This window comes from Winogradskyella jejuensis (genome assembly GCF_900129745.1).
GTDB lineage: Bacteria > Bacteroidota > Bacteroidia > Flavobacteriales > Flavobacteriaceae > Winogradskyella > Winogradskyella jejuensis.
Genome location: NZ_FQWS01000001.1, coordinates 980,417 through 1,211,102 on the forward strand (window position 1 = coordinate 980,417; position 230,686 = coordinate 1,211,102).

The 230,686-nt window shown below is 34.8% G+C and carries 220 protein-coding genes and 3 tRNA genes (1 of these 223 only partly in view); 75 read left to right on the top strand and 148 right to left on the bottom strand.

What is annotated here, in order from left to right; all coding sequences use genetic code 11:
• Positions 1–37: 37 nt before the first annotated feature.
• The 7 genes from BUB95_RS04560 to BUB95_RS04590 are packed head-to-tail and all read left to right on the top strand — an operon-like array spanning position 38 to position 6,870.
• Positions 38–1,156 (top strand): CNNM domain-containing protein, encoded by a 1,119-nt coding sequence (locus tag BUB95_RS04560; protein WP_073083653.1) that lies wholly within the window; start codon positions 38–40, stop codon positions 1,154–1,156.
• Positions 1,156–1,629 carry a methylated-DNA--[protein]-cysteine S-methyltransferase gene (locus tag BUB95_RS04565; protein ID WP_073083656.1) on the top strand — a complete coding sequence of 158 codons (474 nt, stop codon included), beginning with the start codon at positions 1,156–1,158 and terminating at the stop codon, positions 1,627–1,629. The genes BUB95_RS04560 and BUB95_RS04565 overlap by 1 nt, the downstream gene beginning before the upstream one ends.
• Positions 1,630–1,663: 34 nt before the next feature.
• A complete protein-coding gene (locus BUB95_RS04570) occupies positions 1,664–2,821 on the top strand; it encodes a serine hydrolase domain-containing protein (protein ID WP_073083658.1) in 1,158 nt (385 codons plus the stop codon).
• Positions 2,821–3,357, top strand: a complete 537-nt coding sequence (locus BUB95_RS04575) for a hypothetical protein (RefSeq protein ID WP_073083660.1) — start codon at positions 2,821–2,823, stop codon at positions 3,355–3,357. Before BUB95_RS04570 ends, BUB95_RS04575 begins: the two co-directional genes overlap by 1 nt.
• A gap of 9 nt (positions 3,358–3,366) precedes the next feature.
• Entirely contained in the window at positions 3,367–5,787 is a 2,421-nt protein-coding gene (locus tag BUB95_RS04580; RefSeq protein WP_073083663.1) for a penicillin acylase family protein, read from the top strand.
• 1 nt (position 5,788) lies between these two features.
• The gene (locus BUB95_RS04585; RefSeq protein WP_073083666.1) at positions 5,789–6,145 is read left to right on the top strand and encodes a hypothetical protein; all 357 of its coding nucleotides are present in this window, start codon (positions 5,789–5,791) and stop codon (positions 6,143–6,145) included.
• 11 nt (positions 6,146–6,156) lie between these two features.
• Positions 6,157–6,870, top strand: coding sequence for a 3'-5' exonuclease (locus BUB95_RS04590; RefSeq protein WP_073083668.1), 714 nt, complete (start codon positions 6,157–6,159; stop codon positions 6,868–6,870).
• Between the two features lie 74 nt (positions 6,871–6,944).
• On the opposite strand, the gene BUB95_RS04595 is transcribed toward BUB95_RS04590, so the two are convergent.
• Positions 6,945–11,339, bottom strand: a complete 4,395-nt coding sequence (locus BUB95_RS04595; protein ID WP_073083670.1) for a reprolysin-like metallopeptidase — start codon at positions 11,337–11,339, stop codon at positions 6,945–6,947.
• A 211-nt stretch (positions 11,340–11,550) separates the two neighbouring features.
• Entirely contained in the window at positions 11,551–17,454 is a 5,904-nt protein-coding gene (locus BUB95_RS04600; protein ID WP_073083672.1) for an immunoglobulin-like domain-containing protein, read from the bottom strand.
• A 254-nt stretch (positions 17,455–17,708) separates the two neighbouring features.
• On the opposite strand from BUB95_RS04600, the gene BUB95_RS04605 reads away from it, so the two are divergent.
• A complete protein-coding gene (locus tag BUB95_RS04605; RefSeq protein WP_073083675.1) occupies positions 17,709–19,400 on the top strand; it encodes an ABC transporter ATP-binding protein in 1,692 nt (563 codons plus the stop codon).
• 343 nt (positions 19,401–19,743) lie between these two features.
• On the opposite strand, the gene BUB95_RS04610 is transcribed toward BUB95_RS04605, so the two are convergent.
• From BUB95_RS04610 to trhO, 6 genes are all read right to left on the bottom strand, one after another.
• Positions 19,744–20,397, bottom strand: coding sequence for a CoA transferase subunit B (locus tag BUB95_RS04610; protein ID WP_073083677.1), 654 nt, complete (start codon positions 20,395–20,397; stop codon positions 19,744–19,746).
• A 2-nt stretch (positions 20,398–20,399) separates the two neighbouring features.
• On the bottom strand, positions 20,400–21,101 hold the full coding sequence (locus BUB95_RS04615; RefSeq protein WP_073083679.1) for a CoA transferase subunit A: 702 nt from the start codon (positions 21,099–21,101) through the stop codon (positions 20,400–20,402).
• Between the two features lie 90 nt (positions 21,102–21,191).
• Positions 21,192–23,540, bottom strand: coding sequence for a penicillin-binding protein 1A (locus BUB95_RS04620; RefSeq protein WP_073083682.1), 2,349 nt, complete (start codon positions 23,538–23,540; stop codon positions 21,192–21,194).
• A gap of 2 nt (positions 23,541–23,542) precedes the next feature.
• On the bottom strand, positions 23,543–24,040 hold the full coding sequence (locus tag BUB95_RS04625) for a gliding motility lipoprotein GldH (protein WP_073083684.1): 498 nt from the start codon (positions 24,038–24,040) through the stop codon (positions 23,543–23,545).
• Positions 24,024–25,211 (bottom strand): PSP1 domain-containing protein, encoded by a 1,188-nt coding sequence (locus tag BUB95_RS04630; RefSeq protein WP_073083687.1) that lies wholly within the window; start codon positions 25,209–25,211, stop codon positions 24,024–24,026. Before BUB95_RS04630 ends, BUB95_RS04625 begins: the two co-directional genes overlap by 17 nt.
• Positions 25,212–25,365: 154 nt before the next feature.
• A complete protein-coding gene (trhO, locus tag BUB95_RS04635) occupies positions 25,366–26,430 on the bottom strand; it encodes an oxygen-dependent tRNA uridine(34) hydroxylase TrhO (protein WP_073083689.1) in 1,065 nt (354 codons plus the stop codon).
• A 397-nt stretch (positions 26,431–26,827) separates the two neighbouring features.
• On the opposite strand from trhO, the gene recA reads away from it, so the two are divergent.
• From recA to BUB95_RS04655, 4 genes are all read left to right on the top strand, one after another.
• The gene (gene recA, locus BUB95_RS04640; protein WP_073083691.1) at positions 26,828–27,835 is read left to right on the top strand and encodes a recombinase RecA; all 1,008 of its coding nucleotides are present in this window, start codon (positions 26,828–26,830) and stop codon (positions 27,833–27,835) included.
• A 106-nt stretch (positions 27,836–27,941) separates the two neighbouring features.
• Positions 27,942–28,349, top strand: coding sequence for a hypothetical protein (locus tag BUB95_RS04645; protein WP_073083694.1), 408 nt, complete (start codon positions 27,942–27,944; stop codon positions 28,347–28,349).
• A 33-nt stretch (positions 28,350–28,382) separates the two neighbouring features.
• Positions 28,383–28,925 (top strand): RNA polymerase sigma factor, encoded by a 543-nt coding sequence (locus BUB95_RS04650; protein ID WP_073083696.1) that lies wholly within the window; start codon positions 28,383–28,385, stop codon positions 28,923–28,925.
• Between the two features lies 1 nt (position 28,926).
• Entirely contained in the window at positions 28,927–30,447 is a 1,521-nt protein-coding gene (locus tag BUB95_RS04655) for an outer membrane beta-barrel protein (RefSeq protein WP_073083698.1), read from the top strand.
• A gap of 92 nt (positions 30,448–30,539) precedes the next feature.
• Here the strand turns inward: BUB95_RS04655 and BUB95_RS04660 are convergent, their stop codons facing one another.
• A complete protein-coding gene (locus tag BUB95_RS04660; protein ID WP_073083700.1) occupies positions 30,540–31,286 on the bottom strand; it encodes a lysophospholipid acyltransferase family protein in 747 nt (248 codons plus the stop codon).
• 102 nt (positions 31,287–31,388) lie between these two features.
• Here BUB95_RS04660 and trpS point away from each other — a divergent pair, with 102 nt between their 5' ends.
• The gene (trpS, locus tag BUB95_RS04665; RefSeq protein ID WP_073083702.1) at positions 31,389–32,360 is read left to right on the top strand and encodes a tryptophan--tRNA ligase; all 972 of its coding nucleotides are present in this window, start codon (positions 31,389–31,391) and stop codon (positions 32,358–32,360) included.
• A 292-nt stretch (positions 32,361–32,652) separates the two neighbouring features.
• Here the strand turns inward: trpS and dprA are convergent, their stop codons facing one another.
• A complete protein-coding gene (gene dprA / locus BUB95_RS04675; protein WP_073083706.1) occupies positions 32,653–33,756 on the bottom strand; it encodes a DNA-processing protein DprA in 1,104 nt (367 codons plus the stop codon).
• Positions 33,757–33,856: 100 nt separating this feature from the next.
• Here dprA and BUB95_RS04680 point away from each other — a divergent pair, with 100 nt between their 5' ends.
• The 3 genes from BUB95_RS04680 to BUB95_RS04690 all read left to right on the top strand — a co-directional run bounded on the left by BUB95_RS04680 (position 33,857) and on the right by BUB95_RS04690 (position 35,692).
• Positions 33,857–34,795: an HU domain-containing protein gene (locus BUB95_RS04680; protein WP_073083709.1), complete on the top strand. Its 939-nt coding sequence runs from the start codon at positions 33,857–33,859 to the stop codon at positions 34,793–34,795.
• A gap of 113 nt (positions 34,796–34,908) precedes the next feature.
• Positions 34,909–35,418, top strand: a complete 510-nt coding sequence (locus tag BUB95_RS04685; protein WP_073083711.1) for an acyl-CoA thioesterase — start codon at positions 34,909–34,911, stop codon at positions 35,416–35,418.
• A gap of 58 nt (positions 35,419–35,476) precedes the next feature.
• Positions 35,477–35,692 (top strand): DUF6515 family protein, encoded by a 216-nt coding sequence (locus tag BUB95_RS04690; protein ID WP_073083713.1) that lies wholly within the window; start codon positions 35,477–35,479, stop codon positions 35,690–35,692.
• Here the strand turns inward: BUB95_RS04690 and BUB95_RS04695 are convergent.
• From BUB95_RS04695 to BUB95_RS04805, 23 genes are all read right to left on the bottom strand, one after another.
• On the bottom strand, positions 35,689–36,909 hold the full coding sequence (locus BUB95_RS04695) for a murein hydrolase activator EnvC family protein (RefSeq protein ID WP_073083715.1): 1,221 nt from the start codon (positions 36,907–36,909) through the stop codon (positions 35,689–35,691). The two genes, BUB95_RS04690 and BUB95_RS04695, sit on opposite strands and share 4 nt — an antisense overlap.
• 1 nt (position 36,910) lies before the next feature.
• The gene (locus BUB95_RS04700) at positions 36,911–37,708 is read right to left on the bottom strand and encodes a lipoprotein insertase outer membrane protein LolB1 (RefSeq protein WP_073083717.1); all 798 of its coding nucleotides are present in this window, start codon (positions 37,706–37,708) and stop codon (positions 36,911–36,913) included.
• Between the two features lie 3 nt (positions 37,709–37,711).
• Positions 37,712–39,076: a tetratricopeptide repeat protein gene (locus BUB95_RS04705; protein ID WP_073083720.1), complete on the bottom strand. Its 1,365-nt coding sequence runs from the start codon at positions 39,074–39,076 to the stop codon at positions 37,712–37,714.
• A 39-nt stretch (positions 39,077–39,115) separates the two neighbouring features.
• Positions 39,116–40,135: a sugar phosphate nucleotidyltransferase gene (locus BUB95_RS04710; protein ID WP_073083722.1), complete on the bottom strand. Its 1,020-nt coding sequence runs from the start codon at positions 40,133–40,135 to the stop codon at positions 39,116–39,118.
• 104 nt (positions 40,136–40,239) lie between these two features.
• Positions 40,240–40,674 carry a dUTP diphosphatase gene (gene dut, locus BUB95_RS04715; protein WP_073083724.1) on the bottom strand — a complete coding sequence of 145 codons (435 nt, stop codon included), beginning with the start codon at positions 40,672–40,674 and terminating at the stop codon, positions 40,240–40,242.
• Between the two features lie 59 nt (positions 40,675–40,733).
• Positions 40,734–42,191 carry an oligosaccharide flippase family protein gene (locus BUB95_RS04720; protein ID WP_073083726.1) on the bottom strand — a complete coding sequence of 486 codons (1,458 nt, stop codon included), beginning with the start codon at positions 42,189–42,191 and terminating at the stop codon, positions 40,734–40,736.
• A gap of 89 nt (positions 42,192–42,280) precedes the next feature.
• Positions 42,281–42,694, bottom strand: a complete 414-nt coding sequence (locus tag BUB95_RS04725) for a hypothetical protein (RefSeq protein ID WP_073083728.1) — start codon at positions 42,692–42,694, stop codon at positions 42,281–42,283.
• Between the two features lie 243 nt (positions 42,695–42,937).
• On the bottom strand, positions 42,938–43,798 hold the full coding sequence (atpG, locus tag BUB95_RS04730) for an ATP synthase F1 subunit gamma (protein WP_073083731.1): 861 nt from the start codon (positions 43,796–43,798) through the stop codon (positions 42,938–42,940).
• Positions 43,799–43,852: 54 nt separating this feature from the next.
• The gene (gene atpA, locus BUB95_RS04735; protein WP_073085082.1) at positions 43,853–45,433 is read right to left on the bottom strand and encodes a F0F1 ATP synthase subunit alpha; all 1,581 of its coding nucleotides are present in this window, start codon (positions 45,431–45,433) and stop codon (positions 43,853–43,855) included.
• 55 nt (positions 45,434–45,488) lie between these two features.
• Positions 45,489–46,025 (bottom strand): ATP synthase F1 subunit delta, encoded by a 537-nt coding sequence (atpH, locus tag BUB95_RS04740; RefSeq protein ID WP_073083734.1) that lies wholly within the window; start codon positions 46,023–46,025, stop codon positions 45,489–45,491.
• A gap of 5 nt (positions 46,026–46,030) precedes the next feature.
• Positions 46,031–46,531, bottom strand: coding sequence for a F0F1 ATP synthase subunit B (locus BUB95_RS04745; protein ID WP_073083737.1), 501 nt, complete (start codon positions 46,529–46,531; stop codon positions 46,031–46,033).
• Between the two features lie 95 nt (positions 46,532–46,626).
• Positions 46,627–46,815 (bottom strand): ATP synthase F0 subunit C, encoded by a 189-nt coding sequence (gene atpE / locus BUB95_RS04750; RefSeq protein ID WP_013993139.1) that lies wholly within the window; start codon positions 46,813–46,815, stop codon positions 46,627–46,629.
• A gap of 30 nt (positions 46,816–46,845) precedes the next feature.
• Positions 46,846–47,961 (bottom strand): F0F1 ATP synthase subunit A, encoded by a 1,116-nt coding sequence (gene atpB, locus BUB95_RS04755; protein WP_073083739.1) that lies wholly within the window; start codon positions 47,959–47,961, stop codon positions 46,846–46,848.
• Between the two features lie 77 nt (positions 47,962–48,038).
• Complete coding sequence (locus tag BUB95_RS04760) at positions 48,039–48,443, bottom strand: DUF6168 family protein (protein ID WP_073083742.1); 405 nt, start codon at positions 48,441–48,443, stop codon at positions 48,039–48,041.
• Positions 48,436–48,672 carry an AtpZ/AtpI family protein gene (locus BUB95_RS04765; RefSeq protein ID WP_073083745.1) on the bottom strand — a complete coding sequence of 79 codons (237 nt, stop codon included), beginning with the start codon at positions 48,670–48,672 and terminating at the stop codon, positions 48,436–48,438. Before BUB95_RS04765 ends, BUB95_RS04760 begins: the two co-directional genes overlap by 8 nt.
• Complete coding sequence (locus BUB95_RS04770; protein ID WP_073083747.1) at positions 48,629–49,045, bottom strand: bactofilin family protein; 417 nt, start codon at positions 49,043–49,045, stop codon at positions 48,629–48,631. Before BUB95_RS04770 ends, BUB95_RS04765 begins: the two co-directional genes overlap by 44 nt.
• A 14-nt stretch (positions 49,046–49,059) precedes the next feature.
• Positions 49,060–51,660, bottom strand: coding sequence for a type IX secretion system periplasmic lipoprotein PorW/SprE (porW, locus tag BUB95_RS04775; protein WP_073083750.1), 2,601 nt, complete (start codon positions 51,658–51,660; stop codon positions 49,060–49,062).
• A 178-nt stretch (positions 51,661–51,838) separates the two neighbouring features.
• Positions 51,839–52,336 carry a hypothetical protein gene (locus BUB95_RS04780; RefSeq protein ID WP_073083751.1) on the bottom strand — a complete coding sequence of 166 codons (498 nt, stop codon included), beginning with the start codon at positions 52,334–52,336 and terminating at the stop codon, positions 51,839–51,841.
• A 23-nt stretch (positions 52,337–52,359) separates the two neighbouring features.
• Positions 52,360–53,085: an ABC transporter ATP-binding protein gene (locus tag BUB95_RS04785; protein WP_073083754.1), complete on the bottom strand. Its 726-nt coding sequence runs from the start codon at positions 53,083–53,085 to the stop codon at positions 52,360–52,362.
• 12 nt (positions 53,086–53,097) lie between these two features.
• On the bottom strand, positions 53,098–54,576 hold the full coding sequence (locus tag BUB95_RS04790; protein WP_073083756.1) for a DUF5687 family protein: 1,479 nt from the start codon (positions 54,574–54,576) through the stop codon (positions 53,098–53,100).
• A 49-nt stretch (positions 54,577–54,625) separates the two neighbouring features.
• Positions 54,626–55,315 carry a hypothetical protein gene (locus BUB95_RS04795; protein ID WP_073083758.1) on the bottom strand — a complete coding sequence of 230 codons (690 nt, stop codon included), beginning with the start codon at positions 55,313–55,315 and terminating at the stop codon, positions 54,626–54,628.
• On the bottom strand, positions 55,315–55,953 hold the full coding sequence (locus tag BUB95_RS04800; protein WP_073083761.1) for a hypothetical protein: 639 nt from the start codon (positions 55,951–55,953) through the stop codon (positions 55,315–55,317). Before BUB95_RS04800 ends, BUB95_RS04795 begins: the two co-directional genes overlap by 1 nt.
• Position 55,954: 1 nt before the next feature.
• Entirely contained in the window at positions 55,955–56,287 is a 333-nt protein-coding gene (locus tag BUB95_RS04805) for a PadR family transcriptional regulator (RefSeq protein ID WP_073083763.1), read from the bottom strand.
• 134 nt (positions 56,288–56,421) lie between these two features.
• On the opposite strand from BUB95_RS04805, the gene BUB95_RS04810 reads away from it, so the two are divergent.
• Both BUB95_RS04810 and BUB95_RS04815 read left to right on the top strand, forming a co-directional pair.
• On the top strand, positions 56,422–57,480 hold the full coding sequence (locus tag BUB95_RS04810; RefSeq protein WP_073085084.1) for a ferredoxin--NADP reductase: 1,059 nt from the start codon (positions 56,422–56,424) through the stop codon (positions 57,478–57,480).
• Positions 57,481–57,622: 142 nt separating this feature from the next.
• A complete protein-coding gene (locus BUB95_RS04815; RefSeq protein WP_073083765.1) occupies positions 57,623–58,192 on the top strand; it encodes a hypothetical protein in 570 nt (189 codons plus the stop codon).
• A gap of 21 nt (positions 58,193–58,213) precedes the next feature.
• On the opposite strand, the gene BUB95_RS04820 is transcribed toward BUB95_RS04815, so the two are convergent.
• Positions 58,214–59,191, bottom strand: coding sequence for a glycosyltransferase family 9 protein (locus tag BUB95_RS04820; RefSeq protein ID WP_073083767.1), 978 nt, complete (start codon positions 59,189–59,191; stop codon positions 58,214–58,216).
• A 115-nt stretch (positions 59,192–59,306) separates the two neighbouring features.
• On the bottom strand, positions 59,307–59,915 hold the full coding sequence (locus BUB95_RS04825; RefSeq protein WP_073083769.1) for a DUF4254 domain-containing protein: 609 nt from the start codon (positions 59,913–59,915) through the stop codon (positions 59,307–59,309).
• Positions 59,916–59,985: 70 nt separating this feature from the next.
• On the opposite strand from BUB95_RS04825, the gene upp reads away from it, so the two are divergent.
• A complete protein-coding gene (gene upp / locus BUB95_RS04830) occupies positions 59,986–60,645 on the top strand; it encodes a uracil phosphoribosyltransferase (RefSeq protein WP_073083771.1) in 660 nt (219 codons plus the stop codon).
• On the opposite strand, the gene BUB95_RS04835 is transcribed toward upp, so the two are convergent.
• Complete coding sequence (locus BUB95_RS04835; protein ID WP_073083774.1) at positions 60,634–61,551, bottom strand: DUF6427 family protein; 918 nt, start codon at positions 61,549–61,551, stop codon at positions 60,634–60,636. The two genes, upp and BUB95_RS04835, sit on opposite strands and share 12 nt — an antisense overlap.
• 41 nt (positions 61,552–61,592) lie before the next feature.
• Here BUB95_RS04835 and BUB95_RS04840 point away from each other — a divergent pair, with 41 nt between their 5' ends.
• Positions 61,593–61,820 carry a DUF6341 family protein gene (locus BUB95_RS04840; RefSeq protein WP_073083777.1) on the top strand — a complete coding sequence of 76 codons (228 nt, stop codon included), beginning with the start codon at positions 61,593–61,595 and terminating at the stop codon, positions 61,818–61,820.
• On the opposite strand, the gene purD is transcribed toward BUB95_RS04840, so the two are convergent.
• Complete coding sequence (gene purD, locus BUB95_RS04845) at positions 61,815–63,086, bottom strand: phosphoribosylamine--glycine ligase (protein ID WP_073083779.1); 1,272 nt, start codon at positions 63,084–63,086, stop codon at positions 61,815–61,817. The two genes, BUB95_RS04840 and purD, sit on opposite strands and share 6 nt — an antisense overlap.
• A gap of 84 nt (positions 63,087–63,170) precedes the next feature.
• Here purD and BUB95_RS04850 point away from each other — a divergent pair, with 84 nt between their 5' ends.
• The gene (locus tag BUB95_RS04850; protein ID WP_073083781.1) at positions 63,171–64,484 is read left to right on the top strand and encodes a phenylacetate--CoA ligase family protein; all 1,314 of its coding nucleotides are present in this window, start codon (positions 63,171–63,173) and stop codon (positions 64,482–64,484) included.
• Positions 64,485–65,636, top strand: a complete 1,152-nt coding sequence (locus BUB95_RS04855) for a glycosyltransferase family 4 protein (RefSeq protein ID WP_073083783.1) — start codon at positions 64,485–64,487, stop codon at positions 65,634–65,636.
• Here BUB95_RS04855 and BUB95_RS04860 read toward each other — a convergent pair.
• The 25 genes from BUB95_RS04860 to BUB95_RS04980 all read right to left on the bottom strand — a co-directional run bounded on the left by BUB95_RS04860 (position 65,633) and on the right by BUB95_RS04980 (position 91,985).
• Complete coding sequence (locus BUB95_RS04860; RefSeq protein WP_073083785.1) at positions 65,633–67,042, bottom strand: exopolysaccharide biosynthesis polyprenyl glycosylphosphotransferase; 1,410 nt, start codon at positions 67,040–67,042, stop codon at positions 65,633–65,635. The two genes, BUB95_RS04855 and BUB95_RS04860, sit on opposite strands and share 4 nt — an antisense overlap.
• Positions 67,043–67,045: 3 nt before the next feature.
• Positions 67,046–68,041 (bottom strand): UDP-glucuronic acid decarboxylase family protein, encoded by a 996-nt coding sequence (locus BUB95_RS04865; RefSeq protein ID WP_073083788.1) that lies wholly within the window; start codon positions 68,039–68,041, stop codon positions 67,046–67,048.
• Entirely contained in the window at positions 68,041–69,339 is a 1,299-nt protein-coding gene (locus tag BUB95_RS04870; RefSeq protein ID WP_073083790.1) for a UDP-glucose dehydrogenase family protein, read from the bottom strand. The genes BUB95_RS04865 and BUB95_RS04870 overlap by 1 nt, the downstream gene beginning before the upstream one ends.
• A 3-nt stretch (positions 69,340–69,342) precedes the next feature.
• The gene (locus tag BUB95_RS04875) at positions 69,343–71,310 is read right to left on the bottom strand and encodes a polysaccharide biosynthesis protein (RefSeq protein ID WP_073083792.1); all 1,968 of its coding nucleotides are present in this window, start codon (positions 71,308–71,310) and stop codon (positions 69,343–69,345) included.
• 98 nt (positions 71,311–71,408) lie between these two features.
• The gene (locus BUB95_RS04880) at positions 71,409–72,536 is read right to left on the bottom strand and encodes a DegT/DnrJ/EryC1/StrS family aminotransferase (protein ID WP_073083794.1); all 1,128 of its coding nucleotides are present in this window, start codon (positions 72,534–72,536) and stop codon (positions 71,409–71,411) included.
• A 3-nt stretch (positions 72,537–72,539) separates the two neighbouring features.
• A complete protein-coding gene (locus BUB95_RS04885; RefSeq protein ID WP_073083797.1) occupies positions 72,540–73,133 on the bottom strand; it encodes a sugar transferase in 594 nt (197 codons plus the stop codon).
• The gene (locus BUB95_RS04890) at positions 73,126–74,382 is read right to left on the bottom strand and encodes an O-antigen ligase family protein (RefSeq protein WP_159432638.1); all 1,257 of its coding nucleotides are present in this window, start codon (positions 74,380–74,382) and stop codon (positions 73,126–73,128) included. Before BUB95_RS04890 ends, BUB95_RS04885 begins: the two co-directional genes overlap by 8 nt.
• A gap of 1 nt (position 74,383) precedes the next feature.
• Positions 74,384–74,884 (bottom strand): metallophosphoesterase, encoded by a 501-nt coding sequence (locus BUB95_RS04895; RefSeq protein ID WP_073083801.1) that lies wholly within the window; start codon positions 74,882–74,884, stop codon positions 74,384–74,386.
• 6 nt (positions 74,885–74,890) lie between these two features.
• A complete protein-coding gene (locus BUB95_RS04900; protein WP_073083803.1) occupies positions 74,891–75,721 on the bottom strand; it encodes a LicD family protein in 831 nt (276 codons plus the stop codon).
• Between the two features lies 1 nt (position 75,722).
• Complete coding sequence (locus BUB95_RS04905; RefSeq protein ID WP_073083806.1) at positions 75,723–76,547, bottom strand: polysaccharide deacetylase family protein; 825 nt, start codon at positions 76,545–76,547, stop codon at positions 75,723–75,725.
• Between the two features lies 1 nt (position 76,548).
• Entirely contained in the window at positions 76,549–76,974 is a 426-nt protein-coding gene (locus tag BUB95_RS04910; RefSeq protein WP_073083809.1) for an FAD synthase family protein, read from the bottom strand.
• Between the two features lie 6 nt (positions 76,975–76,980).
• Positions 76,981–77,781 (bottom strand): glycosyltransferase, encoded by an 801-nt coding sequence (locus BUB95_RS04915; protein ID WP_200777199.1) that lies wholly within the window; start codon positions 77,779–77,781, stop codon positions 76,981–76,983.
• Positions 77,782–77,803: 22 nt separating this feature from the next.
• Entirely contained in the window at positions 77,804–79,057 is a 1,254-nt protein-coding gene (locus BUB95_RS04920; protein ID WP_073083811.1) for a hypothetical protein, read from the bottom strand.
• Positions 79,058–79,076: 19 nt separating this feature from the next.
• The gene (locus BUB95_RS04925; RefSeq protein ID WP_073083814.1) at positions 79,077–80,399 is read right to left on the bottom strand and encodes an oligosaccharide flippase family protein; all 1,323 of its coding nucleotides are present in this window, start codon (positions 80,397–80,399) and stop codon (positions 79,077–79,079) included.
• Positions 80,386–81,576, bottom strand: a complete 1,191-nt coding sequence (locus BUB95_RS04930; protein ID WP_073083816.1) for a hypothetical protein — start codon at positions 81,574–81,576, stop codon at positions 80,386–80,388. Before BUB95_RS04930 ends, BUB95_RS04925 begins: the two co-directional genes overlap by 14 nt.
• 15 nt (positions 81,577–81,591) lie before the next feature.
• Complete coding sequence (locus tag BUB95_RS04935) at positions 81,592–82,245, bottom strand: DNRLRE domain-containing protein (protein WP_073083819.1); 654 nt, start codon at positions 82,243–82,245, stop codon at positions 81,592–81,594.
• Positions 82,245–83,513: a nucleotide sugar dehydrogenase gene (locus tag BUB95_RS04940; protein WP_073083821.1), complete on the bottom strand. Its 1,269-nt coding sequence runs from the start codon at positions 83,511–83,513 to the stop codon at positions 82,245–82,247. Before BUB95_RS04940 ends, BUB95_RS04935 begins: the two co-directional genes overlap by 1 nt.
• Before the next feature lie 46 nt (positions 83,514–83,559).
• The gene (gene rfbD, locus BUB95_RS04945; RefSeq protein WP_073083823.1) at positions 83,560–84,420 is read right to left on the bottom strand and encodes a dTDP-4-dehydrorhamnose reductase; all 861 of its coding nucleotides are present in this window, start codon (positions 84,418–84,420) and stop codon (positions 83,560–83,562) included.
• On the bottom strand, positions 84,417–84,962 hold the full coding sequence (rfbC, locus tag BUB95_RS04950) for a dTDP-4-dehydrorhamnose 3,5-epimerase (protein ID WP_073083825.1): 546 nt from the start codon (positions 84,960–84,962) through the stop codon (positions 84,417–84,419). The genes rfbD and rfbC overlap by 4 nt, the downstream gene beginning before the upstream one ends.
• A 1-nt stretch (position 84,963) precedes the next feature.
• The gene (rfbA, locus tag BUB95_RS04955; RefSeq protein ID WP_073083827.1) at positions 84,964–85,830 is read right to left on the bottom strand and encodes a glucose-1-phosphate thymidylyltransferase RfbA; all 867 of its coding nucleotides are present in this window, start codon (positions 85,828–85,830) and stop codon (positions 84,964–84,966) included.
• A complete protein-coding gene (gene rfbB / locus BUB95_RS04960; protein ID WP_073083830.1) occupies positions 85,831–86,853 on the bottom strand; it encodes a dTDP-glucose 4,6-dehydratase in 1,023 nt (340 codons plus the stop codon). It lies immediately after the preceding gene.
• Positions 86,843–87,898 (bottom strand): hypothetical protein, encoded by a 1,056-nt coding sequence (locus BUB95_RS04965; RefSeq protein ID WP_073083832.1) that lies wholly within the window; start codon positions 87,896–87,898, stop codon positions 86,843–86,845. The genes rfbB and BUB95_RS04965 overlap by 11 nt, the downstream gene beginning before the upstream one ends.
• 3 nt (positions 87,899–87,901) lie before the next feature.
• A complete protein-coding gene (locus tag BUB95_RS04970) occupies positions 87,902–89,590 on the bottom strand; it encodes a DUF6909 family protein (RefSeq protein ID WP_073083835.1) in 1,689 nt (562 codons plus the stop codon).
• A gap of 26 nt (positions 89,591–89,616) precedes the next feature.
• Positions 89,617–91,119, bottom strand: coding sequence for a GH3 auxin-responsive promoter family protein (locus tag BUB95_RS04975; protein ID WP_073083837.1), 1,503 nt, complete (start codon positions 91,117–91,119; stop codon positions 89,617–89,619).
• Positions 91,119–91,985: a M23 family metallopeptidase gene (locus BUB95_RS04980; RefSeq protein ID WP_073083839.1), complete on the bottom strand. Its 867-nt coding sequence runs from the start codon at positions 91,983–91,985 to the stop codon at positions 91,119–91,121. The genes BUB95_RS04975 and BUB95_RS04980 overlap by 1 nt, the downstream gene beginning before the upstream one ends.
• Positions 91,986–92,101: 116 nt before the next feature.
• Here BUB95_RS04980 and BUB95_RS04985 point away from each other — a divergent pair, with 116 nt between their 5' ends.
• Positions 92,102–92,284 (top strand): twin-arginine translocase TatA/TatE family subunit, encoded by a 183-nt coding sequence (locus BUB95_RS04985; protein WP_073083841.1) that lies wholly within the window; start codon positions 92,102–92,104, stop codon positions 92,282–92,284.
• Positions 92,285–92,359: 75 nt separating this feature from the next.
• Here BUB95_RS04985 and BUB95_RS04990 read toward each other — a convergent pair whose 3' ends face one another.
• From BUB95_RS04990 to BUB95_RS05000, 3 genes are all read right to left on the bottom strand, one after another.
• Positions 92,360–93,331, bottom strand: a complete 972-nt coding sequence (locus tag BUB95_RS04990) for a DUF4837 family protein (protein ID WP_073083844.1) — start codon at positions 93,329–93,331, stop codon at positions 92,360–92,362.
• 22 nt (positions 93,332–93,353) lie between these two features.
• Positions 93,354–94,982, bottom strand: a complete 1,629-nt coding sequence (locus tag BUB95_RS04995; RefSeq protein ID WP_073083846.1) for a lytic transglycosylase domain-containing protein — start codon at positions 94,980–94,982, stop codon at positions 93,354–93,356.
• A 70-nt stretch (positions 94,983–95,052) separates the two neighbouring features.
• Entirely contained in the window at positions 95,053–96,240 is a 1,188-nt protein-coding gene (locus tag BUB95_RS05000) for a phosphoglycerate kinase (protein WP_073083848.1), read from the bottom strand.
• 109 nt (positions 96,241–96,349) lie between these two features.
• Here BUB95_RS05000 and BUB95_RS05005 point away from each other — a divergent pair, with 109 nt between their 5' ends.
• Positions 96,350–97,513 (top strand): DNA polymerase III subunit, encoded by a 1,164-nt coding sequence (locus tag BUB95_RS05005; protein ID WP_073083850.1) that lies wholly within the window; start codon positions 96,350–96,352, stop codon positions 97,511–97,513.
• 25 nt (positions 97,514–97,538) lie between these two features.
• Here the strand turns inward: BUB95_RS05005 and BUB95_RS05010 are convergent, their stop codons facing one another.
• The 5 genes from BUB95_RS05010 to BUB95_RS05030 all read right to left on the bottom strand — a co-directional run bounded on the left by BUB95_RS05010 (position 97,539) and on the right by BUB95_RS05030 (position 105,139).
• Complete coding sequence (locus tag BUB95_RS05010; RefSeq protein WP_073083852.1) at positions 97,539–98,075, bottom strand: OmpH/Skp family outer membrane protein; 537 nt, start codon at positions 98,073–98,075, stop codon at positions 97,539–97,541.
• 226 nt (positions 98,076–98,301) lie between these two features.
• Positions 98,302–99,174 carry a class I SAM-dependent methyltransferase gene (locus tag BUB95_RS05015; RefSeq protein WP_073083854.1) on the bottom strand — a complete coding sequence of 291 codons (873 nt, stop codon included), beginning with the start codon at positions 99,172–99,174 and terminating at the stop codon, positions 98,302–98,304.
• Positions 99,175–99,214: 40 nt separating this feature from the next.
• The gene (gene mnmG / locus BUB95_RS05020; RefSeq protein ID WP_073083856.1) at positions 99,215–101,086 is read right to left on the bottom strand and encodes a tRNA uridine-5-carboxymethylaminomethyl(34) synthesis enzyme MnmG; all 1,872 of its coding nucleotides are present in this window, start codon (positions 101,084–101,086) and stop codon (positions 99,215–99,217) included.
• Between the two features lie 83 nt (positions 101,087–101,169).
• Complete coding sequence (gene ybeY / locus BUB95_RS05025; protein ID WP_073083858.1) at positions 101,170–101,580, bottom strand: rRNA maturation RNase YbeY; 411 nt, start codon at positions 101,578–101,580, stop codon at positions 101,170–101,172.
• The gene (locus BUB95_RS05030; protein WP_073083861.1) at positions 101,573–105,139 is read right to left on the bottom strand and encodes a DUF4175 family protein; all 3,567 of its coding nucleotides are present in this window, start codon (positions 105,137–105,139) and stop codon (positions 101,573–101,575) included. Before BUB95_RS05030 ends, ybeY begins: the two co-directional genes overlap by 8 nt.
• A 137-nt stretch (positions 105,140–105,276) precedes the next feature.
• Between BUB95_RS05030 and BUB95_RS05035 the strand changes: the two genes are divergently transcribed.
• Positions 105,277–106,320, top strand: coding sequence for an alkane 1-monooxygenase (locus BUB95_RS05035; RefSeq protein ID WP_073083862.1), 1,044 nt, complete (start codon positions 105,277–105,279; stop codon positions 106,318–106,320).
• A 102-nt stretch (positions 106,321–106,422) separates the two neighbouring features.
• Positions 106,423–107,940: a glutamate--tRNA ligase gene (gene gltX, locus BUB95_RS05040; RefSeq protein ID WP_073083865.1), complete on the top strand. Its 1,518-nt coding sequence runs from the start codon at positions 106,423–106,425 to the stop codon at positions 107,938–107,940.
• Here the strand turns inward: gltX and BUB95_RS05045 are convergent.
• Positions 107,937–108,602, bottom strand: coding sequence for a hypothetical protein (locus BUB95_RS05045; RefSeq protein ID WP_073083867.1), 666 nt, complete (start codon positions 108,600–108,602; stop codon positions 107,937–107,939). The two genes, gltX and BUB95_RS05045, sit on opposite strands and share 4 nt — an antisense overlap.
• A gap of 142 nt (positions 108,603–108,744) precedes the next feature.
• Between BUB95_RS05045 and BUB95_RS05050 the strand changes: the two genes are divergently transcribed.
• The gene (locus tag BUB95_RS05050; RefSeq protein ID WP_073083869.1) at positions 108,745–109,677 is read left to right on the top strand and encodes an SPFH domain-containing protein; all 933 of its coding nucleotides are present in this window, start codon (positions 108,745–108,747) and stop codon (positions 109,675–109,677) included.
• Between the two features lie 116 nt (positions 109,678–109,793).
• On the opposite strand, the gene BUB95_RS05055 is transcribed toward BUB95_RS05050, so the two are convergent.
• The gene (locus tag BUB95_RS05055) at positions 109,794–110,285 is read right to left on the bottom strand and encodes a DUF1761 domain-containing protein (RefSeq protein ID WP_073083872.1); all 492 of its coding nucleotides are present in this window, start codon (positions 110,283–110,285) and stop codon (positions 109,794–109,796) included.
• A 94-nt stretch (positions 110,286–110,379) separates the two neighbouring features.
• Positions 110,380–112,383 carry a glutamine--tRNA ligase/YqeY domain fusion protein gene (locus BUB95_RS05060; protein ID WP_073085088.1) on the bottom strand — a complete coding sequence of 668 codons (2,004 nt, stop codon included), beginning with the start codon at positions 112,381–112,383 and terminating at the stop codon, positions 110,380–110,382.
• Between the two features lie 122 nt (positions 112,384–112,505).
• Between BUB95_RS05060 and BUB95_RS05065 the strand changes: the two genes are divergently transcribed.
• The 3 genes from BUB95_RS05065 to BUB95_RS05075 all read left to right on the top strand — a co-directional run bounded on the left by BUB95_RS05065 (position 112,506) and on the right by BUB95_RS05075 (position 113,215).
• The gene (locus BUB95_RS05065) at positions 112,506–112,706 is read left to right on the top strand and encodes a zinc ribbon domain-containing protein (protein ID WP_073083874.1); all 201 of its coding nucleotides are present in this window, start codon (positions 112,506–112,508) and stop codon (positions 112,704–112,706) included.
• Positions 112,707–112,751: 45 nt separating this feature from the next.
• Positions 112,752–113,117: a dihydroneopterin aldolase gene (folB, locus tag BUB95_RS05070; protein ID WP_073083875.1), complete on the top strand. Its 366-nt coding sequence runs from the start codon at positions 112,752–112,754 to the stop codon at positions 113,115–113,117.
• 27 nt (positions 113,118–113,144) lie between these two features.
• Positions 113,145–113,215, top strand: a tRNA-Cys gene (locus BUB95_RS05075).
• Positions 113,216–113,481: 266 nt separating this feature from the next.
• On the opposite strand, the gene BUB95_RS05080 is transcribed toward BUB95_RS05075, so the two are convergent.
• The 10 genes from BUB95_RS05080 to rnr all read right to left on the bottom strand — a co-directional run bounded on the left by BUB95_RS05080 (position 113,482) and on the right by rnr (position 120,398).
• Positions 113,482–113,847 carry a VOC family protein gene (locus tag BUB95_RS05080; RefSeq protein ID WP_073083876.1) on the bottom strand — a complete coding sequence of 122 codons (366 nt, stop codon included), beginning with the start codon at positions 113,845–113,847 and terminating at the stop codon, positions 113,482–113,484.
• Complete coding sequence (locus BUB95_RS05085) at positions 113,844–114,398, bottom strand: hypothetical protein (RefSeq protein WP_073083877.1); 555 nt, start codon at positions 114,396–114,398, stop codon at positions 113,844–113,846. Before BUB95_RS05085 ends, BUB95_RS05080 begins: the two co-directional genes overlap by 4 nt.
• Positions 114,388–114,879 (bottom strand): RNA polymerase sigma factor, encoded by a 492-nt coding sequence (locus BUB95_RS05090; protein ID WP_073083879.1) that lies wholly within the window; start codon positions 114,877–114,879, stop codon positions 114,388–114,390. The genes BUB95_RS05085 and BUB95_RS05090 overlap by 11 nt, the downstream gene beginning before the upstream one ends.
• Positions 114,879–115,727, bottom strand: coding sequence for an alpha/beta fold hydrolase (locus tag BUB95_RS05095; protein ID WP_073083881.1), 849 nt, complete (start codon positions 115,725–115,727; stop codon positions 114,879–114,881). Before BUB95_RS05095 ends, BUB95_RS05090 begins: the two co-directional genes overlap by 1 nt.
• 64 nt (positions 115,728–115,791) lie before the next feature.
• Positions 115,792–116,478: a LysE family translocator gene (locus BUB95_RS05100; RefSeq protein WP_073083883.1), complete on the bottom strand. Its 687-nt coding sequence runs from the start codon at positions 116,476–116,478 to the stop codon at positions 115,792–115,794.
• 100 nt (positions 116,479–116,578) lie between these two features.
• Complete coding sequence (locus BUB95_RS05105; protein ID WP_073083885.1) at positions 116,579–117,250, bottom strand: head GIN domain-containing protein; 672 nt, start codon at positions 117,248–117,250, stop codon at positions 116,579–116,581.
• Positions 117,251–117,318: 68 nt separating this feature from the next.
• Positions 117,319–117,552 (bottom strand): hypothetical protein, encoded by a 234-nt coding sequence (locus BUB95_RS05110; protein ID WP_073083887.1) that lies wholly within the window; start codon positions 117,550–117,552, stop codon positions 117,319–117,321.
• Between the two features lie 2 nt (positions 117,553–117,554).
• The gene (locus BUB95_RS05115; protein WP_073083889.1) at positions 117,555–117,854 is read right to left on the bottom strand and encodes a YbjQ family protein; all 300 of its coding nucleotides are present in this window, start codon (positions 117,852–117,854) and stop codon (positions 117,555–117,557) included.
• The gene (locus BUB95_RS05120; protein ID WP_073083891.1) at positions 117,851–118,102 is read right to left on the bottom strand and encodes a hypothetical protein; all 252 of its coding nucleotides are present in this window, start codon (positions 118,100–118,102) and stop codon (positions 117,851–117,853) included. Before BUB95_RS05120 ends, BUB95_RS05115 begins: the two co-directional genes overlap by 4 nt.
• A 61-nt stretch (positions 118,103–118,163) precedes the next feature.
• Complete coding sequence (gene rnr, locus BUB95_RS05125; protein WP_073083893.1) at positions 118,164–120,398, bottom strand: ribonuclease R; 2,235 nt, start codon at positions 120,396–120,398, stop codon at positions 118,164–118,166.
• A 616-nt stretch (positions 120,399–121,014) separates the two neighbouring features.
• Here rnr and rpiB point away from each other — a divergent pair.
• The 3 genes from rpiB (at position 121,015) to BUB95_RS05140 (ending at position 123,022) form a co-directional block, all read left to right on the top strand.
• A complete protein-coding gene (gene rpiB, locus BUB95_RS05130; protein ID WP_073083895.1) occupies positions 121,015–121,449 on the top strand; it encodes a ribose 5-phosphate isomerase B in 435 nt (144 codons plus the stop codon).
• A gap of 1 nt (position 121,450) precedes the next feature.
• Positions 121,451–122,368: a cation diffusion facilitator family transporter gene (locus BUB95_RS05135; RefSeq protein ID WP_073083898.1), complete on the top strand. Its 918-nt coding sequence runs from the start codon at positions 121,451–121,453 to the stop codon at positions 122,366–122,368.
• Between the two features lie 210 nt (positions 122,369–122,578).
• Positions 122,579–123,022 (top strand): GNAT family N-acetyltransferase, encoded by a 444-nt coding sequence (locus BUB95_RS05140; protein WP_073083900.1) that lies wholly within the window; start codon positions 122,579–122,581, stop codon positions 123,020–123,022.
• Here the strand turns inward: BUB95_RS05140 and BUB95_RS05145 are convergent.
• The 3 genes from BUB95_RS05145 to rnpA form a co-directional block, all read right to left on the bottom strand.
• Entirely contained in the window at positions 123,019–123,843 is an 825-nt protein-coding gene (locus tag BUB95_RS05145) for an OmpA family protein (RefSeq protein WP_073083902.1), read from the bottom strand. The genes BUB95_RS05140 and BUB95_RS05145 overlap by 4 nt on opposite strands.
• 84 nt (positions 123,844–123,927) lie before the next feature.
• Positions 123,928–125,562, bottom strand: a complete 1,635-nt coding sequence (locus BUB95_RS05150) for a S41 family peptidase (RefSeq protein WP_073083905.1) — start codon at positions 125,560–125,562, stop codon at positions 123,928–123,930.
• Positions 125,543–125,935: a ribonuclease P protein component gene (gene rnpA / locus BUB95_RS05155; RefSeq protein ID WP_073083907.1), complete on the bottom strand. Its 393-nt coding sequence runs from the start codon at positions 125,933–125,935 to the stop codon at positions 125,543–125,545. The genes BUB95_RS05150 and rnpA overlap by 20 nt, the downstream gene beginning before the upstream one ends.
• Before the next feature lie 140 nt (positions 125,936–126,075).
• Here rnpA and BUB95_RS05160 point away from each other — a divergent pair, with 140 nt between their 5' ends.
• Positions 126,076–127,926 (top strand): glutamate-cysteine ligase family protein, encoded by a 1,851-nt coding sequence (locus BUB95_RS05160; protein WP_073083909.1) that lies wholly within the window; start codon positions 126,076–126,078, stop codon positions 127,924–127,926.
• A 3-nt stretch (positions 127,927–127,929) separates the two neighbouring features.
• Complete coding sequence (locus BUB95_RS05165) at positions 127,930–129,111, top strand: succinylglutamate desuccinylase/aspartoacylase family protein (protein WP_073083911.1); 1,182 nt, start codon at positions 127,930–127,932, stop codon at positions 129,109–129,111.
• A 47-nt stretch (positions 129,112–129,158) separates the two neighbouring features.
• Here BUB95_RS05165 and BUB95_RS05170 read toward each other — a convergent pair whose 3' ends face one another.
• Genes BUB95_RS05170 through BUB95_RS05180 form a run of 3 tightly spaced genes read right to left on the bottom strand, consistent with a single transcriptional unit; the run spans position 129,159 to position 133,462 of the window.
• Entirely contained in the window at positions 129,159–130,967 is a 1,809-nt protein-coding gene (locus BUB95_RS05170; protein ID WP_073083913.1) for a M1 family metallopeptidase, read from the bottom strand.
• A gap of 7 nt (positions 130,968–130,974) precedes the next feature.
• Positions 130,975–132,579 carry a S8 family peptidase gene (locus tag BUB95_RS05175; RefSeq protein ID WP_073083915.1) on the bottom strand — a complete coding sequence of 535 codons (1,605 nt, stop codon included), beginning with the start codon at positions 132,577–132,579 and terminating at the stop codon, positions 130,975–130,977.
• A 19-nt stretch (positions 132,580–132,598) separates the two neighbouring features.
• Complete coding sequence (locus tag BUB95_RS05180; RefSeq protein WP_073083918.1) at positions 132,599–133,462, bottom strand: MBL fold metallo-hydrolase; 864 nt, start codon at positions 133,460–133,462, stop codon at positions 132,599–132,601.
• A gap of 144 nt (positions 133,463–133,606) precedes the next feature.
• Here BUB95_RS05180 and BUB95_RS05185 point away from each other — a divergent pair, with 144 nt between their 5' ends.
• The gene (locus tag BUB95_RS05185) at positions 133,607–135,439 is read left to right on the top strand and encodes a cation:proton antiporter (protein WP_073083920.1); all 1,833 of its coding nucleotides are present in this window, start codon (positions 133,607–133,609) and stop codon (positions 135,437–135,439) included.
• Positions 135,440–135,467: 28 nt separating this feature from the next.
• Here the strand turns inward: BUB95_RS05185 and accC are convergent, their stop codons facing one another.
• From accC to pdxA, 6 genes are all read right to left on the bottom strand, one after another.
• Positions 135,468–136,814 (bottom strand): acetyl-CoA carboxylase biotin carboxylase subunit, encoded by a 1,347-nt coding sequence (gene accC, locus BUB95_RS05190; RefSeq protein ID WP_073083923.1) that lies wholly within the window; start codon positions 136,812–136,814, stop codon positions 135,468–135,470.
• Between the two features lie 82 nt (positions 136,815–136,896).
• Entirely contained in the window at positions 136,897–137,379 is a 483-nt protein-coding gene (gene accB, locus BUB95_RS05195) for an acetyl-CoA carboxylase biotin carboxyl carrier protein (RefSeq protein ID WP_073083925.1), read from the bottom strand.
• A gap of 29 nt (positions 137,380–137,408) precedes the next feature.
• Positions 137,409–138,404, bottom strand: coding sequence for a beta-ketoacyl-ACP synthase III (locus BUB95_RS05200; RefSeq protein WP_073083927.1), 996 nt, complete (start codon positions 138,402–138,404; stop codon positions 137,409–137,411).
• 179 nt (positions 138,405–138,583) lie between these two features.
• The gene (rpmF, locus tag BUB95_RS05205; RefSeq protein WP_073083930.1) at positions 138,584–138,787 is read right to left on the bottom strand and encodes a 50S ribosomal protein L32; all 204 of its coding nucleotides are present in this window, start codon (positions 138,785–138,787) and stop codon (positions 138,584–138,586) included.
• Positions 138,788–138,795: 8 nt separating this feature from the next.
• Positions 138,796–139,338, bottom strand: a complete 543-nt coding sequence (locus BUB95_RS05210) for a YceD family protein (protein ID WP_073083932.1) — start codon at positions 139,336–139,338, stop codon at positions 138,796–138,798.
• 79 nt (positions 139,339–139,417) lie between these two features.
• On the bottom strand, positions 139,418–140,458 hold the full coding sequence (gene pdxA, locus BUB95_RS05215; RefSeq protein WP_073083934.1) for a 4-hydroxythreonine-4-phosphate dehydrogenase PdxA: 1,041 nt from the start codon (positions 140,456–140,458) through the stop codon (positions 139,418–139,420).
• 91 nt (positions 140,459–140,549) lie between these two features.
• Here pdxA and BUB95_RS05220 point away from each other — a divergent pair, with 91 nt between their 5' ends.
• Together BUB95_RS05220 and BUB95_RS14280 are read left to right on the top strand one after the other, a co-directional pair.
• A complete protein-coding gene (locus BUB95_RS05220; protein ID WP_073085090.1) occupies positions 140,550–141,140 on the top strand; it encodes a riboflavin synthase in 591 nt (196 codons plus the stop codon).
• Positions 141,141–141,212: 72 nt separating this feature from the next.
• A complete protein-coding gene (locus BUB95_RS14280) occupies positions 141,213–141,383 on the top strand; it encodes a hypothetical protein (protein WP_159432639.1) in 171 nt (56 codons plus the stop codon).
• A 298-nt stretch (positions 141,384–141,681) separates the two neighbouring features.
• Here the strand turns inward: BUB95_RS14280 and BUB95_RS05225 are convergent.
• Positions 141,682–141,755 (bottom strand) — tRNA-Ile (locus BUB95_RS05225).
• Positions 141,756–141,840: 85 nt separating this feature from the next.
• A complete protein-coding gene (gene mce, locus BUB95_RS05230) occupies positions 141,841–142,245 on the bottom strand; it encodes a methylmalonyl-CoA epimerase (RefSeq protein WP_073083936.1) in 405 nt (134 codons plus the stop codon).
• Positions 142,246–142,307: 62 nt separating this feature from the next.
• On the opposite strand from mce, the gene rbfA reads away from it, so the two are divergent.
• Both rbfA and BUB95_RS05240 read left to right on the top strand, forming a co-directional pair.
• Positions 142,308–142,700 (top strand): 30S ribosome-binding factor RbfA, encoded by a 393-nt coding sequence (rbfA, locus tag BUB95_RS05235; RefSeq protein ID WP_073083939.1) that lies wholly within the window; start codon positions 142,308–142,310, stop codon positions 142,698–142,700.
• A 64-nt stretch (positions 142,701–142,764) separates the two neighbouring features.
• Positions 142,765–143,973 carry an FtsX-like permease family protein gene (locus tag BUB95_RS05240; protein ID WP_073083941.1) on the top strand — a complete coding sequence of 403 codons (1,209 nt, stop codon included), beginning with the start codon at positions 142,765–142,767 and terminating at the stop codon, positions 143,971–143,973.
• Here BUB95_RS05240 and dusB read toward each other — a convergent pair.
• Positions 143,970–144,962, bottom strand: coding sequence for a tRNA dihydrouridine synthase DusB (dusB, locus tag BUB95_RS05245; protein ID WP_073085092.1), 993 nt, complete (start codon positions 144,960–144,962; stop codon positions 143,970–143,972). The genes BUB95_RS05240 and dusB overlap by 4 nt on opposite strands.
• Positions 144,963–145,131: 169 nt before the next feature.
• Here dusB and BUB95_RS05250 point away from each other — a divergent pair, with 169 nt between their 5' ends.
• Genes BUB95_RS05250 through BUB95_RS05260 form a run of 3 tightly spaced genes read left to right on the top strand, consistent with a single transcriptional unit; the run spans position 145,132 to position 147,707 of the window.
• Positions 145,132–145,581, top strand: coding sequence for a hypothetical protein (locus BUB95_RS05250; RefSeq protein ID WP_073083944.1), 450 nt, complete (start codon positions 145,132–145,134; stop codon positions 145,579–145,581).
• Between the two features lies 1 nt (position 145,582).
• Positions 145,583–146,326 carry a prolipoprotein diacylglyceryl transferase gene (locus BUB95_RS05255; RefSeq protein ID WP_073083946.1) on the top strand — a complete coding sequence of 248 codons (744 nt, stop codon included), beginning with the start codon at positions 145,583–145,585 and terminating at the stop codon, positions 146,324–146,326.
• The gene (locus BUB95_RS05260; RefSeq protein WP_073083948.1) at positions 146,316–147,707 is read left to right on the top strand and encodes a radical SAM protein; all 1,392 of its coding nucleotides are present in this window, start codon (positions 146,316–146,318) and stop codon (positions 147,705–147,707) included. The genes BUB95_RS05255 and BUB95_RS05260 overlap by 11 nt, the downstream gene beginning before the upstream one ends.
• 161 nt (positions 147,708–147,868) lie before the next feature.
• On the opposite strand, the gene BUB95_RS05270 is transcribed toward BUB95_RS05260, so the two are convergent.
• Complete coding sequence (locus BUB95_RS05270) at positions 147,869–148,276, bottom strand: DUF4345 domain-containing protein (protein WP_073083953.1); 408 nt, start codon at positions 148,274–148,276, stop codon at positions 147,869–147,871.
• Position 148,277: 1 nt separating this feature from the next.
• The gene (locus tag BUB95_RS05275) at positions 148,278–149,522 is read right to left on the bottom strand and encodes a M28 family peptidase (protein WP_073083955.1); all 1,245 of its coding nucleotides are present in this window, start codon (positions 149,520–149,522) and stop codon (positions 148,278–148,280) included.
• A 79-nt stretch (positions 149,523–149,601) separates the two neighbouring features.
• Here BUB95_RS05275 and BUB95_RS05280 point away from each other — a divergent pair, with 79 nt between their 5' ends.
• Entirely contained in the window at positions 149,602–150,708 is a 1,107-nt protein-coding gene (locus BUB95_RS05280; RefSeq protein WP_073083957.1) for a TolB family protein, read from the top strand.
• A 48-nt stretch (positions 150,709–150,756) separates the two neighbouring features.
• On the opposite strand, the gene BUB95_RS05285 is transcribed toward BUB95_RS05280, so the two are convergent.
• Positions 150,757–153,162, bottom strand: a complete 2,406-nt coding sequence (locus tag BUB95_RS05285) for a TonB-dependent receptor domain-containing protein (protein WP_234969241.1) — start codon at positions 153,160–153,162, stop codon at positions 150,757–150,759.
• 167 nt (positions 153,163–153,329) lie between these two features.
• Here BUB95_RS05285 and lepA point away from each other — a divergent pair, with 167 nt between their 5' ends.
• From lepA to BUB95_RS05355, 14 genes are all read left to right on the top strand, one after another.
• On the top strand, positions 153,330–155,126 hold the full coding sequence (gene lepA / locus BUB95_RS05290) for a translation elongation factor 4 (RefSeq protein ID WP_073083963.1): 1,797 nt from the start codon (positions 153,330–153,332) through the stop codon (positions 155,124–155,126).
• A 61-nt stretch (positions 155,127–155,187) separates the two neighbouring features.
• On the top strand, positions 155,188–156,306 hold the full coding sequence (locus BUB95_RS05295) for an NAD(P)/FAD-dependent oxidoreductase (RefSeq protein ID WP_073083965.1): 1,119 nt from the start codon (positions 155,188–155,190) through the stop codon (positions 156,304–156,306).
• Entirely contained in the window at positions 156,303–156,752 is a 450-nt protein-coding gene (locus BUB95_RS05300; protein ID WP_073083967.1) for a 3-oxoacyl-ACP synthase, read from the top strand. Before BUB95_RS05295 ends, BUB95_RS05300 begins: the two co-directional genes overlap by 4 nt.
• A 107-nt stretch (positions 156,753–156,859) precedes the next feature.
• Positions 156,860–157,378, top strand: coding sequence for a YceI family protein (locus BUB95_RS05305; RefSeq protein WP_159432640.1), 519 nt, complete (start codon positions 156,860–156,862; stop codon positions 157,376–157,378).
• Positions 157,375–158,505, top strand: a complete 1,131-nt coding sequence (locus tag BUB95_RS05310) for an NAD(P)/FAD-dependent oxidoreductase (RefSeq protein ID WP_073083972.1) — start codon at positions 157,375–157,377, stop codon at positions 158,503–158,505. Before BUB95_RS05305 ends, BUB95_RS05310 begins: the two co-directional genes overlap by 4 nt.
• Before the next feature lie 167 nt (positions 158,506–158,672).
• Positions 158,673–159,335 carry a methyltransferase domain-containing protein gene (locus BUB95_RS05315; RefSeq protein WP_073083974.1) on the top strand — a complete coding sequence of 221 codons (663 nt, stop codon included), beginning with the start codon at positions 158,673–158,675 and terminating at the stop codon, positions 159,333–159,335.
• Positions 159,336–160,388, top strand: coding sequence for a type III polyketide synthase (locus BUB95_RS05320; protein WP_073083976.1), 1,053 nt, complete (start codon positions 159,336–159,338; stop codon positions 160,386–160,388).
• A gap of 153 nt (positions 160,389–160,541) precedes the next feature.
• The gene (locus tag BUB95_RS05325; RefSeq protein ID WP_073083978.1) at positions 160,542–161,339 is read left to right on the top strand and encodes an enoyl-ACP reductase FabI; all 798 of its coding nucleotides are present in this window, start codon (positions 160,542–160,544) and stop codon (positions 161,337–161,339) included.
• Position 161,340: 1 nt separating this feature from the next.
• Positions 161,341–162,054, top strand: a complete 714-nt coding sequence (locus BUB95_RS05330; RefSeq protein WP_073083980.1) for an HNH endonuclease — start codon at positions 161,341–161,343, stop codon at positions 162,052–162,054.
• Entirely contained in the window at positions 162,051–162,488 is a 438-nt protein-coding gene (locus BUB95_RS05335; RefSeq protein ID WP_073083982.1) for a 3-hydroxyacyl-ACP dehydratase FabZ family protein, read from the top strand. The genes BUB95_RS05330 and BUB95_RS05335 overlap by 4 nt, the downstream gene beginning before the upstream one ends.
• Positions 162,489–162,628: 140 nt before the next feature.
• Positions 162,629–163,903 (top strand): beta-ketoacyl-[acyl-carrier-protein] synthase family protein, encoded by a 1,275-nt coding sequence (locus BUB95_RS05340; protein WP_073083984.1) that lies wholly within the window; start codon positions 162,629–162,631, stop codon positions 163,901–163,903.
• 114 nt (positions 163,904–164,017) lie between these two features.
• Positions 164,018–164,269 carry an acyl carrier protein gene (locus BUB95_RS05345; RefSeq protein WP_073083986.1) on the top strand — a complete coding sequence of 84 codons (252 nt, stop codon included), beginning with the start codon at positions 164,018–164,020 and terminating at the stop codon, positions 164,267–164,269.
• Positions 164,269–164,829 (top strand): 4'-phosphopantetheinyl transferase superfamily protein, encoded by a 561-nt coding sequence (locus BUB95_RS05350; RefSeq protein ID WP_073083988.1) that lies wholly within the window; start codon positions 164,269–164,271, stop codon positions 164,827–164,829. The genes BUB95_RS05345 and BUB95_RS05350 overlap by 1 nt, the downstream gene beginning before the upstream one ends.
• 8 nt (positions 164,830–164,837) lie before the next feature.
• Positions 164,838–167,090, top strand: coding sequence for an efflux RND transporter permease subunit (locus tag BUB95_RS05355; protein ID WP_073083991.1), 2,253 nt, complete (start codon positions 164,838–164,840; stop codon positions 167,088–167,090).
• Between the two features lie 7 nt (positions 167,091–167,097).
• Here the strand turns inward: BUB95_RS05355 and BUB95_RS05360 are convergent, their stop codons facing one another.
• From BUB95_RS05360 to BUB95_RS05385, 6 genes are all read right to left on the bottom strand, one after another.
• Positions 167,098–168,024 (bottom strand): ABC transporter ATP-binding protein, encoded by a 927-nt coding sequence (locus BUB95_RS05360; protein WP_073083993.1) that lies wholly within the window; start codon positions 168,022–168,024, stop codon positions 167,098–167,100.
• 71 nt (positions 168,025–168,095) lie between these two features.
• Positions 168,096–170,252 carry a prolyl oligopeptidase family serine peptidase gene (locus tag BUB95_RS05365; protein WP_073083995.1) on the bottom strand — a complete coding sequence of 719 codons (2,157 nt, stop codon included), beginning with the start codon at positions 170,250–170,252 and terminating at the stop codon, positions 168,096–168,098.
• A gap of 95 nt (positions 170,253–170,347) precedes the next feature.
• A complete protein-coding gene (locus tag BUB95_RS05370) occupies positions 170,348–171,337 on the bottom strand; it encodes an aspartate-semialdehyde dehydrogenase (protein ID WP_073083997.1) in 990 nt (329 codons plus the stop codon).
• A gap of 139 nt (positions 171,338–171,476) precedes the next feature.
• On the bottom strand, positions 171,477–171,878 hold the full coding sequence (gene mscL, locus BUB95_RS05375) for a large-conductance mechanosensitive channel protein MscL (protein ID WP_073083999.1): 402 nt from the start codon (positions 171,876–171,878) through the stop codon (positions 171,477–171,479).
• Positions 171,879–171,968: 90 nt separating this feature from the next.
• Positions 171,969–173,075: an alanine racemase gene (gene alr / locus BUB95_RS05380; protein ID WP_073084001.1), complete on the bottom strand. Its 1,107-nt coding sequence runs from the start codon at positions 173,073–173,075 to the stop codon at positions 171,969–171,971.
• Entirely contained in the window at positions 173,068–173,715 is a 648-nt protein-coding gene (locus BUB95_RS05385) for a thymidine kinase (protein ID WP_073084003.1), read from the bottom strand. The genes alr and BUB95_RS05385 overlap by 8 nt, the downstream gene beginning before the upstream one ends.
• Before the next feature lie 84 nt (positions 173,716–173,799).
• On the opposite strand from BUB95_RS05385, the gene BUB95_RS05390 reads away from it, so the two are divergent.
• The 4 genes from BUB95_RS05390 to BUB95_RS05405 are packed head-to-tail and all read left to right on the top strand — an operon-like array spanning position 173,800 to position 176,203.
• Complete coding sequence (locus BUB95_RS05390; protein ID WP_073084005.1) at positions 173,800–174,546, top strand: hypothetical protein; 747 nt, start codon at positions 173,800–173,802, stop codon at positions 174,544–174,546.
• A 4-nt stretch (positions 174,547–174,550) separates the two neighbouring features.
• The gene (locus tag BUB95_RS05395; RefSeq protein ID WP_073084007.1) at positions 174,551–174,904 is read left to right on the top strand and encodes a DoxX family protein; all 354 of its coding nucleotides are present in this window, start codon (positions 174,551–174,553) and stop codon (positions 174,902–174,904) included.
• Between the two features lies 1 nt (position 174,905).
• On the top strand, positions 174,906–175,580 hold the full coding sequence (gene rsmI, locus BUB95_RS05400; protein WP_073084010.1) for a 16S rRNA (cytidine(1402)-2'-O)-methyltransferase: 675 nt from the start codon (positions 174,906–174,908) through the stop codon (positions 175,578–175,580).
• A gap of 50 nt (positions 175,581–175,630) precedes the next feature.
• A complete protein-coding gene (locus BUB95_RS05405) occupies positions 175,631–176,203 on the top strand; it encodes a uracil-DNA glycosylase family protein (protein ID WP_073084013.1) in 573 nt (190 codons plus the stop codon).
• A gap of 70 nt (positions 176,204–176,273) precedes the next feature.
• Here BUB95_RS05405 and BUB95_RS05410 read toward each other — a convergent pair whose 3' ends face one another.
• A complete protein-coding gene (locus BUB95_RS05410; RefSeq protein ID WP_073084015.1) occupies positions 176,274–176,855 on the bottom strand; it encodes a tetratricopeptide repeat protein in 582 nt (193 codons plus the stop codon).
• A gap of 734 nt (positions 176,856–177,589) precedes the next feature.
• A complete protein-coding gene (locus BUB95_RS05415; RefSeq protein ID WP_073084017.1) occupies positions 177,590–178,192 on the bottom strand; it encodes a carboxymuconolactone decarboxylase family protein in 603 nt (200 codons plus the stop codon).
• Positions 178,193–178,324: 132 nt separating this feature from the next.
• On the opposite strand from BUB95_RS05415, the gene BUB95_RS05420 reads away from it, so the two are divergent.
• The 3 genes from BUB95_RS05420 to BUB95_RS05430 are packed head-to-tail and all read left to right on the top strand — an operon-like array spanning position 178,325 to position 181,731.
• Positions 178,325–178,762, top strand: coding sequence for an OsmC family protein (locus tag BUB95_RS05420; protein ID WP_073084019.1), 438 nt, complete (start codon positions 178,325–178,327; stop codon positions 178,760–178,762).
• Between the two features lie 8 nt (positions 178,763–178,770).
• Positions 178,771–180,462: a single-stranded-DNA-specific exonuclease RecJ gene (recJ, locus tag BUB95_RS05425; protein ID WP_073084021.1), complete on the top strand. Its 1,692-nt coding sequence runs from the start codon at positions 178,771–178,773 to the stop codon at positions 180,460–180,462.
• Between the two features lie 3 nt (positions 180,463–180,465).
• The gene (locus tag BUB95_RS05430; protein ID WP_073084024.1) at positions 180,466–181,731 is read left to right on the top strand and encodes an MFS transporter; all 1,266 of its coding nucleotides are present in this window, start codon (positions 180,466–180,468) and stop codon (positions 181,729–181,731) included.
• Positions 181,732–181,775: 44 nt separating this feature from the next.
• On the opposite strand, the gene BUB95_RS05435 is transcribed toward BUB95_RS05430, so the two are convergent.
• From BUB95_RS05435 to BUB95_RS05455, 6 genes are all read right to left on the bottom strand, one after another.
• A complete protein-coding gene (locus BUB95_RS05435; protein ID WP_073084026.1) occupies positions 181,776–182,735 on the bottom strand; it encodes a T9SS type A sorting domain-containing protein in 960 nt (319 codons plus the stop codon).
• A 261-nt stretch (positions 182,736–182,996) separates the two neighbouring features.
• Complete coding sequence (locus tag BUB95_RS05440; protein ID WP_073085094.1) at positions 182,997–183,749, bottom strand: UDP-2,3-diacylglucosamine diphosphatase; 753 nt, start codon at positions 183,747–183,749, stop codon at positions 182,997–182,999.
• Positions 183,750–183,808: 59 nt separating this feature from the next.
• A complete protein-coding gene (locus BUB95_RS05445) occupies positions 183,809–184,258 on the bottom strand; it encodes a 6-pyruvoyl trahydropterin synthase family protein (protein WP_073084028.1) in 450 nt (149 codons plus the stop codon).
• Between the two features lie 101 nt (positions 184,259–184,359).
• The gene (locus BUB95_RS14320; protein ID WP_200777200.1) at positions 184,360–184,536 is read right to left on the bottom strand and encodes a hypothetical protein; all 177 of its coding nucleotides are present in this window, start codon (positions 184,534–184,536) and stop codon (positions 184,360–184,362) included.
• Between the two features lie 25 nt (positions 184,537–184,561).
• Positions 184,562–185,896: an MATE family efflux transporter gene (locus tag BUB95_RS05450; RefSeq protein WP_073084030.1), complete on the bottom strand. Its 1,335-nt coding sequence runs from the start codon at positions 185,894–185,896 to the stop codon at positions 184,562–184,564.
• Complete coding sequence (locus BUB95_RS05455; RefSeq protein ID WP_073084032.1) at positions 185,893–186,393, bottom strand: GNAT family N-acetyltransferase; 501 nt, start codon at positions 186,391–186,393, stop codon at positions 185,893–185,895. The genes BUB95_RS05450 and BUB95_RS05455 overlap by 4 nt, the downstream gene beginning before the upstream one ends.
• A gap of 35 nt (positions 186,394–186,428) precedes the next feature.
• Here BUB95_RS05455 and BUB95_RS05460 point away from each other — a divergent pair, with 35 nt between their 5' ends.
• Together BUB95_RS05460 and BUB95_RS05465 are read left to right on the top strand one after the other, a co-directional pair.
• The gene (locus BUB95_RS05460; RefSeq protein WP_073084035.1) at positions 186,429–187,226 is read left to right on the top strand and encodes a universal stress protein; all 798 of its coding nucleotides are present in this window, start codon (positions 186,429–186,431) and stop codon (positions 187,224–187,226) included.
• 5 nt (positions 187,227–187,231) lie between these two features.
• Positions 187,232–187,305, top strand: a tRNA-Ala gene (locus BUB95_RS05465).
• Between the two features lie 137 nt (positions 187,306–187,442).
• On the opposite strand, the gene BUB95_RS05470 is transcribed toward BUB95_RS05465, so the two are convergent.
• From BUB95_RS05470 to BUB95_RS05495, 6 genes are all read right to left on the bottom strand, one after another.
• Positions 187,443–188,282, bottom strand: a complete 840-nt coding sequence (locus BUB95_RS05470) for an alpha/beta hydrolase family protein (RefSeq protein ID WP_073084037.1) — start codon at positions 188,280–188,282, stop codon at positions 187,443–187,445.
• Positions 188,282–191,026: a PD-(D/E)XK nuclease family protein gene (locus BUB95_RS05475; RefSeq protein ID WP_073084039.1), complete on the bottom strand. Its 2,745-nt coding sequence runs from the start codon at positions 191,024–191,026 to the stop codon at positions 188,282–188,284. The genes BUB95_RS05470 and BUB95_RS05475 overlap by 1 nt, the downstream gene beginning before the upstream one ends.
• 63 nt (positions 191,027–191,089) lie before the next feature.
• Positions 191,090–192,481 carry an OmpA family protein gene (locus BUB95_RS05480; RefSeq protein ID WP_073084041.1) on the bottom strand — a complete coding sequence of 464 codons (1,392 nt, stop codon included), beginning with the start codon at positions 192,479–192,481 and terminating at the stop codon, positions 191,090–191,092.
• Positions 192,482–192,583: 102 nt separating this feature from the next.
• A complete protein-coding gene (locus BUB95_RS05485; protein WP_073084044.1) occupies positions 192,584–193,972 on the bottom strand; it encodes an OmpA family protein in 1,389 nt (462 codons plus the stop codon).
• A 123-nt stretch (positions 193,973–194,095) separates the two neighbouring features.
• Positions 194,096–195,289, bottom strand: coding sequence for a glycine C-acetyltransferase (kbl, locus tag BUB95_RS05490; protein WP_073084047.1), 1,194 nt, complete (start codon positions 195,287–195,289; stop codon positions 194,096–194,098).
• A gap of 29 nt (positions 195,290–195,318) precedes the next feature.
• A complete protein-coding gene (locus BUB95_RS05495) occupies positions 195,319–198,450 on the bottom strand; it encodes a UvrD-helicase domain-containing protein (protein WP_234969242.1) in 3,132 nt (1,043 codons plus the stop codon).
• Positions 198,451–198,562: 112 nt separating this feature from the next.
• Here BUB95_RS05495 and BUB95_RS05500 point away from each other — a divergent pair, with 112 nt between their 5' ends.
• Positions 198,563–199,171, top strand: coding sequence for a superoxide dismutase (locus BUB95_RS05500; protein ID WP_073084051.1), 609 nt, complete (start codon positions 198,563–198,565; stop codon positions 199,169–199,171).
• 449 nt (positions 199,172–199,620) lie between these two features.
• On the opposite strand, the gene BUB95_RS05505 is transcribed toward BUB95_RS05500, so the two are convergent.
• From BUB95_RS05505 to purN, 4 genes are all read right to left on the bottom strand, one after another.
• Positions 199,621–201,519: an amidophosphoribosyltransferase gene (locus tag BUB95_RS05505; protein ID WP_073084053.1), complete on the bottom strand. Its 1,899-nt coding sequence runs from the start codon at positions 201,517–201,519 to the stop codon at positions 199,621–199,623.
• A 105-nt stretch (positions 201,520–201,624) separates the two neighbouring features.
• Positions 201,625–202,551, bottom strand: coding sequence for a PfkB family carbohydrate kinase (locus BUB95_RS05510; RefSeq protein WP_073084055.1), 927 nt, complete (start codon positions 202,549–202,551; stop codon positions 201,625–201,627).
• A 79-nt stretch (positions 202,552–202,630) separates the two neighbouring features.
• Positions 202,631–203,272 (bottom strand): ribonuclease H1 domain-containing protein, encoded by a 642-nt coding sequence (locus tag BUB95_RS05515; protein ID WP_073085096.1) that lies wholly within the window; start codon positions 203,270–203,272, stop codon positions 202,631–202,633.
• Between the two features lie 33 nt (positions 203,273–203,305).
• Positions 203,306–203,902 carry a phosphoribosylglycinamide formyltransferase gene (gene purN, locus BUB95_RS05520; protein WP_073084057.1) on the bottom strand — a complete coding sequence of 199 codons (597 nt, stop codon included), beginning with the start codon at positions 203,900–203,902 and terminating at the stop codon, positions 203,306–203,308.
• 272 nt (positions 203,903–204,174) lie between these two features.
• Here purN and BUB95_RS05525 point away from each other — a divergent pair, with 272 nt between their 5' ends.
• From BUB95_RS05525 to pyk, 5 genes are all read left to right on the top strand, one after another.
• On the top strand, positions 204,175–204,408 hold the full coding sequence (locus tag BUB95_RS05525) for an acyl carrier protein (RefSeq protein ID WP_008269813.1): 234 nt from the start codon (positions 204,175–204,177) through the stop codon (positions 204,406–204,408).
• A 12-nt stretch (positions 204,409–204,420) separates the two neighbouring features.
• Positions 204,421–205,671 (top strand): beta-ketoacyl-ACP synthase II, encoded by a 1,251-nt coding sequence (fabF, locus tag BUB95_RS05530; RefSeq protein ID WP_073084059.1) that lies wholly within the window; start codon positions 204,421–204,423, stop codon positions 205,669–205,671.
• 7 nt (positions 205,672–205,678) lie between these two features.
• Entirely contained in the window at positions 205,679–206,422 is a 744-nt protein-coding gene (rnc, locus tag BUB95_RS05535; protein WP_073084061.1) for a ribonuclease III, read from the top strand.
• A gap of 123 nt (positions 206,423–206,545) precedes the next feature.
• Complete coding sequence (locus BUB95_RS05540; RefSeq protein ID WP_073084063.1) at positions 206,546–207,025, top strand: IPExxxVDY family protein; 480 nt, start codon at positions 206,546–206,548, stop codon at positions 207,023–207,025.
• Between the two features lie 5 nt (positions 207,026–207,030).
• Positions 207,031–208,470 (top strand): pyruvate kinase, encoded by a 1,440-nt coding sequence (pyk, locus tag BUB95_RS05545; protein ID WP_073084066.1) that lies wholly within the window; start codon positions 207,031–207,033, stop codon positions 208,468–208,470.
• 35 nt (positions 208,471–208,505) lie between these two features.
• Here pyk and BUB95_RS05550 read toward each other — a convergent pair whose 3' ends face one another.
• From BUB95_RS05550 to dinB, 3 genes are read right to left on the bottom strand one after another with little or no spacing between them, the layout of a single operon-like run.
• Positions 208,506–209,492: a TolB family protein gene (locus BUB95_RS05550; protein ID WP_073084068.1), complete on the bottom strand. Its 987-nt coding sequence runs from the start codon at positions 209,490–209,492 to the stop codon at positions 208,506–208,508.
• A 30-nt stretch (positions 209,493–209,522) separates the two neighbouring features.
• Positions 209,523–209,885: a VOC family protein gene (locus BUB95_RS05555; RefSeq protein ID WP_073084070.1), complete on the bottom strand. Its 363-nt coding sequence runs from the start codon at positions 209,883–209,885 to the stop codon at positions 209,523–209,525.
• Between the two features lie 40 nt (positions 209,886–209,925).
• Positions 209,926–211,047, bottom strand: a complete 1,122-nt coding sequence (dinB, locus tag BUB95_RS05560; protein WP_073084072.1) for a DNA polymerase IV — start codon at positions 211,045–211,047, stop codon at positions 209,926–209,928.
• A gap of 42 nt (positions 211,048–211,089) precedes the next feature.
• Here dinB and BUB95_RS05565 point away from each other — a divergent pair, with 42 nt between their 5' ends.
• Positions 211,090–211,563, top strand: a complete 474-nt coding sequence (locus BUB95_RS05565) for a CYTH domain-containing protein (protein ID WP_073084075.1) — start codon at positions 211,090–211,092, stop codon at positions 211,561–211,563.
• Here BUB95_RS05565 and BUB95_RS05570 read toward each other — a convergent pair.
• A complete protein-coding gene (locus BUB95_RS05570; RefSeq protein ID WP_073084077.1) occupies positions 211,560–212,465 on the bottom strand; it encodes a PorP/SprF family type IX secretion system membrane protein in 906 nt (301 codons plus the stop codon). The two genes, BUB95_RS05565 and BUB95_RS05570, sit on opposite strands and share 4 nt — an antisense overlap.
• Positions 212,462–213,409, bottom strand: coding sequence for an endonuclease/exonuclease/phosphatase family protein (locus BUB95_RS05575; RefSeq protein WP_073084080.1), 948 nt, complete (start codon positions 213,407–213,409; stop codon positions 212,462–212,464). Before BUB95_RS05575 ends, BUB95_RS05570 begins: the two co-directional genes overlap by 4 nt.
• A gap of 99 nt (positions 213,410–213,508) precedes the next feature.
• Between BUB95_RS05575 and hflX the strand changes: the two genes are divergently transcribed.
• Entirely contained in the window at positions 213,509–214,720 is a 1,212-nt protein-coding gene (gene hflX, locus BUB95_RS05580) for a GTPase HflX (protein WP_073084082.1), read from the top strand.
• A gap of 45 nt (positions 214,721–214,765) precedes the next feature.
• Here hflX and BUB95_RS05585 read toward each other — a convergent pair whose 3' ends face one another.
• From BUB95_RS05585 to BUB95_RS05670, 18 genes are all read right to left on the bottom strand, one after another.
• Positions 214,766–215,677: a DUF3078 domain-containing protein gene (locus BUB95_RS05585; protein WP_073084084.1), complete on the bottom strand. Its 912-nt coding sequence runs from the start codon at positions 215,675–215,677 to the stop codon at positions 214,766–214,768.
• A gap of 105 nt (positions 215,678–215,782) precedes the next feature.
• The gene (locus BUB95_RS05590; RefSeq protein WP_073084087.1) at positions 215,783–216,289 is read right to left on the bottom strand and encodes a DUF2480 family protein; all 507 of its coding nucleotides are present in this window, start codon (positions 216,287–216,289) and stop codon (positions 215,783–215,785) included.
• Positions 216,289–217,731, bottom strand: coding sequence for a hydroxymethylglutaryl-CoA synthase family protein (locus BUB95_RS05595; RefSeq protein WP_073084089.1), 1,443 nt, complete (start codon positions 217,729–217,731; stop codon positions 216,289–216,291). The genes BUB95_RS05590 and BUB95_RS05595 overlap by 1 nt, the downstream gene beginning before the upstream one ends.
• A gap of 10 nt (positions 217,732–217,741) precedes the next feature.
• Positions 217,742–218,068, bottom strand: a complete 327-nt coding sequence (locus BUB95_RS05600) for an iron-sulfur cluster assembly protein (RefSeq protein WP_073084091.1) — start codon at positions 218,066–218,068, stop codon at positions 217,742–217,744.
• Positions 218,069–218,154: 86 nt separating this feature from the next.
• Positions 218,155–218,577, bottom strand: a complete 423-nt coding sequence (locus tag BUB95_RS05605) for a SufE family protein (protein WP_073084093.1) — start codon at positions 218,575–218,577, stop codon at positions 218,155–218,157.
• Positions 218,578–218,601: 24 nt separating this feature from the next.
• Complete coding sequence (locus BUB95_RS05610; protein ID WP_083573317.1) at positions 218,602–219,120, bottom strand: hypothetical protein; 519 nt, start codon at positions 219,118–219,120, stop codon at positions 218,602–218,604.
• 44 nt (positions 219,121–219,164) lie between these two features.
• Entirely contained in the window at positions 219,165–220,415 is a 1,251-nt protein-coding gene (locus BUB95_RS05615; protein ID WP_073084096.1) for an aminotransferase class V-fold PLP-dependent enzyme, read from the bottom strand.
• Positions 220,416–221,729 (bottom strand): Fe-S cluster assembly protein SufD, encoded by a 1,314-nt coding sequence (gene sufD, locus BUB95_RS05620; protein ID WP_073084099.1) that lies wholly within the window; start codon positions 221,727–221,729, stop codon positions 220,416–220,418.
• 51 nt (positions 221,730–221,780) lie between these two features.
• On the bottom strand, positions 221,781–222,533 hold the full coding sequence (sufC, locus tag BUB95_RS05625; protein ID WP_073084101.1) for a Fe-S cluster assembly ATPase SufC: 753 nt from the start codon (positions 222,531–222,533) through the stop codon (positions 221,781–221,783).
• A gap of 4 nt (positions 222,534–222,537) precedes the next feature.
• Complete coding sequence (locus tag BUB95_RS05630) at positions 222,538–222,954, bottom strand: hypothetical protein (RefSeq protein WP_073084103.1); 417 nt, start codon at positions 222,952–222,954, stop codon at positions 222,538–222,540.
• Between the two features lies 1 nt (position 222,955).
• Positions 222,956–223,861: an N-acyl homoserine lactonase family protein gene (locus tag BUB95_RS05635; RefSeq protein ID WP_073084105.1), complete on the bottom strand. Its 906-nt coding sequence runs from the start codon at positions 223,859–223,861 to the stop codon at positions 222,956–222,958.
• A gap of 12 nt (positions 223,862–223,873) precedes the next feature.
• The gene (gene sufB / locus BUB95_RS05640) at positions 223,874–225,322 is read right to left on the bottom strand and encodes a Fe-S cluster assembly protein SufB (protein WP_073084107.1); all 1,449 of its coding nucleotides are present in this window, start codon (positions 225,320–225,322) and stop codon (positions 223,874–223,876) included.
• Positions 225,323–225,367: 45 nt separating this feature from the next.
• Positions 225,368–225,697: a HesB/IscA family protein gene (locus BUB95_RS05645; protein ID WP_073084109.1), complete on the bottom strand. Its 330-nt coding sequence runs from the start codon at positions 225,695–225,697 to the stop codon at positions 225,368–225,370.
• A 147-nt stretch (positions 225,698–225,844) separates the two neighbouring features.
• Complete coding sequence (locus BUB95_RS05650; protein WP_073084111.1) at positions 225,845–226,075, bottom strand: hypothetical protein; 231 nt, start codon at positions 226,073–226,075, stop codon at positions 225,845–225,847.
• A 108-nt stretch (positions 226,076–226,183) separates the two neighbouring features.
• Positions 226,184–227,263, bottom strand: coding sequence for a cytochrome-c peroxidase (locus BUB95_RS05655; RefSeq protein ID WP_083573318.1), 1,080 nt, complete (start codon positions 227,261–227,263; stop codon positions 226,184–226,186).
• Positions 227,264–227,266: 3 nt separating this feature from the next.
• Complete coding sequence (locus BUB95_RS05660; protein WP_073084113.1) at positions 227,267–228,043, bottom strand: MbnP family protein; 777 nt, start codon at positions 228,041–228,043, stop codon at positions 227,267–227,269.
• A gap of 1 nt (position 228,044) precedes the next feature.
• The gene (locus BUB95_RS05665; protein ID WP_073084115.1) at positions 228,045–229,385 is read right to left on the bottom strand and encodes a hypothetical protein; all 1,341 of its coding nucleotides are present in this window, start codon (positions 229,383–229,385) and stop codon (positions 228,045–228,047) included.
• Between the two features lie 14 nt (positions 229,386–229,399).
• Positions 229,400–230,686 carry the 3' portion of a choice-of-anchor B family protein gene (locus BUB95_RS05670; RefSeq protein ID WP_083573319.1) on the bottom strand. It continues 477 nt past the right edge of the window, so only the last 1,287 of its 1,764 coding nucleotides appear in the window; its start codon lies beyond the right edge, outside the window — the gene reads right to left on this strand; the stop codon is at positions 229,400–229,402.

Genomic DNA, 230,686 nt, shown 5'->3' on the forward strand with positions numbered 1-230,686 from the left:
TTCGTAAATTAGCACTAACTAATTCAATATACCATTAATGGGTTTACTCGTTTTTTACGCTATTATTTCAATTTTCTTTTCGTTCTTATGTTCCATTTTAGAAGCTGTACTTTTAAGTATTACGCCTACATTTCTTAACCTTAAGAAAAATGAAGGCAAAGCCTATGCTAGCGACTTAGAAACTTTAAAAAAAGACGTAGACCGTCCGCTAATTGCTATTCTCACTCTAAATACAATTGCACATACTGTTGGAGCCATATTAGTTGGTGTACAAGCCAAAGTAGCTTATGCAGAGCTTTATGGTACTGAAACTCGCTCTATTTTTGGAATTGAATTTACCGAAGACATAATGGTCGGAGTTGTATCTACTATAATGACCATTTTAATTTTAGTCGCTTCAGAAATCATTCCAAAAACCATAGGTGCCACCTACTGGAAACAGTTAGCAAACTTTACTACTAAAGCATTAAACATCCTAATATTTCCACTAAAGTGGACAGGTGTTTTGTGGTTGTTACAACTTACAACGAAGCTTATTGGCGGCAAAGGACATGGTAGTGTTTTAAGTCGTGAAGGATTCGCTGCAATGGCAGATATTGCACACGAAGAAGGTGTTTTTGAAGAAAATGAAAGCAAGGTCATTAAAAATCTACTCAACTTTAAAGACGTTCAAGCTAAAGATGTGATGACACCTCGCACGGTTATGAAAACTGAAAATGAGGTTATGACTGTTGAAGATTTTTTTAAGGCAAATTCTAATATTCGGTTTTCTAGAATTCCGGTTTATACCGAAGACGCTGATAATATAACAGGCTTGGTTCTAAAGGACGATGTGTTTAAAGAAATGGCCTTTGGAAATGGCTCTAAACTATTATCCGAATTAAAACGAAATATCATTATCGTTAATCGTAGCTTACCAATTCCAAAACTTTTTGAACAACTTGTAGAAAGCCGTAATCACATGGCTTTAGTCGTTGATGAGTATGGCTCTGTAAGTGGTCTAGTGACTATGGAAGATGTTATTGAAACACTTCTAGGTCTAGAAATTATGGACGAAAGTGATAATGTCTCTGACCTACAATTGTTAGCTCGTAAAAGTTGGGAAACGCGAGCCAAGCGCCTAGGTATTATAGAAGAAGATAATACAGAAAACTAATGCAAAGTTGCACGATTGAAACACCAATTGGTCACGCAAAAATTACTGGTGACGCCAATGGTATTTCTTCTGTTTCAATTGGTGATACATCTCAAGAACTTTCAGAAATTATCCCAGAAGAATTACTAGATTGTGTAACGCAACTCAAAGCCTATTTTAGGGGCGAGCGTCAGTATTTTGACTTAAAACTCAATCCATCAGGTACCGATTTTCAGAAAAAAGTATGGCAGCACCTACAGCAAATTCCGTTTGGTAAAACCTGTTCGTATTTAGAACTATCAAAACAATTAGGCGACCCAAAGGCTATTAGAGCTGTGGCAAACGCCAATGGTAAAAATCCACTTTGGATTATAGTTCCATGCCATCGTGTTATTGGAAGCGACGGAAGTTTAACTGGCTATGCTGGCGGTTTACATAGAAAACAATGGCTCATCAACCACGAAAGCTCCAATAAACAACAAACTTTATTTTAAGGTTTAGTATATTTAGGACAACAAATACTATCAAATGAAATTCCTAAAAAAACTCTTCAAATTTCTTATCATATTCTTCGGGTTACTTATTGCCGTTCTTTATGTCACTGATACCGATTACTTGCTCAAAGCCGTTCGTACCATTTACTTAAAAGGCCACACTACTGCGTATCTAGAAGACTATAAACATTTTGACAATCAAGACATTGATGCCAGTAACAATCCGCAACCATGGCCAAATCATATCGACTATAATTCAGCTAAAGAAACCGACCGTTTAGCAAAAGCCAATAAAGATTGGGGAACCATTGCTTATGTGATTATTAAAAATGACAGCATTTGGTTTGAAAATTATTACGATGGATTTAACGAAGACTCTAAATCTAACTCCTTTTCTATGGCGAAGAGTTATGTATCTGGTTTAATGGGAAAAGCCATTATGCAAGGTCATATTAAAAGTCTAAATCAGCCTGTTTGCGATTTTCTTCCTGCATTTTGCGATGGTAAAGCAGCGAAAATGACCGTTGGCGATTTAAGTAGTATGGCATCTGGTACCAATTGGGATGAAGCGTATTACTCACCATTAAGCATTACAACACGTGCCTATTTTGATGACGATTTGGCTAAAGTGATGAACGGTCTTAAAATGGAAACAGACCCAGGACAAGCTTTTAAATATGCAAGTGGCGATACGCAAATGTTGGCTATGGTTATTGAAAAGGCAACTGATAAAAAACTATACGATTATTTTGAAGAAAGCTTCTGGAAACCACTCGGAAGCGAAAACGAAACCCTTTGGCAAGTCGATAGTGACGACCACGATTTAGTAAAAGCCTATTGCTGTATTGCCAGTAATGCCAAAGATTTTGCGCGTTTTGGAAAACTTTACAAAGACCATGGAAAATGGAATGGCAAACAAATTTTAGACTCTGCTTTTGTAGCTAAATCTGTTGTGCCACGTTTTCCGGATAGCCCAGAATATGGTTACGGCTGGTGGCTAAAAAAACATCTCGGTAAAGACTTTTTTATGATGCGTGGTCACTTAGGACAATACGTTTTTGTACAACCCGAAGACAATGTGATTATTGTGCGTCTTGGCCATCAAAAATCGCCAGATAACCTCAACGCTAAAACTTTTACAGATGATATTAGTTTGTATATTGAGGAAGGTTATAAAATGCTTGGGGAATAATGACAAAAAGAGATTTATTTAGAGTTTTAATAAAAGTTTTCGCTCTTTACTCAATTATACTTACTGTTTTTAGTTGGATACCTTCAAACATGATGTATTCTTTCTATGGTAATGAAACAGCTATTATTCTTGCAGCAAGCTTGATATTTACTTTTCTACTAATCCTAATCTATGTTTTTTTAATCAAGAAAACTGACGCTATAATTGATTTTCTAAAAATTGACAGGGGTTTTGATGATAATGAATTAAAATTATTGGACTTCAATTCTAAAAAAGTTTTAATGCTTGGTATTATTCTAATTGGTGGGTATTTAATTATTAGTGAACTATCAAATTTTATACAGTACGCTTTTTTAGCATTTAAAAATGAAATTAGTAGAGGACAATTATATGTTTTTCCAAATGGTTCTGCTAATGATGAAAATTACATATTCGAATTGGTATTCTCTGGTATAAATCTCCTTATTGGCTATTTATTATTAACCAACTATACTAAAGTTTCAAAGTGGATACTAAAAAAAGGTAATAAAAATTAATCTTATAAAATGAAATACCTAAAACTCCTTATAACAGCAATCCTAACAGCAGCTGTTTTCTACGGTCTTAACAATAAATTCGGAGACATACCAGCATTAGGAAAATTCCTCGCACCGAATCAAGGGATTTGGCAAAATGAAGGTGATGAAATTATCAGCGGAGAGATTGCAATTTCAGGATTGGATGAAGCTGTCACTGTGCATTACGACGCACAACTCATTCCGCATATTTTTGCAAAAAACGATAAAGATTTATACAAAGCACAAGGTTACATTACGGCAAAACACCGTTTGTGGCAAATGGAGTTTCAAACCTATGCTGCGGCAGGTCGCCTATCTGAAATTATTGGTGAAGGCGCTCTAAACTACGATAGAGAACAACGCCGTAATGGTATGCTTTTCGGTGCTGAAAACAGTTTAGATGTTGTAAAACAAGACCCAGAAGCCTTAGCGCTTTTGGAGGCTTACAGTGCTGGTGTTAACGCATATATTAATAGTCTAGAACCAGAAAACTATCCTGTAGAGTATAAACTTTTGGGTTACCAACCAGAGGCTTGGACTATCGATAAAACCATGCACTTATTGATGTATATGACCGATATGCTTTGTGGTCGCGATTACGATTTAGAATTTACAAATACCATAAAAAAGTTCGGCAAGAAACGTTTTGACATATTGTTCCCTGATTTTTATGATATTATTGACCCAGTAATTCCAAAAGACACCGATTGGAGTTACATTGATACAGAAATGACCGAAATTCCTGAAGGTGAAATGGCAGATGATACCATTTCTGTGACAGAACTCATGACCAAACCACATCCAAATAACGGAAGTAACAATTGGGCTGTGGCTCCTAAAAAATCAGCAAGCGGTAATGCTATTTTAGCTAGCGACCCACATTTAGGTTTAAATCTACCTTCAATTTGGTTTGTTATGCAATTATCAACACCAGAGCATAATGTGTATGGCGCTACTTTACCAGGTGCATTAGGTGTTATTATTGGCTTTAACGACGATATTTCTTGGGGTGTAACCAACGCCACACGAGACGTAAAAGATTGGTACAAAATAGACTTTGAAGACAAAAGCCGAAAAGCCTACAAGTATAACGGGCAGTGGAAAGAAACTTCAGTAAGACTTGAAGAAATTAAAATAAAAGGAAAAGAAACCTTTATAGATTCCGTCATCTATACGCATCACGGCCCTGTGAGCTATGATTATAACTTTAAAAGCGACAACGAGCTTAAAGGCTATGCCATGAAATGGGCTGGTCACATTGGCCATAACTTTACTGATTTGTTTTATAAGCTCAATCGTGCTAAAGATTATAACGATTACAGAGACGCCATAAAAAACCACGTCGCTCCAGCACAGAATTTTGTATTTGCTTCAAAAACTGGAGATATTGCCATGTGGGTGCAAGGCCAATTTCCAAATAAATGGAAAGGCCAAGGTAAATTCTTAATGGATGGCAGTAACCCTGACCATGATTGGCAAAGTTTCATTCTCTCAGACTATAATGCGCATACTAAAAATCCAGAACGCGGCTTTGTAAGCTCTGCAAATCAGCACCCTACAGATTCTATGTATCCGTTTTATGTGTTTAATGATGGTTATGATACGTATCGCTCTCGTATAATTAATAACTTCTTTAGGTCTAAGGAGAAGTTCGATGTCGAAGATTTTAAAGATTTACAGAATAATAATTTCAACTTAAAAGCAAGTGAAATTGTACCTTATTTAATTGAAAACTTAGAAATTTCAGAACTCAGTGAAGACGAAAAGGAAGCTTTGGATATTCTGAAAAATTGGGATTTTGATAATCACATCGACAGCAAAGCACCAGGTTTATTTTCGAGTTGGAATAATAGTCTTTACAATTTGCTTTGGGATGAATTTGATGTTGAAGAAGAAACTCTAAAATGGCCATTTACCTATCAATATATGTACATGCTTAAAAATCATCCTGATGATGACTTTATGGACATTCAAGACACACCCGAAAAAGAAACAGCGAAGGATTTAATCCAGCAATCCTTTAAAGAAACGGTAGAAAAACTAAACAAATGGAAAGAAAAGAATGGCGATTACACTTGGAAAAATTATAAGCGTTCTTATGTGGGACACCTGCTTCAGGCCTTACCTGCATTTTCGGTACAAAACATCCCAATTGGTGGTGATGGCAATACCGTAAATGCCATGACCAGAAATCATGGGCCTTCATGGCGAATGATTGTTGAAATGGGAGACAAACCCAAAGGTTTTGGCATTTATCCAGGTGGACAATCAGGAAATCCAGGCAGTAAGTATTACGATAATTTTATAGACGATTGGGCAAAGGGCGACTATTTTGAAATTAACTTTTTACAGTCTGAAAGTGACTCCACTTCAATCCAATCTACACAAACTTTAAAGCCAGCTAAATAACATGAAACGAAATAGCATCAACTTTATAATTACAATCGTTTTAGCTATCATTTTATCGCAGTTTCTACCTTGGTGGTCTGTGATGGTAGCAAGCTTTAGTTCAGCGCTTTTAATTCCCTTAAAAAAAGCTTCGGTATTCGTTATCCCATTAGTAGCCATTGCGCTTTTTTGGATAGTCTATTCTTGGTCATTGAGTAGTGCAAACGATTTTATATTAGCTAAAAAAATTGCGGTATTATTACCTCTTGCTGGTAATGAATATCTGTTACTATTAGTCACAGGATCAATTGGAGGTTTAGCCGCAGGCGTTTCGGCTTTATTTGGAAAACAATTATCTTTAGTATTGAAGTCTAAATAAATTTTAACGTTATGATTTCTAAGCTTCATCTTGAAAACATTTTATTCTTAGATATTGAAACCGTCCCAGAAACACAGCATTTTTCGGACTTAGACGAAACCAAACAACAACTTTGGGAGCTAAAATCCAAGTACCAACGTAAAGATGATTATACCGCCGAAGAATTCTATGACCGTGCGGGTATTTGGTCAGAGTTTGGGAAAATTATTTGTATTTCGGTAGGCTATTTTAAGATGGATGGCGACATTAGAAATTTTCGTGTAACGTCTTTTTATGGTGATGAAATTAAAATCCTCAAAGATTTTAAAAATTTACTGATTTCGCACTTTAGCCAAAGCAAGCATCTGCTCTGTGCACACAATGGAAAAGAATTCGACTTTCCGTATATAGCCAGGCGTATGATTATTCATAATATTGAATTGCCTTATAAGCTAAATTTATTCGGGAAAAAACCATGGGAAGTGCCACATCTTGACACTTTAGAATTGTGGAAATTTGGCGATTATAAAACTTATACATCATTAAAACTTTTGACTAATGTTTTAGGCATTCCTTCACCTAAGGATGATATTGATGGTAGCGAAGTTTGTAGCGTTTATTACGATGATAATGACATAGACCGTATTATCACCTATTGCGAAAAAGATACGATTGCTGTAGCGCAAATATTCTTGCGATTAAGAGGTGATGAGTTACTTCATGAGAATGAGATAAAGCATATTTAAACTATTATTATTTTACAATAAAAAAGAGCCCAGATAAAATCTGAGCTCTTTTTGGTTTAAGATATTGGTTAGGCTTATTGCTTAATAAACTTTCTAGATACAGACACTTCTCCTGTACTTAATTCTAAGAAATATACCCCTTTATCTAACGTACTAACTTCAATTTGGCTAGAGTTAACTCCGCGTAATACGGTTTGACCTAGCATATTTACAATTCGGTAAGTTGCATTTTCTACACCTACAGTTTCAACGTATAACGTGTTCGTTACTGGGTTAGGATACATTCTCATTCTAAATGCATCTTCATCTTCATCACCTAATACATCAACTCTTTCACCAAAAACAACTTCTCCTCTAGAAGTAGGACAAGAGGTCTCATAAATTTTTACATTAGTAAATGTAGAGTTGTTACCGGAACCAGCGTCATTATCATTAATAAATACTAATCTATCCATAACACCTGTGTAAGAATCACCTACCGGAATAACGTAGGTTCTTGTTCCGCTTATGTAATTATCAAAATTGGTAATTCCATAATTCTGCGTTCCATAAAACTTAAAGTAGAACGAAGATGTTAACGAATTATCATTCTCGAAACCAATACCATGAATTTCACCTTCAGAAGTACTGCTAAACTCTAGTTCAATTACAGTATTTGCAGTAACTGTATAAGGAAAATCGATATACTTCCAAGTATTATTAGTTAATGTTAACGAGGCTCCTCCATTTCCAATAGAATTAGCACCGCTTGCATCTTGAGTGGAAAATGAATTAAGCGTATAATCATTAAAATTCAATGTGTCGCAACCTGCAGGTGGATTGGTAGCGCCATCCGTTAAACTAATATCATCAATAGCGACGTCTGCTTGCCATGTGCCACCCGTTAGTCTATTAAATCGTAACTGAATGCCACTGCCTAAGTAAGCTGCCAAATCTATATTTACCGTTAACCACTGGTTGCCTTGGTTTCCTGTTTGGCTCCATAAACTTGTCCAATTGGCACCTTCGTCATTGCTCACCTCTAACGCTAATGAACCTGCGTTTGTTGAACCAAACATGTGGTACTTGAATGAGAATGTCGCTTCTGCTGCGCTTGATAAATCAAAACATGGTGAGGTAATTATAGCTCGCTTGTTTGGATAACCTGTATTATTACCAGAAGCCTCTACATAAATATAGTTACTTCCTTCTATTGCGCTTGATGGCCCTGTTCCGTTACTTGGCGTACCATTAGCATCTACTGTCCAATTAAGGTCATCCGCGCTACTCTGCGTCCAAGCGCCGATACCGCTCTCAAAGCCTTCAGCATATGGAAGCGATACACCTCCAGAACAGCCATTCGATGCTTCGTTTACAGTAACTGTTCTTACTACTGGTGTTGCTGCATTACCAGCGGCATCACTCACATTGTAAGTTAGTGTATAGGTTCCGGCAACATTAGTATTTACTGCACCTGTGACCACAATACTTGATGTTAGGTTACCATCTATGTTATCTGTGGCTGTGGCACCTGCATCTGTATATCCGTCACCTACCGTTAAACTAACTGTTGCTGAACCTAATAATGTAAGTATTGGTGCAGTCGTATCTGGATTTACAGTCACTGTCCTTGTAGCACTTGCTGAGTTTCCCGCAGCATCACTAACACTGTATGTTACTGTATACGTTCCGGCTATATTAGTGTTTACAGTACCTGATGTTACAATACTGGATGTTAAATCGCCATCGACGTTATCAGTTGCTGTTGCTCCTAATTCGTTATAAGTTTCTTGCAACTCTAAAGTAACCGAAGCAGAACCATTTAACGTAATTACTGGCGCTATGGTGTCTGGGCCAGAAGATTCAATTACAACTGTATAATCTTCAACTTCACCATAGGTAAATGACTCGCATGGCGCTGGAGCTGCATTGTATTTCATAGAAACACGCATACGGGTTGCGCCTTCTACTGCCGCAGTTGGCACCGTAAAGTTACCGCTTACTGGTGTTGCTTGTGTTGGAGCTTGAGAAAAGACTTGCTCTCCTGCATCAGTAAAATCTCCATCCTTGTTGTAATCGATCCACACTGCATAAGCTTCATTATAAAGAGTGCCTGTCCAGGTTGGTGTAATTGTAATTGTATTTGAAGTTCCTTTGGTTAGTACAGTAGATTGTGATGTAAAATCTGCATAACCACTAGCTGCTGCACCAGAAGAATTATCTATCGACCCTAATTGTACTCTTGAGATAAATTCGTCATTTACATTATTACCGTTAGATGCACAATAATTTAATTGTACTTCTGTAGTTGTAAAATTAACTGAAGTCGAGTATGCCGAATTACTTCCTCCACTACATTTACTTCTTACTTGGGCTTCGTATTGTGTTTGGGTATTAAGCCCTGTTAAGTTAGAGGAAACCCCAGTCACTGCTACTGTTGTCCATGTTGAAGAACCTAAAACTCTATATCTTAAATCGTAAGTTGCTCCCGCTACTGCATTCCAACTTAAAGTAGCTGTCGACGACCCAATGTTCGAAGCTGCTAGTCCACTTGGTGTGGTAGCATTACAAACAACAGGTGCTCCAATTGTAAAGTTAGCATTAGAGATATCGAAGAAGATGTGGTTAGAACCTCTAACCATAATTCTGTTTTGCGACCCTTGGTTATTTGGTACTACAATATCATGAGAACCATCATTAGGAACTCCTGATGCTAAAGTGATAGGATAGGTGTCTCCACCATCTGTTGATAAGAAGATATCTACATTCGCTGCATTTACTCCATTTCCTGTTGTGCCGGCAACATTCCAAGTTACTGTTTGTGTTGTACCAGCATCCCAAGTTAAATTTGTATTTGGAGAATTTAGTACAAATGGCCCCGCTGTACCATTTACTGTAATACGTGTATCGTCACTATTATTTGTTGCGCCTCCAACGCGATTATCTCTAACGGTTAATCTAAAATTCAATGTTCTCGCCACATTAGGAACAGCTTCCCATTGCCAAGAAGTAGCACCAGATTTTATAGTTTGAAGTCTTGGAAAATAACGTTTATTATCCGTAGTTGGATTAAATGACCTAAAAGCTACGCCAGTGGTTGCTGTAGTACTCGGGTAGGTTGTAGCTGCATTATTCTCATCTGCCTGTTCCCAGCAATAAGTTAATACGTCTCCAGAATCAGCATCTGATGCAGTGCCTTCTAAGACGAAAGGCGTACCCTTTGGAATAGTATAATTAAGACCAGCATTAACCGTTGGTACTGAATTGCCCGTATTTGTATTGGTTTGACAGCTTGTAGACTTTACATAGTTTGTAACTTGCTGTATTGTAAACCAGTGGAAATATGGATCACTATTCTGTTGAACATCAGTTGCTCCAGTAATACCTGCATATCCCATGATAGTCGTACCACTTCCTGGCTCAAAATGTGCATTTGTACCTTCATTTCTAAAAGAAAACGTGTGATTTCCACCAAACTGATGTCCTAGCTCATGTGCCACATAATCTACATCAAAAGGGTCTCCTTCTGGTGTTGAACGCGATGTGAAAGCGCTTCCTTTTTGTCCATTAACACATACGCAACCTATGCAGCCTGCATTTCCATTGTCTGATGCTCTGGCAAATAAATGTCCTACATCGTAGTTGGCTTCGCCGATTACACTTGTTAATGTGCTTTGTACTTGACTATTAAAGCTTCCGTTAGAATATGGGTCAGTGTTGCCATTTGTATAAATAACATCGTCTGTATTTGCAATCAAAAGCATAGTAACGTTAAAGTCATTTTCAAAAAGACCGTTAACTCTTGTCATCGTAGTATTTATAGCTGCTAACGCCTGAGCTTTAGTTCCTCCATGATACTGTGTATATTCTCCAGTAGTAGAGACGGCAAGTCTGTACGTTCTTAATGTGCCATCGTCTGCATTTCTTAATGAAGTACTATTGCCTTCTAGCAAGGAATTTGCTTGAGCAGTCACCTCACATTCAAAATTATCTTGTACTGGTAATTTGTCTTGTCTCTTATACACTGTGTACTGAGATAAGTCGTTTGTGTAAGGCTCTATAAAAGAAGCTGGTTTATCCGATGATAAGCGCATACTTTGTAAGCCTAGTGGAGATAAACTAAAACGAATTCGATTCGAAGGATTATCGATTCCCTGACCTGCGTACGATTTGATATTAGGATATCTGGCTGCCAAATCAGGATGCATTACAGACGCCTCCATAACGTGATAACGCTCTAGCTCTCCATCAGCATTTGGAAACGATACAATAACATTTGACTGACCACTAAATTCACCTCTTGCTGGCGCTTGAGATAGTATAGCTTTTAAGCCTTCGATATCTAATGAATAGATTTCTTTTGTAGGAAGTTCTCTCCTACTTTCTTTAACATCAAAGATTTTTGCAGATTCTTTTTTCCAAAGTGTTTGACCTTGAGAAAACCCAAAAAACGAGCATATAAAAAATGCGAAGAATAGTGTTTTTTTCATAGAAATATTAAATGGTTTTAATTATAATTCATTCAAATTATTAAAATTTTATAATTCATTTTGTAGGATTGTGTTTATTAACACTGATTTCTTTTTTATTACGGTTTTTCCGTATATATAATGAAGAAAAGGATTACGTTTTTGAAAATTACTTTAAAAAGCCCAGACAAAATTTGTCTGGGCTTAACGCATCAACGGGGGAATTAATACTCTAACGCTTCATAAGCTTTTGGATCTTATTCATTCCATTAGAACTTTGAATGTTTAACATGTAAATGCCACTATTCAGTCCTGAGATATCAATACTTTTTTCAGAAGTAATAGTATCAACAGACCACTGTACTTGTTGTACCATTTTACCTGTTAAGTCATATATCTTTAACGTCATATCTACAGCGCCATTTTGCATATCCATTCCTAATCCTACGTTTACCGAAGAGGATGCCGGATTTGGATAGAATCTAACAGAGTTCTCAATAGTTTGAATATCATCAGTCAAGTCAATTAAAACCTCTTCAGCTTTCGTTGTTGGTCCAGCCGATAAATTAATATTATCAATAGCAATATCTGCTTGCCATGTACTTCCTGTAACTCTGTTGAATCTTAGTTGCACACTATTTCCAGCATAAGCTGATAAATCTACACTTTGAGATAACCAAGCATTGGTTTTATCGCCAGTTTCACTCCATAAAGTCGTCCAGCTTGCACCATTATCATTACTAGCTTCTAAGGCAATGCTTCCCATATCTGTAGCTCCATTCATATGATAGTTAAATGTGAATGTTGCTCCAGACTGAGCCGATAAATCGTAACATGGCGAAGTTATAATTGCACGCTTATTTGGGTAACCTGTGCCGTTTCCTGAAGCCTCCACGAAGATATAATCGCTTCCTTGGATTGCACTCGATGGACCGGTTCCGTTAGATGGTGTTCCATTAGCATCAACGGTCCAGTTTAAATCGTCTGCACTACTTTGTGACCAATCACCGATTGAACCTTCAAAACCTTGCGCATATGGGAATGAACTCACACCACCGGAACACGATGGAGTTGTTGGTACACCTTCAGTTAAGCTTATATCATCAATTGCCACATCAGATTGCCAAGTTCCACCAGTAATTCTGTTGAAACGCAATTGTATTCCGCTACCTATGTAAGGCGCTAAATCAATATTTACGGTTAACCATTGGTTGCCTTGGTTTCCAGTTTGATTCCATAAGCTCGTCCAAGTTGCACCTTCGTCGTTAGTAACTTCTAAATCTACTGAACCGCCATTTGTTGAACCAAACATATGATACTTAAAGCTGAAATTTGCTTCTGTTACAGTTGATAAATCAAAACATGGTGAAGTGATAATCGCTCGTTTGTTAGGGAAACCTGTTCCGTTTCCTGAAGCTTCTACATAAATATAATTACTGCCTTGAACTGCACTCGATGGACCAGTATTATTACTTGGTGTTCCGTTAGCGTCAACTGTCCAATTTATATCATCTGCATTAGACTGTGTCCAAGCGCCGATTCCACCTTCGAAACCTTCAGCATATGGGAATGTTGAAATTCCGCCAGAACAACCATTCGCTGCTTCATTTACATTAACAGTTCTGCTTACTGGAGTTGCTGCATTTCCTGCCGCATCACTTACATTATACGTTAATGTGTATGTACCAGCTACATTTGTGTTTACTGAACCTGAAACAACAATACTTGCCGTTAAGTTACCATCAATATTATCTGACGCTGTTGCGCCTGCATCTGAATACGCATCTCCAACTGTAAGGTTTACTGTCGCTGAACCATTAAGCGTAATTATTGGCGCAATTGTATCTGCACTCACCACAACACTTCTTGAAATACTTGCTGAATTTCCAGCAGCATCACTAACACTATATGTTACAGTGTATGTTCCTGCAGTATTTGTATTTACTGTACCTGAAGTTACAATACTCGAAGTTAAATTTCCATCGATATTATCTGTTGCTGTTGCGCCTAACTCATTATAAGTATCGCCAACATTTAAGTTAATTGTCGCTGCGCCGTTTAATGAAATTACTGGTGCCGTTGTATCTGGATTTACAGTAACCGTACGCGAAGTACTTGCTGAATTTCCAGCTGCATCACTTACAGAATATGTTACTGTATATGTTCCTGCAACGTTTGTGTTTACAGTCCCTGATATTACGATACTAGAAGTAAGGTTTCCATCTATATTATCAGTTGCCGTTGCACCTTGCTCGTTATAGGTTTGCTGCAACTCTAAAGTAATATTTGCTGAACCATTTAAAGTAATTACTGGAGGAGTTGTATCTGCAATAACGTTTACTGTACGTATTGCGGAACCAGAGTTTCCAGCGGCATCTGTTACGGTGTAAGTTACGGTGTAAGTCCCTGCAACATTTGTATTTACTGTACCAGATGTTACGATGCTTGATGTTAAGTTTCCATCAACATTATCTGTTGCTGTAGCACCTAATTCGTTATAAGCTTCTCCGACATTTAAATCGATTGTTGAAGCGCCGTTTAAAGTCACAACTGGTGCTTCTGTATCTGGACCTTCGCCTTCAATAACGATAGTATAATCTTCAACTTCACCATAAGTAAATGACGCACATGAATCTACATTCGCATTATAACTCATAGTTACACGCATACGTGTTACTACTTCACTTGCCGAAGTTGGCACTGTAAAACTACCGCTAACTGGATTTGTTTGCGAAGGTGCGTCTGTAAATACTTGCTCACCTACATCTGTAAAATCGCCATCACGGTTATAATCTATCCAAACGGAATAGCCTTCATTATATAAAGTGCCTGTCCAAGTTGGTGTGATTGTTACTGTGTATTGATTTCCTTTTGTTAATGTTGTTGAAATCGATGTAAAATCTGAATAAAATTGCGCTCCAGATGTATTATCAATTGTATTTAACTGAACTCTAGAAATATATTCGTCATTAACATTAGAACTTTGAGACGCACAATACGTCACTGGTAAAGCATCAGTAGTAATTGTGACTACATTACTCGCTCCAGATGTGTTTCCGGCAGCATCTTTTGCTACAACTGAAAAACTGTATTGTGTTTCTGCAGTTAATCCTGTTGCTGCAAATGCTGTTGAAGTCGAATTACCAACCACAACACCATCTCTTAAAATATCATAAGACGCTACGCCAACATTGTCCGTAGACGCTGTCCAAGATAGGTTTGCCGAAGATGCTGTAACTCCTGAAGCTGATAAACTTGTTGGCGCACTTGGCGCCGTTGTATCTGGTGCGTCAGTTGTTACGTTTATAACATTACTTGCTACAGACTGATTTCCCGAAGCGTCACTAGCTCGGACGCTAAAAGCGTATGCTGTGTTTGGTGTTAATCCTGTAACTTGATAGTTTGTTGTCGTTCCTGAAACTGAAGCAATAACAGCACCATCTCGTAAAACATCATAACCCGAAACACCTACATTATCTGTTGAAGCTGTCCAGCTTAAATCAGTTGAACTTTGCGTTGTGTTTGAAGCTGCTAAACTTGTTGGTGCGCTTGGTGCTTCTGTATCTGGTACCGTAGTAGCAGTGAAAGTTCCTGTGAATACACCTCGACCATAAGTCGATGCAATAATTTGGTTGTTGTTATCATCCCCATTAACCGCCCAATAATCAAACGATGTTACGCTCGCATCACTCATACCATTATAGGCTTGTGTCCAATTTGGACTTGACGAGTTAAAGTTTGATGTAGACCAAACACCTAATTGCGTTGCTAAAATCGCTTCGTTTCTATTTAATGGATTTTGAAGCATATCTCTAACAGGAATGTTAGGTAAATCGCCTTCCTTATTTTGCCAAGATGAACCTCCATTTGAAGTTGCCCAAACACTAGTTACTCCATAATTATGGATAGTTACAAAAATATCGTTAGCCGTTTCACCATATCTTACAGAAGACACAGACCCAACAAAAGGTGTATTAATTGTTGTAAATGTTGCTGAATTATTTGTAACGTTAGATAATCTTACAAGTCCACCATTTGCTAAACCAACATACCAAACATTGTTTGCAAAAGGCGATGCTCTAAATGCTGTTGGTTTTGCTGTTAAAGCGGCATTTGTAAAAGTACCACTTGAGTTTGAAGCTACATTTATAGAACGAATACTGAAACTTGAACCGCTTGAGTTGTTCGTTAATAATCGGTTGGCATCACTATCGTAATCCATTTGATTTACGAAATCTCCTGTAGTTTGGCTACTTGCCAATGTTGTTGCGCCGCCTTGACGACGACCTAAACCATTCCAAGGTAAGTTGAATCTATAGATGACGTTATTTACAAACGTCGCAATCATGTACTGACCATCTTTATCTACGAAGGTGTAAAACCCATCACCATCTGATAATTCTTCAGAACCGTTGATTCCTGGTGCAGCATTTCCATTTCTGAATGCTTGCGAGCCATTATCCTGAGCACCAGCGGTGAAGATTACATTTGTTGAACCGCTTCCGTTTGGCCCAATTCCTGCTTTTACATATTGCGTAACATTATAATTGTTATTTCTTACTCCAATAGCAGAACCGTTACTTGAAGCTGTCGATAGACTTGAAGCATAGTAAATACCACCATCATTACCAAAAACTGCTTGATTAGAATTTCCTGGTCTAAACGTCATAGCATGCTGATCAGCGTGAACTAATGGCGCGCTTAAAGTATTTAATCCTGGATTATTAGACCATTTTGAAATTTGAGTCCATGAACCAGCACTATTGGTAGAACGGAATAAATCAATTCCGCCTACGTATAAAATATTGTCATTATTAGGGTCAACCTCAATCATTAAATCGTAAAAGGCTTGACCTCTACAAAAATCGTTTGCAGGAATACCTTGATCGGCATCATTTGGCAAAGCACCACTTGATATGGTGTTAAACCCATTTGTAGTAGTGTATACATGTACTGGACTACTTACTCCCTGAGTTAATGCATACATTTTATTTGCATTAGTAGAAGATACAGCAATCTCTACCCTGTTAGAGTCTGTTAATGGCGAAGCTCCAGCTTCAGTCCAAGTACTACCATTGGTTGTGCTAAATACTCGGCCACCACCGCCACCGCCAATACCTGGCGTGGTTATAGTTCCCATCCATAATTTTCCATCTGCACCAATTTCAAAATCATTAGGAATTACAGGATAAGCTGTACCTGAAAAATCAAACTGAAGATTAGGTGTTTCAATTCTACCCCAAGTTGAACCTCCGTCAGTAGAACGATATAATCCCGCTGTTTGTAAACCTAACCAGTTTGTTGGACTACTAGAATCTCCGTAAACATGAGCACCTACACCAACAAATAATTCTGTATTTCCACCATTATTCCATGCAACAACATCATTAACATAGAAAATTCCTGATAAGAATAAGTTTGAAGCATTAAACTCAAAAGTTCCTGGTCCAGCTGGTGGAATATTTACTGATGTCCAAGAATTTCCACCATCATTAGTAACGTATACACCATTACCAACAACGTCTCCAGCAGTATATTGCTCACCAGTACCTACGTACCAGCGGTTAGAGTTATTTGGGTCAACCGTTATAGATGTTACCGATAAATTCCCCGGTACATTTTCTACACGTTGCCATTGAGAGCTAGAACTCGTAATGTTAGTGTTTTTCCATAATCCTCCACTTACTCCACCAGCATAAACCGTATTGTTTGTAGCATCGTTTGGATCGAATAAAATGGCTCTTGTACGTCCTCCAATATCGTTAGGTCCTCTTTCATCCCAATCGTTACCAGCTTCTCCGGGATTTCTCTCACTTGCACGTTGTTGAGCAATCTCCTCTCTTAGGATTGTAAGTTCTCCGTCGTCAAGTTTTCCTGTAGATGGATTTACAGTAAGCTCCCACATCTGCTCAAAGTATCTGTTAGGAGGAAGTCCTTCCTTTTTACGCTTTCTTTTATCCCATTTTAGCGTTTCTTTAAAAGGAGAATTTGCAACAATTGCTTCATGAGCAGCACGCTGCTCTTCTATGGTCAATTCTAAATTTGTCTCTTGAGTATTAGACACAAACGTAAATATACCTATGGCTAATAACAATACAGTTATACCGCCAGTAAGGACGCGTAGTTTTTTAGTCATTTTGTTTGAAGTGATTTTTGGTTAGTGTTCAAGCGATTTTTATCAACGTGTGAAAATATTAAAATTCTGTTAACCAACAATAAAATCATCAGTATTTTCGATAAAACGTTATTAATATGATAAAATTTTTATAAAAAAAATAAATAATGTTTAATATAGCTTGTTTTAAAATATTAGCTATCAAGGCTTTATGAAGCCACTCCCTTTTTTTGTAACACTATCAAAATTTTACTAAACAATACCTAAATTTACATATGCAAAATTCCAAAATTCTGAAAGTTGAAAATCTTAGTATAAGCTTTGTCTCAAAAAGCAAAAAGACTGAGGTTATTCATAACATTTCTTTTGATATCGCTTCAAATGAAATATTAGGAGTTGTTGGGGAATCGGGTTCAGGGAAGTCTGTATCTTCCCTTGCTATTATGGGATTGTTGCCTAAAAAGATTTCTGAAATTACTAATGGTTCTATTGAATTTGAAGGGAAAGATTTACTACACACTTCTGAAAAAGAATTTCAAAATATAAGAGGAAATGAGATTGCAATGATTTTTCAAGAACCCATGAGTTCTTTAAATCCGTCTATGAAATGCGGTAAACAAGTCTCAGAATTATTACAAAAGCATACTACTCTTTCTAAAGCTGAGATTAAGAACGAAGTTATCTCTCTATTTGAACGCGTAAAGCTCCCAGACCCAAAACGTGCATATAACGCTTATCCTCACGAAATTTCTGGAGGACAAAAGCAACGGGTTATGGTTGCTATGGCTATTTCGTGTAAACCTAAATTACTTATTGCAGACGAACCTACTACCGCTCTTGATGTTACCGTACAGAAGGAAATTTTAGAATTGCTTAAAACGCTTAAACAAGAGACCAAAATGAGTATTCTTTTTATTTCGCATGACTTAGCTCTTGTCTCTGAACTTGCCGATAGAGTTGCTGTGATGTACAAAGGCGATATTGTAGAACAAGGTAATGTTGAGCAAATCTTTAAATCTCCAAACCATCAATACACAAAAGCATTGTTTAATTCCCGTCCGTCTATGGAAACGAGATTAAAGCAATTACCAACAGTAATAGATTTTATAAATGATACCGTAGATAATACAGTCGTAACTACCTCCGAACGTAAAAAAAATCATGAGTTATTATATGCTCAGCCACCTCTTCTAGAGGTCATAGATTTAGAAAAGGTTTACTTATCTAAACAAGGTTTTTTTAAGCCCAAAACAGAATTTAAAGCTGTAAATAAGGTGAGTTTTAATGTATATAAAGGCGAAACATTAGGTTTGGTTGGTGAATCTGGTTGCGGAAAATCGACCTTAGGTAATGCGATTTTACAATTAAATAAAGCTACTGCTGGTATCATAAAATATAAAGGCGAAGACATTACTAATCTTGGCAGTTCTAAACTAAGGGCGCTTCGTAAAGACATTCAGATTATTTTCCAAGACCCATTTGCATCACTAAATCCAAGATTAACCGTTGGGAAAGCCATTACAGAGCCTATGAAGGTTCATGGTATTGGTGAAAATTCTACAAATCGAAGGGAAAAAGTAATAGAGATTTTAAATCATGTTGGACTTACTGAGGAAGATTATAATAAATATCCTCATGAGTTTTCTGGTGGACAACGTCAGCGAATAGGTATTGCCAGAACAATTGCTTTAGAACCAAAGCTCATCATTTGCGATGAGTCTGTCTCTGCACTAGACATTTCGGTACAAGCTCAAGTCCTAAACTTGCTAAATAGTTTAAAAGAAAACTTTGGGTTTACCTACATTTTCATTTCTCACGACCTAGCTGTTGTTAAATATATGGCTGACCAATTATTGGTTATGAATAATGGTAAAATTGAAGAATTAGGTGAAGCGGATTTTATTTATAGTAATCCTGGAAAAGTGTACACCAAGAAATTGATTGACGCTATACCTAAAGGTCTATAGAAAGAAGACCTTTTTAGTTAAATAAAATACGCCAGAAATTAATCTGAGCGTATTTTTTAGTCTAGAAGGTTTCTCTTCAAAAGTAGGTTCTGGTAGATTTGTTTTTGTTTTCATAAGATTAAATTTATGATAGATTTGGGGACAAATCATAAATGTTAAGTTTATGGTAAATCTGGTTAACTTGGTTATTTCAATTTGGGATTGCTAATATGAAACAATTTTTCATTTATAACGATTAAATACATTATTAATCGATGAAATACATTAAATTTTAACATTTAGTGTAAAATAAGACAAAAAATAGCCGCTTTTCGAGCTGCTAATATTAAACTATTACTGAAGATTAAATGCTCATTTCGGGTATATCTCCTTCTACAATTAAGTGACCTTCTGTGGCATTTTTAATATCTTCTACTGAAACACCTGGCGCACGTTCTAAAAGTTTAAAACCTTTATCGGTTACCTCAATAACCGCTAAGTTGGTCACTATCTTTTTTACACAACCAACACCTGTTAGCGGTAGTGAACATCGCTTTAGTAATTTTGATGCTCCTGCTCTATTGGTATGCATCATAGCTACTATGATATTCTCAGCACTGGCTACCAAATCCATAGCACCTCCCATACCTTTTACCATTTTTCCCGGGATTTTCCAATTAGCAATATCTCCATTTTCAGCTACTTCCATAGCGCCTAGGATGGTTAAATCTACATGCTTACCACGTATCATTGAAAAGCTCATGGCAGAGTCGAAAAAAGATGCTCCTGGTAATGTAGTTATGGTTTGCTTACCCGCATTAATTACATCTGCATCTTCTTCTCCTTCAAAAGGAAAAGGCCCCATCCCTAAAACTCCGTTTTCACTTTGGAACTCTACTTCTATATCTTCTCTTACAAAATTGGCGACTAAAGTTGGTATCCCAATGCCTAGATTAACATAGTAACCGTCTTTTACTTCTTTTGCAATTCGTTTTGCGATTCCGTTTTTATCTAACATAATTAATCTCTTGGTCTAACAGTTCTTTGCTCAATACGTTTTTCATAAACTTCACCTTGAAAAATACGTTGTACAAATATTCCTGGAATATGAATTTGATTTGGGTCCAACGCTCCAACAGGCACTAATTCTTCAACCTCAGCCACCGTGATTTTTGCGGCGCCGCACATGTTAGGATTAAAGTTTCGGGCAGTTCCTTTAAAAACTAAGTTTCCTGCGGCATCGCCTTTCCATGCTTTGACAAAGCCAAAGTCTGCCTTAAATGCGTGTTCTAACACATACATTTTACCATCAAACTCTCTTGTTTCTTTTCCTTCTGCTACTTCAGTACCGTAACCTGCTGGTGTATATACTGCCGGAAAACCTGCTTGCGCAGCTCTGCAGCGTTCAGCTAATGTTCCTTGAGGAATAAGCTCAACATCTAATTCTCCGCTTAACATTTGACGTTCAAATTCATCATTTTCTCCCACGTAAGAGGATATCATTTTTTTGATTTGTTTTCCTTGAAGTAACAAGCCTAAACCAAAATCATCAACTCCTGCATTGTTTGAAATACATGTGAGCCCTTTTACATTGCGTTTTACTAATTCTGCAATAGCATTTTCAGGAATACCGCTAAGCCCAAACCCGCCAAACATAAGAGTCATATCATCAGCTACACCATCTAATGCTACTTCAACATTAGCTACTTTTTTATTAATCATATTGTATTGATTATTTGCAAACGTAAATTACGAAAGTTTCGTAATAACTATTGTGAAAAATCTGCTAAAAGGCATATGAAATTTGAAAGACTAAAAGTCTATATCTATATCATCACTTACATCTTCATCTGAAGCGTCATCTTGCTTAGAAGCCTTTGTACAGTCTGTGTTTATTGATAAGTTCGCTGGTTTTTCGAACTCATCTTTGGAGACATTTAAAGTCTCATCTTCATAACAAGCCTTCATAAACAATCCCCAAATTGGCAATGCTGTAGATGCACCTTGACCGTAAGTTATAGTTTTAAAATGTGCTGCTCTATCTTCGCAACCAACCCATACACCTGTTACTAAATTTGGTACCATACCCATAAACCAACCGTCAGACTGGTTTTGCGTCGTTCCTGTTTTACCAGCAATTGGGTTTGTGAGTTCGTAAGGATATCCAGTTAACATTTTCTTTGTGAATTGCTGATTGACGCGCCAAGTATCTTGAAGTCGTTTTCCAGAACCAGATTGCACTACACCTTGCATTAGATTAATAGTGGTGTAAGCTACTTCTTCACTTAACACATCACGACTCTCCGGCTTAAACTGATATAAAACTGTTCCGTTTTTATCTTCAATTCGCGTCACTAAAACTGGTTTATTATAAACGCCTTTGTTGGCAAAAGTAGAATAGGCAGCAACCATTTCGTAAACACTAATATCTGGTGTTCCCAAAGCTATTGCTGGTACAGGTAGAATTTCTTGCTCAACACCTAATTTCTCAGCCATTTCTACAACAGGTTGTGGACCAATTTCATTCATTAGTCTTGCAGTAATTGTATTGGTTGAACTTGCTAATGCTGCTTTTAATGTTTGAAAACCATCGTATCTCCCATCAGAGTTTTTTGTTGTCCATGGTTCTGGATTTCCAAACTTATTGGCTTCAATAGTTATAGGTGTTCTTGGTAAAGAATCGCAAGGCGACAATTGCAATTGGTCTATTGCAGTTGCATACACAAATGGCTTAAAGGTAGAGCCTACTTGACGCTTACCTTGTTTAACCATATCGTATTTAAAATGCTTGTAATTCATACCACCAACCCAAGCTTTTACATGTCCCGTTTGCGGATCCATAGACATCATAGCTGGTCGCAAAAAAGACTTGTAGTAACGCATAGAGTCCATAGGTTTCATTACCGTGTCTATCTCTGTATACTTCCCATCCTTCCATGCAAAAATTTCCATTTGTGTTGGTTTATCAAAAGAGGCTATAATCTCTTTTTCAGATTTGCCTAAATCATTTTTCATATGTCGCCAACGCTCACTTCGACGCATACCAACTCTCATGAGACTTTCTATTTCTTTCTTATCAAGCTCTAAAAATGGAGCTGTTGGATTTAGCTTAGGTGTATTTTGGTTATCAAACTCAGCTTGGAGTCTTGGCATGTGCTGAGCAATAGCATCCTCAGCGTACTTTTGCATACGATAATCTATGGTAGTATAAATCTTTAAACCGTCGTTGTATAAATTGTATTTTTCGCCGTCTGGTTTCGGATTCTCTTCTATCCACTCTTTCATGAACTCAGCTAAATTGGCTCTAAAATAGGTCGCTAAACCTTCACGATGAGATTCTGGCGAATAGTTTAAATCCAATTCTGTTTGTTGTAGTGAGTCCTTAACCTCTTTTGTTATCAATTCATACTTAGCCATTTGAGCTAAAACCACATTTCTTCTGTTTTTTGTACCTACAGGGTTTCTATGTGGCCTAGGGTTGTAAAGTGAAGAGTTTTTGAACATGCCTACCAGCATTGCAGATTCTTTTAAATCTAAATCTTTTGGCTCCTTCCCAAAATAAATTCGTGCTGCTGAACGAATACCATCTGCATTATTATTAAAATCATAAATATTGAAATACATAGTTATGATTTCTTCCTTGGTATATTGGCGTTCCAACCTCGTAGCAATAACCCACTCTTTTACCTTCTGAAAAACACGCCCAAATTTATTTTTTGAAACCTGTTTAGTAAATAATTGCTTGGCTAATTGCTGGGTAATGGTACTTGCTCCTCCGCCACTACCTAATTTAAAGATAGCTCTTAATGTGCCTCTGGCATCAATTCCTGAGTGGTCGTAAAATCTTATATCTTCAGTTGCTACTAAGGCATCTACCAAGTGCTTTGGTAAATCTTCATAACCTACCGGAGTTCTGTTATCTTCAAAATAAAATTTAGCTAAAGTCTTATTGTCCGAAGAAATAACCTCTGATGCTAGGTTTGTTCGAGGGTTCTCTAAAACAGTATGGTCTGGCATTTCACCAAGAAAACCCCACGATGCTAAGAGAAAAACAAGTATTATAGATACAATTCCAAATGAGAATAACATCCAAAACCAACGTATATACTTTGAAAAATCTAAAGTATTGCCTTCTTTTTTTGTAGCTTGTTTTTTGGCCATAACTATTTATTTTCTACTCTAAATCCTACTTCTGTAACTCCATCTAAATCATCTAGCCCTTCAACTTCACCATAAGCTCTCATGGCGTGCTTAATTCTGAATGTATATTTACCAGATTCTTTAAAAATGAATGGAGCTTTATGTCCTTTGTACCAGAGCTTGTTTTCTTTTACATCAGTAAAGCCTTCGCCTAAAAGTGTACCATCTGGTTCTGACATTTTATACTCTAAAGTATCGATAAGCGTTTTTCCATTAGGATATTCCAAATCGGTGATGAGATACAGATTACTAAATTTATAATTATTGTTATTTCTTAAATTAATAAACAGATTGTATGTGCTTGTAGTATCTAGAGCTTCGAAACTAAATGAAATAATCTGGTCTTTTCCCCAGGCGTTTGGTAGAGATTGATATTCATCAAAAACAGATTTTGAATCACAAGACACAACTAAAATTAAAGGTAGAACTAATACTAAAAATACTTTAATCTTTTTTGGCATTGTTTTTAGGATTTCTGTTTCGACGGTTTTTACTTCTGTTTCGATTCTTATTATTTTTACGTCTGTTATTGCGTTTTGGACTATCAAAACGTGTTAAACTATCTTGACCAACAACGTTTTCGAACTCAACTTTAGTGTCTTCTTGGTGTTCAGCAGCATATTCTTCAAGGCTTGCTACTTTTTTTCCTTTTTTATTCAACTCAATGATTTCATTAGCTTGATTTGTAGAAATCACGTGCCAATTCATCCATTCACCTTCATAGGCATACCACATTAACCCTTTGAAGATATCCGTCTTTTGGCAAACAGCTGTACCTTTTTCGGTTTGTAATTTTTTATCTGATTTTGGGAATGCTTTTAGAGCATCTAAGTATGAATCTAACTCGTAATTTAAGCAACATTTAAGTTTACCACATTGCCCTGCTAATTTTAATGGGTTTAGCGATAATTGTTGGTAGCGCGCTGCTGATGTACTAACTGACCTAAAATCGGTTAACCATGTAGAACAACATAATTCTCTACCGCAGGAGCCAATACCTCCAAGTCTAGCAGCTTCTTGTCTAAAGCCAACCTGTTTCATCTCTATACGCGTCCTAAACTCTCGTGCAAATACTTTAATCAACTCTCTAAAGTCCACACGTTCTTCGGCGGTATAATAGAATGTAGCTTTACTGCCATCACCTTGAAATTCAATATCGGAGATTTTCATCTTAAGTTTTAAATCAATAGCAAATTGCCTTGCTTTAACCTTCATCGGTTCCTCTTTGTCTCGGGCTGAAGACCAAATATCAATATCTTTCTGAGATGCTTTTCTGTATATTTTTAAGACATTTTCTTTATCGTCTATATCTACTTTTTTGCGCTTCATTTGTACGCGTACCAATTCTCCTGTAAGTGTCACCATACCTACATCGTGACCAGATTTGGCTTGCGTAGCAACGATATCGCCAATGCTAAGAGTGAGATTTTCCGTGTTTTTGTAATATTGTTTTCTTCCGTTTTTAAATCGAACCTCAACACCCAAAAAAGGTTCTTGTCCGTTTGGAAGCGACATGTTGGCCAGCCAGTCAAAAACAGTGAGCTTATTGCAACTATCTGTGCCACAAGTTCCGTTGTTTTTACATCCTTTTGGTTGGCCGTCTTTTCCAGTTGAGCAACTGTTACAAGCCATAGTAATGCGTTATATATTCTTCAGAATAGTAATTAGAATTCTGAAGGAAGGATTCATAAATCTTTAAGAAGTAAAGATAAAATTATTTATGGACTTCTTGGATATTAAGTTGAGAGAATAAAAAAGCCCTAAACAGAACTTTAGGGCTTTAATTTTATTTCTTTAACGTTTCAAAAATATTACGCAAATCCTTTTTGTAAGGCAAATGGTCTGCACGTCCTTTTTTAAAGATATCGTTGCTATTGCCTTGGCCTTTTCGTAATTCTTTTTGTTCTTCGTATGGTAATTTAATAATCTCTTGGCAGTTTGTAGAGCAGCAATTATCCATTTTTTCTTTACAGCTATCGCATTGAATAAATAATAAATGACAAGCTTCGTTAGCACAATTGGTATGTAAATCTGCTGGCTCACCACATTGGTGGCAATTGGCTATAACATCCTCCGAAATTCGCTCTGAACGGCGTTGATCAAATACAAAGTTCTTTCCGATAAATTTATTTTCTAAACCCTTATCTTCAATTTGGCGCACGTAGTTTATAATCCCGCCTTCTAACTGAAAGACGTTTTTAAAACCTTTGTGTTTATAGTAGGCACTTGCTTTTTCGCATCGGATTCCACCAGTACAATACATTACTAGTTTTTTGTCTTCCTTATGCTCTCGTAGGTCTTCTTCTATTAAATCTAAAGACTCCCTAAACGTATCTACATCTGGAGTAATGGCATTTTTAAAATGACCTATTTCACTTTCGTAATGATTACGCATATCTACCAAAACCGTATCTGGGTCTTCAATAAGCTCATTAAATTTTTCAGCATCAACATGTACACCTTTATTTGTCACATCGAAAGTGTCGTCGTTAAGACCGTCGGCCACTATTTTATTACGGACTTTGACTTTTAGCTTTAAAAAGGCAAAATTATCGTGCTCAACAGCAATATTTAATCTTACGTTCTCTAGAAATGTAATAGAGTCGAGATGTTTTTTAAACGCTTCAAAATTATCCGCAGGAACAGATAATTGTGCGTTTATGCCTTCATGAGCTACATAGATACGACCTAATACGTCTAGCTCGTTCCAATTGATAAACAGGTGATTTCTTAATAATTCGGGGTTCCCGATTTTTGCGTATTTGTAGAAAGAGATAGTCAAGCGGTCTTTACCTGCTTGTTCTATAAGTGCTGCTCTTTCTTCATTACTTAAGTTATTGTACAGTTGCATGCTATACTAATGTTTTAAGGTTAAAGAATTTATTTTCAGTTGCAAAGGTAATTTTTTAAACAAAAAAAGCACCTTGATTTTTACCAAAGTGCTTTTTTGAGGACTAACTCGTTATTAATATTAATTTTTTACAATTAAGTATTTTTAATAACGAGCTAACCTCCATCGGCTTTACAACAGCAGAATAAGAAGACGGCTGCTGTCTTACCTAAAGTTTTACTAAGAATTAATTTTCCTAAAAATTTCATTACACCTAAAACCTTAAGTGATTCATAGCAATTTTTTCCTTTTTCAATTAGTAGATGCAAAAAGTGCAAAATGGTTGCGTCGTAAATTGTAATCTCTTAAAAGAAATGTTATTTTTATCGTCACGATTAATAGAGAAAATTTAGAATAAATGAGTAGTGAAAAAGAAGCAAAATTAAAAGCTCTAAAATTAACTTTAGACAAACTAGACAAGGCTTACGGCAAAGGAACCGTGATGAAAATGAGTGATCAAGCAATTGAAGATGTTGATGCTATTTCATCTGGTTCACTTGGATTAGATATCGCTTTAGGTGTTGGAGGCTATCCACGCGGACGTGTTATAGAAATATATGGTCCTGAATCTTCGGGTAAAACAACATTAACGCTTCATGCCATAGCTGAGGCTCAAAAGGCTGGAGGAATTGCTGCATTTATTGATGCAGAACATGCGTTTGACCGTTTTTATGCAGAAAAGCTTGGTGTAGATTTAGAAAACTTAATCATATCCCAACCAGATAATGGTGAACAAGCGCTAGAAATCGCTGATAATTTAGTTCGTTCTGGAGCTATTGATATTATTGTTGTAGATTCTGTTGCAGCTTTAACTCCAAAAAGTGAGATTGAAGGTGAAATGGGTGACTCTAAAATGGGGCTTCACGCACGTTTAATGTCTCAAGCTTTAAGGAAACTTACAGGGTCAATTAGCAAAACTAATTGTACAATGATTTTCATTAACCAATTACGTGAAAAAATTGGTGTAATGTTTGGAAATCCTGAAACTACAACTGGTGGTAATGCACTTAAGTTTTATGCTTCTGTACGTTTAGACATTAGACGTTCTACACAAATAAAGGATAGCAACAGTACAGTTATGGGTAACAAAACCCGAGTTAAAGTTGTGAAAAACAAAGTAGCTCCTCCTTTTAAAATGGCAGAATTTGATATTATGTATGGTGAAGGTGTTTCTAAAGTTGGTGAAGTTTTAGATATAGCGGTTGAGCATGACATCATTAAGAAAAGTGGATCGTGGTTTAGTTACGACGATACAAAACTTGGCCAAGGCCGAGATGCCGTAAAAGCGTTAATTAAAGATAATCCAGAATTAATGGAAGAACTGGAAGAAAAAGTAAGGGCTAAAGTCAATGAAACTGAAGCTTAATCAAAAAAATCCTGAAAATTTCAGGATTTTTTTGATTTTAGACGCAACCATTTAATAATTTATGCATCTTGCTTAGAGCAAGTGTTAACTTTTAATAAAAACCCAAATGAAAAAAATTCTTTTATTATTTGTCCTAGTAGGCTTCATGTCCTGTGATATTGGTGGCGATGATGGTCCAAGTTTTCAATTAGAACTAATGTCAATCACAAGTGTTAATATACCTGATCAGTTTACTTTTGGCGAAACACACGAAATAACAGTAAATTATTTACGCCCTAATGGGTGCCATGAGTTTAATAATTTTATTTTTCAACCAGATGGTAATACTAGAACGGTTGCTGTTGTAGATACTGTTTATGACGACCCTAATTGTTCTCCTAATGCTGTGGATGCATCAGTAAGTTTTGACTTTAGAGTAGTTAGTAATGAGCCCTATATCTTTCAGTTTTATCAAGGCTCAACACAAACTGGAGAAGATCAATATTTAATTATAGAAGTTCCTGTCGTAGATTAGAAAAATTAATTTTTAACTAAACCAATCATTAATGTGAGTTTAGAAGAACTCATTAATCGCTGTATAAAAAAAGATGCTAACGCTCAGAGTCAATTGTATAAGCAGTATGCGAGTAAATTGTTTTCTCTTTGTCTCAAGTATTCAAAAAATTATGTTGAGGCAGAAGATAATCTGCAAGACGCATTTGTAACTATTTTTAATAAAATAGAACAATACAAACAAAAAGGTTCTTTTGAAGGTTGGATGAAGCGCATTGCCATTAATACGGCACTTCAACGCTATAGGAAAGTTGGTGTTTTTAATATTGTTGACGAAAACGCTATTGAAGACGTAACTGTAGAAATTGAAAATGATGATTTAAGTTTAGATTTTCTGCTCCAGATTATTCAAGAATTACCAGACCGCTACAGGTTAGTTTTTAACCTTTATGTCCTAGATGGGTTCTCGCACAACGAAATAGCAGAAATGCTAATTATTTCATCTGGAACCTCAAAATCTAACCTAGCAAGAGCTCGACTGATTTTGAAACAAAAAATTGAAGATTATAAAGCGAATTTAAATTCGCAATCCTTATAAAATGAACAATAAAAAACATATCGACCGTCTCTTTCAAGAGAAATTAAAAGACTTTGACGTTATGCCAGACGACAAAGTTTGGGAAGGTATTGAAGCTAGACTTCAAGAAAAGAAAAAGAAAAGACGAATTATTCCTATTTGGTGGCAATTAGGAGGTGCTGCAGCTGCGCTTATACTACTGTTTGCAGTAGGAAATACTATTTTTTTTAATGACGTAAACCCAAACACCCCGATTGTTAAAGAAACTATTAAGAATGGAGCAATTGATTCTAAAGAGACTAACCCTTCTTCATCGGAAGATAAATCTGAAATTGTATTAGATGCTAATGATAAAGACATTGACGCTTCTAAAAATTCTGAAGACAAAAATGATTCCAAAAAATCAAAAGAAACAAATCCTATTAATAACAATTCATCGTTTAGCAACAAAAAGAACAATGAAGCTGTAGCTCAAAATTCAGATTCTGAGCAAAATCAAAATAGCAACAATTTCAAGGATAAAAATTCTGAAAAAGTTTTAAATAGTGAAGTTGTCTCTAATCAGAAAACAAACAAAAACAACTCACCTCTTCAAACAGAAATGAAATCCAAAGAGGAACTTGACCGTATCATAAATTCAAATTCTACAACATCAGATGTTATTGTTAAATCAGATGCTAATTCTAAAAAATCTGACGAAACTAATGACGAAGTTATCACTGATAAAAACATCATAGAAGAAGAAGAAAAAGGTCAAGATATAAAAGAGGCTATTGCCGAAGCAAACAAAACAAATGAAGAAGAAAAAGAAAAGCGCCGGTGGAGCATTTCACCTAATGTTGCACCGGTTTATTTTAGTTCTTTAGGTAATGGCTCTTCCATTGATGCTCAATTTAATTCTAACAATACAAGTAGTGATATTAGTATGAGTTATGGTGTTAAAGGAAGCTATGCTGTTAATAGTAGGCTTAAAATTACTGCGGGTATTAATCGTGTTAATTTCAATAATACCACAAACGATGTTATTGCACTATCAGACAATAGCTTTTCTTCTATTAATGCCTCCACAAGTAGACTGCAAAACGTTGAACTTAATAACATGGTGAATGATGCTTCTCTTATGGTTATGAGTAGAGCCAATTTAAGACAAAATTCAATTTCTGAAGCAGTAAACACCCTCCAATCCGGTAACTTAGAACAGCGTTTTGGATTTATTGAAATTCCACTAGAAATCGAATATCGATTAGTTGATAAAAAAGTTGGCGTTAATATCAGTAGTGGTTTTAGCACACTACTTCTTAATGAGAATGAAATTTTTGTAGACGTCAATGGACAAAGCACATTAATTGGTGAAGCCAATAACCTTAACTCAACGAGTTTTAGTGCCAATTTTGGTATAGGTGTCGATTATAACATTACAGAAAAAATAAATATAAATCTTGAACCAAAGTTCAAGTATCAACTCAACACATTCAATAATACATCTGGTGATTTTAGACCATTTTTTATTGGTGTTTATACAGGCTTAAATTTTAAGTTTTAGGTTTTTTAGTTAGACGATAGTTATTGTAAACTCAATTAAGCAATGATGGCAATAACTATAAAAAAAGTCGCTCAGTGGTTTGAGCGACTTTTTTATTTCAGTAGTTTTTGGTCTTCTAGTAAATCTTTTAAAATCAATTCTCGCACAGATTGATTTATGGTTTTTGTGTCTTCTACAGTTAGACCTTCTGTTGAAACAAATTCGTGAATTTTTACACGCAGTTTCCCAGGATTACCACTAAAAAATGAAAATGAAAAACGCTTTTTATTATCGTAAAACGTCATAGGTACAATAGGAATCTGTTGGTTAATTGCCATTCTAAAAGCACCATCTTTAAAATCATCTAAGATAATAGACTCGTCTGGCACGCCGCCTTCAGGAAAAATGCAAATACTCAAGCCTTGCTGGAGTCGTCTTTGCGCTCTTAAAAACACTGCTTGGCGGCTTTTAGCACTGCTTCTATCTACCAAAATACAGGTGCGCTTGTAAAAGAAACCAAACAATGGGATTTTAGCCAATTCTTTTTTACCTACAAATACAAACGGATTTTTAACCGCTGCCAACATCAACATAATATCTGTCATCGATGTATGATTAGCCACAAACATATAACTGGCCTTGGGATTTGGCGTTTGATCTCTTTTAATTCGGTAATTAAAACCCATACCAACCAAAATAAACTTGGCCCAAAAACGTGCTAGCTTAAAAAATTGAGGGTACCACTGCTCTCTTGATATTGAAATCAATAGAAAAGGCATTAATACCAGTATAGGAATAGCTACAAGGACATAAAACCAAATTCGATATATAATCCAAAACGGATAGTTGAATATTTTCATCGTTCCAAAACTAGCTAAATAAATTAAATAGTCTTAAAGAAAAAATTACCTTTGTTTTTTGATTAATTATTAAAGAGATTCCCACTTTTGTGGGAAATGAATATGGCAAGAATACTCACAGGCATACAAAGTACAGGAACACCACATTTGGGTAATATTTTAGGCGCTATTATCCCTGCAATAGAAAAAGCAAAAAACGATGCTAACGACTCGTATTTATTTATTGCAGATATGCACTCTTTGACGCAAATTAAAGATGCTGAAACACTTCGTCAGAACACCTATTCTACTGCGGCTACGTGGTTGGCATTTGGTCTAGATATTGACAAAACAGTATTTTACAGACAGAGTGATGTTCCACAAGTGACTGAGTTATCATGGTATTTAAGTTGTTTTTTTCCATATCAACGTTTAACCTTAGCGCATAGTTTTAAGGATAAGGCCGACCGTTTAGACGATGTTAATGGCGGACTATTTACCTACCCAATGCTAATGGCTGCAGACATTTTGTTGTATGATGCCGAAATTATTCCTGTTGGGAAAGACCAAGAACAACATATAGAAATGACCAGAGATGTCGCCTCTCGTTTTCATGCAAAAATGGGTGGCGAAACCTTTGTGCTGCCAAAGGCCGATGTGCAAAAAGAAACCATGCTTATTCCTGGTACAGATGGTGCTAAAATGAGTAAAAGTAAGGGCAATACCATAAATATCTTTTTACCGGAAAAGAAATTACGAAAGCAAATAATGTCTATCCAAACCGATAGTACTGCTTTAGAGGACCCAAAAGATTGGGCAACTTGCAACTGTTTTGCTTTGTATAGTTTATTGGCTGATGATAACGCTATTACAGAAATGAAAGCCAATTACGAAAACGGTGGTTACGGATACGGTCATGCCAAGCAAGCGTTATACGAACTTATTTTAGAGCGTTTTGCCGAACCTCGTGAGCGTTATAATTATTACATGAATAACCTTAACGAAGTTGATACTGCTTTAGCTGTTGGTGCTGAAAAGGCTGAGACTGTTGCTAATGAAGTATTAGCTCGTGTTAGAACGAAAGTTGGGTATTAGTAAATTAGAATATATTACATCAGTAACAATTCTAATTTTACATAGTCTAATTAAGTAATATGCTTTATTATTTTATCGACTTTTTTATAAAACTATTTCAAATTGTATTTTCAATTCTAGTTTTTTATTTAAGTACAATCTTATTTAGTTTAATATCAGCTGAACTAGATTTAGATAGAATAATTGGCGAGGATAATTCCATAATGATAGTTGGCATTTTAAGTCTTGTTTTGACTTATTTTATCATTAAATATATTGCAGTTTTCTTCAGAAAATTAAAAGAACAAGAACACTAAATAACCTCAAACAACTTCCCAGGCAACGGTCTAACAACACCTTTTAGTTCCATGTTTAGTAATAAGCCTGCTAGTTTATAAGTTGGCATATTACAGTTTAGAGCAATCACATCGAGTAACTCTTTATTGTTTTCTTTAAGATAATTGTAAATCACTTTTTCATCAGGTTCTAACTCCACGAATAGTTGTTTTTGGACAACTGGCTTGACTTCGTCTTGTAATTCCCAACCTAAAATATATGGTACATCCAAAGGATTTGATAATAAATGTGCCTGATTAGCTTTTATTAAATTATTACAACCCACACTTTGGCTATCTGTAACTCTACCGGGAACAGCAAACACATCCCGATTGTAAGAATTGGCGATATCTGCAGTAACTAAGCTTCCGCCTTTCTCAGCAGATTCTATCACAATAGTGGCTTCGCTTAAACCTGCAATAATTCGGTTTCGCTTTAAGAAGTTTTTTCTATCAAAAGCATCGGAACTCCAAAAATCGGTTATAAACCCTCCATGCTTTTCAACATCAGCCATATATTTTTTGTGCACTTTAGGATAAATTTGGTTTAATCCATGCGCCAAACAGCCTATGGTTTGCAAGTTGTGCTTTAATGCCGCTTTATGTGCTGTAATATCAGTTCCATAAGCAAAACCTGAAACGATTACAGGGTTGTAAGGTGCTAAATCTTCAACTAATTTTTCGCAAAACGCAATACCGTTAGTTGTTATTTTTCTTGCGCCGACAACACTAATAATGTGCTTGTTTTCTAGGTTTATATTCCCTGTTTTAAACAGTATTAACGGGCCATCAATGCAATGTTTTAAGCGTTCGGGATACGCTTCATCAGTAAAGTAACTATAGCCAATGTGATTTTCTTTTATAAACCGAAGTTCTTTCTCTGCTTCTTCAAAATGAATACTATCACTAAGGCCTTCAATAGTAATTGTACCAATACCATCTATCTTTAAAAGATTACTCTTTTTTTCTATAAAAACAGCCTCTACACTACCACAGTGGGCAATTAATTTTTTGGCCGTAGTAGAGCCAATTTTAGGCACATGTTGTAAAGCGAGTATATGGATAAATTCGTTTTCAGTCATTCAAAATACAATAGACTTTAAAAATAGTATTTTTTCAACTGTTAATAAATACCTGTACCTAAGCTTCGGTGGCAAACAAAAATTTCTAAATTTGTAATATATGCAACTAGAAACCTACATCAGCGACTTATTATACAGATACGATTGTGTAACTGTACCAGAATTTGGTGCGTTTTTAACCAATCGTGTTTCTGCTAAAATACATGAATCTACTCATACGTTTTACCCACCAAAAAAGGTATTGTCTTTTAACGAGCAACTTCAAAACAATGATGGTCTTTTAGCCAATTACATTGCTGAAGTTGAAAAGATTCCGTATCAAGTTGCCGTTGAGAAAGTGGCTAAACAGGTAAAATCTATTAAATCTTATCTGGTTGAGGGTGAAACTATTTCGTTTCAAAACATTGGGGACTTGCTACTAAATACTGAAGGTAGTGTGGTATTTAATCCGTCTTATCATATTAATTATTTAACGGATGCCTTTGGTTTATCACACTTCAACTCTACAAACATAGTTCGAGAAACGTACAAGCAAGAAGCCGTAGCCATTGAAGAAAAAGCACCTATTGCATTGACGCCTGAAAAACGTTCTAATAATTGGCTTAAATACGCAGCAGCAGCTGTTATTGTTTTAGGTTTAAGTGGTCTTGGAGCTGGTAAATATTACAATGATAGTATTAACCAACACAACCAAATTGCAGAGCAAGAAGCTAAAACAGAGATTGACAACAAAATACAAGAAGCTACTTTTTTTATTAGCAATCCGTTACCAGCAGCAACATTTTCTGTAGAAAAGCAAACAGGTAATTATCATATTGTTGCTGGAGCCTTTAGAATTGAAGCTAATTCTGATAAAAAAGTAGAGCAACTGAAGGCCTTAGGATATAAAGCACGTAAAATTGGTGCAAACCGATATGGTTTGCATGAAGTTGTTTATTCTAGCTACGAAACTAGAACTGAAGCTCAGCGTGAAATGTATAACATCCGTAAGACTCATAACAAGGATGCTTGGTTGTTGGTTAAGAATTTGAATAAGTAGTTGTTTCTTCTTTAAACTAAAGCTGCATTTCTTCTTAAATCCGTATTTTTTTAACATACCTTTGTAATGTTAAAATTTCCTGATATCTCAGGAATAAAATTCTACGCATTTTTATGGAATCTAAAACAGCATTTCAGTCAAAAACTATAGTTACAGACCTTGTTTTACCTAGTGAAACTAATCCACTAAATAATCTATTTGGAGGTGAACTTTTAGCACGTATGGACCGTTGTGCAAGTATTGCAGCACGTCGTCACTCAAGACGAATTGTTGTTACGGCTTCTGTAAATCATGTAGCCTTTAACCGCTCTGTACCTTTAGGAAGTGTTGTGACTATTGAAGCAAAGGTGTCTCGTGCTTTTACATCTTCGATGGAAGTCTACCTTGATGTTTGGATTGAAGACCGCGAATCTGGCGAGTGTATAAAAGCCAACGAAGCCATATATACTTTTGTGGCCGTTGACGAAACAGGACGTCCTATAAAAGTACCTGAGCTTATCCCTGAAACTGAGCTAGAAAAAGAACGTTTTGCTGCGGCGCTTCGTCGTAAGCAGTTAAGTCTAGTTTTAGCTGGTAAAATGAAACCTAATGACGCTACAGAACTAAAAGCGCTGTTTGAATAATTAAACCTATTCCTTTTTTTACAGTCTTACTCATTGTTAAATCCTAAATCTTTTAACAATGAGACATTTTTTTATACTACTTGGATTAATTTTCTTTTTAAGCCTTAACTCATGTGCGCGACGTGTTGTGGTTAGACAACCTGCTAATGTCACTGTAGTAAAAACATTACCTAGAAACTATAAAGTTGTTCGTGTAAATGGAACTCGTTATTACGTTTGGGGCGGAAAGCGCTATCGTAAAACTAGAAATGGATACGTAGTTGTGAATATTTAGTTTTTAGAAAGCCAACGCTCAGGGTCAAGGTTTTGACTATTCTTGGTTATTCTAAAATAGAGTAAAGATTCTCCTGTGGATTTATTAGTAAACACTTCTCCTATTTCCTGACCAGCTTTAACTTTATCGCCTTTCTTTACATATATTTTAGATAAATTTCGGTAAATAGTTAAATAGTTTCCATGACGGATTAGAATGGCCGGGTTAGCATTTTTAATAAGCATTACTTGAGAAACTTCTCCATCAAAAACGGCTTTTACTTTAGCATTTTTTTCTGTGGCTATACGTATTCCAAAGCTGTTTTCAGTTACCGAGCGATCTATTAAAGAGCGTTGTAATCCAAATTTTAACTTTACAACACCTCTATCAACTGGCCATCCAAGCCTACCTTTATTGGCTTCAAAATTTGATGCCAAAACTCTACCCGCTGGTGTTAATGCAAATTCTGTAGAAGATGATGTTTTACCAGCTTCTTTGTTAGATGCTGCAATAGCTTCACGAATTAAACGATTAATTTCTTTATCGATACGGTCTGCTTCTTGACGCTTTTTACGAATCTCTGCTGTGTGCTTTTTTAAGTCTTTACGAATTAATACCATAAGCTCTTCCTGAGCTTTCATCTCTTTTTCCAGCGCTCTTTTTGCTTTACGGTTTTCTGCAACTAGCTTTTCCTTATCTTCTTTTTGTTTCGATAATTCTAGATTTAACTTTTGTAATTCTTGAGTTTTTGCCTTTATATCATCAGCTTGCTTTTTCTGATAGGCTTTGTACTGATTGATATATTGTAAACGTTTATAGGCTTGCTTGAAGTTGTCTGAGGACAATAAGAACATCACTTTACTTTGCTCAGATTTACTCTTATACGATTTTACAACCATATTGGCATAATCTTCTTTTAAAACCTTTAATTGGTCTCTAAGCTGTGTTATTTGTTTTTGATTGTTATTAATTTCTCGAGTCAACTGATTAGCCTGCTCATTAGTGACGTTAATTAAATTCTGACGTACTCTTATTTTGAAATTAACATCCTCAACCTGCTTTACTACCGAAGTTTCTTTCTTCTTATCTAATCTGTATAAGGAATTAAGCTGATTCAGCTCTTTTAAGATTCGCTGACGCTGAGCCTCTAGCTCTTTCTGTTTTTTGCTTTGCGCATGAGTTGCAGAAAAAGAGAAAAGAGTAATAAGAACGAGTATGAAAATACGTTTTATGCACATATTACTTCAGTTCTATTTCTTTATATCCTGATGGAATCCTGAAAGGGAAACGTACTTCCTCATTGAGACTTACAGATTTTATTTCCATATCAATCAATGCTTCATCTGTATCTTCTACAGCAATAATTTTAATCTCTTTTGGAATCACATTTTTATCTATATCTTGATATGATTTGTAATCTACCTGAAGAATTCTTCGTTTTACGGACTGTGCTAATTGCAACGAGTCAAGTTTGTAATGTGAGGCGTTTAGCAAATAAAACACCTCCAACATTGGATCTTGACGCTTTGGTTGAAGCACATAAGAGTTGTCTTGAATATCGACTTTATGCGCTTGTGATTGCAAATCGTATATGGCTTGCCCCATGAGTATGTTCTGTACTTTAGCAAAGTCTAAGTCAAACCCTACAAAATCACTTAATAACTGATAACTACCATCAAAATACGTGTTGTCTGTTTTGTTATAAAACTGCACTTTATTTGGTGTTATCATCATACGTGCTAAACCTAGAGGTGCACTTAACCAAATGACTTCATCTTTTTTAATTCTGAGATTAAAGGTTGTGCCTTGCGTCTTTTCGTCTTGGGTAATATTAATCTTTGCCTTAGCCTGCATGGTCTTAAAAGCAATTTCATTTTTCTGATGTGCTCTTACCACCTGCTTTGCTGATAATCTAGGATTTGCTTCGCCCGCAGCAGCAATGGCCTTACTAGACTTGCAGCCTATTGTACTTATCATAATTGCAAAGATGATAATCAATTGCGTATACTTGAAGTTATAAGTTATAAAACGCTTCATTTACTATTTCTGTAGTTTTATGGCTTGTGCCTTTTTAGCAAACGCTTTAGACTGGGCATTATTATTGGTAAGCTTGTATGCTTCGCTTAATTGTATGTAGAAATCGCGTTCCATTTTTGGATTTTCGACTAAAAAATCGAGTCCCATTTCTAAACTATCAATAGCACTTTGAGGTTTGTTTAGATTAATATTAGAAACTCCGTTAAGTAAATATAAAATAGGTTGTGCCGGATACAATTCTAGCGCACTTTCACTTTGCTTAAGTGCGTCTTCATACTGTTGCAAATCAATGTGAATGAGGATTACATCTCGTAATAATTTGAAATCATCCGGTGCTTGTTTTAAAGCTTCCTTATAATTTTGAAGCGCCTTTTCTTTATCTCCGGTTTTTAAATAGTATGTTCCCAGATTAGATAATGATTCTATATCCTTTTGGGTATTTGTACTATCTGTTGCTTCGATTAAATCTTTTTGGTACTGTGGATTCTTTTCTACAAAGCCAACAAAATCTTTAAGCACTTTAGACTTCACTTTTTCATCAATTTCAGGTGTATTTAATACCAATTTCATCGAAGAAACCGCGTCTTCTGTTCTACCTTCTTCCAAATAAAACTTATACAACGCTAGATGTACCAGCTTTGAGTCTGGCTTCACTTTCAGCAATTCTTTTGCAGCTTCGTATGCCTTTTTCACCTTACCAGTTTGGCTATATCTATAAATGAGTTGTAAATAATTATTCTCATTATTGGGGTCTGCTGCAATACGCTCTTTTAGATTATTTATTCGGTCACCTGCATCTCCTGTGAGATTGTAAATATTGTTTCGCATTTGGTCACGAACCTCATCTGGACCTAGTTCTGTATCTAACTCGTCTAATACACTTAATGCAGCATTAAACTTTTCCTTTTTAATATATAAGGTTGCTAAATCTTGTTTATAATCTGGATGAAATTTTACTAGCTGTTTAACTGTTTTTATAGCATTATCTATATCGTCTTGTCTATAATAAACATCGTACAATTCATCTAAAAACCATTCGTTATCGGGTTGCATTGAGATGGCCTTTTTTAAGGCATCTTCTGCTGCACCAAAATTTTTGAGTTGGTTGTAGTTCTTGCCAAGTTCAAAATAGATAACAGGTTTAGTGTTATCTATATCTAAGCACTTTTGCAGTGCAGTAATGGCGCGCTCATAATTTTCTATGCCTTTTTGCTTAAGCGCTTCAAAGAAATTTTCCTGGTATTTATCTGTGACATTGCCTAAATCGTCATCTGGTGTTTTATTGAAATCTACTTGTCCTAATGCAAACATAGGCACTAACAGCAGTACAATAAATAGCGATTTAATATTTAATTTAGGTTTAGTCATTATATAGATTGCTTCTTCTTAAAAATAACAATTCAATTATTATTCCATTTGTGTGTAATCACCAATACTAATTTTAGTAAACTCACCATTGTACTTAACGTGATTGCCAATCATGGCTTCGTCTAAAGTAGCATTTTTAATATGAGTTTGCGTTTGAATTAAGCTATTTTTAACGACTGAATTCTCTACTGTTGTTCCCTCTCCTATTGACACATTAGGGCCAATAGTACTGTTTTTTAAGACTACGTTTTTAGCTATAAAGCAAGGCTCTACGATAGTTGAATTTTCTAGAACTACTGAGTCATCAACTAAGGTTTCTTCATCATCTGCTTTTAGGAAACCAAGCATTTTTGTGTTAGTTTCTAGTGTTACGGCTTTATTTCCGCAGTCCATCCACTCGTCTACAGTACCTGTTTTAAATATTTTTCCGTCTGCCATCATTCGCTTGATGCCATCGTTGATTTGGTATTCACCACCATTCATTACATTTTCGTCTAAAACTTCTTGAAGCTTTCCTTTTAGTACTGCTACATCTTTGAAATAGTAGATGCCAATTACAGCTTGGTCACTAACAAAGGTTTCTGGTTTTTCAACCAGCTCCACGATTTCTTCATTGGTATTTAGCTTAACAACACCATAAGCTTCAGGGTTTGCAACACGTTTTGTCCAAATTACAGCATCTGCGTTAGGGTCTAAATCAAACTCTGCTCGAATCAGAGTATCTGCATAAGCAATTACTGCTGGCCCCGATAAAGATGGTTTTGCACTCATAATAGCGTGACCTGTACCTAGTGGTTGGTCTTGCCTGTAGATAGATGCTTTAGCTCCTAAACCTTCTGCTAACTCTTCTAATTTGGTAACCACATCTTCTCCAAAGAATGCAGGGTCACCTAGTACAAAAGCAATTTCTTCGATTGGTTGTTTTAAAACCTTTGCTATGTCTTTTACCAAGCGATGAACAATCGGTTGGCCTGCAACAGGAATTAATGGTTTAGGTACTGTTAAACTATGTGGTCTTAATCGCGAACCACGACCTGCCATTGGGACTATTATTTTCATAAGCCTCTCCCTAACCCTCTCCAAAGGAGAGGGAACGTTTTTTTATATGTTATACTTTCCCCTATTCTCCCCATTGGGGAGATGCCTTCAGGCAGTGGGGCCTTTTACTTTACACCTGTACTTCCAAAACCACCTTTGCCACGAGAGGTTTCAGATAGTTCTTGGACTTCTTGCCATTCGGCGCGTTCGTGTTTTGCTATGACAAGTTGCGCAATGCGTTCACCATTTTCTATTACAAAATCTTCACTGGAAAGATTGACTAAAATCACACCTATTTCACCTCTATAATCGGCATCCACAGTTCCTGGAGCATTAAGCACCGTAATTCCTTTTTTTGCGGCTAAACCGCTACGAGGACGTACCTGAGCTTCAGTTCCAATTGGTAATTCAATAAATAAACCCGTTTTTACAATAGTGCGTTCTAAAGGTTTTAGAATTATCGATTCCGAAATATTTGCACGTAAATCCATTCCTGCTGAAGCAATAGTTTCATAGTGCGGTAAACCGTGATTGGATTTATTAATGATTTTTATGTTCATATCCTTATGTCTAATCTTCCTTTTCGACTGCGCGAAGCAGAGAAAAAAAGAAGGAAATTTTAGTTTTTAATTAATACTGTAATACTCTTTTTTTCGAGTTGAAAAACAACTATCAAAAATACGATTAATGCGCCAATTCCTATGTAATAGTTCTCTCTAAATCCGTAGAAATATACGGTTGAAAACACTACAGAAAGTACAAAATAAAGTCCAATTTTTTTGAAATTATAAGGGATTGGATAATATTTCTGACCGTAGTATAATGATATCAACATCATAACACCATAGGCTGAAACTGTTGCGATTGCTGAGGCTTTAAATCCAATATGCGGAATTAAAAGATAGTTTATCACTAGCGTAACGATAGCGCCGAAAACAGAAATATAGCCTCCAAACTTGGTGCGGTCTGTTATTTTGTACCAAACTGATAGATTGTGGTAGATTCCCAAACAGAAGTTAGCGATAAGAATTAAAGGCACAATCCACATGGCTTCATAAAAGTCTTCGCTTCTGATGATATATGGTTTTATAATGTCTGAAAACACGACGACCGTTAACAAAATAATTGACCCAAAAGCCACGAAAAATTCTAGAATTTTTGCATAGTTTTTTTGTGGATTTTCGGTTTTTGAATGACTGAAAAAATAGGGCTCTATTCCCAATCTAAAAGCTGTAGCAAATAAGGTCATGAATAATGCTATTTTATAACACGCCGAATACATTCCTATTTGGACTTCTGAAATATCTGCTGGTAATAATTCTTTAAGTAAAATTCTATCAAACGTTTCGTTTATTGAATATGCCACTCCGGCTAATAAAACTGGGGCTGAATATTTGAGCATCCGTTTCCAAAGATTTGAATCAAAACTATACCTGATTTTTGTGTAAAACGGAATTAATAAGAGTAGCGTAACTCCACTTGCAACAACATTAGAAATGAAAATATAACTGATTTCAAAATCAGGCTTATAAATATTTTTTAGAATATCAAAGTCGTCTGAAAGCCCTTTTAGATAAAGTAGTAAAAAGACATTTAAGCCTAAATTAATAGCTACATTAAAAATTTTAATTATAGCATATTTTGTAGGTCTTTTGGTGGCTCTCAACCAAGCAAAAGGAATAATAACTAAGGCATCTAAGAGTAAAATAATAAATACCAGATTCAGGTATTTTAAATCTATTTCAATAGCACTAGCTATAAAATCGCGAAATAGGAATGCTATTCCTAAAACTAAAAAAGACGTCACAACTAAAGAGATACTAGCTGTGCTGGTTACGTTTTCAGGATGTTTTTCTTTATTGAAAAATCGGAAAAATGCAGTTTCCATTCCGTAGGCTAAAACCACATTAAATAACACGAAGTAAGCAAAAATAAAGGATACACGGCCATACTCTTCAACAGACATCACATCCGGGTTGGTGTAAAGCGGTACTAATAAGAAGCTTAGCATACGAGGTAAAACTGTTGCTAAACCGTAAATAAATGTTTGTTTAAAAAGGCTTTTAAATCCGCTCAATCTTTGTGAAATATCTGGTTAAAAATACCATTTTTAAAACAAAAAAACCTCACAGATATTGTGAGGTTTTATTTTATATGTAAATCTACTTAATTCTTGTTTGATGGAGCAGACAAAGGTAGTGCTTCAATTGGTTTTTCCTTTATATCTATTAATTTAAAATACTTAATCTTTCCATTTTCTTTGTAGCTAACCACACATTCGTCATTCTCTAATCTAAAAGGAAAATCTTCCATCTGTTCTTTCTGGTCTGAAGTGGAAACAACTTCATATTGATTTGTATTGCCTTCAGATTTTAATCTTCCAATAAATAGTTGCGGGTTTGCAGGCTTAGTCTCTAATTTAACTGTTTTTCCTCTAAAGTGAACACTATCTAAAACTATATTTTCATCTTTAATTTCAATAAAAATATTAGTTCCTGAACCTCCACCTTGAACACCTGCTACCCAGTTTTGACAATAGACGTCTCCAAACGTTGTTGGCGCTTTTTTTTGTAGTTTCATAGTGGTAGCGCATTGGGAGAAACTAACCGAAAGAAGAGCTAAACAGAATAATTGAAATGTACTTTTTATGAATTTCATTGACTATGCCTATTAATTATTCATTGACGGGAAAGTAATAAAAAAACCCCACTTAAAAAGTGAGGTTTAAATTATATAAGAATGTTTGCTGCTTCTAATTCTGAAACATTTAGCTTACGCCTAATTATTTAATGCTTAGCTTTTTTAAAGCATTTGGCTTACCCCCTAATTGTTTAATGCTTCCGCACCTCCAACAATTTCTAAAATTTCGTTAGTAATTGCGGCTTGTCTTGCTTTGTTGTAAGTCAATTTAAGTTGGTCTCTTAACTCGGTTGCATTATCGGTTGCTTTATGCATGGCCGTCATACGAGCACCATGTTCTGAAGCGAATGAATCTCTAATGCCTTTATAAAGTTGTGTCTTTAAAGATTTTGGAATCAATGTTTCTACAATCTCTTCTTTTGAAGGTTCAAAAATGTAATCTAAATTAACATTCTCGTCTGCCTCAATAGGAACAATTGGCAAAAACTGCTCTGTCATAACAATCTGAGTCGCTGCATTTTTAAAGTGATTGTAAACGATTTCAATCTTATCAAATTCGCCTTCAACAAATTTATCCATCAACATTTCAGCTATTTCAGCAACATTATCAAAGGTTAAATCGTCAAAAACTTCACTTTTGTTAGCAATAACTCTATTTTGCTTTTGAAAAGCGTCATTGGCTTTCTTTCCTATAGCTAATACGGATGCGTTCTTGTCTCCATATACATCATTAATTAAAGCATTCGTTTGCTTGATAATGTTAGAGTTAAAGGCACCACACAATCCTCTATTAGAGGTAATAGCAACAATCAATACATTTTTAACTTCTCTTTGAACTGAATATTTACTTCCAGAATCTGCATCTAATGTTGCGCTTAATCCCTGTAGTAATTCTGTTAACTTATTAGAGTAAGGACGCATAGCAGTAATTGCATCTTGGGCCTTTTTTAACTTTGCAGCAGATACCATTTTCATGGCACTAGTAATCTGCATCGTTGAAGACACGGACGATATTCTGTTACGTATTTCTTTTAAGTTTGCCATTCTTTAATTTATAAAGACTCTCAACCTAGACTAAGAGTGACATTAATTTAATAATTAAGCTCTGTACTTCCCTGAAAGGTCTTTTGCTACGTTAGTTAACGTATCAATAACCTCATCAGTTAACTTCCCTGCTTTTAGCGTATCTAAAGTATCTCTATGCTTTGCGTTTAGGAATTCGATATAATCTCTTTCGAATTCTTTTACTTTCTCCACAGGAACATCTCTTAATAAGTTTTTAGAACCTGCATAAATAATTGCGACCTGATTTTCAACTGTGAATGGGTCGTTTTGAGCTTGCTTCAAGATTTCTACATTGCGCTTACCTTTTTCGATAACGTTTAATGTAGATGCATCTAAATCAGAACCAAACTTAGCAAACGCTTCTAATTCACGGAACTGAGCTTGGTCTAACTTTAATGTACCCGATACTTTCTTCATAGATTTTATCTGTGCATTACCACCAACACGAGATACAGAAATACCAACGTTAATTGCTGGACGTACACCAGAGTTGAATAAATCTCCATCTAGGAAGATTTGACCATCTGTAATCGAAATTACGTTAGTTGGGATGTATGCAGATACATCACCAGCCTGAGTTTCGATAATTGGTAATGCCGTTAAAGAACCACCACCTTTTACCATTGGCTTAAGCACATCTGGTAAATCATTCATTTCTTGAGCAATAGCATCGTCATTAATGATTTTCGCAGAACGCTCTAATAATCTTGAGTGTAAATAGAAAACGTCACCTGGATATGCCTCACGTCCTGGAGGACGACGTAATAATAAAGACACCTCACGGTATGCTACCGCTTGCTTAGATAAATCATCGTAAATAATTAATGCTGGACGACCAGTATCACGAAAATATTCTCCGATAGATGCTCCAGTCATTGGTGCATATACCTGCATTGCTGCTGGATCAGAAGCGTTAGCCGCAACAATAGTTGTATAAGCTAAAGCACCTCTTTCTTCTAAAGTTTTTGCTATGTTTGCAACTGTTGACGCTTTTTGTCCAACGGCAACATATATACAGTATACAGGCTCACCTGCATCGTAAAATTCTTTCTGATTTAAGATGGTATCGATACAAACCGTAGTCTTACCAGTCTGACGGTCTCCAATTACCAACTCACGCTGACCACGACCAACAGGAATCATAGCATCAATTGCCTTAATACCAGTTTGCATTGGTTCAGTTACCGGCTCTCTATAGATAACACCAGGAGCTTTACGCTCTAGTGGCATCTCATAAGTTTCACCAGAGATAGGTCCTTTACCATCGATTGGGTTACCTAATGTATCTACAACACGACCAACAATACCTTCTCCTACTTTTACAGAAGCAATACGAGATGTACGCTTTACCGTTGAACCTTCTTTAACGCCTGTAGAAGCACCTAATAGTACAATACCTACGTTATCTTCTTCTAGGTTAAGTACAATTCCTTCTGCACCACCGTCGAATTCTACTAATTCGCCATACTCAGCGTTAGCTAATCCGTAAGCACGTACAATACCATCACCTACAGTTAATACTGTTCCTACTTCGTCTAATGAAGCACCCGCTTCAAAACCTGAAAGTTGTTGTTTTAAGATTGCTGATATCTCAGCTGGTTTTACTTCTGCCATTTTCATTATTATTTTGCTGCAACGTCGCTTCGAGAGCCTCAGCGACCAGCTATTCTTAATTTAATGTAAATTCTCTTTTTAATTTATCGAGTTTGTTAGCGATACTCGCATTGTACTGAATATCTCCTACTCTTAATATGAAACCACCTAAAATGCTTTCATCTATAATATTTTCTACTTCTGCTTCTTTTCCTGTAAGCTCTTTAACTTTAGCTAACACTTTTGCTTTAAGCTCATCTGTTAAAGCTACTGCTGTTGTAACAGTTGCCACTTGACTGCCTCTTAACTGGTCGTATAACTGAGTATAACTAAGTGCTACGTCATTTAATAAGGCCAATCTTTTGTTAGAAATTAAGGTGTCTATAGCGTTTGTTGTATTGGTACTTACATTTGAAAATACTGAAGACAATACCGCTTTTTTTTCTGATGATCTTACAACAGGACTTTGAAGCATCTGATTTAACTCACTGCTTTGAGCAATAGCATTAACGATAGATTTCATATCGTTGTTAACTGCTTCTTCTGCTTTCTGATCTTGTGCTAAGCTTAAAACGGCTTTGGCATATCTTATGGCTGCTCTTGATCCTGACATTTATCTTAGTTTAAAGTTGCTTCACCTAGCATTTCTTCAACCAACTCTAATTGATTGTTCTTACTAGATAATTCTTTGCGCACTACTTTTTCAGCGATATCGATAGATAAACCAGCAACATGAGATTTTAACTCTGCCATTGCTGCTTTCTTTTCGCTATCTATTGCGGCTTGAGCTTGCTCAATCATTTTTCTTGCTTGTGCTTGTGCTTCCTCTTCTGCATCTGCAATCATCTTAGCTTTAAGCTCACGTGCTTCTTTAAGCATTGTTTCTCTTTCTAAACGTGCTTCTTGTAATAACTTTTGGTTATCTGCTTGAAGATTTTCCATCTCCTTCTTTGCGTTTTCAGCTGCGTCTAAAGCCCCTTGAATACCTTCTTCTCTTTCGTTTAACGAATTAAGAATTGGCTTCCATGCAAACTTTACCATAAGCGCTATTAAAGCCAACAACAATATAGTTGACACTACAAATAAGCCCGGTGAAAAGTCGTTTAATAATTTATCCATTTTAATAAATACTTAAATAGTTGTCTTTGTTTAATGTTTTAAAACACGTCCTGCAACCAACCGTTGCAGGAACGTATTTTGAGTTTGTTTGGTTCTTATTTTCCTAAGAATAAAGCACCAAATGCTAAACCTTCTAAAAGTGCTGCAATGATAATCATCGCTGTTTGGATTTTTCCTGTTGCTTCTGGCTGACGAGCAATACCTTCCATTGCTTTTCCACCGATTTGACCAAGACCAATACCTGCTCCGATTACGATTAAACCTGCTCCAATTAAATTGTACATAATAATTGATTTATATATTAAACAAATGTATTAATGATGCTCATGCTCCGCTACTGCCATGCCTATAAATAATGCAGAAAGCATTGTAAAAATATAAGCCTGTAAGAACGCTACAAGAACCTCAATTAATGTTATAAAAAATGATAATACAAATGACAATCCTGTTGCTCCTACAACTCCTAACGAATCTTTAAGAGTAAACATGATTGCTATTAAGCTCATCACTACGATATGTCCTGCTGAAATGTTTGCGAATAAACGCACTAATAACGAAAACGGTTTAATTAACAATGCGCCTGCTAATTCGATTACCGCCAACACTGGTCTAATTAAAACTGGTACTCCTGGCATCCATAAGATATGCATCCAATAGTCTTTGTTTCCGCTCGCTGTGTAAATTACCAATGTAAAAATGGCTAAACACGCTGTAACAGCCAACTGGCCTGTTACGTTAAACCCAAGAGGTGTTAAACCCGCTAAGTTTAATACCCATATAAAGAAGAATACTGTCAATAAATACCCTGTAAATCTTCTGTAATGCTTTTCTCCAATATTTGGTCTTGCAATCTCGTCTCTTACATAAAGCACTAACGGTTCTAAGACACGACCAAAACCTGTTGGGATTTGTTTTTTCTTATATTGTCTCGCTAGTTTAGAAAACCAAAACAACATTAATAATCCAATGATAAGAATTCCGAAAGCACTCTTAGTAATCGAGAAGTCTAACACTTTATGTCCGTTAGTGGCGTGATGGTCTTCGTCAAACTTTACTTCTGATGCATCTTTATCTAGCTCATAAATTTTAGAATGAATCTTAGCAAACTTTAAGCCGTCTTTTTCTACAATAACAGAACCGTCGTCATTGTGGTGAAACTCTGAAGACATAAATGTTACCAAACCTTCTGAAGTCCAAAGAATTACTGGCAACGGAAAACCTACGTGTTTACGCTCACCAGCATCATTAGTGTAAGAAAATAATGAGAAGTCATGAGAGTCTTGAATGTGATGTAGAATATATGCTTCCACCTCTTCCTTTGTATCTACCTGACCACCTTCTTTTTTAGTGTCGTTTGCAAAAATTGAAGTTGGTAAAACTACAAATAATACAAGGGCTAAAAATTTAAAACTTTGTTGAAATATCTTCATTGTTATAAAATCAAAAAAACCACTCTTTTCAAATTCGGTGCAAAAGTACGCTTTTTATTAAGAAAACAATGCGCTTTTTAGCTTAAAATTTTGGGTGCGTTTTCTTTAAGGATTTTAACTACAAAAATCACTTCTAAAACAAGAAAAATAACAAGTGAACTTAAAAGGCATAATCGCTCTGAAAAAGTAAAGTTTTCTAAGGAAAAAACAGCGTCTTGAAAACCTAAAAAAAACAATCCTCCTTTAATGAATAATGTAGGTAAATAAATATAACCCAATTGAGGTTTTAAGCTTTTAATAGTAGAAAATAACTGAAGATGAATGCAAATAAGCGCTGAAGCTGCTGCAAAAAACAAATTTGTATCCCAAAGATTAAATCGGACTAACGCCTCACTTTGCTCTACAACAGTAGTTTGTAAAAAGTAAACCGCAAAAAAAAGAGCAGCAAATGCTGCTGTATAAATTAAAATAGATTTAATCATCGTCTTTAGAAAGTTTTATAACCTGTGATATGACCAAATACATGGCTGCAAAAACAGAGAATAAAGTTATTGTGGTTTCCCAATAATCGGTGCCATACTTCCCATCTAGCCATTTTCCAAAATAGTTACCTAGAAAAATGGTGCCACCCATTTGAAAAGCTGTTCCTGTAAACCTTATAAATTTACTAGGCGCTTTGTCCTTTTGAGTCTTTGACTTTTTCTCCTCCATCGTTGGCTAAAGTTTTAACGGCTCCCATTGTACATGTAGCATTAAATGTAGCGCCTGGCTCAACCGCAAGCTTATTCACTTGGACTTCTCCGTCTATTTGGGCAGAAGACTTGAGCGATAATGTACCTTTAAGATGTAATTTTCCTGAAAACTTACCTTCAATATCAACATTTACAGCTACAAGTGTACCCACAACACTACCAGACTTACCGATAACTACTTTACCTTCGGTTTTAACATTACCTTCAATAGCACCATCTATTCTAAATGGGCCTTTACTTTCTATATCTCCAACAATTTTGGTACCGTGTGCAATAATATTTTGCTGACTGCTTGTATCCATGGCTGATTTCTGGTTTTTGTTTGAACGCATAAGTTCTGGGGGATTTATTCTGGGTTTATATACTCATTCAAATTTTTGTGACGCTGAATAATGGCGTAATTCGCAGAAGACGCAGTTATATACTTTCTTGTAATACCTTTTGTTCCTCTTTCTTTATAATCTTGAAGAGTTGGTCCAAAACCTAAAGCCGATGTAATGTATTTTAGACCATGCACAACAATAAAGGTAGTGTTTTCGTCATAAACATCTTTTGAAAGGCTAATGTTTGGATACGGTAAACGCTCCATTATTTTAGTAAGCTCTTCGGTGAATTTCTTGATTTCTTCTTTCTTTGCACTATCAAATTGATATATCACATGAAAAGAATTGCCATCATCTTCTGGCAAAAACTCTTTGTTAGACATAAGCGGTAGTGCATTATTCAAAATCTCTTGAGCACGTTTACCTTCTTCTGAATTTGGATACGTAAGCGCTACATAATTAACGGCTTCCTTGTAAGCTTCAAAGCCCTTTAAACGACCAATCGCAGATGCTTTTAGAATTTCGAATTTGGGAACATAGCCATCGCCTTCAAATCGTTTAATATTTTCTTCACTTTCAGAAATGACCTCTGCATAATCTTGGTTTTCGAACTTACGGTAAAGATTCTCGTAAACCGTTTCTGGATTGTTTTGGTCTTTTGCCAATTGCGAATTTGGATTTCGTAAAATCTCAGCGTATCGAGAGTCTGGATGTTCAGCTATGAGCCTGTTCTTTGCTATTTCATATTCATCCATTTGACCAAGCAACTCATAAATTTTCACCAAATTGTATTTAGAAGGAATAACTAATCGCTCTTCTGGATTGCTTATGAGCAGATTTTCTAATTTACTTTTTGCAAGCTCATATTCTTGAAATTTTTCTTTATAAATGAGTCCTAACTGATAATAAGCAAAGTTGCGGTCAGTGGAGATACTATCTACTTCAACTTTGTCTATAGGTAATTTTTTAATGTAATACTCTGGGTCGTATAATTCTAGTTGGGTTACGATTTCGTTTTCAGCACTTACACCCTCTTCTCCAGATTTTATAGAGTTTTGATTAGATGATAATCTCCAATTATCTTGAGCTTTACGATTTCCCCATAATTTAAAAAACTCTTCTCTACCGTATGCTGAAGTCGTTGGATTGTAAAAATAAAAGTCTGTGTTTCCTCCATTATTACCACCAGGTAATCCAGGTACGCTAGCGCGCTGAGAGCCAGCTATTCCAAAACCTCTATTCTTTGCTGCATTTGCTCTACTTGCTTCTTTGTCCGCTCTTTTTTTCTCAAATTCAGCCGCAATAGAATCTTGTACTTTTAACTCTTTGATATATTTGTTAAAGTAGGCTACCTGCTCTTCTTTAGGCAATTTCAATAAATCTAGAATGCTATCGTTGGCTCTGGCTATACCTTCATAATAAATAACATCTTCAAGATTTTTTCGTTTTTTAGCAACAACACGATAGGGCTTAGTTTTTTCTATCATATTGGTCAATGTACTATCGTAATAAGCACCTGCGGTTTTGTATTCAGTTCTATCAAAATACATATCGCCAAGTATGAGATAGTTTCTCGAAAAAAGAACCTTATCGCTGGTCAATTCTTTATTCTTGGCTATAGATTTGTTGTAATATACTTCTGAAAGACTATCTCTACCTTCAGACTGATGATATCTTGCAATACGATTGAAAATTTTATCTAAAAACGGTCTGTTCTCACGATTTTCTTCTAACTCGGTTAGATACTCTAAAAATTCTAGTTTGTTTCCTGTTTCTGCATCAAAATTATCAGACTTTGCTAAATGTGCATTAATGTAAAAAGCGCGAGGAATCTTACGGTGCATGTCAATAATTACATCAAAAGCCATATTAGCGCTATCCCTTTTACCAAACTCATTGTAAAGTTGCCCTCTTATAAAATTATAACGTGCTTTTTGAGCATTAATTTTTGTGGCTACAGCTGCTGTATCTAGATATTTTAATGCTGTATCTTTTTCTTTAATCGCAAGATATGCATCTGCTAAAACAGCTGTAATATCTGCTAAATCTTGGCCCTCTACTTCTTCTTGTTTTAAATGACGCTTTAAATTTTTGATGGTCAGCTCCGGACTACCGAGACGTAAATTTGTCTTCTCACGCCATACCTTAACCTGATTAATTTTGTCACTTGTCGGATATTTATTCAAGATATTATTAAATGCTGCTAATGCAGGCACAAAACGCTGGTCGTAATATCTGGATTTACCTAGAAGCAGGTACGCTTCATCAATTTGCGGGTTTTTCTCTTTCCCGCCAATCGTCATACTATGTTTCTGAATAGCTTTAGCGGCTTTTTCTTCAGCACGCTCAAAGTCTGAGTTTTGAGCTTCGTTTCCTAATCTTACCTCATCTGTTTTAGCCTCGAAACGCTCGATAGGAAGTAACTCCCAAAAGTTCTCTGTATAGGCATTATTTACAGTTTCAAGACCTTGCTGCAGTGCAATTTCTCCGTTGTAAAGAATATTATATTCCGTGCCAACAGAATGCCAAGCTCTATTAATAAAATTGTCCTTCTTTCTGGAGCAACTTTGGGCAACAATTGCTATTAAAAAGAGTGATATTGAAGCTTTTGTAAAGGTTTTCAAAAGATAGATTTTTAGTTAAAGCATAACGAAAAACTAGCGTTAATGTTATCTTAAGTGGTAAAAATAAACATCTTTTTGAATTTTAGGTAGAATTTGAAGTTGAATTGGGTGTGTTGATGGGTTTTTCTCGCTAAGGCACAAAGGCGCTAAGTTTCCAAGAAGTCAGAATTTTTCTTTTTTAGCGGAAGGCGATTCCGCATTTAGAACATTCAAAATCTAACTCTTCAACTTTACTAGAACATGCAGGGCATTCGTTGATAACGTCAACACTAATTGAAAAATTTTCTTCTTTAAAATGTTCTAACAATAGCGTACCTTCTTCTTCTTCAACAAACTCTACTATTTTTGTTCTAATTGGAGAAAAGAATACAAGCTTCGAAGCCTTCGCCCACAATAGTTGATGCGATTTTTCAGCCGAAGAGTAGACTAAAACTTTGTAATATTTTGTTATTCCAAATAGCTTGTTAAAAATTGAAGTACTTTCAAACTTATCTTGGATTTCAGATTTTTTTACGCCTACATAAGCTAAAAGATTTAAATCTTTTTGTTTGAAATTTGAATCTAAATCTGCTTGATTTACTTTAGGGTTTAAAATGAAAAGCGTTGTGAGGATTCTGCCTGCGACTAGAGAAAAAATTCCAATTAAAAGTATAATGAAAGTAATCTCAAAACTCATATAAATCTTACGATTATACCAACCTACTCTTCCTCTTCAGAAACTGAAACTGCACTTTTTGCGAAGTGTGCTTCGAGTTCTTTTAGGGTAGTAGGGTTTGTTTCTAAGTCTTTAACGACTTCGCCTTTTTCTAATACCACAATACGCTCGCAAACGTCTGTGACATGCATCAAATCGTGACTTGACACTAAAACGGTAACGCCTTGTTTTTCAGCTAAATCTTTGAGGATTTGCTTTAAACGAATTTGTGTTGTTGGGTCTAAGTTTGCAAAAGGTTCATCTAAAATAATAACTTCAGGATTACCGATTAGGGCAGCAACAATCCCAGCTTTCTTTTGGTTACCCTTACTTAGGTCTCGTAAGTACTTCTTCTTTCCAATAATTTCACCATTAAAGAAATCTTCGAACTTAGCGGTTAGTCTATCTACATCTGCTTTGTTTTGACCTCTTAAATCGCCGATGAAATAGAAATATTCTTCAGGTGTTAAGTAGCCAATCAAAAACGTTTCGTCAATAAAAGCCGAGGTAAATGGTTTCCAATCTTCGCTTTTCGAAACCACCACGCTATTATTAGTAATTGTGCCTGTTGACGGATTAATTAAATCTAAAAGTAAGCTGAAATAGGTGGTTTTACCGGCACCGTTGTTCCCTACAAGTCCAAAACTTTGGCCCTTTGGAATTTCTAATTCGTCTATTTTTAGAACTTGAACGCCGTTGTATGATTTTGAAATGTCTTTAGTATATATCATGGTTGTGTAGTATTAAGAGTCTTTGCCAAATGCAGCAATCATTTTGTATTTAGAATCGAGATATTTTTGTGTGATACCTTTCATTAATGGTTTGTGTAGTAGAATTCCTAAACCTCCTGCCAGGACGAGTACAGCTACTGCAACTTCGAACCCGATTAGCCAATCTAACAGTCCAAAAATGGCCATAGGCACCAGCATTAAAGGAATACCAATAAGCCATTGCACGGCTCCAGTCCCTTGATAGTTAAATGCTGCTTTTTTATCTAAATCTATCTTTTTACGATTAAAACTTCCGCCCCACATAATGACGTGCGTATTAACACCGATATTATAAACTGCAGCGGCTGCATGGGCAATTAAAATTTTATAGCCAAAGTATACATAAGGAATTCCTAAAACGAACATTACTACCACGCTCATAGTCATAAGAATCCATTTAGAACGCAAATACTGTTCGTATTTAATATTCTGACTCATCAGCATTTTGTAGTAGCCACTATCCCAAGCTGGAATAAATTGTCCAAAATTAATTAGGAAAAATCCTGTAGAGAAAATTCCGATAAATGCGAACATAAACGTCATGTCTCTGTAGATAGGCTGTGGATAAAAAAACAAGCCATAAAGCAAGCCTATTACCATTAAAAATGCCATAGATTTAGTGCGTTTGTTACGCCAAATTAACTTTAAATCTAATTGCATAAATGGTGCAATATCTCCGAAACGTTTGGTCCACGATAAGTCTGATGCATTTACCTCTTTTACTTTAGATTGTAACGATGCATCCAAATATAACTTCTGCTTAAGTAATTTATAATTTAAAGTATAAAGCACAATTAAAATTGTGATAGGAACTAAAATAAAAATTGGGTTTTGTGTAATTGCTATAACACCATTACCTACAATTTCAGTAAAAGAAATAATACCAAAATAATCTAAACCATATAATCCCCCAGCAGTAATTAGAAGTGGTAAAAGCGGCACAGTTAACTCTGCTGAATATGCTTCAATTATAAAGTTCAAAAAATTTGAAATGAATGTTATAACAATAACTGTAAATACCCATAGGAGTATCGCTGTAGTGTCGTATCCGTTTATTGACAAGCATATAGCAAATGGCACAGCAAGGAATAGGGGTAAAATATTAAAAAAAGAAAAAGCCGATTTTCCTAAAACAAAATTAACGATTGTACTACGCTTAACGGGTAGTGTTAATAATGGCTTGACACTCATCACAGGTAATTTTTGCATAAAAAAACGAAGTAATAAATCAACCAGAAACCAATAAAACATGTATTTACTTACTATTATAAATGGGTCTTGATTAGGGTATACTTCTTTTAAACCATAGTAAAGACCTATTCCTCCTACTATAAAAATTGCCATGAGATATAAAGCAAAGAATACAAGAAGAATATTTAGTGCAATGTTTTTTTGCCAATACGAAGACCGGAAATATTGTTTCCACTCTAAGCTTAAAAAGTGTTTTATCATAGTTTGGTTAGGTTGTCTGTTGGTGTTAGTAGCAAGATACTAACTTTTGTTACACAATAAATTCTGGATAGGTTTCTTTTAACAAATCTTCTGCTTTATTTGGTATAAGTTCAAAACTTATATAACTCACTAAAATTAAGACCGTAAATAAAGTACAAGCTACGAGGAGTAAATACGTATTGGTTAATGCTCCGTTAGAAAGGTGAACTGTAGAGTACATTTGAGACAATAAAACAAGTCCTGTTGCACTGGCTTGCCTAAATATAATTTCTTCTAGTAGCCATTTTTTACCCGAAATGTCTTGTCTCTTTTTGTAATAACGGTTGAGTTTAAACGCCTTATAACCACTGTAAGTTGCAGCTAAGACATATAGTATTATAGAAAATGCCTCTGCATATTCTGATGAAAAGGTGATGTATAAAATAAAAAAGATGCTTATAGTAATTACTATTTGCGGTATTCGAAACCATTGTTTTAGCTCTTGCCAGAGGTATTTTCTATAACGTTTACCCATAGCCTTTTGCTTCTGTTCTATAGGCTCCATAAAACCAAAAATGCCAAACTTTTTAAACGCCTTATCTCTTGCGTCTTCAAAAGAAAGATTTGGATTCTCCGTCCACATATTTTCAATATCGTTTGCCAAATGGTCTACGAGCTCGGTTTGTAAATCGTAATGCTCAACAAAATGTTTTCTAGTAAAAGCGTAAAGATCTTGTATTTGGGGGTTGTTAAGTTTCATTAATTTACACTTTTCATTATGAGTACTTTTTTAAGAGCATATTTATAAACTCTATATCCTGCAAACATAACTATTAGGTATAAAGTTAAAATTATAGGTAGCCATATAGACAATTGCGTTTTTGGAATGAGTTGTATTGGTAAATTGGTTATGAATATTCCAAAAGAAAAATAAAAAAATCCATAGTCCATATTTACAGACCTACCTAGTTTTTTTAACCATGATTTTATAAATTCATAAGTCATTATTACAAATGGTAAAAACAACACAACAAAAAACAATGGTTTTAATACTTTAGGAAATGACTGTGCAATCCAATTAATCCCTAAATAAAAAAGAATAAAGAAAATTAAATTCACAGGATTCTTGATTACTGATATTATTTCTTTTGAATGTTTTTTTCTGTAAATCTTATTTGTAGATTTCCAACTTTGAGAGTTAACAGCTTTAAGATTATTGTGCCAATTTGCGTTGATAAGGCTTTGCTTAAAAAGTGTCTCAAAATCTGCTGAACCTTCATATGACTCGACATCCGATACTAAATGATCTACCATCTCGAGACGTACATCCCAATATTTTATACCTCCTTCTTTTAAATAATTATCAATACGCTGTATTTCTTCCTTAGTTACTTTCATTTTATGCCAGTTTAGGATTTACCAATGCTTGCATCGTTTTAATATACTCGGCTAGTTCTTCCAACTTGTTTACCGTTTCTTTGGTGCCGTTTTCTGTAAGTTTGTAATACTTGCGCAAGCGGTTATCGACTTTAGCAACCTCTACATCTAGTAAGCCTTCGGCCTCAAGTTTGTGCAATGCTGGATACAATGCGCCTTCAGTAATATTAAGTTCGCCTTTAGTCAATGCCTTTACCTTTTGGGTAATTTCGTAACCGTACATTCTGTCGTTTTCGTTTAATAACTTCAGAATAATCGTGGTTAAACTACCTTTATATAATTTTGAATTACTCATAAAACAAATATACATAATTTTCTTATGTATAAGTTTCTTAGGTATTCATTTTTTAAGAAAATTTTAAAATCTACATCCTTTGAATGTCCTTAGTTTAAGTGATGTATTATGTATCTTCGCCAAAAACTTTTGCTATGGCACAATTTCATACCCTTTCTATAAAATCTATTGACCGTGTTACTGAAAAATCAGTAGCCATTACTTTTGATATTCCTGAAAACTTAGAGGAAAATTTTAAGTTCAAAGCTGGGCAGTACATTACTTTAAAAACCGAAATCAATGGCGAAGATATTCGTCGCGATTACTCTATTTGCTCTTCGGTAAGTAGTGGTAATTTAACGGTAGCAGTAAAAGCTGTTGAAAACGGAACATTCTCGGTTTATACTAATGAAAAACTAAATGCAGGAGACGTTTTAGAGGTCGCCGAACCCAATGGTCGCTTTGTTTTTGAAGCTAACGATGCCAAAACAAGAACTGTTGCTGCATTTGCTGCTGGTAGTGGAATAACACCAATTTTAAGTATCGCTAAAACCTTATTGGAAGACGAGCCTTTTAGTAATTTTATTTTAGTTTACGGAAACAAACGTCTCAAGGATGCTATGTTTGCGAAGGACTTGTTAGAATTAACGCAAACCTTTGGCAATCGTTTTCATGTGCACTTTATTTACAGTCAAGCTCAAGAAGAAGATGCACTTTTTGGACGTATCGAAAAAAGTACTGTAAATCTCATTGTAAAAAACAAGTACAAAGGTGTTACCATAGACAGCTTCTATTTATGTGGGCCAGAAGCCATGATTCATGTTGTAAAAGATGTGCTTCTAGAAAACAATATTAAAGAAAAGCAGATTTTCTTTGAATTATTTACGGCGCCAACAGAAACTGAAGCCGATACTTCTACTGAGATTGGAAACGGAAAAACACAACTTAAAGTTATCGTTGATGATGAAGAGTTTGAGTTTGAAATGAACCAAGACACCACAATTCTTGATGCAGCTCTAAAACAAGATGTGGATGCACCATACTCTTGCCAAGGTGGCATCTGCAGTAGCTGTATTGCAAGAATTACTGAAGGTGAAGCTACTATGCGACAAAACAATATCTTAACGGATAACGAAGTTGCCGAAGGTTTAATTCTCACTTGCCAGGCGCATCCTACAACACCGAAGGTAGTTGTGGATTATGATGATGTGTAAGAACCTATCTCTTAATCTCTTCCAAAAGGAAGAGAAACACTGTTTCGATTGGAGATTTATTTAAACATATTTGTTACTGAGCTAAGTCAAAGTGGCAATCAATAAGTTTATTTCTTTTCTTAAATTGAACAAAAATCATTGAATGAAAGTTAAGATTCTGTATTGTTTTGTTTATCTAATAATAGTTGCGCTATTTACAAGCTGTAACAAGCAAAAGGCAAATCCTATTGCGACAGTTAACAACTATTTTGAAGCTCGAACTCAAGGAAATTTTAATGCGCTTAAAAAACAAGTAAGCGACAGTATTACTTTAATTTCCGGTGATTTTATAATGCCATATAGCCGAGAAAGTCTTTACCAGCAATATAAATGGGATTCTGTTTTTCAATCAAAATACAATATTTTAAAAGCAGTCGAAACAAATGAAAAAGTTATTGCCACTGTATCACAAAATTGTATCCGGAATGCCTTTTTAGAAAATAATCCTTTGGTATACCAGCTTGAAATTTCATTCAAAAATGGTAAGATTGAAAAAATTAAAGACTTAGATTATATTGATGTTAATTGGAATATCTGGACATCAAAAAAAGATAGTCTAGTAAATTGGGTTGCCAAAAATCATCCAAAACTTGATGGTTTTGTAAATGATATGAGCATGATGGGTGCCATAAACTACGTTAAAGCTATTGAACTATACCAGAAGAAGAATTAATAGCTTTCTAATAATTTGTAATTACGCATCTAAAACATCTCCAATCTTTTTAACTACAGCATCTACCGAAACGCTACCAGCAGCATTTTCATAGCCTTCGGGTTGTTTATTGCCGTAGATAGATGTTGGAATTTTCGGGTATTGATTTCTATCTGCAACTAAAGCATAATCCTTTGGTTGATTAAACGGAGCAAAACCAGCAAACGGATGTGTTACGCCCCAAATGGTAACCACTTTTACACCAAGCATGGCAGCCATATGCGCATTTCCAGAATCCATGGCTAACATCACATCTAGATTAGGAATAAGGTCTAATTCTTCGTCTAAACTCAATTTTCCCGCAACAGTTTTGGTGTTTGGTGTTTGGGCTTCAATCTGATTTAGCTGAAGAACCTCAGAATTTCCACCTCCAAAAAGAATAATATTGTTTGTTTTAGAAAGTTGATTAATCACTAATTTCATTTGCTCTAGCGGATACATTTTACCTTCAAACGCTGCAAAAGGCGCAATGCCAATAATTGGTAAATCCTTATTAGAAATGAAGTTTCTCAACTTTTCATTTAAACTAACTTTTTCAGTAAAACTTGGATTAGATAAATCTATTGGGAAACCTAACGCTTCAAAAACATCGGCATAACGTTGGGGTGTGGTTTTTAATTGCTGGAAGATTTCGCCTGAAACTAACGCCTTCTTTTCGTTTCGGCCTTTGTCTATTTGCTTAAAATTTCCGCCGATAAAAAATTTTAAAATCTTAGTTCGTAAGACGTTGTGAATGTCTGCTACGGTATCAAACTTTAATATCTTTAATTCTTTCGATAATTTATAAAGCCCAAGGATGCCTTTATGTTTTCCCTTTAAATCGGCTTCAAAAACAGTAACATTCTTTAACCCTCTAAAAAATGGCTTAAAAAATTTTCTTGTTACAACGGTGACTTTTAAATCTGGATATTGCTGAGTTAATGCACGTACGACTGGCACAGACATAGCAACATCGCCCATGGCTGAGAAACGGAAAACAACGATATGCTTTGGAGTTTTTGCCACTACATTTTTATCTCATAAACAGAATGAGATGCTGAAACGAGTTCAGCATGACAAACATTTAAAAAAAATTTTACTTCTGCCCGCGCAACACTGGGTTAAGCTCATCATCGTTGTACATTTTCATTTGCTTGTACACTTTCATATACTTATCGCCGCTGGCGATATCTGTCAACAAATCGTCAATGGCTGTGCTTAAGTCCACACGTTGCTCCAATAAAACATCTAGTTTTTTCTGGCAAGCCGCTTTATGACTATCACTTGCATCTTCGCGAACGGTCTCTAAATGCATATGGTAAATTTTAAGTGCCAAAATAGACAAGCGGTCGATTGCCCACGCAGGACTTTCAGAATTTATTTTAGCGTTTACCTTTACCTCTACATCTTTGTATTTGTCAAGAAAGTAGCTATCTATATATTCTACCGTATCTGTACGGTCTTGGTTAGACGCATCAATCATTCGCTTTAATTTTAAAGCAGCAACTGGGTCTATATTTGGATCTCTGATAATATCTTCGTATGCCCATTGTACAGTGTCTATCCAACATTTTCTGTATAATAAATGAGCGATTAAATCGTCATTCTTGTCATACTTATTTGTAAACGGTTGGTCAACGGTATTTAATACTTTATACGTTTTAATAACGTCTTGAAATATAGAGTTTGCTTTTTCTGAAAACATTGTAAAAAATTTAGTTCTGCAAATATAGTTTGAATTATTAACTTTGAATACTCAATACTCATCCAGCCTTATGCACATTCATCATCTTTCTGAAACACCATCAATCTTAAACACATTTCTTGCTGAAATTAGAGATGAAGTGATTCAAAAAGATTCTATGCGTTTTAGAAGAAATATTGAGCGCATCGGTGAAATCTTAGGTTATGAGTTGAGCAAATCCCTTCAATATAATTCTGAAAAAATTACAACTCCGCTTGATAGTTTACAATTACAACTTCACCAAAAAGACATAGTTCTCTGCTCTATCTTAAGAGCCGGAGTTCCGCTGCATAACGGCTTACTTAACTACTTTGATACAGCGGAAAATGCATTTACTTCAGCTTACAGACAACACAAAGAAAACCCAGAAAGTTTTGATATCGTTGTAGAGTACTTGGCTTGTCCTAGTTTGGAAAACAAGACACTTATTTTAGCAGACCCAATGTTGGCTACAGGACAATCTATGGTCGCTACTTTTGAAGCTTTAAAACCTTTTGGCACACCAAAGGAGATTCATTTGGTTAGTGTTATTGGGGCACAAAAAGGTGTGGATTTTGTTTCAGAAAATTTCGGTTCTAACTGTCATTTATGGATTGCTGCTATTGACCAAGAACTTAATAGTAAAGGTTATATTATTCCTGGACTTGGTGATGCTGGTGATTTGGCATTTGGAGAAAAACTACAGCAGTAGATTTACAACCGACACCGCAATTAGAAGTATTACAAAAATCTCTCTAAACCAGTTTTCTTCAATAGTTTCTATATAATTCGCAGTTATTATTGTAAGAGGAACTAATAAAAACACATACTCACTTCCATTTTTAATTGGCGAAATAATTGCTATTGCTATTGCAACAATTGAAGCCACAATAACTAATAAATGAGCTGGTCTTATTTTCTTATTCTTTTCTGAAATGCTTTTTAAATAAAAAACCAAACTCCATATGTATATCGTAGCCACTACCGCCAATCTTGAAATGCTTGAAAACGAATTATACCCTGAAAAATCTAAACTAAAAGTGATACTAAAATTACTTGCTAAGAAAAATTCATCATTCAGAATGATATTATAAATAACTAAAAGAAGAATTACTGTAAATAGCCCAAATAAAGACACGGCTATATGTTTTACTTCATTTTGCCAATAATATACTAATGCAACAAACAAAACAATTAAGTATAATATCGCCCACGAGTAAAATAAGGCTGCTAACCCAATCCAAAAAGCGGCATCAAAAAATTTCTTTATTAAATCGCGATTAGAATGCAAGCTTAACAATCTGCGCAAGGCAAACAATACCAGAAGATTAGCTGTTAAAATATTTGTGTTTGAAAACACTTCTGGAAATACCAAGAACAGTAACCCCAATACCATAACGCCATAGCTATGGCGTTTAGTGAGGTCGTTTTTTGCAATTATGAAGTCTGTGATAAAAACATAAAAAAGTCCTAAGAGGAGCGCTACAGGCTTAAAATTAAATGAAAAATCTTCAGAATTTATTTGAGAGTAAATGTGAAGCGCAAAAGCAATTACAACCATAATAGCAACAGCAACTAAGTTGAAAGGTTTAGATTTACTAAAAATGCTTGTAATCATTTACAGTTTTTGTATTTTTGCTTCGTAAATTTATTAAAGTTATGAAGGATTTCTTTTACGGAATACAAGATTTATTTGTTGATGTACTTTTTGCGCCATTAGATTGGTTAAGAGAATTAGAGTTAACTAACTGGTGGGGAGCCAATACAATATCATGGATTTTTATGATAATTGGCTTTTTAGCATTTGTATATTGGATGCTAGAGCTTAAAAAATATAACGATAACAACGAAGAAGATAAAAGTGTTTCGGCTCACTCTTACTTATAGGTCAAAACCAATATCTTTTCTAAAATACATCTTATCAAAACATAGTTTATCTATGTTTTGATAAGATTTTTTTATGGCCTCTTGATAAGTTTCTCCAAAAGACGTAATTGCCATTACTCTACCTCCAGAAGTTACTATTTTACCGTCTTTTAGTTGAGCTCCTGCATGAAAAGGTATAGAATCTTCAATAGTTTCTAGACCAAAAATTTCTTTGCCTTTTTCATAAGCTTCAGGATATCCACCTGAGACCAGCATTATTGTGGTTGCAGCTCGTGAATCGATGTCTAAGTTAATTTCCGAGAGTGTTTCATTGCCCATCGCTTTAAAAATCTCAACGATATCTGTTTTTAATCTCGGTAGTACAACTTCTGTTTCTGGATCACCCATACGCACGTTGTATTCAATAACTTTTGGATCATCACCAACTTTTATAAGCCCTATAAAAACAAAGCCTACATAAGGCAGATTATCTTTTTTTAAACCTTCAATAGTCGGCTTTACAATTCTTGTTTCAATCTTCTGTAAAAAATCGTCAGTAGCAAATGGTACGGGAGAAATCGCTCCCATTCCGCCAGTATTTAAGCCTGTATCGCCTTCGCCAATTCGTTTATAATCTTTTGCTGTTGGTAGAATTTTGTAATCTTTACCATCAGTTAACACAAAACAACTTAACTCAATCCCATGTAAAAACTCTTCAATGACGACTTTAGTGCTGGCATTTCCAAATTTAGAATCTACAAGCATGTGTTTGAGCTCCGTTTTAGCTTCTTCCAAATCATTAAGAATTAAAACCCCTTTTCCTGCTGCTAGACCATCAGCTTTTAGTACATATGGTGCTTGTAACTTTTCTAGAAAAGCATAGCCTTCTTCTAAATTAGCTGCTGTAAAGCTCTCGTAAGCAGCGGTTGGAATATTGTGACGCATCATAAACTTTTTGGCAAATTCCTTACTACCTTCGAGTTCTGCTGCTGCTTTTTGCGGACCAATCACTGTAACGTGTTTTAAGGTATCGTCATTTAAGAAAAAATCATGAATTCCTTCAACTAAAGGGTCTTCTGGTCCAACAACAACCATGTCAATTTTGTTTTCTACAACAGCATTTTTAATCGCTTGAAAATCTGTTACAGCTATTGGAAGATTTATAGCTATTCTAGAAGTTCCAGAATTTCCTGGTGTAACAAAAAGCGACTTACAAAGTGGACTTTGCGCTATTTTCCATGCAAATGTGTGTTCTCTTCCGCCAGAACCAAGTACTAAAATATTCATGTGTCGTGTGTTGTTTGCACAAAAATAATTGCTTTTACGCTTAAAAAACAATTAATTTACATAAACCTTTTGGCTCCATATTTTTTGGGATTATTTGACCTTACTCTACGACTAAAAGGCTTTGCAATTGACAAGGCAAAACGCGTGTTGTCTGAAATTCAAGATAAAAATGATACTGAGTTTGAAGCTTGTATAGTACACCAAAGGAAAGCTATCTTAGAATATCATTTAGCGCACAATTCATTTTACAAATCTAAAGGGAAAGATATTGATTTGAGTGATTGGAATTCTGTACCCATAATGACTAAAAAGGATTTACAACAACCTTTGTCTCATATTCTCTCCGATGGATTTCATAAAAAAAATATCTACATCGATAAAACTTCTGGTGCATCAGGCGACCCCTTTTATTTCGCAAAAGACAAATTTTGTCATGCACTAACGTGGGCGCAAATCATAGACCGCTTCTCTTGGTACAATATAGATTTTAACACCTCTAAGCAAGCTCGGTTTTACGGAATTCCGTTAGATAAAAAAGGATATTATAAAGAGCGTTTAAAAGATGTTCTGGCAAAGCGTTTTCGGTTTTCAGTTTTTGATTTAAGCGATGATGCTTTTGAGAAATGCCTTAAAAAATTTGAAAAAACATCTTTTGAATACATAAATGGCTACACAAGCCCCATAGTACAATTTGCTAAGTTTTTGAAACAAAAAAATGTTGTTTTAAAGGAAGTTTGCCCATCTTTAAATGTTTGCATCGTTACTTCTGAAATGCTCTTTGATAGCGATAAAATAGTGATGCAAAAACAATTTGGTGTTCCTGTAGTAAATGAGTATGGCGCATCCGAGTTAGATTTAATTGCTTTTGAAAACCCACAAGGAGAATGGCAAGTTAACAGCGAAACCCTTTTTGTTGAAGTTTTAGATGAAAAGAACAAACCGTTGCCTTACGGTGAAGAAGGCAGATTAGTAATTACTTCGCTATACAACAAAGCCTCACCTTTTATTAGATACGATATAGGTGATATAGGTATACTTTCTAAAGACAGTACCTTAAGAAAACCTATATTAGAAAAGCTTATTGGACGCACAAATGATATTGCCGTTTTGCCTAGTGGAAAAAAAGCGGCTGGACTAACATTTTACTACATTACAAAAAGTATTATTGAAGATGATGGTGATGTAAAAGAATTTATTATTGAACAATTAAAACCTCATCTATTTAAGGTCAGTTATGTTTCTAGAGTAGAACTCTCTATCTCTCAAAAAGAAACCATAAGTAAAGCCATGACTCAATACCTAGAAGATGGAATAAACATTACTTTTGAACGATTTGAAACATTGAATCGTTCAAAAAGTGGTAAACTGAAACAATTTACATCCTACGTAACATCTTAAATGAAGGAAATCCTAATTATATCTAACTACTTTCCTCCAGAAATGGGTGCTGCATCCAATAGAATCTTTCAGCTGGCAAAATCACTTTCTGAAGATTTCAAAGTCACAGTTGTCTGCCCTTTACCGAATTACCCGACAGGAAAAGTTTTTGAGAATTACAATAAAAAGGAAACTATGGATAATGTCACCGTTAACCGTTTGTGGCTTTATCCGTCTAAATCTAAAAATAAATTTGTTCGCTTATTTTCGATGCTATCTTTTAGCTTAAGTATTGTTTGGTATTTTTTATGGCACCGCATTCCTAAAACTGTCATCGTTAATTCGCCGCCACTTTTTGTTGCCTTTACGTCGCTACTATTTTTAAGTCGAAAAAAGCACCAATTAATACTCAACGTGAGTGATTTATGGCCAAAATCTGCTCTTGAACTCAACGCCGTTAAAAAAGGTTTTGGCTACAATTTATTGCTTAAGATTGAACGTTACAACTACAGAAAAGCCGATTTAATTCTAGGTCAAAGTGAAGAAATATTGTCGCATATAAAAACTATTGTACCAGAAAAAGAAACGCTACTCTTCAGAAATTATCCAGATTTTGAACCTCCTAAAATTGAAACAAAAAACACTTCAACTTTAGGTAAAATTAGAATTGTATATGCAGGTCTACTTGGTATAGCACAAGATATTGTTCGCCTAGCAAAAAAATTAGACTATAGCAATATTGAATTTCATATTTATGGTTCTGGGGCAGAAGAAGAATCTTTAAAAACTTTCATTGAGAGTAACTCAGAGTTACCAATTACATTTCATGGTAGTGTTTCCAGAGCTGTCTTGCATCAAGAGTTGTTAAAGTATGACGCTACTATAATTCCGCTAAAGCATAGAATTTATGGTGCTGTACCTTCAAAAATATTTGAATATTCGCGTTTAGGCCTGCCAATTATCTATTTTGGTGGTGGTGAAGGTGAGCGCATCGTTAAACAAAATGGTTTGGGATGGGTTGCTGAAGCAGGAAATTACAATGCTTTGAATGCTGTTATTTCAAAATTAAAGCTATCGGATTTTGATATCGATTCAAAAAGAGAGATTCAGAAAACTGCAATAGATAATTTCGATGTTTCAGGTCAGCTTGAGAGACTCATTTCAAAGCTTTAATATGCTTTTTCGTCGCCTTTAATAATCGATAAAATGGTTTTGCCAATAATATCTAAATCTAGTAAAACCGACCAGTTTTCGATATAAAAAATATCATATTTCACTCGGTTAATGATGTCCTCATCAGACTTAATTTCTCCTCTAAAGCCTTTAACTTGTGCGAGACCAGTAATTCCTGGCTTTACATTATGTCTAAAGATAAAATTGTAAGTGTCAATTTTTTTTGAGTAAGCTTCAGTATAGGCTAGCATATGGGGTCGAGGACCAACTACCGACATTTCTCCCTTAAGAACGTTAATAAATTGTGGTAGCTCATCTAAACTTGTTCGTCTTAAAAACTTACCAACCTTTGTAACTCTATTATCTTGTTTCTTAACGTAATCTTCTTTCTCGGATGAGTTGACTCTCAAAGACCTAAATTTATAGCAATCAAACTCTTTATAGTTAATTCCATTACGTTTGTGCTTATAAAAAAGTGGTCCTTTAGATTCTAATTTTACGAGAATAAAAAGTATGACGCTCATCCATGATAATACAAAAACGATAACAAGAAGAGAGAAGATAACATCAAACGCCCGTTTTAAGACACGATTAAAAGGGCTGTTTAACGCTACTTCTTGAATAGACATCACCGGCAGGTAATTATAGAAGTCTGTCTTTAAACGCTTGTTTAAGAAATTAGATGTTTTAGGAATAAACTTAATATTGAATTTATTTAGTTCTGCATACTTTACAAAGGTGTTTATCTGCGTTTCTGTAAGCTCATCCATGGCGCAATATATTTCATCAATAGATTCGTTTTTTGAAACAAAATTTAAAGCGTCTTTGACACTTCCGCTAATGTCTGGTGATTTTATATCGCTGTAGACACCGAGCAAGTCATATCCGTATTTTTCTTTATTCTTAAAAAAGTTTTGAAGTTCTTTTGCAGCTGCAGTATCTCCAATTATCAAAACCTGTCTGTGATTTCCATTTAGATATCTTCGATAAGTTCTAAGTCCATAAAACATTAAAAACTTAGCAATACCAATAGCCGAAATACTAAAAATAAGATATTTGAGAATTGTAATTTTATTGATTTCTATGCTTCTGTATAGCCCAATAAATGCGAAGACAATTATAGAGAATATAAAAAATTGCTTAGCCAGTAAGCTTAATATATTAAGAGAGGTTGTGTACCTGTATACATTATAAAATTTAATATTGAAGGCAGAAATTAACCATAACAAGGATACATAAAACACAAAAACAGTAGCCTTACTTTTTAAAAACCCAATAGACCAATATGGTAGTCCAAAAGTTTTAAAATCGATAAAATAGGAAGCAAAAAAGATAATTACTGCAATATCGAAACATATGAGTGCAGGTCTCAATAACCAAGAAAATCTGCCTCTTATGTAACTCATTTTTTAATGCTTATTATAACTTGAGAAATCTTTGTGTTCTTTCTTATATAATTCGTCATGACTTAAACCTTTAAAATAATTAAACGTAATTTTCATCCCAATTTCACGTATTACTTTAGGTTCCCAATCTAGTAAACGTTTTGCCAAACTAATATCTGGCTGTCTTTGAATGGGGTCGTCTTGAGGAAGTGGTTTAAAAACTATCTTCTGATTTGAATTCGATAGTTTTATAATTTCTTCAGCAAAATCTAGAATCGTAATTTCATTAGGATTACCAATATTAACCGGCTCAGAATAATCAGAAAATAAAAGTCTGTATATGCCTTCTACCTGATCATCTACATAACAAAATGATCTTGTTTGTAGGCCGTCTCCAAAAACCGTTAAATCCTCTCCTCTTAAAATCTGCCCCATAAAAGCAGGTATAACACGTCCGTCATTAAGTCTCATTCTTGGTCCATATGTGTTAAATATTCTAACGATACGAACTTCTAATCCATGAAATCTATGATAGGCCATTGTTATAGATTCTTGAAAACGTTTGGCTTCGTCATAAACACCTCTAGGTCCAATGGTGCTTACATTACCAAAATATGATTCGGGTTGTGGGTGCACTAGTGGGTCACCATAAACTTCTGATGTTGAGGCTATTAAGATTCTTGCATTTTTTGCTTTTGCTAATCCTAGTAAATTATGTGTGCCTAAAGAGCCCACTTTTAATGTCTGTATCGGAATCTTTAAGTAGTCTATTGGGCTAGCGGGTGATGCAAAATGAAGAATATAGTCAAGTTGTCCTTCAATTTTTATAAACTCTGTGACATCATGCTCTATAAAAGTAAAGTTTGGATGATTTGATAAATGACTTATGTTTTTTTTATCCCCTGTAATGAAATTATCCATTCCAATTACAGAAAACCCTTGAGCAATAAATTTATCACATAAATGAGATCCTAAAAAACCAGCAGCGCCTGTTATTAAAACACGTTTTTCTTTATTCATTATCTACCAATAGAAACATATCTAAATCCTTCGTTTTTGACATCTTCGATATCATAAAGATTTCTTCCGTCAAAAATAATATGTTCATTCATTTGAGTTTTAAGCTTTTCAAAATTAGGTGTCCTAAAAATGCTCCACTCTGTACAAATAATTAATGCGTCCGCACCATTTAATGCATCATACATATTATCAGCATACCGTACCGTGTCTCCAATCTTATTTTTAACATTAGCCATGGCCTCTGGATCATATGCGTTTATTTCACATCCTTCAGTCAATAAAGCGTCAATAATTTCTAACGAAGGTGCCTCTCTAATATCATCTGTTTCGGGCTTAAATGCTAAACCCCAAATTGCAATTATTTTACCCCTTAAATTATTACTAAAATGCGCTTTTATTTTGGGTAATAAAATACGTTTCTGCCTTTGATTTACGTCTATTACCGCATCTAATATTTTAAAGTCATAATCAAAATCTTTACCTGATTTATGCAAAGCTTTTACATCCTTAGGAAAACAAGACCCGCCATAACCTATTCCTGGAAAAAGAAAACGCTTACCTATTCTAGAATCAGTACCCATGCCAATTCTTACCTTGTCTACATCAGCACCTACACGCTCACAATAATTAGCTATCTCATTCATGAAAGTAATTTTAGTGGCCAAGAAAGCGTTTGCTGCATATTTTGTAAGCTCTGCGGATTTTTCATCCATAACTATTATAGGGTTTCCAGATCTAACATATGGCCTGTAAAGCTTCTTCATCTTTTCTATAGCCCGCTCACTACTCGCGCCAATAATAATACGCTCTGGCTTTAGGAAATCGTCTACAGCAAAACCTTCTCTAAGGAACTCCGGATTACTTACAACATCAAAATCAACGATAGTGTGCTTTGCAATTACTGCTTCAACTTTTTCTGCAGTACCTACAGGAACAGTGCTTTTATCTACAATTATTTTGTAATCCTTTATCTGTTTACCTATTTCTTCTGCTACTCCTAAAACGTATTTTAAATCTGCAGAACCATCTTCGCCTTCTGGCGTTGGTAAAGCCAAAAAGATAATATCTCCATGCTCTAAGCCTTGTGATAGATTTGTTGAGAAATTTAGCCTATCAGCTTTAATATTTCTATCAAAAAGAATGTCTAAATGGGGTTCATAAATTGGTACCTCACCATTTTTCATTCGTTTTATCTTGTTTTCATCTATATCTATACAGAGAACATTATTTCCTGTTTCCGCTAAACAGGTTCCTGTTACAAGGCCTACGTAGCCTGTCCCTACTACTGTAATGTTCATAAATTAACTCGCTTTTTCTTTTGTTTTGTCGAACTTTTCATAGTCAGAATTCATGCTAACAAATTCTGGTACTATAGTCTTCATTTTTTTTACTATATCCCCTTTTACACCTCCTTTGGAAATTTCTATGAGCTCTTCTATATTAGATACTACTTCAGCAATTTCCTGTGTGTTAACTTTGGCAATCATTATTTTTTCATTGTAAGTTGGCAATGTTGTTGTTTTATCATTAAGCAACTCTTCGTACAACTTTTCTCCTGGTCTTAATCCAATAATCTTAATTGACATATCTTTATTGGGTGTATAACCCGCTAGTCTAATTATTTTCTTAGCTAAATCAATAATTCTCACAGCTTTACCCATATCGAAGATAAAAATCTCGCCTCCATTACCCATTGCTCCAGCTTCTAAAACTAACTGACAAGCTTCAGAAATAGTCATGAAATATCTAATAATATCTGGATGAGTAATAGTTACTGGACCTCCTTCTTCGATTTGTTTTTTGAATAATGGAACCACAGAACCATTACTCCCTAAAACATTACCAAATCTGGTAGTTACAAAGCCTGTTGTTTTCTTAAGGCTTTTATTATTATCCTCTTGTAACGCTTGTACATATATTTCAGCAATACGCTTTGATGCACCCATAACATTACTTGGATTTACTGCTTTATCTGTTGAAACCATCACGAATTTCTCTACACCATATTCTTGAGATAAGTCGGCAACATTCTTGGTGCCTAAAACGTTAGAGAATACAGCCTCTGATGGATGGTTCTCCATTAATGGTACGTGTTTGTAGGCTGCGGCGTGATAAACAACATCTGGCTTTTGTTGTTTAAACACTTTTCTGATTTTATCAATGCTTCTAACGTCGCAAATTACCGCTTCGTAACTTAGTTGAGGAAAATTGTTTTTTATCTCGAGTTGAATGTTGTATAGTGGGGACTCTGCCTGGTCTAAAATAATTAACCTACTGGGTTTGTAGCCCGCAACTTGTCTTACTATTTCGCTTCCAATTGACCCCGCTCCACCAGTAACCATTACACATTTATTAAATATCTCTTTAGCTACTAGCTTATTATCTAATTTGATTGGTGCTCTTTCTAAAATATCTTCTATTTGAATTTTTTCAATCTGGCTAGTGATATTCTTATTTTCTTCAATATCAGATAATAGTGGAGCTCTATACACTTTTAAATTATAGTCTAAACATTTATCAATAATAGCAATGTTTTCTTCTTTTGAAATATCTTTATCTGCAAGAATAAGTGCCTGTGCGCTATGTATACGTAATGTAACAGCTATGTTACGATTTATATTGAAGATTGGCAGTCCTAATATCTGTTTACTTTTATTACGTTCTGCTTTATCAATAAACCCTAAAACTGAAAATCTATTTGGTTTTTCGGATTTTAGTGCACTTGCTATTGCTATTGCGTTCTCGTCTGTACCATAGACTAACACATTAAGTTCATTCTGTTTGTTACTAAAATTTAAATAAACTTCGAATATTTGTTTTACTATAACTCTGAATAAAAATAATCCACAAAATGAGATAAGAGCATATATTAATAATGAAGGAATAAAAATAATCTCTGTGGAATTGTAGAGATAATTTATATAATATACTACCAGAATAGTAATTAGCGTAGATAAAGTAGCTACCAAAAATCTAACAGCATCTAAAAATGTAGAGTGCCTTATAAGCCCTGCGTAGGTTCTATATAGAATAAAAAAGGCAATATTAACACATATAATTACAAATTCTGTTGTAGAGAAAGACAATTCAAAAAGCTGATTTTTGATTTTACCAACAACAAGTTTAGTTACAATAAGAGAGATGAATAGTATTGTAGTATCAAATCCTAATATTGCCCATCTAGGAAGATATCCAACGTTTTTAAAATCAAGTCTCTTTTTACTAGATTCTAGTACTTGATATAATGCATTTTTGAACCTTTTATACATCTAGGTTTTGGTCTTTTGAGTATCTGCAAATATCTTAATTATAATGTGAATAGAGAAATTATTTAAGCCTAACTAGTTTTTGTTATATGTTTATCGGATTATAATAATTGAGATATGGTATTAAATATTCTTTCTTTATCTTCAATAGAGAGATTTGAACCGCTTGGCAAGCATAAGCCGGTTTTAAACAGTGTTTCACTATTCTTTGAACCATAGTATGGCATGTGTTTAAATACAGGCTGGAGGTGCATAGGTTTCCAAAGTGGTCTGGTCTCGATATTTTCTTTTTCCATAGCCCTTTGAAACTGTTCTTTAGTGAATCTAGCATCTTTAGAAACAATAATGCAACTTAACCAATGGTTAGAGACAATATTGTTTGAGTATTCACCAAAAACAGAAATGCCTTTGATGTTTTTAAAACTTTCTTTGTAAAATAAGTTCATTTTACGACGTAGGTCTATGTGTTTATCAAGTACTTGCATTTGACCTCTACCTATACCAGCACTGACATTACTCATTCTGTAATTATATCCTATTTCAGAGTGCTGATAATGCGAGGCGCTATCTCTAGCCTGCGTAGCATAAAAAATAGTTTTTTGCTTTTCTTCATCTGAATTACAAACTAACGCGCCTCCACCTGATGTTGTTATAATTTTGTTTCCGTTAAATGAGAGGATAGAATAAGTTCCAAAAGTACCGCATTTTCTTTCTTTATAAGTAGAACCTAAGGCCTCTGCCGCATCTTCTATAACTGATATTTCATACTTTTTTGCAACAGACAATAACTCATCTAATTTTGCTGGCATACCATAAAGATGAACTATAATGATAGCTTTGGGTTTATTGCCTTTAGAAATTCTATCTTTTATAGCTGCTTCTAGATGATTTGGGCACATATTCCAAGTATCGAGCTCACTATCAACAAAAATTGGTTTTGCCCCTTGATAGATTATTGGATTTGCTGAACCACAAAAGGTGAATGTTTGACAGATTACTTCATCCCCAGAAGTAACACCTAACTGTACTAATGCTAAATGTATAGCCGCAGTACCGGAAGATAAGCATGCTATGTGCTTATTTTGATCTAAATAGCTTTCTAAATCCGATTCAAAACCGGAAACGTTTGGTCCTAAAGGAGCAATCCAGTTAGTGTTAAATGCCTGCTGAACAAATTTTTGTTCCTGACCTCCCATATGAGGTGATGATAACCATATTTTAGAATTCATTTATCAGAGAACTGTTTTAACTATATATTCTATATCTTTAAAAAAGGAATAATTTTTTATATAGCTCTTATTAATATCTACCTTTTTAGGCCAAATTATTGTCTTGTTGTATAACTCCGGATTGTTTTGATTGGATAAAATTTCTTCCTCATTTCTATAATAAATTGAGGCTGGTCCGGTTATTCCTGGCTTAATTGTTAGAATTACCCTATCATCTCCCTCTAATTTATCTGCAAAACCTTTAACATCTGGTCTTGGCCCAACAAAACTCATGTCTCCAATTAATACATTGTATAATTGAGGTAATTCGTCAATTTTAGTTTTTCTCCAGAACCTTCCAACTTTGGTTATTCTTGGGTCGTTGTCTGTTGAGACAGTAGTTACGACACCTTCTATATTTTTCATACTTCTTATTTTGTAAACTTTAAACACTCTGCCAAACTGTCCTACTCTTTGTTGAGTGTAAAAACCGTTCATCCCTGTATCAAAAAATGAAATTAATGACGCTAGAAGGATTAACCATCCAAAGCATATTAAACCTATTATTGATAATAATAAATCAAAGGTTCTTTTTAAGAATATATCTTTTTTATTCAATTTTTTTAAATATTAAACTAAAGAAATATGCATTAATAAACGAGAATAAAACAACTCCGTTAAGTCTTATAAAATAGTTTTCTGTCAAAAAGGCAAATGCAAAAATAATAAGTACAATACCATATAAAAAACTTCTTTTTCTAAATGCTAATAAAATATTATTAGAAAGCATAAATAATAAAGGTAATAGCCCAAGTATTCCTGATGCAAATAAAGTTGAAAGATAGACATTATGGGAACTGTAATTATTTAGATATTGATTTTTAAAGTTATTAATCTCCAAACAATAACTTGGTAACAGTCGCTTTTCGTAACCTATGCCGTAGCCAAAAAAGGGCCTCTCACTAATTAAGTCTATACTGCATTTTTGGATGTGATATCTAGGGCCTAGCACTCTTTCTAAATTAAAATTGTCGGAATTATACGATATTGGCTCTAAAAAAAGCCTACCAACATTATTGCTTTTTGAAATTTGAGAAAAAAGTAAAAACGATGCTACTGATGAGAGTAAGATTAATATTTTTATTCTTTTTGACTTAAAAATCAAAATTGAATAAGTCGGTATCGCAAGTAGTGTTAAAAAAATAATTGTTCTTGAGTTTAAAATAATTAAAAAAACAAAGAATACTGCCACTAATGTTAGACTCAAAACCTTTTTTAAGTATTTGCGACTTTCTTTAACCTCTTTCAGTATCATTAATATACTCAATAAGTAATTAATAGACATATATGTAGGATGCCAATCTTTATAGTCTGACTTACCTATTTCAATAAAAAATCGAATATTAAAAAACTCCTCGGGGTTAGACATAAACTTGCTTAATAAACCTAATCTAAAAACAAAATATAAAAACACTATTATGTTCGATAGTATAAATACTCCTGATATAATGCGAATTACCTTTGGAGGTATTTTTATTGAATAAATAAATATCAATGGTGCTAAAAGGAAAGAGATATTTCTAACTATTATGTCTAATCCTTTTTCCTTCAGTGGAGAATAGCTTAATGAAAATGCTATTACAATGTAAAAAAGTGAATTTATGATTAATGGTTTAATTCCATAGCTTTTAAAGTTATCTTTAATAACATCCAGTTTAAAAAGTATTGAAAAACTAAATAAGAGTAATATTAATATTGAGATTTTGTTTGTAGTAAGAAGTGGGTAAAAAGAGAGTAATACTAAGATAAAGTAGATAATCTTATCTATTGATTTTTTAAAATTATACCTATTTAAGGTATTTAACATACTAAATGTCATTTATTTTTATTAAATCAGTATTCTTGCTTTCAAAATCATAAACGACAAAGGTTGGATTGCCATTCCAGCCCATAACTTCACCAGGGTTGATAAAGATAGTTTTACTAAACTTTTCAATTTTAGGTTCGTGCGTATGACCGCATAGCACCAAATCGTACTCCCCATTTTTTGCAAGAGATTGGGCATAAAATGGGTAGTGTGTCATTACAATTTTTTTCTCATTGACCTTAATTTCTGTATATTCTGGACTTATGATTAAATTTGAAAACTTTGTGTTGGCTAAATTTAGTATTGTAAATCTATCTCCATCTCCATTGCCAAAAACACAATAAGTTTTTATACCGCTATCGCCGATTATTTTAGCAGGAATTGGTGAACAAAAATCTCCACAAAAAAAAGTCTCCTTAATACCGTTTTCTTTGAAATATTTAAGTGTCTTTTTTAAATTATAAACATTATCATGTACATCAGAGTAAATACCAATTTTCATAGTTTTCTATTTTTGCATATATTTTGAGTAGTTGTTATTTAAATCAACAATATATGCGTGAGATGGATATAAATCTTTCACTTCTTGAGAAGGCATTTCCATAAACTTATCTCCGTATCTAACTCTTAAATATTCTTCGACACTGTAAAATACTGGAAGTGATAAGGTTTCAAATTTCACATATTTTCCTTCTCCTATTAAACTTCTTTTGAAAGAAGTTCTTTTAAAAGGAGCTCTTCCAAAAAAATGCCCTATATATTCAGTGTCTTTATTATTTAGTCTCCTTATAAATCTAAGCAATATTTTCTTTACGGAACTACTAATCAAAACTTTAGCTAATCTTAATGCTACTATTTTACTTCTGCTTTGGGTTAAATAGCCTTTCTTTGCTAGAGCTTTTGCATTTACGGCGCGTGCGGCTATATACTGAAGATATCTTAGGGACTTATTTTTATAGGTATTGTTAAGACACATAATGTCTAAAAAAAGACCATGATGCATGTCTCTTCCAACCGAATCTTTTTCTATATAGGTTGTATTATTCATTCTTAATTTACTGAAAAAAAGTGGAAATTCTTCAGTATCTTCCTCTTGAAAATAGTATTGATTCGTGTCCAATTTTTCTTTGACAACTTGCTTAAATCTTGTATAGTTAGCATAATCCATAAAAGTATCATAATCATCGTCCCAAGGTATAAAACCTTTATGTCTTATTGCTCCTAAAGCCGTTCCGCCCATTAGGTAATACTCAATGTCATTTTCTTTACAAAAATTATCAAAATATTCAGCTATGACAATTAGTTTGGAGTGGATACTTTTGAGCTCATTTTCTGTCATATTATATTTTTTTTGCTAAAAAATAAAATCTACTTAAAAACTTTTTGACTGCGTCGTTTCTTGATACTAGCAAAGCCAAAGTTCTTATGAGTTTAAATTTTATTTTGTTCATTGCTGCCGATATTTTAGACTTTTTCCATCTATGGGGATGTGTACTAAAAATTACTTTTTTATTATCTTTTAAAAGTCCAATAAAATCTGCCATAGATTTAATTTGAATATCACCTGAATTATTAATGTCATTACTATGAACATTCGATATTATTTGGAACTTGAATCCCGCATCAGAAACATATATGTAATCCGATTTTAGTTTTTTTGGTAAATCCACCACTATGTCTAACATATGGCTGAATTCTGAAGCAATATCTGTATTTCTAAAAAAATCTTTATTAGAACTCCAACCATCTCTAATCATTAACGGATTACCATGAGGACATAAAGTCTCTACAATAAAACCATAACTCTCAAAAGCATTAACATAATCTATAAATTCTTTTTTAGCTTTTTTGTAATTGCCGTTATTGGCATCTAAAACGTCATAATGATACGTTACTTCGTGGCCAAGATTTGCAATCTCCTTTAGTAACATTACATTATCTTTAAGTAAATAACCTTGAACGTAATAGGTGGCTTTTATACCATATTGGGCTTCAATTTTAGCCATCTTAAGTGCTCTTGAAACATTGGTTTCAACATCATGCTTAAAAATAATCCAATCAGTATCCTGTTCGTTATTCTCAAGTATTTGATTGGCGGTAATACTTTTTTTTATATCAACAGCTGCCCTGCAGATTTTATGAAGCTGTTTGTAAGTAAACTGCATTTTATTTTAATTCGTCCTTTAAAACGGTTCTTAGTTTTGTTGAGGAAATTTTATTTGTATAAGCAAAAAAATGGACACGGCTATTATGTTTTTTTAGTTCATTTTCAACTTCTTGAAACAAATCATTCCCTTTCCAATCATCACCGACAAACATTACGTCGAAATTATACTTTTTAAACGCTTTTATTTTGTCTCTATCGTATTGAATGACAACTTCATCCACATACTTTATAGCCTTAATTATTTCCATTCTATCGTCTAATGGAATTATTGGCTTTTTTCCCTTGTAAGATTTTACTAATTCATCAGGGCTAACTGCAACTATTAAGTAGTCACAATTGTCTTTAGCTTGTTTTAATATATTTAGATGTCCGACATGGAACATGTCAAAAACACCGGCTGTATATCCTATTATTTGTTTTTTCACTTAAGTTTAATTTGATCTGGTGAAGAGTTTAAAAAAATATTTTCTTAATTTTTCTGTCAGTAAAACCTGAACTATGAATCTAATCGTTACATTAGATAAAAATATTGGCAAAGATATAATATCTTTTGACAACATAAGTCTTTGAAGTTTGGCTTCACTTTTAAAATATTTAAAGCCTCCCCTTCTCTTATAAAAATTTTCATTAGTTCTTACCTTTAGTAGCGAAGTTTGGAGATTGTGAAACTTATAATTTCTTAACGCCATACGTATCCACAAATAATAGTCTTCATTACAAAACCAGTCCTTATAACCTCCAGAAGCAAGAACATCCTCTTTTTTAAACATGACACTCATTTGATTAAATGGACATCTATATTTCATGTATTTTTTTAATTCTGCATCTGTTTCTGGCAGTTTTCTTTTGAGAAGTGATGAGTCTGTTTCTTTAGAAAATTCTTCTATTACACCTCCTAAAACACTTACCTCACTGTTTTCTCTAAAGAAACTTAGCTGTTTTTCAAAACGATTTTCAATACAAATATCATCACTATCCATTAAGGCCACATACTCATAACTACTCAGTTCTAAACCAATGCTTCTAGCATAACCATGACCCATATTTTCTTTAAGTCTATGAACTATGATATTCTTGTTGTTTTCCTGAAACGAAACTAAAACCTTTTCTATTTCTTTGGGAATTGGGCCATCTACAACAATTATTATTTCGTCTGGCTTAACTGTCTGTTTTACCAAACTCTGAAGAGCAGTATCAAAATGACTAGGGTCATCATTTTTGTATACAGACATTGAAACTGAAAATTTGGGTAAGCTATCCATTAATTGTAATTGAGTTGTTTTTAACTTCACTTTTATAATCTAAATACTTTAGTGCTATAATACTTAAAATCCACGCGTCCGGTGGTCCAACTGAACCAATAAATAAGATTTTGAACATAAAGATTAAAATAATATTTTGTGATTCTCTCCCATTTTTCCAGAACTTTTTGAATATACTATAGAGAAATAGTGTAAAAACAAATACACCTAAATATCCCGTATCAAGCACTAAATTGGATATGTAACCGCTTGATCTAGTCGATATTGCTTTTGAGTTTCCTTTGAATTTAAAATAATTGATTTTGGAAAAATCTACTCCTGTCATGTTAAGTGCTTCTACTGAGGTTTGTCTCCAATATCCTATACCTCCTCCTAAAGGCTTTTGAGAACTGTATAACCATGATGAATAAATTGAAATTAGTCTCGGCCCTGCTAAATCAACCACCACCATTGTGGCATCTGCAAGATTTTCTTGTTCTTTTATCTTTTCTAACATTCTTTGAGCTCTTCCTCCACCTCCAAAAACGTCTGCAAAAATAGCCAAAACTATAACTATTATTGATATCTTAATTAATTTAATCCTATATACTAGCAAGATAAAAACTGAATATACTCCCAGTGCCATTATAGATTTTAAAACCAAAACTAGGAATGCAAAAAAGGCTATATCATAAAATGTTTTATTCTTTTTTATAAATACCGCTCTTACGACTATATAGAAAAAAACAAGACTTACACCCGCCCTTGCTGGTTCTGTTGCTAATAGCGTAACACCTCTTGACACATGAGACAATGACTCTGAGCTAGATCTGGGGATAAGAAATTTGAATATCGGGTCTAGAAAACCTATTACACCTATAAGTTGAAGTAAGCCAAGAACTAGTAAGAATATGAATAACTTTTTTACTAATTTAATGGTTTTAAGAGTTAATGTTTCAGAAGTTTGATAAAAAACAACCAAACACAAGCTACTGTTACAATAAGCAAAAAGAGACCTAACAACTTCAGGTATTCTTAAATCGCTAATGTATATAATGCTTGAATAAAAGACATTAATTAAAAGAATTATTAAAAATAAAATATAGTAGGCATTAATTTTTCTTTGTCTTACCAATAGCATTGAAGACAAAATTATTCCCCAGGGGAAAACTTCAGCTTCTAGTGTTCCAAACGTTATTGATGGGAAAAAAAATAACGCTACTACAAAACCTGAGAGTATGTTAAATCCTTTTATTTCTTTGTACATCTCTACTTACTACTAATAATCATAAAATATTTTGGTATCGCAATAACATTATAATTAAGTTAATAATTATAAATAAGCTCAAGAAATGTAGTTTTAATTTTACTTTTCTATTGATTGAGAGTGCATAAAAAAGTATTTCAACTAAAATTGGAATACCAAAAAGTATTGGCCATCTATCAAAATTAAAGTAAAGGATTGCAATAAAAGCTACAGATATTCTTAAAATTAAAACTATTAAATCTACAAAGAACTTCTTTTTTACAATACCCAAGCCTAATAGGAAATAAAATGATACAGAAGACATTAACCAAACAGGTAATAAAAGTAAAAAAGTATGTAGTAATAATTTACTGTTTTCAAAAGTCTCTGCTCCAAGCCATGACAAAAAGAAAAAATCAATTTTTTCTAAAAATAAACTAACAAAAAGACCCGCTAGAGAAACAAAAATAGTGAGGTGAATATGAAATTTAGCCTGATTAGCTTCTGATATTTGATTACCTGAAATTCTTGGAAAAACCCAAGAGACCGAAGCTGTTATAATTGTTTTTAATTGATTTAAAACAGATACTGCTATTGCATAATATGCAAAATATTTAAGTCCAAGTAAAGCGCTAACAATCCATTTATCTACATGTGAATTAAAAATCAGTATTGTACTAGAGAACCATGCCCACTTGCTGTAGCCTAACATATCTTTAAACTTATTGTAACTAGAGAATCTAAAATGAAAAATTGGCCCATATCTTTTTTTTAAAAGAAAAAACTGAACTACTAAATAGATAAATGCAGAAATAGATGATATAAAAAAAACAATTCCCACATCTGAAAAAACGTATACCGTTATAATCTGCGCACTGTATAAAATAAATTTTGAAATAAAAGAATGCTTGGCGAGTTGCTTATAATTTTCGTAAGACTTGTGAAGCGCAAACAATGCTTGTTCAATTTGCTTTATAAAGAATAGGGGAATAGCATAAGGTAGAATTTTATGAAGATCTGTAACTTTGAAAAATTCCACATAAAAATTTACACAATAAATAAGATAGTATAAGCCTAAAAATAAAACAGCTAAAAAAATTAAGAAAACCAAGACAGAGCTGAACACTTTCTGTTGATCTTTGTAGTTTGAATAGCTTTTTGCCTCAGAAATAAATTTTATAATCGTTTCATTTATTCCAAAATTAAAAATTGATAATGAGGCTAATATGCTATTAATTAGTATCCATAAGCCATATTTTTCAATCCCGACTTGACTTATAAATATTGGTGTTGCAACTACCAAAAGTATTGGAGCAAAAACTACATCTAGCGTCGCATAAATACCATCCTTAATTGCTTTCATAAGCGTTTTTTTGTTGGTTAATATACCACACAGTCAATATCAATAGAATCATAACGTTAACGCTGGCTAGTAAATTTCCTGAGAAAAGAGACCCAAATAAAAGCGATAAAATTAAAAAATAAGTGGTTTTACTCTTTTTATTTAGAAGAAACTTGAAATAAAAAAAGTAACTCAAAAGTCCTAATATGCCAAAAAATAAAAATAAATCAAAAAACTCTAACTCAGCTTTATGTGCGTTGTATAAAGGGAAGCCAAATAAGATAGATTTCAGGCTCTTTTCTTCCATAAAATAGGGAATATAATTATCTGTGAGAAGATTATTTCTATGTGATAAAAATGAGCTCCAAAATCCGTCTCTCAAATAAATACCATAAAATAATTCATAATAAGTATTGTAGATTTTTAATAGGGTTTTATTAAAAATCAAACCAAGAATTAATGCTAAAGAAGTAATAGAAATAAGAAATCTGTAGTTTTTTATATATTTTATAAATAGGAAAAGTAAAAAAAACAAAGAGAAAAAGACTGTTTTCTTTGTCCCAAATAAGAATGAAGAAGTAAAAATTAGTAGGAAACTAACAACATTAAATACTGATTTATTCTTAGTAAAATGAAAATATGATAGTACAACAGTAACAAAAAAGATATATCCAATCTCATGATGATATAAGAGCATACCAGAATATCCAAATCTATTACCCCGGAAATAAGATTCAAAAAAACTTATATTAAAAACATATCCAATTATAGCACAAATAGAATTAATAGTCATGAAAAACAGAAAGCTTGATACGGATTTTTCAATGGTTATTAGCTTATTTTTCTGTAATAAATAGATTAAAAATAGTATTGAAACTATACTGCTTAAAAAATAATAGCCATTATACTTAATGTCATCTATATTTAAAAGTCTATAAGATGTTAATTGTGTTATTACATAGGCGATGGACAATAAAATTACCGATATGGTCAGCTCTTTTTTTACTTTTTTTATTTCAAGTTTTAGTAATAAAAAAAAAATTAATGAAGATTTAAAAACAATGACATAATTATAAAATAGTTTGTACCCCGTAAAATCCACAATCACTTTTACGATAAAATCGTATAAGAAAAAGAATATAAGAATGTAATTAGAAAGAAATTCTCTTAAAGTGGTGGAGATTTTAAATATATTCATCTGTAACTTACCTTCTTATTCTCTATAGAATACTTCCAATTTAGGCCTTAACTCTTCTTTCTTACTATTACTTGAGTGAAATCTTACTCCTTTATAAGACTTCATTTCGTCCTCAAGCATAAAAAGGTGGCCATAATTCTTAATTTCTCCAATTAATACTTTATTAACATAATCCGTCACATCTATCTTATAGTTTTGATATTTTTCTTGAGGGGCCATATAAGTCTTTTTTGATTTCTCTCTAAGGGCGGGTTGATTTTCCCAATTCACATCTCTACTAACCCACAATTCATTTATTTCATAACTCATAAAAGAGTTGTTTTTTCCAAAATGACCCGGTTCCAAAGCATATAGATATATAAAAGCAGAATCAACAACTGTTTTGTCTGGAATTGTTCTAAAACCAAACCTAATTAAAAACCTTTGGTCATTTGGTATAGAGTCATTTACTGATAGTGACAACATGTGTAACTTGTCAGATCCTGAAAAACTTGTTTTTGGATTTCCATGACTGATAAATGCGTCCTTCCCTGTAATTTCGTTTGGCCGAAACGACCATTTTTTTATTTCTTTGTTACAACTTAATAAAAAGAAAAGTGTGAGAAGGAAAAGGAAATTTTGTTTCCTGTGTCCAATCAGAAAATCGATAGTAAATTTGATTTTTTTCATTAAAGTCTGTTTTCGGTAATTTTTTTAGAAAGCACTCCTTTTAAATCATAAATTATACTATTGCTGCTTCTTATTTCACTAAAATCTAAGTCTAAAAAATCGTTATGTCCAACAACTAAAATTATGACATCATAACTTTCTTCTATTTTAGGAAGCAAATCAATATTATATCTTATTTTAACCTCATTTGTATTGGCATTAGGGTCATAAACATGTATAAGAGAATTGTATTGCAAAAGTGTTTTGTATAAATCAACAGCTTTTGTATTTCTAATATCCGAGCAATTCTCTTTAAATGTTAACCCTAACATTAATATCTTAGCAGAATTAGCATTAATATTATTTTTCACCATTAGCTTTAAGATTTCGGTCGCAACAAATTCTGCCATACTATCATTTAACCTCCTTGCTGCTAAAATAATTTCAGAATGATAACCAACTTCTTGAGCTTTTTGTGCTAAATAAAACGGGTCAACACCAATACAATGACCACCTACAAGACCCGGCTTAAAGTGTAAAAAATTCCACTTAGTTGCAGCTGCTTCTAAAACATCATGGGTATCTATACCCAACTTACTAAATATCACAGCTAGTTCATTAACAAATGCAATATTTACGTCTCTTTGAGCATTTTCAATTACCTTAGAAGCCTCAGCAACCTTAATACTTGGTGCTAGATGTGTCCCTGCTACAATTATTGATTTATATAGATTATCTATTTTTTTTCCTATCTCTGGAGTTGATCCTGAAGTTACTTTTTTAATATTGGCAACAGTACGTGTTTTATCGCCCGGATTGATTCTCTCGGGTGAATAACCGCAATAAAAATCTTCATTAAATTTTAAACTACTGTATTTCTCAAGAATAGGAACACATTCTTCTTCTGTAACACCAGGATATACAGTTGATTCATAAATAACAATGTCATTTTTGTTTAAAAGCTTCCCTACTGTTTTCGATGCTTTTTCTAATGGCTTCAAAATAGGTCTATTATTTCTATCAACTGGTGTGGGAACAGTAACTATATATATATTAGAATTGGCTATGTCTTCAACATTGAAAGAAAGAAATAGTTTGTTTTTCTGTTGATTTAGAACTTTTTTTAAATCATTGCTACTTACTTCGGAAGTATTGTCGTAGCATTTATTTAATTCATTTACTCTTTCTTTGTTAATATCAAACCCTACTACACTATATTTTTTGGCAAACTCAATTGCTAAAGGAAGACCAACATATCCTAAACCAATTATCGCTATTTTGTAATTCATGTCAATTTATTTGTAAATATCGGTTATTTTAAAAGATATTGGCAACTTATTGTATATCGTACGAAAGAAAACATTTGTAAAGACTGCTTTTCCATTCTTTGGTTATTATTTCAAATGTATGCTTCGCTTTAGAGGTATCTAGAACACTAAAGCCAGGACGTTTAGCTTTGGTAATATACTCATTAGAATTAACTGAGTTTAGCTTTAAATTTAACTGCCAATACTCAATAATTTGCTTAGCAAAACCATACCAAGTCGCCTTGCCCTCATTGCTAAAATGATATATGCCATAATGTTCGGAATTTAAAGTAATGATTTTACAAATAAAAACAGACAAATCTGAAGCGTAAGTGGGACAACCAATTTGATCATTAACTACATCTATCTCTTCCTTTTCATTAGATAGCCTAAGTATCGTTCTTACAAAGTTATTACTGTGATTAGAGTATAACCAAGATGTGCGAATTATAAAATACCTCTTTAAAGTTTTTTGTATTTCTATTTCTCCATCTCGTTTTGTTTTTCCATAGACGTTGATAGGATTAGTCTGGTCTTCTTCTGTGTAAGGCGTTTTCTTTTTGCCATCAAACACAAAATCTGTTGAAATATGAATTAAAACTACATTGTGCCTCTTACAAGCTAAGGCTAAATTTTTAACTCCAATAGTATTAACAAGTTTTGCTTTCTGAGGTTCTATTTCAGCTTTATCAACCGCTGTGTAAGCAGCACAATTAACACAATAATCGTATGTCTTAGCTTTAAAAGTTTTTGCTACAGATTGCTCTGAGGTAATATCTAATTCTTTTGAATTTTTAAAATCAAATGATATCTCTGGACAGTTCTCTTGTAAATCTCGAATACATTGCGCCAGTTGACTGTCTTTACCTGTAACTAAAACTGAAATCATAATACTAAATCTTCAAGTTTAGGTAATTGCAAGTCCTTCTGTGATAGTTTATAATCTACATCTAGATTTTTCCATTCAATATTGAGATTTACATCATTATAAATTATACCCGATTCACTTTCTTTATTATAAAAGTTATCGCACTTGTATGTAAAAATTGTGTTTTCTTCTAAAACCAAAAAGCCATGCGCAAACCCCCTAGGAATAAAAAGCTGAGTGTTATTTTCTCCTGAAAGTATTATTGAAAAATACATTCCAAAAGTTTTGGATTTTGGTCTAATATCTACTACAACATCTTGAACTGAGCCTCTGACTACACGTACCAATTTTGCTTGGGCATATTTTCCTTTTTGAAAATGTAACCCTCTTAAAACGCCTTTTGAAGAGGTTGATTGATTATCCTGAACAAAATCTAAATTTAATCCTGTTAGCTCTTCAAAAATCTTACTATTAAAGCCTTCAAAAAAAGAGCCTCTTTCGTCTTTAAAAAGTCTCGGTTGTATAATGTAACACCCATCAAGATTGGTTTTTTTAATCTGCATATTATCTGCTATTAACTAGGCTTAATAAGTGTTTACCGTATCCGCTTTTAACTAATGGTTCGGCAAGTTTAATTAATTGATTGTCGTCGATGTAACCCATAGAATATGCTGCTTCTTCTATTGCACCAATTTTAAGACCTTGACGTTCTTCGATAACCTCAACAAATTGAGACGCTTGTAATAGTGATTGAAAAGTCCCTGTATCTAACCAGGCAGTGCCTTTATCTAATATACTTACTTTAAGATTTCCTCTACTTAAATAAGCCTTGTTTATATCTGTAATTTCAAGTTCCCCTCTTGGACTCGGCTTAATTTGTTTCGCTATTTCAACAACATTGTTGTCGTAAAAATAAATGCCTGGTACTGCAAAATTAGATTTTGGATTATGAGGTTTTTCTTCGATAGATACAACATTTTCATTTTCGTCAAACTCAACAACACCATAGCGTTCTGGGTCGTGAACGTGATAAGCATAAACTATTCCGCCTTCAGGATTATTGTTTTGTTGGAGTAAATCTGAGAGTCCAGTACCATAAAAAATATTATCTCCCAGAATGAGCGCCACTTTATCTTCTCCTATAAAATCTTCTCCTATAATAAAAGCCTCTGCTAAACCATTAGGATGTGATTGCTCTGCGTAATTGAAGCTACAACCCAATTGAGAACCATCACCTAAAAGTTTCTCAAAAAGTGGTAAGTCTTGTGGTGTTGATATAATTAATATTTCCCTAATCCCTGCCCACATCAGAGTGGAGAGTGGATAGTAAATCATCGGTTTATCATAAATAGGCATCAACTGCTTACTTACCGCTAATGTGAGCGGATGCAAGCGAGTTCCAGAACCTCCAGCTAGAATTATTCCTTTCATTTATTGCTCGTATTTATTGATGTACCAATTTACGGTTTTTATGATACCCGATTCAAAATCTTCATCTGCGCTCCAACCTAATTGATTTTCAATTTTTGAGGCATCAATAGCGTATCTAAAATCATGACCTGGCCTGTCCGACACAAAGGTTATTAAACTCGAATAAGAGTCCTCTCGTGGTCTTAAATTATCTAAAATACTACAAATTGTATTAGCTATATAAAGGTTGTCTCTTTCATTTTTACCGCCGATATTATAGGTTTCTCCTGATTTACCTTTCTGAAACGCTAAATCAATACCTTTACAATGGTCTAAAACATAGAGCCAATCTCTAATATTTTTACCATCACCATAAATTGGAATTTGCTCACCTTTTAATGCTTTTCTAATAATCGTCGGAATCAACTTTTCATCATGCTGCTTTGGTCCGTAGTTATTACTACAATTAGTAGTTACCACATTCATCCCGTAAGTGTGAAAATAACTTCTTACTAAAAAATCTGATGATGCTTTAGACGCACTATATGGGCTATTGGGGGCATAAGGTGTACTTTCAGTAAACAAACCAGTTTCTCCTAATGTTCCGTAAACTTCATCTGTAGAAATATGATGAAATCTGTTTTTTTCGCGTCCATTTTTAACTTTAAATGGACTCTCCATCCAAGAACTTCTAGCAACATCTAATAGGTTAAATGTCCCCACAACATTAGTGTTTATAAATGCATCTGGGCTTGCTATTGAATTATCAACGTGGGATTCTGCCGCAAAGTGAATGACATGCGAAAAGTTATATTCCTCAAAGAGACTTTTAATTAAGTCTTTATCACAAATATCTCCTTTGATATAAGTGTAATTAGGGTAATTTGCAACTGCCTTTAAATTAGAAAGCTCTCCTGCATAGGTGAGCTTATCTAAATTTACGATTTGATGTTTCGAATACTTTTTTAAATAGTATTGAATAAAATTGGAACCTATAAATCCTAATCCTCCTGTTATTAATATTGAGGGATTACTAGTCTTCATATTTATTTACAAATTTCACGAAACTCATCAGCAGGAAAAGAAGTAATAGAAAAATTAATCCTACCGCTGGGAAAATATAGCCATATTTTTGTTCCCATGAATCTGTTGGTGTACCGACTTCCTGAAAACTAGAAATAATATCAAAAAATTCATCTTCAACAGCTACTGATTTATCTAATTCTTGTAACTTATTTCGTATTTCTAATTCTCTGTTCAATAAATCGTACTCTCTAGTTTTCTCGTCATCAGTGGATATCGAAAATCCCTCTCCTAACTTAACTCCTTTATCTTTGGGGTTTTTAGATTCGTCTTCAAGAATATCAATATACACTTTTTGTAGTGTTTTTATTTCCTGTAAAGATTTATTTAAGTTTCTTCTTTCAATTTCTACTATCGAATCTCTACGATTTCGAATTTTCTCTGAATAGTTGTTTTTAAAATTTGAGTTTAATCCTGGTTCCAAGTTTCTAAAAATTCTATTATCTAGAGATTCAACAGTTATTTCATATATACTACCATTATATAAAGATCTATTCTCTACAAAAGTCTCAAGCGTAATGGTTGAAGCGGTTAAACTATCTAATTGTTTTTTAAACTCATTAAATTTTAGAAGCCTATCGTTTTCAGACTCTGGCCCTGGCTTTATTTCAAAGTTTTTAAGTTTTTGAATTCTATCCTCTTCAACACTGAAAATATTAGACAATTGTTTGTAGTCCTCGTTTTTCAAAAGCGAATTATAATAATCAATATTAGAAATTAGTTGATATTTTGACTCAAAATAAGGTTTGACCATCATTTTTGAGCTATAAATAGTTGAGCTCTGTATTTCCAAAAGCTTCCCTCCAACAAAACCTATGAAGATAACAGCTGCAATAATTTTCCAATTATTTATTATTACTCTAGAAAATCCTATGAAAGTTGAAAAAATAAATTTAAATATAGACACAAAAAAACCGATAACACTATTAATTGCTTTACCTATAATTTTAAATAGTTGTCCTAAATCCACTTCTTCTTGATTTGTTTGTTGGTTATTTTCACTCATAATCTATTGATTGAATATTTGTTGTAATATTTTATTCGTAATAACATATGTTGGCTTAACACCTGTTGAGCCTAAACCTCCAGAAGCTAATGTACTTCCTGTTTCTAGGGGGTTATCACTGGCATAATAGGCGTATCTTACTTTAACGTCTTCATTTATATTACCTCTTACTCTAGAGGCAGCCTGTATAGCTTTTTGGTAATGTGCGCCTTCCATCTCTAGTCCTATAACATTCCATGTTGACTTTTTAAAGAACTTTAATATCTCTTTGTTTTGTAATGATGTGCCTAGTACTGTTATCATTGAACCTTCATAAACGTCAACTCCGCAATCTACCATATCTTGTTTACATAACTCATTCTTAAACGGATAATTGTCTGCTGTACCTTCAAAAATATGTGCCGAAGGAATCATAACATCACCTTTACCGCCTTGAAGTATACCCGCCTTACCCATTATTGAGATAGACTTAACATCTAAATGAACTTTATCTCCATTTACTGAAACAGGTTTTAATAACTCGTCCATAGTTTCGTAGGCTTGCTCTCCAAAGGCATAGTCCATAACTACAATAACAACCTTATCTTCAAGTTTTGTCTCTTGGTATTGAAAGTTAGTTTTAGTAAAGTCTATCTTATTAGTATCAAAAATCTGAACATTGATATTGGTTCCAGAAGTGTCCTTAATGTAGGTCATCCCGTTTTTGAAAGCGAGAGTTTCCACCTTGGTTCGCATAGCCCCATTTTGCGGCTGGCTAAGCGACTCAAAAACTTCATAAATGTCTTTAGCTTTAGGCGACTTTATAGCCGAATCTGCAAATAAAGAATTCATAACACTATGCATATTAGCACTTATGATATGAATAGGTCTTTCTAATAGATTTTGCTCATGTAAAACAGACTTTATGTTATCTGCCCAAACTTCGCCATGGATATGATGTCCTAATCGCTCTCTTAAAACTGGACTAAAAGTTACTGTTCTTTTGTTATTATTTACTGACTCTTCAATAGCAAGTTTACCTAACCAATATACAATATTCAGGAATCGCTCTGGTTGAGTGTCTGTAGCGAAATCGCTGTATACTTCCGAAATCTCATTAAATGTTCGTCCTAAAATATGAGCTGTGTGAGTTATGGCTATTTCGCGCTCTTTTTGAGTGAGTTTTTTATTCTTTTTTACAGCCGTTTCTAACTTTACCCAATCTCTTATTGTACTACCATTATCGTCGATTAAAACACGTTTACTAATTTTGTGAGATTCAACAAAAAGGAACGTCAAATGTGTTAGTATATCATAGATTTCGCTACGACCGCGTGTAATTTCAATATTCATTTGCTCCTCATCAATGCGGTAGCAATTGCGTCTTCTTTTAGGCGGAATAATAACCTGAAAATGAGAGTCTCCATAACCCTCATCGCTAGTTAAGTTAATAAATCTACACTCTTCTATCCCGTGAGGTAGTCTATCAATAACATATAAAAGCCCTTCGAGTTCGGCTTTTTCATCTGAAATAGAACCGTAAATCTCTGGTCTTAGTAGCAATAAGGCTTCACGAAGAGTTTCACCAGAAACACCCATTGGCTTATAAAAACCTCTATTGAACAAGTGACGCATAGTAATGTACATGCGTTCTATAGCGTTAGAACTCTGTTGTGCGCGCGTTCTTTTATGTATCTTCTTTTTGGCTTTCATTATTTTATTTAGCCTGCAAATATAAACTATTTCACCAATCCTTTATTGTACAACTCGTCAGCTATTTTTCTGTCATTAGATAATCTAGGAATTTTGTTTTGTCCACCCAATTTACCAATCGATTTCATATAATTTTTAAATCCTTCATTCTTAACTTTAGTTATTTTTAAGGGTCTGAGAACTTTCCCGTCAATCAAATCTTTATAATAGCTGTTTTGGGCTTGAAGCGATTGGTCTATTACATTTGTAAAAGTTACAAAATCTTTAGGTTCGTTTTCAAATTCTACAAACCACTCATGGTAGGGTAAACCTTCTTCGGGATTAATTTGAGGTGCAACGGTAAATTCGTTAATTGATACTTCTGAAGATTGAATAGCTTCGTTCATGGCCTGCTCCACTTCTTTTCCTATGACATGTTCTCCAAAGGCTGAAATAAAGTGCTTTATACGTCCTGAAACAATGACTCTGTAAGGTGAAGTACTCGTAAATTGAACGGTGTCTCCAATGTTGTATGCCCAAAGTCCTGCATTGGTGGATATAATCATCACGTAATTAATACCAACTTTTACATCTTTTAGCGTAATGCGTTGGGGATTGTCTTCAAAGAAATGTTCTGCTTCTACAAACTCATAAAAGATACCAGAATTCAACTGAAGCAACATTCCCTTTTCATTTTGCTTGTCTTGAAAGGCAAAAAAACCTTCGCTGGCAGGATAAAGCTCAATACTGTCTACTTTACGCCCTATTAAATTTTCGAACTTCGCTCGGTAAGGCTCATAATTGACGCCTCCGAATATAAAAAGATTAAAGTTTTTGAAGATATCACCTACCTTTTTATCTGTTTTCTCAATGAGCTTTTCAAAATACATCTGAACCCACGACGGAATACCCGAAATAATTGTCATATTCTCGGGTAAAGTCTCTTCTACAATAGCATCAACCTTGGTTTCCCAATCTTCAATACAATTGGTTTCCCAACTTGGCAATCGGTTTTTTTGAAGGTACTTAGGAACATAATGCGCCACAATCCCTGAGAGTCTTCCTAATTGAATTCCTTTTTGCTCTTTAAGAATTGGGCTTCCTTGAAGAAATATCATCTTACCATCTACAAAACGTGTATTACCGGTTTCATTTATATACATCAAAATAGCGTTTCGAGCTGCTTTTACATGGCTCGGCATACTATCTTTGGTTATTGGGATGTATTTGGCACCAGATGTAGTCCCTGATGTTTTAGCAAAATATATAGGTTTGCCTTTCCATAAGACATCTTCTTCTCCATCTACCACACGCTCTATATAAGACTTTAAAGCTTCATAATCTCTGATAGGAACGCGTTTTACAAAATCCTCGTGGTTATTTACACTTATAAAATCATGGTCTTTTCCAAAAGCTGTCCCAACAGCGTCTGCTATGAGTTTTTGAAACACTTTTTCTTGAGTTTCAATGGGGTGAGATGACCATTTTTTTATTTGCTTTGCGACTCTTTTTGCAAAAGGTTTTGCTAAAATTGCTTTTATGGATGCCATTACTGAAAGTCGATAAAGTTTGTGGGGTTAATTGGGTAGCCTTTGCTCCAAAGCTCAAAATGTAGGTGTGGTCCAGTAGTTAGCTCTCCCGTATTTCCAGAAAGTGCAATAACCTCACCTGCTTTTACCAAGTCTCCTTGTTCTTTGGTTACAGAACCGTTGTGTTTATAAATAGAAATCAACTCATTGCTATGTTCTAAAATAATAACGTAGCCTGTACTGACCGTCCACTCTGCAAAAATAACAATGCCATCTGCGGTAGCTTTTACGGGTGTTGTTTCTGGAACAACAACATCTACGGCAAAATGCTTTTCTTCTAAGTTATAACCTTCGGAAATAGTTCCGTTTACAGGTGGGAATAATACAAAATTTGAACTGTTAGTTTCGGAATCAAAAAGATTGTACTTGTCTTCTTTTGCAGCCTTCGCTCTCAGTAAGGAGTCTTCTTTGTTGGGAAAAACAGCTTCTATATCCTCAGCTTTGGCAGCTTCTATAATAGAATCTCGGTTAAAATCGAATTCAGCAACCTCACCTGTTAGTACTTTTTTTATAGAGGCATAATATTGGTCATTAAACACTAATTGCTGTTGTAAAGAATCAACTTTATAAGTGAGCTCAGTTGCTTTTTTCTTTAACGACGTGGAAGAATACCCAGGAATGTATTCTCTTAATGGCGTGTAAGCGATTAGAATAGTTGTAAAACCTACTAATAAAATGGCCGAAAGCGCTGTTAAAACAAAGACGTTGAGCCTGTTGAGTTTTATAGCATAACGCTCCTCAAAGGTGTCTTCGTTAAGTACCACTAAACGATACTTATGAAGTAGCTTTTTTTTAAGTAGCTTTTTCTTTTTTTCTTTTTTTGCCATGAGTGAAACAAAAGTATATAAAATAGCGTAATTGCTAAGTTATTAAATCCTAAAGTTGATGTCTTAACGTTGTAATTAAACTTTAATTACTAACTTTGTATCCTAATTTAATTATTATGATTTTAATGTCAATTGTATTAGCTATAGGTCCATGGCAATGGGTAATTATTGGGCTTGCCATTATTTTGTTATTTGGTGGAAAGAAAATCCCTGAATTAATGAAAGGTTTAGGAAGCGGAATTAAAGAATTTAAGGACGCTAGTAAGGACGATTCTAAAGAAGTAGAGAAAAAAGACTAAGTCTTTTAACTACATAAAATGAAAAGCCAACTCAGTGAGTTGGCTTTTTTATTTTATATCTGTGAAACAAATACCCTATTTAATCTTTATAGATTTTATAATTGACTCTAGTTCAAAAACGTATTCGCGTTTGTCTAAAGATGGTGCATAAACGTAACCCTCTGCAACAAGATATCTGTTATTTACTTTATCTTCAATAGCATAATTTACAAAAGGTCCTGCCATGTAAGCGCCTTCAATTTCCCACATACCTCTTGTCTCATATGCTGGTTTATTATCTATTATGGCCTCAAATAATGATGGTACATAAGCGTCTTCAGTTTTCATAATAATGCCATCTTCTCCAGGAATTTCAGAAGCTGTAATTTTGTCTCGCATTTTTATAATGTCTACAATAGTGCTATCCCCTTGTCTAATAGAATCTAACGGATAACTGTAAAACATTAGGTCCATGGTTTTATTATTGCTCAACCCTTTACGAACCCAGAAAAAATCATCTTCCGCTTTTCCTATTTTATATGCTGAAGGAATATCTATCGTAAACCCTAAAGCATTTTCCATAGCCTCGTCCTTGAGCAGAGATTTATTTATACGTCTTAACTTTTCTTCTACCTCTCGCTTAGTAAAAGCATCTATAATTTTTAGCTCATTCTCTTTTATAAGGTTAATGATTTCTTGGTCTGTCTTCCCTTTTACAGTAACTACAGTTTGTGGCTTAGCATATACATTGTCTCTTATAACTATCCCTGTAGAATCTGTTTTTTCAATCTTTAAGATTATTCTACTTTTTGTAGCAAAACCATCAAAAACTGGTGTTGGTATTTGTTTTAGTGAAAACATAGGCTCCTCTTGAGGTAGGCCTTTTGCAGGTGCGGCTAATACTGCTCTTATAGCTTCTCCAACTTTGTCTTCCCAAAGTAAATTATCAGCGACTACAGAAATAGAATTTATATTTCCTGAAGATGCAGATAGGTAACGTACGTTGTCTTTCTTTTCATCACAACTGAGTACTAATAGCAAACAAAATAAAGCGATAATATGTTTCATATTCTTAAAATTTTGAATTGGTTTACTGGGACACTACAAGAGTCATTCCAATTTTGAGTTTATTGCTACTAATATCGTTCCAATCTTTTAAATTTTGAACAGAAACTCCAGAAAACTTTTGAGCAATACTCCAAAGAGAATCTCCAGATTTAACTTTGTAAGTCTTTTTCCCAGCTTTGCTAACTGTGGTTTTTGGTTTAGATTTTGAAGTAGACTTTGATGTACTAGCTACAGGATTTCGTGGGTATATGGTGAGTCGTTGACCAATTTTAAGGTTATTACTACGTAAGCCATTCCAACGTTTTATCTGACTAACACGTACACCGTATTTTCGTGCTATTTTCCCTAGATAATCTCCACTTCTAACACGATATCTCACTTTTGTGTCGTTTTCAAAAAATTGAGGTAAAGGTTTTTCACGCTTGTCAAACTCAGCTTTAGCAAAAGCATAGATTTTATCTTCGTTAGCTACAAAAGGCCCAATAGCATGTCGAGGTAAGCGAATGTTGTAATTTTCGTCTTTAATATAGGGTATAATATCTAGCTTGTATGACGGGTTTAAATACTGAAGCTCTTCAATATTTACGTCAGTCACCTCTGCCACTTGGTCTAGAGTTATCATCTGCTTTACACGAATAGTGTCTGTTTCTACATACTGATATTTTGGTCTTTCTGGCTTAAAACCGTGTTCCTCGGCAAACTCAAAAATATACATAGTTGCTAGAAAAGCCGGAAGATAACCCGCTGTTTCACGTGGAAGATGTGGTCTTATATTCCAATAATTGGTGTAACCCCCTGAGCGTCTAATAGCTTTAGACACATTTCCAGGTCCTGAATTATACGATGCTAAAGCCAAATCCCAATCACCGAAAATCTTATACAATCTTGCTAAGTATTTGGCTGCAGCATCTGTTGACTTGATAGGGTCTCTGCGCTCATCTACATAGCTACTAACATCAAGCCCATACTCTTTACCTGTGCCAAACATAAACTGCCAAAGCCCTGTTGCACCAACTCTGGAGCGCGCTCTAGGTTTTAATGCCGATTCTACTATGGCTAGATATTTTACTTCTAAGGGAATATCCTCTTTATCGAGAGCTTCTTCAAACATAGGAAAGTAAAAATGACTTAATCCCATGAGTCTTTCCATGGACGTTCTTCTGGTTTTTAAGTAGCGTTTTATAACACTTTCTAAAGACGGATTGTATTCAATATTAAAAGGTGTTCTCGCATTTAGGCGTTTTAATCTTGCCTTTAAAGTATCGGTCGATAGCTCTGGATAGTCTACAGGCTCATAATCAAGGTTAGTTACAGACTTATAAATAGTATCGTAAAGCGCATTACTATATAATTCCTCTAACCATTTTTCGTCAAGTTCTGCAGCACGCTTATCATCTTCTAGCGACTTTATTTTAGTCGTATCACTTATGGCTGGTATTTTATTATTCGTTGCTGAAGCCCCATCTAACACCTTGCTCTTACTAGGCTTATAATACGTTTGCCCATTGATAATGGTGTCAATAACATAGGTTTTACCTTTTTCAAAATCCTTCTCTGTAATTCTTTGTTTTTCAGGCGTAGGAATAGAATCTTGAGCAAAGCCAAAAGCTCCAACAAAAACAATAAGTAAAATGCAGATTTTAGATTTCATAAGTAAGTCTGTTTAATATTGCTAACGGATAGCACTATTAAAATTGTGCTTTAAAGTAGAAAAAAATAGATTAATCTAAAATAGCGGCAATACCAGGAAGTGTTTTTCCTTCTAAACTTTCTAGCATAGCACCACCTCCTGTGCTCACATAGCTTACCTTATCTTGAAAGCCAAATTGCTTTACAGCAGCAACAGAATCACCACCGCCTACTAATGAAAATGCGCCTTTTTCGGTAGCTTCAGCAATAGAATTCCCAAGCTCAATAGTTCCATTAGCGAAACTTTCCATCTCAAAAACACCTAAAGGACCGTTCCAAAGTATGGTTTTGCATTGCATCACGACTTCATGAAAATTGGACTTAGATTTTGGGCCAGCATCTAAACCTTGCCAACCATCAGGTATTTGCGTAACATCAACAACCTGAGTGTCTGCATCATTGCTAAATGCATTTGCAGCCAAAACATCTACTGGTAAATGCACTTTTACATTTTTAGCTTCTGCTTGTTTCAAAATCTCTAGAGCTAGTTCCATTTTATCATCTTCGCAAATAGAATCGCCTACTTTTCCGCCTTGCGCTTTAATAAAAGTAAAGGTCATACCTCCACCTACAATAAGATGGTCTACTTTATCTAAAATATTTTCTATAATCGTAATTTTTGAAGACACTTTTGCGCCACCAAGTACTGCTAAGACAGGCTTTTCACCATCTTCCATTACTTTTTTGATGCTCTCTATTTCTTTGGCTAATAAGTGACCAAAGCACTTATGTTCTGGGAAGAATTCTGCAACAACTGTAGTTGATGCATGGGCTCTGTGCGCCGTGCCAAAAGCATCATTAACGTATACATCTCCCAATCTTGAAAGCTTTTCAGCAAAATTCTTGTCTCCTGCCTTTTCTTCTTCATGAAAACGAAGATTTTCTAGTAATAAAATCTCACCAGGTTTAAGAGCCGAGGCTTTAGATTCTGCTTCTTCTCCAATACAATTACTTGCAAACTGAACTTCAACACCAAAAACATCTTCAATTTTATCAACTATATGGCGCAGAGAAAATTCATCCTTAACACCTTTAGGGCGACCTAAATGCGACATTAAGACACAGCTTCCACCATCTTCTAAAACCTTAATAATTGTTGGCTTTGCAGACTGAATTCTCGTGTCGTCAGTAACGGTAAAGTTTTCATCTAATGGCACATTAAAATCTACACGGATTAGAGCTTTTTGGTCTTTAAAGTTGAAGTCGTTTAGGGTTTTCATTATAGTAGTATTAGTGAATAACAAATATAAATATTCCCATTATATTCAACGCTTATGAACCAAGCTATTTTATTCAAATAAGTCTCAAAAAAATACATAGCTTTGCTTCATGCTTTTTTCGGAAATTTTAGGGCAACATCATATTAAATCTCACCTTACTAAAAGTGCGGATGCGGGTCGTATTCCTCACGCTCAACTCTTTGTGGGACCAGAAGGTTCAGGAACTTTACCTATGGCTATTGCTTACGCTCAATATCTTTTATGCGCCAATAAAAATTCTGAAAACACCGAAGGCAATCAAGCTTGTAATCTTAAGTTTAATAACCTTTCTCACCCAGATTTACACTTTGCATTCCCAGTTACCACAAACGATAAAGTAAAACGCCATCCTGTGTCTAGTCAATTTTTAGAAGAATGGCGACAGCTTATAGACCAGCAACCTTATGGTAATTTATTCGATTGGTATAAAATGCTTGGTGTAGATAATAAGCAAGGGCAAATTGGTGTTGATGAAGCTCAAGATATTGTAAAATCCTTGAGTTTAAAATCTTATGAAGGTGGTTATAAAGTGATGCTCATTTGGATGGCTGAAAAGATGAATACCTCTGCTGCAAACAAACTTTTAAAGCTCATTGAAGAACCGCCGGAAAAAACCATTTTTATTCTCATTGCTGAAGACGAAGAGCAAATTATAGGCACAATACGGTCTCGCTGTCAAGTTTTACATTTTCCTCCGCTTCCGGAACTGGTTATTGCAGAAGCTTTGGTTAAGAAATATGATATCGAACAAAATGTGGCTACTAAAATTGCCCAACAATCTAATGGTAATTTTAACAAAGCTTGCGACTTAGTTTACCAAGATAGCGAAGATATTCAGTTTGAAAAGTGGTTTATCCTTTGGGTTCGTTCTGCTTTTAAGGCTAAAGGCAACAAGTCTGCCATTAGAGATTTAATTGCTTGGTCCGAGGAGATTGCAAAAACAGGCCGTGAAACACAAAAGCAGTTTTTACATTTTTGCATCAATTATTTTAGACAGGCTATGCTCTTAAATTATAAGGCAACTGAATTGGTGTATTTAGAGCCTAAATCTGAAAGTTTTCAGTTAGAGAAATTTGCACCTTTTGTTCACAATTCTAACATTATTGAGATTACCGAAGAATTACAAAGCGCTATTTATCATATAGAACGTAATGGGAACGCGAAGATTATTCTAACAGATTTATCCATAAAATTAACAAGGTTATTGCATAAAAAAAGTCAAGCAAACGCCTGACTTTCAGTTTTTTATGTAATTCGTGTTACTTTTTCTCTTCTTCTTTTTCATCCTTTTCAAGCTCAGCATTCATAGCATCTGTAATCACTTTTGTTAAGTCGTAAGCTTCTTCACCGTATAAAACACTTCCCGCTTCATTTTGTCCGAAAATAAAATTATAACCATTCGCTTTTCCATAGTCCTTTACAAAAGCATTCATCTTCTTTACTACAGAGTCCATTTCTTGAGCAAAACCTTGTTGAAGTATTTGTTGGTCTTTTTGAAACTGCTGCGTTAATAGTTGGTTTTTCTGTCCAAGCTCGTTGTACTTTTCCTGAGCTTTCTTCTGTGACATTTTACTAGAAGCTAGCTGAAACGCCTTTACCTCTACTTGAAATTCTCTATCGATGCTATCCATACGTTTTGAGAAAGCTTCGTTTCTTGCTTTGTAAGTCTCCTCGATGTCGATTTTCATTTGGTAACCATCTAAAACATCACCATTATTTACAAAACCAATTTTTTGCTGTTGTTGGCAAGCTGAAAATAAAACGGCGATTGCTAAAACTCTAAATATGTTTTTCATTTCTTTTGATATATTGATTTTAAATTTTGGCAAATGTATAAAAGTTGACCGATAATTGGCATTAAATATTTACTATTGGTTTTTTCTATTGACAGCGGCTTCATAAATAATTAACATCTATTAAAAATAGATTGAAAATAGACCTAAATAAGATTGGTTTGGTTTAAATGAATATATATTGAGGTGCTTAATACTAAAAACCTCTTAAAAGGCCTTATTTTAAGTTTTAACCCTTTTTGAAGACATAAATTAAAGAGGAGTACTCTCCTGAGCGTTTTGCTTTGAGATTTGACCTTAACCCAATCCAAAATGCCATAAATGGATTCATGAATCCTCTTTTATATTTTTCTGAAAGTAGACTTACATAAAACGAATCAAAAAGCATCGGCAATGTTTTTTGACAAACGAAACCAAACCCTTCTAATAATTGTTTTATTCCATTTTGAGAAAAATGCCAAAGGTGTCTTGGCACATCGTAAGCAGCCCAAAATGATTTATAATATTCCGCGTCGTAACTTTTGTAATTTGGAACTGCAATAATTAAAGTTCCTTTATCTTCTAGTAATGGTTTTAATAAATTAATCTGATTGTCTAAATCGTGTATATGCTCAAACACATGCCAAAGTGTAATCACGTCGAATTTATTGTCTAAATCTTTGTAGTCTTCTAATTTTTCAATAACTATATTATTCGTCTTTTGATTTGCTATATTTCTAGCATTAATGTTTGGCTCGATACCAATTACTCTCCAATCATCATTTTGAGCAATTTTTAAAAAATCTCCCGTACCGCATCCAACATCTAATAGCCTCCTTGTTGGTTTAAAACTTTGGTCCTGTCTTCGCAAATAGTAATTGATTAACTTAAGTTTTCGCTTAAGTGAAATTTTTCTAACTAAGTGATATAATTGCTCTAAAAGGTTTTGTTTTGTGTCCGTATGAGAAATGTAATCTTCACTTTCGTAATATTTTGATAATTCTTCAACTTGAGGCTGCGGATGTGTTTCAAGTATGCCTTCGTACTGATTGTATATCAATTCAAACTGTTCCCCAGAAACCGAATGGTCTTTTAGAAATAGAAAAGTCTTTTCGTTTTTCATTTAAAAATTAAAGCTTATGTTCCACGTGGAACACAAAAAATTATCGCCCTAAATAAACTAATAATACAGAAATATCTGCTGGAGAAACACCGCTTATTCTTGAAGCCTGTGAAACTGTAACGGGTTGTATTTCGTTTAATTTTCCGCGCGCTTCTAAACTCATAGATTGTAATTTAGAATAGTCAAAATTAGCCGGAATTTTTACATTTTCTAAACGCTGAAGTTTGTCTGCGTTGTTCTTTTCCTTCTCTATATAGCCCGCATATTTTACTTGAATTTCTGCTTGTTCAAGTACTTCCGTATCTAGCTGTTTATCCAAAACATAACTCTCAACAGATGCTACTTTTCGCATATCATCAATAGTAATATTTGGACGCGCAAACAGCTTAAACATCTTATCCTGTTGCTTAACCTGTGAAGAATTTTTGGACTCTAAAACAGGATTAATCTCATCGGGCTTTACGCTTGTGGTTCTGAAAAACTCTACGAAAGCATCAGCCTTAGATTGTTTTTCTTCCATACGGCGAAGACGTTTTTCAGATGCTAATCCTAGTTTATACCCCTTTGGCGTTAATCTAAAATCTGCATTATCCTGACGTAACAGAGTTCTGTATTCAGCACGAGACGTAAACATTCGGTATGGCTCTTCTGTCCCTTTGGTAATTAAATCATCAATTAAAACACCGATATAAGCTTCATCTCTTCTGAGTGTAAAAGGGTCTTTTCCCTGAACCTTTAAACTAGCATTAATACCAGCCATCAAACCTTGAGATGCAGCTTCTTCGTAACCTGTTGTTCCGTTAATTTGACCTGCAAAAAACAAGCCATCAACCAACTTAGTTTCTAGCGTATGCTTTAATTGTGTTGGTGGGAAATAATCATATTCAATGGCATACCCTGGTCTGAAAAATTTCACATTTTCGAAACCTACAACAGAACGAAGCGCTTTGAATTGAACATCTTCTGGTAACGACGTGGAAAAACCATTCACGTAAACTTCTACTGTATTCCAACCTTCTGGCTCCACAAATAATTGATGTCTATTTTTATCTGCAAAGCGGTTTATCTTATCTTCTATTGAAGGGCAATATCTTGGCCCAACACTTTTAATACGTCCATTAAACATTGGAGAGCGGTCGAAGCCTTCTCGCAACAAATCATGTACTTCTTCACTAGTGTGTGTCATATAACAAGAACGCTGGTTCGTTAATGGCTTAGTGGTATCCAAATAAGAAAACTTATCTGGATTTTCATCGCCTGGCTGCTCAATCATTTTAGAATAATCTAAAGAACGACCGTCAACTCGTGGAGGTGTTCCTGTTTTCATTCGACCTGAATTAAAGCCAAATTCTATGAGCTGTTCTGTAATTCCAGTAGCTGCCCTTTCGCCTGCTCTTCCTCCACCAAAATTCTTTTCACCAATATGTATAAGCCCATTCAAAAAAGTACCGTTGGTTAACACAACAGTTTTTGCTCTAACTTCAATCCCAAGCGATGTAGTTACCCCTTCAACTTTACCATTCTTTACAATAAGGCCAGAAACCATTTCTTGGTAGAAATCTAAGTTTGGAGTGTTCTCTAAAAGTAATCTCCAATCTTCTGCAAAACGCATTCGGTCACTCTGCACACGTGGACTCCACATCGCAGGGCCTTTTGACTTATTAAGCATTTTAAACTGAATAGCTGAAGTATCTGAAACAATACCACTGTATCCTCCAAGTGCATCAATCTCCCTGACAATTTGCCCTTTAGCAATTCCGCCCATAGCAGGGTTACAAGACATCTGCGCTATATTTTGCAAATTCATAGTAATGAGGAGTGTTTTGCTACCCATGTTAGCGGCAGCGGCAGCAGCTTCACTACCTGCGTGCCCTGCACCAACTACTATTACATCATAAATATCATTAAACATAACTGATATGCTTATTGTTCCACGTGGAACATTGTTGTTGATTAATTTTTAGAGTTTGCAAATATACGCTGAAAATGTGGATATTAAACGTATTTAGCTAGGTAGTAATCTTCTTTTGACCTCATGAGCTCTTGGTCTTTGTCCGTTTTGTCTTTATAGCCACAATAATGTAAAACACCATGAGCCATAACTCTAGTCAATTCATTTTTAAAACTGACATTAAAATCTGAAGCATTATCTCTGACTCTATCTATTGAAATGTAAATATCTCCGTGTAATTCTTTTCCTACAGAATAGTCAAAGCTAATAATATCTGTAAGTGTATCATGGCTAAGAAAATCGACATTGATTTTATGTAAATAATCGTCAGAGCAAAAGATGTAATTTATCTCTCCTTGGCGACAATTTTCTTCTTCGATTAAACCAGAAATCCACTCGCGTTTTTGGTCTTCGTCTTGAAGTTTAAAATCAATTTCGTAGTTAAAGCTAATCATTCTTATTCTTAAAATAATCCTGCAATTTCTTTTTGAATTGCGAGCGCAAAGGTAAGGCTTGTCTATTTAAAATTTCTGTAGTGTTGAAATATTGTTTCGCTGTAGGGATTTGACTTTTAGCATTAAAATTGTGTTCTTTTCTATTAGTTTTAGACTCGCGCTTTTCGTCTTCGCCTTGCGTAAATGTCGCATTCTCTAATTTCAGTAATTGATGTTGCAAATCCATCATTTTTTGAAGCGTTTGATTGGTGAATCCTTTATTGATTAAATCTAATTCTACTTCTTCCATTTGCTTAATTAAATCACCTGCATTGCCTTGACTTCCTTCTTTTCCAATTTTGTCCTGAAGGGCTTGACGCAACTTTTGCTGCTGCTGATAAATTTTATATAATTCGCCATTAAATTCTTCACTACCACCATCTCCATAACCGTCATTTTTTCCATCTTCTCCAGGCTTTCCATCTTTTCCTTCACCTTCTTTACCATTTTCGCCTTGCTTGCCTTTTCCATCTTTACCGTTATTCCCTTCTTTTCCTTCTCCACTTTCTCCGCCAGATTCTTGTCCTGATTGACCGCCCTCCCCTTCTTTTCCTTGTTCGCCTTCCTTTTCACCCTCTTCTCCTTTTTTACCTTCTTCACCGAGCTTTTTCATGGCTTCTTCCATTTTTTTATTTAGCTCCTCTTGGCTCATAATAATATCTGGAAGTTGCATCTCTCCTTCTCCACCTTGTCCTGGCGTCCTATTCATCTGCATTTCCATGTTATCTAAAATATTACTTAACATGTCTGCTAAAGTATTAGCCGCTGTAATTGTGTACTGTTGAGAGGAAACGCCTTGGTAAATTCTGTTTTCTGTAAGCTGACTTAAGCTTTTATCTATATTGAAATAAACATCTGTAATCTGAGAATTAATTTTTTCTGAGATTTTTGGATTACGTAAAGACAGAGCAAAAAGGCTGTCGTCTACATGTTCAAAATGTTCTTTTAGTGTACTCTGTTTTATAATAAACTTACCGTATTGATTATGGTTGACATTAATCTCGTTAAAGCGGTCCATCAAGCTTTCTTGGTCAAAAGAAAACAGCACCAAATTATCTAAGATTTGACGTAGCATTTCTGCATCTTCCTCCATTTGTTGGCCACCACCGCCACCGCTCATCATGTTTTGTTTCATGAGTTCGCTAAGTTGCTTCATTTTTTTTGCAGCAGCTTTTTGCTTGTTTTTAGCCTTCTGCATCTGCAGAGGCGTCATTGGTTTTTGCTCTTGCTGTTCGCCGTCTTGCTTCTCGCCTTCTTGTTGCTCAATGTTTTTTTCTTCGCCATCTTGTTTCTCACCTTCTTTCTTTTCTTGGCTATCTAAATTCTCTTTTGCTTCTTTTTGGTCTTGCTTTATACTCTCCTCCGTTGGCTCATCACGTTCAATATCCATTGGTTTTTTAAGCTTTCGGTTTTCGCTTTTTAACTCGTCAATGGCTTTTTGGATATCTTCAAATTCTTTATTAAGCTTTTCTTGAGCTTCCTTTGTGTTTTCTTTTTGGTTCTTCTCTGAAAGTTCTTCTTGCTCTTTTGATAAATCCTCAAGCTGCTTCTGAATCTTCTCTTGCTTTTTTGTTACATAAAAACGTTTGGTCAACTCTAAGAGTTGTTGCATACTACGCTTTTTGTTCTTGTTCTGCTTAGCTAATTCTTCAAGTTTTTGGCTGAACTCTTCCTTATTAATCTTCTCGGTCATTTTCTCTAACTCTTCGAGAAGCTTTTCGTCCTTTTTTAATTGTTCTTCGTTTTCTTTAAGACGTTCTTTTAGTTCTTCTTTAAACTCATCTTTCTCACCATCTTCTTTATCTTTCTGAAACTCTTCTAAATTTTCTTGCAGCTTTTTGTTGAAATTCTTCATCAACTGCTCTTGTTGTTTCTGTCGTTTTAGAAAGTTTTCAAATTTCTTTTTATCGTTAAAATTTAAGGCTTCTTTCTCCTTCTGAGTCTTAGCTAATTCTTCAAGCTTCTTGTCTTGCTCTTTAAGCTTTTCAAATGTTTTGCTGATACTCTTTATAGTCTCGTTCTGCTCGTTTAATTGCTTAGATTCTTCTTCCTCGGCTGTACGCTTTCTATAGCTAAATACAGTGCTTTTTACACTTTTAAAATTGTGAATAGCATCATTATCAAACACCTCAAAATAAAGCTCATAAGCAACGCCTTCTTTAATGTTTAACTGGTCTGGAAACGCACTTACAAATTCTGAAAAGTTTGATTTAGAAATCGTAATAGGCAGTACCTCTTTTTCGTTCTCACTTTCTGAAGGATAATACACCAAATTGAGTTTTTGCAATCCGTAATCGTCACTAGCTTGACCATAGAAGTAAAGACTTTGTTGGTCTAATGAATCTTTCTCAACCTTTATATCCAATTCAGGATAAGTGTCTTTAATTACATTAATGGAAAAGGCTAAACTCTCGTAATTCTTTAAGTTTTCATTACTCGTGTTAATGCTGTAGTTGTAGTTTTTATAAAGGCGTTTTGTAGCTGTAAAAATATCTTTATTCTCAATCTCAAAGTTTAGAGTGTCACTGCTGTAAATAGCAACTTCAGAGGTTGTTTTTGTGTTGACTTTCCAAGATACTTTTGTGCCCTCTGGGATAGTTGTGCTCCCAGTGCTTTTTAGAATCTCGTCTCTTTTTTTTGTATGACTTGGGTAATCTAAAACCATGTCGAAACCAATAAGTGTTGGCACATTAACAACACTTAGTTCGTAAGCTTTAGACACCACATCGTTTGCCGATAAGGAAAACTGGATATTGCTTTTTGGTTGACTAAAGCGATATTGAAATTCACCAGGAACATTCTGTTGTAAAAAATAAGTTTGTCCGTTATAATCTATCTGAACTTGGTCTGGAATAACGTCACCCACCGTTTTAACAATGAGTGTGAAGTCTTTGTTTTCTATAGCCTGAAGCTCATCGTTAACTACAAAAAATTGAAAAGGCGCTGGCGGCTCGTACGCGGTTTGGTAGTTTACTACGCGCTCATAACTATCACTAAACCAATTGATTTTACCTGTAATAAGTGATAATAAAAGTATAATCACTGGAATAGCGGCATATTTGAGATACTTTAAACTTGTCTTAAAATTTACTGCTGTTTGAAAAGGAATGGGTTTTAACTCTGCGGACTTTTGTTCTATACTTGCTAATAATAAGTCAGACTGATGCTGATTTTGATTAAGCTGAAGTACGTTGAGCAATTTATCATCGACCTCAGGAAAATGATTCCCGATTAATTTTGAAGCTGTTTCGTAATCAATCCCTTTTCTTAAGTTAAAAAGTTTGGCTAAAGGAATAACTATAAACTTTGTAAAAAGCCCTACTTCTACAGCTATAAATACCCAAAACAAGATAGTTCTTGCGGTGGGGTTGAGCCATAAAAAGTATTCGATAAGCAAGGTTATCATAAAATAAAGTACACCTATTGCAAAAAATAGGATAGCACCTTTCAGCAATTCATTGGTATAAAATTTCTTTATAAACTGCTCTAATTTATCTTGTATCGTTTGGAAATTGCTCATCTTTACTCGAATAACTCACTAAACTACAATTTTATTTTTAGTGTTGATTTCCTAAATTTGATAAGTTTCTGTTAATTTAGGCTGTTTTAGTGTTAAATTGACTTCAAACAAGCCTTATATAAAAAAATACGTTTTAAATGAAAGACCTCAAATATCTCGCTGCATTTTCAATTCCTACAGTTGCTTTTTTAGGACTATACTTTCAAGGCTATTGGGTATGGGCAACGCCCGTATTTGCTTTTGTATGTATCCCTGTTTTAGAGCTTATTTTCCCAGTTGATACAGAAAATTTATCTAAAGAAGCTGTAGATAGTCAACTCAAGAAACGTCTGTTCGACTGGTTGCTATACCTCAATCTTCCAATAGTTTTTGGATTAGTGATTTTTGGTTTGTTTACGGTTTTAAATTCAACGTTAGAAACCTATGAATTTGTAGGTCTTATTTTTTCTGTCGGGATTGTATTAGGTGTTAACGGTATCAATGTTGGGCATGAGCTTGGTCATAGACAATCTACCAGCGAGCGTTTCATTGGGAAAGCTTTACTATTACCTTCTTTTTATATGCATTTTTACATTGAGCACAACTATGGGCATCATTTACATGCAGCTACACCAGAAGACCCAGCTACAGCAAGATATAACCAAAGTGTATATTCGTTTTGGTTAACCTCAACTGTGCGTCAATACTTTAGTGCTTGGCGTATTCAGAAGAAATTATTAGAAAATAACAATCAACCCTTTTTCTCAGTTAAAAACGACATGCTTTGGTATACTATTTTTCAATTAAGTTATTTATTAGTAGTCTTCTTTTTGTTTTCTATGACTGGGTTAGTTTTTGCTCTAGCTTCAGGTGTTGTTGGTTTTGTTTTGCTTGAAACCGTTAATTATATTGAACATTATGGTTTACTAAGATTAAAAACAAAATCGGGACGATATGAGCGCGTAAGAGAAATGCACTCATGGAATTCTAATCACGTGATTGGACGTATTGTACTGTATGAATTAACTCGCCATAGTGATCACCACTACAAGTCTTCAAAGAAATATCAGATTTTAGACTGTCATGATGAGAGCCCACAAATGCCCTACGGCTATCCAACATCAATGGTGTTAGCTATGTTTCCGCCGCTTTGGTTTAAGGTAATGAATAAGCGTGTGCCTAGAGAAATGGTTTTAAACTAATCAAAACTTCCTTCTTCGAGCTTCAAACTTCTTAGCTTTAATTTTATCTTTGCACGAGATTCTGAAACAAGTTCAGGATGACAAAATATTTATTATTTCGTTATGTCTAAAAACGTTCGTGTGCGCTTTGCGCCTAGTCCAACTGGTCCTTTACATATTGGTGGTGTAAGAACCGCGCTTTTCAATTATTTATTTGCTAAAAAGCATGGTGGAGATTTTGTGCTTCGTATTGAAGATACAGATCAAAACCGTTATGTTGAGGGCGCTGAGGATTATATCGTTGAGGCTCTAAATTGGTGTGGTATTCCATTTGATGAAGGTCCTGGAAAGAATGAGAAGTGTGGTCCTTACAGACAAAGCAAACGTAAGCATTTGTACAAACAATATGCCGACCAACTTGTTGCAAACGGGAACGCTTATTACGCCTTTGATACGTCTGAAGCTTTAGATTCAGAGCGAAAGAACCACGAAGCCGAAGGTAAAACCTTTATCTACAATTGGCATAATCGTGAAAAAGGACGTTTGATAAACTCTTTAGTTTTAACTGCTGAAGAAACACAAGCTAAAATTGATGCTGGGGAAAATTATGTGATTCGTTTTAAGTCACCTCAAGACGAAACGCTTCATCTCAAAGATATTATCCGTGGAGATATCTCCATTGATACTAATACTTTAGACGATAAAATTTTGTTTAAAAGTGACGGCATGCCAACGTATCACCTAGCAAATATCGTGGATGACCATTTAATGGAAATTACACACGTAATTCGTGGTGAAGAGTGGTTGCCAAGTTTAGCATTACACCAATTATTATATAATGCTTTTGGTTGGAACACTCCAGAATTTGCGCATTTACCTTTGATTTTGAAACCAACAGGAAAAGGGAAATTAAGCAAGCGTGATGGTGATAAATTAGGTTTTCCTGTGTTTCCATTAGCTTGGACAGACCCAAAGACAAACGAAATGGCTAGAGGTTATAAAGAAGATGGCTACTTTCCAGAAGCTGTTGTTAATTTCTTAGCCTTTTTAGGTTGGAATCCAGGAACTGAGCAAGAATTATTCAGCTTAGAAAATTTAATTTCAGAATTCGATTTAGTTAGGGTAAATAAAGCTGGTGCACGTTTTGACCCAGATAAAACCAAGTGGTTTAATCACCAATACATGCAACAGCAACTCGATTTAGAATTAGCTGAGAATTTTAAAACACAACGTCCTGAATTAGCAGACATTGATATCAACTACATCGCCTTAGTGGTTGGTTTAATTAAAGAACGTGCCACATTTGTAAGTGAGTTTTGGGATTTAAGCCACTTCTTCTTCTCTGCTCCAACGGCATATGATGAAAAAGCGTCGAAAAAAGCCATTAAAGAAGACACGGTAGAAATCATGCAAAAGGTAATTGAAATTGTTACCGCAACGAGAGAATTTACAGTACAGAATCTTCAGTCTAAACTCAAAGGTTGGATAACTGATAACGAAATAGGTTTCGGGAAGGTAATGATGCCTTTGCGTTTAGCTTTAGTTGGTGCGCTTCAAGGGCCTGATGTGTTTGAGATAATGTTTATGATTGGTAAAAACGAAACCGTAAAGCGTATTGAGGCTTTGATTAAAACGGTTTAGAATATGACCATTGCTGAGAATACCAGCATGCTTTGGTTGCCTTTAAAGTCGTTATTCTCAGAGAAGTTTTGATTGTTAAGCTTATTTAGCATATTCGTAAATCCGTAGATGTATTGGGCTCTGACTTTAAATTTATCAAACCCTGCTGAGACACCTACCGCTCCATTGACATTAAATCTAGATATTTCAGAAATGTCTTTTGCTGTTATCGTATTGTAGCCACTCACTAAGTAATTCTCTTTAGCTTCGTCTTGAATATCTAAATTACTGTTGTACTGTAGCATTGGACCAGCATCTATGGTAATATGGTTTTTAATTAATTTTAAGTGACCTAAAAGCGCTACTTGAGCCGTAAACAATTTATAATCCACAGCCTCTTCTTGAGAACCTCCTGCAGACAGTGCTAAAATACCAAGCTTATTTTCTGAGAACTGAATATTATAGCTCACATTATACCATTTGTGAGGTAAATCTACTGTTGCTGCTAGGCCAACAAGCCAACCATTGTCTTTTTGAGTCACTAAACTATTCGTTTCAATATCAAACTGAGTAAGGCCGCCATAAATCCCAAACCCATTTTGAATACGATAATTTTGTGCAAATAATGATGATACAAAAAACAGGCTAAATAAAGCAAACGAGTAAAGCGCTTTTAATTTCATGGTTGGGAGATTTGGTTGTAGAAGACAAACCTAATCAAATTCTAAACAAGGTGTATTTATTTTTTTGAGTAAAAGTCGTCTTCTCTCAAAATATAACTTAATTTTAGTAGCAATTATTGTAACAACTTAAACACATACTATTATGCCACCTTATTATTTATTTCCTATTATTTTCCTTGGAATTATCATTCTTCTAGGCGCTTTCTTTATTGTGAAACAACAAACCGCTGCGATTATAGAGCGTTTTGGAAAATTCCACAGCATCCGTCAATCAGGTTTACATATCAAAGTCCCATTGGTAGACAGAATTGCGGGCCGTTTGAGCTTAAAGATTCAACAATTAGATGTTATTATTGAAACCAAAACCCTTGATGATGTGTTTGTTCGCTTAAAGGTTTCTGTACAATACAAAGTTATCAAAGACAAGGTGTATGATGCTTTCTATAAATTAGATTATCCGCACGACCAGATTACGTCTTATGTATTTGATGTAGTGCGTGCCGAAGTGCCTAAAATGAAATTAGATGATGTCTTTGTGCGTAAAGATGATATTGCTATTGCTGTTAAGACAGAACTAAATGATGCTATGATAGAGTATGGTTACGACATCATTAAAACTTTAGTAACTGATATTGATCCAGATGCGCAAGTAAAAGAAGCTATGAACCGTATTAATGCTTCTGAGCGTGAAAAAATTGCGGCTCAGTTTGAAGGTGATGCTGCGCGTATTTTAATTGTAGAAAAGGCAAAAGCTGAAGCCGAAAGTAAGCGTTTACAAGGTCAGGGTATCGCCGACCAACGTCGTGAAATCGCTAGAGGTTTAGAAGAATCTGTTGAAGTGCTTAATCGCGTTGGAATCAACTCACAAGAAGCATCTGCACTTATTGTAGTAACTCAGCATTACGACACACTACAATCGCTTGGAGAAGAAACTAATAGTAACCTTATTCTATTACCCAATGCGCCACAAGCTGGTAGCAACATGCTTAACGATATGGTGGCTAGTTTTGCAGCCAGTAACCAGATTGGTGAGGCTATGAAAAAAGCAGATGCTGATAAGAAAAAAGATGCTTAAAGAATTTTTTCTGTCATTTCGAGCGGTAGTCGAGAAATAATTGTAAGTTCTTATCTAGACATCTCGACTGTCGCTCGATGTGACAGTTATTTATTAAATTTTCTGTTTTATTTGTTCTAATTCCATCCACATAGAATGGCACCCATGACTGCTAAGGTTACAATCCAGTAACCCGCATTAACAAAGATGTATTTTGCACTTTTGCGCTCAAATAAGGCAATGGTACCAATGATTGGTAATGCACCAAAAATCCCAAAGATAGTTCCATGTAAAGCGCCGTGCTTAAATGTTCTAAAATCTGTGCCATAATCTGCCATAAACGCTTCAAATGAAGGCTTTGCTAGTGTAGGGTCACCTCCAACCATACCAAGAGCGCCCCATTGGTGATTTGTAAATTGCATCAAGAGCACTGCTAAAAGCGCTGAGAAAAGTAAAGCTAATCCAAAAATAACGGCCATGTTTCCGCTTTTCATTTTTTCTTCAGTCATTCCAGATGCGCGCATCCACATATTTCCGAAACCGATTTTTGGGTTGTACCAAATAGAGCCAATAACCAGTGCTGCTACTGCCGCTACAGGGATGGCAATAGGATTAATAGGTAATTCCATGATTGTTTGATTTTTTAGTTAGTAATGAATTAAAAATACAAAAAAACCTCTAAGCCTGAGACTTAGAGGTTTTTCTAATACATAATATCAATAATTAAAGTGCCTGTGCTTCTTTAACCAACAATTCATTCTTGTCCTCTAGAGCTTTACTAATAAAAGTATCAATTGCTTCATTTCGCTCTTGCCCGTTTTTAAGCAATACGCTCAAAGATAACGCTACAGCTATACGTGTGCCTACTTTTTTGGTTGCAGTGCCAAATAAAGGCTCTAAATCTTCGTAAGAGACATTTTCAGCAAGCTTCAATATCTCTACTCTTGATTTTAATTGTTTTTCTTCAGGTAAGTTGGTGTACTTTTTACCTAATTGCTGAATAACACTTATTGTGGGTCGTGCTTGTTGCTGTGGTTTATTTTGATTCTGATTTTGTTGTGGCTTTGGTTTTTGTTTCGCCCAACTGTCACGTAAACTAACCGTTTTATTAAAGACTAAGGCATCTGCTTGAGAATCATTATCTACATTGAAATACCCTAAACGTTGAAACTGAAACTGCTCTCCTACTTTTGCTTCGGCTAAGCTTGGTTCTAAATAACCCTTTTTTACTCTTAATGAGTTTGGGTTAAGAAATTCCATAAAGTCTTTGTCTTTATGACCATCTGGGGCTTCGTCCATGAATAAGCGATCGTATTCTCTCACCTCAGCAGTAATAGCGTGTTTTACAGAAACCCAATGCAAAGTACCTTTCACTTTCTTTTCGGTGTCAGTAGAATAGGTACAATGAATTTCGGTAATATGACCCTCAGTATCTTTTATAACTTCATTAGCTTGAATGATATAAGCATTCTTTAATCGGACTTCTCCGCCTGTTTTTAGTCTAAAAAATTTGTTTCCAGCCTCTTCTTTAAAGTCTTCTTTTTCAATATAGATTTCTCTTGAAAACGGTACTTTACGAGAACCAGCTGAATCATCTTCAGGATTATTCTCTCCATCTAACCATTCCTCTTTTCCTTTAGGATAATTGGTGATTACGACTTTTATTGGGTCTAAAACCGCCATGACTCGGTTGGCTGTTTTATTTAAATCCTCGCGTACACAAAATTCTAAAAGCGAGACATCAATAACATTTTCACGCTTGGCCACACCCACTTTTTCAATAAACTGACGAATGGAATTTGGTGTGTATCCTCGACGGCGTAAACCAGAAATTGTCGGCATACGTGGGTCGTCCCAACCTTTAACAACACCTTCTTCCACCAGTCGTAACAACTTACGTTTACTCATTATGGTGTAACTTAAATTTAAACGCGCAAACTCTCGTTGTTTAGGTAGCATTGGCAGCTCTTCTTTTGCATAATCGTAAACATGCGCTTTAAACCAATCGTAAAGCTTTCTGTGGGGTTTAAATTCCAGTGAGCATAAAGAGTGTGAAATCTGCTCTATGTAATCGCTCTCTCCATGTGTCCAATCGTACATTGGATAAATACACCACGCTTCACCTGTTCTGTGATGATGTGCAAATAAAATACGATACATAATTGGGTCGCGCATCAACATGTTTGGGTCTTCCATATCAATCTTGGCGCGAAGCACATGCTCACCTTGTTTGAATTTACCATCTTTCATACCTTGGAAAAGCGCTAAGTTTTCTTCAACCGTTCTATCTCTGTATGGAGAATTGGTTCCAACTTGTGTTGGCGTTCCTTTTTGCTCTGCCATAGCTTCAGACGATTGCGAATCTACATAAGCCTTACCATCTTTTATCATTAGGACCGCCCAATCATATAATTTTTGAAAATAATCAGACGAGTAAAGTTCATTTGCCCAGTTGTATCCTAACCAAGCAATATCTTGCTTAATGGCATCTACGTATTCTTGCTCTTCTTTTGCTGGATTAGTATCATCGAAACGTAAATTTACTGGTGCGCCATACTTTTCACCTAAGCCAAAACTAATCCCAATTGCTTTAGTGTGCCCAATGTGTAAATAGCCATTTGGTTCTGGTGGGAAACGAAAACGTAGTTTTTCTTTTGGTAAACCATTAGCTAAATCTTCTTCTATGATATGCTCTATAAAATTGAGCGATTTTATTTCTTCTGACATGTTTTCTAAATTGAAAATAATCAATACTGCCGCTGCATTATTGAATGTCACAAAATTAAACAAAATTGTAACAAAAAGGCTTTAATTTACACCTATAGAACAAACTATAAAATCTAATAAAAATGGGATATAAATGTCCAAAATGTGATAATACAACTTACGATGTTGACGAAATGAGAGCAACTGGAGGTACGCTTTCAAAAATATTTGATGTACAGAACAAAAAATTTACTTCTGTTACGTGCAAAAAATGCTCTTACACCGAGTTCTTTAAAGCAAAAACTAGTGCTTTAAGTAATATTTTTGATTTGTTTACGAATTAGAGCCTTCGACGGGCTCGGTGTGATAGAAAGCTTTATTTTTGCTCTATGGGAATAATAAAAGTTGAAAACATACGTGTATTTGCTCACCATGGTTGCTTGGCAGAAGAAACTAAAATTGGTAGCGATTATCGTGTTGACTTAGAGGTAAAAGCTAATTTAATAACCTCTGCAAATACAGATGAGTTAGGTGATACCGTGGATTACGTATTTTTAAATAAAGTGGTACGCGAAGAAATGGCGCAACCTTCTAAATTGCTAGAAACGGTAGCTAAACGTATTTTATATCGTATATTTTCTGAGGACCAGATGGTAACAAAGGCTACTGTAAGTGTAAGTAAGATTAACCCACCTATTGGTGGTGACGTTGAGATGGTCACCATAAAAATGAGTGAAAAGCGAAAAAAACAGTAAATATTTTTATATTTGCTGTCCCAAAAGGGTGTCGTGGCCGAGTGGCTAGGCAGTGGTCTGCAACACCATCTACAGCGGTTCGAATCCGCTCGACACCTCTAGAAACCTCAACTAAAGTTGAGGTTTTTTTGTTTTTAAATTTTGAGAAAAATTAGATTAAGATTGACGTGGTTCGAATCAGGGTAAACCTCTATGTAACCTCAACAATTCGATGAGGATTTTTTACATCTAATTTCTAGACTTCGACAAGCTCAGTCCAAGTAAAAATTAATTAAAGCTCTTACCATCTATAGCGGTTTTGTGAATCTCTAAGTGTCGTAACAGGACAAACGAAACCTCTTCTTGTTTTAATTCAAGCTTATAGCTAATAATTAAATACTCCAAAGTGCCATAATATTCCGCTGGGGTCATGTAAAAAAACCTCGTTTCCCCAGTCGTTATAGACAATATTAGATAACCTAACGTTGTCGTATTTTTCAGTTAGACCTAAATTACTTATAGTTTCAAACGTGTTATCTAGATTCTCTACTTCTAAAAAAATCATAGAATTATCAACCCAGTCTTTTACGTAGGCATCTTGCAAATAGAATCCGAATTCTCCTAATCTAAAATAAGACATCTTATTTGAAATAATAATTTCAGTAAACCCTAAATCGTTATAAAAATTCCGTGATACATAATAGTCCTTCGCTCCGATAAAAGCTCTGATTGATTTTCCTTTTATTGTCATTTCTTTTGTTTTAGTTCTTGTAACAGGTAATACTCTTTCAAAATACTCTTTATAATGATATAAAATATCACAACAAGAGAAACAATTCCTGAAATCAGAATATAGGTGTAAAATCCGTTTGAAAATTCTGCTTTAAAAAAAGGTAAAAGCTTTATAAAACCATAAATATAAATACCAAAACAGATTGGTGTTATAATGTAATTGATTATTAACCTGGACTCATAGTGTTTTTTGAGATAGTGCTGATAAGCTTTGCTATCTAAAGCTACCAGCTGAATTTCTTTTCGGAATAGCGTAAACATCTCTAATAATATTCGCAAGAATAAACTAGATATCATTAAGGTCAATCCTAATGAAAAATCGTTCCATTGGTTAGTCCAAGTGTATATCGTAAAGCATACTAAAACTATCACAGTTGTGGCCATTACTACTGTACTAATGATTTGACCCCTGCGTTGTGTTTTGGCTTTTTTTATAATTTGTTTTGGATGGTCTAGCGTTAATTCACGCTCTTGACTCTTCCATATTTGGTTTAAATTTTCATTTTCCATTTGTCATACATTTTAAAAGCGCTTTTCGTATTCTACTTAATCGCGTACGTACTGCATTGTGCGCTAAACCTAGAGTTTCTGCAATAGTTGCTTGTGGTATTTCCTCTAATTCTAATAAAATTAAGCCTTTATTTTGCTCGGTAAGCTTATCTATGCAGAGATACAGTTTTGTAATTTTATCTGTTTCATCTTCATTAAAATCTTCTTGAATATCTTGGGATATGACCGTGTCATCAACTTGAATCGTTTTTTTCGGTTTTCTTAAATCACTCAAACACACATTAACAGCAATTCTGTAAATCCAAGTGCCTATAGAAGATTTTTGATTAAAGGATTTTCTATGATTCCAAACCTTGATAAAGGTCTCCTGGAGCCACTCCTTAGCTAAATCACCATCACCCGAAGCATAACCCAAGCATAGTCTAAGTACTTTTGGTGCGTGTGTATTATAAATTTGAGTGAAATCCTTTTCTATATTCATTATTTTGAGGCTAAACAGCTTTTAATTTGCTCTAAAAACCATTCTGGTTGGTCAAACATAATAAAGTGCGCTGAGTTCTCAGCTATGATTAAATCGTAGTCTTCTAAGTTAGCGTACTGGTCTATATAATTTTTGGTGACCATTTCTTTACCAAAAGGTTTATCTGCAGCTAATATGGTTACCGGTATCGTAATCTTTTTTAAATCTTCTCTAAGATCTAGTTTAAGATAATCTGTATACCCGTAAACATAGGTTTTACGGTCAGCTTCAATAATCCAATTTTTTATTTGCTCTTGAGCTTTTACATTTAAGCTCATTCCTTGAGACATACCAGCAGCTAATTGGTTAAAGTCATTTTCACTCATAGCGAGCTGTTGATTATTAAAAGGGCTCTCGTAAGCCAAGTTGTCTGGATTGTAATTTGGAAACATTAATGCGCCGGCAGCAGGTAGCGCATCTACTAAGATAATTTTTGATAGTTTTAAATTTTCTCTACTTGCTAACCATATAGCAATTGTTCCGCCTAAACTGTGGCCAATAACTGTAAGGTTTTGTAACTCTTTTTCAAGAATATAATCTTGTAACGCCTTATTTACTTTTGGTAGCCATGGAAATGCTATAGGTGCTTTTCCACCAAAACCTGCAAGTGTAACAACGTGACATTCGTAGTCTTTTGCTAGATGCTTTACGGTTTCATTCCAACTCTCTCCTGGAACAGTAAACCCTGGAATCAATAAAATAGGAACTCCACTACCTGTGACTTCTACATGTATTGGTGGGTTGTTTTCTTGGGCTTGGATTGATGAAAAAAGAACAATTGCAAAGCATAAAGAGATAATGTTTTTCATGATTTCTGAATTTAATTTTCTCTTTAGATGCAGAAATCAAAAAATGTTACATGGTTATTAAAACTTAATCATTACCCATAGGGCTGATTTTTTCAATTTGCTCTTTACTTTTCTCATACATTTCTGGGAAAAGCCCTTGGGTAAGTAGTATAATACCAAAAACTAAAATAGCTAAGGCTACTATTTTTTTGGTTTTAAAAATTCGACGTGGTGTAAGCTTACTTCGTAAACGTTTTGCAGCAGCAATTTTAAATAAATCAACAACAAAGTAGGTGACTAGCATAGTCACAACAAACACTAAAGTACCGTTTTTAGAAGTTGTAAGAGAGGTTCCTATAACAATAAAACCTAACCAACCGAGTAGAACACCAACATTAATAAAGTTGAGTAAAAAACCTTTAATAAATAACTTTCCGTAACCCTTTTTTATTTCAACCTTGTGATATTCTCGCACAATAGACCTAAATGATTTTGAAGTTTTTATAAAAGTGATAACACCATAGACAACCAATAAAACTCCGCCAAAAACTAAGAAACTTGGGTCGTCTTTTACTTTATCTACGAGTCTGTTAGTACTAAGAAAAGCTAATACTATAAAAACAACATCTGCTAGAATAACACCTAAATCAAAAATAAGGGCGCTTGTGAATCCTTTTGTTGCACTGGTTTCTAATAGCACAAAAAATACAGGACCAATAGTAAAGGCGAGTATAATTCCAAAAGGAATTGCTGTTAATATATCGTCGAACATGTAAACATGATGGTTTACACAAATGTAAGAAAGTTATAAGTAATTAAATAGCCATCTCTTACATCGACTCCGCTCAGTGACTGACACTTCTTATTGTAAATTACATTCGTTTTACACGACCGCCGAGAACTGTTTTTTGGTCTATTTCTTTTGGATTTCCGTAAATGTATACGTCGCCTCCTGCCCTAACTCTAACTTCCACAAACTCTGAAGCATTAACTCTTGCTTCTCCAGCTGCATTTATAGAAACTTCAGTGTTTTGCGTTTTGAAGTTTTCGCCATAGAATTCACCGCCAGTATAAATAGAAATATCTTGATTTTTTGATTCGCCTGTTAAAGTAATCTCTCCGCCAGTAACTGCTCTAACATCTGTATAAGTTGCTTTTACATCTGCAGTTATCTTTCCGCCTTCTTGGGCTTTAAATTTAATATCAAATTGATCTATAGTATTTTCTACAGTAATATCTGCGCCTTCGTTAGCATCAATAATATCTACAGAAGTATAATATAGCGTAACTTTTGTGTTATTACCGTCATAGGATTCTTCAAGCTCCATACGGATTTTAAGCTTTCCATTTTTGTTAACCACCTGAACGTTTCTTCGGTTACGACCTTCAATAATCACTTTATTTTCGTTTGACTTAATCATAGTTACGTTGATTAAATCAAAAGCTTTAAACTCTGAAAATTCGCCTATTTTTTTCTCGATAGTATTTTGAGAAAACACTGTTGTTGTAATAACTAGAATAAGTATTGTGATTATTTTTTTCATCTTAATTGAAGAATTTTAGAATTATACTTGTAAAGATTAATAAACAAACGATTTGTTACAGTTTTTATTTAAAAACGAATCACTTTATCTGAAAAGAACCATATTAACTGTACTTCTTTTCCTGATTGCTTTTCTATAATTTTTCGTCTTGGTGAAAAAATAGCAGCTACAACAGCAGAAATTACACCAGGTAAAGGACTATTTCCGTTTAATAAAACTGTTTTTAAAAAGAAAAAAAGAATTAAAAATATAACTAAGAATATGAGAAGAGATGCGAGTATGGCTTTAGTATTGGAATTCATAATTATACCAAAACCTTTACAGCTGTACCGGTTACCGAAACCATAGGATAGTTAGTAGTGGTTAACTCAATTTCTATTTTTATACCAACAATAGCATTTGCACCTAGTGCTTTTGCATTATCTGTTAAGGACTGAAATGCACGCTCTTTAACTTTGTCAACACTGTCTTGGATTTTTTTATAGTATTTGCTTTGACTAAAGCCAACTGATAATGTTTCATCATTAATTGCAACACCAGTTACAATACCTAAATAGTCTGCAATTTTAAAACCTTCAATAGAGTTTGTTGTTGTTAATATCATAAAGATTTTGTTTTAAGATAGGCTTGCCATAACTCTTGAGGGTTATTCACAGATAAATCTACTTTACCGCAAGACCCACAGATTTGTGCTTTTAAGGCTCCTTTTTCAAATTTATTAAAAAAGACATTATCTGTTGTTTTTATTTCTATAGATAAATCTTTTTTAGCATTTCCGTGACCAAAATCTACAATGCGCATCTCATGCATTATTTTTGAAGAACCACAGGCACTACAGATATCTGATTTCATAATTTATAGAGATTATAATTTCTATATAGGTAATACTTATTTGAAGTTTGTTACAGTTTGACTAATCTTCAGGTTTTCCTACCATAAAAAAGTCGAGATGTTTTTTTACAAGGTCTGTATTCTTAACTTTTACAACAACTTCATCTCCAAGTTGGTAGATGGTGTCCGTCTTTTTACCGACCATAGCATATTGGTCTTGATCAAAATAGTAATGGTCGTCTTTCATATCACGAACACTCACCATACCTTCGCATTTATTGGATATAATTTCTACATAAATACCCCAATCGGTTACACCAGATATAACACCAACAAATTCCTCATCTTGGTGGTCTTGCATAAAACGAATTTGCATGTATTTAATAGAATCGCGCTCTGCTTTTGTCGCTAAATATTCCATATTACTGCTGTGCTTACATTTTTCCTCGTAAACCTCTTCGTTAGCTGATTTACCGCCATCTAAATAATGTTGTAGTAAACGATGTGCCATAACATCTGGATAACGACGGATTGGTGAGGTAAAATGGCTATAATAATCGAAAGCTAAACCGTAATGTCCAATATTATGCGTCGTATATTCCGCCTTGGACATGGTACGGATGGTTAATGTATCTACAAGATTTTGCTCTTTTTTACCCACAACATCTTTTAATAAATTATTTAATGATGAGGCTACTGAATTTTTATCCTTAAAATTCAGTTTATGTCCAAAACGACTCACTACGGTTTGAAGCTGCGCTAATTTAGCTTCGTCTGGCTCGTCGTGTACACGATATACAAAGGTTTTTTTAGGATTTTGTTTTCCTATAAATTCTGAAACTTTTCGGTTAGCTAATAACATAAACTCTTCTATGAGTTTATTAGCATCACGACTAGTTTTAAAGAATACGCCAACTGGATTTGCTTCTTCGTCCAGATTGAATTTTACTTCAACTTTATCGAAAGAAATAGCACCTTCGCGCATACGTTTGGCTCGCATTTTCTTAGCTAGTCTGTCTAAAACTAAAACGGCTTCAGCAATTTGCGAATCCGTATTATATTCTTTTCCTGTTAAAGAAACTTCAGTTGGAATTGTTGTATTTAACTGAGACGCCTCGACTGCGCTCAGCGTGACAGTAGGATTATTTTCTATAATTGCTTGCGCTTCTTCGTAAGCAAAACGTGCATCAGAATACGTCACTGTTCTACCAAACCATTGGTCTTTAATTTCGGCTTTGTTATTTATTTTAAACACTGCAGAAAAGGTGTATTTTTCTTCATGTGGCCGCAAAGAACATGCACCGTTAGATAAACGTTCTGGTAGCATTGGTACGACGCGGTCTACTAAATAAATTGAGGTGGCGCGCTCGTATGCTTCGTCATCTAAAACTGTCTCTGGTTTTACATAATGTGAAACGTCTGCAATGTGAATTCCGATTTCGTAATCGCCATTTTCTAAAACTTTAAACGATAAAGCATCATCAAAATCTTTAGCATCTTTTGGATCAATGGTAAACGTTAAATCTTTACGCATATCTCGACGTTTTTTTATTTCGTCTTCAGTAATAGAAATGTCTAAATTATTAGCGTATTCTTCAACTTCGTGAGGGAACTCGTGTGGTAAACCGTATTCTGCTAAAATAGAATGTATCTCGGTGCTGTGCTCTCCTGGTTTTCCTAAAACTTGAAGCACTTTTCCGTAAGGCGAATCTGCTTTTTCTGGCCAATCTTCTAGAGATACAAGCACTTTATCTCCATCTTCCGCCTTGTTAATTTTATTAATAGGTACAAAAATATCTTTGTACATCTTAGTACTATCCGCAACTACAAAAGCAAAATTCTTTTTGTCTTGTATTTGAATAGTACCTACATACTCTGTTCTGGCACGTTTTAAAATATTGGTAATTTCTCCTTCTAGCTTACCTCGTTTACGTCGTTTGTAAGCGTAAAATTCTACTTCGTCACCATCTAAGGCTTTATTAATATTGTTTGAAGCAATAAATACATCATCTTCAAAATCATCTGAGATTACATAACCATTTCCTTTGGCTGATAAATCTAAAATACCAGTATAATATTCTGCAGTAATTATAGCTTTATACTTACCTCTATCGACTTGTTCTATTTCTTGTCTTGCGGTAAGCTTAGCTAAAGTTTTAATGATTTGGTTGCGACTACTTGCGTCGTTTACACCAAGTATAGCGCCTATTTGTTTGTAATTAAAGGATTTGTTTCGCTCTTTTTTTAAAATACTAAGTATTGTATTTGTTAGGTTAGAAATGTCTTTATTGGATTTCTTTTTTTTCTTTCTTGTCATTTATAATTTTGTCATTTCATTTTCCTGAAAAGTGTCAGGAATTCTTTCTATAATCCACTTAATATCAGGCGAAGAAATTATATTAAGTTTCTACAAAGCTAAGCTATTAAAATTTAATAAGACTTTTTTAAGGTTAAATCAATTTAAAATTTGAGTTATCCACAATTATAATATCATACATTTTTTCTTTTCTAAAATTTAAAATAAAAATGATGGTTATTATAGTTTGTTAATAGCGGTATAACTTTTTATAGTGTTAGTTGTAAAAATGACTTACTGTTTTCTATTAACAAGTTATAAGCTAATTAAAGACCTAGAATTCAGTGCTTTTTGATTTACTATTCACAAGTGTTAATAACCTATACTAACGCGTTAATTTTAATAAGTCTTTTACAATTTTATGTTAGTAGACATACTTTTTTGTCTGATAACTCATCTAAAATTAAATGCTAATTTTTTTGGTTATCTAAAACCAATTTTGGTTTGTAATTTTTATTGAGAAAATAAAATATTACTTCTAAATACTTGTCAACACTTATTAACAAGTAATGAATACGCATATCAACCAATTTGAAATAATTGTAACTTTGACCAAAGTATAACACAACACAAGAATATGAAAATCTCGATAGGTAATGACCACGCAGGTCCGGATTACAAACAAGCTATTGTAAAACATCTCCAAACTAAAGGAATTACTGTAACTAATTATGGTACAGATTCTTTTGATAGCGTAGATTACCCAGATTTTGTGCATCCTGTAGCTAAAGATGTTAATGAAGCAAAAGTAGATTTTGGTATTCTTATTTGTGGTTCTGCAAATGGTGTAGCTATGACGGCTAATAAGTATCCTAACGTACGTGCTGGTATATGCTGGATAAACGAAATTACAGAGCTCACCAGACAACATAATAATGCTAATATTATTTGTATACCAGCTAGATATACAGCTATACCACAAGCTATAAAAATGGTAGATACATTTTTAGAAACGGCTTTTGAAGGCGGTCGCCACCAGAAACGCGTTGATAAAATACCAATGAGCTGTTAAAATGGGTCACGGTCATTCTCATCATCATTCTCATAGTCATAAAGACGTTAACGGCCGCAATCTTTTAATTTCTATCGTATTAAATATTGCCATTACTGCAGCTCAAGTTATTGGAGGTATAGTGTCTGGTAGCTTAGCTCTTTTAAGTGATGCATTGCATAATTTTAGTGATGTTATCTCATTAGTAATAAGTTACATTGCAAATAAACTTGTAAAACAAAAAGCATCTTTAGAACGTACTTTTGGTTATAAACGTGCAGAAATTTTGGCGGCTTTTATTAATGCTTCTACTCTTGTAATTGTAGCAATACTGTTAATCTTTGAAGCAGTTAAACGATTTCAAAATCCTCAAGACATTAAGTCTAATTTAGTTATTTGGCTATCGATAATTGCAATATTAGGTAATGGCCTAAGTGTACTGTTGCTTAAAAAAAGTGCTGATGATAACATGAATCTTAAAAGTGCCTACCTCCATCTTTTAACAGATATGATGGCAAGTGTAGCTGTGTTGATTGGAGGTCTCTTAATGAAGTATTATCAGGTTTATTGGGTAGATAGTGCTTTAACTTTAGCTATAGCATTATATCTTATAGTTATGGGTTGGGATTTACTAAAAAACTCCACCAAAGTTTTGATGTTATTTACACCAGATGATATTCCTATAGATACGATTATAAAAGATGTTCAAACGATTGAATCTATAAAAAATGTACACCATGTACATGTTTGGCAATTAAATGAAGATGAAATTCATTTTGAAGGTCATATAGATTTTACAGATGATATATCACTTTCAGAATTTGATACTATCCTTCATCAGGTTGAAGAACTTTTACTACATAAATATAATATCAATCATATCAATATTCAACCAGAATACGGTAAGCATGATAATAAAGAAATTATAGTACAAGACTAATATTCTTACAAAATTTTACACTTTCTTAACTATATATAACTTTTAATATTGTTTTTTTGGAGTGAAAGATTTCTAACCATAAATTAGGCTGGTTATTAAGTAAATAGCATTCTGTATTATTAATCGGGGGAATAATTATACAGAAAAAACCTAGAGATTATTCTCTAGGTTTTTTGATTTAAATTTGTTGTGACTTAACAGTACTATTTCATGCTACAGATTCATATAAAAGATTTTTCGCAATTAACAACAAAGGAGCTATACAGTTTACTTCAACTTAGAAGTGAGGTTTTTGTAGTAGAACAAGATTGTGTATATCAAGATGTTGATGGAAAAGATGTAAAAGCACTTCATGTGTTAGGACACAAAGAAGGAAAATTAGTGGCTTATACGCGCATTTTTAAATCCGGTGATTATTTTAATGAAGCTAGTATTGGTAGAGTAGTAGTTAAAGAAAACCAACGCCAACATAAGTATGGTTATGATATTATGGAAGCTTCTATAAAAGCTATTGAAGACCATTATAAAACAAATACAATTGTAATATCTGCACAAACCTATCTCAAACGGTTTTACAATAATTTAAGTTTTAAAGAAGTGGGAGAGGAGTACCTTGAAGATGGTATTCCACATATAAAAATGAAGAAAAACTAATCTACAACTTTAGTTACTAATAATTCTACGCGTCTATCAAGTCGCTGGGGTCCACCAAGTGGAAATTTACGCTTCATACCCACGTATTTCATTCGGCGTTTACTCACGCCTTTACTCGCTAAATATTCATAGATATATTTTGCTCGCGCATAAGACAAGTTGCGTTTTTTGGTCTTGCCATCAATAGCGTCTCGTTCGCCATTAGTACAACACACATGACCTTCAATAGTAAAGTAAATATCTTTTCGTTTTGCTAAGATTTCAGCAACTTTGATAAGAACAACCTTAGACTCTGGGATGAGATAACTGTATCCACGCTCAAACAAAAGGTTTTCTAGTAATATTTTATCACCTACTTTTAAATCGCCACTAAGGATAGATTCTAGTTTTTCAGAATTAAAGTTATTCCTTCTAGGTGGATAAACAGGAGAAACTGTAATTTCAACTTTTCTATTAAGTCCTCTAATTTTATGAACTTCATCTTCCTTTACAATACGAAGAAGTAGCTCTCCTTTCCCATCAGTGTTCGTAATTAAGGACTCATCAAATTCATTATTTGTAAGGACTTCTTTTATAGCATTAGCGCGATTTTGAGAGAGCTTCATGTTATATGAATGACTTCCTCTATCATCACAAAAACCATATATAGAAATTTTACTAATATCAATAGATTCCACATCGTCTAAGAACAAAAGAAGACGATGCATTTCGGTTTCTGGGATAGAATACATATCTGTTTCAAAATAAACGACATGCTTTATCTCGGTCTGAGAAAATAGAAGTTGAAAACCTAAAAAAGCAAAAAAACAGAACTTTTTCATTTGAGGTGTTTTCGCTTAAAAGAATAGCTAATAAAAACTATAATTACAGCTGTTACACCTTATAAATATATAAAATTTAGATGTTTAGTTTAAAATCTTATTGTATTTAGACGAATCAGATAGGATATCTAAAGCTTTTTTTATCTCAGTATTATTAGCTTTGTAATAGTCATACAATCCTTCAGAATAGAAATAACGTTTAATAATTTCGTCTCTTAATAAAAGCGATAATTTTTCTTTATCCTTGTTAATTGCTGAGGTTTTATAATTTTTTAAAGCACCTAATAGTTGCTTATATTCTGAAGATATACTTGCTTCTAATTCTTCATTTTCTGCTACTTCAAGTGCCTTATCTAAAGCTTTTTCGGTTTTTGTTTCAAAATTAAAATTATTAGAATTCAAATAAGATTTAAAAGCCTGAAAATCGCTGTCCGAAAACTTAAACCCTTCCAAATCGGATATTTTATTCTTGTAATAATAATCTGTAGCAAAGTCAAAAATTAAATTTTCTGCTTCAATAGCTTTAGTAATAGGTGTTTGTTTAGACTGAGCGATTTCAATATCTGGTTGTACGCCTCCACCATCAAAAACAGAACGCCCTTTTTTGGTTTTAAAAGCTTTGTAATCTTTCTTTTTGGTTCTCGTGGCATTTCCTTTTTCGTCTCTATTCCAATAATCCAAAGCTTGGATACAACGACCAGATGGCGTGTAGTAACGTGATATAGTAATCTTCATCTGTGTACCGTAAGTCAGCGGTTTAGGACGCTGTACAAGACCTTTACCAAAACTACGTGCGCCAATAACCACAGCACGGTCTAAATCTTGTAATGCACCAGAAACTATCTCACTAGCAGAAGCAGACTTACCATCTATTAAAACTACAACAGGAATCTCTAAGTCAATAGGGTCGCGCTTGGTATAATAGGTTTTGTTGTACTTTTTTACTTTAGATTTAGTCGTGACCACTAATTGGTCTTTAGGAACAAAAATGTTGACGATATTAACCGCTTCGTTAAGTAAACCCCCTGGATTTCCTCGTAAGTCTAAAACGATATTTTTTGCGCCAAGATTTTTTAGAGAATTAAGTGCTTTAATCGTTTGTGAAGATGCTTTTTTATTGAATTTTCGTAAAACAATATAACCGGTATCCTCATTAATCATGGAGTAGTGTGGTACCGCTTTTATTTCTAGCGACTCGCGCGTTACCTTAACGGTATTAACTTTTCCTTGACGCTTGTAGGTTAAAGACACTTCTGAGCCCGCTGCACCCTGAAGCAAATTACCGGCATCATCTTTAAAGTCTGTGATATCTACATTGTCAATTTTTATAATCTCATCACCAGCTTTTAAACCAGCTTTGTCTGCGGCATAATCTTTATAAGGTTCTACAATGACTAACTTATCTTTTAACGTTCTAACATTAGCTCCAATACCTGTATAGTCTCCAGCATTATTTATTCTTGCCGATTGCACATCTTGTTCGTTATAAAATCTTGTGTAAGGATCTAATTCCTCTAACATACTTTTAATGGCAGTATCCATCAAGTCTCCAGGATTAGTATCGTCTACATAGTTCATGTTTAGTTCTTTAAACATAGTTGTAAAGATTTCAATCTGCTTTGCAATTTCAAAGAAGTTTGAATTGAAAGCCGTAGTTGTTAAAAACACAACGACAATAGTTGTAGGAATAATTATTTTTTTATTTAGAAATCGTTTCATCTTTAGAGGTCTGTTTTAAAAATTTTTCAAACAACAGTTTCATCTTCGAATCCATAGACTCAAAAGTGATTTTATCTTTACTAATGTACAAAATCATAAAAGTGTATGATGTTGAACTTTTGTTAAAGTATTTAGGCTTATTCAGCCGGTACGCTTCACGCATTAGGCGTTTAATAGCGTTGCGATCAACGGCGTTTTTATGCTGCCGTTTACTCACAGAAACTCCTGTTTTAAGAATAGAGCCATCTTCAAAATTGTTTTCAAGATAGACTAAGCGAAGCGGAAAAACAGTAACAGCCTTTCCTTCAGAAAATAGCTCTTCTATCAGTTTTTTGCTTTTTAACTTGTCTTTTTTGGAGTAACCAAATTTCATATACGTCTCTTACTAATTACAAATGTAGACATATCCACTGCATAGACAAACCTTAGAGAGCTCGGCATGATAAAAATCATGAAAATCGCCAGTTTTAAAACTTAACTTACAATATTCTAATCAATTCTGTAACAGTTATTATGGGACAATTAAGCGTAAAACAACTAGAAACCCCAAAGCAGAAAGCCCAATACACCCATTACCTTATTAAGGATTTAGAGGTGTTAGATTTAATGTTAGAAAAAAACCTTATTGAAAAACAACCCATACGAATAGGGGCAGAGCAAGAACTTTGTATTACAACTGAAGATTTCTTTCCTAACAACAATAGTATAGAAATGCTGGAAACTATTGATGATAGTCATTTTACAACCGAAATAGGAAAGTATAACCTAGAGATTAATTCAGATCCATTAGAGTTGAAAAACGATTGTTTTTCAGAATTACACCTTCAACTAAAAACCTTACTACAAAAAGCGAAAACAGCAGGAGACCAACATAAAACCAAAGTCTTATTAACAGGTATATTACCTACATTACGGCAAAAACACATATCAGAAAAATATATGACTCCGATGCCAAGATATCATGTGTTAAATAAGTCCTTAATAGACTCCAGGAGTCAACATTTTAATATTCACATCAAAGGTGCTGATGAGTTGAGCCTTTACCATAATAGTGTAATGTTGGAGGCTTGTAACACTAGTTTTCAAACACACTTACAAATTAATCCAGATGAGTTTGTAGAAAAATACAATTGGGCTCAAGCCATTTCTGCGCCCGTACTAGCCGTATCTGCTAATTCTCCAATATTATTTGGTAGAGAGCTTTGGGCAGAGACGAGAATAGCTGTATTTACCCAAAGCATTGATACGCGAACAAACGGAATGGTTTTTAACGAAAAACAATCGCGTGTAAGTTTTGGAGATCAATGGGAAACAGGGAAGGTTACAGATATTTTTAGAGATCATATATCAAGATTTAGAAGTTTGCTAGCTCTAGATAGTTATGAGGATAGTTTAGAGATGCTTAAAAACGGAGAAATTCCAAAGTTAAGAGCTCTGCAGCTGCATAATGGTACAGTTTATAAATGGAACCGAGTTTGTTACGGTGTTGGTGGAGGAAAACCCCATTTAAGAATAGAATGTAGATATATACCAAGCGGACCAAGTCTTAAAGACGAAATTGCCAATATGATGTTTTGGGTAGGGCTTATGCAGGTTCAAACCGACGCATATAAGGACATCTCTAAAAAAATGGAGTTCAAAGCTGTTAAAAATAACTTTTTTAAAGCGGCTAGATATGGTATGGAAGTTAAATTTATGTGGATGGGTAAACTTATATCTGCTCTCGACTTAATTCTTGAAGAACTTTTACCAATGGCTAAAAAAGGTCTAGAAAAAGCGAATATTAACTCAAAAGATATTGATACTTATTTAGGCGTAATAGAAAACCGCGTTAAAGAAAAAAACGGTGCTCAATGGATGGTAAAAAGCTTTAGAAATTTACAATTAACCAAATCAAGATTTGAAGCTAGACAAGCGCTTACAGCATTTATGCACGAAAACCAGCTCTCAGGAAAATCAGTTAGCCAATGGCCAATATTAAATGACTTTGAACTTGATACTATTAAGCTTAAACCTATTGTAAAACATAGAATGCAAACCAAACTTTTTATCGTTCACGAAAGTGATAGCTTAGAGCTGGTAACTCATATCATGAAATGGAAAAAAATACACCACCTTCCTGTAGTCAATAAAACTAAAGAATTAACAGGCTTAATTACTTGGACAGATTTAATACAGCTAGGAAATACCGACTTAAAACAAACGGTTAAAGACGTAATGAAAACAGAGTTGTATACCATAAGTCAAGAAAAATCACTTAAAAAGGCAAAGCAAATAATGAGCGACGCTAAGATTAATTGTTTACCGGTAGTACACAAGAAAAAATTACTAGGCATTATCACTACTAATGACTTAAAAAGCTAATTAATGATTGAATTGAAAGAAGTTTCCACAATAGAAAAACGCATAATTCATCATGTAAAAGGAAAACAGAAAGGAGCCACTATTGTTTTTTTTGCAGGTATTCATGGCAACGAACAAGCAGGTGTTGAGGCTTTAAAAAACATTTTACCAAAACTTAATAAAGAGGATATTAGTGGCCAGATTTATGGTGTTTATGGGAACACAAAAGCCATCCAGCAAAACAAAAGATATCTTACTGAAGATTTAAACAGAATGTGGACTTCTAAACAACTTGAAGCCCTTAAAACAAAAACAGATTTAACCAACGAAGAATGTGAGCAAAAGTCTATTTATAATTTTATTTCACAGCTTTTAACTGATGCAAAAGAACCAATTTATTTTATAGATTTTCACACCACATCAAGTAAAACTTTACCATTTATAACGATTAATGATGCTTTAATTAACAGGAAGTTTTCTAAAGCTTTTCCCGTGCCAATTGTTTTGGGTATAGAAGAGTATCTTGACGGGCCTCTTTTGAGTTATTTAAACAAAAAAGGATATGTGTCATTAGGTTTTGAGTCAGGGCAACACACAGACCAACAGGCTGTAAAAAATTGCGAATCGTTTATTTATTTAGCTTGTCATATTTCAGAAATTTTGAAAAATAGCAGCACTACTGTTATGGAGCATTTTTACAAATTAAAAAAAGCATCTGATAGTAAAACTGATATATATGAGGTGATTTATAAGTACCATATTCAAGAGCAAGAAATCTTTAAGATGAAGGCGGATTTTAAAAGTTTTCAATCTATTAAAAAAGGAGTGCTTTTAGCCACATCTAATAACAAACCAATTTATGCACCTTCCTCAAATGAACTCTTTATGCCACTTTATCAAGAAAGTGGTAACGATGGTTTTTTTATTATAAAACGCATACCACATTTTTTCCTTAAACTATCCTCTATTTTAAGGCACTTAAGAGCAGATAGCCTTTTAACTTTATTACCTGGTATAAAATGGCACAACAAATCGCAAGGCGTATTGAGAGCTAATCTAAAGGTAACGCGTTTTATGGCTAAATCTATTTTTCATCTGTTTGGTTACAGAAACAAACAAGAAGACGAAACGCATTTGTTGCTTTATAATAGAGAGCGCGTCTCAAAGAGAGACATGTATAAAGATTTACCTTGGTACAAATCATAAAAAAGGCACCTATATGGCGCCTTTTAAATTATATAAATAATATAAATTTACAGATTAGCAACATTGTTTGCTCTATCAACATCAGCCATCATTTGTGATGGGTCAATTTCAATTGATTTTACGTTTTTAGACGTTTTTAAATTATATGTTGGATATGCCCAAGCCCAATCATTAGCAATAGTAGCTTTAGTTGGTTTTTCTCCACGCATCATTTGTAAAGGAATATAGAAATCTTCTTTAGAACCATCAGTATAGGTAACACTAATATCTAAAGGCATTGGCATTTGACCAATACGCTCCAAAGTAATGGTTGAACCGTTAATTGATTTTACACCATAATCGATAGTATTTGTTGTTTGTGCAAAATCGATGAGGTACCAGTCTAATTCAAAATCGGTAACCTTTTCTGCTGTTCTAACAATATCCATTGGTTTAGGGTGTTTAAAAGCAAAATCATTGAAGTATTTTTTCAATGTTTTTTTAAGATTATCCTCACCAATAACATATCCTAATTGAGCAATAAACACAGCACCTTTACTGTATGCGGCAGCACCATATACGCCATTGTAAGTGTAACGGTCAGCGTGTGTTGTTAGCGGTTGCTCTCTTCCTGAGTTAGCTAAGGCTAAATATCCACGATAAGACCCAGATGTAGGGTTAGCTCTTGGTTCATCACGTAATTCATTCATAGCCAAAGCCGAAATATAACTTGTGAAACCTTCATCCATCCACTCATGCTTAGCTTCGTTGGTGGCTAGCAAAAACTGAAACCATGTATGTGCCAACTCGTGAGCGGTAACCCCTAGCAAACTACCATAACTTCGTTTTCCCGTGATTAAGGTAGACATGGCATATTCCATTCCGCCATCACCTCCTTGAATTACAGAATATTGCTCATAAGGATATTTACCAACATTTTCTGAGAAAAAACGCATCAATTTAGCAGTGTCTGGTTGTAAATCTTTCCAATACTTTAGATTTTCGGCAGGCAAGTCTTTTTTATAATAAAAGTTTAAAGTAGGGCCATTAGGCATTTTATAAACATCATGAATATAGTCTGGGTCTGCTGCCCAAGTAAAGTCATGAACATTTGGAGCTTTAAAACGCATTGTTTTCTTATTGCCACTAAAAGAAGGTTCTCCTTGTAAATAACCCGTACCTCCAACAACATAATCTTTATCTATGGTTAAGTTAACTTCAAAATCACCCCAAACACCATGAAATTCGCGACCGATATATGGGTCTGCATGCCAACCCTCGTCATCATATTCTGCTAATTTTGGATACCATTGCGTCATTGACAGCGCAACACCTTCAGCATTGTTTCTACCAGAACGACGAATCTGCACAGGCACCTGAGCATCAAAATTCATTTTAAAGGTTACTTCTTCTCCTGGTTGAATAGGTTTCGCCAATTCTACTTCTAAAACAGTACCCACAGTTTCATAGTTTAAAGCCGTTCCGTTTTGTGATAAATTATTCACTTTTACATAGCCAATTTCGTTTGGCTTTAGCTTACTAATTCTATCACCAACACGTCTGTCTGGGTCGGCAATCGTACGCGAACGCACATCCATTTCGCTTCCTGGTTGAAAGGCGTTGAAATACAAATGGTAATAAACCCTATTTAATACATCTGGCGAATTATTAGTGTATACCAAAGTCTGGTCACCTTTGTATTGATACGTATTTACATCCATATCAATGTTCATTTTGTAATCGACATGTTGTTGCCAGTAACCACTAGAAGCAGTAGTGGTTACAGCTTGAGGCGTGTTGTTTTGAATGGCTTGTTTTGAACTATCACAAGAAGCCAAAACACAGGCAATTGCTAAAATTGAAACTATTTTTTTCATAAATAAACTATAATTTTGAAGCCATAATTAAGGCGTTAAAGGCATTAGCTATACGCCCACTTTTTGATAATTCAGAAAAAGGTCTCACATCTGAAGCTTCACCTCCGACAATAACTTTTGTAGTTAACTGCAATCCACTATCGAGAATAACGTTCTTAACTTGAGCAGCGGATAATTTTGGGTAGTAAGAACGAATTAAAGCTGCGAGCCCAGCTACAGCAGGAGCCGCCATAGATGTACCTCCTTTTGTATCGTATTCGTTTTCTGGAGTTGTTGAATATACTTGTGCTCCAGGCGCAAAAATATCTACATTTTGGTCGCCATAGTTTGAAAAACTAGCAACCATACCGCTACCATATTTAGGAGCTAGAGCCCCAACAGAAATATAGTTATCTGAAACTTCTTTTCCGCTAATATTATCGGCAGGGAAATTAGGCTCTACATCAATATCCTTACTATCATTACCTGCAGCATGCACAATAAGCACATCTTTAGACGCTGCGTATTTAATGGCATCTCTTACCCAATCACTATGAGGAGAGAATGATTTACCAAAACTTCCGTTTATAATCGTAGCGCCGTTATCTACAGCGTAACGAATCGCTTTTGCAACATCTTTATCGTACTCATCACCGTTTGGTACAGCTCTGATTGACATAATTTCTACATTGCTGGCAACACCATTTGCGCCTTTTCCGTTGTTACGCTCAGCAGCAATAATACCTGCAACATGCGTACCGTGACTTTCTGACTTTTTAACGGGCTTCACATTACCATCACCATATCCCGGCTTATCGTTAAAGTCATTAGGGTTGTCACCCGTTGTTCTTCCGCTAAAATCTTTTTTAAGGTTGTAATTCACTCTATCATTAATTGACTCTAAAGCATCAGCTAATTCCTTTTTAGCATCGCTCATAGACTCAATACCATTAGAGTATATGAATTTTGCAAATTGTACAGCGCCTTGAACAGAAGCATCGGTAGATGTAATACCATTTACATCTTTTTGAGTGTAATCTTCTTTTCCTAAATGCTTTGATAAAATTTCATCATTTGAAATAACTTGCTGATAGATTTGGTCGTATTGCGTTTTTCTGCCCAACCATTTATTGTATTCTTCTTCGTGAAGTTTTACAGCTTCGTCATACCTAGGCGCGCTTTTGTCTCCAGAAGCAATTAAACGCACATATTCAAGTTGCTCATTGTAGGCTTTACCCAAGAAATTCCATCCGTGAATATCATCTACATAACCATTTTTATCATCATCTTTTCCGTTGTTAGGAATTTCATCTTCATTGGTCCAAATAACGCCGTCTAAGTCTTCGTGGTCAATATCAATACCAGAATCTATAACAGCAACAATTACTTTCTTTCCCTTCTTTCCTTTTATAATCTCAGCATAAGCGCGGTCAACCCCCATACCAGGAATGGTGTCTTTTTCTAAATCGAGATGGCCCCAATTTTCTTTTTCAGCTTTTGTTAATTCAGAAACTTTTATAGGCGAAGTGTCTATGTTTTCAATTGGTGTAGAAATAAGTGGAGAACCTCCACAGCTCATTAATACCAATGCGGCAAATGCATAAATTAATCTGAAATTTCTATTCTTTTTCATGTATTAATAAATTTTAGTCTTAGTTGTTAAAAATGTCTTTACACGTATATACCTCATTTAGCCTTACGCCTTTTTCGGTATGTTTTACAGTTATTATAGGGTTATGCGCATCATGCTCTAAAAATAAGTAATAATTATGGTCTGCAGCTAAATTTAAAAATGCTTCTTTTTCGTCAAGCGTGAGCAACGGCCTTGTATCGTATCCCATAACAAAAGGAATAGGTAAATGGCCAGCGGTTGGCAGCAAATCTGCCATAAAACAAATGATTTTTCCTTTGTAATCAATCATTGGAATCATTTGCTTATCGGTATGTCCATTGGCAAAGAAAATATCAAAACCTAATTCAGAATTTTTCAAAATTTTATCCTCAGGAAGCTCAGTAAACTTTAATTGTCCACTCTCTTGCATTGGGATTATATTTTCTTTTAAAAATGAAGCCTTTTCTCTTCGGTTGGGCTCTGTTGCCCAGCTCCAATGGTCTTCATTACTCCAAAAATGTGCATTTTTAAACGCAGGTTCAAGCAGCGTTCGATTTTTATTGTATTGAATACTTCCTCCACAATGATCAAAATGAAGATGCGTCATAAACACATCAGTGATATCATCACGATGAAAACCGTATTTAGCCAATGACTTTTCAATGGTGTCGTCTCCCCATAAATGATAATACCCATAAAACTTTTCACTTTGTTTATCTCCCATTCCTGTATCAATAAGGATAAGACGACTATTGTCTTCAATTAATAAACAACGTGCAGCAATATCAATCATATTGTTGCTATCAGCGGGATTTGTTCGTTGCCATAAAGGTTTTGGCACAACACCAAACATAGCGCCACCGTCTAGCTTAAAATTTCCTGCCTCTATTGGGTATAAATTCATAGAAAACGAAAATAAGAAATATGCCCGAAATACTTACTATGCTTAAGATTTTATTACCAATTCGCAAGAAGGTTACCGTTCTATTATTTACTGTATTTTTTAGTGTATATTTATAATTTTATGATTTAACCACATCAAAAGACTATGATAGAACTAGCTGGCATTATAATTTTAGGCATTTTAGCACAATGGGTTGCGTGGAAGTTTAAAATTCCAGCCATATTACCACTGATACTTATTGGCTTGCTTGTTGGTCCTGTTGCAGCCGAATTTTTAAGCGAAGATGGCTCAAAATGGATAGAACCTGTTTGGAATGGAGAAAAAGGTCTGTTCCCTGGAGAATCTTTGTATTATTTTGTTTCTTTAGCGATTAGTATTATACTGTTTGAAGGCGGCTTAACACTTAAGCGTAGCGAAATAAAAAACGTAGGACCAGTGATAACTAAGTTAATTACCGTTGGAGCTCTAATTACGTTTTTAGCCGCAGGTGTTGCGGCGCATCTTTTATTTAATCTAAGTTGGGAGCTCTCGTTTTTATTTTCTGGTCTCATAATTGTTACAGGACCAACGGTAATTACACCAATTTTAAGGAATATTCCTCTAAAAAAAGACATCTCAGCAGTACTTAAATGGGAGGGAATTCTTATTGATCCTATTGGTGCTTTAGTTGCGGTATTGGTTTTTGAATTTATAAGTGTCGAAGGGGACAGTGGCTTTACAAAAACTGCTTTTATGGAGTTTGGTAAAATTGTTTTATTCGGAACGACATTCGGATTTACATTTGCTCACGGATTAGCTTTTGCTATTAACAAAAAATTTATACCCCACTACCTACTCAATGTTGTTTCATTATCCGTAGTGCTTTTGGTTTTTGTAGAATCCGAAATTTTTGCCCACGAATCAGGATTATTAGCTGTTGTAGTGATGGGTATGGTTTTGGGAAATGGAAAATTAGAAAACCTCAAAGAGCTTCTCTATTTTAAGGAATCTCTAAGTGTATTGCTTATTTCTATTCTATTCATTCTTTTAGCTGCGAACATCAATATTGAAGACCTGTATTTGCTTTACAATTGGAAAACAGCAGTTTTATTCTTGGTCGTCGTTTTGATAATTCGTCCGCTTGCAGTATTCGTTAGTACTCACGGTTCGAATTTAAAACTTAACGAACGCCTTTTTGTTAGTTGGGTTGGGCCAAGAGGTATAGTTGCGGCGGGTATCGCCTCTTTATTTGGGAGTAAATTAATAAAACAAGGCGTTGAAGGTGCTGAATATATAACGCCGTTGGTATTTATGATAGTTCTAGGAACCGTTTTACTAAACGCCACAACTGCGCGTTTATTTGCTAAAATTGTAGGCGTATTTTTAGGAAAGTCTGATGGTATATTAATTGTAGGTGCCTCAAAAATTTCTCAACTTATAGGGCAATATCTTGAAGAGAACGGTCGCCACGTCGTTTTAATCGATAGCAACCAAGCGAATATTGAAAAGACAAAAAAACTGGGGTTAGAGGCCATAGAGACTAATATATATTCTAACACATTGACTGATAATATAGAGTTAAATGATGTGGGCTATTTGCTAGCATTAACAGCTAGTCCAGATATAAATAAGTATGCAATAGACAAGTTTAAAAAACAATTTGGTGAAAATGGGTCTTTTAGGTTGATAAGCCCAGAAGAAAAAAAGTCATCTACACCAAACCCTAATGAAGTTTTATTTTCACAATTTGGCGATTTTGATACTTTAACTAACGTCAGCCGTTCTTACCCAAAAGTTCAGGAGATTGCTATTAATAATAAAGAACACTACACCAAGCTTTTCGAAAAAATGATGGATGACGAAGAAATAATTCCACTTTTCTTAAAGGACAAAAGCGGAGAAATTCATGTTATTTCGTCTAACAAAGATATCCTTGAAAAAATTGATAAAAATTGGAAATTAGCCTACCTCGGTAAGTCGGTAGATAAAGAAGATTAAAAAAAAGCCCTCATTTGAGGGCTTTTTTTTAATCTTCTTTAGGCATTTTAAAATCTTCCATAAATTTTGTGGTATAATTACCAGCTAAATAATCTGGATGATCCATTAAAGCTCTATGGAATGGAATCGTTGTTTTAATTCCTTCAATCACGAACTCATCTAAAGCTCTTTTCATTTTATGTATAGCTTCTTCTCTAGTTTGCGCAGTTGTAATTAACTTAGCAATCATAGAGTCATAGTTTGGCGGAATACTATATCCCGCATAGACATGTGTATCTAGACGCACACCATGACCACCAGGAGCATGTAAAACAGTAATTTTACCTGGAGAAGGTCTAAAGTCGTTGTATGGGTCTTCTGCGTTAATTCTACACTCAATAGAATGCAGGTTTGGCTCATAGTTTTTTCCTGAGATTGGCACACCAGCAGCTACTTTAATTTGTTCTCTTATCAAATCAAAGTCAATTACTTGTTCTGTAATTGGGTGTTCAACCTGTATACGCGTATTCATCTCCATGAAGTAGAAGTTACGATGTTTATCCACCAAAAACTCTACAGTTCCAGCACCTTCATATTTAATATATTCTGCAGCTTTTACTGCAGCTTCTCCCATATCTTTACGAAGTTTATCCGTCATAAAAGGAGAAGGCACTTCTTCAGTTAATTTCTGATGACGACGTTGCACAGAACAATCACGCTCTGAAAGATGACAAGCTCTTCCTGTAGAATCTCCAACAACCTGAATTTCGATGTGGCGAGGTTCTTCAATAAGCTTCTCCATATACATATCGTCATTTCCAAAAGCAGCCTTAGATTCTTGTCTGGCAGAGTCCCAAGCAGGCTTTAGGTCTTCTGGCTTCCAAACAGCCCTCATTCCTTTACCACCACCACCGGCAGTAGCCTTAAGCATAACAGGATAGCCTACTTCAACCGCGAGCTTTTCACACTCTGCAAAATCTGCAATAATACCATCACTTCCTGGAACACAAGGTACACCAGCAGCTTTCATTGTAGCTTTAGCAGTAGCTTTATCTCCCATTTTAGCAATCATATCCTCTGATGCTCCTATGAATTTAATGCCGTGTTCTTCACATATTTTAGAAAACTTTGCGTTTTCCGATAAGAATCCATAGCCAGGGTGAATAGCGTCAGCATTTGTGATTTCGGCTGCAGCTATGATATTGGACATTTTTAAGTATGATTCTGGACTTGGAGCGGGACCAATACACACCGCTTCATCAGCAAATTTTACAGGTAAACTGTCTGCGTCTGCTGTAGAATATACAGCCACAGTTTTAATACCCATTTCTTTACAGGTTCTTATAACACGAAGCGCTATTTCACCTCGATTGGCAATTAATATTTTTTTAAACATAACTTTTAATTTAAAAATTCAACTTCCAAGCACCAAATTCCAATAATTGGTTTTGGGATTTGTGGATTGGAATTTTCAATTGTTATGATGGGTCAACCAAGAATAATGGCTGATCAAATTCTACTGGAGAAGAATCATCAACTAAAACTTTTACAATCTTACCTGATATTTCAGATTCAATTTCGTTAAAAAGTTTCATAGCCTCAATAACACATAACACATCACCTTCTTTAATATCTGTACCAACCTCTACAAAGACAGGTTTGTCTGGAGAAGGTTTTCTGTAAAACGTACCAATAATAGGTGATTTGATTGTGATGTATTTTGAATCATCTGATGCTGGAGCAGCAGCAGGAGCGGCAGGCTCAGCTGCAGGAGCAGGCGCTGCAGCAGGCGCTTGTTGCATCATAGGGGCTGCAGCAACAGGCATTTGTTGAACGATAGTGGTTTCAGTCTCTGAACCAGTTTTAATGGTAATTTTAACATCGTCCATTTCTAACTTAACCTCGCTTGCACCAGATTTTGCTACAAATTTGATTAAGTTTTGAATTTCCTTTAAATCCATAGTATTCAGTTGTTATAATTAGTTAGTTTTTATGAGTTATAGGCCCATTTAAAGTAAATAGAACCCCAAGTAAATCCGCCGCCAAAGGCAGCAAATATTATGGTATCACCTTTTTTAAGTTGTGATTCGTAGTCATGCAATAAAAGAGGTAATGTAGCTGATGTGGTATTACCATACTTTTGTATGTTCATCATCACCTTATCCTCTTCTAGATTTATTCTGTTAGCAGTGGCGTCAATAATGCGTTTGTTTGCTTGATGTGCAGCAAGCCAATTAACGTCTGCGTTAGTAAGGTTGTTACGTTTTAGAATACACTCTGCTACATCTGCCATATTAAATACAGCGTTTTTAAATACCGTTTTCCCATCCTGAAAAACATAATGTGAACCTTCATTAAAGGTATCTGCATTAATAGGATAAGATGACCCTCCACGCTGTGCTCTTAAAAATTCTCTTCCTTCACCATTACTTCTTAATAATTCATCTTGTAGACCAAGACCCTCTTCATTTGGCTCAAAAAGAACAGCTCCAGCGCCATCACCAAAAATGATGCATGTTGCTCTGTCTTTGTAATTTATAAAAGATGAATTTTTATCTGCTCCTATTAAAAGTATCTTTTTGTAGCGCCCACTCTCGATATATGCGGATGCGGTTGACATCCCAAATAAAAAGCTTGAGCATGCAGCCTCTAAATCGTAAGAAAACGCATTAACAGCACCTATCTGAGTCGCTGTATAAGCTGCTGTGGACGCAGCCTTCATATCTGGAGTGGCAGTAGCTACGATAACTAAATCGATGTCTTCTGGGTTTATGCCCGATTTTTCGATAAGATTTTCTGCTGCTTTTATAGCTAAGAATGAAGAACCTTTACCTTCTTCTTTTAAAATACGTCTTTCTTTAATTCCTGTTCGTGTAGTAATCCATTCGTCATTAGTATCTACCATTGTTTCAAGAACTTTGTTAGATAAAACGAAATCAGGAAGATAGCCTCCTACAGCTGTTATAGCCGCTGTGATTTTACTCATTATTAGCGTTTAGATTAATTAAAAATATCGAAAAATGATTAAAATGTGATTAATTTTAACCATTTTCAGCACTTTTTGGCAAATAATTATGCAAATAAAACGGTTTTTACTCGATTTGGAGCATTAAAACAAAAAAAACGCCCAATGTTTGGGCGTTTTATTATATGCGCGCATAATACTTATGCTAAATTTTCTTCTTCAGCAGAGTTATTTATTAGAACTTGACCTCTGTAGTAAAGCTTTCCTTCGTGCCAGTGAGCTCTATGGTATAGGTGTGGCTCACCAGTTGTAGGGCAAGTTGCTATTTGAGGAACAGTTGCTTTGTAATGCGTTCTTCTCTTGTCTCTTCTTGTTCTAGATATTTTACGTTTTGGATGTGCCATTTTAAATGTTATTTATCCGTTAATAGTTTTTTTAATGTATCCCAACGAGGATCCGTTTCCTCAATATTGTTTTCTTCTGTTTTACCTTCTTCAGGACTTAATTCTTCTAATTTGCTAAGTATATCAGACTGTAATGTTCCGTCTTCAATCCCTGGATGAACTTTTTTTGCTGGTACAGCAAGTACAATTAGTTCATAGATATATTGAGCGACATTTATTTGATACTCACCATGTGGTAAAATCAATATCTCCTCATTATCATCGTTATAACTTTCACCAAACTTAACTACGAGCTTAAATGTATCTTCGATTTTTAAATCAAAAGGCTCATTAGAAACATCGCAATTAACATTGATACTACCTTTAACATTAAATGTTAACTCTAAAAGTGTCGGTTTCTTTTCAAAAAGAAGGCCTACTTTTAGGTCAGCGTCGTTAAACTCATCATAGTCAAACTCTAAAAAGAACGCATTATCAATTTGATAATCAAAATGATGTTTCCCTACTTTTAGCCCTACAAATGGTATTGTATACGCTTTCATTGCTTTCATTCACACACACATTTTGAGCGTGCAAATATAATATTTTTTTCTATATAGAAGCCTAGATATCAACAAAAAATGTTAATATCTACCGTGTCATTTTTTTTAGAGGATTTTTAGCATACAAATTGTAATCTCTTCGGCGTCTAAAAATTTCTATTCCCGCAAATACTGCACGCTTAAAAGAACTTTCATCTGCCTCTCCTTTTCCAGCTATTTCATAGGCTGTGCCGTGATCGGGAGACGTGCGAACTTTATTTAAACCTGCGGTGTAATTAACTCCTGAACCAAATGTTATAGTTTTAAATGGAATTAATCCTTGGTCATGATAAGATGCTATAACAGCATCGAAATTTTTGTAGCTGTTTGAGCCAAAAAAACTATCTGCAGAATACGGGCCGTAAACCAAGCTACCCTCTTGGCGTAATTTTTCTAATGCGGGTTTTAGAACGGTATCATCTTCATTTCCTATAACACCATTATCTCCTGCGTGTGGATTGATAGCCAATACTGCAATTTTTGGTTTGCTGATTGCAAAATCTTGAATTAAAGATTTAGAAACCGTAGCAACCTTTTGGCGAATTAAATCTTCTGTAATATAACTTGGCACATCCTTAACAGGCACATGGTCTGTTAAAAGCCCAACCCTAAGGTTTTCAGATATCATAAACATCAGGCTGTTACCTTCGAGTTGCTGCTCTAGATAATTGGTATGACCAGGGAAATTAAATGTATCGGATTGTATATTATGTTTATTTATTGGTGCAGTAACTAAAACATCAATAGCGTCTTTTTTAAGCGCGTCTACAGCAGATTCTAAAGATTTAATAGCATACTCACCGATTTTTTTATCTTCTTTCCCAAACTGAATGTTTACGGCTTCTTTCCAAACATTGAACACATTAACTTTTCCGTGAGCAATTTTATCTAAGTCATTAATTTCATGAAAATTAATTTTACTGGAAAAATGCTTTCTGAAAAAATTCATGATACGAGAAGAAGCAAAAATAACAGGTGTATATAATTCTAAAGAACGAGAATCCTCAAAAGTTTTAATAACGATTTCTGGCCCAATACCATTTAAATCTCCAATTGAGATACCCACTTTTATATGTTCGTTTGTTTTCAATCTGTAGAATTTTATTAATAAGAATTTATAGAATAGACTTTAATTTTGTCCGTAACTTTGTATGGCAAATTTAACCATTTATAATAGAACTATGTTTACAGGTATTATTGAAGATTTAGGGATTGTAAAACATCTAGAAACAGAGAAGGAGAATTTACATATTACGGTAAAAAGTAACATAACTCCCGAATTAAAAATAGATCAAAGCGTGGCGCATAATGGGGTTTGTTTGACCGTGGTTTCTATTAAAGATGACACTTACGTAGTTACAGCCATTAAAGAAACATTAGACAAAACAAATATTGGAAAACTTAAAGTTAATGACGTGGTTAACCTAGAACGCGCAATGAAACTTGGAGACCGATTGGATGGGCATATCGTTCAAGGGCACGTAGACCAAACAGCAACATGCATAGATGAAACTGAGCAAAACGGAAGCTGGTCGTATACTTTTGAATATGATAAAGCACTAAACAATGTGACTATTGAGAAGGGATCAATTACTATTAACGGCGTAAGCTTAACGGTAGTAAATTCAGAATTAAATTCCTTTTCAGTTGCTATAATTCCTTACACTTACGAGCATACCACCTTTAAAAATCTAAAAAAAGGGGACACCGTAAACTTAGAATTTGATGTTATTGGAAAATACGTCAAGCGCTTAAATGACTTACGAGCCTAAAACTGCCTTTGGCGCTTTCTAATGGTGTAAACACCGAAAATTAGCGCAGCAAAAAATAAAAGAAATAAAAGATTGTCTATAGGAAATCCTGGCGGCGGCGGTGGACCACCACCACAAGGCGTAGGGTTTGAGCAACACGGGGCACACGGCACACCAGAAGGACATCCACTACAAGGACCTTGTATAAAAAGGATAAGATTAAAAATTATTGAGGCAATCTTCATATTTGTTATTAAAGACTAACGCAAATGTATAAAAAAAAGTATGTCTGCAAAATTTAAAGACTTAAAAACAACCTTTTAAGTGTAAAAAAATCCGACAAAACGAACATTTTCAATATTTTTTTTATAATTTGTAAGCTTTTACTTACTTAATTGATTTTAGCTACTTATAGGATACTAATTTATAACTATAAGACAACTATTGCATTAATAAAAATAAAAGCTATTAACATTAATGATTATGAAATTGTTAATAGCAAAAATATTTGTTTAGAAGTGTAAAATAAAAAACCGTTTCAATACTTTGAAACGGTTTTCTGTGGTCCCACCTGGGCTCGAACCAGGGACTTTCTGATTATGAGTCAGATACTCTAACCAACTGAGTTATAGGACCTGAAGGCTATTGCCAACCTCTTCAGGATTAAAGAGTGTGCAATATTACTATATATTTTAAAACTCTACAAGAAAATTAATTCAATTTAATGCTGAATATCTTGGCACAACTCAATAAGAACGCCGTTTGTAGATTTTGGATGCAAGAAAGCAATTAATTTGTTATCTGCTCCTTTTTTAGGTTTTTCATGTATCATTCTAAAACCCTCATTTGTTAAGCGCTCTATTTCACTTTCAATATCATCTACTGCAAATGCAATATGATGGATTCCTTCACCCTTTTTTTCAATAAACTTAGCTATAGGACTATCTTCAGTGGTGGCTTGTAATAATTCTATTTTGTTTGGCCCACATTTAAAAAAAGAGGTTAATACATTTTCACTTTCAACAGCTTCAATCTTATAATGCTTTTTTCCAAAAAGTGAGGCAAATAAGCTATTTGAATTTTCTAAATCTTTGACAGCTATGCCAATATGTTCTATTTTATTCATTCTGGCTTTAATTTTGTAGTGTAAAAATACTATAATACTTAAATAACTTCTACTTTTGCAAAATGGAAAGCAATAGACAAAAAAAAATAGCAGGAATTCTTCAACAAGATTTAGTTGATGTTTTACAACGCGCAGCTTCAGAAGGTGGACTTAAAGGAATAATCATATCCGTATCTAAAGTGAGTGTTACTGTAGATTTGTCGATTGCTAAGGTTTATTTAAGCATTTTTCCTAATAAAGAAGCGGAAGAACTTTTAAAAGGTATTCGTTCTAATACGCCGTTAATTCGTCATGAATTAGCTCAACGCACACGCCACCAATTACGCCGTATGCCAACTTTAGAGTTTTTTGTAGACGACTCCTTAGAATATATAGATAATATTGAGCGCTCATTAAAAGGCGAAGAAAATCCTATTAAAGACGAAGATTTATTAGGCCGAAGAAAAAAATCGTAAGGCTTTCCTAAATTTTATCGCATACAGTCTTTTTATCCCTAATTTTATCCCGAGACTGTAATACATGAATACATCCTTTTACATCGCTAAGCGGTATTTATTTTCAAGAAGCAGCAATAACGCTATTAACATTATGAGCTTTATCGCTTCTGGAGGCGTAATCGTAGCATCAGCAGCGTTGTTAATTGTACTCTCTGTATTTGCTGGACTAAAAGAATACAGCTTAGACTTCTCTAATTTTACAGACCCGGATTTAAAGATTTTACCATTAGAAGGAAAATCATTTTTACTTTCTGAAAAGGAACAGAATACTTTAAATTCTATTGAAGGCATAGAAACAACCTCACAAATTATTGAAGAGCGTATTGTTATAAAATCTGAAAATAAAAACCTTCTAGCTACATTAAAAGGTGTTGACGAAAACTATCAGACTGTAACGCAGATTGACAGCATGGTGTCTCAAGGGAAATGGTTTAAGCCTGGGATTTATGATGTGGTGTCTGGTTGGGGAATTTCAAATAATTTGTCATTTGGTGTTTTTAATTTCATGAAGCCGCTTACCATATATGTACCTAAGCCAGGGAAAGGTCAAGGCAGTAGTTTACGAAGTTATTTTAATTCTGAAGTGGTTACAAATGTTGGATTGTTTAATATCAATGAGAATTTAGATAATGAGTATGTGTTTTCAGATATTGAATTAGCACGTTCATTAGTAAATTATGAAGACCACCAATTCTCAGCTATAGAAATGAAGTTGAAACCAGAAGCTAATGAAGCTGAAGTAAAAGAACAAATCGAAAAGTTATTCCCCAATACCTTTATTATAAAAAATAGGGAGCAATTAAATGATGCGCTTTTTAAAATGTTGAATACCGAAAACTTAGCGGTCTACCTCATTTTCACATTAGTTATAATCATTGCCTTGTTCAATGTTATTGGTGCCATAATTATGATGATTCTAGACCGAAAAAAATCTCTAAATACCTTATTCAACTTAGGTGCAGAACCTAAAATGATAAAATATATTTTCTTTCTTCAAGGCACTTTAATGACTGTCCTTAGTGGTGTAATAGGAATTGGTATTGGGCTTCTTATTATTTTTTCGCAGTTGCAGTTAGAATGGATAATGCTAACCTCAGATTTTCCTTATCCTGTAAGCCTGAAGCTAGAAAACATTGTCATTGTCGTGATTACCATATTTGGACTCGGAATTATAGCCTCTAAGTTAGCATCACAACGAATCACAAAAGATTTGATTAAAACGGTAGCCTAAACAAATTGATAATCTCCAAATTTTTCAAGAACTTCATCAAAAGCAGCAAACACATCTTTTGAGTCGTCGCTAGTTACCATTTTCATGCGGTATTCTTTAAAGTTGGGGATGCCTTTAAAATAGTTGGTGTAGTGGCGTCGAGTTTCAAAAACACCAAGTTTTTCGCCTTTCCAATCTATGGACATTTGCAGGTGACGACGCGCAGCCTCAACACGTTCTGCTAAAGAAATAGGCGCTAGATGCTCTCCTGTTTTAAAAAAGTGCTTTACTTGCTTAAAAAACCAAGGATTGCCAATTGTAGCACGACCAATCATAGCACCGTCTAAGCCATATTCGTCTCGCATTTTCACTGCCATTTCGGGCGTGTTTACATCCCCATTTCCAAATACCGGAATGTGCATTCGAGGATTGTTTTTTACGTCGGCAATAGGTTTCCAATCGGCATTACCTTTATACATTTGCGCACGTGTACGTCCGTGAATCGCAATAGATTTTATGCCAACGTCTTGGAGGCGTTCGGCCACTTCGACAATTTTTATAGAGTCGTGGTCCCAACCTAAACGTGTCTTAACAGTTACTGGCAAATTGGTGCGTTTTACCATTTCGGCAGTGAGCTTTTCCATAAGGCAAACATCCTTAAGAATTCCGGCACCAGCACCTTTGCTCACCACTTTTTTTACAGGGCAACCAAAATTAATATCTATAATGTCTGGATTGGATTTCTCGACAATATCAATGGTTTGGAGCATACTCTCCATATTAGCACCAAAAATTTGAATACCAACCGGTCGCTCTTTTTCGTAGATGTCGAGCTTCATAATGCTTTTTGCAGCATTACGAATTAAGCCTTCACTACTTACAAATTCGGTATAGACCACATCGGCACCTTGCTCTTTGCAGAGTGCCCGAAATGGTGGGTCGCTTACGTCTTCCATCGGAGCTAAAAGCAGAGGAAATTCACCTAATTCTATGTCGCCAATTTTTACCAAACGCAATTAATTTGTTTCGCCGTTACTAAAGTTATGGCGAATTTGGATGCAAAATTAGGGTTTTTTAGGTAATTGAAAAGGAAACTAATAAATTAGACTTATGAAATCGACTTTATACATAGTTGTTTTTTGTTTTTGTTTCAGTTTTGCGAAGTCGCAGAATAAAAATTTGAAGACTTATAAATTTGGAGCTTATAAATTAAATTATCCTAAAGCTTGGAAGATTCAAAAAAATCCATTTGGGTTTCAATTGCTTCCGAAAGAAAAGGAGTTGATTAAAAAAAGAGCAGCTTTCGTGTATATTATAAATAGTAAAATAAAGAAGTTTATTGGTAAAACCGATATCGTAAGTTACCTCAAACAATACGCTGAAACACCAGACCACCATATAAAAAGTAAATCATTTAGAATAACTGAAATAAAAGACAATGCTAAGTATCAATACAAAATTACATCAGAAATAGTATTTGTTTTGTCTGATGAAATATCCACTAGAGTAGAATATTTTAATTTCAGCGGTGAGTTTGTTAGTTCAATTATGTATCAAGCTAGAAAAGACATATTTGAAAAATATAAAAACGACGCCATGTTAATTATCAATTCTATACAACAACGTTAATTTGCAAATCCCATTCGAGCCAGAACTTTTTAGTACGACCATAAATATTCATCTAATCCTTGAGTATTTAGCGTTTTTTTTAGCGTTTCGGTATTACATAATTTTAAGACGAAAGGAGACTGACCATATTAACTCCAACAACCGACTATCTATTATTCTCGGTGCAACGTTGGGCGCATTAATTGGCTCTAGATTGGTGGGTGTTTTAGAAAATCCTTTTGTAGAATTTACGGAGCAAAACATCATTCAGCTATTAAATACAAAAACCATAATGGGCGGTTTATTTGGAGGACTACTTGGTGTAGAATTAGCCAAAAAAATTATTGGAGAAAAGCAATCCTCTGGAGATTTGTTTGTTTTTCCGATTATTCTTGGAATTTTTATCGGGCGTATTGGCTGCTTCTTATCGGGAGTCAAAGAGTTTACCTACGGCAAACAGACCTCTTTTTTTACAGGAATGGATTTGGGAGATGGCTTACAACGGCATCCGACATCACTTTACGAACTTGTATTTTTAGTCATTCTATTTTTCAGTTTAAAATACATTCTGAATAACTATTCATTAAAAAACGGTGAGCTTTTTAAGCTTTTTATGTTGTTTTACTTTGGTTTTCGATTTTTTATAGAGTTTTTAAAACCTAATGTATTTTATGTTCTTGGGCTAAGCACAATCCAAATATTATGTCTAATTTGTTGGTTGTATTATTACCAATTTATCTTTCAGAAACTAAAGTATGCCCGTTAGAAAATATACCTATTACGATTTTACCTTGAGCCTTTGCCCCGAATGTTTAAGGCGTGTTGATGCAAAGATTGTTTTTGAAAACGAGAACGTTTACATGCTGAAACGATGTAATGAGCATGGTAATTCTAAGGTGCTTATTGCTGATGATATAGAGTATTATAAAAACATAAGAAATTATAATAAACCCAGCGAAACGCCATACACTTTTAATACCAAAACACATTATGGTTGTCCGTACGATTGTGGCTTATGTCCCGACCACGAGCAACATAGCTGCTTAACGGTTGTTGAGGTTACGGATAGGTGCAACTTAACTTGCCCAACCTGTTATGCAGGTTCTTCGCCAACATACGGAAGACATCGAACTTTGGAAGAGGTAAAAACGATGCTAGACACCATTGTTAAAAATGAAAAAGAGCCAGATGTGGTGCAAATTTCGGGAGGAGAACCGACGATACATCCGCAGTTTTGGGAGATTATGGATTATGCAAAATCGTTACCCATTCGGCATTTAATGTTAAATACCAACGGCATTAAAATTGCTAAAGATTTCGCTTTCGCGGAAAAGTTAAAAACGTACGCTCCAGATTTTGAAATTTATTTACAATTTGATTCGTTTGAGAATTCAGTTTTACAAGAATTGCGGGGAGCAGATTTAAATGACATTCGTAAGCAAGCGCTCGAAAATTTAAATAAACTTAATCTTTCAACCACTTTGGTAGTGACGCTTCAAAAAGGATTAAATGACCATGAAATAGGAAAAATAATAGATTACGCCTTAAAACAAAAATGCGTTCGTGGCGTGACTTTGCAACCAACACAAATTGCAGGTCGGTTAGAAAACTTTAATCCTGAAACGGACAGAATGACTTTAACCGAAGTGCGACGAAAAATAATGGAGCAAACCACTATTTTTAATCCAGACGATTTGTTGCCGGTGCCATGTAATCCTGATGCTTTAGTTATGGGCTACGCGCTTAAATTAGATGGAGAGGTATTTCCGTTAACGCGTTATATTAACCCCGCTGATTTATTAGATAATAGCAAAAACACGATTATTTACGAGCAAGACGAACAGCTGCATGGAAAAATGATAGAGCTGTTTAGCACAGGAAATTCTGTTGAGGTTGCAGAAGAAAACTTAAAATCAATAATGTGCTGCTTACCAGATATTGATGCACCAAATTTGGGCTATGATAATTTGTTTAGGGTAATAATCATGCAGTTTATAGATGCTTATAATTTTGATGTACGAGCGATAAAGAAATCATGTGTTCATATCGTAGATAAGGATAATAAAATAATCCCATTTGAGACCATGAACCTATTTTACCGAGACGATAAAAAAGCACGATTAGAAGAACTTAGAAACGAAATATGATGAGTTTAGTTTTAGAACCAGGAAATTTAGATGGCTTAGTCATTTTGATACTAGCCATAATGTTTGGACCAGCTATTCTTTTAGCTATTATAGGTTTTGCTCTTTATAAGAATAATAAAAAGGCAGCCAAGATTCTTTTTATTTTGGCGGTGCTTTACGTATTAATCAGTCTTGGTATTTGCGGTACGTTGATGTTGGGTTACTAAAACCCAAATTCCGTAGCACCCTAGAAACAATTCTAAAAAAGTACCAATAACGTAACCTTGTGTTGGTAAGCCATCAACAAGCATACTTGTAATTCTACCAAAACCCAAACCAAGCATAAATACAACGTTGGTTATCAAGGCTGTTTTTAGGTAATTAGTTTTAAATATTCCTAACATCCAAATAAAAGCACAAGCTATATACAAGCCCATAATAGCCTTGTAGAAATTATGCTCATCTATGGTTTTTGGAAATAATTCGAATTCCAAATCCGGAAAAAAGCCATAGCTAATCGCCACAGGAAAAACAACAAAGACAGATATTATCAGGTGAATTTTTGAGATAAAATCTTGCTTAGTTTTCATGCTAAAACTTCACCGTAGTCTCAATAATGTCTTCGCCTCGCTTCACACTAATCGAAGTTTCGTCACCTTTTTCAAAAGTAGAAAGCGCCTTCATATAACTCATCATATCTGTTACGTCTGCATCACCAAGTTTTATAACAATATCGCCTTTTTGTAGTCCAGCATTAGATGCAGGTGTGTCCTCGCGAGTGCCATCAATGCGCATACCTTTTCCGTCGAATAGATAATCTGGTACAACGCCAAGACCAACTTTAAAACGTGGTACTTCTTCGCTTTCGTTTTTTGTTTTCCTAAAAGCGAGTTTTCCGTTATCATTTAAATCAGTGATGATGGTAAAGATGTATTCCGAAATGAGATTCATCCCACCGTAATTTAGTTTTTCAGAATCATCGCCTGGTTTGTGGTAATCTTCATGCTGACCCGTGAAAAAATGTAGTACTGGAATATCAATCAAGTAAAAACTTGTGTGGTCACTTGGGCCAACACCACTTTCGTTTTCTACCAATTTAAACTTTTCGTTATTTGCTTTTAAAGTTTGTTTAAACATCGGAGACGTACCAACACCATAGACAGCTAATGTACTATCGGCTTTCATTCGGCCAACCATATCCATATTAATCATGTAGTTAATGGATTTGGTATCAATTGTTGGATTTTTAGAGAAGTAATTAGAACCTAATAAGCCCATTTCTTCACCCGAAAATGCCATAAATAAATAATTGTTATTGTCTTTGGTTTCAGCAGTTTCGTTTCGCACTTTTAAACGGTCGGCCAAATTCAGCATCACGGCAACACCACTGGCGTTATCATCAGCACCGTTGTGAATAGCTTTGTCTTTTTCGCGGTATAAAGAACCTTCGCCACCAAAGCCCAAATGGTCGTAATGTGCGCCAATTACAATGGTGTTTTCTGCATTATTATCTATAAAACCAATCACGTTTCTGCCCGTAATTGTGCTATCTGCGTTGGTTGTAAATTCAACTTCTTTGTGCGGGTCAGTTTTTGGTTTAAAACTAAACGATTGGATAAAACCTTCAGTTCCTTTTGGCAATAGCCCAATGTCTTTAAAGCGTTCAGAAATATAACCTGAAGCCGCTTTTTCTCCTGGAGTGCCAGTTTGTCGCCCTTCGAGCTTATCATCGGCTAAGAAAGTAACATCGTCTTTTATTTTGTTTTCAGCTTGTTTTGGTTCGTTTTTGCAGGCAAATACAAATAATACTATAAATAATAAGGCAATCTTTTTCATTGGTTTATCTTATTTTTGTCTCAAAATTCCGAAGCTTAATGCATAGGAATTACAAAATTAGGCATTAAAAATTATAGTTATGAAGCGATTAGGTGTTATTCTTTTGATTTGTTTTTCAATTTTTTCTTGTAAAAATGAAGTCAATAAAACTAAAACTAAACCAGCGGAGAAAAAATTGGTTGCAGGAAATGACCCATTAATTTATCCAGAAGAAGTACATTTTAAATCTATCAGACAAGTCACGTTTGGTGGCGATAATGCCGAAGCGTATTGGAGTTTCGATGATAAGCAGCTCGTGTTTCAATCTAACAATGCCGCTTGGAATGTAGGCTGCGACCAAATGTTTTTAATGAACGCCGATGAAACGTTTAAAGATAAAGTACCTCCAATGATTAGCACAGGAAAAGGTCGAACGACTTGCGCTTATTTTCTACCAGACAATAAACATATCATTTACGCATCGACACACTTAAAACAAGACGAATGCCCAGATACACCATTACGTAAAAACGGAAAATACATCTGGCCAATCTACGACAGCTACGATATTTTTGTCGCAGATTTAGAAGGCAATATTGTAAAGCAATTAACTAACGAAATTGGCTACGATGCCGAGCCAACAGTTTCTCCAAAAGGTGATAAAATTGTATTTACATCAACCCGAAGTGGTGATTTGGAATTGTATACCATGAATATAGATGGAACCGATGTAAAACAAATTACAAACGAATTGGGTTACGATGGTGGCGCCTTCTTTTCGCCAGACGGAAGTCAGTTAATTTTTCGTTCGTCTCGTCCTAAAACGGAGCAGGAAATCAAGGAATACAAAGAGTTATTGGCCGAAGGTTTAGTTGAGCCAACTGAAATGGAATTGTACATCTGTAACGCTGACGGCAGTAACTTACGTCAACTTACAGATTTAGGAAATGCTAATTGGAGTCCGTTCTTTTTACCGAGTGGTGACAAGGTATTGTTTTCTTCTAATTTTGAAGCAGAACGCGGTTTTCCTTTTAACTTATACATGATTGACACCGACGGAAAAAACCTAAAGCGCATCACACATGGCGAAACCTTTGACGCATTCCCGGTATTTTCTAACGATGGTAAATATTTAGCATTTTCAAGTAACAGAAACAATGGTGGCGGACGCGATACCAATTTGTTTATTGCCGAGTGGCAGGATTGACAAATCCTTTGATTTGTCATGCTGAACTTGATTCAGCATCTCATGCTTCTAATCCAAATCCTTAATCCTATCACGCTCTTCGGCAGAAGTTGTGCGCTCATTAGTACTCAATTTTGTGTTACCAAACTTGTAACGGAAACCTAATCTCACAAAGCGATTATCCTTGTCGATGTTTTGTCTATTAGATTGGTTAAGATATCTCACAGTTCTTCGTTCGTCTTGAAAATTGAATAAGTCTTCAAAAGACAAAGAAATTATCCCGTTTTTATTTAATATCGTTTTAGTCACACTAAGACCCGTAGCTAGTCTATCTTCAACAGTTTGTAAGGCATAAAGATTTTTACCCACCCAAGCAAGTGATAAATTCAGGTTTAAACTATTATCTTCCAAAAGTGTGAGGTTGTTGGACATTTCTGTATAGTTAGACCAACGGCTTAAATCTATAGAGTCTGTCCCAAAACTTGATTCTTCTGTAATATTATAAAATGAAGTTGCAAAGTAAATATTCCAACGATTAGTGATGTCAATGTCTAATAAGAAATCAAATCCAAAATCTACATTTTTGTCAAAATTAACAGGTGTATAGGTTAATATGTTATTGGTGTTATCTTGCCTTGGTATTTCATTAATTGCACCATCATAATTCATGTAGTAGGCTTCAATAGTGAAGTACTCATAAAAGCTCGTACCGATAACAAAATGGTCTAAAAATGTAGGTTGCAAGGCAGGATTTCCTTCAACAGTTGTGTTTTCATTTATAAAAAATGTAAATGGATTTAAGTTAGTATAATTTGGACGTGTGATACTACGCTTGTAGTTTCCATATAGACTAAAATTATCTGAGAAATTATGAGAAATACTCGCATTAGGAAACCATTCAAAATAATCTTGAGTATTAGTTTGGTTTAAGGTTGGTGAAAAACCTTCGACATTAGTTTGTTCAGCACGTACACCTAAAATCAAATCCCAATTTTCCCAAGATTTACTGTAATTTACATAGCCAGCAAATACGTTTTCGTCATAGTCAAAAGCATTACTATTTGCGGTATTTATAACTTCACTGCCGTTAACAATATCTATTCTAAAAATGGAACTTTCTGTAGTAACATTAGAATATTTTGCACCGGCATCAAAAGTTGAACTTTCACTTAAAGGCAATGAATAATCTGCTTTTACCGTGTAGATATTAGTGTCTTGATTGGCAAGTGTGTTAAATTCAGAATCGTTGGTAAAGGTGTTATTGGCATCAAAAAAGTTACTAAATACATTTTGGTCGCGTTCGTAGCTGTAAGTCGTAAAATGACCATTAAGACTTAAACGGCTTCCATCTTTATAATTTGTGGTTAAACCTAAATCTGTTCCAATATTTAATTTGTCGTCATCAGAGTTGTTATCCGCTGTAAATCGACCATCAAAAACCCCATTAGCATCATTTATCGTTGTGTGATTTTTTATTCTGTAATCAAAAGTTGGTGTGTATAATCCTGTAGAAGTAAAACTCAGCGTTGTATTTTCACTTAAATAGTAGTCCAAATTAAGATTTAAGTTATGTGTTTTTGAAATTGTATTTCTATTCACACTTGTATTCCAGAGCTCCTCTAAAGCATTAGACATGTCTAAAAAATCAATATCAGTATTGTCAGAACGGTTAATTTTTTGATGAGTGTAACTGTAGTTGATATTAAAATTGATTTTATTATTCTTAAAATAATGACTCGTCGCCGCATTATATCTTGGAAAAACACCTTGTGTATAATTGGCAGCTATGCTTCCACGATAGCCTGTTACCAAGTTTTTGCTCATGGTAATATTAATTACTGAACCACTATCTGCATCGTAGCTTGCAGGCGGATTTGTAATTACATCAATAGACTTAATACTGTTTGCTGGCGCACTTTCTAAAAGCTGAATTAACTCGTCAGACGTTAATTGCACACGACGATTATTAATAAAAATGGTTGCAGGCGCACTTTTAATGTTTATACTTCCTTCGGAAACAATAACACCAGGCGTACTTTTTAAAACCTGAAGCGTTGTACCTTCTGTCAATGCAGTATTTTCAATATTAAAAGTTAAGCGGTCTGGTTTACGAGTAATGGTTGGGCGTTTTGCTGTTACTGTTACGGCCTCTAAAGATTCTGCATCTTCAACCAAAATAATGTTTGGTAATATTTTATTTGCAGAAATTGAAATTGGTAAAGAGACTGTTTTAAACCCAATAAAACTTACTTTTAAAATATAATCTCCAGCAGTTAGATTACTTAATTCAAAAACGCCATTATCATCGGTACTGGTTCCTTTCACAAAGGTTTCGTCTTCGGTATTTTGAAGGATAACATTAACGTAAGATAGAGGGCTTTGGTTCTCGTCAACAACAGTTCCTTTCAAAGAAAATTCTTGAGAAAATAAGGACAAACTCAACGCGAAAAAAATCGCAGTAAATAGGGGCTTCAATTTGATTTTTTGATTTAGTTAGTAACTCGGCACAAGATATAAATTGTTTTTTACTTAAAATCGATGAAAATATACAGTTGGTAGCAGTTTTCTTGTAACTTTTGGTAGGTAAGCCGTTTAGAAAACAACTATATTTGCAAATCAAAATTGCATTAGAAAAAGATTACATGAAGCATATTAGAAATTTTTGCATCATTGCACATATTGATCACGGGAAGAGTACGTTAGCCGATCGCTTGTTAGATTACACAGGCGCGGTTACAGATAGAGAGAAGCAAGATCAGTTGTTGGATAGTATGGATTTGGAGCGCGAGCGAGGCATCACCATTAAGTCGCACGCTATCCAGATGGAATACACTTATGAAGGTCAAGAATATGTTTTAAACCTCATAGATACCCCTGGTCACGTAGATTTCTCTTATGAAGTATCTCGTTCTATTGCAGCGTGTGAAGGTGCATTGCTAATTGTAGATGCAGCGCAAAGCATTCAAGCCCAAACAATTTCAAACTTATATTTGGCACTTGAAAATGATTTGGAAATTATTCCTGTACTTAACAAAGTAGATTTACCAAGTGCAAACCCAGAAGAGGTAACCGACGATATTGTAGACCTTTTGGGCTGCGACCCAGAAGAGGTGATTCACGCTAGTGGAAAAACAGGTTTTGGAGTCGACAATATTCTTAAAGCTATCATCGAGCGTGTACCCGCACCAACAGGTAACGAAGACGAGCCTTTACAAGCCTTAATTTTCGATTCGGTTTATAACCCATTTCGTGGTGTAGAGACCTATTTTAGAGTCATAAACGGAAAAATTAGAAAAGGCCAACAGATTAAATTCATTGCAACGGGAAACACCTATTTTGCGGATGAAGTTGGGACACTAAAATTGAGTCAAGTCAAGAAACAAGAGATAAAAGCAGGAGATGTAGGTTATCTTATCACTGGAATTAAAGATGCTCGTGAAGTAAAAGTTGGAGATACAATTACCGACGCTAAAGTACCAACTACAAACGCTATTGAAGGGTTTGAGGATGTAAAACCAATGGTTTTTGCTGGTATTTACCCTGTAGATACCGAAGATTATGAAGAGCTCAGAGCATCTATGGAAAAGCTTCAGCTTAACGATGCTTCACTAGTATTTGAGCCAGAAAGCTCTGCTGCTTTAGGATTTGGTTTCCGTTGTGGATTCTTAGGAATGTTACATCTCGAAATTATTCAAGAACGCCTAGAGCGTGAGTTTAATATGACGGTGATTACTACCGTACCAAATGTAAGTTATCATGCTTTCACCAATAAAAATCCGGACGATATAATCATCGTAAATAATCCATCGGATTTACCAGAGCCATCAACATTAAATCGTGTAGAAGAGCCATTTATTAAAGCAACAATAATTACTAAAGCCGATTTTGTTGGCCCTGTAATGAGTTTGTGTATCGAAAAGCGAGGACAAATCACAAATCAAACCTATCTAACAACAGAGCGTGTAGAATTGAGTTTTGATATGCCGTTGGCAGAGATTGTTTTTGATTTTTACGATAGATTAAAAACGGTTTCAAAAGGCTATGCCTCTTTCGACTACTCACCAATTGGTATGCGAGCCTCTAAATTGGTTCGTGTAGATATACTATTGAATGCGCAGACTGTAGATGCACTTTCAGCATTAATTCATGCAGATAATGCCTATAATATTGGTAAAAAAATGACCGAAAAGCTTCGCGAATTAATACCACGCCAACAATTTGATATTCCGGTACAAGCGGCAATAGGTGCTAAGATTATTGCGCGTGAAACGATTAAAGCGCTTCGTAAAGATGTAACTGCAAAATGTTACGGTGGTGATATCTCACGTAAACGAAAACTCTTAGAAAAGCAGAAAAAAGGAAAGAAACGTATGCGCCAAGTGGGTAACGTAGAAATTCCTCAGCAAGCGTTTATGGCGGTTTTAAAGTTGAATGATTAGCGTATAGCTCAAATATATTTTATACTTTGAAGCCTCTAAATTTTAGAGGCTTTTTTATAAGATGAACTTAAGCTACTGGGAAATAAAATCATGGTTAACTAACGTCGATTTCACTATCATCGGTAGTGGTATTGTTGGACTAAACTGTGCGCTTCAGTTACGAGAAAATCACCCTAAAGCAGATATTCTAATCCTCGAAAAAGGCATTTTACCACAAGGCGCAAGTACTAAAAATGCTGGTTTTGCCTGTTTTGGGAGTTTAAGCGAGTTGATTTCAGACTTAGAGTCACACTCAGAACAAGAAGTTTTTAGTTTGGTAAAACAACGTGTTGACGGACTTAAATTATTAAGAGAAACACTCGGAGATAAGGCCATAGATTATCAACAACTTGGCGGCTACGAATTATTTACAAAAGTAGACAAAGCACTTTATGAGGAATGTTTAAGCCAAAAAGATGAAATAAATGATTTACTAAAACCAATTTTCAATGCAGAGGTTTTTAGTTTTAAGAACAATCAATTTGGATTTAAAAATGTTCAAGATACGTTTGGTTTTAATCAGTTTGAAGGGCAAATAGACACAGGTAAAATGATGGCAGCTTTACTTCAAAAAGCGCATCAAAAAGATATCAAAATTATTAATTCTACTGAAGTTTTATCGTTTTCAGAAGATGCAAATTCAGTAAAAATAAAAACCCATCATTTTGAGTTTTCAACCCAAAAACTACTCATTGCAACAAATGGTTTTGCTTCAAAATTAATTGATGAAAACGTTAAGCCTGCTCGCGCTCAAGTTCTTATCACAGAGCCAATAGAAAACTTAGATATCAAAGGTACGTTTCATCTCGATAAAGGCTACTACTATTTCAGAAATATAGACAATCGCATTCTTTTCGGTGGTGGTCGAAACCTCGATTTTAAAACAGAAGAAACTTCAGAATTTGGACAAACACAATTGGTAAAAAATAAACTAGAAGAACTTCTAAAAACGACTATTTTACCAAAAAAAGATGTAAAGATTGACCATTATTGGTCAGGTATCATGGGCGTTGGTAACCAGAAAAAACCAATCGTAAAACAACTAAGCAATAATGTGTTTTGCGGAGTAAGACTTGGCGGAATGGGTGTTGCTATTGGTAGCATAATAGGTAAAGATTTGGCAGATTTGGTATTAATATGAAGTTAAAACAAAACCTTTACAACCAATGCCAAGCACAACTTGGCTCACGCTTAGAAGTCATCAAGAATAAAATTGCAGACATTCAAAATTCACTCCAATCTGAAACAAAAAGTACGGCTGGCGATAAGCACGAAACGGGAAGAGCTATGTTGCAATTAGAACGTGAGAAAGCAGGGCAGCAATTGGCAGAACTTCAAAAACAACAAGAGCTCCTTCATAAAATCAATCCAAAACAAATACACACTAAAGTAGCTTTAGGCAGTATAGTCAAAACGTCTTCAGCAAACTATTTTATTGCTGTTAGCGTTGGCGAAATTAAGTTCAATAATGAGTTGTTTTTCGCCATTTCTGCTGCAACACCTATTGGTCAACTACTTCTTTCCAAACAAGTTGGCGATAGCATTCAGTTTAGGGCGCAACAATTCACAATTACAGAGATTATCTAGGAAAAATACCGTTTTAAAAACGGATTGCTTCTGCTATGTACATTAATTTGTCGTTTTTCTCTTATGAGCCTTTAGAATATTGTCATAACTTCACAATAAAATTTACTATGAGAATACGTTTGATAGTTTTGATGTTTTTATGTTTTGGAGTTAAGATTTTTGCTCAAAATACATCATCAATAGATTTTGAAATAAGAAACTTAGGTGTTAACGTCGATGGTTTTTTTAAAAGCTTTACAGTAACCACAAAGTTTGATGACGCCAATAATCTCGAAGATTTTACAGGAGAAATCAAGGCTAATTCTATAGAAACAGGAATAGAAAGTAGAGACGAGCATCTTCTTAAGGAAGACTATTTTTACGTATCAAAGTATCCATTAATTACTATGGATGTTGTGGAGTTATATAAAAAAGCTGAAAATAGATATTCTGCAAAAGTTAATCTTAGGATTAAAGGAAAGGCAAAACAAATTACAATTCCATTAAAGGTTGAAATCACAGATTCTCAGCGTAAAATAACATCTGAGTTTGAAATTAACCGTAGAGATTTTAATGTCGGAGGAGGAAGTTTTGTAATGAGTAAAACTGTGAAAATTAAAGTTGTGCATATAGAAACCTTTCAATGAATAAAACCGAGATAGATGTAATTGTTATTGGTGGTGGTTTAGCCGGATTAACGAGCGCCATTCATCTTTCTAAAAAAGGTTTTAAGGTTTTACTCATCGAAAAAAACGGCTATCCAAAGCATAAAGTCTGTGGCGAGTATGTATCTAACGAAGTTTTGCCGTATCTCAATTTTTTAGGTTTTAATCCTTTTGAATTTGGTGCAAAACGCATTTCAGAATTTGAATTAACAACCCATAACAACAAAAAAATAACAGCCAAATTACCACTTGGTGGTTTTGGGATGAGTCGACACAAAATGGATTTTCAGTTGTACCAATTGGCATTAAAAAACGGCGTTGAAGTGCTTCAGGATATTGTAGAAGATGTTGATTTTAATAACGATATTTTTCAAGTTGAAACAAAAGAAAATCAAATAATTCAGTCTAAAATAGTCATAGGTGCCTTCGGAAAACGCTCAAATCTCGATGTAAAATTTCAACGAAAATTCATTCAAAAAAAATCGCCTTATTTGGGTGTGAAAATTCATGTATCTGGGGAATTTCCTGAGGAAAAAGTAGCACTTCATAACTTTAAAGGTGGTTATTGCGGTGTATCTAAAGTAGAAAACGACTATATTAATTTGTGTTACATCACTAATTTTGAAGCTTTTAAGAAGTTTAAAGATATTAAGGCGTTCCAGGACGAGGTATTGTTTAAAAATGAAGCTTTAAAACAGATGTTTCAAAACTCAAAACCAGAGTTTGAAAAACCTTTAACCATTAGTCAGATTTCGTTTGAAACTAAAAATCCGGTTGAAAATCATATGATTATGTGTGGCGATACCGCCGGAATGATTCATCCCTTATGTGGCAATGGCATGGGAATGGCGATTCGTAGCGCACAAATAGCATCTGAGCTAATAATTGATTATCTTGAAGGAAAATTCGACAGTCGAGCAAGTTTTGAAAATGCTTACGCCAAACGCTGGAAAAAAACCTTTAGTTTAAGATTAAAAGCGGGACATACAATCGCGTATTTGTTTCGGCAAAATTGGTTAGCGCCAAAGCTTTTAGTACTGTTAAGGTGGTTTCCATTTTTGGTACCGCAAATTATTAAAATGACGCATGGCAAGCCTATGAAAGTTTAAAGTAAATCTGGTGGCTGAGGTTCTCGAAGCCACGAAAAACAAGATTGATGGATGACTGAGTAGAGTCGAAGTCAAAAAAAAGTCTGTCCGTTCGAGCGCAGTCGAGAACTAATTAATTGAAAGTATTGTTTATAAACACTACATACCGCAGCAATAAAACTGAAATTATGGACGACTTTTCCATGAAAGGCGACCTGCTGCGCGACACTTTAGACAAACTAGGAAAAATAAACAAATGGTTAGGAGGCAATCGAGTGACTTTAGATGGTGTTTCGCAATTGTTGCAATATCAACCCAAAGACAAAACATACACAATTATTGATTTGGGCTGTGGACATGGAGATATTTTGAGGCTAGTTGCCGACTTTGGAAGAAAAAATCGTTATCAGTTCAATTTAATAGGTATAGACGCCAATCAAGATGCGATTGATTATGCTTCAGAATTGTCGGTAGATTATCCTGAAATTACATTCGAAAACTATGATATTTTTTCGAAAGAATTTAAAAACTTAGATTACGATATCGCTCTAGCGACTTTGTTTTTGCATCATTTTAAAACCGAAGAATTAGAAGTGTTATTGAAGCAATTATCGGGCAAAGCAAGATTAGGGTTAGTAATTAACGACTTGCACAGAAGTGAAATGGCTTACGGTTTGTTCAAGTTGTTAAGTTTGGTAATTTCTAACCAAATGATAGTTGAAGATGGGCTAACTTCAATTTTAAGAGCCTTCAAAAGAAAAGACTTAGAAAACCTAACAAAAAAATTAAACCTCAAATCAGAAATCCGTTGGAAATGGGCATTCCGTTACCAATGGTTAATAAAAACATAGATGGCAGTACGCATTACATCAGTGGCAAAACAATTGCCAGAACATACAAGAGAAACCAAAGACATTCTGCCTTTTGTCGAGCTTTGGCTAGAAGGACAAGACGAGCGTTTTAAACGAAAAGTCCTTAAGATTTTTGAAAATGCTGCGGTTGACAAACGCTATTCTATTATGGGACCAGAAGAGGTATTTTTAAAAACATCCTTTGAAGAAAAAAATGATATATACATAAGAGAAAGCATAAAATTGGCTGAAAAAAGCTTGGTAAAAGCCTTAGATAAAGCGAGCTTAAAAGCTACTGACATAGACTATATCATCACCGTGAGTTGCACGGGAATCATGATTCCGTCTCTAGATGCGTATTTGATTAATAGTCTCAAAATGAAACAAGACATCGTACGTTTACCCGTAACCGAAATGGGTTGCGCGGCAGGGGTTTCGGGTATTATATATGCAAAGAATTTTCTTAAAGCAAACCCCAACAAACGTGCTGCTGTGATTGCGGTAGAATCCCCAACGGCCACCTTTCAGTTAGAAGATTATTCCATGGTAAACATTGTCAGTGCAGCTATTTTTGGTGATGGATGTGCGAGTGTAATTTTATCATCTTATGAGGATGAAAAAGGGCCTGAAATTAAAGATGAAGCCATGTATCACTTTTACGATGCGAATCATATGATGGGTTTTAAGTTAAGAAACACAGGTTTGCAAATGGTACTGGACCAATCGGTACCACAAACGATTGCCGACCATTTCCCGCAGATTATTCATCCGTTTTTAGAGAAAAACAATTTAAAAATTGAAGATATCGACCATTTGGTATTTCATCCAGGTGGAAAAAAAATAGTACAAACCGTTGAAGATTTATTCGGAGAATTAGGAAAAAATATAGACGACACCAAAGAGGTTTTACGCCTTTACGGAAACATGAGTAGTGCCACTGTTTTATATGTGTTAGAACGTTTTATGGATAGAGATTTACCAAAAGGCGATAAAGGTGTCATGCTTAGTTTTGGGCCTGGTTTTTCAGCGCAACGAATTTTGTTGGAATGGTAGTCTTCGACAAGCTCAGACTGACAAAAGAATTACTATCAGTATTTTAGTGTATCAATTAATTGAAGAAACCAATTTTGATTATAAATTATAAAGACAAAACCAAGGTTAAATGTCATGCTGAGCATGTCGAAGCATCTTAATTTTAGATAAATTATGACTAAAGAATTTAAAAATAAAAACCAGTGGGCATTAATCCTCGGTGGAAGTTCAGGCTTAGGTTTAGCAACAGCTAAAAAGCTAGCCAAACACGGTATGAATATTTGTATCGTTCATCGGAATCCGCGCATGCAAGAGGACGAAATACAAGCTGAATTTAAAATTATAAAACAACAAGGCGTTGCTTTTAAATCCTTTAACACAGATGCTTTTAAACCAGAAAAAAGAACCGCTGTAATCGAAGCTTTACAATCTGAGTTTGGAAGTCAACACAAGATTAAAACCTTTGTACATAGCGTTGCAAAAGGCAATTTAAAACCAATGGCTTCAGAAGATAGCCCCGTTTTAAAACACGATGATTTTGCTTTGACCATTAATGCAATGGGTATTAGTTTATACGATTGGACGAAAGCACTTTTTGACGCTAAACTTTTTACTGAAGACACCAGAATTATAAGTTTTACAAGCGAAGGCAATAGCAAAGCGTGGCAAAATTATGCCGCAGTTTCGGCAGCTAAAGTGACGCTAGAAGCTATAACCAGAAACATCGCTCTGGAGTTTGCGCCATTCGGCATAAAAGCCAATTGCATCCAAGCAGGCGTAACCGACACATCGTCATTACGAATGATTCCTGGAAGTGAAAAAATTATAGAACACACCTTAAAACGAAATCCAAATAAGCGATTAACCTTACCGGAAGATGTGGCAAATGCTGTTTATTTATTAAGTAAAGACGAAGCCGCTTGGATTACAGGAACAGTTATTCCTGTGGATGGTGGAGAACATTTGAGTTAGTATGAAAAAAACATTTGATTCATATACAAAGGCCAAAGTTTTAAAGGCTTTTTTGAAAGACTCTTTAAGTCACAGACAAATAGAAAAAGACATTTTAGATATTCCGTATTTGGCTAGAGGTGGCGGTTTTGTGGCAATGGAGATATTGCATAGCTATAATATTAAGAAAGAAAAGAAAGGAATTTTAAAAAATAAATCTATAGATGAATTATATGAAATTAAAGATAAAAAGTTTAATCGGGGTTTAGATTTATTAATAGAGTTAGACTCTTCTTATGAAGAGTCTGAAAAATATTTTAACTCATTTTCTGAAATAGACAACAATATAATAACTGATAGAATTAGTCAAGTTAAAACTAGAGTTTTTCAAGATAAACTAAGGAGGATAGTATTATCAAATTATAATTGTAAATGTGCTTTTTGTGAAATTGATAAAGAAGATTTATTGATATGCAGCCATATAAAGCCTTGGGCAATCTCAATCGAAGATAGATTGAAAGCAACTAACGCAATTTGTTTATGTGTTTTACATGATAAGTTATTCGACAAAGGTTATTTTGGGTTAGATTCTAGTTATGATATTGTTTTTTCAAAAAAGGCAGATTTTACAATAAAAAGAATACTTGAACCTTTAAAATTTAGAAAACCAATAAGAAGTCAACCAAGTTTAGAGTTTTTAAATTATCACTTAAAAGAGATTTGTTTAATAGAATGAACCCAGAACAAATCATATCACTCTTACCATACCAAAACCCGTTTTTGTTTGTGGATGGTATCAATCAAATTTCAGAAGATGGAATAAAAGGTCATTACACCTTCAAACCAGATGAATTTTACTATGAAGGTCACTTTAAAAATAACCCAATTACACCAGGTGTTATTTTAACGGAATGTATGGCTCAAATCGGCTTAGTGTGTTTGGGTATTTATTTATTGAGAGATAAAATAAATTCAGAAAACCAACCGCAAATAGCTTTAACATCGCATCAAGTAGATTTCTATTTGCCAGTTTTACCGGGCGAAAAAGTGGCTGTGACCTCAGAAAAAGAAGTGTTTCGGTTTAATAAGTTGAAATGCACAGTCAAGATGCTAAATGAAAAAGGCGAATTGGTAGCGAGAGGTTTAATTTCAGGAATGATGAAAGTTTAAAAATTGAGATAATGCCAAATGTGAAAGCAAATGTCATGCTGAGCATGTCGAAGCGTTTGATTATTTTAGGTTTGTAGAAGTCTTCGACAAGCTCAGACTAGCAGAGATGTAATTAATTGAATTTTGAAGAATAAATCTGGATGAATAATAACAGAGTCGTCATAACAGGATTAGGAGTCGTTGCACCAAATGGTGTCGGCCTTTCAGACTTTATCGAAGCTCTAAAACAAGGTAAATCAGGGATTTCGTTTCATCAAGAATTAGCAGATTTAAAATTTTCATGTCAAATAGGCGGTATTCCAACAATTTCAGATGAATTAAAATCGAAATATTTTACCGATTTACAGTTACGAGGTTTTAATAGTTCGGGTATTTTATACGGATGTATTGCAGGAATTGACGCATGGAAAGATGCAGGCTTCGACAGTAATCCAGATAGCGAATTGGACTATGATACGGGACTAATTTTCGGCACAGGAACTTCGGGTGTTGAGAAATTCCGAGAAGCGATTTACAAGCTTGATGAAGGTCAAGTAAGGCGTTTAGGAAGTACTGTTGTACTTCAAACCATGGCAAGTGGTGTCAGTGCGTATTTAAGCGGAATGTTGGGTTTTGGTAATCAAGTCACTACAAATTCTTCGGCATGTACAACAGGAACCGAAGCCGTGTTAATGGGTTTTGAGCGCATCCAAAATGGAAAAGCAAAACGGATGTTAGTGGGTAGTTGCAGTGACCACGGACCTTATGTTTGGGGCGGATTTGATGCTATGCGTGTTATGACTTACAAGCATAACGATTCACCTGAAGAAGCATCGCGACCAATGAGTGCAACAGCTTCGGGTTTTGTTCCCGGAAGTGGCGCGGGTGCGCTGGTCTTAGAATCTCTCGAAAGCGCTTTAGAACGCGGTGCCAAAATTTATGCTGAGGTTCTTGGAGGTGAAGTTAACTCTGGCGGACAACGTCAAGGCGGAACCTTAACTGCGCCAAATGCTGAAGCCGTGCAACGTTGCATTACAAAGGCGATTCAGAATTCGGGAGTTTCCTCGAATGATATAAATGTTATAAACGGGCATCTTACCGCAACGACAAAAGATGGTTTGGAAATCGAAAATTGGACAAAAGCTTTACATAGAAATGGAGGCAATTTTCCGTATATCAATTCAACAAAATCTATGGTTGGACATTGTTTGGCTGCTGCTGGAGCTATTGAATGCGTGGCAAGTGTTATTCAGTTAAATGAACAGTTTGTAGCACCAAATATCAATTGTGAAGATTTGCATCCAGATATCGAAGATATTGTAAATCGCGAGCAAATTCCGACTGAAAAACTGAATCTAAATTTTGACGTGATTGCTAAAGCCAGTTTTGGATTTGGAGACGTCAATGCTTGTGTGGTTTTCAAGAAATTCAATTAATTTTGATAATGTCACCTTGAGTGCAGTCGAATTACAATTTTCAATTTTATTAAATTGAAAATCACTCGAACCGACATCATCAAAATCCCTATCTTTACTATATAAAATAACACTATGACCAAAGACGAATTAATAGAAAAACTTAAAGGCATTATTGCACCATACATCCAAGACGAAGCAGCTTTTGCAAACCTTAACGAAGACACGGATTTTGTAAAAGATTTAAAAATTAATTCAGCCAATTTGGTTGATATCATTCTAGATATTGAAGACGAATTTGATATCCGATTAGAAAACGAGGACATGGAAAAAATGCTCGATGTAAAATCGGCAATGGCTATTGTGAATGCTAAGCTCGAAGCCTAATGGTTGGCAACGATATTGTAGATATCGCCAAAGCCAAGAAAGACTCTAATTGGCAACGCCCACGTTTTTTAGACAAACTCTTTACCGGGAAGGAACAAGAATTCATTAAAAATTCAGAAGACAAAACTATTACCGTTTGGCAATTGTGGTCCATGAAAGAGGCGGCTTACAAACTATATGTTCAAAAACATCCAAGTCGGTTTTACGCACCAAAGCAGTTTGAATGTGTCGCACATGCTTCAATTTGGAAGGTGAATTATAAAGAGTTCTCATGTTATCTTTCAATCAAAAAAACAACAGATTACATTGTATCTGAAGCGCGATTAATTCCGCATAAAATGACATCTGAACTCGTAGTTTTTAAAGATGAAAATTTGAAAAGTCAGAGTCAAGTTTTAAGAGATAAACTAAGTGAAAGGATTAGTAAGATAGAAAGTATTTCGACCAACAGTATAGAATTCCAAAAATCAGAATTTGATATTCCGATTATGAAGTTTGATTCTAAAAGAATGAATGTGAGCCTGACACATCATGGCAGATTTGGCGCTTTTGCTTTCTAAAAATAACTATGAAAAAATTAGAAAACCTCATATCAAAAATCATAAAACTCAGAATTACAATTATTGCTTTTTTGGTAATTGCTTTGGGATTTTCTGGCTATAATACTCTCAATAAATTAAGCGTTGACAACTCGCTTGGCATTTGGTTTTTAGAAGATGACCCAAGCTACAAAGCCTATATTCAATTTCAAGAAGAATTTGGCTCTGACGAGATTTTTATTGCTATGTTTCCTGTTGAAAACGCTATTGGGAAGAAAGAAGTTTCGGATTTAAAAGCGCTTCACAACCGTATTGATGCATTACCATACGTGCAAACCTCTTTTAGTTTAGCAAAAGCAAAATACCCTATTTACGCCAATCAGAAGATTAATTTTGATGATTTATATAATGACCAACGAAGCGATAGAGGTTTAAAAAATCTATTCAGCAAACTGCCAAATATCACATCGCAGTTAGTGTCTAAAGATTATAAAAGTCAGTTCTTTTATATTCAACTAAAGCCAACATCTACGGTTGAAGAAGAGCGCCAAGCCATTGCTGCAGAAATGCGGCAAATTATTGAAGAAAACTACAAAAATTATTACCTCACAGGTCCACCAGTTTTAAACGAGGCTTACAGTAAAGGTATTTATAAGGAGAGTCTTCTGTTTGGGGTTTTAACCGTTTTGGTGATTACGTTGATGTTGCTGTTTTTATTGCCGAGTAAACGTTATTTAATCATTTCATTATTGTCTGTTGCCATACCAATTAGCTTACTTTTTGGACTCATAACTTCGCTCGGATTTGCTCTGAATATGATATCCATGCTCATTCCAACCATACTTATGGTGTATAGTGTTAGTGATGCGGTGCATATCATAAATATTTATCACAAAGAAGGCCTGACAAATAAATCGTTGACAAAAGTTGAACTTTTGGCTGTAGCCATTCGTAAAAGTTTCACGCCTTGTTTTTACACGACTTTAACGACGTTTGTTGGTTATTTTGCACTGTATTTATCGCCATTACCTGCGTTTAAGAACATGGGTGTTTTTACCTGTATTGGCCTAGTGTTCAGTTTTATTTTGGTGTATGTTATAACCATAATTGGATTCAGTTATATGAATCTCAATTTTGAAAAAGCAAAACCACTTTTAAGCTTGAAACGTTTAAACCAATCTGCTTTTATCGACTGGTTAAACCGAATTACGTCTGATTACAAAAATGGAATTATTATTGGGTTTACAGCAGTTTTAATATTTGGATGTTATTCTATTTTTCAGGTGAAAATAGACACTAATTCTCGTGATCTTTTGGCCGAAGGAAAGGCCAAACAAGATTTACGAAAAGTTGAAACTGAACTTGGAGGAAGTAATCGTTTGCAAATAAATATTTCGACATCTGATGGGAGTGTTATTCTGAATAAAGACGCGTTAAAACAGCTTGAAGATTTTCAAACAAAACTTGAAGCAAACGAATTGATGTCTAACCCTGTATCGGTAGTGACGATTAAACAATTCTTAGAAAAGCGAACGCCAGTCTTGTTTCAATCTAATGTGTCGGAAGATAGAATAAAGGCAACACTTTCTGAAGTTGATGCCAAGGACAATAGTTTTTTTAAATTATTTTCTGAAGACTTAACAACAGCGGGATTTACCTTAACATTAATGGAAGGACGAACATCCCAGCTGAATAAAGTTTTAGACGATATTAAATTGGCATTTGAGTCGTCTTTTGATACTAATAAGTACAATCTTAAAATTAATGGCTTCGCCGTAGTCTTTGCACAGCTCAACAAATTTATTCTAGAAACACAATTCAAATCGTTTTTTGCTGCGTTTATCGTGGCTTTCTTTTGCTTATTGGTGTTTATAAAACGTTTAAGAACTACGATTTTAGTATTGATTCCAAATTTATTACCACTAACTGTTTTGGCAATTTTAATGTGGGCATTAGACATTCCATTAGATGTAACCACTGCAATGATTACCCCAATTATGTTAGGCATTGCTATGGATGATACGATTCATTTGGTCTATAAATACAGACGAAGTAAAACCGTAAAAGGTAGTGCAAAAGAGCGCATGGATAATGCTATTAATTATACTGGTGGCGCATTATTCAGCACAACAATTGCCCTTGTTGGCGGCTTTTTAATCATAGCGAGCAGTGCGACGCCATCGGTACGCGATTTTGGGTTGTTATGCGCCACGACTGTTGCTATTGCTTTAATTACGGATATTTTTTATTTGCCTGCTTTGTTGAAGAAGTTTGATAGGTGATTTATTTCTAAAAAGAGAAGAATATCTGCGTTTCAGCCTCTATTAGTGTTCTATGATAAATGAATAGGGTATTTGAGCCATGCTCAACTTCAACCAACCAATAATCCCCATTAAAATAAGAGTTTTTAACGACACCTTTTTTGGTCGCTGAGGTGTTTTGAAGCGAATCTTCATCAACTATTTTAAGCTGATGTGCGTAATAAATCTCACCATCAATTACATTAAACTCTCCAAAAAAGGAGGCAATTAATGGCAGTTTCGGATTGCTATATAAGTTTTGTGGTGTGTCTTTGGCAATGATTTTTTTTTGGTCTAAGACTAGCATTTCATCGGCGAAACCAAGAACATCATTATTGTCGTGCGTAGCAACGATACATGCAATATTATGTTCTTTTAAATAGGAAAATACACTTCTACGGAGCGATTGTTTTTTAAAGTTATCAATATGGCTAAATGGCTCGTCGAGTAATAATATTTCAGGTTGTTTGGCTAAGGCGCGCGCTAAAGCCACACGTTGTTTTTGTCCGCCGCTCAGGTTTTTAACTTTGGTTTTTGCAAAATCTTCAAGCTGTACTACTTTGATGAGTTCAGTTGTGCGTTTTTGTTTTTCTTCGGGGTAAAAGCGAGACAAATGCTTTCCTATATTTTCTTCGACTGTAATAAAAGGCATCAAATCGAATTCTTGCGATACGTACTTCATAAAATCATAGCCAATCACCAAATTATGTTTTGGCCCGAGAATTTGGGTGTCTTTCCAGAAGATTTCGCCTTGAGGCAAATCATATTCGCCATAAATGAGTTTCAAAAGCGTGCTTTTCCCGGAGCCACTTTCGCCAATAATCGCTAGATTTTTACCTTTTTCAAGATTGAAACTGATATTATCTAATACCAGAGTTTTATTGTACCCAAAGCTGATATTTTTTACTTGAAGCATTATGCAAAAATAAGACCTACAAAGCTATTACCACTTTGTAGGTCAATTTTATTATAGTCTTTGGCAAGAACTTAATCTTTAAAGTCTTGATTTGGCAAGGTTTCAAAGCCCATGTTAAATAGCGTAAAACCATAAATATCGGCATATTGCTCTATGGTTTTGCTTACTGGCGTTCCGGCACCATGTCCTGCATCTGTTTCAATTCTTATAAGTGTTGGGTTATCTCCTGTTTGCTTTGCTTGTAACTCTGCAGCAAATTTAAAACTGTGCGCAGGCACCACACGATCGTCATGATCACCAGTTGTGACCATAGTCGCAGGATATGACGTTCCATTTTTCACATTATGAACAGGCGAATAGCCTTTAAGATACTCAAACATTTCTTTGCTATCTTCAGCTGTTCCGTAATCGTATGCCCAACCTGCACCTGCAGTAAACGTATGGTAACGTAACATATCTAAAACACCAACAGCAGGCAACGCAACTTTCATTAAATCTGGACGCTGCGTCATGGTTGCACCTACCAATAATCCACCATTAGAACCACCTCTAATTGCCAAATAATCTGATGAGGTATAGTTGTTTTCAATTAAATATTCTGCTGCTGCAATAAAATCATCAAATACGTTTTGCTTTTTTTGCTGAGTCCCTGCATCGTGCCATGCTTTTCCGTATTCGCCACCACCACGAAGATTTGGCACGGCGTAAATGCCACCTTGCTCCATCCAAATGGCATTAGTGATGCTGAAACTTGGGGTTAAACTGATATTGAATCCGCCATAGCCATATAGAATGGTTGGGTTTTTACCATTAAGCTCAAGCCCTTTTTTATGGGTAATAATCATAGGCACTTTTGTACCATCTTTAGACGTGTAAAAAACTTGATTGCTTTCGTAATCTTCTGGATTAAAATCTATCTCTGGTTTACGGAATAGTTCTGAAGTCCCTTTCTCAATATCGTATTTGTAGATACTTCCAGGAGTCACATAATTGGTGAACGAGTAGTATAATTCTTTATCTTCTTTTTTAGCACCAAATCCACCAGCTGAGCCTACACCTGGTAATTCTATTTCGCGAACAAGTTTCCCGTCATAATCGTATTGTAAAACCTTAGAAACAGCATCTACCATATATTCGGCAAAGAAGTAACCACCACCTGTAGATGGACTTAATACGTTTTCGGTTTCTGGAATAAAATCCACCCAATTTTCTGGTGTTGGGTTATTCGCATCAACCGTTACAATCTTTTGGTTCGGCGCATTTAAATTGGTCATTATGTAAAGTTTAGACCCGACATTTTCGATGATGTTAGAATCACTATCGGTATGGTCTAAAATGGTAACAAAATCTGAATTTGGTTTTGTTAAATCTTTGATTAATAATTTATTTCCAGATGTAGAAACTCGTGGCGTAATAATAAGATATCGGTCATCCTCAGTAACGCCACCATAAATATAGCGATGCTTCTGTTCTGGTGTGCCACCGTAAATTAGTTCATCTTCCGACTGTGGCGTTCCTAATTTGTGATAATATACTTTATGCTGGTCTGTTTTGGCTGAAAGCTCACTTCCTTCTGGTTTATCATAGCTAGAATAATAAAAACCTTCGTTTTTGTACCAAGACATGCCGCTGAATTTAATGTCTACAAGCGTGTCTTCTACAATTTTTTTAGACTCAACATCCATAACTAAAATTTTACGCCAATCACTACCACCTTCGGAAATAGAGTAGGCTAGTATTTTTCCGTCTTTGGAGAAACTTGTGCCGCCTAGGGAGATTGTTCCGTCTTCTTTAAAGGTGTTTGGGTCTAAAAATACTTCTGCAGTACTTGGGTCGGCATCGTTTTTATAACGGTAAATGACATATTGATTTTGAAGTCCATCATTTTTGTAGAAATAGGTATAATCACCTTCGATAAATGGTGCACCAACTTTTTCATAATTCCATAGTTTAGATAAACGTTCTTTAAGTTTTTCACGATACGGAATATTTGCTAAGTAATCTTGAGTAACTGCATTTTGACGCTTAACCCAATCTTCTGTTTCTTCGCTGCGGTCGTCCTCGAGCCAACGATATGGGTCTTTTACTTCCTCTCCAAAATAGGTGTCCACATGGTCGACTTTAGTCGTTTCTGGGTATTGAACTTTAATCACTTCTTTAGTTTCTTTTTCATTTTTACAAGACATAAAAAATACGAATACTAATAACAAATAAGGAATACGTTTCATTGTTTTAGGTTTTGTTTACCCTAAAATTAACTAAAAAAGCACCTATCGATTAACGAAAAGTGCTTTTTAAGATTTTTTTATGTTGATTATCGCGTTTATACTAAACCATTAGCCACCAAATATTCGGCAATTTGTACGGTATTAGTGGCTGCTCCTTTTCTAAGGTTATCACTAACAATCCACATATTTAATGAGTTAGGTTGTGACATGTCTCTACGAATACGACCTACAAAAACTTCGTCTTTACCGTTAGCATACATTGGCATTGGATAGGTGTTGACATCTGTATTGTCTTGGACAACAACGCCATCTGTGGCACTTAAGAGTTCACGCACTTCTGTTAAATTAAAATCGTTTTCAAATTCTACATTAACAGATTCGCTATGACCGCCAGCAGTCGGAATACGTACTGCAGTTGCTGTTACAGCAATAGTGTTGTCGTTTAGGATTTTTTGGGTTTCACGGACGAGTTTCATTTCTTCTTTGGTGTAACCCGTTTCTTCAAACACATCACAGTGTGGAATTGCGTTTTTGGCAATTGGATATGGATACGCCATTTCGCCTTTTATACCTGCAATTTCGTTTTCCAATTGTTCTACAGCTTTGACGCCTGTTCCTGAAACAGATTGATAGGTAGAAACGACTATGCGTTTTATCTTATATTTTTTATGAAGTGGTGCTAATGCCATTACCATTTGTATGGTGGAGCAATTGGGATTGGCAATAATTTTATCGGCTTTGGTTAGTTGACTAGCGTTAATTTCTGGAACCACTAATTTTTTATCCAAATCCATACGCCATGCGGATGAATTATCAATTACAGTCGTTCCCGCTTCGGCAAATTTAGGCGCCCATTCTAAGGACGTACTTCCACCTGCTGAAAATAAGGCGATATCTGGTTTTTGCTCGACAGCATCAGACAAACCAATAACTTTTATAGGCGTATTTTTATAGGTGATTTCTTTACCAACGGAACGCTCTGAAGCCACCAACAGAAGCTCGTCCATTGGGAAATTGCGCTCTTCTAAAACTTTAAGCATAACGCTACCGACAAGTCCAGTAGCGCCGACAATAGCTATTTTCATTCTTAGTTATTTAATTGAAAGCAAAAGTAGCTTATTCAACAAATGTGAAATAGTAATTTTAAAAATTATAACAAAAAAGACCCTGACTGTTACATCAGGGTTTGGTTAAAAATATGTAGCGTAGCGGTAGCTAGCTTTCTTATTTTTTAAGTAAATCTCTTATTTCTGCTAAAAGATCTTCTTGGCTTGGTCCAGCTGGTGCTTCTGGAGCAGGCTCTTCTTTTTTCTTCATCTTATTAACGCCCTTTACAACCATAAACATTACAAATGCTACGATAATAAAATCGATGACGTTAGTTAAAAATGTACCATATTCTAAATAAACTTCGCCTACCATTTCGCCTGCATCGTTTAGAGCTCCATCTTTTAATTTGTATTTAAGTGACTTAAAGTCTGAATCAAATATTAATCCAATTAACGGTGATACAATTCCTCCTGTAAATGAAGCTACAACTTTGTTAAAGGCAGCACCCATAACAAAACCAACGGCAATGTCTACAAGATTGCCTTTCATTGCAAACTCTTTAAATTCTTTAAGCATAATTTTAAGTTTTATTAGTTAGTATTATAAAAACTAAATTTAGTTAAAATTTTAACATCTTCAATAAAAAGTATAAAATTCCCCTAAAACTTACTTAATTATTTTTCGTTTAACACGCTGAGAAATAGCGGTTAAAATTTCGTAAGATATGGTGTTTGCAGACTCGGCAAGTGTAGAAGCTTTGTAATTTCCATCGAAGACAATAACCTCATCACCTTCTTTACAATCAATGTTGGTGATGTTTACCATAATCATATCCATACACACATTTCCAATAATTGGAGCCTTTTGTCCATTGATAAAAACAAAGCCTTTTTTGTTACCAAACTGCCTTGAAATTCCGTCGGCGTGACCAATAGGAATTGTAGCCGTTTTTTCAAAGCCTTTTGCTTTGTAAGCACGATTATAACCAACAGTTTCGTTCTTTTCTATTAAATGAATTTGCGAAATGATTGATTTTAATTTAGCTATGGGCTTTAAATTCTGGTCTTCTTTTGCAGAGTTTCCAAAGCCGTACAAACCAATACCACAACGTACCATATTAAAATGCGCTTCGGGATAATTTATAACGCCAGAGGTATTACATAAATGAAACCATGGTTGGTAGCCTATTTGAGTTTCAAAATTTGAAGCAATGTTTTTAAAATCTTCAATTTGTTTTAAGGTGAAATCTTTTTCATTTTCATCTTCACTTGCCGCCAAATGCGAAAACAACGATTTAGCTACAATAGATGAGGTGTTTTTTAGCTGATTAACTATAAATTCAATATCGTTATGCCAAAAGCCCAAACGATTTAAACCTGTATTGAATTTAATATGAACCGGATAATTCTTTTGGTTTTCTTGTTCTGCTATCTCGATAAATGTCTTTAGAATACGCGGACTGTATATACTTGGCTCTAGGCAACGCTCGATAATCGTTTTAAAATTAATCACCTGAGGATGCAACACCAAAATGGGTGTTGTAATACCTGCGTCTCTTAGGGCTACACCTTCGCTTGTGTAAGCCACAGCAAAATAGTCCACAGCAAGTGTTTCTAGATGTTTAGCCACTTCGATTGAGTCACTTCCGTATGCAAAGGCTTTAACAACCGCCAAGAATTTGGTTTCTGGTTTTAGCTTAGATTTTAAATAGTTATAGTTATGCGTCAGCGCATCAAAGTGAAGTTCTAGGATGGTTTCTTGCGCTTTAGACATCAGAGTTTTTGTCTTTCGAGGTTACTTCCTCAGCATCTTTTACTTTCATCTGACGTACTTTTTCGCGAAGCATACATTTATAGTAAGCGGCTCTACTTAATGGCTCGTATTCGTCTACTTCACCCAATAAAACCAAATCATCGCTCTTGGCTTTTCTGTAAGAGTATTGAGCTAAATTCCCTGTTTTTGTGCAAACGGCGTGTACTTTAGTCACATACTCCGCTGTAGCCATAAGGTTAGGCATTGGGCCAAAGGGATTACCTTTAAAATCCATATCTAAACCAGCCACAATAACACGTATGCCTTTATTGGCCAAATCATTACAGACACTTACAATCTCATCATCAAAAAATTGAGCCTCGTCAATACCAACCACATCACAACCATCTGCCAAAATAGGAATATTAGCAGCAGCTGGGACTGGCGTAGAACGAATTTCGTTTGAGTCGTGGGATACTACTTTTTCCTCATCGTAACGCACATCTACGGCTGGTTTAAAGATTTCAACTTTTTGTCGCGCAAATTGAGCACGCTTAAGTCGGCGGATTAATTCTTCTGTTTTACCAGAAAACATAGACCCACAGATGACTTCAATCCACCCAAATTGTTCTTTATGATTTACCGTATTTTCGAGAAACATTTCGTAATTTTAGCACTAAATCGTGTTCGATTTTCGTTTGTATAAAGGTGAAGCAAATTTATTAAAAATCAAAAGTTATTTGGGATGAAAAAGAAATTAGAATCAGAATTAATTAGCATTGCGCATAGGATTCTAAAACTCACAGGGAAAGAGGATGTTAATCGCATGCATAAGGAAGTCGCGGCCCTGTATGAAAAGCTTACGGTTTTAAAATTTGCACAAGAAAACTTTGAAGACGATTTACCAACTATTGGTAATGATTCTTCATTCTTTGGCATGTTAGATACAGCATTCAACAATAAAATTAGCGATAACATAGAGGTTGAAAATAAAGTCTATGTTAATATGGACGAGCGTGAAGATGATGGGATAATGGAGCCCGTAATGAACAAGATTAAGGATATGGTTGCCTTTATGCCAGAGGAAGATGAGGTTGTAGAGGAAGCCACTAAAGCTAGCCAAAATGGGGAGCATGCAAAAACTATTGAGTTTGAAACCATTACTCAAGATTTTGCCAACATTCCTGAGTTTGAACCCGTAGAAGAAGCTAAAAAGCGCGAAGCAGATAGCAAAGTAAAGTCACTTAATGACAAACTGAAATCAGGAGGTTTACAGATTGGATTAAATGATAAGATTGCATTTATCAAGCATTTATTTGATGGAAAAAGCGAAGACTATGACCGTGTTATTTCTCAAATTAATACATCGACATCACTTCAAGAAGCTGAAGATTTCATTCACCAGTTAGTTAAACCAGATTACAACAATTGGGAAGGTAAAGAAGACTATGAGGCACGTTTTCTAGAAATCGTAGAGGGTAAATTCAACTAAAAATATGCTGACCAAAAAGATTATTTATTGGGTGGCAACAGCTGTCCTTTGTGGCATTATGCTCTATTCGGCGCAACTATATTTTAGAAATACCGAAATGGTTGAAGGTTATTTTGAGATGCTGAATTACCCTACCTATTTTGTAATTCCTTTAGCAACTTTAAAGGTGCTTGGCGTTATTATGGTTTTATGGCGAAAAAGCCAATGGCTTACAGAATGGGCGTATGCAGGGTTCTTTTTCGATTTGGTCTTGGCAACTGCAGCGCATTATTATGCAGGTCATGAATTAGACTTATCTTTATATGCTTTAATTGCTTTATTCCCATCGTATTTTTTAGGTAAATATATCCGCGATTAGTATGTCTAAACTCTACCTCGTACCCACACCAATAGGAAACTTAAAAGACATGACCTTTAGAGCTGTTGAGGTTTTAAACGAGGTCGATATAATACTTGCTGAAGACACGCGCACATCTGGAAAGCTCCTCAAGCATTTTGAAATTACAACACAAATGCAAAGTCATCATATGCACAACGAGCATAAAACGGTGAATCATTTGGTGGAGAAACTAAAATCGGGTACGTCTATTGCTGTCATTAGCGATGCCGGCACGCCTGCCATTTCTGACCCAGGATTTTTACTCACACGCGCCGCTGTAGAAAACAATATAGAAATCGAATGTTTGCCAGGAGCTACTGCATTTGTCCCAGCTTTAGTTAATAGTGGATTGCCAAACGATAAGTTTGTTTTTGAAGGCTTTTTGCCTGTAAAAAAAGGCCGCCAAACTCGATTATTACTTTTAGCCGAAGAAACCCGAACGATGATTTTTTACGAGAGTCCGCATAAATTGGTAAAGACTTTAGGTCATTTTGCCGAATATTTTGGTGAAGACCGACAAGTTTCTGTATCGAGAGAGTTAACTAAACTCTATGAAGAAACTATTCGCGGCACCGCAAAAGCTGTTTTAGAGCACTATACCAATAAACCACCAAAAGGTGAAATAGTTATTGTAGTTGCGGGAAAGAATAAATAATTGTCATTTCGAGCTAGTCGAGAAATCTCACTAATTGGTCATAGTTTTAAATGAAATATCTTTTGAAAGATATCAAGCAGTGCAAAGTGTGTGAAGCACATTTACCATTGGGAGCAAATCCGATTGTAAGTTTTACGCCAGAATCCAAAATTATTCTTCTCAGTCAAGCACCAGGTAGAATTGCCCATGAAAAGTCAAAAGCGTGGGACGACCCAAGTGGTAAAAAATTAAGGGAATGGCTTGGCGTTACCGAAACGCAATTTTACAACCCAGATAATTTTGCCATTCTACCCATTGGGTTTTGCTATCCCGGAAAAGCAACAACAGGCGATTTACCACCACGACCAGAATGTGCACCGTTATGGCATGATACGATTTTGAGTACGCTTAAGCATGTAAAGCTCACCATTTTAATAGGAAGTTATGCTCAGAACTACTACTTAAAAGGGCGTATGAAACGAACCTTAACAGAAACCGTTTCAAATTTTGAAGACTACTTGCCTAAGTATTTCCCCATTCCACATCCATCACCAACAAATCGGTTTTGGCGTGCTAAAAATCCTTGGTTTGAGGAGTTGGTGGTGCCAAGGTTAAATAGAGTAATATTTGATATTTTACAATAACCTTTAGCAACAATTAAAATAAAATCGGCAAACCTAGATTTGCCGATTTTTAATGCTCCTTTCTTTTTAATTATAATAAATTATTTAACCTATTCTGAAACCACGTTTTAGGTTTGGTTTCAGCCTCTTGCTTAGCTTGGTTTTCTATGATTCTATTTTCGTTTTCTTGAATCTTCTTTTTCTTCTTTATTCGAGATAAAATATCATCAACATAGAAGATAAAATCATTATTTAAGGCTAAGTGCTTCGCATCTTTGAGAACCTTCTCCGCTTCAGCGAATAACATCAAGCTTTCATATAACTGACCCTGTGTTAAAGCGATGCCAGCTTTATCGATACCTTTTACTGTTTTAGCATAATCGATTAATTTCTGAGCCTCGTCAAAATCATGATTATTAATTAACAATCTGATGTAATCGGGATATAAATCAGGTACGTCTAATCTTACTGCTAAAGCTCGTTCAAAATATGTTTTTGCCGTTTCGTAATCGCCCAATTGCTCATAGTGTACTTTTGCCATTAAATGCAAAGCCTTTGTGTTTTCAGGGTCATAAGACAAGGCATAGTTTAATGCTTCGACTGCTTTTTCTAATTCATAAGGATAGGCTTCTATCGCTTTGAATAAATATGTATTATGTAAATTATTTTCCATGATAATTTTAATTTACTGTTCAACATTGTTTTAAATGCAACATGGTATGTGTTGCTTTTTTAAGCTGTTCAGATTTTTGTAATCGTAAATTTTTTTGAGCTAAAAAATCCGAAACAGTTGGCTTGCTTCGGATTCTTCTCTGAGGAATAAATTATCTACAGAAAATACCGAAGCCTTGTAAATGACATGATGTCATAACTTAAATTTTGAATTGCTACTCTATGTTTTAGCATGGCTTCTTGTTTTATTACTAATTATATAATTGCGAATTCTTAATGCAATTCTGCTGTGCAAAGATGAAAACTATTTTTAAAAAAACAAATAAAAATTTAGTTTAATTTATTGAAAATCAATGACTTAAACTTAATTTCAGGCATAGAAATTCCTGTCCACTCAATGTAGATTCTTGAAGGTTTCTTTAAGCTTCTGTTTTCCAATTGCTTAGTCTTCAATGCGTGCTATTTTATTTTTTAAAGTCGAGTTTCAAATTTTTCAATTTTTTTCATAAAAAAAGCGCCCAATTTCTTGGACGCTCTTACTATTTATAGTTTTTGTGTTTAAATCATATACAATTAATGATTAAAAATAGATACATAGCGTCCTTGTCGGTGAAATAATTCATTACTATTTCCCGGATAATCCCACTGACACATCAGTGATTTAGCTACGTTATGTATTATTGTTTTTCTCATTGTTGTTGCAAATATGCACATTTTAAGGTGTAATTTCCAAATTTAATATCTAGACCCATCATGCTTCCCAACCTCAAAACCGTGTTTTCCTAAATATTGGTTTCCGCTTTCTATAGCGCCTTCTTCCATAGTTGTACCCATAGAATCATTCCAACGGTTAAGGTATCCAAAAAGCGAAATAACACCGAGCATTTCTACGATTTCGCCTTCATCCCAATATTTGTAAAGACGCTCTTTAATTTCGGCATCAACAGCATTTGGCACCATTGAAGCTTGTAAAGAAAAGTCTAAAGCAGCACGCTCCGCTTCAGAAAATGCTGGATGCGTACGGTATTCCCAAATATTATCTAATTGCTCCTGCTCAGCACCATAACGTTCAGCGGCTCTAATAGCATGCGCTTGGCAATACCGGCAACCAGTAGAATTACTACTTACCCAAGCAATCATACGTTTTAGAGCCGAAGTTACGCGACCTTCATTAGCCATTACAGCTTTATTCAAATTGATAAATGCTTTAGAAATTGCGGGTCTGCGCTGCATGGTTAATACAGAATTTGGGCAAAACCCAAGGGTTTCGTTAAAGAATTCTGCGAGTTCCTTAGTTTCTAAATCGTGTTCTGGAGATAATGGAGTTACTAATGCCATTTTTTAAGTACTTAGAGTTTTGAGTGTCTAAAGTTAACAAGTTAATCCGTAATCAAAACACTTTGCAATAGGTTTGTTTTGCAAAGGCACTTTAAGTATTTTAGACACTTATAACTCATCAACTTTAGTAAGATGGCAGATAAAATTACAACACATTGGAAAGGCGGTTTAACTTTTGAATCGGATAATCCTAGCGGAAAAACGGTAGTAATGGATACTAGTATCGAAGGTCAAGAAGAGCGTTTTGGCCTATCTCCCAAAGCGATGATGTTGTCCTCTTTGGCTGGCTGTTCGGCTTTAGATGTAATTTCAATTTTAGATAAGATGAAATCGCCAATAGATGATTTTAAGGTTGAGGTGTCTGGCGAACTTACCGATGAGCATCCCAAATATTATCATTCTGTTGTGGTGGATTATCATTTTTACGGTTCAGATTTAGATAAGGCCAAATGTGAGCGTGCCGTACAATTATCCATTGACAAATACTGCGGTGTTATGGAAATGTTTAGACAATTCGCCAAAATAGAGACTAATAATCATTTTCATATTGCAACAAAACGCAACACCTAATTTGTCATATGCGTTGGACCATAAAACCAAAACCAGATTCTGAAAAAATAAAAACGCTTAAAGAAGCACTACAAGTAGATGATATTTTAGCGACTTTGTTGTTACAACGTGGTATCGAAACTTTTGAAGATGCTAAAACATTTTTTAGACCAAGTTTCGACGATTTGCATGACCCATTTCTAATGAAAGATATGGATAAAGCTGTTGCCCGAATTGAAGCCGCCATATCTAATGGTGAAAATATTTTGGTTTATGGTGATTATGATGTCGATGGCACAACTTCAGTAGCCTTAATGTCTTCTTATTTAAAAACAAAAACCGAAAATGTTGCCACATATATTCCAGATAGATATGATGAAGGTTACGGCATCTCTTACAAAGGGATTGATTTTGCCGAGGACAATGATTTCTCTTTAATTATCGCCCTTGATTGTGGTATAAAAGCTATTGATAAAGTAGCTTACGCTAAGCAAAAGGGTATTGATTTTATTATTTGTGACCATCACAGACCAGGCGATAAAATTCCAGATGCTGTTGCCGTTTTAGACCCCAAACGAAATGATTGCGACTATCCTTTTAAGGAACTTTGTGGTTGTGGCGTTGGTTTTAAGTTAATTTCTGCTTTAGCCGAGAGAGACGGAAAATCACCTGAAGATTTAGTCGAATATTTAGATTTAGTCGCTACGGCAATTGGCGCTGATATTGTACCTATTGTAGGAGAGAATAGAGCGTTGGCTTATTTTGGATTACAAGTGATTAATAGTAATCCAAGACCAGGAATGAAGGCTATTATCGCTGAGGTTAAGAAGGATGAATTAACCATAACCGATGTTGTTTTTATTATAGCACCACGTATTAATGCTGCTGGCCGAATGAAACATGGAAACCACGCTGTTACTTTACTCACGGAAACGGATTTTAATCTCGCTGCAGAATATGCCGTTGATATCGACCAATATAATACTGATAGGCGAGAAGCAGACCAACGCATCACAGAAGAAGCTTTAATTCAGATTGAAGAAAATTACGAAAAAGACCGTTTTACCACAGTGGTTTATGACGAAAGCTGGCACAAAGGCGTTATTGGTATTGTTGCTTCGAGATTAACAGAAACCTATTACCGACCAACGCTTGTATTTACAAAAAGTGGCGATAAATTAGCGGCTTCGGCACGTTCTGTAAAAGGTTTTGATGTTTACAACGCACTTGAAGCTTGCTCGGAATACATCGAGCAATTTGGAGGGCACAAATATGCTGCAGGTTTAACGTTACTTCCAGAAAATTACGACGCATTTAAAGCAAAATTTGAAGCCGTAGTCCAAGAAACTATAGACCCTAAACTGTTGACTCCAGAGCTCAGAGTAGATTTAGAAATCAACTTGAACCAAATTGATGAAAAGCTATGGCGAATCTTAAAACAGTTTGCACCTTTTGGCCCCGGAAACATGACACCTGTGTTTATGACACAAGACTTAAAAGATACTGGTTGGGGAAAATGTGTAGGCGAAGATGATAAGCATTTACGATTTACGGCGACACAGAACACTAACGAAAAGTTTGTTTGTATTGGCTTTGGCTTGGGAGATAAGTTAGATATCATAAAAGACAGACAATCATTCAGTGCCGCTTATACCATTGATGAGAATCATTGGAATGGAAGTGTAAGCCTTCAGCTAAAACTTAAAGATATAAAAGCATAAACTTTGGTAAAGAACGACCCATATGCAGCATTACGCTTCAGAGAATTCAATATTTTTCTTTTACTTCGTTTTGCACTCGTCTTTGGTTGGTCTATGCAGTTTGTGGTGATTGAGTGGCAAGTCTATTCTATGACAAATGATGAACTAAGTCTTGGGATTATTGGCTTATGTGAATTTCTCCCTGCTTTTCTACTAGCACCTTTTGCTGGACATATAGTCGATAAAAAAGAAAAGCGAAACCTGTTTATGTTGTGTATCGCCTTATTTTCTTTAATTAGCTTTGGTCTGTTTTGGTTGACTTCGGACGCCATAGAATCTACATGGCGCACAAATACTGTGTTGTACGGTATTTATAGTTTAGTGTTTTTTGGAGGCGTGTTACGTGCCTTTTTTGGCCCAACCATTTTTTCTCTTATAGCTTTAATTGTTCCTAAAAGAGCGTACCCAAATGCAGCAACCTGGAGCAGTAGTACTTGGAAAGGTGCTAATGTCTTTGGTGCTTTATTTGGTGGATTTTTAATCGCTTGGATAGGTGTACACTATACGCTAGGGATTATTTTTTTATTAGTTATGATAGCATTAGTGCTGGTATTTCAAATTAATAAAAAGCCAATTTTAAATAAGGTGACTAACGAATCTGTAAAAGAGAGTTTGGAAAAAGGTATCCGCTTTGTGTTTAACGACAAAGTTATTCTAGGTGCTTTAACCTTAGATATGATTGCGGTTTTATTTGGAGGTGCCGTCGCCATTTTTGCTGTATTTGCTAAGGATATTTTAGATGCTGGACCAAAAGGTTTCGGACTTTTAAATGCGGCGCTATCTTCTGGCAGCATTATTACTATGTTGGCGACAACCTATATACCTATTACAAAAAACACAGGAAAGAAACTTTTGGTTTCTGTATTTGGGTTTGGCGTCTGCATGATAATATTTGGCGCTTCAAAATTAATGTGGTTAAGTGTTTTGGCACTATTCTTTTCTGGTGTTTTTGATGGAATTTCTATGGTGGTACGCCAAACCATTCTTCAGTTAAAAACTCCGGATGACATGCGTGGTCGGGTTGGTGCTGTAAACTCTATGTTTGTAGGCTCTTCTAACGAACTTGGCGCATTAGAAAGCGGTATCGCAGCTAAGTTATTTGGAGCGCCCTTAGCAGTAATGTTAGGTGGTACAATAACACTAATTACCGTAGCTGTAATGGGTCTAAAAAATAAGCCTTTACGAAACCTAGACTTAACTGGGGATATCGAGGAACACGAAAAAGAATAAAAAAGCACAGCTTATAAACTGTGCCTTTAATGATTCTCAATATTTTATTTAATTATTAATTTTTTTGTGATAGTGGAATTGTTTTGATTAATCTTTAAAAGATATATTCCTGCGGATAAATTTGAAATATCAAGAACAGCATCAATTTCTCTAGTTATTAATCTTTCACCTAATAAGTTGTAAAGCGTAACTTTCTTCTTTGAATCAAATCCAGATGAAATATTAACAAACTTACTTCCATTTGTTGGATTTGGAAAAACTGTTAAACTTGCAGATAATGAAAATAAATCTAGACTTAAGGTTTGAGCAAATCCGGAATTTAAATCATCAGGATAATCTGGCGAAACATTGTCATTACCATTGTTTCCACTACCATCCTGAGTGTTCCAATTGTTAACAACATTTGTAATCTGTGAAGCAAAATCAGCTAAACTACTAAAAGTTGAAGGTCCAGTATATACACCTATATCCGCGTCAGGCGCTTGAATATCAAAGTTTATTACATAAGCTGGATTTAAACCAGTTGGCAAATCTGCAACTTCATCAGATTGAAAAAGTGATATAGGAGTTCCCAATGTTTGAGAAGCTGAACTTTGATAAATTATAATTTCTTCTCCAGATGTTGAAAGAGCAAATGAACCGCTTCCATCATAAACAACACTTCCAATATTTACTGTTGGTACGTTACACGTTGAGCTGGTAGAGCTATTTCCGTCAATACGAATGGCTGTTAAACTGGGTATTGTTTCACCTTCGGTATTAGTCCATAAAAGACCTCCTTCGGATTGTGTAGGCCATTGGCTAAATTCGTCCTCGGAAAAACGAATTTGTGTCCCAGGTAATAAATCCACATAACTTGTGAATGTAAATCCATCACCGCAATTAGGTGCTGGTACATCAGAATCAAAATGAAAACCAATAATCATGACTTCTCCCTGATTTAATGTTGTTTGGCTAAATGTCAAAGTTGTAATTAGTAAAAATAGAAAGTAAATTTTTTTCATTTTAATTATCATTAAAAGATTAGTGTACAAATAACGATTTTTTTATTGAAAATCAACACATTAACTTAATTATTAATAATTATAATTTACATAATAACAAATTAATTGTTTTATAGAATAACTTCGCTACTAAAATGAGGATGTTTAATTTTTTTTTATAATTCTAATTTTACTATATGTCGTTCTAACAGAGATTTTATTATAATATCTTGAAAAATTCGACATAACTGAACATACTGAGAAACATGAAAAAGATGAATATTAATATTCCTTTAGTTTGAAGTCTTCGCCATCAAATTCACCATAAGTAAAATACTGAATCCAATCGCCGAGATTGATGTATTTAGACCTTTCATTCAATTGGATTTCCAATGGCAGATGTCTATGACCAAATACAAAATAATCACGGTGTCTTTCCTGTAATTTCTTTTTGCTGTAAATAGCTAACCACTCATTATCTTCGCCAAGAAATTTAGCATCATCGTCTCCTGAAATGAGCTTGTTCTTTACAGAAAAATATTGCGCAATACGCATCCCGATGTCTGGATGTCCCCATCTAAATAACCAATTAAAAAAGGGACTCTTAAACACTTTTTTCATGCGTTTGTAGCCTTTATCGCCAGGACCAAGACCATCACCGTGACCGATGAAAAAATCTTTATTTCCGAGTTTAAACTCATGAGGTTTATGATACACAGGAATACCGAGTTCATCTTCAAAATAGCCATTCATCCATAAGTCGTGATTACCCACAAAATAATGGATTGGGATACCAGAATCTGCAATTTCGGCTAGCTTGCCAAGGGTTCTTGTGAAGCCCTTCGGGATAACGGTTCTGTATTCAAACCAAAAATCGAACAAATCACCAAGCAAGAATATAGCAGCAGCGTCATGCTTTACTTCATCTAACCAAGCTACAAATTTCTTTTCGCGAGGGCGAGAAGCTTCTATAGTTGGCGCACCTAAATGGTTGTCTGAAGCAAAATAGATTTTTTTGCCAGAAGGAATTTGTATGTGTTGAATTTTATTAGTCATATTTGAGATGCTGAAACACGTTCAGCACGACGCAAGCGTCAATTATCCGAGGCAAACCACTCAGCGTAACTTGTGGCTGTTTCTTGGAGTTTTAAGGAGTGTAATTTTATATTTGAAGGCAAATGTCTTTTTATCTTTTCAGCAAAGTCAATTACCATCATTTCACTAGTTGGCTGATAATCTACCAAAAGTACGTTGTGACCTCGGTCTTGCAATTCTTTGGCCAACTCTACATGTGGTGTATTTTTGTTAAATACCGTAGCATGGTCAAAAACGTCAACGATTTCTGCTTTTACAATTTTTTTGAGGTCACCAAAATCGATAACCATCCCAAATTTTACGTTAGTGTTATCCGAAATAGGCGTACCAATTACCGTGACATCTAGTCTGTAACTATGCCCATGAACGTTTTTGCACTTACCATCATAACCGTAAAGCGCATGGCCAGTTTCAAAAGAAAATTGCTTTGTAATACGAATGTTACTCATTATTTACGTCCTTTTCTTTTGTTTACAAAAAAAACGATGACCAGCACCAAACCTAGCAAAAGAAACAAGCCGTTTCCACTAAAAAAACTTAAGATATCCATTTAATTGTCTTTTAATCTTTTCTTTCTATTTCTGTAAATGGCATATGCAATAGCTACCAACACTAAAAAAGGTAATATTGTCCCAATAAAAACACCTATGGCATAGCCGTTGTCTGGCGCCTCTTTAAGTTTTTGGTCTATATCTACACTTTGTAGTAGAAATATTAAGAAGTTCATTTACAGTAGTAATATGTTGCCAAATTTAAGAGTTTTGGGCAAGCGGTCTAAATGTTTTCCTGAATTTTATGATTAATGGAAAACCTCTTGCAATAATCCACAGCGTAAAAGCAATAAAAATACCATGCAGCTTTAGGTCTAAACTATCTGTATAAACGATAACAGGAATAAAGACCAGTAATGTTGAAAATAAGAGCAGATTTCTAAGGTATTTCATGCGACCGAGACCTTTAAAAACGCCATCAAATATAAATGCTAAGGCACATAATGGCTGCATAAGAAGTATTATCCAAAATACATCGTAAAAGGCATTCAAAACTTCAGAATCGTTACTAAAAATTTGACCTATCGGATAGTATAGTAAACCTCCAATTATAGCCATTGTTAGTCCAACTAAAATCCCATATTTAATGAGTTTATTACTCAAATCTATGAGGTTTTTATAATCTTTTGCACCCAATAATTTTCCAGATAATATATTACCCGCACTTGCATAACCATCAATTAAAAAGGCACCTAAGAACCATAGATTTATAGCAATGGTATAGGCCGCGATATAGGTTGGCCCATAAGAGGTCGCAAAACTAGTTGCAAAGTAAAGGGCAACATTTAGAGCAATTGTTCTTATAAATAGATTAAGAATCATCAATGCAAAACGTTTTATTTCTGGATTAAAAGGAAATGTAACTAATAAAGGAATATCTGTCTTTTTCAGAATATAAAACGCGGATAATCCTGCCATAAGCATCTGAGCGATAACACTCGCATAAGCAGCGCCTTTAATGTGCATAGCGGGAATAATTTCTTCTATACCATAGACTAAAATAAAATCGAAAACAATATTTGCTACTGCACCAGAAATTGCAATTAACATTGGATGATAGGTGTTTTGTAACCCCCTGAACGTTCCAAAAACTGCGATTGTAAATAAGGTAAAAGGAAAACCAAAAACACGTATTTGGTAATAATCCACACTATAATCTAAAATGATATTTGAAGCATTATAAAGTTTAAATATTTGCGCCGCAAACGGGTATGTAAAGAGTATAATGAGAAGACTTAAAGCAGTAATAAGAAAAATAGCCTGTGCGGGTAAATTTCTCACAGCTTCTACTTTACCAGCCCCTAAATATTGCGAAACGATAGAAGATATAGCACTTCGTGTTTGCCCTAAAACCCAAATAAGCATTGATAAAAATGTGGAAACCACACCTACCGCCGCTAAAGATTCAGTAGCATTTAAAGACATATTACCTATAATGGCAGCATCTGTTAATGATAAAATGGGCTCCGATACTCCAGAAATTAATGCTGGAATAGCCAATTTATTGATGTTTTTTAAGGTAATGGTGTTGCTCACAGTACTAACTCGTAACAATGAAAAGGATATTCGCTTTGTTTTGGGAAGAAAATATCACCTAATCTTCTGTAACCACGAAGTTCGTAAAACTTTTGGTTTCTTTTGTTCTGTGAGAAGGTGTCTAATCGTATAGATGTATAGTTATTTTCTATGGCAAATCTTTCTGCAAAATCCATGAGCTTTTGGGCATAACCTTTGCCTTGGCATTTAGGATGAATTGCTAAGCGGTGGATATATAAATTCTTATCATTTTTGGTCAGCCATTTTATGGGAATATACTCCTCATCCATAAGGTTAGAAATGACGATTGAGCCAATTATTTCGTTATTAAATTCTAAAACATAAAGTTCTTCTCGCTTAACGTCTTTTACAAAAGCACCTTTGTTGGGATAGTGTTCATTCCATTGGTAGATACCTTTGGAAATCATATGTTTTGCGCAAGATTTAGTCATTTCTATAATGGCTGTAATATCTGTTAACTTACCTTTTCGAATCATTAATAATGTGTACTTTTGTGTTAAATTTTAGTGAGATGAAAAATATTTTAGTCCCTGTTGGTTCTTCAAAAAACGCCAAAAACCACCTCCAATATGCTGTAGATTTTGCAAAAGCTTTTGGTGCTAAAGTTTACGTGGTTCAAATATATAATGTTTATACCAAAGCAGGTACTATGATTAAAATAGACCATATTTTGGAACGTGAAAGTCAGGCTTTTCTTGATGAACACGTTGCGTCTGTGGATAAGAAAGGCGTTGAGGTCGTGACTAGAGTTTTCAAAGGAAATTTAGTGGATACTATTGAATTAGCATGTAAGGCGCTTGAGATAGACTTAATCCTTTTAGAGCCTAGGACAAATTCTATTAAAGAAGAAGTCTTCTTAGGTAAAACCTCTGGTAAAATTATAAAGCAAACACAAATACCAGCCTTAATTGTACCAGAAGGCTATGTTTACAAACCAATTGTAAAAATATTAATGGCTGTAAAATCTGTAGCCATAGAGAAAAAAGATGTTTTACAACCTTTACAAGGGATTAAAGAGCAGTTTAAATCTATTGTAAACCTACTGCTTGTTAAAACTCCAGAGTATAGAGAAGGTGATTTTGAGGTCAATGACGAACTTAAAGCGCTAATAACTAATGCGGAAAATGTTGAAGCACCTACAACGTTTCAAGGTGTTTTAGAACATTATAAAGACCATCATCCTGATTTACTATGTGTGGTTAGACGTAAGCGAGGTTTTTTTAAGAAGCTTTGGGAAAACAATACAATTCTTAAAAAAGATTTTCATTCTACAACCATGCCTGTTTTAGTTTTGAGTGGATTAAAATAGTTTTAGGGGATGTAGCTCAGTTGGCTAGAGCGCTTGACTGGCAGTCAAGAGGTCGGCGGTTCGAGTCCGCTCTTCTCCACAAATTAAGGCAGCTTCTTATCATTGAGGCTGCTTTTTGCTTTAAAAACTGCTTACTGGTCGACGAGAAGTTTATGATTAGCATAGCCGAAGTAAGTTCGCTCTTCTCCACATTAAGACCCGTAAATTGGGTCTTTTTTATTTAAGAAAGTTTATTGATGTTTCTATAACTTCTTCAAATTCTTTTGGTAAACTATCTGACATCCATGGATGGTTTACGTTAAAAACATGATTGGCATTTTTAATTATTTCTAGTTGACTTTTTGGGTTCCAATTATGGATACTTTCAGCTTCTTTAACAGAAATTGAAGTGTCTGCATCACCGTGAATAATGAGTTGAGGTATATCTATTTTTTGGCAAGCTTTTCTAATATCCAAACGTTCTTTGTTTTGAATGTAATCCTCGTAAAACTGATAAAAATGAGGCATTTGTTGTTTTGTACGTCCGTTGGTAACATACTTTACGCCATCTTTTTTCCACTGTTCTAAATTACCGATAGTAGCAGTACGATTTCCAAAATCACATACGCTAGCTAGTGTCACTAGTTTTTTAATTCTATTATCCTCAGCAGTTTTTAAGATGGCAATTCCGCCGCCGCGACTGTGACCAACGAGGTAGATTCTCGAAGTGTCAACAAATGAATTTTCCTTAAAATGTGTAATTGCCCAATCAATTACATCACCTAAGTCATTGAGTTCTTTAGAGTAATTATTATTCCCAAAAGCTTCTAAATCTGGAAAATCTATAGGTTGTTCAACAGTTCCTCCATTATGCGAAAAATTGAATTTTATAAAACAGAAACCATTTTTAGCTATTCGTTTAGCCATAATATCCCAAGCGCCCCAATCTTTAAATCCCTTATAACCATGACAAAAAATAATAACAGGTTGGTTCTTGCTTTCTGCTTCATAAAACGTATCAATGACAATTGGTTTGTTGCCCTCTCGTTGTAAAACTATGTTCTTTTCTAAGTGCATTAGTCGAGTTCTTTTTCTACGAAATCTAAATCAGGGTTACAGATTTCAAGAATGAGGTTTTTAAGCTGAATTTCGAAAGCATTTAGTGTGTCTTCAGTAATCAACTGATTTTTACTTCGGCTTTTTGAAGACTCTTTTTTCCCGAATTTTAAGAAACCTTCTTTTAAGTTTTTAAATGATATAATACCAGCTTCAATAGGTAAATTTACTTGATTTTTAGCATGCATCATATACGCGTAACAGAGTACCTGAAATGATTTGCTGTATTTGTTATAGTCTGTATTCAAGTCTTCCCAATCTACAATTTCTACTTTGTTTTGTTCCACTTTACCCGATTTGTAATCAATTACGCGAGTCACGCCATTTAACTCATCTACACGGTCTACTTTTCCTTTTAGTTTTATAGGAAAATTTAATTCGGGGATGGATAATGTCACAGAATTATTTACTTCAACAGCAACTATTTTTAGTGTATTTCCGTTTTGTAAAAGTTCTATTTCAGAATTAATAAAGTTAGTGACGTAGCGTTTTGCAATTTCGAAGGTAATAAGGTTTTTCCCCGTTGTAATGTCACCCTGTTTATACTCGTTTTTGAAGTGAAGAGAAACTGTTTGATTAACCAAGGATTTCATTTTTTGTAAATCTTCGATACTTAATAGCTGTGCTTCAAAAGGTTTGTAAAAATCTTCAAGCGTATTATGCACTACAGTACCCAAAGTATTTGCTGCAACAGTTTCTTCAACCTCTTCTGTACTTTCAATTTCGAGTATTTTTTCAAAATAAAAGTCTATTGGATTTCTAATATAGTTGGTTAATGAAGAAGGCGAAAATCCTTTACTAGCTACTATTTTTAGTTTTTCTATAACATCTATATCCTTTTTTATAGTTGTTAGAGTTATTTCAGTTTTAGGAACTTTTGGAGAGGCTATTTGATGCTTTATGTCGTGAATCCCATCTACTTCTAGTTGTGTTATAAACCTACTTTTTTCACCACCTTTAAGAGCATCTACTTCTGTATTATAAATTAGATATACATTTTTTGCTCTCTGGATTAAGTTATAAAAGTGGTAGGTATATACGGCGTCTTTTTCTTTGTATGTTGGCAGATTATTTTCAATTTTTACATCATACGGTATGAATGAATTGTTGGTTTTTCCTCCGGGAAGAATACCTTCGTTGACAGATGTGATAATAACAGTTTCGAAATCTAATACACGCGACTCTAACATTCCCATGATTTGAAGCCCTTCCAAAGGCTCTCCTTGAAAATCTAGTGTTTCTGTATTTAATAGTTCTTTATAGATTGAAAACAAGGCAGAAACATCGTTTATATAGCCATATTTAGAGTTTAATGTAGACATCTCATTAAAAAGCGTATTAAAACGGTATAAATATTCTAACTCCAAACGCTTTTCGGATTTAGTTTCGGTAAAAGCAAGCCTCATTATTTCAATGAGTCTTACACATTTTTCAATATTTTGAGACATGGAAACTTCCCAATTATCAAATAGGATTTTTATGACTTCTGTATCATTTTTTGAAGTTATTTTCAGTAAGTCGTCATTAGATAAATACACAATATTGTTTTGCTGAATATGTTTTATAATATCCTGACTAGAGTCAAGAACATATTGCAACATTTGGTTAGAGATTATACCTACGACATCTTTGTAGTAATATTGTTTAGACTTCAATTTATGAAGAGTGAAAATCTGCTCGAATAATGGCGTTAATGCAATGGCTTTTAATGGCAAACCCATGGTTACATTCACCGATTTTATACTTTCAGGTAACGAGTTTAGTAAAGGTGATAATAACATTTCATCACCTAAAACTATAGCAGTATTACTTAGGTTTTGATTATGTTCTGAAAGTCTTTTTAATAAATGCCCAACATACTTACTTTGCCCAACTGATTTAGGACAGCCAATAACTGTAATATTTTTTTCTTCTTTGTAATTAGATTTTATCCAATTAAACGGATTAGTTTTATAGTAAATCCAATTACTCTTGTGTTGTCTAGAGAAAAGACCAGCACTATGGTGTTTATTATTTATAAAATGTGAATCAGCATCCCAGTACACATACGCTAAGTTATTTTGAAGTAATTCTTGGATTATATGCTCCTCAGACGTATTTAGAGCATTAAAACCGAGAAATATATGTCTTTTTTCAGTGTTTTGAATATAAGTTTCAATATGCTCAGTCGCTTCTTTATATATGAGTCCTTGATAAGCTGTTTCTGACGCAATAATATCATTAGTAAACTCCGTGTAATAGCTCTTAAGATTTTTCCAGAAGCTCAGATAGTTTGTAACCAACTCAGTTTTTTCGTCTTTTAGCGACCAATGGTTAAGCTCTTGTATGGCGCTCAGATAATCAAATATCTGATTTGAGGAGACGAGGTATCTATCTATTTCATTAAAATCTTGGATAAGTATTTGTGCCCATTTAGAGAACGTTTCAAACGGCTCAACCTGTTCTTTAGGTGTAATTCTAATGTATGATGAATAAAATTGAAATAAAAGTTCGATTCCAGAAACTTGTCTCAGTTGTGATAAGTCTTGAACAAAATCTTCAATACTAATTATTTCAGGCGCAAAACTAGTATGGCTTATGTATTTGTTTATCTGACTTTTAAGAAATACTCCAGCTCTTTTACTGGGTAAGATGAAGATGCAATTAGAAAAATCTTCATTATTTTTTTTTAAATCTCGTAAAACATCTTCTATGAATGTTACCATATTTAAAAATAAAAAACGCTTCGCACATCCGAAGCGTTTTTTTAATAAGTTTTAATTAAGAATCTAATTTGCTAAAATAATTTCAACTCTTCTGTTTTGACTTCTTCCCAGTGCTGTATTATTTGGAGCTATAGGCTTACTTTCTCCAAAACCTTTAGAGAACAACCTCGATGGATTAATTCCGTTTAGTTCAAGATACTGTTTTACAGATGCAGCTCTTTCTTGAGAAAGATTCAAGTTTAAAACATCTGATCCGATACTATCTGTATGACCAGCAATCATAAACTTTGCTTTAGGATTATTATTTAAAATTGCTAAGATATCTTTCAAAATAGCTTCAGATTCTTCTTTAATAGTTGCTCTTCCAGGAGAGAATAAAATGGTCCTAGCATACTCGTTTAAGAGTTGCTTATCCTTTTCTGAAATTTTCCTACATCCATTATTTTCAGCAGAACCAGCTTCATTTGGACATTCATCTTCTCTGTCTATTATACCATCACCGTCAGAATCTGGCCATGGACAGCCATTATTAGCACTTGGGCCTGCTAAATCTGGACATTTATCTTGTCTGTTTATTAAACCATCACCATCAGAGTCTGGACAACCGGAAAGAGATGTAATGCCATATGTATTAGGACATTTGTCGTTTTGGTCAGCGACACCATCACCATCAGAATCTGGACAACCATTTAGTTCGGCTAATCCTGCTACGTCAGGGCATAAATCTTTCGAATCTTCAATACCATCATTATCTGAGTCTGGGCAACCATTGTAAATAGCTAAACCAGGTTCTTCTGGACAACTATCTTCAGTGTCAATAATTCCATCTCTATCGGTATCTGGGATTCCTCCAAACTTATACGTCAATGATGCTGAATGTTGAAAATGTCTAAAACCATAGACTTCAAATACATGTTTATAGGTACTTTGTAGATTGAATGCAAATTTTTCTGAAAACCAATACTTAAGCCCTAAAGACCCATTTAAGGTTCCAGAACCAATTGCATTAAGCCATGTGTATCCACCACCAGCACTTATGTATGGCTCTAATTTACTAACACTGGCATCTGTAAAACTATAGTTAATAGCACCATCAATACCATAATAGGCTAAGTCATCTACTTCATTAGTACTTTCACGACCTGTTAAAGGGTCTATATTGCTACCAAATTTTTTAATCCTGTTAAATGAAGCAGCTGCAGAAAAAGAAATGCGCTTTTTCCAATATCGTGAAACTTCTACTCGTGTTGTTAGGGGGAAAATATTCCAATGGTCATTGGCATTAAAGAATTCGTCAAATAAATCACCTTGAGGGTCTGGTTGCCCAACAGGATAATAATCTACAGCATTAACTCCTATACTAATTGACCAAGGGTTATATTCATCTTGGGCATTTGAAGAATTAAAGCCCAACAAAAAGACTGTTACAAAAATAAGTCTGTAAGAATTTCCCATAATGTTTGTTGAAGGTTTAGAATTAATAACACCCAAATATATAAATAAAAAACGCTTCGGAAACCCGAAGCGTTTTTTTAAGTATTATATGTATTTAACAAATTAGTTAGCTAAGTTAATCTCAACTCTTCTGTTTTGTTCTCTCCCAGCTCTCGTTTTGTTGTCAGCAATTGGTCTAGACTCACCAAAACCTTGTGATGATAATCTAAACTCATCTACACCGTTTGCAACTAAATATTCTTTTACAGATAGAGCTCTAGCGTCTGATAATCTCTGGTTTAATTTGTTAGAACCTACGCTATCAGTATGTCCTTCTACTGTAAATTTAGCATCTGGATATTTATTTAAGATAGCTATTATATCTGCTAAAACTTGTTTAGATTCATCTTTGATTGAAGACTTACCAGTATCAAATAAGATAGTCTTAGCATACTCATTTAACTGCTCTTTTTCTTTTTGAGTAATTTCTGGACAACCATTATTAGCTACAGTACCCGCAACATCTGGACATTTATCGTCTTTGTCTAAAACACCATCACCATCTTTATCTTGGTAAGGACATCCATTGTTTGCAGCAGGACCAGCTTCGTTAGGACAATTATCATCAGCGTCAGCGATACCATCCCCATCAGCATCTGGACAACCCATTAAAGACTTTAAACCAGCTACAGTAGGACACTTATCGTCACCATCTATAACACCATCTCCATCAGCATCTGGACATCCATTAAATTCAGCTAGACCAGCTTCGTTAGGACAATCATCTTTAGAATCTTCAATACCGTCGTTATCAGAGTCTGGACAACCATTGAAAGCTTCTAAACCAGCAACTTCTGGACAAGCATCTTCATGGTCGTATATTCCGTCACCATCAGAGTCAGTTCCACCAAATTTAAATGCAACACCAAAAGAATGTTGGAAATGCTTTGGTAATCTGTCTTCGAAAGAATGCTTATATGCAGTCTGTAAGTTTAATGCTACTTTTTCAGAAATCCAGTATTTTAAACCTAAGTTTCCATTTAAAGTACCGGCTCCAACTTCGTCTAACCAAGTGTAACCACCACCTACACCTAGGTATGGGTCGAGAGAGTTGGACTTAATCAAATCCATAAAACTGTAAGACACGGTGCCGTCTATAGCAAAATAAGTCAAATTATCTACAGTGTTAGTAGATTCATTACCCAAAGCGTCCTTTACGTCACCAAATTTATTAATTATATTAAGACTACCAGCAGCAGTAAATGTAAAGCCATCATCTAAATATCTTGAAACGGCGATTCTAGATAAGAAAGGCAATACGTTCCAATGGTCATTTGCATTTAAAAACTCATCAAAAAATTCACCCTGGGGAAGTGGTTCTCCAACAGGATATGGATCAACAGCATTGATACCAAGCTCAAAAGCCCAAGGGTTGTTTTTATCCTGAGCATTAGCAGTGCTAAGGCTCGCAAGAAGCACAGCTACAAATAATAATCTGCTAAGATTTTTCATATTCTAAATAATTTAATTTTAAGTGTTAATTGTTAGCAAATGTAAGTTGTTAAATATTATTAACAAAGACAAATATATAAAAATATTGATACAAAGCCTTTAAATAAAGCTATTCTAAAGTATTTAGATTATTTCTAATCTTTGACCGACTTTCACAAAGGCACTTATAGCTTTATCTATGTGTTCTTTTTCATGCGCAGCTGATAGTTGTACTCTAATCCTTGCTTTTTCCTTCGGTACTACAGGAAAAAAGAAGCCTATTACGTAAATATCTTCTTCTAATAACATGTTAGCCATGGTCTGAGATAATTTAGCATCATAGAGCATTACTGGCACGATGGCTGAGTCTCCGTCTATGATATCAAAACCGGCTTTTTTCATACCAGTTTTGAAGTAATTAGTATTCCATTCTAATTTATCTCTTAGCGTAGTGTCTCCAGATAACATGTCAAAAACCTTGATAGATGCCCCAACTATTGCAGGTGCTAATGAATTTGAAAACAGATAAGGTCTAGAGCGTTGTCTTAATATTTCAATTATTTCTTTTTTGGCAGTTGTATAGCCTCCCATTGCACCACCTAGAGCTTTGCCTAATGTTCCTGTTATTATATCGATACGCCCTAAAACACCTTTTTCTTCAAGTGTTCCAATCCCGGTTTCTCCAATAAATCCTGTCGCATGACATTCATCTATCATAACCATTGCATCATATTTGTCTGCCAAATCACAAATTTTATCTAAAGGAGCAACTAAGCCATCCATAGAAAACACGCCGTCGGTAACAATAATCTTATGTCGGACTCCATTTTTATTAGCTTCAATTAGTTGCACTTCTAAGTCTGCCATATCGTTATTTTGATAGCGATATCTGGCGGCTTTACATAATCTAACGCCATCTATAATTGAGGCGTGGTTTAAAGAGTCTGAGATTATAGCATCTTCTTTGCCAAGAAGAGGTTCAAAAACACCACCATTGGCATCAAAAGCAGCAGCGTACAATATAGTGTCTTCTGTGCCGTAAAAATTAGCAATCTTTTGCTCTAACTCTTTATGAATATCTTGAGTGCCACATATAAAACGCACAGAAGACATGCCAAAACCGTGCGTGTCCATTGTGTCTTGTGCTGCTTTAACCACTTCGGGATGAGAAGAGAGTCCTAAGTAATTATTTGCACAGAAATTAAGGACTTTCTGTCCTGTATTTAATGTAATTTCTGGCCCTTGCGCAGAAGTGATAATTCGTTCTTCTTTAAAAAGTCCTGCCTCTTTTATGCTTTCAATTTCCTTGTTTAAATGTTCTTTTATAGCTCCGTACATTGCTTTTTGTTTTGAGTTTTACAAAGTTACTATTTAACTTCTATAATTTTGATATCATCGTTGGTATAAACAATCATTTTTTTTTCAATATTATAATTCATTTCTCTGAGCACGTTTGCGTATGATTCTAATTGTGCTTTGTGCTTTTTGTCTTCTCCACCAGTCTTATAATCTATAATTACTACATTTTTGTCTTTAATAGCTAATCTATCAGGTCTCAAGAAGGAACCTTCTTTGGTTATGATATCTTTTTCGTTTAAAATATCATAGTCCTCCGAAAAGTATTGTTCTAATTCTTTGTGCTCAATAATTTGAGTAACAATATTCTTTAATTGTTTTGTGTCGGATTGTTGAATATATCCATCACTTAAAACAGATTTAATAGCAAACTCTGCATCATGCTTCGTTTTAATTTTTGACATTACAAGGTGGATAATATTTCCATAGTTAATTGCCTTTTCTTGTTCTGTTTCCCATAAAACACCAGCATTAGTAATTACTCTTAGATTGTGAGATTCTTTATTTGTAGATATAAATTGATAATCAACTAAAGGGTTTTCGGTAGGTGTGTCTTCTATTTGTTTTTTTGGTTCTCCGAAAGCATAGCTTAATTGGTTCTCAGTCCATAAATTTTGTTGAATTAGATAATTTATAAAAAGACCTGCATATGTTTTTTCATTAATCACTCCTTTTGAGCTAATATCTTTTTTTGAAACAATGTAAAGTTGCTCAATGGCTCTCGTTAGGTTGACATAAAGTAAATTTATTCCATCTAATTCTATTTGCGATTGATGTTTATTGTAAATGACTTCTCCAATATCACCATAATTTTCAAAATCTTTAGAATAATTAATAAGTGCATGATTAAAACCGCTATAACTATTCTCATCAAGAGGGAACCACTCTTTTGGTTCAAATTCTTTATAAATATCTAAATCTGCAAAAGGAAAAATAACAACAGGAAATTCTAAGCCTTTAGATTTATGTATGGTCATTATTGATACAGCATCCAAGTTATTGGGCATGGCTATACTTAGGGTTTCTTTTTTAGAGTCGAAATACTCAAGAAAGCCCATAATATCTGGGGTTTGTTTATTTGAATAATCAAGAACAGTATCTAAGTAAAATTGCACATAGGCGTCCGATGTAGTTTCGCAAAGCTTTAATCCTCTAACTAAGCTTTCTGCGGCTTCGTATATAGGCATTTGGATAAGTTCCTTAAAATTCAAGTGGATACCAATCTCTTTTAATCTATCTAATAATTCTGCTGCCGAATATTGTATGTGAGTACTAAAAAAGGAATGCTTATTTTCAATATGAAATATATCTGAAATGCTAATTAGTGCGTCTAGTTTAAGTTTTTTGTCTTCAGGATTAATTAACAAGGCCAGCATAAGGTTTAGCAATCTTACCTTTGGTGAATTCTGAAGCAGCAATGTTTCTGAAGATACAATATCAATTTTCTGGCTGGTTAAGTAATTAGATATAGCAACGCCTTCTTTTTTCTTTCTTACTAAAACACAAATATCTTTTAGTTTGTAGCCTTTTTCAAGGGAAGATTTTATAATTTCATAGGTTTTTTCAACGTATTGTTCTGAGCGTTCTTCAGGATTATCAAACTCTAAAAACAAAAGATTTACAAAGCCTCCATTTTCTATAGAGATATTTTGTTTAGCATCCTTATAAAGTTCTTTAAAATCATCATCTGAAAAAAAGGTGTCTGATACAAAACCAAAGAATGAATTATTAAAGTCTACAACCGCTTTGTAGCTTCTAAAATTAGTGTCTAAGCTTTTCACCTGAGCGACTGTCTGAAATGGATTACCAATACCTTTGTAAAGATTTATAAATTGCTCAGCATCTCCACCGCGCCATCTATAGATAGATTGTTTTGCATCTCCAACCAACATAGCAGAACCATCATTAGAGGACAAAGCATTGTCCATCAAAGGCACTAAGTTTTCCCACTGCATAATAGAAGTGTCTTGAAATTCATCCACAAAATAATGTCTAAATTTTTCGCCTAGACGCTCATAGATAAAAGGCGTAGGTTGGTTTTTTATTTCATTACTTATAAGCGAATTAAATTCAGATATCAAGATTTTATTTTCTTCTTCTTTTAGCGTTTTTAATTCTTTTTGAAGCGCATTAATCACAGAGAGTGGCGTAATGTTTTTATAAACAGCTTTGTTAAACTTTAGTTCAAATAACCACTCCTTTGTTTTTGTAAATGCCTCTGCTAATGTGGGTTGAATATTAGTTATGATTTCTACAACATTATCTGAAACACGTTTAGGGTAAAGGGTTGAACCTTCCAAGAGTGCAATTTGCCAAGCCGAATCAAATTTTAGATTAAACTTTTCTTGTGTTAGACTTAAAAAATGATTTGGTAGTGATTTTCTATTAAAATCATCAAATTCTAAACCTGCTTCATAGATTAGGTCTAAGGTTGTTTTTGCTTTTTCAACAATTTGAGACTCGAGCTCGGTAATTGTTTTAATAAGTTGCGTTTTAAGTACTCTAAAATCTCCGAGTGTCTTTTCTTTCAACTGGTTTATGTAAGGGATATCATTTTCACTTAAAAGCAGCTTACTTATTTTTTTAAAATCATAACTGATATCCCAACTTTTGTCATCATCTGCCTTTTCTAGGGCAAAATCTATAAGCGTTTTCGTGAGATTTTTGTCGGTACCAGCTTTACTTATAAGTCCGTCAACGGCTTTAGTTAGTAGGTAATCTTGGTCTAGTTCAACTTCAAAATTTACGGGTAGTTTTAAATCAAAAGCAAATGTTCGTATCACACGATGTGTAAAGCCATCAATTGTTGAGATATCAAAAGCACCATAATTATGAATAATCTTATGGAGAACTATTTTGGATTTGGAATGAAGTTCTTCTTTAGAAATAGAAAGTTCATTACAGATATCCTGAAACATAGAATTAGTATTGTTAGAGTAGTCGTGAGCCGAAAAGGCTTTGAGCATCTCTATAATTCTAGTTTTCATTTCGCCAACGGCCTTATTTGTAAAGGTTATAGCGAGTATGCTTTTAAAATGTTCGTTGTTTTTTGAACTAATAAGAAGTTTAATATATGACTTAGCAAGTGTATATGTTTTTCCACTTCCTGCAGAGGCACTATATATTTCAAAAGTTGAATTCAACAGATTAATTTTATACCAAAATAGGTATTCTTAATATTTTATTAAGGTTTTCTTTTAGTCAATATCGTAAATTTGTTAAAATCTAAATAATTAACATTTAAAACAAAATATTATGGCTTTTGAATTACCAAAATTAAAATATGCTTATGATGCTTTAGAACCACACATAGACGCTAGGACTATGGAAATTCATCATTCAAAGCATCACAACGGATATACAACCAAGTTAAATGCCGCTATTGAAGGTACAGACTTAGAAGGAAAATCTATTGAGGATATTTTAGGAAATCTAGATATGTCTAATGCAGGCGTTAGAAATAATGGTGGTGGATTTTACAACCATTCTTTGTTTTGGGATGTTTTAAATCCTGAAGACAGAGGTTATTTGTCCGGAGAATTAAAAGATGCTATTGAAGCAGAGTTTGGTTCTAAAGAGGCTTTTGTAGATGCATTTAGTAAAGCTGCAGCAACGCAGTTTGGTTCTGGATGGGCATGGTTATGTGTTCATAAAGGCGGAAAAGTAGAAGTATGTTCTACACCAAACCAAGACAATCCATTAATGCCAGGTGTTTCTTGTGGTGGGACACCAATTTTAGGTTTGGATGTATGGGAACACGCCTATTACTTAAATTATCAAAATAGAAGACCAGACTATATAGATGCTTTCTTTAAAGTAATTAACTGGAATGAAGTTGAAAGACGTTACGCTGAAGCTAAGTAATTAGTCAAACAAATTATAGTATAAGAAAACCCAGGCTTTTTGCTCTGGGTTTTCTTATTTATAGTATTTATATAAAATGAAAAAGGGCGAAATAAATTCACCCTTTTTGCCCCAAATCTACCATAAACTTAACCTACTTATGTTATGGTAATAACAAATATAAATTATGGACATCAATAAAAGCGCAAATCCTAGACGAAACGCTTAAATATCGGTCTAAAAGAAAGACTTTGTGAGTATATGTCTGTAATTAAATGACTTACATCGAATTTAAAAATAAAAAAGGGCGATAAAATCGCCCTTTTTTGCCCCAAATCTACCATAAACTTAACCTACTTATGTTATGGTGAGACTAATGTAGTTTCTATAAGCTTAACTGAGTCAATTTTTTAGACTAAATGCATTAATATTGGCTAAATAGCTCAATTAAGACTACGAATGGTAATTAATTAATAAGCACGCTCTTTATTGCCTTCGTAAAAGTTGATAAATGCTTTATTGACTACACGATTACCACCAACAGTTGGGTAGTTTCCTGTAAAATACCAATCGCCTAAGTTTTTTGGGCAAGCTTTATGTAAATTATCTACAGGTTGAAATATAATTTTCACTTCTGCATTAACGTCCTCATCACTTAATAATTCTGATATTTTATCTGAAATTTCCTCATCGCTAAAGTTGTCATATATCTCTTTGACAAAGTTTTTTACATCCTTGTCTTTTAAATCTACTTGAGCTTTACATTTGGTGTAGACCTCTTCTACAATATGGTATTTATCATTGTCCTTTAGTAGCTCTAAAGCGGCTCTAAAGGCAATCAGACTTTCAAGGTTTGCCATATCAATACCATAACAATCTGGATATCGTATTTGTGGAGCTGATGAAACCACAACAATTTTCTTTGGTTGTAGTCTGTCCATCATTTTAATGATACTCTTTTTTAGAGTAGTCCCTCTAACGATACTATCATCTATAATCACCAAATTATCTGATGGTTTTATAACGCCATAAGTAACGTCGTAGACATGAGCTACTAAATCATCTCGGCTACTATCTTCAGTAATAAAAGTTCTAAGCTTAACATCCTTTATAGCAATTTTTTCTATTCTTGGGCGCTCAGATAATATTTCTGTAACGCGCTCAGCTGAAAGCTTACCTTCACCATCTAAAATTGCTTGAGTTTTTCGCTGATTTAAATATTCTTCCACAGTATCAATCATACCAAAGAATGAGGTTTCTGCTGTATTTGGTATAAATGAGAAGACTGAATTCTTTGTGTCATGGTCAATAGCTTCGAGGACTTTAGGCATTAACAAGCGTCCTAACTCTTTACGTTCTTTGTAGATTTCTGCATCACTTCCTCTAGAAAAATATATGCGTTCAAAAGAGCAAGCCTTTCTTTCTAGAGGTTCTAATATTTTTTTAATTGAAGTTTGTCCAGATTTTTTTGTGATAATAGCGTGACCTGGGTCTAATTCCTTTACGTCATCAAAATCTACATTAAATACGGTTTGTATTACTGGTCGTTCTGATGCTACAACTACGACTTCATCATCTTTGTAATAGTATGCTGGTCGTATTCCCGCTGGGTCGCGAAGTACAAATGAATCTCCATGGCCAAGTAGTCCTGCCATAGCATAACCACCATCCCAATTTTTGGCAGCACGTTTTAATATTTTACCAACTTTCAAACGTTCTGCAATAAGAGGAGAACATTCAGCTTTAGAATACCCTTCTTTCTTTAAATCTTTATAAATTTTTGTAACAGCATCATCTAAGAAGTGACCAATTTTTTCCATAACCGTGATAGTATCGGCTTTTTCTTTGGGATGCTGGCCAATGTTTACCAAATTATCAAAAAGCTCACTAACATTGGTCATGTTAAAGTTACCAGCAACGATGAGGTTTCTGTGCATCCAATTATTTTGTCTTAGAAATGGATGTACACTCTCAACACTATTTTTGCCAAACGTTCCGTAACGTACATGTCCTAAAAGGAGTTCGCCAATGTATGGTATATTCTTTTTTTGCGCTTCAACATTATTTTGGTATTCAGGATTATGAGTAAGTTCCTCGTTGATGCGCTCATTAATTTGAGAAAAAATATCCTGTATAGGTTGTTGAGCAATAGAACGAACACGGCTTATATACCGTTCTCCAGGATTGGTGTCTAACTTTATACTAGCAAAACCAGCACCATCTTGTCCGCGGTTGTGCTGCTTTTCCATCATGAGGTACATTTTATTTACGCCGTAAAATGCACTTCCGTATTTTTCTTTATAATATTCTAATGGTTTTAAAAGCCTAATTAATGCAATACCGCATTCGTGTTTTAAAGCATCACTCATTGTTGTGGTGTGAGTTAGATTTTGTTGTGTTGTTTCAAAAATACTGAAATACCCTGAAATAAATTCAGGGTAAAAAAAACGCGCCAAAATTAGGCGCGTTGTTATTTATGTTAATTCTATATCGAATTGTGTTAGTTGCTGAAATTGTCTTAAACGTTTTTGAACTTCACCCGCCTCTAAATTAACCATGCGCTCCGTTCCGAATTTCTCTACGCAAAATGAAGCTAATGCTGAGCCATGAATTACGGCTTTTTTCATATTCTCAAAAGAGAAATCATTTGTTTTTGCCAAATAACCTGTAAAGCCACCAGCAAAGGTATCGCCAGCTCCAGTTGGGTCAAATACTTCTTCTAGCGGTAATGCTGGAGCATAAAACACATTATCATCATGAAACAATAATGCACCGTGCTCTCCTTTTTTAATCACCACATATTTTGGACCCATCTCATGAATCTTACGAGCAGCAACAACTAAAGAATATTCTCCAGTTAATTGTCTTGCTTCTTCATCGTTAATGGTAATAACGTCTATATGTTTTATAGTCTCATGTAACTCTTCTAGTGCGCAATCCATCCAAAAATTCATGGTATCTAGTACAACTAGCTTTGGTTTTTTGCTCATTTGATTAAGCACACTCATCTGAGTAGAAGGGTGTAAATTGCCTAACATAACCACTTCAGCATCTCTGTAATTCTCAGGAACTACCGGATTAAAATGTTCTAAAACATTAAGCTCAGTTGCCAAAGTATCACGAGAATTCATATCGTTATGGTACTTACCACTCCAAAAGAAAGTTTTACCATCTTTTACAATTTCTATCCCAGAAACATCAATATTTCTATCTGATAATAAATCCAAGTACTCTTGAGGAAAGTCTCCACCAACCACAGATACCACAGAGGAATCTATATTAAAATTAGAAGCCGCAAGACCAATAAAAGTTCCTGCTCCTCCAAGAATTTTATCGGTTTTACCAAATGGTGTTTCAATAGCATCAAACGCTACGGTACCAACAATAACTAATTTACCCATTACGATGTTTTAAATTAAGCTGCAAATTTACGTAAAATATATTCCTTACAAAACTCATTAATAACAGATAGAAGCCAAATTATTTTCGCCCAAAATCTGCTGGGATTTCTCCCCAAGCTTTGGTTTCCCATTTCACAATTGTGGTGTTGTAAGTGTTTTGTTTTAGCCATTTTACGGCACGATCTACAAGCTCAAAAACAGGTTTGTTTTTTTTGTTACGTTGAAGTTTACTATTACAGGCTTTTTTCCGTACCCAACTCATAGCAGTTTTAGAGTCTGTATAGATAATTCGATTGCTGTTTTGTTGTTTTAGAAATGCTAATCCATGAACGATGGCTAAAAACTCTCCGATATTATTAGTGCCTTCTTCAAAAGGCCCTTGAATAAAGAGTTGTTTTTTTGTTTTAGTATCTACGCCACGGTATTCCATTTTACCTGGATTCCCGCTAGACGCTGCATCTACAGAAATAGAATTATAATTAGGTTGCCCGATTTTTTTAAGTTGAGCTTCGGAAAGTTCACTCTTAAAGGTTTTGGATTTACCTATATAGTCTTTGTAATTACCCTTAAGTGCTTTTTTTGCAGCTTCAAAAGTTGAAAACGATTTGTATTGCGCGCCTTTAAAATCTTTGATTTGTGCTTTGCAGTCATCCCAAGATTCAAAAACGCCAGTGTGATGACCTTTCCAAACGGTGTAATATTTCTTTTTCTTTTTGCTCATTGATATTGGTGGCTGAGGTTCTCGAAGCCACATTTATTTTTTCTTTTCGGACACTTCGAGAGCCTCAGTGCCCAAAAGTTTTGCTACAACCTTCGGAAAATACTTCATCTCTAATTCATGAATTTTAGCAGCAACATCTTCTGGAGAATCAGAAGCTAAAACCTCGCATTTGGTTTGAAAGATTATAGCACCTTCGTCATAATGCTCATTTACATAATGGATGGTTATGCCTGTTTCGGTTTCATTATTTTCTACAACCGCATTGTGCACATGCATACCATACATGCCTTTTCCGCCAAACTTTGGAAGTAAAGCAGGATGTACATTAATCACTTTATCTGGAAAATGCTCTAGAATATGTTCTGGGAATTTCCATAAAAACCCAGCTAAAACAATTAAATCTGGCTGACTAGACTTTAAAAGATTGAGAACATCGTCGGTTTTTGTAAACGCTACTTTATTAAACGAAAGCGCACTAACACCAAGGCGTTTAGCTCTATCTAACACTTTGGCATGAGGATTGTTAGTCAGTACCTGAATAATAGACGCAGAATCACTGTTTTGAAAAAACTTTATCAAATTTTCAGCATTACTTCCCGAGCCGGACGCAAAAATTACAATTCGTTTCATCAGCAATTTATTATTTTAAATTTCTGTCTGATGGAATTCGCTGATTAAAACAATAGAATGGTTTGAAACTATTGGTAAAGCTCATTTCATAAACAGTTATTAAGTCACAATTTATTCAAACAAAAAAAAGAATAATAATTAACAATTAGGCTCAAAATTTAAATACTTATTTCTATTTTTATCTGTATGAGGCACATTTTACAGGTAAAACTATTTTTTAAAATAAAGTTTTTTATTTTTGCCCTCTAATTAAAACTTAAAACTAAAAGATTATGTCAGACATTGCATCAAGAGTAAAAGCGATTATCGTAGACAAATTAGGTGTTGATGAAAACGAAGTAGTAACTGAAGCAAGCTTCACTAACGACTTAGGAGCAGATTCATTAGACACTGTAGAGTTAATCATGGAGTTTGAAAAAGAATTTGATATTCAAATCCCAGACGATCAAGCTGAAAACATTGCAACAGTTGGTCAAGCTATCTCTTATATAGAAGAAGCAAAATAAGAAGTTAATTTTATGGAATTAAAGCGAGTTGTAGTTACCGGATTAGGTGCACTTACCCCTATAGGCAATACCAAAGATGAATATTGGGACGGCCTTGTTAGTGGAAAGAGTGGTGCCGCACCAGTTACACATTTTGATGCTGCAAAGTTCAAAACGCAATTTGCTTGTGAAGTAAAGAACTTTAACGTTACTGACTTTGTTGACAGAAAGTTAGCAAGACAGATGGATAAGTTTTCGCAGTATGCAATGGTGGCTTCGGATGAAGCAATTGCAGACTCAAAACTAGATTTAGATGCACTAAACAAATATAGAGTAGGTGTAATTTGGGGAGCCGGAATAGGTGGTTTAGAAACGTTTCAGGAAGAAGTGTTAAACTATGCCCAAGGTGATGGCACTCCTAGATTTAGCCCTCGATTCATTCCAAAAATGATTGCCGATATAGCACCAGGAAACATTTCCATTAAATATGGATTTATGGGACCTAACTATACTACGGTATCTGCTTGTGCCTCTTCGGCCAATTCAATGATTGATGCACTAAACAATATACGTTTAGGGCATTGTGATGTTGTAATTACTGGAGGAAGTGAAGCTGCTGTTACTATAGCTGGTATGGGTGGTTTTAACGCCATGCACGCTATGAGTACTCGTAATGATAGCCCAGAAACGGCCTCAAGACCTTTCGATGCAAATCGTGATGGTTTTGTTCTTGGCGAAGGTGCAGGAGCTATTGTTTTAGAAGAGTACGAACATGCAAAGGCACGTGGGGCAAAAATATATGCTGAGGTTGTTGGAGGCGGTTTGTCTTCTGATGCTTATCATATGACGGCACCACATCCAGATGGTATTGGTGTTGTTGCGGTAATGAAAAATTGTTTAGAAAATGCAGGGATGAATCCTGAAGATGTAGACCATATTAATACTCACGGAACATCAACTCCCCTTGGAGATGTTGCCGAGCTAAAAGCTATATCTGAAGTATTTGGAAGCCATGCAAAAAACATCAGTATTAATTCTACAAAATCTATGACAGGGCACTTGTTGGGAGCTGCTGGAGCTATTGAAGCCATTGCTTCTATCATGGCACTAGAGCACGGAATAATTCCGCCAACAATTAACCATGAAACGGTTGACGAAAATATAGATCCAGAGTTAAACCTAACGCTTAACAAAGCGCAGAAACGTGATATTAAAGTAGCAATGAGTAATACATTTGGATTTGGCGGTCATAACGCTTGTGTATTATTCAAAAAACTAGATTAAATCCCGAATGAGTTTCATTCGTAACATATTAAAAAATTCCCGTTCTCAAGAAGACGGGAATTTTTTTTTAGAGCTCCAACGAATATTAGGATTTAAGCCCAAGAAGAAAAACCTTTACCTAAAAGCCTTTACGCATAGGTCTATGAATATTAGGGACAAAAAAGGCAATCCTATTAATTACGAGCGCTTAGAGTTTGTAGGCGATGCTATGTTAGGCTCTGTAATCGCCTCTTTTCTTTACAGTAAAGTCCCTCATGGCGATGAAGGCTATCTAACTAAAATGCGATCTAAAGTTGTTAGTAGGCAGCACCTTAATGAGCTAGGAAAAGAGCTCAATCTTATAGACTTGGTCATTAGTAGAATTCCTAAAGAAAGCTTTGGTAGCAATATCCACGGGAACTTATTCGAAGCTTTAGTTGGTGCTATTTATTTAGATAGAGGTTACAAAACCTGCGAAAAATTCATCTATAAAAAGGTCATTAATCCACATGTAGATATCGAGAAACTTGAAGGCAAGGTTATTAGCTATAAAAGTTTGTTGATTGAGTGGTGCCAAAAAGAAAAAAAGACTTTTAACTATGAGATTTATGAAGATACAGGTAATGATGCTTTAAAGCATTTTTCTGTAAAGCTAAGTATTGATGATAAGGTTGTTTCAAAAGGTAGAGCAACTTCAAAAAAGAAAGCAGAAGAAAAAGCTTCAAAACGCGCATTTTTTGCTTTTCAAGGACAGATGACCAAACGGTCATAAACCCATAAAATGCGACTAATTAGCGCAAACGTTTTCGTAGATTTTATAAGTTAAGTTTCATCTAAACTTCATCTAAATCACCCTTTTATATCTTATATTTACCTCGTTTTTGAGTGATTGTTTATGGCACTACACAAGCTTTTGGTAGATGATTTTTATGATGAGACCTATGTGCTTATTGCCATTCATTGTAGGCTAGAAGATTACCGTTTGGCATACATGATAAATAAGTTTTTAGCTATTAATCTAGAACGAAAAGAAAAAGATTTAGACCTAAATTATACGTCTTCATCTTATCCTGTTTACGAGTGGTATAATGCGGCCAATGACATCACTTGGAATCTAATTGCAAACATTTGCAGAAAGGAAGAAGAAAGTGTTACGAGTAGTGGTGTATTGTTCAATGATGATAAACAAATCACTAAAACATATAACCTGATTCCTGAATTGAAACAAGTAGATTTTTTTATCAAAATTTCTAACGATACACGTCAGGTTAATGAAAAATTGATAATTAGCAAATTGCAAAGTATCCCTCATATAATAACAAGTTATACTGTGGATTTATCTAAGGTAAAATCCAAAGAACATTTAATTTTTTAGAATTAATGAACAATAAGAAAACGAAGATAGTAGCAACATTAGGTCCCGCAACCAGCAATAAAGAGGTTTTAAAACAAATGTTAGACGAAGGCGCTAATGTGTTTAGAATTAATTTCTCTCATGCGGATTATGACGGAGTGAAAGAGCGTATTAAAATGATACGTGAACTAAATGAAGAGTATGGTTACAACGCTGCAATTTTGGGAGATTTACAAGGTCCAAAATTGCGTGTAGGCACAATGAAAGAGGAAGTTGTTGTTAACCCCGGAGATGAAATTGTTTTTGCTACTGGCGAACGTTTTGAAGGGACTAAGGAGCGCGTGTATATGACTTACGAGCGTTTTCCTCAAGATGCAAAATCAGGAGAACGTATTCTTTTAGATGATGGGAAGCTCATTTTTGAAGTCGTTTCTACAGATGGTAAATCTGAAGTTGTAGCAAAGGTTATACAAGGTGGACCACTAAAATCTAAGAAGGGCGTTAACCTTCCAAATACAAATATTTCTCAGCCAGCATTAACCGAAAAAGATATCGAAGACGCGATTTTTGCGATAGGCCAAAAGGTCGATTGGATTGCATTATCGTTTGTGCGACATGCCGAAGATTTAATGCAACTACAAAACTTAATTAGTGAACACAGCGAACACAAAATTCCAATTATTGCAAAAATTGAAAAGCCTGAAGCTGTGGCAAATATCGATAAGATTGTTGCCTATTGTGATGGTCTTATGGTGGCTCGTGGCGATTTAGGTGTTGAGATTCCTGCGGAGGAAGTTCCATTAGTACAAAAGCAATTAGTACAACGTGCAAAACGTGCGCGTATTCCTGTAATCATTGCTACACAAATGATGGAAACCATGATTTCTAGCCTTACACCAACACGTGCTGAGGTTAATGACGTTGCAAACTCTGTTATGGATGGCGCAGATGCTGTAATGCTTTCTGGAGAAACCTCTGTTGGTAAATATCCAGTACAGGTTATCCGTCAGATGGCAAATATTATTCGTAGTGTTGAAGATTCTTCTTTAATCGAAGTGCCTCAATTGCCACCACATATCCGTACCAACAGATACATCACAAAATCTATTTGTTATCATGCAGCTAAAATGGCGAATGAGATAGACGCTAAAGCGATTTCTACGTTAACAAATAGTGGTTATACGGCGTTTCAGATTTCTGCATGGAGACCATCAGCACATATTTTAGTATTTACATCTAACAAGCGTATTTTAACGCAGTTAAGTTTACTTTGGGGCGTTACCGCATTTCATTACGATAAGTTTGTTAGTACCGATGAAACTATAGAAGACGTAAACGCTATTGCTTGTAAAAAAGGTTATCTAGATGTTGGTGATATGCTAATTAGTCTAGCAGCAATGCCAATACAAGATAAAGGTATGGTAAATACACTGCGTGTTACAGAGATTGAGACTTGTAGTTTTTAGTAGATTCGTTCAAAATCTTTGGAAAGCCAAACAGATTATTGATTAAGTAGCTTGCTAATATCCACTTGATAAATACGACTATATCCATTGTCGTATCTGTTAATCTCGGATAGTAGTTCTTCAGTGCTAGTAAATCCATTTTCTTTGCTGGTAACATTACTTCTTCGGCTTGTAAAATAGAGTTTACCTTTATTTACAAAAGGACAAAAATCAGTCTGTTTGGAGTTAATAGTTTCACCAAGGTTTTTGGCTTTAGTCCATTGCCCATCTACTTTTTTACTGATGTACATATCACCAGCACCAATACCATCTGGTCTTCGCCATCCGCTAAAAATAATGTAAGATTCGTCTGGAGCAATAAAAGCATTAAATTCGGCTCCTTTGGTATTTATAGAGTCGCTTAAAATTATGGGTTTAGTGTAGCTATTATTTTCCAAACGGCTAATAAAAATATCATCTGCAGGCCCAGTTTCTTCCGTAATAGACGTGAAGTATAAGTTTCCAGTATTTGTGATTGCTGGGTAAAATTCATCAGCTTTTGTATTTACAGGAGCTTCAAGGTTTTGTGGGCTTGACCATTCTGAATCCAAGTTTTCACGCTCAACATACCAAATATCAAAGTCTTTAGTTGCTGTACTATCTTTGACTACGGGGCGATTTGACGCAAAGTATAACTTAAGATTATCTGGAGATAAAAAAGGCTCTAAGTCGGTATACTTACCTGAGAAGTTGCTAATCTCTGGGGTTTGCCACACATTATTTTCCTTTTTCATCTTCATGATGATGGACAATTCTCTACCTGGACTTTGAAGTGAAAAATAAGCTTCATCTTCCGTAGTGTTAATAGTAAAATCTCTAACATTGGTGTATTGAGAGAAAATATTTTCTGCAAAAGGTTGAACACCTTCTTTTTTAACTTCAGGTTCCTCTTTTGTAGTATCTGCTTCTTGTTTTAAGGTTTCGTTACAAGAGAATAGAAGTGAAAGCGAGACCATAAGAACGATTAATTTTTGTGATTTCATAATTGATTTATTAGTGTATAGGAGAAGAGTTTATAAGTCTTCAACAAAGAAAATAGCATTGTTATTGAGGTCGTAAAAGCCAAATTCATTAGTTTGCCAAGCTGTATTTAAATACAGCTTTTCGGGTTTAACAGTGCCACGTTTTACAAATTCTTCGAAAATAGGCTGGATATCGTCAACAAATATTTTCATAACAGAACCTCCAAGTAGTGGGTCGTCTTCAGTATCGGCATGCCATTGCAAGTGAAAACATACATTTTCGCGTCGCATTACAGCATACATTGCGTCTTTGTGTAAGAGTGAAAAACCTACATATTTTTCGTACCAAGCGACATCTCTGTCGATATCTTGACTTGGTAATACAGGTGATACTTCTAGTAATTTTGTTTTCATAAGTAGTTTCAATTTACGGTAATCATTGCAACTTCAATTTTTAGAACTCAAACTTTAACTGTACACTAACCGTTTTCTTTTTATCGACTACTGAAGCTTTTGAGTCGTCTTTTTTTGAAGTATCTGTGTTTAGGTTAGACATGGATATGCCTAAAAGCCGTACAGAATTATTGAGCTTCTCTTGATAGAGTAAATCTTTAGCAGTTTCTAGAATTATAGTTTTATCACTAATAAAATAAGGTAATGTTTTGCTACGTGTCTGAAGCGTAAAGTCACTATATTTTATTTTTAGCGTCACCGTTTTACCAGCAACATTACTTTTAGATAAACGTCGCGAAACTTCTTCGGCAATATGCTCTAGTTTTTCGAGCATAAAGATTTCTGAAGATAGATTTTCGCTAAAGGTACGTTCTGCGGCTAAGGATTTCCTAATGCGATTTGGCTTCACTTCGCTGTTATGAATGCCCCGAACAATATGGTAATAATAGCTTCCAGATTTTCCGAAATGTTCTGAGAGGTATTCTAAGCTTTTTGCTTTTAAATCCTTTCCTGTAAAAATACCTTTTTGGTACATCTTCTCGGCTGTGACTTTACCAACACCATAAAACTTTCGGATGTCTAAATCCTCTAAAAATTGTAAAACATCCTCTGGATTAACCGTTTTTTGGCCATTAGGCTTATTGTAATCACTCGCCACTTTAGCTACAAATTTATTAATAGAAATTCCTGCAGAAGCTGTTAAGCCAGTTTCTTCAAAAATGCGTTGTCTAATTTGTTGGGCAATTATTGAGGCGCTTGGCATCCCAATTTTATTTTCGGTGACATCGAGATAAGCTTCATCTAACGAAAGCGGCTCAACCAAATCGGTATAGTCATGAAAAATTTTTCTAATTTGAGAAGATACTTCCTTGTATCGATCAAAATTTGTTCTCACAAAAATTAAATCTGGGCACAGCTTTTCTGCTAGCCGACCAGACATAGCACTTCTAACACCAAACTTACGAGCTTCGTAGCTTGCAGCACTGATGACACCTCGCTTCCCGCCGCCACCAACAGCTATGGGTTTTCCTCTTAATTCAGGATTGTCTAACTGCTCTACAGACGCATAAAATGCATCCATATCTACATGAATTATTTTTCGGGTTGGTAAATCGTTAGACATACTGTAAATTTAGGGATTAAATGTCTTTTGTAAGACCAAATTATGGCGGTAGAAATAGAACGTAAATTTTTAATAAAATCTGATGCTTTTAAAACTGAAGCATTCAATTCTTACCACATTAAACAAGGTTTTTTAAACAGCCATCCAGAACGTACGGTACGTGTTCGAATAAAAAAGAATAAAGGTGTTTTAACCGTAAAAGGTAAATCATCTTCAGACGGATTAAGTCGTTTTGAGTGGGAAAAAGATATTACTTTGGATGAAGCGGAGTCTCTTTTAAAACTTTGTGAAAAAGGGATTATTGATAAAACCAGACACGAAGTTACAGTTGGGAGTCACATTTTTGAAATTGATGAATTTTATGGCGAAAATGAAGGTTTAATCATTGCTGAAATCGAGTTAAAATCTGAAACCGAAACTTTTGAAAAACCACGTTGGTTGGGTGAAGAAGTTACGGGTGATATTAAATATTATAATTCAAATCTCAGTAAATTACCATTTAAACAATGGGACTAAAAAAACCGAGGTGATTTTATTCGACGCGCTTTTTCAGCAAAATTATATCTGATAACAAACTCGTGAGAAGACGCTGAAAATTCTCTAATATCCGATGTTATGGCATCGTAAGCATAACCAATATTTAATTGTTGTGTTATTGCAAAATTCACTAATCCAGAAAACGAATCGTCATAACGGTAAGATGCGCCTAATTCCAATACATCATATAATAATACATTGGTATTTAAATCAAAAGAGAGCGGTGCTTCAAATGCAGATTTCACCAAAAATGAAGGTTTCAATTTTATGTTTTTTGATAATTGGAGAACATAACCACCAGTGACAAAAAAGTGCTGTGTTTCAGAACCTAATTTATTACCATTTGCGTTAAGGTGAACCGAGTTCAACATATTAGGAACTGAAATTCCAGCATAATAGTTGTCTGTAAAATAGAATAATCCAGCTCCAATATTGGGTGTGGTGCTATTAATATTTTGACTAAAAAAAGGGTCGTTTGGGTCAAAAACAGTTAAATTGTTAAGTCCAATATCATGAAAGGTTGCGCCAATCTTTAATCCAAAAGCGAGCTTGTGATTGTTTTTTAAAGTAATGCTATAAGCAATATCAGCATAAACATTTGTTTCTCTTACTGGTCCAAGTTGGTCGGCAATTACAGAAATACCTGTACCCATGTTTTCAGAAAGTTTAAAGTTTCCAAAAAAGGTGCTGGTTTGTGGTGCACCATCAATTTTTGTCCATTGGTCTCGGTAAAGTAGTCCTAGATTTACATTTTCTGTAGCACCCACATAAGCGGGATTTATAACAGGTAAATTGTACATATAAAGTGAGTATTGCGGGTCTTGTTGCGAAAAGCCAGACAAACAAAACAAACTTAAGATTGTACAATAAAAAATTTTCATACTTTGTCTTCCTTCAACTCTATATAAACAGGAAAGTGGTCACTGTATCCACCTTTGTAACGCTTACCTACATAAGTTCTAAAGGGTTGCCCTTTATACTTACCATGGTATTGCGTAAGAAATTGTGAATTAAACACATCGGCCTTAGACAAGTTAAATTGTGTGGATTTGGCATCAAAAAAGTTATTAGAAATTAAAATTTGGTCAAATAAATGCCATTCAAAATCATGATTTAAACTTCCTTTATCATACGTAGCTATTTTTTTAAATGGATTATAGAGCTTAGATTTTTCTTCTAAAGAAAGTAGGCTATTATTTTGAGGTGTATCATTAAAATCGCCCATAACTATAACCTTTGGTTTATCATAGTTATTATGTAAGACGTCAATGACACGGTTTACAGTTTCTGCCGCTGCTAAGCGTTTGTATTCAGTTTCTTTTTCGCCCTGTCTGCGTGAAGACCAATGGTTTACAATGACATGTATTTGTTCTCCATTTAATCGTCCTGTCACTAGTAAAACATCACGAGTGTAATCTCTGCTCCCATCTTCTTTGGTGAGATAGACCGCAAAAGGTTCAGAGTGTGAAACTTCAAAAACGTTTTTATCATAGATTAAAGCGACATCGATTCCGCGTTCATCAGAGGAGTCGTAATGTACGATGTCATAGTCGTAATGTTTTAGGTATTTACTTTCTATTAAGTCCTTGACTACGTGTCTGTTTTCCACTTCCGCAAGACCAACAATTGACGGTGGCATATCCACATCATCTTCGCCAATTTGCGAAATAACCTGACCTAATTTTCGGAGTTTATTTTCGTAACGTTTGGTCGTCCAACGCTTAGCCGAAAAGGGTAAAAAATCATCATCGTTAGTGTGCTCGTCATCTTTTGTGTCAAAAAGATTTTCGATATTATAAAATGCTATAGTGTACTTCTTACTCATAACGCTAAAGATATAATTAATATAGATAATGGGATATAGCGTAAATGCCTAAATTTGCAACATGTTATTCTGAAACGAATCGGAGACATTAGATAATATATGCTAGAGAAAAAAGATATAAGCCTGGAAAAAGTTGTGCTCATAGGTGTAGTGACGAGAGAGCAAGATGAAGACATGTCTAAAGAATATTTAGATGAGCTAGAGTTTTTAACCTACACAGCTGGAGGCGAAGTGGTAAAACGGTTTACCCAGAAATTAGATATGCCTAATCCAAAAACTTTTATTGGTACAGGTAAGATGAATGATGTACAAGAGTATGTAAAGGAGCACGAGGTAGGTACAGTTATTTTTGACGATGAGTTATCGCCAGCGCAAGAACGCAATATTAGTAAAATATTGAATTGTAAGATTCTTGACAGAACAAATCTCATTCTAGATATTTTTGCTCAACGTGCACAAACCAGTTATGCGCGTACCCAAGTTGAATTAGCACAATGTCAATACCTATTACCGCGACTAAAGGGAATGTGGACTCACCTTGAACGCCAAAAAGGTGGTATTGGAATGCGTGGTCCAGGTGAAACCGAGATTGAAACTGATAGACGTATTGTCCGTGATAAAATTGCCCTTTTAAAGGAGAAAATAAAAACCATAGATAAGCAAATGGCGGTTCAGCGAGGCAATCGTGGAAAGATGGTGCGTGTAGCTTTGGTTGGATATACCAATGTTGGTAAATCTACATTGATGAATGTGATTAGCAAATCTCAAGTATTTGCCGAAAACAAATTATTTGCAACTCTAGACACTACAGTTCGTAAGGTAGTTATTGGGAATTTGCCTTTTTTGGTAAGTGATACGGTAGGTTTTATTAGAAAATTACCGACTCAATTGGTAGAGTCGTTTAAGAGCACTTTAGATGAGGTTAGAGAAGCCGATTTACTATTGCACGTTGTAGATATTTCACACTCAAATTTTGAAGAGCATATAGACTCTGTTAACCAAATTTTAGACGAGATTGAGAGTAAAGATAAACCTACCATAATGGTTTTTAATAAGATTGATGCTTATGAACCTGAACCTTATGACGAGGAAGATTTAGTTGTAGAACGCACTAAGGCCAATTACTCTATAGATGAATGGAAGCAAACTTGGATGTCCACAATTGGAGATAATGCCTTGTTTATTTCTGCACTGAATAAAGATAACTTAGACGAATTTAGAAAACGTGTTTACAAAGAAGTACGTGACATACACGTTACACGTTTTCCATACAATCACTTTTTGTATCCTGATGTCGAGGATATAGAATAAAAAAGGTCTCAATTAGAGACCTTTTTTAGTTATGACTATTTCTTATTAAAATTTATAGCTTATACCAAGCGTAGAATAGGTTTGTAAGTCGTTGTCTGCAGCTTCAAGAGTTGTTCCTTGAAAGTTAGCCGCTTCTTGACGGTTACTACGTAAACCAAATTCTGCACCAACACCTATGTTTTTAAATAGAGAATAACTAAAAGAGTTTATCCATGTCCAGTTAGATAAATCGCCGTCTTCGTAACTTTGAAACGCAGACAAATTACTTCTAAACTGAATGTCACTGAATAATTTTCCAGTATAATCTGCAACGATTTTTGCACCTAATGACGATTGGAATATCGCATCGTTGTCCGCAAAAACAAAATTATAGTTAGCCGGATGAATAACCACTACCAAATTAGTAATTGGTGTCCATGTAAAACCAACACCGACATCTAAATAGCCTGGGTCATTAAAGTTATTTAATATAGTCGTTCTGTATTCAGCAAGACCAGATACCGCCCATTTATCACTTAATTTTCTACCGTATAATGTGCTAATATTAAATACATCTGTAGCCTCACGGAAACTATCGTCATCCGTAGAGTCATCTTTATCATCAAACTTAACCCAGCTAAGATTAGTGTTTAATGAATTTCTCCAGAAATATTTGTCTTCAATTTTATTAGCAAAAGCATTTAAGGTAAACCCTATTGTACCAGAAGAGTTATTAGGTGTGCCTTGTGCATACCAGTTATTAAATCCTGAGAAACTACCTCCAATGGTTCCAAAAGCGCCTACACGCCAACCTGGTAAAGCGTCAATTTGCGCCTGAATTTCATTAGCTTCTGCTTGATATTTATCAGCCTCAGCTTGTTTTTCGGCTTTTTGTTTTTGCAATTCTTCTTTGGTCTGAGAGAAGCCTATGCCGACTGCACATACGAGTAATAGTGATAAAATAAATCTAGTTTTCATGTTTTGAGAGATTTAAAATTGAATTACAAAGATAGGGATTGTAGGAAATCTTCTTCGATTTTAATTTAAACTAATTTATTTCCGTTTAATGATTCAACTATTTTGTTACTTTCTCTTGTAAAGAGGTACAGAGGAGCAGGCCTCACCAAACATAATAGATTTTGCAATTGGCTTTAGTTTCTGTGCTAATAAAACTAAGGCATTTGCAGGTACAGGTTTATTAGAGCAGCCTTTAATGATTACAGGTGCATTCTTATATTCTGAAAGGTCTAGTCCAGAAATAATATCAGTATAAAGAATAGATTCTAGTTGATTAAGGTTACCAATGACAGCAAGTTTAGCTATGTCTTGAAGCTGGATTGAAATTAGCATGTACGCCCAATCTGGGACAATAGCATCAGTTGAGCAATAAAGAGCAACATAGGCATCTTTGTATTGCGACCAATCGTGCTCATTTATGTAAGCTCTAAACTCTTTTTCTCGCAATACTAAGCCTTCCCAAAGCCAATCTTTGATATCAAAAGACACACGTTTCCCTTCAGGATAGAAGTCTTCTAAATCAACAACTTTAAGTTTGCTGTTGGCAACCCTATTTACGATTTCGTCTGCCATTATTTATTGACTTTGTAACGTCTTAACCCGTAATTGGTATCTTCTTTTTCAACAAAATTTAAAGCAATCTTACTACCATCTAAAACAGGCTTATCGAGTTTAGAGGTATGAATTTTTTCGTAAGTATCTACGGTAATCGATGTCCGGTTTTCTAGATATTCAAAAAGCTTTATGTCTTTTAATTTTGAAGCCCAATTTGGTTGAACTGTACCTTCAAAAACCTTAGACTTAGAACCACTTCCGTAACCAATAAAACCAATCGTTTTTCCATTGATGTCTTCAGAATTATTGAAGCTATCTGACAAATAACTTAAAAGTGACATAAAAATAGAAGCGGTGTACATGTTTCCAATTTCTGAAGACGCTAATTCACCTGCAGCTATATTTTGTGTTATAAAATCACTATATAATTTTGATTTGTAAGCTGATTTTTGCCAAGTTTTAGCGTCTGTGTCTTCAGGTTTACCTACTTCTTCAATTAAAGTGTTGTATGTATCAGAGCCTTTTATCCAATTGAGCCAATTATTAAAAATAATACGGCGTCCGTGGTAAGCGTATGGCAAATGAAACACAAACTGATTCCAAGTATTTACAAAATCTGTTTGCTTCTGATTATTGAAATGCTCTAGAGCTTCTGTAATTCTATCTTCATAGCAAGCATTAGAAAACTGCCCATCAAAAACAGGTTCTTCTTTAAACACTTCAACCACCTCATTGCTATCTGACCAGAATTCTGAATTTGTAGACTTTATAAAGGTGTCTATCGTTTCTTTAGAGGCATCGATTTTAAGCTCTTTTAAAACAGATTTAAGTAGTTCTGCTTTTTTATAAGTACGACGAGGTTTGAAGAAATCGCCTTCACTTTTTGAAGCCACACCCCAAGTATCATTTATTGATAGAATAGATGGATTATGACTTACCAAAACGGCTACAGCTCCGGCACCTTGCGTATATTCTCCTGTTGAGTTAATATCGTATTTAGATAAATCTGATGCGATAACAACAGCCTTTCTTTTAGCATCTTGTTTTACCCAATCCAAACTGTTATGAAGCGCATCTACAGCTCCAACACAAGCAAAAGTCATGTCTAAAATATCACAGTTTTTAAAACTGCGTTCACCAAAGGTTTTAGCTAATTCCTTTTCTACAATCTCAACAGCATAGGTCGCTGTAGGTTTTGAGCCATCAACAGCACTTTCGGTACCTAAATACACGCGTCCAATGTCTTTTGGATTAATGTTATTCTGTGTAACTAAGTTGAGAAGGGCATTCGCGGCAAATGTTGCTGCATCTTCACCAATATTTGGAACAGCCATTTTTTGCAGTCCAAGTCCGCGTTTTAATTTTTCGGCAGGAATACCTCTGGCTTCAGCCAAATTATCCATTGAAACGTAAAGTTGTGGTACATAAAAGGCTATAGCATCTATTCCTGTGGTATTCATAATCGTGGAGTTATAACATTCCTAATTCTAGTTTGGCTTCTTCGCTCATTAAATCTTGAGACCAAGGTGGGTCGAAGGTAATTTCAACCTCGGCATCTTTTACTTCGTTGATAGATTTTACCTTTTCTTCTACTTCAAGAGGTAATGTTTCTGCAACTGGGCAGTTTGGTGATGTTAATGTCATAAGTATTTTAACTTCGTAGTCCTCATTAACAAACACATCATAAATCAACCCTAGTTCGTAGATGTCTACAGGAATTTCTGGGTCATATATGGTTTTTACAACCTTAACGATTTTATCGCCAAGTGCAGCTGTATCTATTGTGGTTTCGCTCATCTCTTATTTCGGACACTGAGGCACTCGAAGTGTCTTTGCATTAAGGTTAGAAGGTCATTTCGAGTGCCTCAATGACCAAGTATTTTTTAGTTTAATTGTGTTTGGTATGCAATGGCATACATTTTTAACTGCTTTATCATACTTACCAAACCATTGGCTCTGGTAGGTGATAAGTGTTCTTTCAGCCCGATTTTATCAATAAAATCTGTATTCGCCTCTATGATGTCTTTTGGATGTTGATTAGAGAACGCTCTAATTAAGATGGCTATTATTCCTTTCGTGATAATAGCGTCACTGTCTGCGGTAAATTCCACCTTGTCGTCATTCATATGGGCATGAACCCACACCTTACTTTGGCAACCTTTAATAATATTATCATCCGTTTTGTGAGCTTCGTCAATTAATGGCAAGGTTTTACCTAAATCTATCATGTATTGGTAACGCTCTTCCCAATCGTCAAACATAGAGAATTCGTCAATAATTTCGTTCTGTATTTCTTCAATCGTCATAGTAAATTCTTTGAGACAAAATTACTACTGTTTTTTAACTTTCTCTGCTATTGCTAACACTTTATTAACGAGTTTTTCTATCTCTTTAGGTGGAAATCCATCATCAAAACTCGGTGTCATATAAACAACATCACCTTGTTTAATGGATAATGTCGCATGGGCAGCTCCGTCGTACAACCTTTTGTCAGTCGGTGCTTTTAGAGTTTGAAAGGTTTTTCTTTCAATACTATTCAGTAACTGCTCTATTTCCTCCCAATCGCTTTTATCGCATTTATATTCTTGCATGTTTTGTAAGCCACGGTCATTTGATAATTTAATTTTTGCTTCTGATATATATGCATACTTCGCAAAACCTCTAGAGCGTGCTTCGTATATTACAGCAACATCATAATTTTGACCAATTGCTTTTTGTTTATCTGTCATCATTTGTTTTTGGGCTATTGGTTCTGCGTCAGATGCTTTAGAATTTGTTGCGGCTTGTTTTTGCGAATTACATGAGCCTGTTAAAAAGACTAACGTCACTAAACTGAATAAAAATTTCATAATCTTGGTGTTTAAAGATGTAAGTTACACTTTTGATGCCAAACTTATGACAACATCATCACCGCTTTTTTCAATCCAGCAATAAAAGTGTCTATTTCTTCTTTTGTATTGTAAAACATGAATGAAGCACGAACAGTACCGGGAATTTTATAAAAATCCATTATAGGTTGTGCGCAATGATGACCAGTACGCACAGCTATTCCCATTTTATCTAGAATGGTTCCGATATCATACGGGTGAATATTACCGACGTTAAAGGAAATTACAGAAGTCTTGTTTTTTGCTCCCGAAGCTTCGGGACCGTAAATTTTTAAATCTTCTATTTGAAGCATTTGCGCCGTGGCATATTCTAAAAGCTCATTTTCGTAAGCAGCGATAGCTTCAAATCCTATGGCATTCATATAATCTAAAGCTGCTCCAAAAGCAATACCGCCGCAAACATTTGGTGTTCCTGCTTCAAACTTATGCGGTAAATCTGCATACGTTGTTTTTTCGAAAGACACTTCAGAAATCATTTCGCCACCACCTTGATATGGTGGTAATTTTTTTAGCCATTCTTCCTTACCATAAAGCATACCAACACCTGTTGGGCCACATATTTTGTGAGCAGAACAGACATAGAAATCTACATCTAGGGCTTGCACATCTGGTTTAAGGTGAGGACAAGATTGTGCACCATCAACTAGAACCGCTGCACCAACAGCATGGGCTTTTTCTATTATGGTTTCAATAGGGTTTATAGTTCCTAAAGCATTAGATATGTGGTTAACAAATACTAGTTTGGTGTTTGCATTTAATAGTGTATCGTATTCACTTAAAATCAATTCCCCATTAGTATTCATAGGAATGACTTTAAGCGTTGTACCTGTGCGTTCGCATAACATTTGCCAAGGAACAATATTGCTATGGTGTTCTAGTGCCGAAACAATGATTTCATCATCTTTTTTTAATAAAGACGAAAATCCGTTGGCAACAAGATTAATCCCATGTGTCGTACCAGATGTATAAATTATCTCATGGCTGTGTTTTGCATTAAAATGCTTTTGAATTTTCATACGCGCCTGCTCATAAGCGTCCGTAGCCTCTTGGCTCAACGCATGAACACCACGATGAATATTAGCGTTGTAATTACTGTAATAATCCACGATGACATCAATGACCTGTATAGGCGTTTGAGAAGTTGCCGCATTATCAAAATATATAAGTGGTTTCCCGTTGACCTTACGATTAAGTATAGGGAAGTCTTTTCTTATAGTTTCTGCATCTAGGGCAATATGTTCTTGTGCTTGGCTCATTTACAAATCAAACCCAATATTAACACCTAGTTTTTGAGCAATTAGCTTAGTAATTCTACTCTTAATTTCTGGTATAGCTACAGAATCTAAAACGTTATTACTGAAGGCGTACATGAGTAACCCACGCGCTTCTTTTTCAGGGATTCCTCTTGAGCGTAAGTAAAACATGGCACTTTCGTCGAGCTGACCAATTGTACAACCGTGAGAACACTTAACATCATCTGCAAAAATTTCAAGCTGAGGTTTCGTGTTTATAGTCGCTTTATCACTGACTAAAATGTTGTTATTGGCTTGGAATGCGTTTGTTTTTTGCGCTTCTTTTTCTACTACGACTTTACCATTAAACACGCCTGTAGAATTCGCATCGAAGATACCTTTGTAATCTTGGTGAGATTCGCAATTTGGTTCAATATGATGTACTAGTGTATTGTGGTCCACGTGCTGTTTATCGCCAATTATTGTGATACCCTTCATGGTTGAGTCGATACGCTCACCATTTTGATAAAAATTAAGGTTGTTACGCGTTAATTTTCCACCAAAAGAAAAAGTGTGTACTTTGGCAATACTCTCTTGCTTTTGGTTAATAAATGTATTGTCTATTAACGATGCAGACTGTTTGTCATTCTGAATTTTATAGTAATCGACAATAGCACGCTTATTCGCAAAAATCTCTGTAACAGAATTGGTTAATGTTGGATTGTCTGTTAGACTCTGGTGGCGTTCTATAATTTGCACATGCGAATTTTCTCCTACAACAATCAAATTTCTTGGCTGAAGCATTAAAGCCGCTTCGTTTCCTGTTGAAAAATGAATGATTTGTATAGGTTTCTCAACAACTTTATTCTTAGGAATATGAATATAAGCGCCTTCAGCTGAGAATGCTGTATTTAAAGAGGATAAGCTGTCTTTTGTTGCTATTTTATTGAAGTAGTTGTCAATAATTAGTTTGTATTTAGGCTTGTTTAATGCTGCAGACATTAGACAAACATCAATACCATCATGAGTTGTTGCAGATAGGTGAGACGAATACTTTCCGTCTATAAATATGATTTTGTAAGAATCGATATCGTGGATAAAGTATTGCTTTACATCTTTATAATCTAAAGCACCTGTTTCTTTAGGAAATACGCTAAAATCGTTTTTTAAAACCGAATTCAGTGAAGTGTATTTCCACGCTTCTTGTTTTTTGGTTGGGAAACCTTCAGCCTCAAAATTCTTTATGGCATCAACTCGTATGTCATGAACAGGCGAATCTATATCGATGGTATTTTCGAAGGCCATGAAAGAGGATACTAATTTTTCTTTTAACTCCATTTTTTTCAGTATTTAGCATTCAGTATTTCTACTGCTTACCAGTTACTGGCACTATGCGCCAATTTCTTCTTTAATCCAATCGTAACCTTTAGCTTCTAATTCGTGAGCTAATTCTTTAGTTCCTGACTTTACAATACGTCCATTGTATAAAACGTGTACATAGTCTGGCACGATGTAATCTAACAAACGCTGATAGTGTGTAATTACAATAGTAGCATTGTCTTTTGATTTTAATTTATTAACGCCATTAGCTACAATACGCAACGCATCAATATCTAAACCAGAATCTGTTTCATCTAGGATTGCTAATTTTGGTTCTAGCATGGCCATTTGAAAAATCTCGTTACGTTTCTTCTCTCCACCAGAAAATCCTTCGTTAAGCGAGCGCGATAAAAACTTACGGTCTATCTCTAAAAGTTCAGACTTTTCACGGATAAGCTTTAACATCTCGTTAGCAGGCATGTCTTCCAAGCCTTTAGCTTTACGAGTTTCGTTTATGGCCGTTTTCATGAAGTTAGTTACCGTAACTCCTGGAATCTCTACAGGATACTGAAATGATAAAAACACGCCCTTATGAGCACGCTCTTCGGCACTTAACTCTTCTATGTCTTCACCGTTTAAAATAATTTCACCTTCTTCTACCTCATATTCTTCTTTACCAGCAATTACAGAAGCAAGTGTGCTTTTTCCCGACCCATTAGGCCCCATAATCGCATGAACTTCACCTGGCTTTACTTCAAGGTTGATACCCTTAAGAATGGCTTTATCTTCTACACTGGCGTGTAAGTTATTTATCTTTAACATGGTATTAGTTTTCTGTTTTTATAACGTCGTTTTGCTCTGGATTAGGTGCTTCGACCTTAATCGTTTCTTTAATTTCTAGTCTAAATGGCCAACCTTCTTCACCTTCAGGTTTCGCAAAGCGTTTTGCTCTTACGGTGACAGGTACCATATCTGTAGACTCTTTTTTGTAAGCTTTTACTTTTTCATTTAAAGCTTTCATATTGTCGTCTATAACAACACCGTAAATGCTATTTGCTGTTTGAATTACAGCTGCATTTTGGTTTTCGTCGTAGATAAAATCTCCTTTAAGCGTAATTAAACCGTCATTTTGGTCGTAAGACTTTGAAGCAGTTTGTTCCTCTATTTCAGAGTTAGTTTTAGCGTCGTTTTTGCATGAAACAAAAAGACCTATATAAAATATTAAGGCGAATACTTTTTTCATATTAGTCTAAGTACTTTGGGTATTTTGGTAATCTATTAAAATCGTCTGTACTATGCTGAATGTATACATCGGCATTGTTCTCTTTGGCGAAATTTTCAAAAGCCTCCATGCTTTTCAAAGTCATATCTACATCGTAGTTAAAGCTTGGAACACCTTTACTATCTCTATTTTCTTGGAAGTGATATAAGTCACCAGTTAGAAGAATATTTCCTGCATTTTCTAGTTTCAAAAATAAAACTTGATGTCCTGGGGTGTGTCCTGGCATAGATTTAATGACTACTGTGCCGTCTCCAAACACGTCAAAATCGCCTTTAAGTTTTTCCACTTTTGTTAAAGCAGCAATAGCCTTATAGTTATCTCCTTTCTTCTGTTCTTCGCTTGTGATAAAGTCGTACTCAGTTTCTTGCACTAACCAAATGGCGTCTGCAAATTTTGAAGCGGACCCCGTATGATCAAAATGTGTATGAGACACTGCTATAAAATCGAAATCTCTGGGAGTTAGGTTTAATTGCGCTAATTGAGAAACTACAGAATCTTTTCTAGAAACTGTAAATGCACCATCTGGTGTTGTAAATGGTTCTTGCCCTACTAAACCTTCACCCAAACCAGCGTCCCAAAGCAAGCGTCCTTTCGGATGCTCAATAATATAAAACGCATCTGCAAAGGTTTTGGTTTGCCCAGTATACGTGGTATCTTGGGAGAATAGCTCAAGCATATTTACTTTTACAGTTCCGCCATCTAAGGCGTATAGTTTCACCTTTGATTTAGTGTCAGCTTCGGTTTCAATTTCATTATTAGCTTCAGCTTCTTCTTTAGCTTGGTTATAGCCATCTTTGTATCCTTCTTTAAAGTCTTTACAAGCCGAAAGTAATACTGCAAGCGATAATATAGTTAATACTCTTTTCATGGTTAGTTGTTGTTATCCTACGGAACCTTCTAAAGATATTTCTAGAAGTTTTTGTGCTTCTACAGCAAATTCCATTGGTAATTTATTTAATACTTCTTTACTAAATCCGTTAACGATAAGCGCAATGGCTTTTTCGGTATCGATACCACGTTGGTTACAGTAAAAAATTTGGTCCTCACCAATTTTACTAGTTGTAGCTTCGTGCTCTATCTGTGCGGATTTATTTTTTACTTCTATATATGGAAATGTATGAGCTCCACACTCATTACCCATTAGTAAACTATCACATTGAGAGAAGTTACGCGCGTTCTCAGCACGAGGACTAATTTGTACCAATCCACGGTAAGAATTCTGAGATTTTCCTGCAGAGATACCTTTAGAAATAATAGTTGACTTTGTGTTTTTGCCCAAGTGAATCATCTTTGTACCCGTATCAGCTTGCTGAAAATTGTTAGTCACAGCAATAGAGTAGAACTCACCGATAGAGTTGTCACCTTTTAACACGCAAGAAGGATATTTCCAAGTCACTGCACTACCAGTTTCTACTTGTGTCCAAGAAATTTTTGCATTCTTTTCGCATAAGCCACGCTTAGTTACAAAATTATAAACACCACCTTTTCCTTCTGCTGTTCCTGGGAACCAGTTTTGTACGGTACTGTATTTAATTTCAGCATCATCAAGCGCAATCAATTCTACCACAGCGGCATGTAGTTGATTCTCATCACGGCTTGGTGCTGTACAACCTTCTAAATAGGATACGTAACTGCCTTCATCTGCTATAACAAGTGTACGCTCAAATTGACCTGTACCAGCTTGGTTGATACGGAAATATGTAGATAACTCCATTGGGCAACGCACGCCTTTTGGTATGTAACAGAAACTACCGTCACTAAACACTGCAGAGTTTAAGGCTGCATAAAAATTGTCTTTTTGAGGCACAACGGTACCAATATATTTTTTTACGAGTTCCGGGTGCTCTTTAATAGCTTCAGAAATGCTCATAAAAATAATACCTTTTTCTGCTAAAGTCTCTTTAAATGTCGTGGCAACAGATACTGAATCTACAACCACATCCATAGCAACTCCAGCAAGTTTCTTTTGCTCATCTAGGGAAATTCCTAATTTTTCGAAAGTTGCTAGTAATTCTGGATCAACCTCATCGATACTATCGTATTTAGGCTTGCTATTTGGGGCAGAATAATAAGAAATCGCTTGAAAATCTGGTTTTTCGTATTGTACATTCGCCCATTCTGGCTCAGTCATTTTCTTCCACACTTTAAAAGCTTCTAATCGCCATTCTGTCATCCATTCTGGCTCTTCTTTCTTTTTTGAAATGGCTCTAACTATATCTTCATTTAGACCATTAGGGAATGTTTCAGACTCAATGTCTGTATAAAAACCATACTCATATTCTTTGGTTTTTAATTCTTCTCTTAAATCGTCTTCTGTATATTTTGACATACTATTTTTTTTGAAAGTCTTTCTAATCAGAAATTTTAGAAAATGCTATAGTGAAAATGACTCACCACAACCACAAGTTCTGTTTGCATTAGGATTGTTGAATACAAATCCAGTTCCGTTTAAACCACCAGAATATTCTAATGTAGTGCCTATGAGATATAAGAAACTTTTCTTGTCAACAATGATACGGACGCCATTGTCTTCAAAAACCTTATCTTCTTCTTCTTGGGTTTTATCAAATTTTAAATCGTAAGATAGTCCAGAACAGCCACCACTTTTTACTCCAACACGGATGTAATCCGTTGTAGCATCAAAGCCGTCTTCTTGCATAAGTTGCACGACTTTTTGTTTTGCAGTATCAGAAACCTTTATCATATCCTTATATAGATTTTATCTAAATAGAGTGCAAAGATAAGATATAGCTAGCTTCTTACAACATTTACTAACATTATATTAAGATATCATTTCATAGGGATTAACTATCTCAATATGAAGCAATGATTAAAGAGAAAAATTTGATAACTAGAGGCAAGATGTCATTTTACGTCTTAGTAAAAAAAGTTGACGCAATGCGGTTTCAAATGTTTTATCATTTGCGGCACTTGTATCTAAATCGCCATTCTTAGTCATGACTATTTGTGTACCACAGTTTTTGCAAACAACTTCATCTTTTGATTTGTCTGTTAACTCTTTTTTGTAAAAGTTGTGTCCAAGCAAAAGACAAGTTATGTTGTCTGTGTTTGTAGGTTTCATATTTTGTGTTTTGGGGGACGACTAATATAGATATATATTTTACTTATACAAGCTGAAATACATATTTTTTCGATGAAATGCACAAAATCTTAAATTTTGTACTAAATTTTAATTCTGAAATGCTGGGTTATTAATGAAAGAAGTATCTGATAACGTCAATAAAAAAGCCTTTAAATCTGCTTTATCTTGAGGAGAAAGTTGAACACCACCTTGTGCAACGTTTTTCATTAAAGGGTCAATTGTTGGGGAGTTTTGCAACCCTTCACTGTAGAAATCGATAACTTCTTCTAAGGCTTCAAATCTACCGTCATGCATATATGGTGCAGTAAAAGCTAAATTTCTTAAAGAAGGTGTTCTGAATCTACCATTATCATTTGGGTCGCCAGTTACACCGCCAAGTCCTAAATCCGTAAACGTTGCATCTAATCCATTATTGTGGAATTCATTATTTGTCCAAAGTGGATTATTGGGATTTCCATGGCAGTGGAAGCAATCGCCTTTATCTTCTCTTAGAAAAACATCTAATCCATTAAGTTCTTGTGCTGTTAGATTGGCTTGACCGAGAGAATATCTATCGAATTTAGAATTAGCAGAAATCAACGTACGCTCAAATTGTGCAATTGCCTTGGCAATAAGTTCTTCTGTAATTATATCTGTTTTGAAAGCAGCATCAAATAGCTCTGGATAATCAGGATGATTTTGCAAGCGTTGTACAACGATTTCCAAATCGCTATTCATTTCTACCGGATTTTCTATTGGCTCTAAAGCTTGACGTTCTAGGCTTAATTCTTTACCATCCCAAGCAAATCGTTCGCCATAATTCCACGCTAGATTAAATAAAGGCATTGAATTTCTATTCCCCAGAACTCCGTTAACACCAGCGCTTGTTGAGGTATTATTTGTAAATGCACTAGATGGTGCGTGACAACTGGCACAAGATATAGTTTCATCTTCAGAAAGTATATTATCGAAAAATAATCGTTTGCCAAGGGCTACGCCTTCTTCGGTTAAAGGGTTATCTGTAGGAATAACTGGAGCAAGAATATTGTCTCTAAACAATTGAGGAATCTCTAACTCAATAGGATTAGGTGTTTCTTCAACCACAGGAGTTAATCCCTCATCTTCATTATTGCTAGAGCAAGAAAGGTAAAGTAAAACAACAGATAATATGTAAATAATCTTTTTCATTTCTTATTCTGATACAGAACCCAGGCTGAATACATTTTGTCCATTTTCAAACATCATAATTTGTGCCGAAGAATTTGGCATGAGAACAGTATTTAATTGATTTAAGTCCCATGTGTTAGGGTTTCTAAACCATTCTGCAATATTCATTTCAATATTAAGTATAGTATCTCCACTTATAGATACAGGTCCTAAATTAACTGTAAAAAAAGTATCTTGAGGAAAGGTAGGATTAGGTCCTGGATTATCTACAGCTCTTATTGCATGATAGTTATAATTTGCCTCTTGATTATTATTATCGATATATTTACCGTCCATTTGCATGTAGTGATAACCGCCTCCAAGCATTTCAGGAACATTAAAGGAAGCAGAGTTTAAGTCCAAGTAATTTTGAGAATTATCATCATTATCAAATCCAAATGTAAACGACACATTGCTGTAATTTCCTGGAGGAATTTGTGTTCCTAAATCTAAATTAAGATTAGTGCCATTTGTAACATCTATAAGATTATAATTATCTAAATCTAAAACCTCATTAGAGGTTGTGGTAAAAGTGACGTCTGATATAACATAGCGCAAGCGTTCTATACTTAGAATTTCGCCATTTTGATTAGTGAACTGAATTGTATTAAAATCTGCATTAGTTACAGTAGTACCATTCCAATTATGGGAAAAACTTAAAGTGGTAGTTGCTTGACTTAAATTACTACTGGTATCATCATCACTACATGATAAAATGATTAATGATAAAAGAATGATTTGGGTAAATATTTTTGTTTTCATTTTAATCAATTTTAAAAATAAGTAGGTCTGTAAATCCTTTGTTTTCTCCGATATCGCCATCATTACTACTAGTTTCACCAACGGCAATAACAGATAGGTCATTTAACTCAGTAACGCCATAAGCAAAGTCAATATTGCTTCCGCCAACGGATACTTCCCAAAGTAAATCTCCGTTAGCATTAACTTTTAGTGCCCAAGCATCATTCTGACCTTTATTTTCTGACACATCGCCATCGCTACTGCGAGAGCTTCCTGCTAATAAAAAGCAATTATCTCTTGTGATGCTGATATCTCTTGCTACATCAAAACTGGTGCCTCCTAAAGTTTTTTCCCAAATAAGATTTCCCTCAGGTGAAATTTTTATAAGCCACAAGTCCGCGGCACCATTATTGGTAGAAATATCACCGTCATTACTTCTAGTATCTCCAACAATTACAAAATTATTATCACTTGATTTCACAATGGCTCTAGCTTCATCAATCTCATTGCCTCCAAAAGATTTTTCCCAAATTAAATCGCCGTCAGCGTTAACCCTAACAATCCAAAAATCATAAGTTCCTTTATTGTTGGTTATATCTGTGTCTTCACTATCTGATCCGCCAGCGATAATAAATCCGCCATCATCTGTTTCTGCCACGCCTTCTGCTGTATCTGTAAAATTCCCTCCAAAATAACGACTCCACTGAAGATTTCCTGTTTCATTAATTTTTACAGCCCAATAGTCACCGCCTGCATGACGACTATTGGAACGTGAAGTGTTCCCTTGTCCACCTGAAGCCGTAACATCTAAGACACCAGTCATTAAATAACCCAAATCTGATGTTTGTATGAGTGAAATACCAGAATCGTTTCCTTGAAAACCAAAAGATTTTTGCCAAGATATATTTCCTTGAAGGTCTAGTTTAGCTATCCAATAATCTTGAGAACCATTGTTGCCAGAAACATTACCGTCATTACTTTGGCTAGTTCCTAAAATAGCATATCCTCCGTCTTGGGTTTGAATGATTTTTCGCCCCCTATCGTCTTCAGATCCTCCATAGGTTTTTTGCCACTCCAAAGTATTTTGAGCATTGAATTTTAACACCCAATAATCAAAACTTGAGTCTTGCTTATCCGTAATATCATTGTCATTACTTTGTGTAAAGCCTAAAATTACATAGCCTCCGTCCAATGTGGCAGTAACAGATTGTGCACTATCGTTTAGACTTCCTCCAAATGTAGAAACTGCTACAGCTTCAGGAAGTGTATTTGTAGGTATACCTGGTGTAGATAAATCTTCAAGGTCGGAGCAACTTAATGCACAAAAACCAAGACTTAAAAGTAAAAGATGTGATAGTCGCATGTTTCATCAATTGTCTATTGACTTTTTCTAACAATAAATAAACCGCCTTCGATATCACTAATCACTATATTTCCACTAGCGAAATAAGGATATACACTCCAAACACCATTAAACGCAGCACTATCACTAGGGATAAAGGTGTCTATAAAATGTGTTTCTGTCATAGGGTTTGTTGACGAGCTAATATTAGAAATATCCAAAATTCGCATTCCTGCTCGATAATTTGCCAAGTAATACTCGTTACCGAGAACATAACCATTATGATCTATAGCTGGGGTTGTACCAAAATAGGTAGATGAAAGCGTAGGATTATCTAAATCTGAGAAATCAAAAACTAAGGTTTTGGTGTTAAATCCAAACGCTTGTTCGTCAGTTTCATCTCCCAATATAAAATAACGTTGGTCATCCGTAAACCAGCCTTGATGCGCATATGATGTTTGCGGATATGTAAACTCGCTAATTGGTACCACATTGTTTTTATCGGTTACGTCTAAAACAACAACTTTATCTGTATTTCCATTACTGCCAACATAGATTTCTCTGTTAGCATAATCGGTATCAGGTCCATTATAAGTGATGACTTGCGCATCATGAGAATAACCTCCAGCTGTATAGTCGTTTATAAATGTTGGATTAAGTGGGTTAGAAATGTCGACAAAAATGGGTCCACCACCATTAGTAGAAGAACAACCTACAAGATAAGCTACAGCTTCACTCTCGTTAATAACTATGTTGTGGCAGCTACCTACACCTGTATAAATAGCATCAGCAGTAAAAGTTTCGGGAGCATTAGTCACGTTTCGCAGACGCGTTAAATCAAAAACTTGCATACCATGTGCTCCAACACCATCTGCTACTATAAATGCATAGTTGTTGTAAACTTTAACATCACGCCAAAAGTTGGTACCAGCATTAGTATTAAGCCTTCCTAAAAATAAGGGATTTAATGGGTCTGAAATATCTACAAAAGCGGTGGAATTTGTTAGAGCAATAAGTGCAATTTCATTTCCATTTGAAGGATCTGTCCAACCCCAAATATCACTACCTTCTATATTAGAAGCGGTGCTTCCTCCAAGTGTATTTACATCAATAACAGATAAAACATCAATCTTATCACAAGGATATGGTCCTGCCATACCATCAACGCACGATGCATTTACAGTATAGGGACTTGGGTCACACGCATCTCCAACACCGTCATTATCAATATCTTCTTGGTTTGGATTAGGAATTAAAGGACAATTATCACACACATCTCCTATACCGTCACTATCCGAGTCCTCTTGGTTTGGATTAGGAAT

Coding starts and splice junctions, on each gene's coding strand:
- BUB95_RS04560 (WP_073083653.1), top strand. CDS start 38: ATGGGTTTACTCGTTTTTTACGCTATTATTTCAATTTTCTTTTCGTTC.
- BUB95_RS04565 (WP_073083656.1), top strand. CDS start 1,156: ATGCAAAGTTGCACGATTGAAACACCAATTGGTCACGCAAAAATTACT.
- BUB95_RS04570 (WP_073083658.1), top strand. CDS start 1,664: ATGAAATTCCTAAAAAAACTCTTCAAATTTCTTATCATATTCTTCGGG.
- BUB95_RS04575 (WP_073083660.1), top strand. CDS start 2,821: ATGACAAAAAGAGATTTATTTAGAGTTTTAATAAAAGTTTTCGCTCTT.
- BUB95_RS04580 (WP_073083663.1), top strand. CDS start 3,367: ATGAAATACCTAAAACTCCTTATAACAGCAATCCTAACAGCAGCTGTT.
- BUB95_RS04585 (WP_073083666.1), top strand. CDS start 5,789: ATGAAACGAAATAGCATCAACTTTATAATTACAATCGTTTTAGCTATC.
- BUB95_RS04590 (WP_073083668.1), top strand. CDS start 6,157: ATGATTTCTAAGCTTCATCTTGAAAACATTTTATTCTTAGATATTGAA.
- BUB95_RS04595 (WP_073083670.1), bottom strand. CDS start 11,339: ATGAAAAAAACACTATTCTTCGCATTTTTTATATGCTCGTTTTTTGGG.
- BUB95_RS04600 (WP_073083672.1), bottom strand. CDS start 17,454: ATGACTAAAAAACTACGCGTCCTTACTGGCGGTATAACTGTATTGTTA.
- BUB95_RS04605 (WP_073083675.1), top strand. CDS start 17,709: ATGCAAAATTCCAAAATTCTGAAAGTTGAAAATCTTAGTATAAGCTTT.
- BUB95_RS04610 (WP_073083677.1), bottom strand. CDS start 20,397: ATGTTAGATAAAAACGGAATCGCAAAACGAATTGCAAAAGAAGTAAAA.
- BUB95_RS04615 (WP_073083679.1), bottom strand. CDS start 21,101: ATGATTAATAAAAAAGTAGCTAATGTTGAAGTAGCATTAGATGGTGTA.
- BUB95_RS04620 (WP_073083682.1), bottom strand. CDS start 23,540: ATGGCCAAAAAACAAGCTACAAAAAAAGAAGGCAATACTTTAGATTTT.
- BUB95_RS04625 (WP_073083684.1), bottom strand. CDS start 24,040: ATGCCAAAAAAGATTAAAGTATTTTTAGTATTAGTTCTACCTTTAATT.
- BUB95_RS04630 (WP_073083687.1), bottom strand. CDS start 25,211: ATGGCTTGTAACAGTTGCTCAACTGGAAAAGACGGCCAACCAAAAGGA.
- trhO (WP_073083689.1), bottom strand. CDS start 26,430: ATGCAACTGTACAATAACTTAAGTAATGAAGAAAGAGCAGCACTTATA.
- recA (WP_073083691.1), top strand. CDS start 26,828: ATGAGTAGTGAAAAAGAAGCAAAATTAAAAGCTCTAAAATTAACTTTA.
- BUB95_RS04645 (WP_073083694.1), top strand. CDS start 27,942: ATGAAAAAAATTCTTTTATTATTTGTCCTAGTAGGCTTCATGTCCTGT.
- BUB95_RS04655 (WP_073083698.1), top strand. CDS start 28,927: ATGAACAATAAAAAACATATCGACCGTCTCTTTCAAGAGAAATTAAAA.
- BUB95_RS04660 (WP_073083700.1), bottom strand. CDS start 31,286: ATGAAAATATTCAACTATCCGTTTTGGATTATATATCGAATTTGGTTT.
- trpS (WP_073083702.1), top strand. CDS start 31,389: ATGGCAAGAATACTCACAGGCATACAAAGTACAGGAACACCACATTTG.
- dprA (WP_073083706.1), bottom strand. CDS start 33,756: ATGACTGAAAACGAATTTATCCATATACTCGCTTTACAACATGTGCCT.
- BUB95_RS04680 (WP_073083709.1), top strand. CDS start 33,857: ATGCAACTAGAAACCTACATCAGCGACTTATTATACAGATACGATTGT.
- BUB95_RS04685 (WP_073083711.1), top strand. CDS start 34,909: ATGGAATCTAAAACAGCATTTCAGTCAAAAACTATAGTTACAGACCTT.
- BUB95_RS04690 (WP_073083713.1), top strand. CDS start 35,477: ATGAGACATTTTTTTATACTACTTGGATTAATTTTCTTTTTAAGCCTT.
- BUB95_RS04695 (WP_073083715.1), bottom strand. CDS start 36,909: ATGTGCATAAAACGTATTTTCATACTCGTTCTTATTACTCTTTTCTCT.
- BUB95_RS04700 (WP_073083717.1), bottom strand. CDS start 37,708: ATGAAGCGTTTTATAACTTATAACTTCAAGTATACGCAATTGATTATC.
- BUB95_RS04705 (WP_073083720.1), bottom strand. CDS start 39,076: ATGACTAAACCTAAATTAAATATTAAATCGCTATTTATTGTACTGCTG.
- BUB95_RS04710 (WP_073083722.1), bottom strand. CDS start 40,135: ATGAAAATAATAGTCCCAATGGCAGGTCGTGGTTCGCGATTAAGACCA.
- dut (WP_073083724.1), bottom strand. CDS start 40,674: ATGAACATAAAAATCATTAATAAATCCAATCACGGTTTACCGCACTAT.
- BUB95_RS04725 (WP_073083728.1), bottom strand. CDS start 42,694: ATGAAACTACAAAAAAAAGCGCCAACAACGTTTGGAGACGTCTATTGT.
- atpG (WP_073083731.1), bottom strand. CDS start 43,798: ATGGCAAACTTAAAAGAAATACGTAACAGAATATCGTCCGTGTCTTCA.
- atpA (WP_073085082.1), bottom strand. CDS start 45,433: ATGGCAGAAGTAAAACCAGCTGAGATATCAGCAATCTTAAAACAACAA.
- atpH (WP_073083734.1), bottom strand. CDS start 46,025: ATGTCAGGATCAAGAGCAGCCATAAGATATGCCAAAGCCGTTTTAAGC.
- BUB95_RS04745 (WP_073083737.1), bottom strand. CDS start 46,531: ATGGATAAATTATTAAACGACTTTTCACCGGGCTTATTTGTAGTGTCA.
- atpE (WP_013993139.1), bottom strand. CDS start 46,815: ATGTACAATTTAATTGGAGCAGGTTTAATCGTAATCGGAGCAGGTATT.
- atpB (WP_073083739.1), bottom strand. CDS start 47,961: ATGAAGATATTTCAACAAAGTTTTAAATTTTTAGCCCTTGTATTATTT.
- BUB95_RS04760 (WP_073083742.1), bottom strand. CDS start 48,443: ATGATTAAATCTATTTTAATTTATACAGCAGCATTTGCTGCTCTTTTT.
- BUB95_RS04765 (WP_073083745.1), bottom strand. CDS start 48,672: ATGGAGGAGAAAAAGTCAAAGACTCAAAAGGACAAAGCGCCTAGTAAA.
- BUB95_RS04770 (WP_073083747.1), bottom strand. CDS start 49,045: ATGCGTTCAAACAAAAACCAGAAATCAGCCATGGATACAAGCAGTCAG.
- BUB95_RS04780 (WP_073083751.1), bottom strand. CDS start 52,336: ATGAGTTTTGAGATTACTTTCATTATACTTTTAATTGGAATTTTTTCT.
- BUB95_RS04785 (WP_073083754.1), bottom strand. CDS start 53,085: ATGATATATACTAAAGACATTTCAAAATCATACAACGGCGTTCAAGTT.
- BUB95_RS04790 (WP_073083756.1), bottom strand. CDS start 54,576: ATGATAAAACACTTTTTAAGCTTAGAGTGGAAACAATATTTCCGGTCT.
- BUB95_RS04795 (WP_073083758.1), bottom strand. CDS start 55,315: ATGAAACTTAACAACCCCCAAATACAAGATCTTTACGCTTTTACTAGA.
- BUB95_RS04800 (WP_073083761.1), bottom strand. CDS start 55,953: ATGAAAGTAACTAAGGAAGAAATACAGCGTATTGATAATTATTTAAAA.
- BUB95_RS04805 (WP_073083763.1), bottom strand. CDS start 56,287: ATGAGTAATTCAAAATTATATAAAGGTAGTTTAACCACGATTATTCTG.
- BUB95_RS04810 (WP_073085084.1), top strand. CDS start 56,422: ATGGCACAATTTCATACCCTTTCTATAAAATCTATTGACCGTGTTACT.
- BUB95_RS04815 (WP_073083765.1), top strand. CDS start 57,623: ATGAAAGTTAAGATTCTGTATTGTTTTGTTTATCTAATAATAGTTGCG.
- BUB95_RS04820 (WP_073083767.1), bottom strand. CDS start 59,191: ATGGGCGATGTTGCTATGTCTGTGCCAGTCGTACGTGCATTAACTCAG.
- BUB95_RS04825 (WP_073083769.1), bottom strand. CDS start 59,915: ATGTTTTCAGAAAAAGCAAACTCTATATTTCAAGACGTTATTAAAACG.
- upp (WP_073083771.1), top strand. CDS start 59,986: ATGCACATTCATCATCTTTCTGAAACACCATCAATCTTAAACACATTT.
- BUB95_RS04835 (WP_073083774.1), bottom strand. CDS start 61,551: ATGATTACAAGCATTTTTAGTAAATCTAAACCTTTCAACTTAGTTGCT.
- BUB95_RS04840 (WP_073083777.1), top strand. CDS start 61,593: ATGAAGGATTTCTTTTACGGAATACAAGATTTATTTGTTGATGTACTT.
- purD (WP_073083779.1), bottom strand. CDS start 63,086: ATGAATATTTTAGTACTTGGTTCTGGCGGAAGAGAACACACATTTGCA.
- BUB95_RS04855 (WP_073083783.1), top strand. CDS start 64,485: ATGAAGGAAATCCTAATTATATCTAACTACTTTCCTCCAGAAATGGGT.
- BUB95_RS04860 (WP_073083785.1), bottom strand. CDS start 67,042: ATGAGTTACATAAGAGGCAGATTTTCTTGGTTATTGAGACCTGCACTC.
- BUB95_RS04865 (WP_073083788.1), bottom strand. CDS start 68,041: ATGAATAAAGAAAAACGTGTTTTAATAACAGGCGCTGCTGGTTTTTTA.
- BUB95_RS04870 (WP_073083790.1), bottom strand. CDS start 69,339: ATGAACATTACAGTAGTAGGGACAGGCTACGTAGGCCTTGTAACAGGA.
- BUB95_RS04875 (WP_073083792.1), bottom strand. CDS start 71,310: ATGTATAAAAGGTTCAAAAATGCATTATATCAAGTACTAGAATCTAGT.
- BUB95_RS04880 (WP_073083794.1), bottom strand. CDS start 72,536: ATGAATTCTAAAATATGGTTATCATCACCTCATATGGGAGGTCAGGAA.
- BUB95_RS04890 (WP_159432638.1), bottom strand. CDS start 74,382: ATGTTAAATACCTTAAATAGGTATAATTTTAAAAAATCAATAGATAAG.
- BUB95_RS04895 (WP_073083801.1), bottom strand. CDS start 74,884: ATGAAAATTGGTATTTACTCTGATGTACATGATAATGTTTATAATTTA.
- BUB95_RS04900 (WP_073083803.1), bottom strand. CDS start 75,721: ATGACAGAAAATGAGCTCAAAAGTATCCACTCCAAACTAATTGTCATA.
- BUB95_RS04905 (WP_073083806.1), bottom strand. CDS start 76,547: ATGCAGTTTACTTACAAACAGCTTCATAAAATCTGCAGGGCAGCTGTT.
- BUB95_RS04915 (WP_200777199.1), bottom strand. CDS start 77,781: ATGTCTGTATACAAAAATGATGACCCTAGTCATTTTGATACTGCTCTT.
- BUB95_RS04920 (WP_073083811.1), bottom strand. CDS start 79,057: ATGTACAAAGAAATAAAAGGATTTAACATACTCTCAGGTTTTGTAGTA.
- BUB95_RS04925 (WP_073083814.1), bottom strand. CDS start 80,399: ATGAAAGCAATTAAGGATGGTATTTATGCGACGCTAGATGTAGTTTTT.
- BUB95_RS04930 (WP_073083816.1), bottom strand. CDS start 81,576: ATGAATATATTTAAAATCTCCACCACTTTAAGAGAATTTCTTTCTAAT.
- BUB95_RS04935 (WP_073083819.1), bottom strand. CDS start 82,245: ATGAAAAAAATCAAATTTACTATCGATTTTCTGATTGGACACAGGAAA.
- BUB95_RS04940 (WP_073083821.1), bottom strand. CDS start 83,513: ATGAATTACAAAATAGCGATAATTGGTTTAGGATATGTTGGTCTTCCT.
- rfbD (WP_073083823.1), bottom strand. CDS start 84,420: ATGATTTCAGTTTTAGTTACAGGTAAAGACAGTCAACTGGCGCAATGT.
- rfbC (WP_073083825.1), bottom strand. CDS start 84,962: ATGCAGATTAAAAAAACCAATCTTGATGGGTGTTACATTATACAACCG.
- rfbA (WP_073083827.1), bottom strand. CDS start 85,830: ATGAAAGGAATAATTCTAGCTGGAGGTTCTGGAACTCGCTTGCATCCG.
- rfbB (WP_073083830.1), bottom strand. CDS start 86,853: ATGAAGACTAGTAATCCCTCAATATTAATAACAGGAGGATTAGGATTT.
- BUB95_RS04965 (WP_073083832.1), bottom strand. CDS start 87,898: ATGAGTGAAAATAACCAACAAACAAATCAAGAAGAAGTGGATTTAGGA.
- BUB95_RS04970 (WP_073083835.1), bottom strand. CDS start 89,590: ATGAAAGCCAAAAAGAAGATACATAAAAGAACGCGCGCACAACAGAGT.
- BUB95_RS04975 (WP_073083837.1), bottom strand. CDS start 91,119: ATGGCATCCATAAAAGCAATTTTAGCAAAACCTTTTGCAAAAAGAGTC.
- BUB95_RS04980 (WP_073083839.1), bottom strand. CDS start 91,985: ATGGCAAAAAAAGAAAAAAAGAAAAAGCTACTTAAAAAAAAGCTACTT.
- BUB95_RS04985 (WP_073083841.1), top strand. CDS start 92,102: ATGATTTTAATGTCAATTGTATTAGCTATAGGTCCATGGCAATGGGTA.
- BUB95_RS04990 (WP_073083844.1), bottom strand. CDS start 93,331: ATGAAACATATTATCGCTTTATTTTGTTTGCTATTAGTACTCAGTTGT.
- BUB95_RS04995 (WP_073083846.1), bottom strand. CDS start 94,982: ATGAAATCTAAAATCTGCATTTTACTTATTGTTTTTGTTGGAGCTTTT.
- BUB95_RS05000 (WP_073083848.1), bottom strand. CDS start 96,240: ATGAAAACCCTAAACGACTTCAACTTTAAAGACCAAAAAGCTCTAATC.
- BUB95_RS05005 (WP_073083850.1), top strand. CDS start 96,350: ATGCTTTTTTCGGAAATTTTAGGGCAACATCATATTAAATCTCACCTT.
- BUB95_RS05010 (WP_073083852.1), bottom strand. CDS start 98,075: ATGAAAAACATATTTAGAGTTTTAGCAATCGCCGTTTTATTTTCAGCT.
- BUB95_RS05015 (WP_073083854.1), bottom strand. CDS start 99,174: ATGAAAAACGAAAAGACTTTTCTATTTCTAAAAGACCATTCGGTTTCT.
- mnmG (WP_073083856.1), bottom strand. CDS start 101,086: ATGTTTAATGATATTTATGATGTAATAGTAGTTGGTGCAGGGCACGCA.
- ybeY (WP_073083858.1), bottom strand. CDS start 101,580: ATGATTAGCTTTAACTACGAAATTGATTTTAAACTTCAAGACGAAGAC.
- BUB95_RS05030 (WP_073083861.1), bottom strand. CDS start 105,139: ATGAGCAATTTCCAAACGATACAAGATAAATTAGAGCAGTTTATAAAG.
- BUB95_RS05035 (WP_073083862.1), top strand. CDS start 105,277: ATGAAAGACCTCAAATATCTCGCTGCATTTTCAATTCCTACAGTTGCT.
- gltX (WP_073083865.1), top strand. CDS start 106,423: ATGTCTAAAAACGTTCGTGTGCGCTTTGCGCCTAGTCCAACTGGTCCT.
- BUB95_RS05045 (WP_073083867.1), bottom strand. CDS start 108,602: ATGAAATTAAAAGCGCTTTACTCGTTTGCTTTATTTAGCCTGTTTTTT.
- BUB95_RS05050 (WP_073083869.1), top strand. CDS start 108,745: ATGCCACCTTATTATTTATTTCCTATTATTTTCCTTGGAATTATCATT.
- BUB95_RS05055 (WP_073083872.1), bottom strand. CDS start 110,285: ATGGAATTACCTATTAATCCTATTGCCATCCCTGTAGCGGCAGTAGCA.
- BUB95_RS05060 (WP_073085088.1), bottom strand. CDS start 112,383: ATGTCAGAAGAAATAAAATCGCTCAATTTTATAGAGCATATCATAGAA.
- BUB95_RS05065 (WP_073083874.1), top strand. CDS start 112,506: ATGGGATATAAATGTCCAAAATGTGATAATACAACTTACGATGTTGAC.
- folB (WP_073083875.1), top strand. CDS start 112,752: ATGGGAATAATAAAAGTTGAAAACATACGTGTATTTGCTCACCATGGT.
- BUB95_RS05080 (WP_073083876.1), bottom strand. CDS start 113,847: ATGACAATAAAAGGAAAATCAATCAGAGCTTTTATCGGAGCGAAGGAC.
- BUB95_RS05085 (WP_073083877.1), bottom strand. CDS start 114,398: ATGGAAAATGAAAATTTAAACCAAATATGGAAGAGTCAAGAGCGTGAA.
- BUB95_RS05090 (WP_073083879.1), bottom strand. CDS start 114,879: ATGAATATAGAAAAGGATTTCACTCAAATTTATAATACACACGCACCA.
- BUB95_RS05095 (WP_073083881.1), bottom strand. CDS start 115,727: ATGAAAAACATTATCTCTTTATGCTTTGCAATTGTTCTTTTTTCATCA.
- BUB95_RS05100 (WP_073083883.1), bottom strand. CDS start 116,478: ATGTTCGACGATATATTAACAGCAATTCCTTTTGGAATTATACTCGCC.
- BUB95_RS05105 (WP_073083885.1), bottom strand. CDS start 117,250: ATGAAAAAAATAATCACAATACTTATTCTAGTTATTACAACAACAGTG.
- BUB95_RS05110 (WP_073083887.1), bottom strand. CDS start 117,552: ATGAATTCCAATACTAAAGCCATACTCGCATCTCTTCTCATATTCTTA.
- BUB95_RS05115 (WP_073083889.1), bottom strand. CDS start 117,854: ATGATATTAACAACAACAAACTCTATTGAAGGTTTTAAAATTGCAGAC.
- BUB95_RS05120 (WP_073083891.1), bottom strand. CDS start 118,102: ATGAAATCAGATATCTGTAGTGCCTGTGGTTCTTCAAAAATAATGCAT.
- rnr (WP_073083893.1), bottom strand. CDS start 120,398: ATGACAAGAAAGAAAAAAAAGAAATCCAATAAAGACATTTCTAACCTA.
- rpiB (WP_073083895.1), top strand. CDS start 121,015: ATGAAAATCTCGATAGGTAATGACCACGCAGGTCCGGATTACAAACAA.
- BUB95_RS05135 (WP_073083898.1), top strand. CDS start 121,451: ATGGGTCACGGTCATTCTCATCATCATTCTCATAGTCATAAAGACGTT.
- BUB95_RS05140 (WP_073083900.1), top strand. CDS start 122,579: ATGCTACAGATTCATATAAAAGATTTTTCGCAATTAACAACAAAGGAG.
- BUB95_RS05145 (WP_073083902.1), bottom strand. CDS start 123,843: ATGAAAAAGTTCTGTTTTTTTGCTTTTTTAGGTTTTCAACTTCTATTT.
- BUB95_RS05150 (WP_073083905.1), bottom strand. CDS start 125,562: ATGAAACGATTTCTAAATAAAAAAATAATTATTCCTACAACTATTGTC.
- rnpA (WP_073083907.1), bottom strand. CDS start 125,935: ATGAAATTTGGTTACTCCAAAAAAGACAAGTTAAAAAGCAAAAAACTG.
- BUB95_RS05160 (WP_073083909.1), top strand. CDS start 126,076: ATGGGACAATTAAGCGTAAAACAACTAGAAACCCCAAAGCAGAAAGCC.
- BUB95_RS05165 (WP_073083911.1), top strand. CDS start 127,930: ATGATTGAATTGAAAGAAGTTTCCACAATAGAAAAACGCATAATTCAT.
- BUB95_RS05170 (WP_073083913.1), bottom strand. CDS start 130,967: ATGAAAAAAATAGTTTCAATTTTAGCAATTGCCTGTGTTTTGGCTTCT.
- BUB95_RS05175 (WP_073083915.1), bottom strand. CDS start 132,579: ATGAAAAAGAATAGAAATTTCAGATTAATTTATGCATTTGCCGCATTG.
- BUB95_RS05180 (WP_073083918.1), bottom strand. CDS start 133,462: ATGAATTTATACCCAATAGAGGCAGGAAATTTTAAGCTAGACGGTGGC.
- BUB95_RS05185 (WP_073083920.1), top strand. CDS start 133,607: ATGATAGAACTAGCTGGCATTATAATTTTAGGCATTTTAGCACAATGG.
- accC (WP_073083923.1), bottom strand. CDS start 136,814: ATGTTTAAAAAAATATTAATTGCCAATCGAGGTGAAATAGCGCTTCGT.
- accB (WP_073083925.1), bottom strand. CDS start 137,379: ATGGATTTAAAGGAAATTCAAAACTTAATCAAATTTGTAGCAAAATCT.
- BUB95_RS05200 (WP_073083927.1), bottom strand. CDS start 138,404: ATGAGTAAAATCACAGCGGCTATAACAGCTGTAGGAGGCTATCTTCCT.
- rpmF (WP_073083930.1), bottom strand. CDS start 138,787: ATGGCACATCCAAAACGTAAAATATCTAGAACAAGAAGAGACAAGAGA.
- BUB95_RS05210 (WP_073083932.1), bottom strand. CDS start 139,338: ATGAAAGCAATGAAAGCGTATACAATACCATTTGTAGGGCTAAAAGTA.
- BUB95_RS05220 (WP_073085090.1), top strand. CDS start 140,550: ATGTTTACAGGTATTATTGAAGATTTAGGGATTGTAAAACATCTAGAA.
- mce (WP_073083936.1), bottom strand. CDS start 142,245: ATGAATAAAATAGAACATATTGGCATAGCTGTCAAAGATTTAGAAAAT.
- rbfA (WP_073083939.1), top strand. CDS start 142,308: ATGGAAAGCAATAGACAAAAAAAAATAGCAGGAATTCTTCAACAAGAT.
- BUB95_RS05240 (WP_073083941.1), top strand. CDS start 142,765: ATGAATACATCCTTTTACATCGCTAAGCGGTATTTATTTTCAAGAAGC.
- BUB95_RS05260 (WP_073083948.1), top strand. CDS start 146,316: ATGCCCGTTAGAAAATATACCTATTACGATTTTACCTTGAGCCTTTGC.
- BUB95_RS05270 (WP_073083953.1), bottom strand. CDS start 148,276: ATGAAAACTAAGCAAGATTTTATCTCAAAAATTCACCTGATAATATCT.
- BUB95_RS05275 (WP_073083955.1), bottom strand. CDS start 149,522: ATGAAAAAGATTGCCTTATTATTTATAGTATTATTTGTATTTGCCTGC.
- BUB95_RS05280 (WP_073083957.1), top strand. CDS start 149,602: ATGAAGCGATTAGGTGTTATTCTTTTGATTTGTTTTTCAATTTTTTCT.
- lepA (WP_073083963.1), top strand. CDS start 153,330: ATGAAGCATATTAGAAATTTTTGCATCATTGCACATATTGATCACGGG.
- BUB95_RS05295 (WP_073083965.1), top strand. CDS start 155,188: ATGAACTTAAGCTACTGGGAAATAAAATCATGGTTAACTAACGTCGAT.
- BUB95_RS05300 (WP_073083967.1), top strand. CDS start 156,303: ATGAAGTTAAAACAAAACCTTTACAACCAATGCCAAGCACAACTTGGC.
- BUB95_RS05305 (WP_159432640.1), top strand. CDS start 156,860: ATGAGAATACGTTTGATAGTTTTGATGTTTTTATGTTTTGGAGTTAAG.
- BUB95_RS05310 (WP_073083972.1), top strand. CDS start 157,375: ATGAATAAAACCGAGATAGATGTAATTGTTATTGGTGGTGGTTTAGCC.
- BUB95_RS05315 (WP_073083974.1), top strand. CDS start 158,673: ATGGACGACTTTTCCATGAAAGGCGACCTGCTGCGCGACACTTTAGAC.
- BUB95_RS05320 (WP_073083976.1), top strand. CDS start 159,336: ATGGCAGTACGCATTACATCAGTGGCAAAACAATTGCCAGAACATACA.
- BUB95_RS05325 (WP_073083978.1), top strand. CDS start 160,542: ATGACTAAAGAATTTAAAAATAAAAACCAGTGGGCATTAATCCTCGGT.
- BUB95_RS05330 (WP_073083980.1), top strand. CDS start 161,341: ATGAAAAAAACATTTGATTCATATACAAAGGCCAAAGTTTTAAAGGCT.
- BUB95_RS05335 (WP_073083982.1), top strand. CDS start 162,051: ATGAACCCAGAACAAATCATATCACTCTTACCATACCAAAACCCGTTT.
- BUB95_RS05340 (WP_073083984.1), top strand. CDS start 162,629: ATGAATAATAACAGAGTCGTCATAACAGGATTAGGAGTCGTTGCACCA.
- BUB95_RS05345 (WP_073083986.1), top strand. CDS start 164,018: ATGACCAAAGACGAATTAATAGAAAAACTTAAAGGCATTATTGCACCA.
- BUB95_RS05350 (WP_073083988.1), top strand. CDS start 164,269: ATGGTTGGCAACGATATTGTAGATATCGCCAAAGCCAAGAAAGACTCT.
- BUB95_RS05355 (WP_073083991.1), top strand. CDS start 164,838: ATGAAAAAATTAGAAAACCTCATATCAAAAATCATAAAACTCAGAATT.
- BUB95_RS05360 (WP_073083993.1), bottom strand. CDS start 168,024: ATGCTTCAAGTAAAAAATATCAGCTTTGGGTACAATAAAACTCTGGTA.
- BUB95_RS05365 (WP_073083995.1), bottom strand. CDS start 170,252: ATGAAACGTATTCCTTATTTGTTATTAGTATTCGTATTTTTTATGTCT.
- BUB95_RS05370 (WP_073083997.1), bottom strand. CDS start 171,337: ATGAAAATAGCTATTGTCGGCGCTACTGGACTTGTCGGTAGCGTTATG.
- mscL (WP_073083999.1), bottom strand. CDS start 171,878: ATGCTTAAAGAATTTAAAGAGTTTGCAATGAAAGGCAATCTTGTAGAC.
- alr (WP_073084001.1), bottom strand. CDS start 173,075: ATGTCTAAAGCGCAAGAAACCATCCTAGAACTTCACTTTGATGCGCTG.
- BUB95_RS05385 (WP_073084003.1), bottom strand. CDS start 173,715: ATGTTTCTCGAAAATACGGTAAATCATAAAGAACAATTTGGGTGGATT.
- BUB95_RS05390 (WP_073084005.1), top strand. CDS start 173,800: ATGAAAAAGAAATTAGAATCAGAATTAATTAGCATTGCGCATAGGATT.
- BUB95_RS05395 (WP_073084007.1), top strand. CDS start 174,551: ATGCTGACCAAAAAGATTATTTATTGGGTGGCAACAGCTGTCCTTTGT.
- rsmI (WP_073084010.1), top strand. CDS start 174,906: ATGTCTAAACTCTACCTCGTACCCACACCAATAGGAAACTTAAAAGAC.
- BUB95_RS05405 (WP_073084013.1), top strand. CDS start 175,631: ATGAAATATCTTTTGAAAGATATCAAGCAGTGCAAAGTGTGTGAAGCA.
- BUB95_RS05410 (WP_073084015.1), bottom strand. CDS start 176,855: ATGGAAAATAATTTACATAATACATATTTATTCAAAGCGATAGAAGCC.
- BUB95_RS05415 (WP_073084017.1), bottom strand. CDS start 178,192: ATGGCATTAGTAACTCCATTATCTCCAGAACACGATTTAGAAACTAAG.
- BUB95_RS05420 (WP_073084019.1), top strand. CDS start 178,325: ATGGCAGATAAAATTACAACACATTGGAAAGGCGGTTTAACTTTTGAA.
- recJ (WP_073084021.1), top strand. CDS start 178,771: ATGCGTTGGACCATAAAACCAAAACCAGATTCTGAAAAAATAAAAACG.
- BUB95_RS05435 (WP_073084026.1), bottom strand. CDS start 182,735: ATGAAAAAAATTTACTTTCTATTTTTACTAATTACAACTTTGACATTT.
- BUB95_RS05445 (WP_073084028.1), bottom strand. CDS start 184,258: ATGAGTAACATTCGTATTACAAAGCAATTTTCTTTTGAAACTGGCCAT.
- BUB95_RS14320 (WP_200777200.1), bottom strand. CDS start 184,536: ATGAACTTCTTAATATTTCTACTACAAAGTGTAGATATAGACCAAAAA.
- BUB95_RS05455 (WP_073084032.1), bottom strand. CDS start 186,393: ATGATTCGAAAAGGTAAGTTAACAGATATTACAGCCATTATAGAAATG.
- BUB95_RS05460 (WP_073084035.1), top strand. CDS start 186,429: ATGAAAAATATTTTAGTCCCTGTTGGTTCTTCAAAAAACGCCAAAAAC.
- BUB95_RS05470 (WP_073084037.1), bottom strand. CDS start 188,282: ATGCACTTAGAAAAGAACATAGTTTTACAACGAGAGGGCAACAAACCA.
- BUB95_RS05475 (WP_073084039.1), bottom strand. CDS start 191,026: ATGGTAACATTCATAGAAGATGTTTTACGAGATTTAAAAAAAAATAAT.
- BUB95_RS05480 (WP_073084041.1), bottom strand. CDS start 192,481: ATGGGAAATTCTTACAGACTTATTTTTGTAACAGTCTTTTTGTTGGGC.
- BUB95_RS05485 (WP_073084044.1), bottom strand. CDS start 193,972: ATGAAAAATCTTAGCAGATTATTATTTGTAGCTGTGCTTCTTGCGAGC.
- kbl (WP_073084047.1), bottom strand. CDS start 195,289: ATGTACGGAGCTATAAAAGAACATTTAAACAAGGAAATTGAAAGCATA.
- BUB95_RS05500 (WP_073084051.1), top strand. CDS start 198,563: ATGGCTTTTGAATTACCAAAATTAAAATATGCTTATGATGCTTTAGAA.
- BUB95_RS05505 (WP_073084053.1), bottom strand. CDS start 201,519: ATGAGTGATGCTTTAAAACACGAATGCGGTATTGCATTAATTAGGCTT.
- BUB95_RS05510 (WP_073084055.1), bottom strand. CDS start 202,551: ATGGGTAAATTAGTTATTGTTGGTACCGTAGCGTTTGATGCTATTGAA.
- BUB95_RS05515 (WP_073085096.1), bottom strand. CDS start 203,272: ATGAGCAAAAAGAAAAAGAAATATTACACCGTTTGGAAAGGTCATCAC.
- purN (WP_073084057.1), bottom strand. CDS start 203,902: ATGAAACGAATTGTAATTTTTGCGTCCGGCTCGGGAAGTAATGCTGAA.
- BUB95_RS05525 (WP_008269813.1), top strand. CDS start 204,175: ATGTCAGACATTGCATCAAGAGTAAAAGCGATTATCGTAGACAAATTA.
- fabF (WP_073084059.1), top strand. CDS start 204,421: ATGGAATTAAAGCGAGTTGTAGTTACCGGATTAGGTGCACTTACCCCT.
- rnc (WP_073084061.1), top strand. CDS start 205,679: ATGAGTTTCATTCGTAACATATTAAAAAATTCCCGTTCTCAAGAAGAC.
- BUB95_RS05540 (WP_073084063.1), top strand. CDS start 206,546: ATGGCACTACACAAGCTTTTGGTAGATGATTTTTATGATGAGACCTAT.
- pyk (WP_073084066.1), top strand. CDS start 207,031: ATGAACAATAAGAAAACGAAGATAGTAGCAACATTAGGTCCCGCAACC.
- BUB95_RS05550 (WP_073084068.1), bottom strand. CDS start 209,492: ATGAAATCACAAAAATTAATCGTTCTTATGGTCTCGCTTTCACTTCTA.
- BUB95_RS05555 (WP_073084070.1), bottom strand. CDS start 209,885: ATGAAAACAAAATTACTAGAAGTATCACCTGTATTACCAAGTCAAGAT.
- dinB (WP_073084072.1), bottom strand. CDS start 211,047: ATGTCTAACGATTTACCAACCCGAAAAATAATTCATGTAGATATGGAT.
- BUB95_RS05565 (WP_073084075.1), top strand. CDS start 211,090: ATGGCGGTAGAAATAGAACGTAAATTTTTAATAAAATCTGATGCTTTT.
- BUB95_RS05570 (WP_073084077.1), bottom strand. CDS start 212,465: ATGAAAATTTTTTATTGTACAATCTTAAGTTTGTTTTGTTTGTCTGGC.
- BUB95_RS05575 (WP_073084080.1), bottom strand. CDS start 213,409: ATGAGTAAGAAGTACACTATAGCATTTTATAATATCGAAAATCTTTTT.
- hflX (WP_073084082.1), top strand. CDS start 213,509: ATGCTAGAGAAAAAAGATATAAGCCTGGAAAAAGTTGTGCTCATAGGT.
- BUB95_RS05585 (WP_073084084.1), bottom strand. CDS start 215,677: ATGAAAACTAGATTTATTTTATCACTATTACTCGTATGTGCAGTCGGC.
- BUB95_RS05590 (WP_073084087.1), bottom strand. CDS start 216,289: ATGGCAGACGAAATCGTAAATAGGGTTGCCAACAGCAAACTTAAAGTT.
- BUB95_RS05595 (WP_073084089.1), bottom strand. CDS start 217,731: ATGAATACCACAGGAATAGATGCTATAGCCTTTTATGTACCACAACTT.
- BUB95_RS05600 (WP_073084091.1), bottom strand. CDS start 218,068: ATGAGCGAAACCACAATAGATACAGCTGCACTTGGCGATAAAATCGTT.
- BUB95_RS05605 (WP_073084093.1), bottom strand. CDS start 218,577: ATGACGATTGAAGAAATACAGAACGAAATTATTGACGAATTCTCTATG.
- BUB95_RS05610 (WP_083573317.1), bottom strand. CDS start 219,120: ATGAAATTTTTATTCAGTTTAGTGACGTTAGTCTTTTTAACAGGCTCA.
- BUB95_RS05615 (WP_073084096.1), bottom strand. CDS start 220,415: ATGAGCCAAGCACAAGAACATATTGCCCTAGATGCAGAAACTATAAGA.
- sufD (WP_073084099.1), bottom strand. CDS start 221,729: ATGGAGTTAAAAGAAAAATTAGTATCCTCTTTCATGGCCTTCGAAAAT.
- sufC (WP_073084101.1), bottom strand. CDS start 222,533: ATGTTAAAGATAAATAACTTACACGCCAGTGTAGAAGATAAAGCCATT.
- BUB95_RS05630 (WP_073084103.1), bottom strand. CDS start 222,954: ATGAAAAAAGTATTCGCCTTAATATTTTATATAGGTCTTTTTGTTTCA.
- BUB95_RS05635 (WP_073084105.1), bottom strand. CDS start 223,861: ATGAAAAGAGTATTAACTATATTATCGCTTGCAGTATTACTTTCGGCT.
- sufB (WP_073084107.1), bottom strand. CDS start 225,322: ATGTCAAAATATACAGAAGACGATTTAAGAGAAGAATTAAAAACCAAA.
- BUB95_RS05645 (WP_073084109.1), bottom strand. CDS start 225,697: ATGATAAAGGTTTCTGATACTGCAAAACAAAAAGTCGTGCAACTTATG.
- BUB95_RS05650 (WP_073084111.1), bottom strand. CDS start 226,075: ATGAAACCTACAAACACAGACAACATAACTTGTCTTTTGCTTGGACAC.
- BUB95_RS05655 (WP_083573318.1), bottom strand. CDS start 227,263: ATGAAAAAGATTATTTACATATTATCTGTTGTTTTACTTTACCTTTCT.
- BUB95_RS05660 (WP_073084113.1), bottom strand. CDS start 228,043: ATGAAAACAAAAATATTTACCCAAATCATTCTTTTATCATTAATCATT.
- BUB95_RS05665 (WP_073084115.1), bottom strand. CDS start 229,385: ATGCGACTATCACATCTTTTACTTTTAAGTCTTGGTTTTTGTGCATTA.